This is a genomic window from Micromonospora sp. NPDC005171 (assembly GCF_040608575.1).
Lineage (GTDB): Bacteria > Actinomycetota > Actinomycetes > Mycobacteriales > Micromonosporaceae > Micromonospora.
This window is the reverse complement of record NZ_JBEXIM010000012.1, coordinates 1-176495: the sequence shown is the minus strand read 5'-3', so window position 1 is coordinate 176495 and position 176495 is coordinate 1. Positions and strand designations below refer to the sequence as shown.

Below are 176495 nucleotides of genomic sequence, written 5' to 3'. Positions count from 1 at the left end.
GTTCGACCGCCACCCGCGGGTGGCGGTCGAACACCGCACCGAGCGGGCGGGAGGCCGGCTGCGGCAGGATGGACGCCGCACCGCCCCGACGGAAGGACGCTCCGATGCCCGCCAGCGAACCGACCATCATCGCCACCAGCATGGGCTTCTTCCGGGGCGACCGTGGGCCCTACGACCTGCGCCCCAGCCCGGTCTTCGCGCTGGCGGCCGAGCTGGCCGAGGCCGGTCCGCAGCCGCGGGTCTGCTACCTCGGGCAGGCCGTCGGCGACCAGCCCACCTCGCTGACCGCCGTCTACGGCGCGTTCGCCGACACCCGGTTCCGGCTGTCCCACCTCGCCCTGTTCCCGATGCCGAACGTCGAGGACGTCCGCGCTCACCTGCTCGCCCAGGACGTGATCTGGGTCGGCGGCGGCAGCGTGGCCAACCTGGTCGCCGTGTGGCGGGTGCACGGGCTCGACGAGATCCTGCGTGAGTGCTGGCAGGCCGGCGTGGTGCTGGCCGGCGTCTCCGCCGGCTCGATCTGCTGGCATGTCGGCGGTGCCACCGACAGCTTCGGCCCCCGGCTGCGTGGCTTCACCGACGGCCTGGCCTGGCTGCCGTACGGCAACGGGGTGCACTACGACAGTGAGGGCCAGCGCCGCCCGCTGATGCATGAGCTGGTCGGCGACGGCACGCTCCCCACCAGCCACTGCACCGACGACGGCGTCGGCCTGGTCTACCGGGGCACCCGGCTGGTCGAGGCGATCGCGGACCGCGAGGGCGTCTCGGCGTACGAGGTCAGCCGGGGCGCGGACGGCAGCGTCCGGGAGGCCGTCATCGCTCCCCGCCTGCTCGGCTGAGCGTCATGCCTCCTCGACCGCCGGTCGGCGGCGGAGCACGGCGTCGAAGACCTGGGCCAGCTCGGCGGCGTCCTCCCCGGCGTGGTGCGTGTGCGGCACGTCGTGCAGGCCCAGCTCGTGCTTGATCGTGCCCTTGCGGGTCTGGACCCACTCGCTGCCGGTCAACCCCATCCAGTAGCTGCGAAGATCGACGCCGGAGCCGGTCGCACCGAACGGGCTGTGCCCGACGAAGCGGACGAAGTACCAGTGCACGAACATGCCGTCCCAGACGGCCGGGGCGGCGAGGAAGACCGGACGGCCGAGCCGGCGCAGCCCGTTGACCCAGGCCGCCGCGGCGGACATCGCCTCCTGCGCGGTGGGCGCCTCCCGCAGCAGACGGTCCCGGTCCAGGCCGGAGACGGCCAGCGCCGCCGGGACGAACTCATCGGAGATGGGACGAAGCTCGGTGTAGAAGGTCAGGTCCGGGTGGCCGGCCACGGCCATGCCCAGCGAGATCATGCTGTACGGCCCGGGGATCGGCCCGTCCGCCTCGACGTCGACGGCGATGTACAGCTCAGGCAACGGCGAGTTCATCCCACCTCCAGCAGCGGACCATCGGACCGGAGGGTAGCAACGCCTGCCGGGGTCTGGTGGCCGCGATGATCGACCACCTGCCGGGTGCCGAATCGGAGCCGCCTGGACCGGCCCGGCTGGGACCGGCGTAAGCTGGCCCGTCGTGAGTCTCACCATCGGCATCGTCGGCCTGCCCAACGTCGGCAAGAGCACGCTTTTCAACGCGTTGACCAAGAACGACGTGCTGGCGGCGAACTACCCGTTCGCCACCATCGAGCCCAACGTCGGTGTGGTCGGGCTGCCCGACGAGCGGCTGGGCAAGCTGGCCGAGATCTTCTCCTCGCAGAAGGTGCTGCCGGCGCCGGTGTCGTTCGTCGACATCGCCGGCCTGGTCCGTGGCGCGTCGAAGGGGCAGGGTCGGGGCAACGCCTTCCTGGCCAACATCCGGGACGCCTCGGCGATCTGCCAGGTCGTCCGGGCCTTCTCCGACCCGAACGTGGTGCACGTCGACGGCAAGATCTCCCCGGCCGACGACATCGAGACGATCAACACCGAGCTGATCCTCGCCGACCTGCAGACCCTGGACAAGGCGCTGCCCCGGTTGGAGAAGGAGGCCAAGCTCCGCAAGGACCGGGCCGCCGCGGTCGCCGCCGCGAAGGCCGCGATCGAGGTGCTCGACGGTGGCACCACCCTCTACTCCGGGGCCGCCGCCGCCAAGATCGAGCTGGAGCACCTGCGCGAGTTGCACCTGCTCACCACCAAGCCCTTCCTGTACGTCTTCAACGTCGACGAGGCCGAGCTGGCCAACGAGACGTTCCTCGACGAGCTGCGCGCCCTGGTCGCCCCCGCCGAGGCCATCTTCATGGACGCCAAAATCGAATCCGAGCTGGTGGACCTGCCCGAGGAGGAGGCCCGCGAGCTGCTGGAGTCGATCGGGCAGAACGAGCCTGGTCTCAACCAGCTCGTCCGGGTCGGCTTCCGCACCCTCGGCCTCCAGACGTACCTCACGGCCGGCCCCAAGGAAGCGCGCGCCTGGACCGTCCCGGTCGGCGCCACCGCGCCGGAGGCTGCGGGTGTCATCCACAGCGACTTCCAGCGCGGCTTCATCAAGGCCGAGGTGGTCTCGTACCACGACCTGGTCGAGCACGGTTCGATGGCGGCGGCCAAGGCGGCGGGCAAGGTCCGCATCGAGGGCAAGGAGTACGTCATGCAGGACGGCGACGTCGTCGAGTTCCGCTTCAACGTCTGAACCTCTCCTGTAGTCGCAGGTCAGGCGGTTGGGCTGTCGCTCTGGGGCACCCGAGGGCGAAGCCCACGCGTCATTGACAACGGCATGTGGCCGCTGCCCGGTGGCGGTCAGGAGAGCGGTGAGTCGGTCGCGCGAGGCCGGCGACTCGGACGCACGCCAGCAGGTAGGGTGCACGCGCTTGTGCGCGGCCGAAGACCTGGAGGAGCGATGTGGGCGCGAAGACAGCCCTGCTGGTATTCGCCGATGGAGATACCCGCCCCGCGTTGCGCGGCGCGACGCGCTCGGAGTTGTCCGAGACCGAGGCGCTGGTACGTCAGATCCATCCGGGCTACGTCGTGGAGCCCTTCGACGAGAGCACGTTGTTCGACGACATCTACCCGCCAGAGGACATCACGTACGCCACCAAGCTGGCCGGGGCCGAGCTGTATTGCGACCGGCGACTGGTGCTCGACCTTCCGTCCGAGCTGCCGGAGCACCTGCGCGAAGCGGGAGCGGGCAGGCGGATCATCATGCACGGAATGCACTCGGTCGTGGACTGGCTCAGTTTTGCGGTCTGGGAAGACGGCCTGCTCATCAGATCGCTGAGCCTGTCGCCCGACGGCGGCATCCGGGAGAACATCGGCAAGCCGTACGACTTCGAGCTGCCCTACTGGGCAGGCGAGCATCCTGTTGAGCCTGTACCGGGCTGGCCCGACCAAGGACCGTACCCATTGCCGTTCCATCCCCTCGCGCTGGGCGAGCAAGCATTGCGCGCGCTGTTCGGCTTCGTCGTCGAGGGGCACCCCAAGTCGGACGACATCGACGCCGAGGCTGTTCATCTGCACGGCTTCCGCGTGACCGACCCGTCCGGCGAGGAACAGGCCGCTCGTGAAGCCGCATACGCGCAGGTACGACGGGCCATGGGTTCGCCGCGGATGTTCCGGATGGGACCGGACGGGACGATGCACGAGGTCAGCCTCGAAAGCCTCTAATTCGCCCGTCCCTCGGTCGGCAGAGTGTCACGCAGGTTCTGATACCGGTCTGTCACGCGGGCCCCGAGACCGGACACCGGGCTGCCAGCGATGCCTGGTCTCGCATGATGGTTGACGGAACGGCGCCGCAGGATATTTGACGCCAGGTCATGATCGAATAGGTCAGGTGCTTGGGCCGATGGTAGGCGTCACGGCTCGGGTACCGGCGTGTCAGTGAGGTTGCGTTCCAGTTCGCGTTGCAGCAGCTGCCAGGCGGTGTAGGTCCGGGTGTCGAACGTCGGGTCACCTGGCCGTGCGATGGTGCGTCGAGCGCGTTGGAATCCGGCGGTGTTGTAGTCGACCCGCTGGTTGACGGCGACCAGCCAGCTGGCGCTGGCCCAGGAGGGCAGGGGACGCCCGTCGAGCTTGAATGGCGTTTGGGGTTTGTCAGCGAGGCTGTCGAGTTCCGGTTGGGTCGGCATGCTGGTGCCTGTGAAGTCGAGGGCGACGAGGACGGGCGCGACGGAGTGCCGATCGACGTCGATCCGGGCTACCCGCAACAGGGCCAGGTTGCCGTTGGTGGCGCGGTGACTGAGGACGTCGCCGGGTTGCAGGTCAGTGACGTGACGGCTGGGCCGGCGCACCTTCTTGCGTTGCGGCTGTGGGCCGGTCAGTTGTGCACGTGCCTTCTCGAGGACGTCGCGGCGCTTGGCGGCAAGGCGAGGAGAGTCCGACCATTTGGCCAGGTCGGATCCGCTGTCGACGGCGGCGATGGCGCGGTCGCGAACCGTCGGGTGGAGGCGGCCGAGCTTGGATTGGGTGACGGCCAGCGCCAGCCAGACGGATGTCGCCTCGTCCGGGTCGTCGAGCACATCGGCGTAGGAGCCGAGCATCCGTTGCGTGGTCTCATCGTCGTCCACGCCGTCTTCGAGCATTTCACGGTACTCGTCGCGCACGTCGCATGCCGTGTCGTCGGAGAACAGGCCAGGGCCCCAGGCGCCCATTGGTCACCTCCATGCCTTTACGGTTGCGTGCCTGGTCAACCTGCCACACGTTCTGCTCGGCGTCACCTGGGGTTGCGAGATCTGATGCCCGGATCTGCACCCGTGATGATCTGGTGTTTGGCTTTGGTGCGGTCAAGGTCGGTGGTGCTACGGCGGGGAACGGCAGCGATCGGAGGGTCGGTGTCGTGGACGACAATGATGTGCTCGTCGAGGGTGACGGTGACGGTGACGGTGACGGTGACGGTGACGAGCTTGCGGGTGTAGACCTTTCCGACTTGGATCTTTTGTCCGGCGACTTGGATGCTGCCGTTCATGGACACGATCCGCTCGACGGTGGTGGCAGTGGCCGATGGGTGGGATTGGGGAAGCGGGTCGGGCGTCGCGGATGTGGATCGCGAGATCAGTCCAGGTTCGGCCGTCGCCGGCTCGGCTTGCGTTTTCCTCCGGGCCTGGCATTAGCGAACTGTCGTTGGCGGTGGTCTGTTGCTGCCGCTGCCAGTCGTGTCGCCGACGGTCGCGTCGTCGCTGGTAGCCGCGGGCGATGACGGCCAGCGCCATCCACCCGGACAGAACCAGGCCGGCGGCCCCGACCACCCCTTGCAGCCGGCCCCGATGCCCGCTGAGTATGTCGAAATCGGTGACGAAGTCCCCCGGATCGTTGGGGTTGACCCAGATCCGCACCGCGCTGCCGGCTGGCAGGCAGACCTCCCAACAGCCAACCTCGCCCTGCCGCTGAGCGCCGGCGAACTCGTAGCGCAGGTGCATCGTGTTCCGCCGCTTGTGCACGAGTTCATCGACGACTGCCTGGGCTGGCACACCGTCGACCCGCAGTCGACGGGCTCAGGCGTCCTCGTCCTGAAAGGTCTTGAAGGGCAGCCACATCATGACCATTCCAACCGCGAGGCCGAGTGTGTAGACCGGGTAGCGGGCACGCCACCAGCTCCGCAAGATGTGCACGGGTGGTCATGGTCGCAGTCGATGTCGACAAGCGGCGGTACGTTGACCGCATGACGGATCAGCTGCTCCGATCGTCGTTCGGCGCGGCGGCGACCGCGTACGCCGAGCACCGCCCGGACTACGCGCAGGCCGCGGTGCGGTGGGCGCTGGAGCCCGCGCCCGGCCTGCGCGTGCTCGACCTGGGCGCCGGCACCGGCAAGCTGTCCGCGGCGCTGGTCGCGGTGGGCGCGGACGTCGTGGCGGTCGAGCCCGACCCGGCGATGCTCACCGAGCTGCGCCGTGGGCTGCCGGCTGTCCGTGCTCTGCCGGGTAGCGCGGAGGCGATCCCGCTGCCGGACGCGTCCGTCGACGCCGTGCTGGCCGGCAACGCCCTGCACTGGTTCGACATGGCCGTAGCCGGTGCGGAAATCGCCCGGGTCCTCGCCCCTGGCGGTGTCCTGGCCGGTCTGTGGAACATCATGGACGACCGGATCGACTGGGTTGCCGGGCTCGAACGGGTCAGCGGGAGTGCGGCCATCGGCCCGCGTGACACGTTGAGCAGTTGGCGAGCGGCGACGGCGGACATGCTCGTTCCGAGGACCGGCCTGGTCGCCCGGTTCGGGTCGGCGGAGCAGGTCGAGTTCCCGCACGGTCAGCGGCGTACCGCCGACTCGCTCGTCGCGACGCTCGCGACGCGGGCCGGGATGCTGGTCATGCTGGACGAGGAGCGAGCGGCCACGCTCGACCGGGTCCGCGCCTTCCTCGGGAGCCGACCCGAAACCGCCAATGGCGAGTTCACCCTGCCAATGCTGACCGGCGTGCTGTGCGCCCGGCGACTCTGACACCCGGCGAACCGGCTAACCGACATCGGGCGGGACGTTGAAAGCTGTGCTGACAGGCGCCGACGTGGCGCTGGTAGGCCTGTTCTCCGCGAAGGACAAGGAGTTCGAAAGCGAGCTCAATCTGCTGGCCAGCTTGGTGGAAACCCACGGTGGCCAGGTCGTGAGCCGGCACGTGCAGCGGCGGGGTGTCTCTTCTGGCGGCGCGGACAAGATGGGTGAGCCGTTCTCGCGGCGGACGTTGCTCACCCCCGCCAGGGCCCGGGAGGTCGCCGACGCCTGCCAGCAGCGCGGGGTCGGCGTCGCGGTCTTCGCGAACCCGTTGACCGACCACCAGCGGGCCGTCCTCACGGACATGTTCGGCTGTCTCGTCCTGAGTGGCGAGGACCTCCGACAGGTCAGGGACGGACGGCCTTCTCGCCATGAACGGTCACGTACTCCGCGGCGAGCCACGGCCCAAGGTCGTCAATGAGTTCGTGCAGCACACCTGGGACCGGCGAGGGCGTGCGGCCAATGGCGGCGGCTCTACGCATCTGCCCGGCGCGTTCCGGATAGTAGAGCCCGAACGCATCGGCGGACTCGCTGAGGTCGCTGGTCCAGCCTCCCCACCGCGGCATGACCAGCGTGAATCCTGTCCTGACGATGCGCCGCGCGACGAGCCGGCTGAGGGCCCTGCGTTGGTGGTCGGTGGTCGCTTCGGCTGCCTGGCGGCGCCATTCCGGCAGCGCACGTGACAGGTCGCCGTTCGTCTCGCGGGCGAGCAGGGGAGTGGGCCGGTATCGGGGGAGTTGGTCGGCGAGGTCGTCGCCCAGCAGGGGAGTGCACAGGCAGGCGACGAAGAAGCCGAGGTCGTGCCGCTCAAGCTCGCTGAGCAGCGTACGTGCGCTGAACAGCAGGATGCCCACGCCGTCGATCTGCGGAAAGGACTCATCGAGGTCCTGCTCGATCCTGGTGGCAGCCGCCCGGTCGGCCTCGGTTGGTTCGGTGCGCAGGGCGAGGAGCAGGTCGAGATCGGAGACGCCGGGGATGGCGGTGCCACGCGGGATGCTGCCGTAGATGTAGGCGCTGTGCAGCCGACCACTGTCGAACGACTCGGCTGTCCGAGCGCGTGACGCATCGACAACTCCGGTGAACGCGGCCGGGACCCGGCTCAGTGCACCCTCACGCGTAATCCATCCCTCGACGTCCAGTCCTCTTCCGATCATGGGGACACTCTGCCGGAGTTGCCGGTCCTACTGCTCGGCCCAGGCGCCCAGCTCGTTGCCGCTGGGGTCGGTGAAGTGGAACCGGCGGCCACCCGGGAATTCGTACGGCCCGTTCACCACCTGGCCGCCGGCCTCCTTGACGGCCTGCACCGACCGGTCCAGGTCGGTGGAGTAGAGCAGCACGAGTGGGCCGCCCGTCCGAACTTCCCCGTCCAGGCGGAGACCGCCCACCTCGGGCGCGGGGTCGCCGTGTGGGCTGCGGATGCCGGCGTACTCCGGCCCGTAGTCGTTGAACTGCCAACCGAACGCGTCGGCGTAGAAGCGCTTGGCCGCGGCGAGGTCGGTCACCGTGAGCTCGATGTAGTCGATGGCGTGGTGTCGGTGTGACGATGGCTCTGACATACGCCGATCGTGCACCAGGGGTACGACGGGACCGCGACATGCAACAAAAGGTTGCGCAATGGGAGCCGGCTGTCGTAGGTTGAGTGCAACCAAAGGTTGCGAAAGGTTGTGCGTATGGAACAGGGAACGATCGAACGAGACATCCACGTCAACGCGTCCCCCGAGGTCGTCTTCGAGGTGGTCAGCCAACCCGAGCACATGCGGGAGTGGTGGCCCGACGACGCGCGGTTCGAGTCGGTCGCAGGCGCGCCCGGCGAGCTGGTGTGGCGCGACGCCGACACCGGCGAGACGAAGACCGTCGCGCTCGCCGTCGTCGAGGTCGACCCGCCGAAACGGTTCTCCTTCCGGTGGTGCTTCACCGAGCCGGACCGGAGCGGGCAGGCACTGTTCGTCACCTTCGACCTGCTGCCCAGCGGCACCGGGACGCTGATCCGGATGACCGAGACCGGCTTCCGCGAGCTGGGTTGGGAGGTCGCTGTCCTGGAAGAGCAGTACCGCGACCACGAGAACGGCTGGGACCACTACATGCCCCGGCTGGGCGCGTACGTCGCCCGGCTGGTCGCGACACCGTGAGCGCTGTGGTCGACGACGAGTTGTGGTCGGCGATCGGCGACCCGATTCGGCGTACGATGATCGATCTTCTTCTCTCTGACGGGCCGGGCACTGCCACCTCGTTGAGCAGGCGGCTACCCGTCACCCGTCAGGCCGTCTCGAAGCACCTGGCGGTCCTCGACCGGGTCGGGCTGATCCACGCCGAACCGGCCGGTCGCGAGCGTCATTACCAGGTGGACGAGGCGCAACTCGCCCGCGCGGTCGCCCAGTTGTCGGCGGTCGGCTCCACCTGGGACGCCCGACTCCGCCGGATCAAGCGCATCGCCGAGACGATCGAACGTACCCGCACCACCAACCAGGGAGGCTGACAATGGTCGACATTCTGCACCAGGTCGGCGTCGTCGCCTCGCTCGATGACGTGTACCGAGCGGTGGCAACCCCCGAGGGCGTCGCCGGTTGGTGGTCGGTCGACACGACCGGCAAGAGCGAGGTCGGCGGGCAGCTGGCCGTCCACTTCGGTGACCAGGGCGGGTTCGACCTCCAGATCCTGGAACTGGACCCCGCCGGCCGGGTGCGGTGGCGGGTCGTCGGTGGCCCCGACGAGTGGATCGGCACCGAAATCAGCTGGCGTCTCGACCAGCGAGGTCGATACACGATCGTCGACTTCACGCACTCTGGCTGGCGCGAGCCGACCGAACTCATGCACGAGTGCAGCACCAAGTGGGCGATCTTCCTGATGAGTCTCAAGGAGTTGGTCGAGACGGGGCGCGGCCGGCCGGCGCCGGACGACGTCCAGATCAGCGACGGGCACTGACCTCGGTGACGGCCGGGTCGCCGGGGGATCGCGGGCTCCGCCACGGAATCGCGAATCCTCCGGCGACCAGGCCGACGGTCACGATTGCCGTTGCGCAGAGCAGCATCGTCGGCCGGGCACCGATGGCACCCACAAGTGGCCCGCCGAGCATGGTGCCCAGGGGCACCGCCAGCACGAGGATCGCGCCGTTCGCGGCGAGCACCGCAGGTAGCTGCGCGAGGGACGTGCTGCGCTGGAACAGCGCCATCGACGTGGACATGTACGGCGCCCAGATCAGGCCCGCCAGGGCAAACGCCGGCAGCGACACGCCAATGGGCGCACCCAGGCCCAGCGGGAGCATGGTGATGCCGAAGCCGACGACGATGCCGATGGTGGTGCCCCGCAGCGGCCAATCGCGCAGATGACCGGCGATCACACCGCCGACGAGGCCGCCGACGCCGAACGCCGTGTAGTAGGCGCCCAGCAGCGTCGCGGAGGCGTGCAGGTCGTCGGTGATGTGGATGGGCATCGCCACGTACACCGGCCCGAACAGGAAGAAGAACGCGAGGCTCAGCGCCAGGAGACCCAGTAGGGCGGGGTTGTGGCGGATGACCGCGAACCCGGCGGTCCGCGACGCGTCGCGCTCGTACCGGTGGCCGCTGTCGGCGGCGGGGAGGGCGAGCCGGTACGTGAGGGCCAGCGCGGCGAAGGTGGCGGCGTCGATGCCGATGACCCATACCGGCCCGACCCAGGCGATCAGGAGGCCCGCCAGTGGTGGTCCGGCGATGGTGGCGAACCCGGCGATGCTGGCGAGCACGGCGTTGGCCGGCAGGTGGTGTCGCTGCGGCAGCAGTTCGGCGATCAGTGTGAAACGCCCGGCGGAACCCCACGAGTGCAGCAATGCGGATGCGGCCAGCAGGACGACGTACAGCCCGATGGTGAGTGCGCCGAAGAGATAGGCGAGGGGGATCGCCGCGAGCGCACTGGCCCGCAGGATGGCATCCCACCCGGCGAGCTGGGCGCCGCCCCGACCGTGCAGCAGCCGACCGAAGACGACAGTCCCGGCCGCGCTGGGCAGCGTGTACGCCGCCATGGCCACGGCGATCCAGGTGCCCCGCTGACTGTGCGGGGCGAGCTGGATCGCGAGCCAGGTCACCGCCACCACCGCCATGCCGTCGCCCAACGCGGAGACGGCGAGCCCGGGCAGGACGCGCCGGAGCTGAGGGTGACTGACCACCGGCCAGTACGGCGAGGAGCGCGGGAATCGGGAGGCGTCCGGCATGCTGTCAGCTCACCCGGCGCGGGACCTGCGGAGCAACACCTACTGCTACCAGCAGAATCAGCCGAAGGTGAGAGGGCTCGAATCACCGGCTCGGGCTGTCGGGCGGCGGAGATCGACTCCGGTTCCTTGAAGGCGGGGGGGTCGAGGCAGCCTCGACACCCCAGGTTCCCGGAACCGGAGTCGATCAACCGCCGCTACTCCGCTCGATAGACGGAGATGTGCGACGGGCTGTCGGCCTGGAACGGCCGCCGGTGCCAGTCGGCGTACCGCTCGGTGAGCCGGAGCCCTGCCTGCTGCGCCATCTCGTCGATCTGGTACGGCCAGGCGTACCGCATGGCGAACGGCTTCAGGTGCACACCGTCCGCGTCGAACGTGATCGTCTGCCGGATGAACCGCTGCGCCGGCCGGTCGTACTGGTGCAGTCGGATCGTTGCCGAGTCCTCGGTCACGGCACGTACCTGCACCTGCTCGTCCGAGTCGAAGCTGCGCGGGTCGGGCACGAACGTCTCGATGACGAACGCGCCGCCGGGCGACAGCACCCGGGCGACGTTGCGGAAGCAGTCCGCCTGCCGCCCGGCGTCCACCAGGTTGAACAGGGTGTTGAAGACCAGGTACGCGAGTCGGAACTCACCGGCCACCGGTACGTCCGCCATGTCGGCGACGACCACCGGGATCTGGTCGCCGCCGGGTTTCGCCCGCAACTGCGCGAGCATCTCCTCGGACGCCTCGACGCCGTGCACCGCGAGGCCGCGTTCGGCCAGTGGCAGCGCGACCCGGCCGGTGCCGATCGCCAGTTCGAGAACTGGGCCGCCGTCGGCCATATCGGCCAGGAAGTCAACGGCGGGGGCCGGGTCGGGGTTGGTGCCGCCGTCGTCGTATCCGGCGGCCCAGAGTCGGCCGAAGAGGCCGGGATCGTCGAAGACCGACATCAGCGGCCTCCGGGGTTGGGGTCAGTGGCGCCCAGCGCCAGGGGAACGGTCCTGCTCACGAAGTCTCGATTCCTCAGGTCGGATGACGGTGGGTTCGGGGGACCTCGTTGTGTCTGGCATGGTGACTGCTCCCTTCGCGCGGCTGTCGACCGAGGACACCAGAGACACCGCGGGCCCGGCAAGGCAATTACGCCAGCCGGGCCCACGACGGGACGTGCGGTCAGGAGATGTGGTGCAGGATCACGTTGTGTACGTGGTGGCTCTTCTGCGCGCCACGGAACTCCACCTCGTAGGTGTGCGTGCCGACGTGGATGGCGATGGCGCCGGTGGAGAAGAACGAACCGCCCCACGACTTGTTGCTGACCACGCTCACGCTGGTGATCTTCGAGTACGGGATGCTGGTGATCGCGAACCGCTTCCCGACGAACGAGCGGTCCTGGATGATCACGCGGCGGTCGGTCAGCCCGATGAACCCGGTGCCGGTGCCGACGGCGTCGTAGACGGCGATGATCTGCTCGCCTTCGAGGAGGCCACTCTCGATCTGCTGGACCTGCTCCTTGCGGTCGTACGCGATGTTCGCCATGTGATCCAGGCTAGAAAACCGGTGCCACCGGGCCCACCCGGGCGAGGACCACGAACTCGCCGTCGCCGTGGGCCGACCGGCTCGCGTTGCCAGCCCCCGTACATGCGGTCCACTATGAAGCCCGCCCTGGTCAGAGAGGTGCGCAGCTCCGCCTCGGTGCCGGGTTCCACAGCTCCCAGCGACGGTCCGCCGGGTCGCGGGCGTCGAACACCAGCCGGCCGCCGGGCACCAGCGCCCGGGCCAGGTCGGCGAGGGTCCGCGCCCACTCCGCATCGTCGACGAAGAACTGCGCGACGTGGCTGGTCAGCACCGCCACGTCGAACGCCCTGTCCGGCAGCAGCGCCGAGGTGCCCTCACGCCAGGTCACCCGCTCGCCGTCCGGCTTCGCGCGGGCGGCCTCCAGGGACGCGCCGGCCGGGTCCACGCCGGTGACGGTGTGGCCGGCGGCGGCGAGGGCAACGGTCAGCCGGCCGGTGCCGCAGCCGAGGTCGAGCACCCGGGCGGCCGGGGTCTCGTCGACCACCGCCAGGAAGAAGTCGTCGTCCGGCCCCCACCGGCACTCCGCGTCGTACACCTGGACCAGCCGGTGGTGGCGGAACTCGGCGTGTCTCATCGGGGGTTCGCGTCGGTCGCGGCACGGACGAAGTCGCGTACCCGGGTGGTGGTGTTGCTGGGCAGCCAGACCGGCCCGCGTTCGATCGGTGGCGCATCGTGGATGGGCACGTACGCCACGTCGGGGCGCGGGTAGTAGCGCCGCGTGTGCTCGCCCACCGGTAGGACACCCCGGCCCAGCGCGACCAGGGACAGCATCTCGGAGAAGGTGTTCCCGGCGGGTCCTCTCGGCACCGGCCGGCCGGACGGGGTGCGCTCCGGGGTGCGGTCCCGCTTGAACTCCACCGAGGTCACTGTCGGGTACTGCACCATTGGGTGGTCGGCGAGCACCTCCAACGACACCGACCGCTCCCGGGTGAGCGGGTGGCCCGCGGCCACCGCCAGCACCCGATCCTCGGAGAGCAGCGCCGGGCCGGTGGCCATCCCGTCGAACGGGTACGAGGCGATCAGCACGTCCGTCGATCCGTCGAGCAGCCCCGATCGGGTGGTGGACAACTGCGCCTCGTGCACCTCCACCCGACAGTCTGGATGCCGTTCACCGAACAGGGCCACCGCCCGGAGCAGCACCGGCGCGGTCCACTCGCCGAGGAACGCCACGCGCAGCGTCCCGGTCACGCCCCGGGCGGCGTCGGTCGCACGGCGGACGGCCTCGTCCATCCCGGCGACCAGCGGAGCCAGCTCGTCGGCGAGCTGCCGGCCGATCGGGGTGAGCCGGACGACCCGACTGGTGCGGGCGAACAGCGGTGCGCCGATCCGGCGTTCCAGCTTCTTCACGATGTGGCTGACCCGGCCGGTGCTGACGGTCAACCGCTCGGCGGTCCGACCGAAGTGCAGTTCCTCAGCGAGCGTCAGGAACGTCTCGACCTCGTACCGCTCCAGCACACCGTTCCCATCGTTGACCTGTGGGCAACGATCGTAGCGGCATCGGGTCTTGGTCGGCGTCCCTCGACCGGGGATCGTGAACGGGGCAGGGAACACCGAGCGAAAGGCGCTGACGTGAGCATTGACGACTACCTGACCGGCCTGGCCGGCCCACGCGCGGCGGCCCACCTGGAGGAGGCGTGAGCGGGGTGCGGGTAACCGGTTTCGACCACCTGGTGCTGACTGTCGCCGACGTGGAACGGTCCTTGGACTTCTACTGCGGCCGGCTCGGGCTGGCACCGGTACGCGTCGACGAGTGGCGCGCCGGCACCGTCCCGTTTCCGTCGGTGCGGATCAGCCCCGACAGCATCATCGACCTCGTCCGAGGTGCGCCGCAGGGCGCGAACGTGGACCACTTCTGCCTGGTGGTGGCACCACTGGACTGGGCGCAGGTGATCGAGTCGGGGATCTTCACGGTGCTGACCGGGCCGGTCAGCCGGTTCGGCGCCCGCGGTTCGGCGACCTCGATCTACGTGCGGGATCCGGACGGCAACTCGGTGGAGCTGCGCTGGTACCCGCAGGACGCCGGGTCGGATTCGGAGAGGGTGGTCAGGCCTCGGTGACCGCCCGGTACGCGTCCTCGATGCGGGCGGCCAACAGGACCTCGCCCTCGGTCAGGGGCTCGCCGCTGCCGTGCCCGACCCGGATCTGGGTGCTGTCGGCCCGGCGGCTGATCTCGGGTCGCAGGTGCAGCGCATCCGCGACGACCTTGACCCGTTCAGTTAGTGCGGCATGTTGGGTATCGTCGATCACGAGCGTCCGTCGGATCTGCTCGCCCTCACGCGTCCAACCAGATAGCAAGGTCAACGCGTCGGAAAGGTAGTCGTGCTTGGCCCTGCTGTTGAACAGCACGCGCATCACCGCACCCCCCAAGCGCCGTTGCCGGCTTGTGGCCAAATCGTCGCCATCCCGTGTCTTGTCGGTGCCCTCTAGTCTCCCGCTGCTCGGAGGGGGTGTCCACGCCCACACTTCCGTGTCTTGTTGGCCTAGCGGACGGCTACGGTACCCAAACCGCCGATTGATCTGGCACCCTGGACGCCCGTGCGGACCGAACGGGCGAATGATGGCGGGCAGGCCGAGCGACGGGACCTGAAGGTGATCGTCGGTGCGGCGATCATCTGGGATGGGCGGGTGCTCGCCTGTGCGCGTTCCGCCCCACCAGAGGTAGCGGGCATGTGGGAGTTTCCGGGCGGAAAGGTCGAGCCGGGGGAGGCCGAGACCGACGCGTTGATCCGGGAGTGCGCCGAGGAGTTGGCAGTACGCGTCGAGATCGGCGACCGGGTCGGCCGCAACGTACGGATGGCCCATGGCCGCTCGGTGCTCAAGGTGTACGCGGCCCGACTGCTCGGCGGCGACCAACCGCAGGCGCTGGAGCACGAGGCGCTGCGCTGGCTCACCGCCGACGAACTGGACTCGGTCACCTGGCTCCCCGCCGACGCCCCCATCGTGGCGGCCCTCCGCCCCCTCCTGCGCAGCTTTCGTTGATCATGAAGTTGTTGCCACCGCGCGCGGCGCGTCGTGGCAATGACTTCATGATCACCCGGGGGTCGGGGCCAGGGGTGGTGGGGACGTGAGACGGGGGCCGTGGCAACTGCCACGGCCCCCGTTGTTGTTCAGGTGATTAGTGCTTGTCCTGCTCCGGGTGCGCGAAGTTGAGGTGCTCCGGCGGCAGCGGGAAGGTCACGTCGTCACCGAACGGCGACGGCGCGGCGGCCCGGTCGAAGGTGAGCTCCGTCAGCGGAAGCTTGCCCCGGTCGTCGACCGCCGGAGCGGTCGGGTGCGGCACCTCCCGGTCCCAGTTGACGCCACTCTGCGCCTGCGCCTCGGCCCGCTTGTCGTGCGAGCCACCCGCGTGCGAGTGGACACCGGCCCTGGTCGCGCCCGACGAGTTCGCCGAGCCCTGACGGGCGGTGGTCACGCTGGTCTGGGGCGTCTCGCCCCGACGGAAGATCTTGCTACCAAGCCACACAAGGGGATCGTACCTGCGGTCGACGACCCGTTCCTTCATGGGGATGATCCCGTTGTCAGTGATCTTGATGTGCTCGGGGCAGACCTCGGTGCAGCACTTGGTGATGTTGCAGAAGCCGAGGCCCTGTTCGGCCTGCGCGTACTCCTTGCGGTCGGTCCGGGCGTCCAGCGGGTGCATGTCCAGCTCGGCGGCCCGGATGAAGTACCGCGGGCCGGAGAACGCCTGCTTGTTCTCCTCGTGGTCGCGGATCACGTGGCAGACCGTCTGGCACAGGAAGCACTCGATGCACTTACGGAACTCCTGCGAGCGCTCGACGTCGACCTGCTGCATCCGGTAGTCACCCGGGGCCACGTCGGCCGGAGGGGCGAACGCCGGGGTCTCCCGTGCCTTCTCGTAGTTGAACGAAACGTCGGTGACCAGGTCCCGGATGACCGGGAAGGTGCGCAGCGGGGTGACCGTGACGGTCTCGTCGTCGCCGAAGGTCGACATCCGCGTCATACAACCCAGCCGCGGCTTGCCGTTGATCTCCATGGAGCAGGAGCCGCACTTGCCGGCCTTGCAGTTCCACCGGCAGGCCAGGTCGGGCGCATCGGTGGCCTGCAGACGGTGGATGACGTCGAGGACGACCTCGCCCTCGTTCACCTCCACCATGTAGTCCTGGAGGTCACCGCCGGTCTCGTCGCCCCGCCAGATCCGGAACTGACGCTTCGCGCTCATCGGTTGTCCGCCTCTCCAGCGTCGGCAACGAGGGCGTCGAAGTCGGCGAGCTCCTCGTCGGTGAGGTACTTGGCCAGCTCGGCCCGGTCGAAGAGGCCGATCAGCTCCGGCCGCATCTTCGGCAGCGGCTTGCGGGTCAGCTGCACTGTGTCACCGTCCAGGGCGCAGACCAGGTTGACCTGCCGCCACTTCGGCTCCATCGCCGGGTAGTCCTCCCGGGTGTGCCCGCCGCGCGACTCCTGCCGCTCCAGCGCCGCCTTCGCGGTGCACTCCGAGACCACCAGCATGTTGCGCAGGTCCAGGGCCAGGTGCCAGCCCGGGTTGTAGCGTCGGCCGCCGGCCGCGCTCACCTTGGCCACCCGCTCACGCAGCTCGGCGAGCCGGACCAGCGCGTCGGCCAGCTCACCCTCCCGGCGGATGATCCCCACCAGATCCCCCATGACCGCCTGGAGGTCCTGCTGCAGGGTGTACGGGCTCTCGCCAGTGTCCCGTTGCAGCGGCGCGAGGGCGGTCTCCACGGCCGCCTCGACCTCGTTCACGGCCACCTTCGGCCGGGCGGTCAGCCCGTCGGCGTAGCTGGCCGCGTGCCCGCCCGCCCGCTTGCCGAAGACCAGCAGGTCGGACAGGGAGTTGCCACCGAGTCGGTTGGAGCCGTGCATGCCGCCAGAGACCTCACCGGCGGCGAACAGCCCGCGTACGTGGCCGAAGGCGGCACCCGAATCCGGGTCCACCTCGACGCCGCCCATCACGTAGTGGCAGGTCGGCCCGACCTCCATCGGCTCGGCCGTGATGTCGACGTCGGCCAGCTCCTTGAACTGGTGGTACATCGACGGCAGCCGGCGGCGGATCTCGTCGGCGGAGCGTCGGCTCGCGATGTCCAGGAAGACACCGCCGGCGGGGGAGCCCCGGCCGGCCTTGACCTCGCTGTTGATCGCGCGGGCCACCTCGTCGCGGGGCAGCAGCTCCGGTGGACGCCTGTTGTTGTCCGGGTCGGTGTACCAGCGGTCCGCCTCCTCCTCGGTCTCCGCGTACTGCTTGCGGAAGACGTCGGGGACGTAGTCGAACATGAACCGCTTGCCCTCGGAGTTCTTCAACACGCCGCCGTCACCACGCACCGACTCGGTGACCAGGATGCCCTTCACCGAGGGCGGCCAGACCATGCCGGTCGGGTGGAACTGGAGGAACTCCATGTTGATCAGAGTCGCCCCGGCGCGCAGCGCCAGCGCGTGCCCGTCCCCGGTGTACTCCCAGGAGTTCGAGGTGACCTTGTAGGAACGCCCGACGCCCCCGGTGGCCAGCACGACCGCCGGCGCCTCGAACAGGATGAACTCGCCCGACTCGCGGTAGTAGCCGAACGCGCCGGCCACCCGATCACCGTCGAGCAGCAGCTCGGTGATGGTCGTCTCGGAGAACACCCTGATCCGGGCGTCGTACGAGCCGAACTCCCGCTGGTCCTCCTGCTGGAGCGAGACGATCTTCTGCTGGAGGGTGCGGATCAGCTCCAGGCCGGTCCGGTCGCCCACGTGCGCCAGGCGCGGGTACTCGTGGCCACCGAAGTTGCGCTGCGAGATCTTGCCGTCCTTGGTGCGGTCGAAGAGCGCACCGTACGTCTCCAACTCCCAGATCCGCTGCGGCGACTCCTTCGCGTGCAGCTCGGCCATCCGGAAGTTGTTGAGGAACTTGCCGCCGCGCATGGTGTCGCGGAAGTGCACCTGCCAGTTGTCCCGGCTGTTCACATTGCCCATCGCGGCGGCCGCGCCGCCCTCGGCCATCACCGTGTGCGCCTTGCCGAACAGCGACTTGGAGATGATCGCGGTCTTCTTGCCGGCCAGCCGGGCCTCGATCGCCGCGCGCAGACCGGCGCCGCCGGCCCCGATGACGACGACGTCGTAGTGGTGTCGTTCGATGCGAGTGGTTGTGGTCATGTCAGGGGCCCTTTAGTTGATGAACCGCAGGTCGGAGAACCAGCCGGCCGCGAGCGCCATGATGTAGAAGTCGGCCAGCGCGAGGGTGCCGAGGGTGATCCAGGCGAGCTGCATGTGCCGGACGTTCAGGGCCGAGACGAACGTCCAGGCCTTGTACCGCACCGGGTGCTTGGAGAAGTGCTTGAGCCGGCCGCCGATGATGTGCCGGCAGGAGTGGCAGGAGATCGTGTACGCCCAGAGCATCACCACGTTGAGCACCAGGATGATGTTGCCCAGCCCGAAGCCGAAGCCCTTGGGCGAGTGGAAGGCGAGGATCGCGTCCCAGGTGTTGATCAGCGAGATGATCGCGGCGGCGTAGAAGAAGTAGCGGTGCAGGTTCTGACCGAGCAGCGGGAAGCGGGTCTCACCGCCGTACTCCTTGTGCCCGTCGGGAACAGCGCAGGCCGGCGGCGACAGCCAGAACGACCGGTAGTACGCCTTGCGGTAGTAGTAGCAGGTGAGCCGGAAGAGCAGCAGGAACGGCAGAGTCAGCGCGGCGTCCGGGATGATCCACCAGCCGGGCAGGAAACGGCCGAAGTGCGAGGCGCCCTCGATGCACCGCTCCGTGACGCAGGGCGAGTAGAACGGGGTCAGGTAGTGGTAGTCCGCGACCCAGTAGAAGTCGTGCATGAAGACCCGGACCGTCGCGTACGCGACCCAGGCGCTGAGCCCGATCACGGTGATCAGCGGGGCGAACCACCAGCGGTCGGTACGCAACGTCTTCGCCGCGATGGCGGCGCGCGCCCGCGCCCCCCGCGGCCTCGTTGCCGTTGAAGTCATTCGAGTCGTCTCCTCGACGGGCCCGTACGGGCGGGCGGATCTTTCTCCGGTCGGCACGCGGACCGGCGAACCCGCACCCGCTGCCACGTCATGCGCACACCAACGACCACGCCGGATCGACCGACGCAGCTAAGTGACACACGTTACGCCGATCTCTGCGGGCCGTCCGCGCAAGGGACCGTCCCGTGTGTCTGGCCTGCGGAAATGGCCCTCGGCACGCCGGTCGGTGCCGCATCGTCGACAACGTCAGCCGGAGGCGCCCCCGGTGAAGTGCCAGGACGCCAGCCGCAGCGAGGGCGCCGCCCACCAGGCACCGTCCACCCGATCCGGTTGGCGCACCGCCCGCGCCCCCAGCCCGAGCACCGCCCCCGGCCCGAGCGCCCGCGGGTACGACTCGGTGAACCGCAGGTCACGGACTGCCCGGACCACGGTGCCGTCCTCGATCAGCCAGACGCCGTTGCGGGTCAACCCGGTGACGACAAGGCTCTTCGGGTCGAGCACCCGCGTGTACCAGAGGTCGGTGACGAGCAGCCCTCGGCGTACACCGGCCACCAACGCGGCGGTGTCCGCGTCGACGACCGCTCCGGCCGCCGCGCCGGTGGTGCTTCGGCCCACCGCGCTGGCCGGGCCTGCCACCGCGCCGGTCAGCCGCAGGTTGCGGGGCATCGGGCCCCAGGTGGCACCCCCCGCGACCGCGTGCCCGGTGGACTCCGCGCCCGCCTCCGCGGCGGTCCGGCGATCGTGCGCCACCGCCCGGGTGGTGCCCGCCTCCACAAGTGTCAGCGCCCGTCGGCCGGTGCCCTCCGCGTCGAACGGCAACCCGGACCCGCCCAGCGGGTCGTCCACCAGGGTCACCGCCCGGTCGAACTGGGCGGCGCCCGGCTCGGCGAACGACTGCCGCTCGGCGAGCCGCTTGCCGTTGAAACCGTAGAAGGACAGGTTCTGCAACAGGTCCACCACGGCGGCCGGCTCGAACACCACCTCGTAGTGGCCCGGCGGCAGCTCCACCGGCTCGGCCGCCGCCTGCGCCTTCGCAGCCGCCTGCGCCCCCAGCTCGGCGCCGTCGAGGTCGGACAACCGGTCGGCGCTGCGCCGGGCCACCCCGTCCGCGCCATCGCGGCGGGCGATGCCGTCCATCGCCGCCTCCACCGAGCGGCCGTACGCCGAGTGCCCGGCCGAGTTGGCGAACGCCGACGATCGGTGCGCGGTGCGGCAGTAACCGGCGGTGCTGAGGCCCCCGGCGGCGGCCACGAACGCCCCCACCCGGTCGGCCCGCTGATCCGGCTCGGCGTGCGCGGTGGCCTCGTCGACGGGCGGCGCGTCCGGTGTGGACAGAGGCGGGGTCAGCCCCGGCCAGCCCGGGTCGGGCGGGCAGAGCCGCGCCGCGGCCAGGGTACGCTCCACCAGGGCGGACAAACCGTCGGCGGTGACCACGCTGCCGCCGCCGGCAGCCGTCCGACCATCGACGTGCACCCGCAACCGGACCCCGACTGTGGACTCGGAGACGTTCTGATGGATGCCCGAGTTGGCGAACCGGGTCAGCGCCAGGTCCGCCCGCGTCACCACCGCCTCGGCCTGCGCGGCCGGCCCGCCAAGACGCCGAACCAGCTCCACGACCTGCCCGGCCAGCTCCACCTCGCTCCTCGCGCTCACGCTGAGCCACCTTTCGTTCGCGACTGCGGGGCTCGCAAGAACGGCTCACTCCTCGCGCTCACGCTGAGCCACCTTTCGTTCGCGACTGCGGGGCTCGCAAGAACGGCTCACTCCTCGCGCTCACGCTGAAACCCCCACCCGGACGTTGCGGAAACGGGCCGGCGCGGCCGGGTGGCCGGTGTGCCCGATCTGGCCGGGCTGGCCCTTGCCGCAGTTGGGCGTCCCCCAGGAGACCGTCTCGCCGGAGAGCATGTCCATCGAGCGCCAGAAGAGTGGGCCGATCCCGGTGTACGTGGGGTTGCGCAGCATCCGCCCCCGCCGCCCCTTCTTGATTTCCCAGCCGATCTCGCAGCCGAACTGGAAGTTGAGTCGCTTGTCGTCGATCGACCAGGACCGGTTGAGGTCCATCAACACCCCGTCGTCGGTGGCCGCGATGATTTCCTCCAGGGTGTGCGGGCCGGGTTCCAGGCCGACGTTCGTCATCCGCACCATCGGCAACCGGGCCCACCCGTCGGCCCGTACGCTGCCGCCGTAGTCGAGGCTGGCCATCGCTGCGGAATCCCGGCCGGCGAGCACACCCACCCAGCGGCCGTCCCGGACCGCGTCCCGCTTGACCGCCGGGGAGCCCTCGTCGTCGAAGCCGAAGCTGCCCAGCGCGCCCGGGATGGTCGGGTCGATGGTGATGTTCATCAGCTCCGAGCCGTAGCGCAGCGAACCGAGCTGGGCCAGGTCCAGCCAGGACGTGCCGGCGAACGCCGCCTCCCACCCGAGGATCCGGTCCAGCTCGATGGCGTGCCCGACCGACTCGTGGATCTGCAGGGCCAACTGCTCGCCGCCGAGGATCAGATCCGTCTCGCCGGCCGGGCAGAGCGGCGCGGTGAGCAGCGCCCGGGACTCCTCGGCGATCTGCGCGGCGTGCGCGGCCAGGTCCAGCGACTCGACCAACTCCCAGCCGGTGGTGCCGTACTGCCCGCGGTAGCTCGGCCAGGACCGGCGCTGCGTCTCGCCGTCGCCGATGGAGGTGGCCGAGATGCCGCCGCCGCACTCGCGGATCCGCTGGTCGATGCGGTGGCCCTCGCTGGAGACGAACCACTTCGCGGTGTCCCAGATCTGGTACAGGCCCTCGGCCAGATCCGCGCCGTGCTCGGCCATCGTGCGGGTCGCGTCGACAAGCAGATCGCCCTTGTCCGACAGGGGCACCCCGAGCGGGTCGATCTGGCAGCCGGAGGCCCAGCTCGCGGTGACCGCCTCGACCGGCACCAGGTCGACCGGAGGGCCCGGCACCCGCGCGCTCGCCATGGCGGTCCGGGTCGCGCGCCGGCCGGCGTCGCGGGCGGCGGCGTCCGACAGATCGGGTACGGCGTGGAAACCCCAGCTCGCCCCGACCAACGCCCGGACGCCCAGCCCGATGCTCTCGTCCTGGGTCAGCTCCTCCACGTCGCCGTTGCGCGCGGTCATCGACTCGTAACGGCGGTGCATCACCCGCGCGTCGGCGTACCGCGCCCCCGCGTCGAGAGCGGCCTGGACGGCGGCGCTGGCCGCGTCGAACTCGGTCATGGACCGACCCTAGGCCAACCGACCGACACCCGTCAGGGAAGCAATTCCTCCGGCCGGAGGGTGGCCTTCACCGGCTCGGTGAGCACGAGCAGGTCGCCCGGCCTGGTCACGGACTGCTCGATGTAGTGGCCGCCCTGCCGCCGGTAAAGGTGCAACGTGCCATTCGCCTGCTCCACCAGCAGGTACCACTCGATCCCGGCCGAGGCGTAGTAGTGCATCTTGAGCACCTTGTCGGTGGACGCGTTGCTCGGCGAGATGATCTCGCAGACCAGCCGCACATCACCCGCCTCGACATTGAGTTCGTCGAAGTCGATCGGGCCGGTGATCACCAGATCGGGGATCGGGATCCGGCCGGGCCTGAGTCGGACGTTCACCGCTTCCAGCACGTGCAGACCGGCCTCACGAGCCGGAGCCCGTAGGGCCGCGCGCAGTTCGCCGGAGATGTTCTGGTGTCGGGGGGTGGGCGCTGGGGTCACGTGGAGGCTCCCGTCGAAGAGTTCGACGCGTTGCTGCGTCTCGCCGAGGGCGAGGTACTCCTCTTCGGTCCACGGGCCTTCGTGGTTGAACACCGCCGCGGTCATCGTCACCTCCACCTCGTGCCATTGGCATCCTCTGCCGTCACCCTTCCCATGGTCGCACCCGACGTGCGATCAGGAGATGAATGGGCGTGGATGGCGAGGTGAGGGGTGTTCAGGCCGATGCCGACTCGTTACGCTCGGGCCCGCTGACACGTGCCGACTTTGTAGCTTATTTTCACCCTCGGGACATTGCTGTAAGTTCTCTTCGTCACTGAGGGAGGTGGCCGTGGACAGCTCGGAACCCTCGCCGTCCGGGGACCCGGACGACCGCCCCGCCGTGCCGGCACAGCGCTCCGACCAGGACGCCTACCTGCGGGTACGTGACCTGCGGGTCCGGTTCGACACCGAGGACGGCGTGGTGCGCGCGGTCGACGGGGTGTCGTTCGCCGTGGAGCGGGGCCGCACCCTCGGCATCGTCGGTGAGTCCGGCTCCGGCAAGAGCGTCACCTCGCTGGCGATTCTCGGCCTGCACGACCCGAAACGGACCACCATCACCGGGGAGATCTCCGTGGGTGGCCGGCAGGTGGTCGGCCTCGGCGACGAGGAGGTACGCCGGCTACGCGGCCGGGACATGGCGATGATCTTCCAGGATCCACTGTCGGCGCTGCACCCGTACTACACGGTGGGCCGGCAGATCGCCGAGGCGTACCGGGTGCATCACCCGAAGGCCAGCCGACGCGAGGCCCGCCAGCGGGCGGTCGACATGTTGGACCGGGTCGGCATCCCGCAGCCGGCGCGCCGCTTCGACCAGTATCCGCACGAGTTCTCCGGCGGCATGCGCCAGCGGGCGATGATCGCGATGTCCCTGGTCAACGACCCGGCGCTGCTGATCGCCGACGAGCCGACCACCGCGCTGGACGTCACCGTGCAGGCGCAGATCCTGGACCTGCTCGCCGACCTCCAGGCCGAGTTCCACTCCGCGATCATCCTGATCACCCACGACCTCGGGGTGGTCGGCCAGGTCGCCGACGACGTGCTGGTCATGTACGGCGGGCGTGCCGTCGAGCGGGGCAGCGTCGAACAGGTGCTCCGGGCGCCGCAGCACCCGTACACCTGGGGGTTGCTCTCCAGCGTGCCGTCGCTGCACGGCGACGCGGACGCGGACCTGGTGCCCATCCCCGGCAACCCGCCCAGCCTGATCAACCTGCCGCCGGGCTGCGCGTTCCACCCACGCTGCCGGTACGCGGACCGCGCCGGCAGCCGCTCCCGCACCAAGGTCCCCGAACTGCGCGCGGCCGGGGCCGATGGTCACCTGGTCGCCTGCCACCTCAGCGCCGAGGAGCGAGTCACGTTCTACGCCGAGGACATCGCATCCGTGGGGGTGGCCCGATGACCGATGAGCCACTGCTGCGGGTACGCGGCCTGAGCAAGCACTTCCCGGTACGCCAGGGGCTGCGCGCCACCGGTCTGGTGCGGGCGGTGGACGGGCTCGACTTCGACGTGCGCCCGGGCGAGACGCTCGGCCTGGTGGGGGAGTCGGGCTGCGGCAAGACCACCACCGGCCGGATGCTGGTGCGGCTGTTGGAACCGACCAGCGGCAGCATCGAGTTCGACGGGCGGGACATCACGCACGCCGGTCGCCGGGAGTTGCGCCCGCTGCGCCAGGACCTTCAGATCATCTTCCAGGACCCGTACGCCTCGCTGAACCCTCGGCACACTGTGGGCCGGATCGTGGCGATGCCGCTGCAGGTCAACGGGATCAAGCCGCCGGGCGGGATCAAGGCCCGGGTGCAGGAGTTGCTGGAGCTGGTCGGGCTGAACCCGGAGCACTACAACAGGTACCCGCACGAGTTCTCCGGTGGTCAGCGTCAGCGCATCGGCATCGCCCGCGCGCTGGCCCTGCGGCCCAAGCTGATCGTCGCCGACGAGCCGGTGAGCGCGCTGGACGTCTCGATCCAGGCGCAGGTCGTCAACCTGCTGCGTGACCTGCAACGTGAGCTTGGCCTGGCGTTCGTGTTCATCGCGCACGACCTGGCCGTGGTCCGGCACTTCTGCCAGCGGGTAGCGGTCATGTACCTGGGACGGATCGTGGAGATCGGCGACCGGGCGGACATCTACGAGCGCCCGCAGCACCCATACACCAGGGCGTTGCTCTCGGCGATCCCGGACGTCACCCAGCTCGGTCCGGCGGGTCGGATCCGACTGACCGGTGACGTTCCCACCCCGCTGGACCCGCCGTCGGGCTGCCGGTTCCGTACCCGCTGCTGGAAGGCGCAGGACATCTGCGCCACCGAGGAGCCCGCGCTGGTTCCGCGCGACGGTGGTCGGCAGGCCACCGCGTGTCACTTCCCGGAGCCGGCGGGTGCCAACCTGGTGGCGGACGTCGCCGTGATCGGCGCCGAGCCGGCGGGTCGCGGGGTCGAAGCGAACGTCGAGGAGGTGCCGTCGTGAGCCTTTCCCCGGTGGAGGGTTTGGCGCTGGCCGAGATCGAGTCCAGTACGGACCCGGACGGGCCCGCCGCGAAGGGCGTCGTCGGCCGCTCGCCCGGTCAGCTCGCCTGGCTGCGGCTGCGCCGCGATCGGACGGCGATGGTCAGCGGCGTACTCCTGGTGTTCTTCCTGCTGTTGGGGTTGGCTGCCCCGCTGATCGAGATGTTCTACGGGATCGGCCCGCGGGAGCAGTTCCAGAACATGCTGGACGGCTTCGGCATGCCGCTGGGTTACGCCGGTGGGGTCAGCGGGGAGCACTGGTTCGGTCTGGAGCCGGGGCTGGGCCGGGACATCTTCATCCGGCTGATCTACGGGCTGCGGACCTCGCTGTTCATCGCGTTCGCGGCGGCCCTGATCACCGCGACGATCGGGGTCGTGCTGGGCGCGCTCGCCGGCTACCTCGGCGGCTGGCTCGACGTGGTGATCAACTGGATCACCGACCTGACCCTGGCCATGCCCTTCCTGATCATCGCGCTGGCGCTCACGCCCACCGTCACGCTGCGCTTCTACGGTGAGCGGGGACAGGTGTCGTCCGCGTTCGGGGTGGGGGTGCTGATCGCCGTCTTCGCCATCTTCGGCTGGACCAGTACGGCCCGGCTGGTCCGCGGGCAGGTGATCGCGCTGCGTGAGCGGGAGTTCGTGGAGGCGGCCCGGGCCAGCGGGGCCGGGCTGGGGCACATGCTGTTCCGGCAGTTGCTGCCGAACATCTGGGCGCCGATCCTGGTGTCGTTCTCCCTGGCGGTGCCGCAGTTCATCACCAGCGAGGCGGCGCTGTCGTTCATCGGCGTCGGCCTCAGCGACGAGACGCCGAGCTTCGGCCGAATGATCTACCGCAGTCTGGACTTCCTCCAGACCGACCCGGCGTACGTGTTCTTCCCGGGCATCACGATCTTCGCGCTGGTGTTCGCCTTCAACCTCTTCGGCGACGCGTTGCGGGACGCGCTCGACCCGAAGTCGTCCCGGTAGGGGTCAAAATCATGGCGCGATTTCTGCTCAAGCGACTCTTCTCCGCCACGCTGACCCTCTTCGCGGTGAGCGTGTTGACGTTCCTGATGTTCTTCGCCCTGCCGCGCGACCCGGTCAGCAGCATCTGCTCGAAGAACTGCAACCCGGAGCGGCTGGAGCGGGTCCGCGACGACCTGGGTCTGAACGACCCGCTGATCAGCCAGTACGCCGGTTACATGAAGGGCATCGTGACCGGACGCGACCTGGGCAGCGCCCAGGGCGGCCGGTGCGACGCGCCCTGCCTGGGCTGGTCGTACGTCACCAACGAGGCAGTCTCGGACACCATCGCCCGGGTGCTGCCGGTGACGCTGAGCATCGTGATCCCGGCGGCCATCCTCTGGTTGCTGCTCGGCGTGGGTCTCGGCATGGTCTCCGCGCTGCGGCGGGGCACCTGGCTGGACCGGCTGGCGATCGGCTTCTCGCTGACCGGCGCGTCGTTGCAGCTGTACTTCGTGGGCGCGGTGCTGCTGCTGGTCTTCGTCTACAACCTGCGGTGGCTGCCGGTGCCGAGCTACACGTCCCTCTTCGACAATCCGGCGAAGTGGGCCAGTGGGCTGGCGCTCGCCTGGGTGGCGCTGGCCTTCCTCTTCTCGGCGATCTACGCCCGGTTGTCCCGGGCGCAGATGTTGGAGACGCTGTCGGAGGACTTCGTCCGGACCGCGCGGGCCAAGGGCCTGGCCAAACCCACAGTGTACGGGCGACACGCGCTGCGCGCGGCGATCACTCCGGTGGTGACGATCGCCGGCCTGGACGTGGGCGGGGCGCTGGGCGGGACGGTCATCACCGAGACGACGTTCGGCATTCAGGGGCTGGGGCGTACCGCTGTGGACGCGGTGCGGTCGGGTGATCTGCCCACGATCATGGCCACCGTGCTGATCGCGGCCGTCTTCGTGGTGCTGGCGAACGTGCTGGTGGACCTGCTCTACGCGGCCATCGACCCGCGGGTGCGGTTGCGCTGACCGGGCCGATGTCCAGCGGGTGGCTGGTGGCGAAAGTTATCGACAACTGTTACACAACTCGTAGGTTTTCTTCCTTACGATCCTCGGGACGTCGGCGGTTCTCGCCCCGACGAAACCGCACGGCACATGGGTGAAGGGGGTACTTCATGAGACCACGCGTGGTGGCTGCCGCAGGCGGCGCGATCGCTCTGGTGGTGGCACTGGGTGCGTGCTCGAAGAACACGGGCGAGGGCACCACCGTGAACACCGAGCGGCAGCAGACCGGGGTCATCGCGACCGACCCCAAGGACTCGCAGGGCCCGGCCGCCGAGGTGAGTGGGGCACAGAAGGGCGGCACCTTCACCGTCATCCGGGAGTCGCCGATCTCCCACCTCGACCCGCAGCGGACGTACTCGTTCGCCGGTCTGATGGCCAACCCCCTGTGGTCGCGCTACCTGACCACTTGGAAGGACGACGGCAAGGGCGGCCTGGTCCTCGTCGGTGATCTGGCCGAGACGCCGGGCAAGAACGTCAACAACGACTGCAAGGTCTGGGAATTCACGATCAAGGACGGGGTGAAGTTCGAGGACGGCCGACCGATCACGTCCAAGGAGATCGCGTACGGCATCGCCCGCTCCTTCGACCCGGACCTCTCCGGTGGCCCGACCTACATCCAGGAGTGGCTGGCGGACACCCCGCAGTTCGACACCAAGTGGGACTTCAAGAAGAACAAGACGTCGCTGCCGCCCGGCCTCAGCACGCCGGACGCGAAGACGCTGCGCTTCGAGTTCGCCAAGCCCCGCTGTGACCTGCCGTTCGCGGTCTCGCTGCCGACCACCGCGCCGCTGCCCGCCGACAAGGACACTGGCGTCGACCTCGACAAGCAGCCGTTCTCGTCCGGGCCGTACAAGATCGCCAAGAACCAGGTCGGCGTGTCGATCACCCTGGACCGCAACCCCAACTGGGACCCGAAGACCGACGCCGTCCGGCACCAGTACCCGGACCAGTTCGTGTGGACCTTCGGACCGACCGCGGACGCCGCCAACAACCGGGTGATCGCCGACAACGGCGCCGACCAGAGCGCCCTCGCCTTCAACACCGTGCCCGCCTCGCTGGTCGCCAAGGTCGCCGGGGATGCCGCGCTCAAGTCCCGGACGATCCTCTCCCCGACCCCGAGCGCCAACCAGCTCGTCATCAACAACCAGCGGGTCACCGACCTGAAGGTCCGGCAGGCGCTCAACTACGCCATCGACCGCGAGGGCATGATCAAGGCGCTCGGCGGCCAAACCGTCGCCGCGCCGCTGACCACGCTGATGCCGCCGGCCACCATCGGCTACAAGGCGTACGAGGCGTACCCGGCCGGCCCCAACGGCAACGTCGACAAGGCCAAGGAGCTGCTCGGCGGCAAGACGCCGGAGCTGGTCCTTGGTGTCGCCGACAACTCCACCGAGCAGCAGCAGGGCGCGCAGCTCAAGGCCAACCTGGAGCGCGCCGGCTTCAAGATCACGCTGCGGAACATCTCGGACGACGCGAAACTCGACGAGATCAAGAAGAAGGACAACCCCTGGGACCTGTACATCGGTAACTGGGCGGCGGACTGGCCGAGCGGGGCCTCGATCCTGCCGGTGCTCTACGACGGTCGCACCATCAAGGCCGAGGGCAACAGCAACCAGTCCTACTTCAACGACCCGGCGATCAACGCCGAGATGGACCGCATCCTCGCGCTGGCCCCGGCCGAGCAGGGCCCGGAGTGGGCCAAGCTCGACGAGCGGATCATGAAGGAGCACGCGCCGGTGGTGCCGTTCTACGTCGACGTGGCCTACAACGTGCACGGTTCCAAGGCGGGCGGGATCTTCATCTCCAGCGTCTTCGGCTACCCGTCGTTCGTGAACGCGCACGTCAAGCCGTAAGGCACACCGCAAGCCAGCAGGGTCCCCTCCCGACAACGCCGTCGGGAGGGGACCCTGCTGTTTCTGCCGGTCGGCTGCAATCTGCAGCACGGCGTGGAGTGAACACAGGCCAGAACTCGCACTCGACTGGCCCAGTCCGCGCCGACGGCGATCGTCGTTTCTGAACCTCCCCGACACGACAACTCACAGGTTGAATGTAACCTTGCGGGTACGTACCCGAACGGTTACATTGGCGCCATGGACGCCGTGCTGCACGCGTTGGCAGACGAGAGCCGGCGCACGGTTCTCGATATTCTCCGCGACCACCCGGCGAGTGCAGGAGAGCTGGCCGAGGCTCTCCCGATCGCCCGCCCGGGGGTGTCCCGGCATCTCCGCGTGCTGCGGGAAGCCGGGCTGGTCGACGTACGCCAGGACGCGCAGCGCCGGATCTACACACTCCGCCCGGAGGCGCTCGTCGAGGTCGACGAGTGGCTGGGAGAGTACCGCCGGCTCTGGGAGAACCGGCTCGACGCTCTTCATACCGAGATCGCACGAGGAAAGAAGGCGCGACGATGACCACGATCGCGACGATGCGAACGATCGACGAGAGCCGCGGAGCGGTCCGGGTCGAGAACCTTTACGACACGGACATCGGCGACCTCTGGCAGGCGTGTACGACGCCCGAGCGGCTGGCCCGCTGGATCGCCCGGGTCGATGGCGACCTGCGGGTCGGCAGCACGATCCAGGCCGTCTTCACGAGCAGCTGGACCGGTTCGGCGCGCATCGAGGTGTGCGATGCGCCCCACCACCTGCTGCTGACGACGAAGCCGGGTACCGACGACGAGGGGCAGATCGAGGCGTGGCTGACCGAGGAGGGCTCCAAGACCCGGCTGGTGGTCGAGGAGCGTGGCCTGCCGACAGGGCATCTCCCGTTCCACGCCTCTGGTTGGTGGGTCCACCTCGAGGATCTCGGTCGGTCGCTGGAGGTCGACGGCCCGGTCCATCCAGAGGGCTGGAGCTCCGATGTCCGAGCGCCCGGATGGGAGGAACGCTGGGAAGAGCTCACGCCGGCATACCAGAAGATGGAGATAGGTTGATGTCGGACCAGATCAGGCTCAGCCTGACGACTGTCAATGCACCCGACGCAATCGCGCTCGCGCGGTTCTACGCCGAGATCACCGGCGGGGTCGCGAAGGGTGACGAGTGCTGGGCCCTCGTAGAAGGGCCGAACGGTGACATCGGGTTCCAGCAGATCGACGACCACCGCCCACCCACCTGGCCGGATGGCGAGGTGGGGATGCAGATGCACCTCGAGTTCTTCGTCGACGACCTGGAGGCGACCGGAGCGCGTGTGCTGGCGGCCGGCGCTACCCGATTCGAGCATCAGCCCAACGCGGACCACTGCTTCGTGTACGCCGACCCGGCCGGGCATCCGTTCTGCCTGTCCCTGTGGGGGGCCCCGAGAGTCGGCGACTGACTCAGCTCGTTCGGGCATCTGTTGTTCAGGCACGACCAACGTGCCGGCGCCGGAACGGGCCGAGCGCCACTACCGGTACGACCCGACGCAGGCGTTGGCAACGTGGGGTCGGGCGGTGCTGTCGGCGTACCCAATGGCTTTTGGTCGCCCGACGGGCCTGGAGGTGATGTCGGTTGATCGGTTGGCGCGGGAGGGTCATGGCCGCCTGCCAATCGATGACGAGACCGCGCGGTATGGAGAGGACGTATCCACGATGAAATTCCACGGGGTTGAATGATGGACTGGTATCCGCTGATCGAGCCGTACGACTCCGGGATGCTCAGCGTCGGCCACGGTAATGAGCTCTACTGGGAACTGTGCGGGAATCCCGACGGCAAACCCGCGGTGTTCCTGCACGGCGGTCCCGGCGGTGGCCTGCTCCCGGACAATCGGCGGTACTTTGACCCGTCCGGCTACCGGGTCGTGTTGTTCGACCAGCGAAACTGCGGTCGCAGCCGGCCCTTCGCGGGCGACCCGAAGACGTCACTGGAACACAACACCACCCCGCACCTGGTGGCGGACATCGAGCGGCTACGCGAGCACTTGGGGATCGAGCGTTGGCTCGTCTTCGGCGGCAGTTGGGGCAGCACCCTCGGCCTGGCCTACGCGCAGGCCCATCCCGAGCGGGTCACCGAACTCGTGCTCCGCGGCGTGTGGCTGATTCGCAGGTCAGACGAGGCATGGTCGTTCACCCCGGCGGGCGCGGCGCACCTTTTTCCCGCCGAATGGGCGGCATTTTGTGCTGCGATCCCCGTTGCGGAACAGGACGACCTTGTCGGCGCCTATGGCCGCCGCATTTCCGACCCCGACCCCGCGGTCCACGGCCCGGCGGCCCGCGCCTGGATGAGCTGGGAACTCTCGGCCAACACCCTGCTGCCGATGACGCCGCCCGGCATCGACGACACCAGCCTGTTGGCGTTCGCCCGCATCACACACCACTACATCAGCAACGGCGGCTTCCTCCCGCCGGAAGGTCTCCTGGCGGGCGTCGACCGCATTCGGCACATCCCGACGGTCATCGTGAACGGCCGTTACGACATCAAGACACCGCCGAACCAAGCCTGGGACCTGCATCGGGTCTGGCCTGAGGCGACGTTCCACATCGTGGAGGACGCCGGCCACAGCGGCTCCGAACCCGGCACCCGCAGCCTGCTCATCGAAGCCACCACCCAGTTCCTCGGGCCAATGTGATCTTGAGTCGACGTAATCGCCGAACCCGACCCATTCCCGGCCATCCGTCGGCCGGTCGGCTCCACCGGTAGCTGGATCGCGCCGTGGTACCGGGCTCCCCGGTAGTAGCCAGCGTGATCGGTCTGCTCCACCCAGGTCCCGGTGACCACGGCACCGTCCGCGGTGAGATCCATTGACAGCGACGATGCCGCCGAGCCGGGCAGACTGCGCACGGTCAGTCGGTCTACGTCAAGCCACAAGTCAGGCCGCATGGTGCACGTGGTGGCCGCGACCGCGCGCAGCAGGCTCAGCGACGACACGTCCCCGCCGGAAGTCATCGAGCGGGCACACTTGTGAGGGCACGACGGCGTCAGAGGGGGCTTGGATGCGCTGCGGCAAGTGGAAGGGCGCCGCTCTCGGCACGGTGGCGGTCTTGGCCGCGATGCTGTTCACCGGCTGCGAAGCGGACGGCCAAATCGAGCCGAAGCCGGTGGACGGGTCGATGAGGGAGGTGCTCAAGGAGTACCAGCCCCGCTTCGAGCAGCGGCGCGCGGCACTCACCGCGGCGGCAGCGAAGGTGTCCGAGAAGGGCGTTGGCAAGGCATCGTGTGCCCGGACGCTGGACCCGCGGCCGGAGTTCATCTGGTTCGAGCACACCAGCAAGGTCCTGGACAGCTACAACAGCCCGGACAAGGGCGGAAACGTCGACATCGTGGCGACGACCGAGGCCGGAGCGCCGGAGCAGATAGTGGACAATCCAGGGTCGACCCTCAACAGGTTTGCCGTGCCGCCGGGCTGGCTCGTCCGCGGCCTGTGGATTACCGGCCCGCAGGGACCACTCGGCACCAACGAATTCAAGGTGACCAGCCGGTACGGCGATGAGCCATACCTCGGGGTCGAGAAGGACCCGGTCCAGCGGCTCCGGAAAATCCTCGACGTCGGGCTGCACAAGCGCTACGTCCTGCTGTACCGCGTGACGACCTTCACCTTCCCCGACGCGGAGGGCCAGGACATTGTTCGGGCCGACGTGTTCCTCGCCGACCTGGAGAAGGGCGACCTGCCCTGCCAGTTGGTCGTGGACGGCTCTCGCTACGGCACGAGCGGTGGACCGGTGGGCTGGGTCTCGCTCACCCCGTACGAAGACATGCAGACCAGTTTTCAAATCCACATCAGCGACAAGCTGAGGTCCCTGACCCGCCCCTGACTCCCGACGTGGCTGACCAGGCCACCGCGACGCTGCTCGGCCTCGGGGCGCTGTGAGCGTGACTGTCCACCCCAGATGGTTAGGCCAACGGGCCGCGCCGTGAATCGCGGCGGCTCCCAGCCGGCGGAGACCTCGGTCCAGAACTCGTCGATCAGCCGGTCGCGTTCCTCGTCCGACATGCCAACCAGCTTGTGCATGAGCGTGACCTGCTCGGCTGTGGAGTCCTGCCGCAGAATGGCCGACAGCACCGCGCGACGGTTGCGCAGCCGTGCCTCCTGCCGTTCCAGCAGGGCCAGGTGGGTGGCGGCCAGCTCGCGCAGCGTCGCCTCGCCGGCCAGCACCCGCCGGATCTCGTCCAGGCCGGCATCGAGTTCCCGTAGCGTCCGGACCAGTTCCAGCCGGGCGATGGCCGACACGTCGTACAGGCGGTGGCCGGCCGGGGTGCTGGCGGCCGGCGTGACGATGCCGGCGTCCGCGTAGTACCGGACGGCACTGACGCTCAGGCCGGTACGCCGGGCGACATCTCCGATGGCGTACAGCTCGTCTCTGTCCACGACGCCCACTATGCGATCTCAAGCGGCTTGAGATACAAGCCTTTCGCTGCGGATCAGGGGACGATCACCACGCCGCCGCGTACGCCGCCTTGGGCCAGCCGCTCGTGGGCGCTCGCCGCGTCGGCGAAGGGATACACGTCGGCGACCCGGAGCGGGATGTCGCCGCTGGTGACGAGTTTGACCAGCTCGCCCAGGCGGGTTCCGTCGGGTAGCACCTCCAGCGCGACGGTCCGGATTCCGCGTACCGGCTCCGGGCGCAGCGGGGGTGACGCGGCCACGTAGCCGCCGCCGTCCCGAACGAGGTCCAGCAGCGAGGAGCCGATGACCGCCAGGTCGACGACTGCGTCGAACGTCCCCGTCGGATCGTCGTCGCGCGACAGGAACGCCGCGCCCAGCGACTCGACGAATTCGCGGTCGTCGGCCCCGGCGAGGCCGGTGGCGTGCAGACCGGTCGCCCGGGCCAGCGCCAGAACGAATCCGCCGACCTGCCCGGCGGCGCCGGTGACGAGCACTGTCGAACCCGCCGGGAGCGCGAGCAGGTCGAGTGCCTGGGCGGCGGCGAGGCCATTGGCCGGCAGTGTCGCCGCCTCGGTGGCGGGGACGCCGGCGGGCGCGGAGGTCAGCCAGGCGGCGTCGAGGACCACGTACTCGGCGTGGGCGCCGACAGTGGTTTGCAGCCATGGCGAGAAGCCGACGACCTCGTCGCCGAGCGTGAACTCGTCGACCGACGGGCCGACCGCGTCGACGCTGCCGGCAACGTCCCAGCCGGGCGTGTACGGCAGATTGGTCGGCAGCGGGGCCGGGAACCGACCGGAGCGGACCATCAGATCGACCGGATGGACAACCGACGCGGCGACCCGCACCCGCACCTGCCCCGGCCCGGGCTCGGGCACCGGCACCTCGGCCACGTGCAGGACCTCCGGCCCTCCGAACTCTGCATAGCTGACTGCGCGCATCGTCGTCTCCTTCGTGAGATTTCGTGATCACCACGACCGTACGAATCCTCGGCACTGTGAGAAAGTAGGTACCTTAGAGTGCCTAGGGCACCAGAGGAGGGGAAGATGCCGACATCGACCGCAGCGCAACGCCGTGAGCAGGCCAAACGCGACTACGACGCGTTCCTGGAACAGTGCCCGACCCGTGAGCTGCTGAGCAGGCTCACCGACAAGTGGGTCGCGCTGGTGATCCCGGCGCTCGTCGACGGCCCGCAGCGGCACGGCGAGCTCGCCCGCCGCATCGCCGGCGTCAGCCAGAAGATGCTCACCCAGACCCTGCGCACCCTGGAGCGCGACGGCCTGGTCACCCGCACGGTCACTGCCTCGATGCCGGTCCGCGTCGACTACGCGCTCACCCCGCTCGGCCATGAGCTGTTCCCGGTCATGATCGCGATCAAGAACTGGGCGGAGACATATATGGACCGCGTCTTCGAAGCCCGCACCCAGTTCGACGCCCGCCCCTAGGTGACCGCCCTGCTGACCGATGATCTGGTGGTGCTGCGGGCATGCCGGGTTCACCCGAGATGGTACGGAGGAAGTCGCCAGGGCATCTCTACATGGCACTTTCCCCGGGCGCCTGGGAGCGGACAGGGTGCGGCAGCACCAACGCCTGGGCGGCGATGACGCGTTCGCCGTCGAAGGTCAGCGCCGGCGACCCGTGCAGCTCATAGCCCTGGTCGAGAAGCGCGCTGACGCGGGCGCAGAATTCAGCATCATCGGGCCCGGTGATGAGGCGGTAGCCGAGCGGCTTCGTGAAATCCGACACCGCCGCATTGTCCCTGCTCGCCACTCGCCTCGCCTCGCCCAAGGTCACGCTCGATCCTGGATCGAGTGGCTATCTGACGCCGGGGATACCACTCGATCCAGGATCAAGCACGATCTTGGGAGTGGGAACCAACCCTGGTGTGCCGAACCCGCTCGTCGACTGCTGCTCACAGCAGGTGGGTGCGGAGGAAATCGAGCTCCAGGGGGAGCAGCCGCTCGGCGGTGCCGTTCGCGGCCATGTGGGTGGCCCCGGTCAACGGCAGCACGGCGTGGGGTCGGCCGGCGCTCAGCAGGGCCGCCGACAGCCGGAGCGTGTGCGCGGCCACCACGTTGTCGTCGGCCATCCCGTGCACCAGCAGCAACGGCCGGGCCTGGTCCGGGCCGGTGACCGGCTCGGCGGCCAACTCGACGAGCGAGTGGTGCGCGTAAATGTCCAGGCCGTCTTCCGGCAACCCCAGATAACGCTCGGTGTACGCGGTGTCGTACAGCGCCCAGTCGGTCACCGGTGCGCCCGCGATCCCGCACCGGAACAGCTCCGGGTGGCGCAGCACCGCCAACCCGGCCAGCCACCCGCCGAACGACCAACCGCGCACCCCCACCCGACCCAGGTCCAGATCCGGGTGCTTGCCGGCGAGCGCGGTCAGGGCGTCGATCTGGTCGGTCAGGATCACGTCGGCGACCCGTCGGTGGATCGCCTTCTCGAACGACGGCGCCACGCCCGGCGTACCCCGGTTGTCGATGGTGACCACCGCGAACCCGGCGTCGGCCCACCACTGCCGCTCCAACCACGCGGCTCGCGCCGCCACGACCTCCTGGTGCCCCGGGCCGCCGTAGATGTCCAGCAGCACCGGCAGCCGCCGACCCGTCACGTGGTTGTCCGGGTAGAGCACCGCCGCCGGCAGCCGCCGATCGGTCACCCGTTCCAGCAGTGGCAGCGGAGAGTAAGGCGGGGCGGCGGCGAACGAGCGCAGCTCGGCGATCTCCTGATCCCCGCGGCGCACCGTCCAGCGCACCCCGGCGTGATCAAGCGATGCGACGCCGACGGCCAGCACGTCCCCGCCCACCGCTGCGGTGTACCAGCCGGAGTCGGTGGTGAGCCGGCGCGCGTCCACCCCACCGCCGATGGTTGTGCGGACCCGGAACAGGTGCCGCTCGCTCGGCTCGCCGTCGCTCGCCTCCACCAGCAGGTCGGCCGGGCCGGCGACGGCCGGCAGCCGACCCACCACCCGCCGTACGTACAGCGACGGCGGGGTGAGCAGGGTGCCGTCCGCGAACAGGCACCGGGCGTCGTACCCGTCGTGGGCCAGCTCCCCACCGACCAGCACCCGGCCGTCCGGCAGGTGCGCGGGGGTGCCGGCGATCGGTTCGACCCAGCGCGGATCAGCCAGCTCGGCGTGCACCTGCGTCTCACCTGTGCGCGGGTCCACCGCCAGCACCAGCCCGTGCTGCTGTGAGCGGCGCAGCACGGTGATCAACGGGCTGCCCTCACCCCAGCTCACCCCGGTCAGGTACGGGTAGGTCTCCCGGTCCCAGTGCACGTCGACCCAGCCGTCGTCCAGGTCCAGCAGGTGCAGGCTGACCTCAGCGTTGGGCCCACCAGCCCGGGGGTACGCGACGGCGGTCGGCGGGCTCGCCGGCTCGGCCGGATCGTGCAGGTGCCACCGCTCCAGGCGGGACTCGTCGACCCGGGCGGCGAGCACCGAACGGCCGTCCGGCGCCCACCAGTACCCCCGGAACCGGCCGAACTCCTCCGCCGCGATGTGCTCGGCCAAGCCCCAGCTCACCCCGGCGTCCTCGCCGGCCAGCAGGGTGTCGGTGCCGTCGGGGTCGATCACCCGCAGCTCACCCCGGCGCACACCCTCGGCGGCGTCCGTCACGTACGCCAGCCGCTGCCCGCTCGGGTCCGGACGGGGGTCCAGCACCGGGCCGACGGCGGCCACCTCCACCACGTCGCCGTGCACCAGATCGGCCCGGAACAACCGCCCGGCCAGCGCGAACACCGCAACCCGGCCGGCCGCGTCCAACGCGTACGAGCCGATGCCGGCGGCGCTGAGCCGCAACCGCTCGCGCAACGCACGTTCACCGGCGGAGAGAGACCTGACGTCCCCGCCCTCGCCCAGCAGGGTCGCCGGGTCGGCGACCAGCCGCTCCTCGCCGGTGCCCACGTCCAGCAACCAGAGCGCGTCCGCCGGATCCTCGGGGCCGGCAGAGCGCAGGAAGATCACCCGGGAGCCGTCCTCAGCCACCGAGACAGCGCGTGGCGCGCCGTGGCTGAACCGGCGGGTGCGGGCGGCCAGCTCCGGAAAGTCCACACGCCAAATCGTAGAGCGGGAGCGGAGGTGATGTGGCCGACCTGGGCGGACGCGTCAGCGTCGGCCGGGGGAGAACTGCCAGTTAGAGTGACCGTCGTGACGATGCTGCCCGACCGCCGCCTGCTGCTGGTCCACGCGCACCCCGACGACGAGTCGATCGGCACCGGCTCGACGATGGCCCACTACGCCGCCGACGGAGCGCACGTCACGCTGGTGACCTGCACGCTCGGCGAGGAGGGCGAGATCCACGTGCCCGCGCTGGCGCAGCTCGCCGCCGCCGAGGCCGACCAGCTCGGCGGGTACCGGATCGCCGAACTGGCCGCCGCGTGCGCCGCGCTCGGCGTCAGCGACCACCGCTTCCTCGGCGGCGCCGGCCGCTACCGGGACTCCGGGATGATGGGGCTCGCGACCAACGAGCACCCCCGGGCCTTCTGGCAGGCCGACCTCGACGAGGCCGCCGGGCATCTCGTGGAGATCATGCGGGAGGTACGCCCGCAGGTGCTCGTCACGTACGACCCGAACGGCTTCTACGGCCACCCCGACCACATCCAGGCGCACCGGGTTGCCATGCGCGCCGTCGAGCTGGCAGCCGTCGAGGGCTGCGCCCCGCTCAAGGTCTACTGGACGGCCATGCCGCTCAGCGTCCTGGAGGCCGGCATGACGCACTTCGCCGAGTCCTCCGACAACCCGTTCGGCGGCATCGAGGACATCGCCGACCTGCCCTTCGGCACCCCGGACGCCCAGATCGCCGCCCGGATCGACGGCACCGACCAGCACCAGGCCAAGGAGGCCGCGATGCGGGCGCACGCCACGCAGATCCCGGCCAACTCCTGGCTCTACTCGATCGCCGGCAACTTCGGTGGCGAGTTCATGGGTGTGGAGTTCTTCACCCTCGCGGTCGGCGAGAAGGGGCCGGGCGCCGGGCCGTACGGCTGGGAGGACGACCTCTTCGCCGGCCTGCCCGCGGAGACCGCTCCGGATCGGTCCCCGGTCGCGGCAGCGGGTCTTCGGTGACAGTGCCGGTCGCACCGATGACGGTCGTGGAGGACCAGGAAGCCCCGCCCCCGGCGGGGCCGCCGCCGCGACTGCTGGACCTGGGCGTCCGGCTGGTCGGTGGGATCGTGGTGGTCCTCGCCGGAGTGCTGACCGGCGTGTTGGAGCTGCTGCTCGCCACGGTCCGCGTCGGCGGGCAACTGGTCGGCGTGTCGGTGCTCCTCGCCATCGGCGCCAACATCGTGCTGAGCTGGTTCGCGTACGAGGCGGTCGGCCGTCGCTGGGCGGTGGCGCTGCCGGCGGTGCCGTGGTTCGCGCTGATGGCGGTCGCCGCCGTCCGGACCAGCGAGGGTGACCTGTTGCTGGCCGGCGACAACTGGGTCGGGCTGGCCATGATCGTGGCCGGCGCGATGACCTTCGCGGTGATGGGCTTCCGGCAGATCCTCGCCCCGCAGCCGCCCATGCTCAAGCCGCCCATGCTCAACGGCTGATGTTCGGGCTGGTTTTGGGCTGCTGCCGGCTGATGACGTCTCCCAGGTAAGGGTGGTAGATATTCCTGCCAGGGATGTGAACCCCGCGACGGGGCGTACGGCAGGAGGGTCCGGCGATGGACAAGCGGTGGCGTGACATCGGGGTGCTCGTAGCGGCGCTGTTCGCGGTCAACGTGGTCGCCCGACTGATCACCCGGTTCGGCTTCGACGGTGACGACACCGCCGCCGACCGGGTGTCGCTGGCGATGTTCGCGGTGATCGGGCTGATCCTCGCCGTGGTCGCCTTCCGCTGGGGTCGTCGCCGGCCAGTGGCGGGCTGGGCCGCCGACATGGCCCTCGTGGTGCCGGTGGCGATGCTGCTGACCGTGCTGGTCGGGCCCCTGCTGGTCGGTCACAACCCGTTCAACGGCGGCGCGGCGACGTTCTTCGCCCAGATCTGGCTCTACCTGCTCGCCACCGGCGCGGGGTTGCTGATCGGCTACCTGGTGCTCACCGCGTTGGGCCGTGACTACCGCTCCCAGCAGCTCAAGCGGTACGCGGAGGTCAAGGCCGCCAAGCCCCGCCGCGTCGTCCGCCGCTGACCACCGTCCAGCCGGCCCACCCGACCACCCTCGGCCAGTCCGGCCGTCCAGCCGTACGTCGCGGCCGGCTGTGTGGCTGGGCGGGCTGTGTGGCCCGGCCGCCAAACGCCGCTTGATCGACTCGGCTTCCTTGATGTCGCGGTATCCGAGCGCCCGCAACACCGCGACTTCCTGAAAGCCGAGTCGATCACCGCGCCCGGGCCACCGCGCCCGGGCCACCGCGCCCGGGCCACCGCGCCCGGGCCACCGCGCCGGGGTCGCGTCGGGTCACCGCGTCGGGGCCACCTCGTCCGTGTGGACGGGCGGCCGCACTGGTCAGTTCGGGGCGACCCGGGTCAGGTAGGTGTGGTGGGTGACGAGGCCGAGCCGCTGGTAGAGCGCGACCGCCGCCGTGTTGCGCTGCTCGACCTGGAGGAACGCGTGCGTCGCGCCGCACGACACGCCCCAACTGGCCAGTTCGTGGATCACGCGGCGGGCCAATCCTTGGCGGCGGGCCGCCGGCAGGACCTCGATCAGGCTGAGGCCCAGCCAGCGTCCCTGGCCGGTCACCGTGCCGCGGCCGACGGCCACCAGGGCGTCGTCGGCGTACACGTGGGCGAAGCGGACCTGGTCCACGGCGGTGAGCACGTGCCGGGCGGCGTCCGGCAGGCCGCCCTTGCGGCCGGCGGCGATGGCCAGCCACTCGTCGCTGGGCGCGGTGGCCAGTTCGACGACCGCACCGCTCCAGGGCGCGGTGGCCAGTTCGACGACCGCACCGCTCCAGGGCGCGGTGGCCAGTTCGACGACCGCACCGCCCCGGGGCGTGGTGGCCAGCTCGCCGAGCGCACCGCTCAACTCTCCGGCCGGGCCGGTGGCGGGGGGCGACGCCAGCAGGGGCAGCGGCGCGGTCTGCACCAGCGTCGGGGGGCGGGCGCTCCAGCCGCGGGCGTCGAGTTCGGCGCCGACCGGCGCGGCGAGGGGCAGTGGGGTGTTGATCAACGCGGGTTGGCCCAGCTCGGCGTACCAGCGTTCCACAGCGTCGACCGCCGCGGCCAGTGGTCGGTCCGGGTCGCCGATCGGCAGCGCCGAGTTGGCGCGCCCGGTCCAGCCCTCGGCCGACCGGAGCAGCCAGTCACCGAGTCGGCCCCGGGTCGGTGCCGGCCAAGCCTCGTCGGCGGCCCGCTCCAGCGCCACAACCGCGGCGGCGGTCGGCCGACGGGTCGGCGGTACGCGCTTGGCCCGGTGGACCTGCGCAACCGGGACCCGTAGCTGCCCCTGCGCGGTGGCCAGCGTGAGATGAGTCTCGCTCAGCTCCACCAGCTCGCCGAGGGCATCGGAGAATTGCGGGCGGCCTTCGCGAATCCCCACAATACGGCGGACCACGATTCGGTGTCCCACATCCTGCTGTCGGAGCACGATCGACCCCCTCCCCGGCGAGATACTAGGCTCTTACCGTCGCGGGAGATCGCGGCGAGTCTTGCGGAGGAGAAGACCGGTGACCTACATCATCGCCGAGCCGTGCGTAGATGTGCTCGACAAGGCATGCATCGAGGAGTGCCCGGTCGACTGCATTTACGAGGGCAATCGGATGCTCTACATCCACCCCGACGAGTGCGTCGACTGTGGTGCCTGTGAGCCCGTCTGCCCTGTGGAGGCGATCTTCTACGAGGACGACGTCCCGGAGCAGTGGAAGGACTACACCGGCGCGAACTACGAGTTCTTCGAGGACCTGGGCTCGCCCGGTGGCGCCTCGAAGATCGGCAAGGTGGAGAAGGACGCCACCTTCGTCGCCGCGCAGCCGCCGCGCGGCGAGGGCCACTGAACCGGCCCGCGCCGGTCTCGTCGCGGCTGCCCGAGTTTACCTGGGACACCCTGGACGCCGCGGCCACGCTGGCCGCGGCGCATCCGGAGGGCCTGATCAACCTCTCCATGGGTACGCCGGTCGACCCGGTGCCCGAGGTGATCCGGCGGGCGTTGGCTGACGCGTCCGATGCTCCCGGTTACCCGCTGACCGCCGGCACGCCGGCGTTGCGGGCCGCGATCGCGGCGTGGGTGTCCCGAGCCTGTGGTGCCGGCGTCGACGGTCTCGGTGTGCTGCCGACCATCGGCTCGAAGGAGCTGGTGGCCTGGCTGCCCACGCTGCTCGGGATCGGCCCGGGTGACGTGGTGGTGGTGCCGTCGGTCGCGTACCCCACCTACGAGGATGGCGCCCGGCTGGCCGGCGCCACAGTCGTCCGTACCGACTCGCTCACCTCGCTCGGGCCGACCCCGCGGGTCCGGTTGGTCTGGGTCAACTCGCCAGGCAACCCGACCGGCCGGGTGCTGCCCGCGGCGCACCTGCGCAAGGTGGTCGACTGGGCCCGCGAACGTGGCGCGGTGGTCGCGAGCGACGAGTGCTACCTGCCACTGGGCTGGTCGGCCGACCCGGTTTCGGTGCTGTCTCCGCAGGTCAGCGGGGGCAGCTATGCCGGGGTGCTCGCCGTGCACTCGCTCTCCAAGCGGTCCAATCTCGCCGGCTACCGGGCCGGCTTCGTCGCCGGCGACCCGGCGCTCGTCGCTGAGCTGCTCAAGGTCCGCAAGCACGCCGGCATGATCGTGCCCGCGCCGGTGCAGGCGGCCATGGTGGCCGCGCTGGAGGACGAGCGACACGCCGAGGAACAGCGGGAGCGTTACCGCGCCCGGCGGGAGGTGCTCACCGCGGCGTTCACCGGTGCCGGCTTCACCGTCGAGCACTCCGAGGCGGGCCTGTACCTCTGGCTGACCAGGGGTGAGGACTGCTGGCAGACGGTCGACTGGCTGGCCCGACGCGGCATCCTGGTCGCCGCCGGCGTCTTCTACGGCCCGACGGCCGGGCAGCATGTCCGGGTCGCGCTCACCGAGTCCGACGAGCACATCGCCGGCGTCGCAGCGCGCCTCGCCTGATCGCGGTCCGGGCGGTCGAGCCTGTCGGCCGACCGCCCGCACGGCGTCAGTCGCTGATCTGCCGGAAGACCCGCAGCAGGGTGTTCCGGCTCTGCTTCTCCAGCAGCTCGCTGGCCATCAGCTCCTGCATGGCGAGCACCCGGCCGTCGTGCAGGGTCAGCTCCGCCTTCAGCGGCACCTCCCGCTTGACCTCCACGGAGACGATCTCCTCGTACGGCAGGAACGTGTGCCGGGCGGCCAGCTCCGCGATCGGCACCGAGCCGACCAGCTCGCGGAGCCGCTTCTCGCCCTGGCTGGCCTTGCCGGGGTCGACGATCAGGACCAGCCCCCGGTCGAGGATGAGCACGTCGTGCTCCGTACCGTCGATCTTGATGTTGGCGAGTGCGCCGATCAGGTCGGCGTCCCGCCCGGAGACCCGGTCCTCCACCACCGTCGCGCCGGAGGGGTCGATGCCCAGCTCGGCCAGGCGGGCCAGCGCCACGTCCAGGGTCTGCGGCGCGACGGCCAGCTTGGCGATCTCGGCGAGGTCCAACGGTTGCCCTTGCGGGCCGACGAACTGGGCCGGACCGGACCAGGACAGCTGCCAATGGGCCTGGCCGGAGCGGACGGCAGCGTTGTCGAGCAGCGTCTCCATCGGCCCGGCGAACCGAGCGGCCGCCTCCTCGGGGGTGACGTCGCCGAAGAACTGCTCGGCGAACTCGCCCAGCCGGCCGGAGCGCACCAGGTCCAGCACCGTCGTCAGGCCCGGCCCGCTGACGCCGGCAAAGCGGCCTGCCGCCCGGTAGATGCCGTCCGCCTGCCGCTGCACTCCGGCCGCCACGGCGGCGGCGATGAACTGCGGCCAGGGCAGCACCTGGCGGTGGCCGGGGTCGACGACGAGGCCCTGCAACTGCCGACCGGCGGTGTCGATGTCGGCGAGCAGCAGCGCGGCGGGGCGGTCGTCCGGCGTGGCCGCTCCCGCCGGCAGGCCGGCCATCGCGGCGACCCGGACGCCGATCGGCGGGTGGGTGTCCCACGGCGACGGCCGCCGGTCGGGGGCGTTCTCCCGCAGCTCGACGATCTCGTCCTGGCGGCCGCCCAGCAGTTGGCCGAAGCCGCCGAAGAGGTCATCCGGCGCCAGCTCGGCGGACCAGCCCGGCTCGACGTACCGGCGCATGAAGAAGCCCCAGGCCGCGTCGAGCGCCGGCAGGGCGCGCAGCGCGGAGGCCGCGGCGTCCGGCCCGGCCAGCAGGACGGAGGAACGGTCGGCCTCCAGCTCCTGCCGCCGCGACGCGGCGTTGTCGACCATCAGGTAGAGCTTCGCGTAGCCCCTGAAGACCCAGCCGATCGGGTTGCGCGGGCTGATCCGCTCCAGCGTCTCCGCGATCGCCAGCCGACCCCGGTACGCCACGGCGCCCAGTCGGGTGTGCTTGCCGGAGTAGTGGCCCAGCTCGTGTGCGAGCACCGAGCGCAGCTGGTCCATCCGCAACGCCTGTAGCAGCGGCAGACCGACGTACAGGGTCCGTCGTCCGCCGAGCAGGCCGAGCAGCCGGCTCTGCTCGGAGACCGCCGCGTTCACCTCGGGTACCAGCCGGATCTCGTCCGGGGCGCGGGTGCCGACCGCGGTGGCCACCTCGCGTACGGCGGCCCACAGGCCGGGCGCTTCGCGCTCGGTGAGGATCAGGCCGGGCGCCGGCTCGTTCTTCGCACGCATCGCACGCCAGAGCCCGACGGCCACCGCGCCCAGCGCGACGACCAGGGGGAGCAGCAGTTTCCCGGTGACCAGCCCGTTGGTGTGGCTGAACAGCCAGACCCCGAGCGCGGCGACGGCGGCGAGCTGCAGGAGCGCGACGACGTAGAAGCCGATCAACATGACCACCGAGGCGAGCGCCCGGTATGTCGCGGACATTTCGTTTCCTTCCGCTGGGTGCCCGCATCGACTCGGCGGGCGGCGGAGCGGACCGTATGACGCCGATCTGAAGTGGACAACCCTCCTTCCGGACCGGCTCACCAAGATCTACGGTCGGTCGGGTCGTCACAGCGTGCGGGGGCCGGTGGCCCCGGACGATATCCTCGGCCCCGGACCTGGTCGGGGCCGAGGCCCCGCACCCCAGCAGGAACGTCGAGGTGTGCGGATGGTGGACGGGCCAGGCACGCGGGTGCGGGCGGCGGTGGTCGGCACCGGCCTGATCGGTGGTTCGGTGCTGCTCCGGATGTACGCCGCCGGCGTCGACGTGGTCGGGTGGGACCCGGACGAGGCCACCCGGCGGGAGACTCGCCGGGTGGGCGTACCCGCGCCGGACCTGCTGGTCGAGGCGGTGGCCGATAGGGACGTGGTCTTCCTGTGCGGGCCGTTGCCGACCCTGCCGGCGACGCTGGTCGAGGTGGCGGCGATGACCGGTGAGCGGTGTGTGCTGACCGACGTCGGCAGCACCAAGGAGCAGGTGGCGGCGTTCGCCGCCGCGCAGGGGCTGACGCACCGCTTCGTGCCCGGCCACCCGATGGCGGGCACCGACCGGGCCGGCCTGACGGCCGCCCTGCCGGACCTGCTCACCGGCGCGGCCTGGGTGCTCTGTCCGGCGCCCGGGCCGGCCACCACCGCGTTCCGCTGGCTGGCCGAGCTGCTGGTGGAGGTCTTCGAGGCCCGGGTGGTGCCGATGTCCGCCACCGAGCACGATTCGGCTGCCGCGCTCGCCTCACACGTGCCGCACCTGCTGGCCGGCGCGCTGGCCGGAGCCGTGCAGCGCGCACCGCTGCGCGATGCGATCCTCGCGCTCGCCGCCGGCAGCTTCTCCGACGGCACCCGGGTCGCCGGAACCCCGGCCGAGCGGACCGCCAACATGCTGCTCGGCAACCGGGACCGGGTACTGCGTGAACTGGCCGAGGTCACCGCCTTCCTGGACGACCTGGCCGCCGCGCTGCGCGCCGACGACGCCCCGGCGCTCACCGCGCGCTACGACGAGGCGGGGGCCGCCCGCGCGGCGCTGCGCGACCGGCGGTTCGATGCGGACGACAGGCAGTTCCCGGCCGGCGGTGACCACGCCGCAGAGGTGTCCTGGCTGCGCGAGCTGGGGGTGGCCGGCGGTCACCTGACCGGCCTGCACGTCGACGCGGAGACTGTCTCCTACGCGGCGCGGCGCCCCGTCGCTGACTAGGCTGAGGGGCATGGCGGTGGACGGTCCGGTGGTGCAGGTGCGCGGCGAGGCGTACCGGGAGGTGCCGCCCGAGCTGGCCCGGTTCGCGGTCACCGCGACAGCTCGCGACCGGGACCGGGAGGCGACGCTTACCCGGTTGGCCGAGCGGGCTGCGGCGGTCCGGGTGCTGCTGGACGGCTCCGGGCCGGCGGTGGCGCGGCGGGAGACCGGCGACCTGCGGGTGCGGCCGGAGACCCGGCGCTCGGGTGAGCGGGTGGTCGCCTGGCACGGCAGTGTCACCACCACCGTCACTGTCACCGACTTCACCGCGCTGGGTGAGCTGATGCTCCGGCTCGCCGACCAGGACCAGGTCGAGGTGGCCGGCCCGTGGTGGGAGCTTCGCCCGGACAGCCCCGCCCACCGTGCGGCCCGGCACGCCGCGATCAGCGACGCGCTGCTGCGCGCCCGGGAGTACGCGGAGGCGCTGGGAGCCCGCGTCACCTCGTTGATCGAGTTGGCCGATGCGGGCCCCGCCGACCGGCCGATGTTCGCCCGCGCGGCCTTCGCCGGGGGCGGCGGCGCGGGCGGTGGCCCGCCGGAGCTTGAGCTGGACCCGCAGCCGCAGACTGTGCAGGCGGCGGTGCAGGCCCGGTTCACCATCAGCGAACCGGTTCTGGGCTGATGCCCCCGGCCCGGGTGCTGTCCGTCGACGAGTTGGTGGAGCGGGCGTTGGTGCTGGCCGAGGCGGGCCCGCGACAGCTGCTCGGCATCGCCGGTGCGCCGGGCGCCGGGAAGTCCACACTGGCGGAGCGGATCGTCGCCGAGGTCGGGTCGGCCGCCTGCCTGGTGCCGATGGACGGTTTCCACCTGGCGCAGTCGCAACTGGTCCGCCTGGGCCGCGCCGACCGCAAGGGCGCGGTGGACACCTTCGACGCCAACGGGTATGTCTCGCTGTTGCGCCGGTTGCACCGGTTGGAGCCGACGTCGGTCTACGCGCCGGAGTTCCGCCGGGAGTTGGAGGACGCGGTGGCCGGCGCGATCGAGGTGCCGCCGTCGGTCCGGCTGGTGGTGACCGAGGGCAACTACCTGCTGTTGCCGGACTTCCCCTGGCAGGAGATCCGACCGCTGCTGCACGAGGCGTGGTTTCTCGACCTGGACGTCGAGCTGCGGCACCGCCGGCTGACCGCCCGGCACGAGGCCTTCGGTCGGTCTCCGGAGCAGGCGTGGGCGTGGGCGCTGGGCAGCGACGAGTCGAATGCCGCCCTGATCACTCCCACCGCCGACCGGGCCGACCTGGTGGTCCGCCTGTCGGAGCCGCCGGCGGCCTGATCCCGGACCGCCGGGACGCGCTACCGCCCGTCATGTCGAACAGGGCTTGCCCTAGTCGAGTTGACGGACCGGCCGGGCCGGGTTGCCGACCGCCACCACGTTGGCGGGCAGGTCCCGGGTGACCACCGCGCCCGCGCCGACGACTGTGTTCGCGCCGATCGTCACGCCGGCCAGCACTATCGCGCCTCCGCCGAGCCACACGTTGTCGCCGATGGTGATCGGCTTGGCCGCCTCCCACTTGTCCCGTCGCGGGCCGGGCTCGACCGGATGTGTCGGGGTGAGCAGCTGCACGTTCGGGCCGACCTGGACGTCCGCGCCGAGGGTGATCCGAGCGACGTCCAGGAAGACCGCGTTGTAGTTGACGAAGCTGCGCGGGCCGATCCTGATCTGCCAGCCGTAGTCGCAGTAGAACGGTGGGCGGATCCAGGTGTCCTCGCCCAGTTCGCCGAGGAGTTCCCGCAGTGCCGTGATCCGGGCCTGCGGGTCGGCCGCGGGACTGGTGTTGAAGCGTTCCATCAGCCGGGCGGCCCGGTCCAGGTCGGCGACGATATCGGGATCGTCGGCGATGTATGGCTCGCCGGCGAGCATCTTGTCCTTCATGGAGGTCACCGCCCGATCATGCCGGCCCAGTTCGTCGGCTCGTGGCGGGTCCGTCATTTTTCGGACTTCATTTTGCATACCCGGTATGCAATTCTGGGTTGTCAATGCGACTCCCATCCATCAAGACGCTTGACGAGGAGGATCCGTTGCACCAGGGAAGAAGATTGGCCGCTCTCGGCCTCGTGTTCGCGCTGGCGCTCTCCGCGCCGGCTCCCGTCTCAGCCGCAACCGCCGTGCCCGCCCCACCGGGTGGCACCGGTCAACAGTCCACTCCGGGGGGACCCACCGCCAACCGCTCGACCACCGTCACGTTGATCACCGGTGACCGGGTCACCGTCACCGCCTCCGGCGCCTCGGTCCGGCCCGGCGCCGGCCGCGAGGACGTGCAGTTCCTGGTCCAGCGCGAACGCGGGCGCCTCTCCGTGACGCCGACGGACGCGCTGCCGTTGCTGCGCTCCGGCCGGGTGGACCGGCGACTGTTCGACGTCACCGGGCTGGTCGAGGCGGGTTACGACGACGCCCACCGCGACACCCTGCCGCTGCTGGTGGCGTACGGCTCGACGGGGAACGCCCGGCGTGCCTCGACGGCCCTGCCCGGCACGCGGCTGACCCGCGACCTGCCGGTGATTCGCGGTGCCGCCCTGAACAGCGACAAGTCCTCCCTCGGCGCGGTGTGGGCGACAGTCACCACAGGTCCCGCTGGTGCCCGGCTCGACGCGGCGGGGGGCGTCGAGCGGATCTGGCTGGACGGACGTCGACGGGTGACCCTCGACCACAGCGTGCCGCAGATCGGTGCGCCCGCCGCCTGGGCGGCCGGGTTCACCGGCACGGGAGTGTCAGTCGCGGTGCTGGACACCGGCGTCGACGCGACCCACCCGGACCTGGCCGGCAAGGTGGCCGAGGCGCGCAACTTCACCGAGGTCGCCGACGCTCGGGACACGGTCGGCCATGGCACCCACGTGGCCTCCACCATCGCGGGCAGCGGCGCGGCCTCCGGCGGCAAGTACCGGGGTGTGGCGCCGGACGCGACCCTGCTCGACGGCAAGGTCTGTGAGGACGCCGGCTGCACCGACTCGGCGATCCTCGCCGGCATGCAGTGGGCCGCGGTCGAGAAGAAGGCCGCCGTGGTCAACATGAGCCTCAGCGGCTGGGACACCCCGGAGGTCGACCCGGTCGAGGAGGCGGTGCAGACCTTGACCGCGCAGACCGGCACGCTCTTCGTCCTCGCCGCCGGCAACGACGGCTCGGACGGCTCGGTCGGCTCCCCGGCCAGCGCGGACGCCGGGCTCGCCGTGGGCGCGGTGGACCGTGACGACGAGTTGGCCGAGTTCTCCAGCCGCGGCCCCCGGGTCGGCGACGACGCGCTGAAGCCGGACATCACGGCGCCCGGCGTCGACATCGTCGCCGCACGGTCCGCCAACGGCGTCATCGGCGACCCGGTGGGGGACCGCTACGTCACCCTCTCCGGCACCTCGATGGCCACCCCACACGTGGCCGGTTCGGCCGCGCTGCTGGCCCAGCAGCACCCGGGATGGCGGGCCGACCGGCTCAAGGCCACCCTGATGGCCGCCGCCAAGCCGCACCCGGACCAGACCGCCTACCAGCAGGGGGCCGGGCGGGTCGACGTCGCACACGCGATCATCCAGCAGCTAACCACCGACCCGGTCAGCGTCTCGTTCGGACGGACGCTCTGGCCGCACGCTGACGACGCGCCGATCACCCGCACGGTGACCTGGCGCAACGACGGCCCGGCCGCGGTCACCGTGGACCTGAGCATCGAGGGCGCCGGCCCCGGCGGTCGGGCACTGCCGGCTGGCCTGTTCCAGTTGGGCGCCAGCCAACTCACCGTGCCGGCGGGCGGCACGGCCGCCACGACCGTCACCACGGACACCCGGCTCGGCGACGCCGACGGTTACTGGACCGGGCGGATCGTTGCCCGATCCGGTGCGGCGGTCGCGGTCACCCCGTTGGCCGTGAACCGGGAGGTGGAGAGCTACACGCTCACCGTGGAGCACCTGAACCGCGCCGGCGCGCGCACCGCGGACCACTGGACCCTCCTGCTCGGAATGGACACCTTCGGCTCCTGGGACCTCGTCAGTTCCGACGGGGTGGCCACCGTGCGGGTGCCCAAGGGCCACTACGGCCTGAGCGGCCTCGTCTTCGAGCCCGGACCGGAGGACGAGCAGCGCGGGATGTCCCTGTTGATGGAGCCCGAAGTGACCATCGAGCGGGACACCCGGATCGTCGTGGACGCCCGCCAGGCGAAGCCGGTGCGGACGACCGTTCCGGACCGGACCGCCGTCCCGCAACTGATCGACGTCAGCGGCAACTTCACCGCCGACGACGGCAGCGGGTACGGCGTGGGGCTCTGGGCGGAGACGTTCACCGGCCTGGCCAGCGGTCAGCTCGGCAAGCGGGTCTCCGCCGACCAGTTCGTAGGCACCGTCAGCAGCCAGTGGACCACGCAGGACACGGCCAACAGCCCGTACCTGTACGCGCTGGCCGAAGCGATCCCTGGCCGGATGCCCACCGGGTTCGTCCGCGACTACACCCGACGGGACCTGGCCACCGTCGTGCACCAGTTCCGTGGTGGCTACCCGGGCATGGCGGCCGAGCGGATCGTGTACCCCGTGCTGGAGTACAACGTCGGCGGCTCCGCCCTGGTCCTGCCCACTGTCGTGCCCGGCCAGCGGGTGGAGTACTACAACACCAGGAATGTGAAATGGGAATCCGAGGTCTCCTTCGGAACTGTCGACGATGACGGGTGGTTGATCTCGCAGGCGGTGCTCTTCTCCGTCCCCACCGCGTACCGGGCCGGGCGGACGGTGCGGGAGATCTGGAACCAGGCCCCGTACGCACCGTCGTTCCCGAACCCGCGCTGGCCGCACCAGAGCGTCACCCGGCTCGACGACACCATCCTGGTCGACGTGCCGGTATTCAGCGACGCGGCCGGGCACCCGGGCGGCTCGCGGAACGACAGCGAGCACACCAAGCTCTGGCGCGACGGCAAGCTGGTCGGCGAGAGCGAGTACGCCGGCTATGGAGAGTTCGCAGTGCCACCGGGCGCAGCGGACTACCGGCTGGTCACGTCGTCGAAGCGCAGCTTCACCGACCTGAGCACCGAAGTGGAATCCAGCTGGACCTTCCGGTCTCGGCACGTCGCCGGAGAGACGCCGGCCCGACTGCCCCTGTCGGTGGTGCGGTTCGCGCCGCCGCTGCGGGTCGACAACAGTGCTCCGGCCGGTCAGGGCTTCGTCGTCCCGGTGCGGGTGCAGCGGCAGCCCGGCTCGCCGGCCACCCGGGTGGAGAAGCTCGCCGTCGACGTCTCGTACGACGGTGGGAAGACCTGGGGCAAGGCGAAGCTGGTCCGCACCTCGGCCGACGGCTGGTCGGCCCTGTTGCGGCATCCGGCCGGCACCGGCCACGTGTCGCTGCGGGCCACCGCACGGGACACCGCCGGTAACACGGTGACCCAACGGATCATCCAGGCGTACCGGTTGCGCTGAGGCGTACCCCGTCCGGGTCCGCGGCCGAGCGCCGCGGACCCGGACGGGTCCGTCAGTCGTTGGCGTGCAGGGCGGCGTTCAGCTCGATGCCCCGGCCGGTCCGTGGCCGGGCCTCCAGCGCGCCGGTGACCGAGTTGCGCCAGAACAGCAGGCCGTCGACGCCGGACAGCTCCCGGGCCTTGACCACCCGGCCGTCCGGCAAAGTGACCTTCGAGCCGGCCGTGACGTAGCAGCCGGCCTCGACCACGCAGTCGTCGCCGAGGGAGATGCCGATGCCGGCGTTCGCGCCGACCAGGCTCCGCTCGCCGATGCGGACCTTGTCGGTGCCGCCGCCGGAGAGGGTGCCCATGATCGACGCGCCCGCACCCACGTCGGAGCCGTCGCCCACCACGACACCCTGCACGATCCGTCCCTCGACCATCGAGGTGCCGAGCGTGCCGGCGTTGAAGTTGCAGAAGCCCTCGTGCATCACCGTGGTGCCGGCGGCCAGGTGCGCGCCGAGGCGGACCCGGTCGGCGTCGGCGATCCGCACCCCGGAGGGCACCACGTAGTCGGTCATCCGGGGGAACTTGTCCACCCCGTAGACCGCCAGGTGCCGGCCGGCGGCCCGCTCGATCACCCGCAGCTCGTCCACCCGCTCCGGGGGGCACGGCCCGGCGGACGTCCAGGCCACGTTGGCCAGCTTGCCGAAGATGCCGTCCAGGTTGAGCTGGTTGGGTCGCACCAGGCGGTGCGAGAGCAGGTGCAACCGGAGGTACGCGTCGGAGGCGTCCTTGATCGGGTCGTCCAGCGAGCCGATCACGGTGACCACCTGCACGGTACGCAGACCGGGCAGGGGCCGGTCACCGAGCGCGGCCGGCGGCAGGTCGAGCACGTCCGCCTTGTCCTCGCCGGCGACCAGCGGCAGCTCGCCCAGGCCCAGCTTGCCGGTCGGGTACCAGGTATCGAGCACCTGCTCGTCGGCGGTGACCGTGGCCAGGCCGATGCCCCAGGCGGAATCTGCGGACGTCACTGTTACACCTCTCGGTCACGGCCGGGCTGACCTCGGCTCGCTCCTCGCGCTGACAGACCTGAAGGTACCGTGCGAACCATGGAGAACCCGCTGACCCCCGAGGTCCTCGCCGATCCGGTGCAGCTGACCCGCGCGCTGGTCGACATAGAGTCCGTGTCCCTCAACGAGAAGGCGATCGCCGACTTTGTCGAAGAGGTGCTGCGGGGCGTACCGCACCTGACCACCCACCGGCACGGCAACACGGTGATGGCGCGTACCGACCTCGGTCGGTCGCAGCGTGTCGTGCTGGCCGGCCACCTCGACACGGTGCCGTTGAACAACAACTTCCCGTCGACAATGCGCGGCGACCTGATGTACGGCTGTGGCACCTCCGACATGAAGTCCGGCACCGCGTACGCGCTGCACCTGGCGGTGACGCTGCCGGAGCCCCGCTACGACGTGACGTACTTCTTCTACGAGGCCGAGGAGATCGAGTCGAAGTACAACGGGCTCAACCTCGTCGCCCAGGCGTTCCCGGAGTGGTTGCAGGCGGACTTCGCGGTGCTGCTGGAGCCGACGTACGGCATCGTCGAGGCCGGCTGCCAGGGCACCATGCGTTCGGTGGTCACCACGACCGGCGTACGCGCCCACTCGGCGCGCTCCTGGCACGGGGTGAACGCCATCCACGCCGCCGGTGAGGTGCTGCGACGCCTCCAGACGTACGAGGCGCGCCGGGTCACCATCGACGGCTGCGACTACCGCGAGGGCATGAACGCGGTGCGGATCAACGGCGGGGTGGCCGGCAACGTGGTCCCCGATCTCTGTGAGGTCGAGGTCAACTACCGGTTCGCCCCGGATCGCACTCCGGCCGAGGCGGAGGCGCACCTGCGTGAGGTGTTCGAAGGCTTCGAGGTGACTGTCACCGACACGGCTGCCGGCGCCGCCCCCGGGCTGGACGCGGCACCCGCGAAGGAGTTCCTGGCGGCGGTCGGCGCGGCGCCGATCGGCAAGCTCGGCTGGACGGATGTGGCCCGGTTCGCGGCGATGGGCATCCCCGCGCTGAACTTCGGCCCGGGCGACCCGAACCTCGCCCACCACCCCGACGAGCACGTCGAGATCAGCAAGATCCGCGACGGCGCGGCAACTCTGCACCGCTGGCTGGCCCCGGCCTGAGCCCTGACCACCCGGTGATCAAGAGGTTTGCGTCAGCCTGGCCCGTTGTCGGCGACGCAAACCTCTTGATCGGTTCCGGACGGGCTGGGGGAGACGGGGATCGGGTTCTGCTGGCGGGTGCGGCGGCGTTCGGCCACCACGTCTCGGATCCGTCGCTGCATCTGCCGACGGATCCGGATCATCTCGCTGTTGCTGATCACGCTGTCTCCTCCCCCGAAGGCGCGCGCCGGGGCATACCCGGTATGTGAATAGTAAGACGTACGGGAGCGCCGAATAGTTGCCCATGATCCCGAACAATTTCTCGGCGTCCCCGCCCCGCGCACCCGACCGGTGCTGCTCCACTACGGTTGCCCCATGAGCCAGAGCAACGGGCGGGAGGCCGGTCGCGGTCCGGGACAGGAGCGGCATCGCGGTGCGGTAACCCTGCGCAGAGGGGCGATCCCGAGCAGCACCGCCGACCAGCGCCTGCTGGATTCACGGGGGCGGGGCGACTGGAAGACCAAGGACGCCTGGCGTGCGCTGCGCATCCTCGCCGAGTTCGTCGAGGGTTTCGACACCCTCGCCGACGTGCCGTCGGCGGTCAGCGTCTTCGGCTCCGCCCGCAGCGCGCCGGACAGCGCCGAGTGTCAGTTGGCCGAGCAGTTGGGCGGTGCGCTGGCCCGAGCCGGCTACGCGGTGATCACCGGAGGTGGGCCCGGGGTGATGGAGGCCGCCAACCGGGGCGCCAGCGAGGCCGGCGGGCTCTCCGTGGGGCTCGGCATCGAGCTTCCGTTCGAGCAGGGCATCAACGACTGGGTCGACCTGGCCATCGACTTCCGCTACTTCTTCGCCCGCAAGACGATGTTCGTCAAGTACGCCCAGGCGTTCGTCGTGCTGCCCGGTGGGTTCGGCACCATGGACGAGTTGTTCGAGGCGCTCACCCTGGTGCAGACCGGCAAGGTCACCCGGTTCCCAGTGGTGCTCATGGGGGTCGCCTACTGGCAGGGTCTGCTCGACTGGCTGCGCGACACGATGGCCGCCACCGGCAAGATCGGGCCGGTCGACCTCGACCTGATCTGTCTCACCGACGACGTCAACGAGGCGGTCCGGCACATCGTCGCCTCGGAGGCCGCGCTCTCCGCCGAGCAGGAGGCGGTCCGCGAGGAAGCCGTCGCCCGTACCCGGGCAGACCAGCAGGCCGCAGCCGTTCAGGCCCGGGACCGCGACTGATGGCGGCGATCTGCGTCTTCTGCGCCTCCTCTCGTACCCTCGACCAGCGCTGGTTGGACCTGGCCGCAGAGACCGGTGCGGAGCTGGCCCGGCGCGGGCACACGCTTGTCAGCGGTGGCGGCTGCGTCGGCATGATGGGCGCGCTGGCGGACGGCGCCCGGGCCGCCGGTGGGCGCACCGTCGGCGTGATCCCGCAGTCGCTTGTCGATCTGGAGGTCGCCGACCTGGCCTCGGACGAGCTGCTGGTGACCGACTCGATGGCCAGCCGCAAGACCCTGATGATCGACAAGTCGGACGCCTTCCTCACCCTGCCCGGTGGGCTGGGCACCCTGGACGAGTTGTTCGAGGTCTGGACCACCGCCACCCTCGCCCTGCACGCCAAGCCGATGGTGCTGATCGACACCGACGGGTTCTACCGCCCTCTGCTGGACTGGCTGGACGCGCTGGCCGACCAGACCTTCCTCAAGCCCGCAGGCCGCGACCTCCTGACGGTCACCGCCACCGTCCCCGAGGCCCTCAACATCCTGGAATCCCACCTGACCTGACCCCCGGGTCCCACGCCCCGGCTGCGGTGATCATGAAGTTGGCGACGCCACTGTCGGCGTGTCGCGCCGCTAACTTCATGATCGACAGGGGTGGATGGGGGTATGGGGGAGGAGGACGGGTGGGTGTCGTATGGGTCTGATGGGATGAGCTGATGCAGGCGTACCGGTTGGTGCGGCGGCCCGGTGGGCCGGCGCGGGCGGACGGGACGACGCCTGACAGCGCTTCCGGGCCCGCCAGCGGCGGCGCTTCCGGGGGCGATGTCGGCGCGTCGGGTGGTCCCGACGGCGCGGCCGGGTCCGAGCTGGCGGTCGGTGCCGGCGGCTGGCGGGCCGATCCGGTGCAGGCCGAGGTCGTCGGGCACACCGACGGGCCGATGCTCGTGCTCGGCGGCCCAGGCACCGGCAAGACCAGCACGCTGGTCGAGGCGGTCGCCGCCCGGGTGGCCGAGGGGGTCGACCCCGAACGGGTCCTGGTGCTGACCTTCGGCCGGCGAGGCGCCACCGCGCTGCGGCAGCGCATCGAGGCCCGGATCGCGCAGGACGGTCACCGGGTGCTGCGCGAGCCGCTGGTGCGCACCTTCCCGGCGTACGCCTTCGGGTTGCTCCGCCGCGCCGCCGCCGAGCGGGGCGAACCGTCACCCCGGCTGCTCACCGGCCCCGAGCAGGATCTGATCATCCGTGAGCTGCTGGACGTGGTGGGCGAGGAGCCCGAGGACGACCCGGTCGGCTGGCCGACCGACCTGCGCCCCGCCCTGCGGACCCGGGCGTTCGCCGGGCAGCTGCGCGACCTGCTCATGCGCGCCGCCGAGCGCGGCGTCGGCCCGGTCGACCTGGCCCGGCTGGGTGAGAAGCTCGGCCGCGCCGACTGGCCAGCCGCCGCCCGCTTCCTCCGGGAGTACGTCGCCGTGCTCGCACTGCGCGACGTGAGCAACCGGGGCTCCATCGCGTACGACCCGGCGGAGCTGGTCCGGGCGGCCACCGGGCTGCTGCGCGACGACGAGGAGCTGCTGGCTGCCGAGCGTCGTCGGCTCACCCACGTCTACCTCGACGAACTGGCCGACACCGACCCCGCTCAGCTGGAGCTGCTCTCGGTCATCGCGGGCGGTGGCAAGTCGCTTGTCGCGTTCGCCGACCCCGATTCCTCCACGTACGCCTTCCGAGGTGCCGACCCGGCCGGGGTCGCGACGTTCCCGCACCGCTTCCGGACGGCTTCCGGCGCGCCGGCCGCACAGGTGCTGCTCACCACGTCGTATCGGGCCGGGCCGGGTCTGCTCGCGGCGATCGCCCGGCTGGGTCGCCGGCTGCGGGGTCCGGCCGCACACCGTCGGCTGCACCCCCTGCCGGACGCGCCGCCCGGCGTGGTCGAGGTGCACACGTTCCGCTCGGCGACCAGCGAGGCCGCCTGGCTGGCCCACGCGCTGCGCTCGGCCCACCTGCTCGACGGCGTGCCCTGGTCACGGATGGCGGTGCTGGTGCGGTCGACCGCGTTGCAGCTGCCCACCCTGCGACGGGCGCTGCACGCTGCCGGCGTACCGACGGTGGTGCACGGTGAGGACCTGCCCCTGCACCTGCAACCGGCGGTCGCTCCGCTGCTGCTCCTGCTGCGCTGCGCGCTGGAGCCGGAACGACTCGACGAGGAGGCGGCCGTCGCGCTGCTGCACTCCCCGCTGGGCGGGGCCGACCCGCTGGCCGAGCGGCGGCTGCGGCAGGGCCTGCGGGCGCTCGCGCTGGCCGGCGGCGACCGACGCCCCTCCGGGGAGCTGATCGTCGAGGCGCTACGTGATCCGGAGGAGCTGGCCGGCATCGAGCGGCACTGGGCGGAGCCGGCGCAGGCGGTGGCCGGGCTGCTGGCCATCGCACGCGATGCCGCCGCCCGGCCGGGTTCCACCGCCGAGGATGTGCTCTGGGCGGTCTGGCAGGCCAGTGGTCTCGCCGAGCGGTGGGCCGGCGCGATCAACCAGGGGCGTCCAGAGGCCGGCGAGGGCGACCTTGCCCGGCGGCGCCGGGCCGAGGCAGCCGACCGCGATCTGGACGCCGTGCTGGTCCTCTTCGACGCGGCGGCCCGGTTCACCGACCGGCTGCCCGGGGCGCGTACCGAGGTCTTCCTCGACCACGTGCTCGCCCAGGACCTGCCCGCCGACACCATCGCCCCGACCGCCGACCGGGGCGCGGCGGTACGCCTGCTCACCGCGCACGCCGCGAAGGGTCTGGAATGGGACCTTGTCGCGGTGGCCGGCGTGCAGGAGGGCATCTGGCCTGATCTGCGGCTGCGCGGCAGCCTGCTCGGCTCCGAGCGGCTGGTCGATGTGCTGGCCGGCCGCTCGGTCGACGGCGCGACAGCGGCGAACGTGGTGGGTCAGACCTCGGCGTTGCTGGATGAGGAGCGCCGGCTCTTCCACGTCGCCATCAGCCGGGCCCGGCACCGGCTGCTGGTCAGCGCCGTGGCGTCGGCCGCCGTCGGCGGTGACGATCACGAGGAGCAGCCCAGCCGGTTCCTGCACGAGCTGGGCCCGAGCACCCCGCCGAGTACGCCGCCCACCCCGCTGGGCCCGCCGCCGACCCCGCTGGGCCCGCCGCCGACCCCGCTGGGCATCCCGCCCACTCCGCTGGGCCCGCCGCCGACGCCACCGATGAAGCCGAATACGCCGACGCCGCCGACAACGCCGGGCCCGCCGCCCGGTCCCCGCACCGAGCCGTCCTCCGGCGGCACCGGTGGCGGTGCGGTGGGCGAGACCGGCGACGAGGAGCCGGACCGCCCCGGGGCGCTGCCGGTGACCCGTCCACCCCGGGCGCTCACCCTGCCGGCGTTGGTCGCGGAACTGCGTACCGCCATCACCGACCCGGCCGCCCCGGCGGCCCGGCGGCGCGCCGCGGCGGCCGAACTGGCCCGGCTCGCCGCCGCCGGGGTGCCCGGCGCGCACCCCGACGACTGGTGGGGGCTGCGGGTGCTCTCCGACGACCGGCCGCTGGTCGACGACGGTGACCCGGTGCGGGTCACCCCGTCGGCAATGGAGAGCGCGCTGCGGTGCAGCCTGCGCTGGCTGCTGGAACGGCACGGTGGTAGCGGCCCGACCAGCACCGCGCAGGGGGTGGGCAACCTGGTGCACGCCGCCGCGATGCTCGCCGAGGACGCCAGCGCCGACCGGGGCGCGCTGCTCGACTACGTGGCCGCCCGGTTCGACGCGATCGAGCTGGCGGCCCGGTGGATGGCCGGGCCGGAGCGGGAACGCGCCGAGGCGATGGTCGACAAGTTGCTGCGCTGGCTGGCCACCAACCCGCGTCGGTTGCTCGCCATCGAGCACGAGTTCGCCGTCCGCCTGGACGACCCGAATCGGCCCGTCGACCTGACCGGTCGGGTGGACAGGTTGGAGATCGACGAGGCCGGGCGGCTCGTGGTGATCGACCTGAAGACCGGCAAGTCCACAGCTGTCACCGGCACCGACCTGGCGGAGCACCCACAGCTCGGCGCGTACCAGGCGGCGGTGGAGGCGGGGGCGTTCGCCGAGTTCGGTGACGAGTCCGGGGGCGCCGCGCTGGTGCAGCTCGGGACCTCCGCCAAGGACGCCAGGGAGCAGAACCAACCGGCGGCCAGCGAGGGGCCGGCGGCCGGTTGGGCGACCGCGCTGGTCCGAAGGACCGCCGATACGATGGCAGCCGCCACGTTCGCCGCGGTGGCCAACTCGAAGTGCCGGGTCTGCCCGGTGCGCACCAGCTGCCCGGTCTCCGGGCAGGGGCGCCAGGTCGTCGAGCCGCCCACCGTCCGACGCACCCGTGAGGGCGAGGAGTGAGCTTGCGAGCCCAGTCGCGACCCGAGACGGCACCGTGAGTCAGCCCACCCTGTTCGGCGCGGGTCCCGCGCCGACGCCCCGACTCGCGGACTCCGGCCCCCGGTACACACCTGTGGAGCTGGCCAAGCTGCTGCGGTTGCCGGCGCCCACCCGGGAGCAGGCCGCGATCATCGCCGCCCCGGTGGAGCCGCTGCTGGTGGTCGCCGGCGCCGGGTCGGGCAAGACCGAGACGATGGCCGCGCGGGTGGTCTGGCTGGTGGCCAACTCGTACGTGCGGCCGGAGCAGATCCTCGGGCTGACGTTCACCCGCAAGGCGGCCGGCGAGCTGGCCCACCGGGTACGCACCCGGCTCGACCAGCTGATCCGCCGCCTCGGCCGGCAGGGACGCGACCCGCTGGACGATCCACTCGCGGGTGAGCCCACCGTCTCCACCTACCACTCGTACGCCGGCCGGATCGTCACCGAGCACGGGCTGCGGGCCGGCTACGAGCCGTCCACCCGGCTGCTCACCGAGGCGTCCCGCTGGCAGTTGGTCGACCTGCTGGTGCGCAACTACGACGGCGACATGTCCGAGGTGGACCGGATGCCGAGCACCATCACCGACGCGGTGCTGGCGCTCGCCGGGGAGCTGGACGAGCACCTGGTCGCGCCGGACGACCTGGCGGCGTGGACCGGTCGGTTCTTCGCCGAGGTGCAGTCGCGGCCGGGTCGGGTCTACGCCGACGTGCGCAAGGCGCTCACCCTCCAGCAGACCCGGTTGCGGCTGCTGCCGCTGGTGCGGGCGTACGCCCGGCGCAAGGAGGACTTCGAGGCGATGGACTTCGCCGACCAGCTCGCCCGGGCGGCCCGGGTGGCCCGGGACCACCCGGGGGTCGGCGTGATCGAGCGGGACCGCTTCCGGGTGGTGCTGCTCGACGAGTACCAGGACACCAGCCACGCCCAGGTGGTGTTGCTCAACGCGTTGTTCGGTGGCGGGCACCCGGTGACCGCTGTGGGCGATCCGTGCCAGTCGATCTATGGCTGGCGGGGGGCCAGCGCGGGCACCCTGGATCGGTTCCCCACCGAGTTCGCCCGTGCCAACGGTGAACCCGCCCCGGCGTTGGGGCTCACCACGAGTTGGCGCAACCGCCCGGAGATCCTCCGGGTGGCGAACGCGCTCTCCACCCCGTTGCGGGCGGCGGGCGCCCGGGTGCCGGAGCTGCGTTCCGCGCTGACCGTCCGGGACCCGATCCCGCACCGCAGCCCGGGCGGTGCTGCCGGCGGCACTGTGCACTGCGCGATGCTGCCCACGTACGCCGACGAGGCCGACTGGATCGCCGACAGCGTGCTCGCCGCCTGGCGCGGGGCGGCCGGGATGCCGGGCGCGGCCCCGGAGCACATCCCGGTGGCGCGGCGCCCGACGACCGCCGTGCTGGTCCGGGTCCGCAGCCAGATCCCGGCGATCGAGTCGGCGCTGCGCGAGCGTGGTCTGCCGGTCGAGGTGGTCGGGCTGGGTGGCCTGCTGGACACCCCCGAGGTACGCGACGTGGTCTGCACGCTGCGGGTGCTGGCCGACCCGACCGACGGCGCCGCGCTGCTGCGGTTGCTCACCGGCGCCCGTTGGCGGATCGGGCCGCGTGACCTGGTGGCGTTGCACCGGCGGGCTCGGGCCATCGCGAACGCCCGGCGGCAGGTGGCCGCCGACGAGGCGTCGGAGATCAGCCCCGACCTGTTGGACGAGGCGACCCTGGTGGAGGCGTTGGCCGACCTCGGGCCGGCGCAGGCGTACTCGGCGGAGGGGTTCGCGCGGCTGCGCGCGTACGGCCGGGAGTTGGCGCTGCTGCGCTACCGACTGGACCAGGCGCTGCCGGACCTGATCGCGGACATCGAACGGACCATCGGCCTGGACGTGGAGGTCGCGGTGCGGGCCGGCCGGGACGGCGCCGGCGACGCGGGCCTGGCCCGGGGGCACCTGGATGCGCTCGGCGACGTGGCGGCCCGGTTCAGCGGGGAGACGCCCGGCGCGACCCTGTCCGGCTTCCTGTCCTACCTGGCCGCCGCCGAGGACGAGGAGCGTGGCCTGGCGCCGGGCGAGGTCGAGGTGGTGGAGGGCGCGGTGCAGGTGGTCACCGCGCACGCCGCCAAGGGCCTGGAGTGGGACGTGGTGGCGGCGGCCGGGCTCAGTCGTGGGCTGTGGCCGGGGCCGGTTCGCAACTCCGACCACTGGCTGGGTGGGCTTGGCGTGCTGCCGTTCCCGCTGCGCGGCGACGCCGACGGGTTGCCCGAGTTGGCGCTCGACGAGGCGGGGGACCAGCGGGCCGTGGCGCGGGCGGTGACCGACTTCACCGACGCGTGGCGAGCCCACGACGAGCGGGAGGAACGCCGGCTGACGTACGTGGCGGTGACTCGGCCGCGCCGGCTGCTGCTCTGCTCCGGCTACTGGTGGGGGGAGGGCACGAAGCGGCCGCGAGGTCCGTCGGTCTTCCTGCGGGAGGTGTACGACGCCTGTCTCGACGGCGGGCCGGGGCACCTGATCGACGCGTGGGCGCCGGAGCCGACGCCCGACGCGACGAACCCAACGGCCGAGGTGGTGCTCCGTGCCGAGTGGCCGGCCGACCCGCTGGGCGGTCGCCGGCCGGCGTTGGCCGAGGCGGCCGGGTTGGTGCGTCGCCTGATGGCCGACGGTCCGGCGGCGACACTCCCCGGGCCGGTCGGGCCGGTGCTCGCCGGGCCGGTCGCACCGGACGGGTCGACGGTTGAGCCGGCCGAGCCGGAGGTGGACCCGGAGGTGGCGCGCTGGCAGCGCGAGGCGGACCTGCTGTTGGCGGAGCGTGCCGAGGTGACCCGGCTCTCCGGTGCGGTCGAGGTGGCGCTGCCCGGGGCGCTGAGCGTCACCCAGTTGGTGGCGCTGCGGCGCGATCCGGCGGCGCTGGCCCGTACGCTGCGTCGCCCGGTGCCGGCCGAACCCAACCCGTACGCCCGTCGAGGCACCGCCTTCCACGCCTGGTTGGAGCAGCGTTTCGGCGCCGATCGCCTGCTGGACCTGGACGAGCTGCCCGGCGCGGCCGACGCCGACGCGGCACCCGACGAGGCTCTGGTCGAGCTTCAGGAGCGGTTCCTGGCCAGCGAGTGGGCCGACAGGTCACCGGTGGAGGTGGAGGTGCCGTTCGCCACGGTGATCGCCGGGGTGGTGGTGCGGGGCCGGATGGACGCGGTCTTCGCCCGGCCGGGTGGGCGGTTCGACGTGGTCGACTGGAAGACCGGCGCGCAGCCCACCGGGCCGGCGGCCGACGTGGCCGCCGTGCAGCTGGCCGTGTACCGGCTGGCCTGGGCGGAGCTGGCCGGCGTGCCGGTTGACCGGGTGGGCGCGGCGTTCCACTACGTCCGGCACGGGGTGACCGTCCGCCCCGCGGACCTGCTGGATGTGGCGGGCCTCACGGCCTTGATCGCCCAGTTGCCCGAGGATTCTGCCCAACGTTGACCACTGCGGGGAAAACCGTGGTAGGTTGACCGGGTTGCAGTTTTGGTTACCAGAGACTCTGTGTGCGCCTGGCGGGATTGTGGCCCCAGGCGCTCTTTGTTGTGTCCGGAGTTCTCCGGGCGGGGCGACCAGAAGCGACAGGCGATTCGCGCATCCCCGCGCGGAGCGCTCCTCTTCGGGCACGCAACAAGTGCGTGTCCGACGTTCCGTCAAGGAGACGAAACACATGGCTATTGGCACCGTGAAGTGGTTCAACGCTGACAAGGGCTTCGGCTTCATCACCCCGGACGGCGGCGGCGCTGACGTCTTCGCCCACTTCTCGGCGATCCAGTCCTCCGGCTACCGGAGCCTGGACGAGAACCAGCGGGTCGAGTTCGAGGTGACCCAGGGCCAGAAGGGCCCGCAGGCGGAGAACATCCGCCCGCTCTGATCTTCGGATCGGTCAGCATTACCTGTCGCGCCCTCCGGGTGTGACGGTGACGGGACCGGCCCGCCTCGCCGCCGCCTGCTTACGCAGGCGGCGGCCCGGCGGCGGGCCGGCCCGTACTCCAATCGGTTCGTGCTTGTGAGTCCTGGCTGCCCTGTGCCGCCGGTTGACAGCGCCGACTTCGGCGCCCTCCCTCGACACGTGCCGCGTCGAGGAAGGCTTCCGCATGACCACAGTTATTCCCTCTTTCGCTCATACCGGTCTGGCGCCGGCGCTGCTCACCGCGCTTACCGCGCAGGGCATCACCGAGCCGTTCCCGATCCAGTCGGCGACGCTGCCCGACTCGCTCGCCGGCCGGGACGTGCTCGGCCGCGGTCGTACCGGCTCCGGCAAGACCCTCGCCTTCGGGCTTCCGCTGCTGTCCCGCACCGCCGGTCGTAAGGCCCGGCCGGGTCGCCCGCTGGCCCTGGTGCTGGTGCCGACCCGCGAGCTGGCTCAGCAGGTCACCACCGCCCTGGCCCCGTACGCCCGCGCCGTCGGGTTGCGCTGCGCCACAGTCGTCGGCGGCCTGTCGTTGCAGCGGCAGGCGGACGCCCTGCGCGCCGGCACCGAGGTGGTCGTCGCCACCCCCGGCCGGCTGCACGACCTGATCAACCGTGGCGACGCCCGGCTCGACCAGGTCGAGATCACCGTGCTCGACGAGGCCGACCAGATGGCCGACATGGGTTTCCTGCCGCAGGTCACCAAGCTGCTGGAGCAGGTCGCGCCGCAGGGGCAGCGGATGCTCTTCTCCGCGACCCTGGACGGCGGTGTGGACCGGCTGGTCCGCCGCTTCCTGAGCAACCCGGTCACCCACTCGGTGGACCCGGGCACCGCGACGGTGACCGCGATGACCCACCACGTGCTGCACGTCGACGCGCTGGACAAGCCCGACGCGCTGACCCGGATCGCCGCCCGTGAGGGCCGCACCATCCTGTTCATGGGCACCAAGCACCGCGCCGACCGGCTGGCCCGCCAGCTGCTCTCCAAGGGCGTACGCGCGGCCGCGCTGCACGGCGGCAAGTCCCAGCCGCAGCGCACCCGGATCCTGGAGCAGTTCCGCAACGGTCAGGTGACCGCCCTGGTCGCCACCGACGTGGCGGCCCGTGGCATCCACGTTGATGGCCTGGACATGGTGGTCAACGTGGACCCGCCGACCGAGGCGAAGGACTACCTGCACCGGGGCGGTCGTACCGCCCGAGCCGGCGAGTCTGGTTCCGTGGTCACCCTGGTTCTGCCGGAGCAGCGCCGGGACGTGTCCCGGCTGATGGCCACCGCCGGCATCCGGCCCGAGTCGGTCCAGGTTCGCGCGGGTGACGGAGCGCTGGCCCGGGTGACCGGTGCCCGCGAGCCGTCCGGCGTGCCGGTGACCATCGTCGCTCCGCCGGCGCCCGCCTCTCGGGCTCGCACGTCCGGCGGCGCGTCCACCGATGGTGGCGCCCGGCCGGCGCACCGCGCGTCGGGCCGGTCCCGTCGGCCGCGTCGCCCGCGTACCGTCTGATCTTCTGCGCGTCGACCGACCCGTCCCGCTTCGGCGGGGCGGGTCGGTTTTGTCTAGGTGTTCCGGGCCGGTCGGCTCGTCGTGCCGTCCGATCGATCAGCCGGTCGCGCCGGGTGGCCCACTCCGCTGAGTCGGTAATCAGCGTGCGCTGGGTCGGCTGGCCGACTGCGCCCCGGCCGGTCGTGGTCGAGGCTGACCGACGGGGGATGTCGGGCGGGGGGCCCGGCACGGGAGGGGTGACCATGGCGGGCGAAGCCGGCTCGGGCGCACTGCGTGAACTGATTCTGGTGGTCGCGGTCGCGTTCGCCGGGTTGTTGCTCGCCATGGTTGCGGCCTTCGCACCCTGGCATGCCACCCCGGCGGGTAACGCTCCCGCCGGTCTGGTGGAGCTGCACAGTCCTGGCGACCCGCGCCTCGGTCCGGCGACCGCACACGTGGGCTGAGCAGCGACCGGCCTACCGGTGCCGGCGGAGGGGCAGGCCCGGTCAGGATCGGTACGAGGTGTGGTCGGGTCGGCGGGGCACCGACCCGACCACATCGCCTTCGCGCCCTCCTCGGCGTGCCCGAGCACGACGGACCAGCCCAAGATCGTGCTCGATCCAGGAAGTAGGCCCCTCGGCACGCGGGTGAGGCCACTACCTCAATGGTCGAGCGCGATCAGGAGAGCGGTGCGTCGGTGCCGACCGGACTCGGGGCGTGGGTGAGCAGGTTGGCCAGGGTGGTGCTGTCGACCACGGTGGCGATCGCCCCGTGCACCGCGAGCCAGACGTCGGTGAGCCCGGCGGCCACTCCGTGATAGCTCACCCGCTCGGCCGGCAGACCGCGCACGGTGGTGAGCGAGCCGCCGACCGCGCGCAGCACGTCTCCGACGGTGATCTCGTCGGGTGGGCGGGTCAGCACGTACCCGCCGTCGGCGCCGCGATGGCTGTGCAGCAGACCGGCCCGACGCAGGTCGAGCAGGATGCCCTGCAGGAAGCTGAGCGGGATGTCCTGCACCTCGGCCAGGGTGGACGCCTTCACCAACTCGCCGACCCTGTCGCCGCCGCCACCGGCGGCGGCGACGGCGAGCATCGCCCTGAGCGCGTAGTCGCTGCGCGCGGAGACGAACACGTCACTGACCAGCCTGGTCCAGGACGCCCCAGCGGCGCCGGATCGCCTTGTCGGCCGCCCCGAACGCGGCGTCCACGACCAGGCCGACGACCAGGATGACGATCATCGTGGAGAGCAGCCAGGGCGCGTCGGACAGCTCGCGGGAGTAGGTGAGCTGGGCACCGAGCGAGGTCTGCGAGATGCCGACCACGAGCAGCTCACCGGCCATCAGGCTGCGCCAGGAGAAGGCCCAGCCCTGCTTGAGGCCGGCGACGATCGCCGGCAGGGCGGCCGGTGCGATGACGTACCGGTAGAGGTTGAGCCCGCGGGCGCCCAGGTTGCGGCCGGCGCGCAGCAGCAGCGGGGGCACATAGTCCACCCCGGAGATCACCCCGTTGGCGATGGACGGTGCCGCACCGAGCACCACCACGAAGAAGATCGCCTTCTCGCTCAGCTCGAAGAGCAGGATGGCCAGCGGGAACCAGGCGATCGACGGCATGGTCTGCAACGCGGTGATCATCGAACCGATGGCGGCGCGCAGCACGGTGGACCGGGCCACCGCGAGGCCGAGCAGCAGGCCGACGGCGACGGAGAAGACGTACCCGAGGGCGGCCCGGCGCAGCGTGGTGAGCAGGCCGTCCCAGAGCTGCGGGCCCTGGGCCTGGGCCATCAGCTCGCGGCCGACCTCCAGCGGCCCGGGCAGCGAGTACGGCGGCTTCCAACCCGTCCAGACCACGAACTGCCAGGCGGCGACGGCGATGGCCAGCGCGGCGAGCTTGGGCCAGGTGGCCGCCCAGATCCGGGCGCCCCGGGTGACCTCCTTGTCCCGGCCGGCGATCTCCAGCGCGTCGAGGCCGGTGATCTCCGCGTCGGTACGCGCCGAGCTGGTGAGGGTGTCACTGGCCATGGCGGCCCACCTCCGTGCGGAGCCGCTCGGTGACCTCGGCGGCGATGGCGGCGACCTCGGGGGAGTCGATTCGACGAGGGCGCGGGATGTGCACCTCGGTGGAGTAGATGATCCGGCCGGGTCGGCTGGAGAGCAGGATGATCCGGTCGGCCAGTCGGGCCGCCTCGCGGACGTTGTGCGTCACGAAGAGCACCGAGAGTTGGCGCTCGGACCAGATCCGTTCCAGCTCGTCGTGCAGGATGTCCCGGGTCATCGCGTCCAGCGCGCCGAACGGCTCGTCCATGAGCAGCACCGGAGTGTCCAGGGCCAGCGTGCGGGCCAGCGCGACGCGCTGCCGCATTCCGCCGGAGAGTTCGTGCGGGCGTTTGCGGCCGAAGTCGGCCAGGTGCACCGTGCGCAGCAGCTCGGCCACCCGCTCGCGGCGTTGGGCCCTGGGCAGCCGGCGCAGCTTGAGAGGCACCTCCACGTTGGCGTCGACGGTCAGCCACGGGAAGAGCGCCGGCTCCTGGAACATCAGGCCCGGGTTCGCGTCGCCGGCCAGGGTGATCTGCCCACCGCTGACCCGGTCCAGCCCGGCCACCAGGTTGAGCAGGGTGCTCTTGCCGCAGCCGGACGCGCCGACCAGACAGACGAACTCGCCGGGCGCGACGTCAAGCGTCACACCGTCCAGAGCCAGGACGGCGTTCGCCCCGCGTCCGTACACCTTGGTCACGCCGGAGAGCGCGACCGCGGTGGTCGCGCTCCGCGGCGTCGTCGTGGTCGACGTCATGGCTGGACGACCTCGGGCTTGCCCTGTGCCTTCAGCGCGTTGTTGAGGTACGTCAGGTCGTAGAGGCCCTTGAGGTCGACCGGCTCGGTCAGGTCGACGTCGACGGCGTGGTCGAGCCCGGCCTTGAGCGAGGACGGGATCGGGTCGTTCGTGAACTCCAACGTCGGCCACGCCTGCTTGATCAGCTTCAGGTCCAGCGGCTTGCCGGTGATCTTGCCGATCGCGTCGGAGATGGCCTGCTGCGCCTCGTCCGGCCTGGTGTTGACGAACTCGTTCGCGGCCACCTGCCCGTCGACAAGTTTCTGCACCACGTCCGGGTGTGCCTTGAGGAACTTGGTGCTCACCAGCAGGTTGGTGATGACGAACTTCTTGTCCGGCCACAGGTCGCGCTCGTCGACAAGCACCTTGCCGCCAGCGTTGACCAGGCGGGAGACGAACGGCTCGGGCACCCAGGCGCCGTCGATCGCGCCGCTGTTGAACGTCTCGATGGTCTGGGCGTTCTCCTGCGGCACGATCTTGACGTCGCCGCCGCCCTCCTTGGTGGTGGTGAGGCCCTGCTGCTTGAGCCAGTACCGGATCGCCACGTCCTGGGTGTTGCCCAGCTGTGGGGTGGCGATCTTCTTGCCCTTCAGGTCCTGCGCCCCGGTGATGCCGGGCTTGACCACCAGCGCCACGCCCCCGGAGGCCGCACCGGAGATGACCCGGACGGCCTCACCCTTGGACTTGGAGAAGGCGTTCACTGTCGGGTTCGGACCGATGTAGGTGGCGTCCAGAGCGCCGGAGAAGACCGCCTCGATGGCGGCCGGGCCTGCGTTGAATGTCTTCGGGTCCAGCTTGACGTTGGTGCCGAGCTTCTCCGCGAAGATGCCCTTCTGCACGCCGACGACCGCCGGCGCGTGGGTGATGTTGGGGAAGTAGCCGAGGCGCAGCGTCACCGGGCCGGAGCCGCCGCCCGCGCCCTCGCTGTCGTCGCCGCACGCCGCGGTGCTGCCCAGGGTCGCCGCGCCGAGGGCGGCGAGGGTGGCCAGGGTGACCAACCGGCGCAGGGGGAGCCGTCTCATCGTCCATCCAATCCGCAGTATTCCTACTTAGTTGGTAGGAAGAGTGGGCCAGGCTTCGGCCAGCGTCAAGACCCATCCACATGGCGGGATGGCGCGTCTCGGTTATGTCGGCATTTCCTACCAGCTAGCTAGGACAATCGACCAGCGCCGACGGCCCGTATCGACGAGTACGCCGCGCTCGGCGTCGACGAGTTCGTCAGCTCCGGCTGGCCACACCACGAGGACGCCGAGCGGGTCGGCGCCGAGGTGCTGCCCCTGGTGACGGCCCCGGTCGCGGCGGCTCCGGGAAGGTCGCGGGTGGCGGAGGTGCCGACGCGCTAGGGTCGACTCCGTGGCGGCGCGGAGATCCAGAATTCCAGCGACGAAGTATCCGGTCGAGCGGTTCACCCTCGACAACGGCCTGCGGGTGGTGCTCACCCCCGATCGCAGTGCCCCGGTGATCGGGGTGGCGGTGGTCTACGACGTCGGCATCCGCTCGGAGCCGGAGGGGCGTACCGGCTTCGCCCACCTCTTCGAGCACCTGATGTTCCAGGGTTCGGAAAACCTGGAGAAGCTGGCCCACTTCCGGCACGTGCAGGGCGCTGGTGGCACCTTCAACGGCTCCACCCACCTGGACTACACCGACTACTTCGAGACGCTGCCGAGCAACGCGCTGGAACGCGCGCTGTTCCTGGAGGCGGACCGGATGCGTGGCCCCCGGCTGACCGAGGAGAACCTGCGCAACCAGGTCGACGTGGTCAAGGAGGAGATCCGGGTCAACGTCCTCAACCGGCCGTACGGCGGCTTCCCCTGGCTGACCCTGCCGCCGGTCATGTTCGACACCTTCCCGAACGCCCACGACGGCTACGGCTCCTTCGACGACCTGGAGTCGGCCACCGTCGCCGACGCCGCGGACTTCTTCCGCCGCTACTACGCCAGCGGCAACGCCGTCCTCGCCGTCAGCGGCGACATCGACGTGGCCGAGGCGACCGAGCTGGTCACCCGGCACTTCGGCGACGTGCCGGCCCGCCCGGCACCGGTTAGGCCCGACTTCACCGAGCCCAACCTGAGCGCCGAGCGGCGCACCTCGTACACCGATTCCCTGGCGCCGCTGCCGGCGGTGGCCGGCGCCTGGCGCGTGCCCGACCCGGTCACCGACTTCGCCGGCTACCTGCCGTACGTGGTGCTGGCCGAGGTGCTCACCGACGGCGACGCGTCGCGGCTGGTCGAGCGGCTGGTTCAGCGGGACCGCACGGTGACCAGCCTCGGCGGATACCTCGGTTTCATGGGCGACCCGTTCGACGTCCGCGATCCCACAGCGCTGCTGTTGCAGGCGCACCTGCCCCCCGGGGGCGACGTGGACAAGGTGCTGCGCACCATCGACGAGGAGTTGGACCGGCTGGCCACCGACGGGCTGACCGACGGTGAGCTGGCCCGCACCCAGGCCCGGATGGCGACCCACCTGCTGCGGGACACCGACGCGGTGCTCGGCCGGGCGCTGCGGATGGCGGTGCTGGAGCAGCAACGCGGCGAACCGGGCCTGCTCAACGAACTGCCCCGGCTGGTTGGCGAGGTCACCGAGGAGCAGGTCAGGGCCGCGGCGGCCACCCTGCGCCCGGAGCGCCGGGCCGCCATCGAGGTCATCCCCGGAGGCGTCAGATGACTACGACCACCACTGCTCCGGTCGGGCCGCGCACGCTGCCGCCGCTCGGCCCGACGCGCAAGCTCAAGGTGCCCAAGCAGGCCGAGCGCACGCTGCGCAACGGGCTCACCGTGATCGCCGTACGCCGGCCCGCCGTACCCCTTGTCGAACTGCGTCTGTGGGTGCCGTTCGGCAGGGTCCACCTGGCCCGCGGCGCGATGCTCTCGCAGACCATGCTCTCCGGCACCGAGTCGATGACCAGTGTGCAGATCGCCGCCGAGTTGCAGAAGGTGGGCGGCGGGCTCTCGGCGGGCGTCGACCCGGACCGGCTGATGCTCTCCGGCGCCGGTCTGGTCACCGGCCTGGACCGGATGCTGGAGTTGCTGGCCGAGGTGCTGACCGGCGCCAGCTACCCCAGCGACGAGGTGGCCACCGAACGGGACCGGCTGGTCGACCGGATCCAGGTGGCGCAGAGCCAACCCGCGCACCTGGCCCGGGAGGCGCTGCTCAAGCGGATCTACGGCCGGCACCCGTACGCGACGCAGACGCCGGAGCCCGGTCAGATCCGTGCGGTCCGACCGGCGGCGCTGCGCACCCTGCACTCGGAGCGGGTCCATCCGACCGGCGCGCAGTTGGTGCTTGTCGGTGACGTGCAGCCGGAGAAGGCACTGGACGCGGCCGAGCGGGCGCTCGGCGGCTGGTCGGGTGCCGGGCGTACGGCCGAACTGCCGGCGACTCCGCCGCTGGAGCCGGGGCCGCTGCTGCTGGTCGACCGGCCCGGCTCGGTGCAGTCCTCGCTGCGGATCGCGCTGCCGGCGGTGTCGCGCACCGACCCGGACCACGCCCCGCTGCAACTGGCCAACCTGATCTTCGGCGGCTACTTCTCCTCCCGGTGGGTGGAGAACATCCGCGAGGACAAGGGCTACACGTACGGCCCGCACTCGGTGATCGAGCATTCCGTCGCCGGGTCGGTGCTGGTCGCCGCCGCCGAGGTGGCCACCGAGGTCACCGGTCCGGCGCTGCTGGAAACGACGTACGAGCTGGGTCGGTTGGCGTCACTGCCGCCGAAGCCCGAGGAGTTGGAGCAGGCCCGGCAGTACGCCCTGGGCACTCTCCAGCTCGGCATGTCCACCCAGGCCGGGTTGGCGGCGTTGACAAGCGCATACGCGGGCAACGGTCTGCGCCTGGACTTCCTCGCCGAGTACGCGGCGAGGTTGGCGAAGGCGAGCATCGACGACGTCGCGCAGGTGGCGGCCCGCTATCTCGCACCGGCACGGGCGGCGATCGTGGTGCTCGGCGACGCGGAGCGGGTCACCCCGGGGCTGGCCGCGCTGACCACGGTGCAGACCGAGCAGTTGGCGTGAGCGGGCGGAGTGAGCGAGCCATGGGGTTCAGCAGCGGGTCGTCCCAGGCCGGCGCGGAGCGTTGCGGAGCGCTGGCGTGAGTGGGGAGGCGGCACCGCCGTTGGCGCGGTCCACGCTGGATCGGGCGGCGCACCGGCGGGGTGACTCGCAGTGGTTGACCGAGGCGTGGTTGCGGGCCCGGGTGCTGCTGCTCGATTCGACCGACGAGGGGCGGACGTTGGCCCGCACCGAGACGTCGCCGCCGACGTTGGTGCTGTTCGGGGCGGGTGACGTGCCTGCCGGCTCCGAGTCGAGCGCGATGTTCCTGGGTGTCGAGCCGGACGGGGTGCCGGTCTTCGCTGTCGACGCGCCGCTGCCGACGATCCCGGGGACCCGGGCGGTCCACCTCCGGGAGGTGGGCCACCTGCTCGCCGACCGGGAGGCCGGCATCTTCACCACCGCTCTGGCGCTGGTCAACTGGCACACCCGACACGCCTACTCGGCGAGCACCGGCGCGCCGACCGCGATGGACGAGGCCGGTTGGTCCCGGGTGGACCGCAACGGCGGGCGGATCTGGCCGCGTACCGACCCGGCGATGATCGTGCTCGTCCACGACGGCGTGGACGGCCCGGACGGCCGCTGCCTGCTCGGCAACAACGCCGGCTGGCAGGGCACCCCGGGTGGTCGCCGCTACTCCTGCCTGGCCGGCTACGTGGAGCCGGGCGAGTCGGCGGAGGCGGCCGTGCTGCGCGAGGTCCGCGAGGAGGTGGGAATCGGGGTCGAGCGCATCGGGTACGTGGGCAGCCAGGCCTGGCCGTTCCCCGGCTCGCTGATGCTGGGTTTCCTGGCCACCGCGAACCCGGCCGAGCCGGTGCGGGTCGATCCGTCCGAGATCGCGTACGCCCGGTGGTTCTCCCGCCGGGAGATCGGTGCGGCGTTGGCCGGGCAGACGGTGGACGTGGGTGATGGAGCCCGGTTGATCCTGCCGCCGCCGTCGTCGATCGCGCTGTTCCTCATTCACCGCTGGCTGGACGGCTGGGTGGACGCCGAACGCTGAGCACGGTCCCGGCCCGTGGCCGCCGTTGCCGCGGCGGTCACGGGCCGGGAACACGGGCCGTCGTGGTCGGTGGGTGCGATAAACGCGGCGGGGGAGCCGGTCCGACCACGACGGACGACCTGTGGATTCAGGTGCCGGTGCGGCCCGGTCTGTGTCGGAAGGCGGGCCGTGGCTCGACCAGCGGCAGGACCTTGACCCGTTGCTTGCCGGCGCGGACCGCGCCGACCGTGGCCAGGGCGCGGGCCAACAGCAGTGCGGCGTCCCGGTCCTCGGCGTGCACGATCTGCCGTCGCGGCTCGGGCGCTGTCGTTTCGTCGCGAAGTCGGTGGCCGTCCGCCCAGGCAGCGGCGATGTCCCCGTCAGCGACGGCGCGGATGTCGGTGCGAACGATCAGGAACCGCATGAGGGTCTCCGGATGAACCGCTACGGAAGAGCCAGTGTGGAAGTTCCATGTACTCGAGGGTCATGTTACGCCGCGTGTTCGTCCCAGCAACTGAAACGCGCCTATCGGTTTCGAGCCTCGTCCGATTGGCGGATGGCTGCTCAGCGGGGTCGGCGGGTCGTACCGCGACGGGGCCGGCGGGTGTGACGCGACGGGGCCGCCGGCAGTGCGCCGACGGCCCCGTACCCGGTCACCGGATCAGTTCAGATCGAACTGGCCCTTCTTCGCTCCGGTGATGAAGCCGAGCCACCCCGCGCGGTTGAACAGCAGCACAGGGCCGCCTCGGTCCTTGCTGTCGCGCAGGGCGACCGCCGACGGGCCGGTGGCGAGCGGGGCGACCTCCACGCAGTTGGAGGTCTGGCTGCGGGTGCTGGTACGCCACGGGGCGTCCGCCAACGAGTGGGCGGAGGCGGACGGCGTGTTGCGAATGTCGTTCATGGTTCTGCTCCTGATGTGCAGTGATCCGATGGGACGAGTGGTGCCGCACGCCCCGACGGAGGGTCCCCCGTGGATCACCGGTCCGTCAGTCGCCCTGATTCCCTGCGGCGTTGGGTCGGCGCCGTTGCCGGCCCGAACGCCACTGTGGATGGGGGCGTCGCCTCGGTCAGCCGTCCCGTCGCCTCGATCAGCCAGGAGAGGGTGTCCGAGGTGTCAAGTGCCGCCGTGCATAGCCACTCGAACACCACTTTATAGCGATTTAGCGTGATTGACTCGGTCGACATGACGTCGGTGAAGCCACCTTCGATGGCCAATGTCTCCGGATCGAGGGGATCGGCGAACCGATAGACCGAGAAGGCGGTCGGCGGAAGGAACCAGTTGCCGATCTGGGTGTCCCGGGGCAGCACGTGCAGGGCCACGTTCGGCAGCAGCGCCAGCTCGCAGAGTTGGAGCAGCTGCTCGTGCAGCACCTCCGGCGGCCCGGCCCGGCGGCCGAGAGCCGCCTCCTCCAACACGGCGGTGTAGCGGGGAGCGTGCGGTTCCCGGGTCAGCAGCGACTGGCGGGCCAGCCGCGCCTGCACCTCGGTGTCCGGCTCGTCGCCGGGTTCCGGCTCGCCCGCCCCCGCGGCGACCTGCCGGGCCGACACGATCCTGAGCTGGGCGTACCCGGGGGTCTGCAACAGGCCCGGCACCAGCACCGGGTTGTACTCGGAGATCTCCGCGCAGCCCGCCTCCAACTCGGCCCAGCCGCGCTGTTGCTGCGTCATCACCGGGAAGTTCTTCAACCAGCCGCGCATGTCGCCGGCCTCGTTGGTGATGCCCAGCAGCTCGTCGTGCAGCGCCTGGTCGGCGCCATAGAGGTCGAGCAGGTCGCCGACGTCCTGCGGGTCCGGTCGGCTGCGGCCGTTCTCCAAGCGGGACAGTTTGGACGCGGAGGCCCAACCGATACGCTCGATGACCTGATCGCCGGTGAGGCCCGCGGCCTCACGTAGGCGGCGCAGCTCGATGCCCAACCGGCGACGACGCAGAATTGGGCTGGGTGCGGCAGGAGGCACAGTGTCCTCTTTCCCGTCGACCGCCGCAGACGCGACGGTAACTGTATGAAATTCGGCCCCCACGGTCAGTATGGACGGCGCGGCCAGTGTCGGAGGTTCCGGCGAGGGCGTGTCTTGCGAAAATCGGACCACGGGAATGCCGGCTGACGACGGACCCGCGGTCGCGGCCCGTCGACGTCGCCCATCTGGGCACGCCATCCCGCCGGAGGGACCCATGCGCACGATCCTGCGCCGACCCGACTTCCGCCTGCTCTTCGGCGGCCTGCTGGCCAGCATGACCGCCGAGTCGATCCTGCTGCTCGCACTCGCCATCTGGGTCAAGGATCTGACTGGCTCGAACGGGTTGGCCGGTGCCACGATCTTCGCCGTCATCGCGCCGATGACGCTGGCACCGCTTGTCGGCTGGGTCGTCGACCGCTACCCGCGCCGGCCGTTCTTCGTGGCCGCGAACGTGGTGACCGCGGCCCTGCTCGCCCCGCTGTTCACCGTCCGCGACGCGGGCGACGTCTGGATCGTCTACCTGGTGGCCGCCCTGTACGGACTCTCGTCCATCACGCTCGGCGCGGCGCTCAGTGGGCTCATCCGCGAGATGGTGCCGGTCGAGCTGCTGGCCGAGGCGAACGGCGTGCTCCAGACCGTACGTCAGGGGATACGACTTGTCGGCCCGCTGGTGGGCGCGGCGCTCTACGCGGCGCTCGGCGGATGGGCGCTGGCCGGAATCGGCATGATCGGATTTCTGACCGCGGCGGCGGTGGTGACCGCCCTGCCCACCCCGCAGCAGCTGCCGCCGGCCGTACGGCTGCGGTGGCCGGCCGAACTGGGCGCCGGCCTGCGGCACCTGGCCGGCGAGCCGGCCCTGCGGCGGGCCCTGCTCGGCTACGGGCTCGGATCACTGGTGATGGGCTTCAGCGAGTCGCTCATCTTCGCCTACGTCGACCAGGGGCTGAACCGGGATGCCGCGTTCGTGGGCGTCCTGGTCACCGTGCAGGGTGTGGGCGGGTTGCTCGGTGGGCTCTGCTCACCGACGCTGGTCCGCCGGCTCGGAGAGGTCGGCACGCTGGCCGCCGGGGTCGCCTTCTTCGCGCCGGCCGCGCTCGCGCTCTCGTACCCCGATCTGCGGCTCGGGTTCGCGGCGGTGCTGCTGGCCGGGGTCTCGCTCCCGCTGACGATGGTCGGGTTGCACACGCTGATTCAGCGGCGTACCCCGCCCTCGCTGGTCGGTCGGGTCGCCGCCGCAACCCAGGCGGTGGTCAGCGGGCCGCAGGCGTTCTCCATCGGGGCGGGTGCCCTGCTGGTCGGGTTCCTGGACTACCGGCTGCTGTTCGCGCTGGTCGGGGTGGCCACCCTGGCCGCCGGCAGCTACCTGTGGCGGGGCCGGCACCTGAGCGCGCCGACCGGGGCCCGTCCGCCGACGCCGCCCACCCGCCCGAGGATCCCGGCACCCCGTCGACCAGTCGAGGACACCGACCGATCCGAGCTTCCGGTACCCACCGACCGTCGCCGCCGTGACCCGCTCCGGACACGACGGGGCGGCCGCGCACCGAGAATGAACCGGCAGATCAGGCGTTGAGCGTCTCTAGGTGCTGCTTGACCTGAGTGATCGAGGGATTCGTCAGGGCACTGCCGTCGGCGAAGCGCAGCGTCGGCACCGTCTGGTTGCCGCCGTTGACGCTCATCACGAACTCCGCGGCCTTCGGGTCCTGCTCGATGTCGACCACCTCGTAGCCGATGCCTTCCCGGTCGAGCTGCGACTTCAGCCGGTGGCAGTAGCCGCACCAGGGGGTGGAATACATCGTCAACATGGTCGGACCCTCCAACTCCTCCGGCCACCGGCTTGCGGATCAAGCCGAGGCTGTTCGCTGCAACGCTCGGGGTAGCTGAGATGATTCCTGGTTGTGGGGGTTCACTCAGCGTCGGAACAGGTGCTCGCCGGGCTGGACCCGGAGCAGCGCTCCGCGGTGACCGCACCCGCCGGCCCGGTCTGCATCCTGGCCGGAGCCGGCACCGGCAAGACCCGGGCGATCACCTCCCGCATCGCCCACCGGGCGCTCTCCGGTGAGATCTCCCCCCGGCACGTGCTCGCTGTCACCTTCACCGCCCGCGCCGCCGCCGAGATGCGGAGTCGGCTCACCGTCCTCGGGGTGGGCGGTGTGCAGGCACGGACCTTCCACGCCGCCGCGCTGCGCCAGGTGCGCTACTTCGCGCCCCGACTGCTGGCCGGCCGCGCCATGCCCGAACTGCTGGACAGCAAGGTCCGACTGGTCACCCTCGCCGCCGTCCGGGTCGGCCTGCGTACCGACCGGGCCGCCGCCCGCGATCTGGCCGGCGAGATCGAGTGGGCGAAGTCGTCGCTGGTCGAGCCGACGGACTACGTGGTCGCCGCGGCCCGGGCGCTGCGCGACACACCGCACGAGCCGACGAAGGTCGCCGACGTGTTCACCGCGTACGAGCAGCTCAAACGTTCGAACGGTGTGATCGACTTCGAGGACATGCTGCGGGCCGCGGTGTGGGGCATCGAGGAGCACCCGGATGTCGGAGAGCAGGTCCGTGGCCAGTACCGGCACTTCGTGGTCGACGAGTACCAGGACGTCAACCCACTCCAGCAGCGGCTGCTGGACGCCTGGCTGGGCGGCCGCGACGACCTGACAGTGGTCGGCGACGCCAGCCAGACGATCTACTCGTTCACCGGGGCGACCTCCGCGTACCTGGTCGACTTCCCCCGCCGACACCGCCGCGCCACAGTGGTCCGGCTGGTCCGTGACTACCGCTCCACCCCGCAGGTGGTCGGGCTGGCCAACGCGGTGATCTCCCAGGCCCGGGGCACCGAGGCGCGCCTGCGGCTGGAGTTGAGCGGGCAGCGCCCACCCGGCCCCGAGCCGGACCTGCGGATCTTCACCGACGAGCCAGCCGAGGCGAATGCGGTGGCCGCGCGCTGCCGCTCGCTGATCGACGCGGGCACGCCGGCGAAGGAGATCGCCGTGCTGTTCCGCGTCAACGCGCAGTCCGAGGCGTACGAGAAGGCGCTCACCGAGGCCGGGGTGCCGTACGTCGTACAAGGCGCGGAGCGGTTCTTCGAACGGGCCGAGGTGCGCCAGGCGATGGTCGCGCTGCGTGCCGCCACCCGCTCGATCCCGGGGGGGACACCGCTGCCGGCCGCCGTCGTCGAGGCGCTCACCGCCGTCGGCTGGGCCCCGGACGCGCCCCCGGCCGGCGGCGCCGCCCGCGAGCGATGGGAGGCGCTGTCCGCGCTGGTCCAGCTCGCCGAGGAGTACGCGGCCACCCCCGAGGTCGTGCCGATCGGCGAGGCCGCCTCGGTGGAGCGCCCGGTCACCCTCACCGACTTCACCGAGGAGCTGGCGCGCCGGGCCGCCCAGCAGCACGTGCCGACGGTGGACGGCGTGACGCTGGCGTCCCTGCACTCGGCCAAGGGGTTGGAGTGGGACGCGGTCTTCCTGGTCGGCCTCGCCGAAGGCACCCTGCCCACCACATACGCCAAGACCGTCGAGCAGGTCGAGGAGGAACGCCGGCTGCTCTACGTCGGGATCACCCGCGCCCGGGAGTGGCTCTGGCTGTCGTACGCCGCCGCGCGCTCGCCGGGCGGACGGGCCCGGCGGCCGTCGCGGTTCCTGCCCCAACTGGACCGCTCCGGCGGCACCGAACGGGCGACCGGCGGCACCGGTCCGGCCCGCCGTCCCGAGCGACGGCGAACCCAGATCGTCTCCTGCCGGATCTGCGGCGCCACCCTGCTCGCCGGCCCGGACCGTAAACTCGGCCGCTGCCCCACCTGCCCGTCCGACATAGACGATGAGCTGCACGAACGGTTGCGCGAGTGGCGGCAGCGGGTAGCCGGTGCGCAGAAGGTCCCGGCCTACGTGGTCTTCACCGACGCGACGCTGATCGCGTTGGCCGAGCGGCGACCGGGCCGGTCGGAGGAGCTGATCGCCATCGCCGGTATCGGCCCTCGCAAGCTGGGCCTCTACGGGGAGTCGGTGCTGGCCCTCGTGGCTGGTGCCGGGGTGGACGATGTCTGCCCGGAGAAAACTTTCGAAATCTCGTCGTAAATTCGTTTGCCCTCGCCCCGGGGCGAGGAATAGCCTCAGGACACACCACGCGAGCGGCGCCATTCCGGCTGCTCACGGGGGCGGTCCAGTCGATTCGAGGAACGTGAGGGAGGTGGCACCCGTGAAGATCTTCACCTATGAGCGTCTGGCGGCGATGCCGTCTGTCTGCGCTCCGCTGTCGGCTGTCCGGGTGGCCCTCGCGGCTGCACGACCGTCGGTTCCGCAGGTGCACCAGGTTCAGGCCGAGCTGATCCTGACTGTCGCGCCCGCTGGAGTCGAGGGGACCAGTGGCTTCACGGGCAATGGCATCCGGGTCGTCAAGAAGCGCATGGATGTCCGCGGCGTTCCACCTCGAGGTAAACCGGTCTGACCATCAGACTCCGGCTCACCTCGAGGCCGCGGAACCCGCTTACCGGGATCCGCGGCCTCAGTTTTTTGCCCGCCGTAAGTACGTCGGAATGCGATCCACGAGATCGAAGTGAGAGAGAGGTGACCGGGAGATGAGTCTGGCGTTGGCCCCCCTCGACATGAGCGTCGAGATGGAGGCGAACCTGCCCTGCCGGAAGTTCGACCCCGACCTGTGGTTCTCCGACTCGCCCACCGAGCTCGAGCTGGCCAAGTCACTCTGTGGGGACTGCCCGCTGCGTGTCGAGTGCCTGGCCGGAGCCGTTGAGCGAGCGGAGCCGTGGGGCGTCTGGGGCGGCGAGATCTTCGAGCGTGGCGCGGTTGTCCCGCGTAAGCGGCCCCGTGGCCGTCCGCGTAAGGAGGACGTCGCCCGTGACGCCGAGCTTCGGGTCGAGGCCGAGGCGCGCCTGGCAGCCAGTGGGCTGTCCGAGGTGCGTGGTGCGGTCCGGCTGGCAGCCTGACATGTTCCCGACCCGTCCCAACGACGCCGGTGTCACACCGGCAGTGAGCGAGAAAACGATGTTGAACCTTCCCAGTGGAGCCTTCGAGATGCAACTACTCCACGAAGCGTTGACCCGGGCTCGAATGCGCCGGCCTCAGGCCGGTCGTATCACCACGAGCACTGAGGCAACCCGATCCGCCCGTACCGTCGCCATGACCGGCCGCAACCACGCGGCCCGCGACCTGGGCGCTCTCTAGTACCACCCCACGCAGAAGGGCGGGTGCCGACCGGCACCCGCCCTTCCTCACGTCATTGGCCGCTCGGGCCCCGGCACTGTCCGGTCGTTCGGGCCTCGGCGCTGTCAGGCCGTTAGAGTCTCGGCGCTGTCAGGCGACCGGGGCGAAACCGGGCAGCCAGCGCTCCAGGATGCTCCGGTAGGGGGCCTTCGCCTCCAACTGGCAGAGCACCCCGATCGACCCGAGCGTCACCCGGTGGATCAGCAGGTACGACGGGGGCAGGTTGAGCTGCCTGCTCAGCTGGTACGTGGGGGAGCGAGGGCTGGCCAGTCGCCCCGCTTCCGCTCGCAGCCAGGCTCGGGTGAATCGGAAGCCGTCCGCCGCGATGGGCTCCAGCATGGGGCGGATGAAGTCGAGCACGCCCTCGGCGTCGATCTCATCGGCCGAGCCGATGAACCCCTCCGACCGCAGCCCCGCCACGACCTCGTCGGCATCGCCGCGCAGGGCCATCGCGGCGATACGACCGATCGGCTCCGGGGTGCCCTCCGGCATCCGGGCCACCGCACCAAAGTCGATCACCCCGAGCCGGCCGTCGGCCAGCAGTCGGAAGTTTCCCGGGTGCGGGTCGGCGTGCAGCAGCCCAGCCCGCTGCGGCGCGGAGAGGTGCAGGGTGGCCATCAACCGCCCCGCCTCGTCCCGATCCTCCTCGGTGCCCTCGCGGATGATGTCGGCCAGCGGGGTGCCCGTCACCCACTCGGTGACCAGTACCCGGGGCGAGGCGTTCACCACCTCCGGGATGTAGATCTCCGGGTCGTCGGCGTACGCGGCGGCGAAGGTGCGCTGCGACTCGGCCTCCAACTCGTAGTCCAATTCCTCGGTGATCCGTTCGCGCAGCTCGGCCAGGAGTGGCTTGACGTCCAGGCCGGGCTGGATGGCCCGGAACATCCCGCCCAGTCGGGACAGCTGCTTGAGGTCGGCGAGCAGGGCGTCACCGGCCCCCGGATACTGGATCTTGACCGCCACGTCCCGGCTGTGCGGTGCGCCCGACTCGTCGAACCCCGGCTCGCGCCAGCGCGCCCGGTGCACCTGGCCGATGCTGGCGGCGGCGGCCGGGACGTCGTTGAACTCGACGAACAGGTCCCGCCAGTCGGGACCGAGCTGCTCGGCCAGCACCTTGTGCACGCTGGCGGCGGGCAGCGGTGGCGCCGCCTCCTGCAGCTTCGTCAGCGCCTGCCGGTAGGGCGCGGCGATCTCCTCCGGCAACGCGGCCTCGAAGACCGACAGCGCCTGGCCGAATTTCATCGCCCCGCCCTTGAGCTGGCCCAACACGCTGAACAGCTGCTCGGCGGTGCGCTGCTGAATCTCCGCGGAGATCACGTCGGAGGCGAGCCCGGTGACGCGCTTTCCCATCCCGAGAACGGTCCGGCCGGCGAAGCCGAGCGGCAGGGCGGCAAGCTTGGCGGTGCGGGACACGGCGCGGCGCGGGATGTCGGTCACCCGGTCATTGTTACCGACCGGAGGGCCCCGCTGCTGCTCTGCGGCCGGGCTGGTGCCGACACTCGGCCTCGCGAGCACCCACACGCCGGGTGCGGCGGCCAACCCCGACGACGGAAACGGCCGGCACCGGTGATCTCCACGGCGCCGCCCAGCGTCTCCGGCTGACCTCCGTCCAGCTGCGTCAGCGCCTCGGCCAACGCGTACCCGCAGGCGACGAGCAGCGTGCCGGTCGTTCCGGCGGCCACCGGGTCGGCCGCGGCGAGTTGAGCGGCGAGCCGTGGCCAGTCCGGGTCGCGATCGGCCCGGTGCAGCTCGACGCAGTGCAGGCAGGGCCCGGCGGGTGGCCGGACCATCGGCCCGATCACCGGTACGCCTTCGCGGAGCGTGACCAGCAGGTGCGGCTGCCGACGCTGGGCGAGACCGGCGGCGAGCAGCGCGGGAGGCCGGTCCGTGCCGAGCTGGATCACCAGGTCGATCCGGCCTGCGCGGCTCGGGTGGGTGCCGGTGCCCGGTGCGACGCGGTTGACCGCAGCCCGCACCGCCGGTGCCAGCGGGCGACCCAGTTCGGTGGCGGGGATGCCCGTGCCGATCAGGTCAACGGGACGTACCGAGCCGGTGAGCTGGGGAATCACCTGCCCCACGCCGGACTGGGCAAGCGCCACAGTCAGCGGCCCGCCGAGCCCTCCGGCGCCGGTGAGCAGGACCCGGGCCGCCCGTCGCCGACGCAGGACCTGCGCGGGGGTGCCGGGCAGTCGGGCTGCGGCCAGGGCCAGCGCGCCGGCCTCGGCTGCGAGCCGGGCACGGACCGGGCCGGTCAGGTCGCGGGGGAGCAGGCTGTGCGCGGGCACCAGAAGGCCGGCGGCCCGCAGGGTGTCGAGCAGGGTACGTACGTCGTCGGCGCTGACCCGGGCGGTCGCCGCCTGGGCCAGCACGGTGCGCTCGCTGCGGGTGCCGTCGAGCAGGTCGAGCAGGTGGGCGGCGCGGGGGTTGGCCAATTCCACCAGGACGGCCGGCCCGGGGCCGACGCCGAGCTGGAGTGTGTGCCGGTCCCGCCAGAGCCGACTGAGGCCGGGTAGCAGGGTGGGGCGGGGGAGTGCGCTGCGGCTCATAGTCACGAATCGTGACCGCATCTTCGCGTTCGGTCGATCGTTGTCCACAGGTGGTCGGGCCGCTGTCCAGCGTTATCCACAGGGTTTGACGGGTTTTCCACAGCCCGCCGCCCCTGTTGTCGGTCACCCGACAGGGCTACCGACGCCTGTGGCACCGCACTTCCGATTGGCAACGGGGGTGGGGTGGCCGGTGGCCACCCCACCCCCGTTCGCTCGTTCGGGTCAGACCTTGGCCTTGCCCAGGATGCGGTTCACTGTTGTTCCGCATACCGGACACTTGCCCTTGGCCATGTTCATTCCGGTCTTCGAGACCTCGACGTGCCCCTCGAAGTCCCGCTTCTCCTTGCACTTGACGCAGTAACCGTTGTAGGTCGTCTGGGCCTGGTCGGCCACGATGCCCTCCTCGTCTCGTCCGCCGGTCAATGCCGTTCCGGCGGGGTGCCCGGCGGCGGGCCACACGGGGCGCCGGCGCTGGGTCTCACTCCGCGGCCACCTTCGTGACCGCTGGTTCGCGGACCCTACCCAGGTCTGGGCAGTTCCATGTCAGCTGTGCATCGACACTGTGAGCAAGTCGACGTCGAGAGTGTGCATGGCGAAATAGGTCGGATAAGTCAGTTTGGCGGGGACACGCCGACCAAACCCTGACAGCCACCCGTGCGAGTGCCCCCGCGCACCCGTGCGAGAGCCCCCGCGGCGGCATCCGGGGCGGTGATCACCTACGGTGGGGAGGTGCCGCGTGCCGGCGCCATCGGCGTTCACGAAGGGTGACGAGATGGCGCGATGGCGCTGCGGTCAAGAAATTTTCGGGACGCCTGGCGACCAATCACCATTTTCTGGGCGCGTGTCGTGCGGTTGACTCTTGCGGACCCCTGGTCAGTACGCATTAGCTTTCCTTCGTGACACGTAGTCGAGGCTGCGCGGGCCAGTGATGGCGGGGACGCGTAAGCCGGTCGTCGAGGTGCGGCGCAGCCAGCGCCGACGACGCACGGTGTCCGCGTACCGTGACGGTGAGCGAGTTGTCGTCCTCATCCCCGACCAGTTCTCCCGCGCCGAGGAGAGCGAGTGGGTTGACCGGATGCTCGCCCGGCTCGCCGCCCGGGAGGGCCGCCTCGCCCGCTCCGACGCCGAGCTGCTGGCCCGCGCCAACCGCCTCATCGACCTCTACCTCGCCGGGTACGGCACGAAGGCGCTGCCGGCCAGCGTCCGATGGGTGACCAACCAGAATGGCCGGTGGGGCTCCTGCACGCCGGCGGACCGCAGCATCCGAATCTCGCACCGCGTCCAAGAGATGCCCGAATGGGTGATCGACTACGTGTTGCTCCACGAGTTGGCGCACCTCATCGTGCCCAGCCACAACGCCCGGTTCTGGGCGTTGGTCGGTCGCTATCCCAAGGCAGAACGCGCCCGCGGCTACCTAGAAGGCGTAGCCGCCGCCTCCTGCGCCCCGCTCCCCACCTGATCCAAACGCGCCGCCGAGCCGCTGGCGGAGCGCGTCGAACCCTTCAGGCGCCGCCCCGGCGCTCTTCGAGCGCCGGCCGCCGTCTGAGGCGCGTGATCGGCCTAGATCCACTCGTGTTCCTGGAAACCGCGCTATCGAGGTCGGCGGGACACCGCGACTTCAATGAAGCCGAGTCGATCATGCCCGAGGAGGCCTAGTCGATCAATTCGTCGAGCCGGGGGTTGGGTCGGGTGGGGTGAGCGTGCGGGATGGGGCGCTAGGGTCGGGGGATGGCGCGACGGGTGGTGGTGGCGTTGCTCGGGCCGGTGCACTGGTCGCCGCCCGGCGTGGACCTGGCGGAGTGGCGAGCGGCTCTCGCGGAAGACGTCATCGACCTGCTAGCCACGCTCAACGAGGTGGAGATCGCGGTCGCGGTGACCCCGGCCGACCGGGCTCTGGCCGATGCGCTGGTGTGGCCCGGCACGGCGGTGTACGAGGTGGCCGAGCCGACGCCGAACGCCGTGTTCGCCGCGCTGGAGGGGTACGACCAGGCGGCCGTGCTGGTCAGTGACGTGCCTGACCTGCCCGCCCTGACCGTTGGCAAGCTGCTCCGCCCACTCACCACCCGATCTGTCGCGGTGGCTCCGGTCGAGGGCGGCGGCCCCGGCCTGCTCGGAGTCGCGGTACGACTGCCCGCGCCGGACTGGCTACCGACGCTGGAACTGGACACGGCTACGCCGGCTGAGGCGCGCGCCAACGCGCCGCGCCCGGGTGACGTGGCGGTCACCGCGGGCTGGCGACGACTGCGTGGCCCAGCTGACCTGGCCACGCTCGACCCAGCCTTCGAGGGTTGGGAAGCGACCCGCGCCCTTCTCTCCGGGTCGGGCCGACCCGCCTGAACCGTCACACTGCCTGCCCACAAGACCCGCGCCACTGCCCGCTGGCACGGCTGTCCGCGTGCCCGTCGGCAGGGCTGCCCGCTCGGTCCCGCGTTGATCTGCCGGTATCGCGTTGATCTGCCGGTCCCGCGCCGGCCTGCCGGTCCGCGCTGACCTGCCGGTCCCGCGCCGGCCTGCCGGTCCGCGCTGACCTGCCGGTCCCGCGTCGGCCTGCCGGTCCGCGCTGACCTGCCGGTCCCGCGTCGGCCTGCCGGTCCCGCGCTGACCAGCTCGGCCCAGCCAGCCAGCCAGCCAGCCAGGCTTAGCTGCCAGCCCTACCGACGACGCGCCCGGATGCCCGCTGTTGATCATGCGGGCGCCCGGGCGCAGGCCGTCGTTGCGCGGACGTCAGGACTTGGCGTCGTCCTCGCCGTCGGTTTCATCCGACTGACCAGGTTGACCAGGTTGACCGGGCTGACCGGGCTGACCGGGGGCCTTCTCCTCCACCCCGCCGGGGGCGGTGAAGTCGAAGCTGTCCAGCTCGCTGAGATCCATGTCGTTCATCGCGAAGGCGACCGGGTCGGCGAAATCGTCGTCCGACGGGAGCAGGTCCGGGTGGCCCCAGACCGCGTCGCGCCCCTCAATGCCCCGGTGCTCGGTGAGCGCGGCCCAGAGCGCTGCGGCCTCGCGCAGCCGGCGGGGGCGCAGTTCCAGACCGACCAGCGCGGCGAAGGTCTGCTCGGCGGGGCCGCCGGCGGCCCGGCGACGGCGGAACGCCTCGCCCAACCGGACGACGTTGGGCAGCCGGTCGCTGGCGGCGCTGTCGACCACGTGGCACACCCAGCCCTCGACCAGGGCAAGTGCGGTCTCCAGGCGGGCCAGTGAGGCCTTCTGCGCCGGAGTGTCCTCCGGGGTGAAGATGCCCTCCAGGGCGATCGCCTGCATCGACTCGGGGTCGGTCGGGTCGACCCGGCCCATCGCCTCCTCGATCGCTTCCCGGTTGACCCGGATGCCCGAGGCGTACATCTCGACCGCGCTGAGCACGTGCCCACGCAGCCACGGGACGTGCTGGAACAGCCGCTGGTGGGCGGCCTCGCGCAGCGCCACGTAGAGGCGGACCTCGTCCTCGGGCAGCTCCAGGCCCTCGCCGTACGCCCGGATGTTGGCCGGGATCAGCGCGGCCGTGCCGGCCGGGCCGAGCGGCAGCCCGATGTCGCCGGCGGAGAGCACCTCCGCGGCGAGCGAACCGAGGGCCTGGCCCAACTGGCCGCCGAAGAGCGCGCCACCGAGGGAGGCCACCATCGACTGCATCGGGCCGAGCTGGGCGCGCGCCTCCGGTGGCACCAGGTCGCCCATCGCGCCGACCATCCGGCTGGCGACCGGGTCGCAGAGCTTGCGCCACACGTCGAGCGTCTTGAAGATCCACTCGTTGCGGTTCCACGCAACCGGGTTCTGGATGCCGGAGGGCCACGCCGAGGCGGGCTCCAGCCACAGGTCGGCCAGGCGCAGCGCCTCCTCGACCGCGTTGCGTTCGTACATCGACACCGCCGGGTCACCGGCGGCCGCGAGCTGGCTGGCTGCTACCTGCCGGGCCAGGTCCCAGTTGACCGGCCCGCTGCCCGGCGCGGAGAGCAGGTGCTGCAACTGCGACATGAACTGCTGCATCTGCGCGGGATCGTTGGGGTCTGGTGGCTGCCCACCCGGGAGCGCGAAACCGAACGGAATATCAGGCACGACATCTACGGTACGCGGACCGCGCCCCAGGTAGCCGCCGCTGGCGTTGCGCTGAGGGCGAAGTCGCGCGGCGCATCCGGCAGGTGACCCGTGACTGGTCGGTACGCTCTGCGGCATGAGACGTCGTGGCCTGACGGTCCTGCTCGGTGCCCTGTTCACCGCCCTGCTGAGCATCGGGGTGCTCCGGGTGCCGATTCCGTACGTGGTGCTGGGCCCGGGGCCGACGGTCAACACCCTCGGTACGGCCGACGGTAAGGAGGTCATCCAGGTCTCCGGTCGGGAGACCTCCACCTCGGCCGGCCAGTTGCGGCTGACCACGGTGGGGGTGCAGCCCACGGTGCGGTTGCGTGGGGCGATCGCGGGCTGGTTCTCCGACGACGAGGCGGTGGTGCCGCGTGAGCTGGTCTACCCGCCGGGGGAGTCGACGGAGCAGGTCGAGCAGCGCAATGCCGAGGACTTCAAGGCGTCGCAGACCAGCGCCGAGACAGCCGCGCTGCGGGAGCTGGGCTTTCCGGTGCAGGTGGTGGTCAAGACGGTGGCCGGGGACGGCCCGGCGGCCGGGGCGCTGAAGGCCGGCGATCTGATCACCTCGGTCGACGGCCAGCCGGTGCCGGTGGCCGCGAAGGTCACCGAGCTGGTCCGGGCCAAGCCGGCGGGCACGGCGTTGACCATCGGTTACACCCGTGACGGCGTGCCGGCGACCGTGACGGTGACCAGTCAGGAGCAGGACGGTCGACCGCGGATCGGTGTCGAGATCGATCAGCAGCAGCCGCACCCGTTCACGCTCGGCATCGATCTGGGGGACATCGGCGGGCCGAGCGCCGGTCTGATGTTCGCCCTGGGGATCGTGGACAAGTTGACCCCGGCCGACCTCACCGGCGGCCAGGTCATCGCCGGCACCGGCACCATCGACGACGAGGGTGCCGTCGGCCCGATCGGCGGGATCGCCCAGAAGTTGGTCGGCGCCAAGCGCGCCGGGGCCAAGGTCTTCCTGGTGCCGGCGGACAACTGCGCGGAGGCGGTCCGCAACCCGCAGCCGGATCTGCCGCTTTTGCGGGTGGGCTCGTTGGACGAGGCGATGACCGCTCTGGAGACGTTGCGCGCGGGCGGTCAACCGACGCGTTGCTGACCGGCGTGACCGTGCCCCGACACGCTCAGGAACACCCCGTACTCTGGGTGCCTGGTCGGAGCCGATCATATCGAGCGTGCGGAGCCAACAGTGGTCATGCGTAGCAGCAGCCCCCTTCCGAGGATGAGCCGGCGCGGGCGCGTCACCATCGCTGTCCTGGTCGGGGTGTTCGTGCTCTTCACCCTGCTCGGCTGGGGTGTCCAGGCGTGGACCGACTGGCTCTGGTTCGACGAGGTCCGCTACACCGAGGTGTTCACCGGCGTCCTGCTCACCCGGTTGATCCTCTTCCTCGCCGTCGGCCTCGGCATGGCGGTGATCGTCGGCGGCAACCTGTGGCTGGCCTACCGGTTGCGCCCGCGCCTGCGCCCGCACTCTGTGGAGCAGGCGACCCTGGAGCGCTACCGGATGGTGCTCAGCCCGCGTCTCGGCACCTGGATCTCGCTGACCGCCGCTGTGGTCGGGCTCTTCGCCGGTCTCTCCGCGCAGAGCCGGTGGAGCCAGTGGCTGCTCTTCCGCAACGGCGGTGACTTCGGCATCAAGGACCCGGAGTTCGGGGTCGACATCGGCTTCTACGTCTTCCAACTGCCGTTCTGGCGCTACCTGCTCGGGGTGGCCTTCACCGCTGTGGTGCTGGCCGTGATCGGCGCGCTGGCGGTGCACTACCTCTTCGGCGGGGTCCGTCTGCAGGGCGTCGGCGACCGGATGAGCAACGCGGCCCGCGCGCACCTGAGCACCCTGGTCGCGGTCTTCGTGCTGTTGAAGGCCATCGCGTACGTGTTGGACCGGCGGGCCATGCTGCTGGAGTACAACGAGGGCGCCAAGTTGTACGGCGCCGGCTACGCCGACGTCAACGCGTTGCTGCCGGCGAAGGAGATCCTCGCCTACATCTCGATCGTGGTGGCGATCGCGATCCTCGTGTTCTCCAACGCCTGGATGCGGAACCTGGTGTGGCCGGGGATCTCGCTGGCGCTGCTCGGCGTGTCCGCGGTGGCCATCGGCGGCATCTACCCCTGGGCGGTGCAGACCTTCGAGGTCAAGCCGAGCGCCAAGGACAAGGAAGCGCCGTACATCCAGCGCAGCATCGACGCGACGCGGGCGGCGTTCGGGTTGGGGGCCACCGAGACGACCCCGTACGCGGCGAACAACCTCACCCCACCGGGGAACCTGGCCACCGACACGTCGGTGGTGTCGAACGTGCGGCTGCTCGACCCGCAACTGGTCAGCGAGACGTACACCCAGCTCCAGCAGGTGCGTGGCTTCTACGACTTCGGTCCGAAGCTGGACATCGACAGGTACGGGGTGAACGGCAAGGTCTCCGACTACGTGGTCGGCGTGCGGGAGATCAACTACGGCGAGTTGACCGACCAGCAGAACACCTGGATCAACCGGCACACCGTCTACACCCACGGGTACGGGCTGGTGGCCGCCCCGGCCAACCAGGTGGTCTGCGGTGGTCAGCCGTTCTTCGTCTCCGGGTTCCTCGGCGAGAAGACCCAGGAGGCGTGCTCCTCGCAGACCGAGCAGATCCCGGCCACGCAGCCGCGCATCTACTACGGCGAGCGGATGGAGCCCGACGACTACGCCATCGTCGGGCAGTCCGACCCGAACAAGAAGGCCGAGTTCGATCGGCCGGTCGGTGAGGGCGGCGGCGAGTCCTACACCTACACCGGTGAGGGCGGTGTGGAGATCGGCTCCTTCACCCGGCGACTGCTGTACGCCATCAAGGAGCAGGAGTCGAACTTCCTGCTCTCCGAGGCGGTGAACAAGGACTCCAAGCTGCTCTACGTGCGTAACCCGCGCGACCGGGTGGAGAAGGTCGCTCCCTTCCTCACCCTGGACGGCGACCCGTACCCGGCGGTGGTCGACGGTCGGGTGCAGTGGATCGTCGACGGTTACACCACGGCGGCCTCCTACCCGTACGCGGAGAAGGTCAACCTGCAGACCGAGACCACCGACGAGCTGACCAACCGGGGCACCTTCCAGCTGGCCCGGGAAGACGTCAACTACATGCGGAACTCGGTCAAGGCCACCGTCGACGCGTACGACGGCACTGTGAAGCTCTACGAGTACGACGACACCGACCCGGTGCTCAAGGCGTGGAACAAGGCGTTCGGCGGTGACCTGGTGCTGCCAAAGGCGGAGATCCCGGTCGAGCTGAGCGAGCACCTGCGTTACCCGGCGGACATGTTCAAGGTACAGCGCAACCTGCTCACCAAGTTCCACGTGACGAACCCGGGTGACTTCTACTCCGCGCAGGACTTCTGGCAGGTGCCGAACGTGCCGGACGCTCCGGACAGCGGTCAGAAGCAGCCGCCGTACTACCTGTTCACCCAGTTCCCCGGGCAGGAGAGCCCCCGGTTCCAGCTCACCTCGGCGGTCACCCCGAACGGCCGGCAGAACCTCGCCGCGCTGATCTCCGGGTCGTACGTCGACGGGCAGCCCCGACTGGAGGTGCTGGAGTTGCCGGATCAGACCCGGATCTCCGGCCCGGTGCAGGTGCACCAGCAGATGACCAACAACGCCAACATCCGCCAGCAGCTCAACCTGCTCTCCAGCAACCAGGCGCAGGTCCAGTACGGCAACCTGCTCTCGTTGCCCTTCGCCGACGGCATGCTCTACGTCGAGCCGGTCTACGTGAAGAGCAACCAGCAGGACGCGTACCCGCTGTTGCAGAAGGTGCTGCTCTCGTACGGTGACGGTGGCTCCTTCGTGGCGCTCGCCGACAACATCAACGACGGCATCAAGCAGTTGGTCGAGCAGGGTAAGAAGGCCGGGCAGGGCACGTCGCCGCCGCCGACCACCGGGGGCAACCCGACGACGCCCACGCCGACGCCTTCGGGGTCGGCGACACCAGCGCCGACGGCGACCCCGAGCCCCGGCACGCCGCCGCCGGCCGGTGACCTGGCTGCCGCCGCGGACCGGGTGCAGACCGCGATCACCGAGGTCCGGGCCGCGCAGACGTCCGGCGACTTCGAGCGGTACGGGCGGGCGCTGAAGGCGTTGGACGAGGCGCTCACCGCGTTCCAGCAGGCGCAGCAGGCCGCCGGTGGACCGGGCGCCAGCCCGAGTGCTGGCGGCTGACCCGCCACCGCACGCAGTTCCTCCCCGAGCCCCCGTCGCTCGGACCGCGACAGGTCCGAACGGCGGGGGCTCGGCCGTTGTCCTGATCTGTGCGCATCTGTCACGTCACCGACAGCACCCTCCACCTCCGCAACCTGCGACGCCGGTCCGCCGTCCTCCTTGCGACGGGGTGGGAACGAGAGGGGTCAGCCGTGCGGGACGCGCAGAGCTTCGACGACTTCTACCGCAGCACCGCGCGGCGGATGGTGCGGTACGCCTATGCGGTCGCTGGCGACCACTGCGAGGCGCAGGACCTGGTGCAGGAGGCGTACACCAGGGCTTGGCGGCAGTGGGGGCGACTGTCGTCGCATCCGGCGCCGGAGGCGTGGCTGCGGCTCGTGGTGGCCCGGCTGGCGACCGACCGCTGGCGGCGTCTGCACCGCTGGCGGGTGGTGTTGAGCCGCACCGGACCACCGGCGGTCGCACCCCCGCCCAGCGAGGACGGGGTGCTCCTGGTCGGAGCGCTTCGGCAGTTGCCCGCCACGCACCGGCAGGCGCTGGCCCTGCACTACCTCTTCGACATGTCCGTCGAGGAGATCGCCCGGGAGACCGACGTCCCGGTCGGCACCGTGAAGTCCTGGCTGTCCCGAGGCCGGTCCCGGCTGGCCGCGCTGCTGCCCGACCTCTGCGCCGTGGAGTTGGAGGCGAACGATGTCAGTTGAACTCTCTGACCTGTACCGGTCGCTCAGCACCGTCGCCGACGGGCACGAGCTGACGCATCCCGAACTCGTCCGCCGGTACGCCGACCGCCGGGCGCGGATCCGCGTCGCGAGCAGCGGGCTCGCGGTGGCGCTGCTCGTGGGCGGGGTGGCCGTCGGTGGCCGACTGGCGTTCCCGGCGGACGGCTCCGCACCGCTGCCGCCGCCCGCCGACACCCCTGGCCCGGTGCCGACCGGGGCGACCGCGACTTCCCGACCGTCACCCACGCCGACCCCGGCGTCGACACAGTCGTCCCCGCCGCCGTCACGGACCACCCCGGGCGGTACGCCGTCGCAGCCGGCCACCGGCCCGGCGGCACCCCGGCCGCCCACCTCGATCCCGGACCGCGCCTTCTTCGTGCTGGCGGCCTCGAACCGGACCGGACTGGAATCCTCGGGGGAGGGTCCGGCACTGCCGACGCTGTGCGGGACGCGCCTGCCCAGCGACTCGACGATGGTGCAGCGCCGTGGCCGGTACCTGGCCTACAAGTTGCCGGAGACGCCGGCGGGGCACGTGCCGGACGGCAGCTACCGGCACACCATCACCATCTACCGGGCGGGCCGTGCCGACGACGCGGTGCGGGAGCTGCGGCAGGCCGTGCGCGGGTGCCCCGACCAGAAGCTGCCCGACGACGGCAGGACGTGGCGACAGCGGCTGCTGGCCTCGGGGGCGTACGGGGACGAGTCGGTGCTGTTCGAGATGCGGGCCCCGATGCCGGACGGGATGGGCGAGCCGGGTACGGAGGAGGTTCGGCTGGTCCGGGCGGTCCGGGTCGGCGACGTGGTGACTGTGCTCTGGGAGCAGGGTTGGGAGCACACAGCGGCCGAACGCGCCCAGGTCGATGCGGACAGTCGACGGGCGGTCGCGGCGATCGAGAATTGGCTCGACTGACAAAGGCCCAGGTCAGGGGCGTCGGCGAGAGCGGTATCGGCGTCGCTTTGCGGTGTCCCGGGTCGGTGCGCTACGGTTATCGAACCGACGCGGGGTGGAGCAGCTCGGTAGCTCGCTGGGCTCATAACCCAGAGGTCGCAGGTTCAAATCCTGTCCCCGCTACGAGAGAAACACCAGTTCGAAGCCCGTCTCCGGGTCACCGGAGGCGGGCTTTCGACATTCCGGCTGCCGGGTCGCGGCGGTGGGGGACCCCCCGCTGATCATCGTCGGGACGGGTGGGCTAGTCTTAACAAGTCGACGCGGGGTGGAGCAGCTCGGTAGCTCGCTGGGCTCATAACCCAGAGGTCGCAGGTTCAAATCCTGTCCCCGCTACCACTGAAAGTGATACAAGTCCGGCCCCCACAGTGTGGGGGCCGGACTTGTTTGGCGCCGCTGCGGAATGAGGGCCCCGAAGGGGCCGGCACCGTGCAGGCGCCGGCCCCCCGTTGGTCCTACCGCAGGCCGAAGGCCCGGGTGACGGTCTGGGTGACGCCGCCACCGTTGCGCTGTTTGGCGGTGACCCGGATCGACACGAAGTCGGCCCGGTGCGGCGCGTTCAACGACGCCTGCCAGGTGCCCTTCTTCTCCTTCAGGTCCTGTCGCTGCCAGGTCGCACCGTCGTCGTAGGAGATCTCCAACTGCAGTGACGACACGCCGTCCCGGCCCGCGATGCTGCCCACCACCACGGGCGTGATCGCGAAGTCGGTTCGGCGCTTCGTCCGACCCGCGAAGTCCACGTCCGTTCCGTAGTCCAGTTGGACCAGCGGGATGGCCTGCACCTCCGTGCTACCGCCGGAGACGAAGCTCCACTCGGTGTGCGTGGCGGTCGAGTACGGGCTGAACTCGGGCTTGCCCTTGGTCTCGACGACCAGCCGGTACGGCAGTTTCTCCGGCGACAGGTCACCCGCGCCGACCTTCGGCCAGCCGTCGAACTGGGTCAGCTGCTTGTCGCCCTGATAGAAGGTGGCGATCTGCGACATGCTGGCCCCGCCGCTGTGTGCGGCGCCCGCGTCGCCGAACCCCTGGATGTAGGCGCTCATGGCGGTCTCACCCCGGAACGGGATCTCGGTGCTGAGCAGCCGTGGCCGGGTGATGGGCCCGAACCAGCGGTCCTTCTGGACGCTGCCCGGCCGGTAGGCGATGGCCTCCGTGTTGGACCGCGCCCAGTCGGCGACGTCGGCGTACTGCATCCACTTGACGCCGCCGCCCGCGGAGACCCAGTCGGTACGCGGCCCCGGCGCGACCGGCTCGAACGGGAACGGCCGTGCCGCCGCGTACTCGTACGGCGGGAAGTCCACCCGCGTCTCGTTGGACTGCTTCCCCGGGGGCGGGGAGAAGGTGAGATCGACCCGGGCGAGGTGGCGCGGGTCGGTCTTGGCGGACGGGTCCTTCGGCACCCCGCCACTGTGGTAGTCCACCAGGTCGTACAGGTACTTCGCGCTGGGGTGGGCGACCACGACCAGTCGTACCCCGTTGCGGCCCGCCGCGGTGATCTTCTGGATCAGCGCTTCGCCCTCGTCCATGGTCACCGATGCCACCGGGATCGGCCCGGTCGTCACGGCGTCGGGGTTGCCGTACCAGTCGCTCTTGCGGCCCGCCCGGTCGTTGACCACGACGAGCATCGCGGCACCGGCGGCGTGTGCCGCCGCTGCCTGCTCCGTGGGGGTCACCGAGTCGGTGCCGCGGACGACCACGGCCTTGCCGCGGGCGGAGAGACCGGCGTAGTCGGCGGTGCCGCCGACGGCTGCGAAGACGGCGTCCAGGCGCGAGGTGCCGTCGGGCAGTGGCGGGGAGCCGGGCTGCACGAGCGGGTCGCTGAGCTGCCGGCCGTGGTAACTGATCGCCAGCGGCGTCTGCTCGGCGCGGATCCGGGTGGTGAAGACGAAGCTGCCCTTCTGCACCTTGTCGCTGGTCGGCAGGGCCCACAGGCTGTCGTAGCCGGTGCCCGGCCAGAACGTCTCGCGCAGCGCGCTCCAGTCGGTGGGTGTCGGCTCGCTTGAGGTGAAGGAGCGGTAGACGTCGATTCTGCTGTTGACGACGGCGGTCGGCTGGGGTGTCGCCACCTTCACCTGACGGGCCCGCGCGGCGTCGAGCTCCACCACCCGGTTGGTCGTCAGGTCGACCTCGGGAGCGGTGAGCATCGCGAGCCCGAGGGAGCTGGGCCCGTGCAGGCCGTCCACGTCCGCCGCGGAGACGACCGTGTAGGAGCCGGGGGCCAGGCGGGCGGTGAGCTTTCCGTCCGGCACCCACATGAAGGCGGAGCCGGTCTCGGCGTTGACGACCTCGACCTCGCCGCTCATCGGCCGGCCGGCCCGGTCCTTCAGGTGGATGGTGAGGTCGTACTTCTTGGACTCGACGGCGACCCCGACGGCCGTGTGCACCTCGCCGGCCGCGAAGCGGGCCGTGACCTGGGCGGAGTACCTGCCGGCGGGAAGGCCGGCCGGGGCCACCACGACGTCGACCGTCGCGCTCGCCCGGGCGGGCACCGTGACGCGGTCGGCGGTTGCCGTGAACGTCTGCGCGGGGGAGGTGCCGTGGTCGACGGAGAGCTGCAACGTGATCGGGCTGTCCGTGGTGTTGGTGTAGGTGATCGTCCGCTTGATCGGCTGTGGTGTGCTGCCCCAGCCGACAAGTCCGGCGTCCACCGACCCGGTCGCGATGACCTGGTCCTGGTGGTAGGCGGCGGCGACGTTCAACCGACCGCTGCCGGCCTGGTAGGCGTTGTAGTCGGGCGTGCGGACGCTGGTGCTCATCAGCGCGTCCTTGAGCTGCCGAGCACTCCAGGTCGGATGCTTCTGCACCAGCAGGGCGGCCGCCCCGGCGACGTGCGGCGCCGCCATCGAGGTGCCACTGTTGACGTAGTAGTAGCCCTCACCCCAGGAGATGTGCTGCGAGCGGGCCGCCAGCACGTCCACACCGGGGGCGGTCATGTCGGGCTTGAGCGCCTCGTCGTTCATGCGGGGCCCGACGCTGGAGAAATCCGCCAGGTGGTCCGAGGTGTCCACCGCGCCGATCGTCAGCGCGGCGTCCGCGGTGCCCGGCGCACCGAGGGTGTACGGATCTGGTCCGCTGTTGCCGGCGGCGACGACGAAGAGCGCACCCGTCTCGGCGGTCAGCTGGTTGACGGCCTGACTCAGCGGGTCGTCCTGGGTGTGCCACGCGCTCACGCCGAGGCTCATGTTGATCACCTTGGCGTGCTCGGCGCGCGCCGCCCACTCCATGCCCGCGATGATCCCGGAGATCGACCCGCTGCCGTTCTGGTCGAGGACCTTGCCGATCACCAGGTCGGCAGCGGGGGCGACGCCCCGTTCCTTGCCGCCGGAGGCGGCGCCCGTCCCGGCCACGGTGGAGGCGGTGTGGGTGCCGTGCCCGTTCCGGTCGATCACGTCCTGGCCAGAGATGAAGCTCCGGGAGGCCACCACCCGGTCGGCGAGGTCCGGGTGGGTGGTGTCCACCCCGCTGTCCAGGACAGCGACCCGGACGCCGCTGCCGGTGCCGCCCGCAGCCCACGCCGCCGGCGCGCCGATCTGGGCTGTGGTGTCGGCCAGGGTCGCCTTCGCCTTGCCGTCGAGCCATACCGTGTCGACGCCGGCTGCGAAGGAGGGCGCCGGGGTGGCCGCCTTGCGGCCGGTCGGCGACTGTCCATCGGTGAGGGCCGACCAGAAGTCCGCGGCCTGCGATCGGCGCGCACGGATCGCCTCACCACGGACGGAGGGGAGCTCCAGCGTGGTCTGCGCGCCAGGCAGGTTGCTGGTGGTCCTGGCCTTCGCTGAACCCGGCGTGCGAGTGACGATCAGGGGGAGTTCGGCGGTCCGCGCGTCGTCGTAGCCCTGGGCGATGAGCTGGGTGACGTCGAACAGCTGCTTGTCGAGCCGGCCGGTGGCGAGGTACGGCAGCGCCTCGTCCGGGTACACATAGGTGTCCCGGCCCTCGGTGGAGATGCGCACGGAGCCGGTGGCACCTGCCGGGCGTTTGACGTCCACCGCTGGGGTTGCGCCGTGGACGCCGGGGGTCACCGTCACCCGGTCGCCGGTGATCAGCGTGACCGTGACGGGTGTGCGGTCCGCGTTGCCGTTCGGAGCGGGTCTCGTCGGCGGCGGTGTGGGCGGTGGGGCGCCGTGCGCCGCCGTGGGGGTGAGGAGCGCGGCGACGAGGGTGACGCCGACCGCTGCCGCCGCAGATCTTCGGGTGCGAGAGATCCGCGCACTGTCTACAGAGTTGACCATGAGGCGAATCCGATCACCTCAAGAGATTCATGTAAAGATCATCATCTTTGCTGGGACGTTGCGAGCACGTTGCGCGCTTACCGGAGGCTCCGGACGATCCCGGTCCCGTGATTCGGCGTGGACCGACGTGCCGAGGTTGCGCCCTTCGGCGAGGATGGGCACATGTCTTCTTTCGGTAAGTGGTGGGGCCGCCTGAGTGCGGTCTTCGGTGCGGTCGTCCTGGCGGTCTTCGTGCCCGTGGCGGCCTGGGCGTCCACGGGCACCGGCGAACTCGTGGTCGAGGCGGCCCGGCGGCGAAGCCGCGGCGGCTTCGGGGTGCTCCCGCTGCTCTGCTGCCTGGTGGTGGTCGCGATCGTCGTGTTCCTGGTGCTGCGGCTGATGCGCAATCGCCGGGGTGGTCCGCCGCGCTGACCGGGGCCCTCGCCCTTCACGGTCAGGTCGACGTCCACCCGCCGGAGGCGCCGACGGGTCACCAGCGGCCGGCTCCCGGCCGGCCGCCGGTGCTCACACAGTCAGGGCCGCGATGGCCTGGGACAGGAAGCGCGCCGTGGCCTCGCGGGTGCCGTCACGCTTGACGCGGATGCGTTCGGCGGCGGTGACCAGCAGGGTGCGCACCTTGGCGTGCCCCTTGGGTGGCGGCGCCGGCGCCGGCCCGAGCTGGTCGCCGATGCTGGCGGCGAACGCGGCGGCACGTCGCTGGGCCGAGTCGGTGATGCTGCCCTCGGCGTAGCGGCGGACCGCGGCACTGGGGTTCAACCCACGCTCATGGCCGAGGACGGTGCCGACCTCACCGTTGTTGGTCAGAAAGTTGATCACGTCGGCGACCGCGTCCGGGTGGCGGGTGCCGCGGAACGCCGCCCAGTACATCGACGCCCGCGCCCACTGAGCCCCCGGCGGGCCGGGGAAGCCGACGATGCCCAACTCGGACTCGGTGAGTCGTTGCAGCTCCGGTAGCTGGTGCGACCAGGCGAAGGACGCGGCGGTCGCCCCGTTCACCACCAGTTGCCGGGCCGGCTCACCGCTGTCGGCCTGCTCGACCAGCGCCGCGCTCGGCGTGGCCCGCCCCCTGCGGGCCCGCTGCCACAGCTCGAACCACGCGATCAGCTCGTCCGCGCCGAAGCCGAGCTGACTGCCCCGGTAGAACTCGCCGCCCTGCGACCGCAGCCAGAGCCAGAGCGCCCGGTAGTCACCCGACCCGTCCATGGTGCCGGCCACCCGGCCGTCGCTGGCCTCGGTGACCTGCGTGGCCCAGGAAATGTAGTCGGGCCAGCTCATCCCGGCGCGTGGCTCTGGCATCTGCAGGTCCCGCAGCAGGTCCCGGTTGAACACCACGACGGCGTGGGTCTGCCCGGCGGCCACCGCCATCGTCCGCCCCTCCACCGTGCCGTAGCGGATCAGACCCTCCGGCAGGCCCCGAAGGTCCAGTTTGTGGTCGGTGAGGTCGAGGATGACCTGACGTTGGGTGTACTCGGTCAGCATGGCGTCGTCGATCTGGATCAGGTCCGGTACGTTCCCGCCGCCCGCCTGGGTGGCCAGCCGGTCGTAGTAGCCGTCGGCGCCCTGCCAGGTGACCCGGAAGGTGACCCGGGGGTTGCGATCCGAGTAGAGCCGCAGCGCTTTCTCGGTGAGCTCGGCCCGTTTGGTGCCACCCCACCAGAAGACCGACAGCTCGACGGGCCCGTCCTGGGTCGAGCTGGCGGCGCCGTCGCTGCACCCCGCCAACCCGCCCGACGCGAGCAGAGGCGCGCCGAGCAGCGCGCCGAGCAGTCGGCGTCGGCCCGGGTCCGCGCCGAGGCGGTCGAGCGGGGGTCGAACAACGGGCACGGCGCTCTCCTGGACCTACGGCGGTGGCGGTCGGACCATTCACGCAGGCAGCGCACGAAGGTGTCAACGTCCGTCCGGTCACCCTCGGCCGGGTGGTCGAATCAGGTCCCTCCAATCTCGCGTGGTGTACTAGGGCGCGTGGAACTTCTGCACTCGGGCAAGGTTCGGGACATCTACGCCGACGGCGACGACCTGATCCTGGTGGCCTCGGATCGCATCTCGATCTACGACGTGGCGCTGCCGACGCCGATCCCGGACAAGGGTCGCCTGCTCACCGCGCTCTCGCTCTGGTGGTTCGAGCAGCTCGCCGACCTGATGCCGAACCACGTCATCTCGGCCACCGACGTGCCCGCCGAGTTCGCCGGGCGGGCCATCCGCTGCCAGCGGTTGGACATCATCCCGGTCGAGTGCGTCGCCCGCGGTTACCTGACCGGCGGCGGCCTCCGGGAGTACGAGCGGACCGGCGCGGTGTCCGGCGTGCCACTGCCCCGCGGGCTCGGCGAGGCGTCGATCCTGCCCGAGCCGATCTTCACGCCGTCGAGCAAGGCGCCGATGGGCGAGCACGACGAGCCCATCACGTACGACGACGTGGCGGCCAAAGTGGGCCAGGCCACCGCCGAGCGGCTCCGGCAGATCACCCTCGACATCTACCGACGCGGGGCCGAGCTGGCCGCCGACCGGGGCATCCTGATCGCCGACACCAAGATCGAGCTGGGTTGGGCGCCGGACGGCACCCTGGTCCTCGCCGACGAGCTGCTCACCTCCGACTCGTCACGGTTCTGGCCGGCCGAGTCGTACCAGCCGGGGCGGGTGCAGTTCTCCTACGACAAGCAGTACGTGCGGGACTGGGCCACCGGCAGCGGCTGGGACAAGCAGCCCCCGGCACCGGACCTGCCGGCCGAGGTGGTCGAGGCGACCCGGGCTCGCTACGTCGACGTCTACGAGAAGCTCACCGGCAACCGCTGGGAGTGACCCGCTCACTCCACCCAGTCGAGGGTGCGCTGCACGGCCTTGCGCCACTGGCGCAGCTCCTGATCGCGCAGGTCGGGGGCCATGGTCGGCTCCCACTGCGCGTCGGAGCGCCACTGCGCGCGCAGGGTGGCGAGGTCCGGCCAGAAGCCGACCGCCAGACCGGCCGCGTACGCCGCCCCCAGGCAGGTGGTCTCGGTGATCCGGGAGCGGACCACCGGCACGTCGAGCACATCGGCGAGGAACTGCATGAGCAGACCGTTGGCGGTCATCCCACCGTCCACCCGGAGCCGGCGCAGCGCCACGTCCGAGTCGGCGTCCATCGCGTCGACCACCTCGCGGGTCTGCCACGCCGACGCCTCCAGCACCGCACGCGCCAGGTGCCCCTTGGTGATGTAGCCGGTCAACCCGGCGATCACTCCGCGGGCGTCGCTGCGCCAGTGCGGGGCGAACAGCCCCGAGAACGCCGGCACCACGTAGCAGCCGCCGTTGTCGTCAACGGTGCGGGCCAACTCCTCCACCTCGGCGGCCGTGGAGATCAGCCCGAGGTTGTCCCGCAGCCACTGCACAAGTGAGCCGGTGACCGCGATGGCACCTTCGAGGGCGTACGCCGGTGGTTGGCCCTTGATCCGGTAGGCGACCGTGGTGAGCAGGCCGTGCGTCGACGGGACAGCTGTGGCGCCGGTGTTCAGCAGCAGGAAGCTGCCGGTGCCGTAGGTGCACTTCGCCTCGCCCGGCTGGAAGCAGGTCTGACCGAAAAGCGCGGCCTGCTGGTCGCCCAGCGCGCTGGCCACCGGCACCCCGGCGAGCACGCCGGTGGCAGTGCCGTACACCTCGGCTGAGCAGCGGATCTCCGGCAGCATCGCCGCCGGAACGCCCATCGCGTCCAGCAGTTCCGGGTCCCAGTCCAGGGTCGTGAGGTCCATCAGCATGGTTCGGCTGGCGTTTGTCACGTCGGTGACGTGTGCGCCGGTCAGCTTCCAGATCAGCCAGCTGTCCATGGTGCCGAAAAGCACCTCGCCGCGCTCGGCGCGTCCGCGCAGGCCGTCGACCTCGTCGAGCAGCCAGCGCAGCTTCGGCCCGGCGAAGTAGGTGGCCAGCGGCAGGCCCGTGCGGGCCCGGAACCGCTCCTCGCCGTACGCCGAGGCAAGCTCGCGCAGCAACGGCCCGGTCCGGGTGTCCTGCCAGACGATGGCGTTGGCGACCGGGCGGCCGGTGGCCCGGTCCCAGACGACTGTGGTCTCCCGCTGGTTGGTGATGCCGACGGCGGCCAGCCCGGACGCGTCGGTGCCGGCGGCCCGCAGCGCCTCGGCGACCACCTGCTGGACGTTGTCCCAGATCTCCTCGGCGTCGTGCTCCACCCACCCCGGTCGGGGGAAGATCTGCCGGTGCTCGCGCTGGGCCACGGCGACGATGTCCCCGGCGGAGTCGAAGACGATGCACCGCGAGGAGGTGGTGCCCTGGTCGATGGCGGCGACGTACTGGGGGGTCACCGCAGCACCGTACCCGGACGGCGGCGCGGCGCGACAGGCGTCACGGTGGGTGGGTTCCGGCCCTGCCGCCGATCGGCGGCGGCCGCTTCGCCTACGATGTGCGAACGTGCGCGACATCGCAGTTTTCAGTGGAACCGCCCATCCCGACCTGGCTGCCGAGATCTGCGCCCACCTGGGGGTGCCACTGCATCCGGTGCGGGTCTCCCGGTTCGCGAACGACTGTCTGGAAGTCCAGTTGCAGGCCAACTGCCGGGAGCGGGACGTATTCCTGATCCAGCCGTTGGTGCCGCCGGTGCAGGAGCACCTGGTCGAGCTGCTGCTGATGATCGACGCGGCCAGGGGCGCCTCCGCCGGTCGGATCACTGTGGTGCTGCCGCACTACGCGTATGCCCGGTCCGACAAGAAGGACGCGCCACGGATCTCGATCGGCGCGCGGCTCGTCGCTGACCTGCTCACCTCGGCCGGGGCGGACCGGGTGCTCGCGATGACCCTGCATTCGCCGCAGGTGCACGGCTTCTTCAGCGTCCCGGTGGATCACCTGCACGCGCTGCGGGAGCTGGCCACCCACTTCCGGCGTTACGACCTCAGCAACACTGTGGTGGTCTCGCCCGACCTGGGCAACGCCAAGGAGGCCGCGGCCTTCGCCCGGCTGCTCGGCACGCCTGTCGCGGCCGGGGCGAAGCAGCGGTTCAGCGACGACCTGGTCAAGATCAGCGCGGTGATCGGCGACGTGACCGACCGGGACGTCATCGTGCTGGACGACGAGATCGCCAAGGGCAGCACCGTGGTCGAGTTGATGGAGCATCTGCGCGGCCTGAAGGTCAGGTCGATCCGGCTCGCCTGCACGCACGGCCTCTTCTCCGGAGACGCCCTGCAACGGCTCAGCGACCAGGACGGCGTCCTGGAGATCGTCTGCACCAACACGGTGCCCATCCCGGCCGCCAAGCGGGTCCCGAAGTTACAGGTCCTGTCGGTGGCCCCGGCCCTGGCCGAGGCGACGCGCCGAATCCACAACGGCGAATCCGTCTCCGCCCTCTTCGCCTAACCCGCAAGGCGCGGTCGGTGCGGAGCCGGGGTCAGCGCGGGGTGCGGTTGTGGCTGGTGAGGCCGCTGGTGACCCGGACGGTGGTGCCGGCGGTGCCGGTGGCCACCTCCATGGCGTCGGTCAGCTCACGGGCCAGCCAGAGGCCCCAGCCGCCGGCGGTGTCCGGGGCCGGTCGACTGCGATTGCCCAACCGCTGCGGGGTGATCCCGTGCCCGTGGTCGGCGACCTCGCAGATCAGCACACCCGACTCCCGCCAGAGCCGCAGCCAGCCGCGCCCGCCGCCGTGTCGCACCGCGTTGGTGATCAATTCGTTGATCGCGAGCACGAAGTCGTCCAGCCGTTGACCGCTCAGGCCCGAGGCATGCGCGCAGGAGGTGACCGAGTGTCGAATCTCGGTCACCTGGGCCTGGTCAAAGGCTTCGGCGATCAGGAGGGCAGGTTCGATGGGCACCACCGTACGCGGTGCGTGCGGGTCTGCGTTCGTCATGGGCCCGTCCCGGCGGCACATCTCGGAGTATTTCGCGGCTTTTCCACCGTACGTCAGGGTTTCCCGAACCGCACTCGCGCTCGCCGTGCGGCCCACCCGGTTGTGGCATCCTGACCGCCATGCCGTCGCCGCCGGGTGGATACGAGGTGCCGCTGTGGCGTGCGCTCACCGTGTTCAGGCTGGCCTCCCTGGCGTACGTCTGCGCGCTCGCGGTGCGCGACGCCGACCAATACGCCCACCCGTACGCCGTCGGGGCACTGATTCTGCTGATGATCGCCTGGACCGGGGCGACAGCGATCGGCTACGCCCGACCGGCCTGGCGGCGCTGGCCGCTGCTGCTGACCGACCTCGGCGTGGTGCTGGCCATCGTGCTGGCCACCCCGTGGGTGGTCGGCCGGACGGCGCTCACCCACGGCGTACCCACCCTGGGGGTGGCCTGGATGGCCGGCCCGGTGCTGGCCTGGGCCGTCTCCGGCGGCCGACGGCGGGGCACCGTGGCCGCGCTGCTGGTCGCCGGCGCGGACCTGGCCACCCGGGAGCCGATCGGCCAGTCCTCGTTCACCGGGGTGATCCTGATGCTGCTCGCCGGAGTGGTGGTCGGGCACGTGGCCCGGCTGGCGGCGAGCGCCGAGGAGCGGCTGCAGCGCGCGGTGGAGCTGGAGGCCGCCACCCGGGAGCGGGAGCGGCTGGCCCGGGGGATTCACGACTCGGTGCTCCAGGTGCTGGCGCTCGTGCAGCGACGCGGCGCTGACCTGCCCGGGGAGGCCGGCGAGCTGGCCCGGCTGGCCGGCGAGCAGGAGGTGGCCCTGCGGGCGCTGATCACCGGTGTCAGCCCGGCCGCCGACAGCCTCCCCGACGGCGGCGAGGCGGTGGACCTGCGGACCCTGCTCGGCCGGTACGCCTCGGCGGCGGTGGCGCTCTCCGCCCCGGCCACACCAGTGCCGCTGCCCCGACGGGTGGCCGGCGAGTTGGCCGCCGCGACCGGCGCGGCCCTGGACAACGTGGGACGGCACGCCGGTGGGCGGGCCTGGGTGCTGATCGAGGACGAGGGGGCGACGGTGACCGTGTCGATCCGCGACGAGGGGCCGGGCATCCCGGACGGCCGGTTGGACGAGGCGGCCGCCCAGGGGAGACTCGGCGTCACCCAGTCGATCCGGGGTCGGGTGGCCGACGTGGGCGGGACGGTCCGGATCGTGTCCGCACCCGAGGCCGGCACCGAGATCGAGCTGAGCGTGCCAAGGTCAGCGCGGTGAACCCGATCCGGGTGATGGTGGTCGACGACCATCCGATGTGGCGGGAGGGAGTGGCCCGCGACCTGACCGAGGCCGGTTTCCTGGTGGTGGCGACGAGCGGCGAGGGACGACAGGCCATTCGGGTGGCCGCCGCCGCCCGGCCCGACGTGGTCGTCCTCGACCTGCAACTACCGGACATCTCCGGCGTCGAGGTGATCCTGGGGCTGCGCGCGGCACTGCCCACGGTGCGGGTGCTGATGCTCAGCGCCAGCGGCGAACAGCAGAGCGTGCTGGACGCGGTGAAGGCCGGGGCCACCGGCTACCTGGTGAAGTCGACAGCGCCCGCCGAGTTCCTGGAGGCGGTCCACCGCACCGCGGTCGGCGACGCCGTCTTCACCCCCGGCCTGGCCGGGCTGGTGCTCGGTGAGTACCGCCGGTTGGCCGCCGGACCGGGGCGGGGGACCGGCCCGGCCGGCGCTGCCGAACCCGCGACGCCCCAGCTCACCGAACGGGAGACGGAGGTGCTGCGGCTGGTGGCGAAGGGGATGTCGTACAAGCAGATCGCCCAGCGGCTCGGCCTGTCGCACCGCACCGTGCAGAACCACGTGCAGAACACCCTGGGCAAGCTGCAACTGCACAACCGGGTCGAGCTGACCCGGTACGCCATCGAACGTGGCCTGGACGACTGAGCGGACGTCAGACCGAACGCGGCGGCTCCGTCTCGTGGATGGCCAGCTCCTCGGCGGTCGCTCCGCCCCCGGCCGAACCGGCGTCGTACGCCACCGAGTCGGTCTCCTGATCGGTGTGCGAACCCTCGTCCGGTTCCACCAGCCGGCCCACCGTGGCGTCGGCCACCGTGCCGAGCTGACCGTGGTCGTAGAGGGAGACAGGTGAGTTCGGGTCCGAGGTCGGCCCGGGATCCATCACGTCGGCGTCCAGCTGAGCCTCCGCCGCAGCTTCCAGGTTGTCCGCCTCGAAGGCGATCTTCGGGTCGATCGTGCCGGCCAGCGGGTCGTCCGCCGGGCGCTCGTAGACCTCGCGGTCGAGCTTGTAGTCCAGGGACTCACCGTCGAGCTGCTCCTCGGCGGTGGTTCCGAACCGGTCCACCGCCACCGGCGTCCGGTCGCCAGGAAGCTGGGCCGGGTCCGGGCCGTCCGCCTCGCGCCCGGTGAGGACGTCGTCGTTGGCGGTCGAGTCGTCATCGGCGGTGTCGGGCAGCCCTTGCGCCTCGGTGTCGGACACGGGGGTCGGGTACTCGTTGTCGCGCATGTCTGATCACTACCCGCTGCCCTGCCGCCGTAACCGGGCGAGCCTCGGCGGTACGGCGCCGAACCGGGCGGCGACGGCGAAAGCCCCGTCAGGCGGCCTCGTCGTCCGGGTGCAGCACACACCAGACGACCTTGCCGTCGGGTACGGCGCTGCTGCCCCAGCGACGGGTCACCGTGTCGATCAGCAGCAGGCCCCGACCGCCGGCCCGGTTCGGCGGGGATATCCCGGCGAACATCGGCCGACGCGGGGAGTGGTCCCGAACCGCGAGGTGCAGAGTGCTCTCCTGCGGTGCCAGCCGAACCGTCATCGGGGTCTGGGCGTGCGCCACCACGTTGTTGACCATTTCGGTGACCGCAATGCACGCCGGGTCGGTGAGCGTCGGCATGCCCCAGCGTTCGCAACCGGTGGTGACCAGCTCGCGAGCCTGCCGGGCGGCTCCCACCGCTGGGTCCAGGTCGACGGTGAGCACCGCCGCCAGAGGCGTCGCCGCTACAGCGGCCAGCGCTTCGTCGAGCGTCGGCCAGGCCGGCACGCCGGCGAGCGCGGCGTCCGGGTGGGCGGGCCCGTCGACCGCCGGGTCACACAGCAGCAGATCCGCTGCGGGCCAGTCGGCGACCTCCCGACGGACGTCGGCGAAGACGCCGCGCCCGGCCGAGTCGACGACCCGCAGACCGGTCACGTCCGCCACCACCGGACCGGGCCGGTCCACCAGGCGGGCGAGCAGCGCGCCGCGTACCGCCTCGGCGCCGGCGGCGTCGAGCACACCGGTCAGCCGGACCACAGCTGACCACTCGTCGGTTTCCACGAGACAGCTCGACATGATCGCCCCATTGTGCGCGCCGGTGACGGTCAGCGCATTTGGGCGCTCGACATCGGCCATCAGCGGTCCGACCGGGAGCGGCGGTTGATGGCCGCAAGGGTGCCGACAGCGGTGCCGGCGGCGGCCAGACCGAACGCGGCGGTCATCCGTACCAACTGCCGACGTCGACCGTCCCAGCCACCGTCCCGGCGGGCTTGGCCGTCGGCGTGGAAAACGTTGCCGCTGCTGTCCACCCGGGCGCCCGGGCCGAACTGGGTGCGGTGGGCGTACCAGCCGAGGGTGCGCTCCACTAGCGCGGGCGCCAGTCGCCACTGCAGACCGATCAGCCGGGCCGCGCCGCCGGCGTACGCCTCGCGGCGGGGCCGGCGCAGCAGCCGGACGATGGTCTCGGCGACCACCTCCGGCGGGTAGATCGGAGGAGGCGGCACCAGCTCCCGCCCGCTGTGGTTGCCCGTGTGCCGGAAGAACGGGGTGTCGATCGTGGCCGGCAGCACCGTGCAGACGGAGATGTGGCCCCGGCCGGTGACCCGCAGCTCCTGTCGGACGGTGTCGGCCAGCCCGCGGATGCCGTGCTTCGTGGCGTTGTACGCCGACTGGTAGGGCATGGCCACCTCGGCCAACACCGAGGCGTTGTTGACAAGCACACCGCCACCGGCGGCGCCCAGATAGGGCAGGGCCGCCTTGATGCCGTGCACCGCCCCGAGCAGGTTGACCTCCAGCACCCGGCGGAACTCGGCTACCGGTATCTCGTCGAACAGACCCACGGCGCTCACCGCGGCGTTGTTCACCCAGGCGTCGATCCGGCCGAACTCGGCCGCCGCCTGATCGGCCAGCCGCCGCACCGACTCCAGCTCGGTCACGTCGGTCGGTACGACCAGCGCCCGACCGCCCAACTCCCGGCAGCGCTGCGCGACCTGGCGCAGGGCGGGCTCGCTGCGGGCGGCCAGCACCACGGCGGCACCCCGGCGGGCCAGTGCGTACGCGGTCGCCGTGCCGATCCCGCTGGACGCGCCGGTGATCACCACGGTCGAATCGTCGAGACTGCGGGTCAGCGGCATTCCTGAGCGGTACCCCCGGCCGGGCCTGGTCACACCGATGACGGCTTGTCGATCATCGTCGAACCCTGCTGGTGTGTGCCGCCTGTGCTTGCCGTGGCGCAAGTGTCGGTGGCACTCGCGCGGACTCTTCCTGATCTGCCAGGTTTCGGCTCAGCGTCCCGGGGTTAATGGGACGCTCTGACCGGGAGGACCGCCGAGGAAAGATCGCAGGGAGGTGACCCATGCGCGTCGGCCTCGTCTGCGCGCACGCCAGTTCCTACCGCCACGCCGACGGCCCGCCGGTCGGCACCCGACAGCACATCGCTCGGGTCGCCGCCGAGCTGGCCGAGCGAGGCCATGACGTCCGGCTCTACGTGCGCCGGGACGACCCGACGCCACCGGCGACGATGACCGTCGACGGCTACCAGGTGCACCAGGTGCCCGCCGGCCTGCCCACCCCACTACCCACCGCCGAGCTGATCCCGTACGTGACGGAGGTCGGCCGTTGGCTGGCCGACGAGTGGTCGGGTGCCTGGCGGCCCGAGGTGGTGCACGGCCACTACTGGGTCGGTGGCCTGGCCGCCGCACACGCGGTTCGGGAGACCGACATCCCGGTGGTGCAGACGTTCCACTCGCTCGGCATCGAACAGCTGCGTCACCTGGGCGGCCACTACGACGGGCCGGGCCAGCGGATCACGCTGGAGCGCGCGTTGACCCGGGCGGTCGACATCGCCGTGGCCCAGTCCAACGACGAGGTCGACGAGCTGACCCGGATGGGTCTGCAACGCAGTTCGGTCGCGTTGGTGCCGGCCGGCGTCGACATCGACCTGTTCCATCCCGACGGCGAGGCCGCGCCGCGCGAACAGCGACCCCGCATCCTCTCGGTGGGCTCGCTCGCCGCCGGGCACGGCCAGGAGGACCTGATCCGGGCGATGCGGCTGGTCGGTGACGCCGAGCTGGTGATTGCCGGCGGGCCGCCGGCCGACCAGTTGACCAACCACGCCGAGGCGCGACGGCTGCGTGAACTGGCCGAACAGCTCGGCGTCGTCAACCAGGTACGACTCGTCGGGGCGGTGCCACACGACCAGATGGCCACCTGGTACCGGTCGGCGGACGTGGTCGCCTGCACGCCGCACTACTCCTCCGCCGGGCGGGTCTCACTGGAGGCGATGGCCTGCGGGGTGCCGGTGATCGGCTACGCGATGGGCGGCCTGGCGGACGCCGTCGTCGACGAGGTCACCGGCCGTCTGGTGCCCCCCGGTGACGTCCGGACACTCGGAGTGTCGCTACGCCGGCTGCTCGCCGACAACGCCGGTCGGTTCGCGTACGGGCACGCCGCGGTGGACCGGGTGCGCAGCAGCTACACCTGGGAGCGGACCGCCGGTGCGTTGGAGCGTCTCTACGAGCGGGTGGTGAGCCGCCGCAAGCCGGTCGAGGCCTGAGCGGGCGGTCCAGCGGCATCGCTGCCGTGGTGCGGTGTCGGATGGTCAGCCCGGCCGGCCGGCACCGACCATGGCGGGGTCCCGACGGCGTGCCACCGACCGGTGCTGCTGCGGTTCGGCGTACCGGGTCAGGCCGATCACCGCGGCCAGCGTGACCAGGAAGCCGGCCGCGGCCAGCCACTCCCGCCCCGGCCAGATCTTGTCGTTGAGCAGCAGCAGGCCGACGATCGCGGCCGGCACCGCGCCGGCGGCGTCCATCGCGGCCACCGCGGCGGTCGTCGAGCCGCGCTGCATGGCCAGACCGAGCAGCAGCTGACCCACTATCGAGTGGGCGATCAGCAGATAGAACAGCGGGTGGGAGAGGAACGCCTCGGCGGACGGCGCGGACGCCAGTGGCCGGGCGGCGACCGCGGCCGAGCTGAACGCCAGCCCGGCCAGTGAGCCGAGGGCCACCGAACCCGGCGCCCCGTGCAGCCGGACGGCGAAGAAGCCGAGCACCGCGATCACGCCGAGCGCCACCAGCAGGGCGATCGAGCCGGCGGTGCCGAGCTGCTTCGACGGCGCCGGCCGGGCGGACAGCACCAGCGCGGTTATCCCGGCGAAGAGCAGCGCCAGCAGCACCACCTCCGCCGCTGGCAGCCGCCACTTCAGCACCAGCACCCCGAGGATGGCGGTCACCCCGAGCCCGGCGGCCACGCTGGCCTGCACGAGGAACAGCGGCAGGTCCCGCCGGGCCAGGAAGGCGAGCACGAAGCCGCCGATCTGGCAGCCGAGGCCGACCAGGTACGTCCGGTGCCCGGCGAGGCGCAGCAGCAGGCCCGGATCGAAGGTGTGATGGACAGTGGTGCGGGCCGCCGCCACCGACTGGAGCAGGTTGGCGAAGCCGTACGCGACGATCATCGCCGCGAGAAAGCACCAACCGGAGGAGACCACCTGGCGAGGATAGAGGTTGACGGGGGTCAGCGCTCGGCTGGTCGAGTGAGGCGGGCGAGGATGTCGGCGTGCAGCACACCGTTGGTGGCCACCACGCTGCTGTCGGTGCCCGGAGCGCCGGCAGGGGCCGGTTGTCCGGCCAGATCCGTGACCGTGCCACCCGCCTCGGTGACGATCGGCACCAGCGCCGCCACGTCCCACAGCGACAGCTCCGGCTCCGCCATCACGTCGAGTGCCCCCTCGGCCAGCAGCATGTAACCGTAGAAGTCGCCGTACGCCCGGGTGCGCCAGCTGTCCCGCATCAGGTCGAGCACCGCGTCGAGCCGCCCAGCGCTCTCCCACCCGTCCAGCGACGAGTAGCAAAAGCTGGCATCGGGGATCCCGCGCACCGCGGACACGCCGATCCGTTCACCGGCCGCGGGGCCCGGCCCGGCGTACGCGCCCGCGCCCGCGCTGGCCCACCAGCGTCGCCCGAGCGCCGGTGCGGACACCACGCCGACCGCCGGTCGATCGCCGTCGTAGAGCGCGATCAGCGTGGCCCAGATCGGCACGCCGCGGACGAAGTTCTTGGTGCCGTCGATCGGGTCGATGATCCACCGGCGGCCGTTCGGGTCGGCGGACGGCTGCGCGCCGTACTCCTCACCGAGCAGCCCGTCGGCCGGCCGGTGCTCGGCCAGCAGGGCGCGAATCTCCCGCTCCACTGCGGTGTCCGCGTCGGAGACCGGTGTGAGGTCGGGCTTCGCCTCGACCCGCAGGTCGAGCGCGCGGAACCGGGCCGTGGCGATGGCGTCGGCCCGGTCGGCGAGCAGGTGGGCGAGGGCGAGGTCGTCGGCGTACCCGGTCATGCCGGCAACCTAGCCCACGCCCGTCGGGTCACTCCTCGGGCCCGCGCCGGTCACCCTCGCCGGGGCCGCGCTGGTCGCTGTCGCCGCGCGAGTCACCCTCGCCGGCACGGGAGGCGAGCAAGCGACGGTACGAGGCCAGCCGGCGCGGGTCGGCCTTACCGGCGGCCACCCAGGCGTCCAGCCCGCACTCGGCCTCGTCGGCAGTGTGTGGGCAGTTCGGCGGGCAGTCGACGGTGCCCTCGACCAGATCCGGAAAACCGTGCAGCAGGCTGTCGGCCGAGACGTGCGCCAACCCGAAGCTGCGGATCCCGGGGGTGTCGATGATCCAGCCCGGGTCGGTGTCGACCCCGGGCACCGGTGGCAGCCGCAGCGCCACCGCGCTGGTCGAGGTGTGCCGACCCCGGCCGATCGCGCTGACCACGCCCACCGCGCGCAGCGCGTCCGGAACGAGGCGGTTGACAAGGGTCGACTTGCCCACCCCGGAGTGCCCGACCAGCACCGACACCTTGCCGCTGAGCAGCGCGCGGAGCGCGTCGAGGTCGGAGTCGGGGCGGTTGAGCAGGTACGGCAGCTCCAGCTCGGTGTAGTAACCGAGCACCTCCTCCGGCCCGGCCAGGTCCGCCTTCGTGAGGCAGAGCAGCGGCTCGACGTCCGCGTCGTACGCGGCCACCAGGCAGCGGTCGATGAACCCGGTGCGCGGGGGCGGGTCGGCCAACGCGCTGACGATCACCAACTGGTCGGCGTTGGCCACCACCACGCGTTCCAGCCGACCCTCGGCGGTGGTCTCGTCGTCGTCGGCGGTGCGACGCAGGACCGAGCGACGCTCGGCGATCCGGACGATGCGGGCGAGCGCGCCCTCCGCGCCGGACGTGTCGCCGACCAGGCTGACCCGGTCACCGACCACCACCGACTTGCGGCCCAACTCGCGGGCCCGCATCGCGGTGACAGTGGGCAGCTCGGCGCCGACCACGCCGCGCTCGGCCCCGGACAGCACACAGGTGTAGCGCCCACGGTCGACGGCGATGACGAACCCGTCGACAGCGTCGGCGTGCTGCGGGCGGGTGCGCGTACGCGGGCGCGACGACTTACCGGGCCGGACCCGTACGTCGTCCTCGTCGTACTCCCGCCGTCTGGTCGCCAGGACCTGTCCTCTTCTCGCGTCAGCTCTTGCCGGTCACCATCGCTGACCATAGTGCCGGGAACTCGGGCATGGTCTTGGAGGTACACCCCACGTCGTCCACGTCGATGCCCGGAACGGCGAGCCCGGCCACCGCGGCGGCGTGCGCCATCCGGTGGTCGTGGTAGGTGCGGAAGACCCCGCCGCGCAGCGGTCGGGGTCGGATCTCCAACCCGTCCGGTGTCTCGGTGATGTCCGCCCCGAGCCCGCCGAACTCGCGCGCGAGTGCGGCGAGTCGGTCGGTCTCGTGGCCGCGGATGTGCCCGACGCCGGTGAAGACCGACGGCGAGTCGGCCAGCATGGCCAGCGCGGTCAGCACGAGGGTCAGCTCGCCGACGTCGGAGAGGTCGGCGGTCAGACCGTGCACCACGCCGGTGCCGCGGACGGTCAGCCCGTTGGTGGAGAGGGTGACCTCGCCCCCCATCCGCTGAAGCAGCGAGCGGAGTTGCTCGACCGGCTGCGTGCTGCTGTGCGGCCAACCCTGCAGCGTCACCTCGCCGCCGGTGACCAGGGCGGCGGCGAAGAACGGCACGGCGCCGGAGAGATCCGGCTCGATGTCCCAGCCGCGCCCGGTGAGCGGGCCGGGCTCGACGGCCCAGACGTCGGGGGTGCTGTCGTCGACCGCCGCGCCAGCGGCCCGCAGCATCTGCACAGTCATCCGAAGGTGCGGCGCGGAGGGCACCGGCGGGCCGACGTGGCGTACCACCACGCCCCGGTCGAAGCGCGGGGCGGCCAGCAACAACCCGGAGACGAGCTGGCTGGAGGCGGACGCGTCGATCACCACCTCGCCCCCGGCGATCCGGCCGGTGCCGAGCACTGTCAGCGGGAGGCTGCCGGTGCCGGTGACGTCGATCCGGACACCCAGCGAGCGCAGCGCGCCGACCAGCGGGCCGAGCGGCCGGGTGCGGACGTACGGGTCACCGTCGAAGGTGACCTGCCCGTCGGCCAGGCCGGCCACCGGTGGCACGAACCGCATCACGGTGCCGGCCAGCCCCACGTCGACGTGCGCGGGGCCGACCAGCGGGTGCGGCCGGAGCAGCCAGCGCTCGTCGTCGCTGATCGACACGTGCGCGCCCATCGCCCGCAGGCCGGCGGCCATCAACTCGGTGTCGCGGGCGCGCAGCGGCCGGGCCAGCGTCGACGGGCCGGCGGCCAGCGCGCTGAGCACCAGGGCGCGGGCGGTCATCGATTTGGAACCGGGCAGGCGCAGCGTCGCCGCCACCGGGTCGGATGCGGTCGGTGCGGTCCACGGCTGCGGCGGCCGGGTCGCGGTCAGGTTCCCCACGGTTACATTCTGCCGTGTCGGCCGGTAGGTGGCGGCGCCCGGCGTTCGGACTCCCGGTTGGCGGGACAGCCGAAGGGGCCTCCGACGCGTTAGCGTGTGCCCCATGTGCGGCAGGTACGCGACGACCCGGAGCTCCGGCGAGCTGAGCGCGCTGTTCGAGTCGTCCGACGACTCCGAGGGCCTGGTGCGACCGGATCACAACGTCGCGCCGACCGATCCGGTGCCGCTGGTCCGGGTCACTCCGGAGGGGCACCGCAGTCTCTGCGTCGGTCGCTGGGGGCTTCTCCCGCACTGGTCCCGGTCCGCCTCGGGAGCCGCCCGCATGATCAACGCGCGGGCGGAGACGGTGGCCACCAGCCGGGCGTACGCCAACTCCTTCTCCCGTCGCCGCTGCCTGGTCCCGGCCGACGGCTGGTACGAGTGGGTCCGGCTGCCCGACGGCGGACGACAGCCGTACTTCATGACCCCCCGGGACGGCTCGGTGCTCGCGTTGGCCGGCATCTGGTCGGTCTGGAAGTCCGACGCCGAGACCCGGCTCACCTTCAGCGTGCTGACCACCGCGGCGCTCGGCGACCTGGCCGAGGTGCACGACCGGATGCCGGTGCTGTTGCCACCTGAGCGTTGGTCGTCGTGGCTGGCGCCGACCGACGAGCCGGGGCGGCTGCTCACTCCGGCGTCGGCGGAGCAGTTGGCGGGGTTGGAGATCCGCCCGGTGGGTGCTGCGGTGGGGGACGTTCGCAACGACGGGCCGCAACTGACCGCCCGGGTGGCGGTACCGCCGACTGTGACACCACAGGAGTTGCCACTGTTCTGACGCCCGTGCATCGTCGGCTGCCGATTTGCCAGGGTTTCGCCGATTCGTCTCCTGGCTGTTCAGTCAGGTTCCCGGCAGACCCTTGTCCCGGTGTTGTGAAGTGCGATAGAACACAGCGCCGGTAGTGGCAGTCGATCCGCACGGGGCGGACGACGTCCATGGTGCTTGCCGGTCCCACGGGGGAGGTGGGTGGATGACACGGGCACGTATGCCGCGCCCGCACGAGGTGGCGGCGGCGCGGCGAGATCCGCGACTGCTGCGGGCCGTGCGGGAACGGCGACAGGACGACGCGTGGCGTACCAGAGGGACCTGCCAGAGCGTCGATCCGGAGACATTCTTTCCGGCACCGAACGAGCCGGCGGACGCCGCCGTCGCGCTGTGCCGCAGTTGCGACGTCCAGGGGTCCTGCCTGGCCTGGGCACTCGACGTCGGTGACTGCCACGGCGTGTGGGGTGGCACCACGCCGCGGGAACGACGGGCGATGCTTGTCGCCTGGCGTGGCGAGGTCGAGCCCGACCCGGACGCCATCGACGACGCCGGCCCGCCGGTGCGCGATCGCCTGCTCGTGCTGGTCCCGCTCAGCTGATCGGCGGCCCGGTTCGCACCGGTCGCCCGTCCAGCGGCGCAGAATAGGCCGGTGCCATCCAGCAACGAGATCGACACCCCGCGCGGTCCGGCGCGGATCGACACCGACCTGCCGGTCCGCCCGGCCACCGCACTGCTCGTCCTCGGGCACGGTGCGGGCGGCAGCGTCGACGCGCCCGACCTGCTCGCGGTCCGCGACGCCTCGGTCGCAGCCGGCCTGGCGGTGGTCCGGGTGACCCAGCCCTACCGGGTCGCCGGTCGACGCGCGCCGGCACCGGCAGGTCACCTCGACGAGGCCTGGGCCGCGGTGCTCGCCGTGCTGCGCGAGCGGCACGCCGACGTGCCGGCGGTGGTGGTGGGTGGGCGTTCCAGTGGTGCACGGGTGGCCTGCCGGACGGCGCGTGCGGTGGGCGCGGCGGGCGTGGTCGCGTTGGCCTTTCCGCTGCACCCACCCGGCCGGCCGGAACGTTCGCGGGCCGCCGAACTGGGCACCGGCCTGCCGACGTTGGTCGTCAACGGCGACCGGGACCCGTTCGGGACGCCGGAGCCGGGGCCGGCCGTGCAGGTGGTGAGCCGTCCCGGTGAGACGCACGATCTGCGCCGGGATCCGGCCGGCACCGCCGCCGCCGTCCGCGACTGGCTGTCCGCCCAGGGCTGGGCGGCCGACTGACCCGTCGTGGCCGGCTCGCCGGGACGACCGTTTCCGGCGCTGGGCACTGGTCGTTGCATCCGATGGTGCCGCCGGCCCGATCGGGGCCAGTGACACCAGTCCTCCCAGGCCCTTCCTGGTCCCAGCGCCGGCCGCCGTCGGGGCCGGGACCAGGAACGGGAGGGCCGGCCGGAATGCCCCAGTGGTCATCTTGCGTTACTACCCCCGGACGACTTTTCTGCGAGGGGGGTGACCGGTGCCAACCGAGACACGAAGCCTGGAACGGGACGAGCGGGACGCCCGGCAGCTGAAGCGGCTGCTGGATGGCCCGGAATGGCCCGCGGCGGCGGGACCGGGCGGGGTGGGTGCGGTGAGCACGGGCACACCAGCCGGAAGTGAATCTGCGGGCAGGTCCGTGCGCGTATCCTCGGCGGGAAAGCATCCGACGCGAGGGGATGTGCGGTTGACCACCGAGAAGACGGACGAGCGCAGGGCCCGATTCGAGCGGGACGCGATGCCATTCGTCGATCAGCTCTACGCTGCTGGGCTGCGGATGACACGCAACCCGGCGGATGCCGAGGACCTGGTCCAGGAGACCTACCTGAAGGCGTACGCGGCCTTCCACCAGTTCGAGCAGGGCACGAACCTGAAGGCCTGGCTCTACCGGATCCTGACCAACACCTACATCAACTCCTACCGAAAGCGGCAGCGCCAGCCGATCCAGGCGCCCACGGAGGAGATCACCGACTGGCAGCTCGCCGAGGCCGAGTCGCACACCTCCAGCGGGTTGCGCTCCGCCGAGACGGAGGCACTGGACCGGCTGCCGGACAGTGACGTCAAGGAGGCCCTCCAGCAGTTGCCGGAGGAGTTCCGCCTGGCCGTCTACCTCACCGATGTCGAGGGCTTCTCCTACAAGGAGGTCGCGGACATCATGGGCACGCCGATCGGCACCGTGATGTCGCGTCTGCACCGGGGCCGTCGTAATCTGCGCAAGCTGCTTGAGCGCTACGCGGGGGAGCGGGGCTTCAGCGCTGCCCGCTCAGCGAAGGGCTCGACCGCCGCTGCCGGCCGGGAGGTGTGACGTGAGCTGTGGGGAGCCGCACGAGACGGACTGCCGCGAAGTGCTCGCGGAGGTGTATCTCTACCTGGATCTGGAGTGCGCCGATGAGCGCCGGTCGCTGATCCGGCACCACCTGGACGAGTGCGGGCCCTGCCTGCGCGAGTACGGGCTGGAGCAGGAGGTGCGGGCGTTGGTGGCGCGTTGCTGTGGCAACGAGACCGCGCCGGACGAGCTGCGCGAGCGGCTGAGGGTCAAGCTCACCGAGTTGGTGGTCTTCGAGACCAGCGACTCCCGTGAGCTGGCCGACTGAGCGTCTGAGCTGGCCGACGACGATTGAGCGTCGGCACGAGCTGGCTACACCGGTGGCCCGGGTCGATGTCGACCCGGGCCACCGGTGTACCCGGCCTCGGCCGGGTCGAGCTGAGCGGCGACGGGCAACCGGCCCGCCGACCCGTTCAGGAGTTGGGACGCTTGCCGTGGTTCGCGGCGCTCTTCTTACGAGCCTTCTTCTTCCGGGACTTCTTCGCCATGCTGACCTCCTCGTGATTGGGTCGGATCCGTCCTGCGCACGACCTCGGCGCCGATGCGGCCACCGGCGGTCCGGCGTCGGGTCCGACCCGCTGATGGTAGTGCGGTCGGCACCCGCCGCCTTCCCCAGGGCGGGCCTGCCATCCCGGCTGTGCCGCTGCGCGCCCACCACCTGTCGACGCATGATTGGATACATCGGCAGGCACGTCGCGAAGAGGGAGGGCCTGGACATGGCCGAGGAGATCCGCGCCGAGATGGTGGCCAACGTCTGGAAGGTCGTCGCCACAGCGGGTGACACGGTGGCCGAGGGTGACACCCTGGTGATCCTCGAGTCGATGAAGATGGAGATCCCGGTCGTCGCCGAGTCCGACGGTGTGCTCCAGCAGCTTGTCGTCAACGAGGGCGACGTCGTGCAGGACGGTGACCTGATCGCGGTGATCGCTTGACCGGGTTGCGGGTCCGTTCGGCCGAGTTGGCCGACTTCCCGGCGGTGGCCCGGCTGACGGTGGCCGCGTACGAGGCGGACGGCCAGCTCAAGGGCGAACACGGGTACGGCGAGGTGCTGGCCGACGTGTCGACCCGAGCGGCCAGCGGCGAGGTGCTGGTCGCTGTCGACGAGGTGACCGGGGCGGTGCTCGGCTCGGTCACGTTCGTGCTGCCGGGGACCCCGTTCGCCGAGCTGTCCGGGCCGGGCGAGGCGGAGTTCCGGATGCTCGCTGTCGACCCGGGCGCTCAGGGCCGCGGTGTGGGTGCGGCGCTGGTCGAGGCGTGTGTCGACCGGGCGACCGAGTTGGCTTGCACGGCTGTGGTGATCTGCGTGCGGGCCGGGATGGCCGATCCGGCGCACCGGCTCTACTCGCGGCGCGGGTTCGTCCGTTCGCCAGAAAAGGACTGGTCGCCGGCGCCGGGCGTGGACCTGCTCGGCCTGCGACTGGAGCTGGCCCGCGGCTGAGCGCCGCCGACCGACGAGCCCCGGGCCGGAACGACAACGCCCGGTCAGGCGTCGGGCTGCGTGCCGATGGCGGCCAGCAGCTCGTCGGCCACCTCCAGGGCGAGCTTGCGGCGTTCGTCGTCGGTGATGTGCGGGGCGCGGACCGCGAACCAGCTGGTGTGCACCGCGAACAGCGACAGCACGGCGCGTAGTTGGGCGGCGGGGGAGTCGTCGCCCCGGCAGAGCGCCCCGGCCAGCTCCATCATCCGGCCGCGCATCTTCTGGCCGGAGGAGAGGCTCTTGAGCGCGGTCTGGTTCTGCTCGAAGAAGCGCATCACGGACGGCTGGGTGCCGTCGAACATCGTGTCGGCGTACCGGGAGATCAACTCGCGGCGGGTGGCCAGGGTCGCGGGCTGGGTGGCGGCCCAGGTGGTCAGCGCGTCCATCCGCTCCAGCCGGTCCTCGACGAAGCTGGCGACGATGTCGTCCTTGCTCTTGAAGTGGTAGTAGAGCGCGGCCTTGGTGACGTTGAGGCGCTCGGCGATTTCCCGGAGCGAGGTCTTTTCGTACCCCTGCTCGGTGAAGAGTTCGAGCGCGACGGCCTTGATCCGTTCCCGCGTTCCGCCGCCTGTGCTCTCGCTCACTCACGCCCTCCAAATGGCTTGACCGTTGCTTGTACCCAACTTACCGTGCGGCTAGTAAGGTGACTAGCCGGGCGGCAAGTAAGTAAGGCAATCCTCGGGGGGAGCTTACCCATGACTCAGGCAACCCAGGCCGGCACGCGACCCACCAACATCCGGGTCGTGCTGTTCGGGCTGATGATCGCGATGATGCTCGCGATGCTCGACAATATGATCGTCAGCACCGCGTTACCGCGGATCGTCGGCGAGTTCGGCGGGCTCAACCACTTCACCTGGGTGGTTACCGCGTACGTCCTGGGCACCACCGTCTCCACCCCGATCTGGGGCAAGCTCGGTGACCTCTACGGCCGCAAGTCGGTCTTCCTGACCTCGGTCGTCGTCTTCCTGGTCGGCTCCGCCCTCTGTGGCATGGCCGGCTCCGGGATGCTCGGCGGCCCGGAGGACGGCATGGTCCAGCTCATCGCCTTCCGGGCCGTGCAGGGCCTCGGCGCCGGCGGCCTCATGGTCGGCGTGATGGCGATCATCGGTGACCTGGTCCCGCCGCGCGAGCGCGGGCGCTACCAGGGCATGATCGCCGGCATCATGGCCATCGCCATGGTCGCCGGCCCGCTGGCCGGCGGATTCATCACCGACCACCTCTCCTGGCGCTGGGCGTTCTACGTGAACCTGCCGCTGGGCGGAATCGCGCTGCTCGTGCTGATCACCACCATGCACCTGCCGAAGTACCGCACCGAGCACCGGATCGACTGGCTCGGCGCCGGGCTGCTCTCGGTCGGCATCACCGCGATCGTGCTCATCACCACCTGGGGCGGCAACGAGTACGACTGGACGTCGCCGCAGATCCTCGGCCTGGCCGTGCTGGCCGTCGTCGCGTTGGTGGCGTTCGGCCTGGTGGAACGCCGGGTCCAGGAGCCGATCCTGCCGCTGGCGCTCTTCGCCAACCGCAACTTCGCGCTGATCTCGGTGATCGGCTTCCTGCTTGGCTTCGCGATGTTCGGCGCGATGAACTTCCTGCCGCTCTACCAGCAGACCGTGCAGGGGGCGTCGGCGACCAACAGTGGTCTGCTGTTGCTGCCGCTGATGTTCGGCATGCTTGTCGTCTCGCTGGTCATCGGCCGGGCGATCACCCGCAACGGCAGGTACCGGGCGTACCCGATCATCGGTGGCGTGGTGATGACCGGGGGCATGGCACTGCTGTCCATGCTCGACACCGACACCAGCAAGCTGATGTCCTCGCTGTACATGATCGTGCTCGGTGTCGGCATGGGCTTCCTCATGCAGACGTCGATGCTGATCGCCCAGAACAGCGTGGAGCAGAAGGACCTCGGCGCGGCAAGCGGCGCGGCCACCTTCTTCCGGTCGATCGGCGGCTCGTTCGGCATCTCGCTGTTCGGTGCGATCTTCGCCAACCGGCTGGCCAGCTCCGAGGGGGGTCGGGCCTTCGGCGGCGGCGAGGCCGGCGCCGGGATGGACCTGGAGAAGCTCAAGGAGCTGCCCGCCCAGGCGCGCGAGGCGGTGCTCGGCGGTCTCTCCGACGCCATCTCGCACGTCTTCCTCTGGGCGGTGCTGTTCACCATCGTGATCCCGGTGCTCGCCTGGTTCATCAAGGAGATCCCGCTGCGCACCGCGAACGAGGCGCCGCCGCAGGCCACCCCGGAGGAGGACGCCGAGGTCGCCCTCGGCAAGGCCCCGGTCGCCTGACCCAACCGCGACAAAGCGCCGCGTCGACCGTCACGGTCGGCGCGGCGCTCCCTTGCTCAGACGTTGCCAGAGGCGGCGCAGCGGGTTGCGGGGGCGGGGAAGCCGGGGGGAGTGGGTGTCCAGCAACTCGGCGGCCAGTGCCGCCGTCGCCGGGTCCAGCTGCGGGGCGGCGAGTGCCAGGTGAGCCAGCGAGGCGGCGATCGGGACCGGTCGGCTGCGGGCCACGGCAGCCGCGTCGGCCAGCCGTTCCGCCACCACCCGGGCCACGTCCGACCGCACCGACGGGTCCACCCACGCGGCGGTGACCAGGGCGAACAGCGCCGCCTCGGTGACCCAGTCCTCGACGCCCCAGATCAGATCGAGCAGCACCCGGCGTCGGGTCGAGCCCTCCCACGGCTCGTCGGTGCGGTGGTGCAGCAGCCCCAGACAGGCCCACACCTGCACGCCACGGACCCACACCGACGGGTCGTGCGCGGCCAGCAGCCGACCCACCGCGTTGGCCGGCGCCGCCGGCGGGTGCACCAGCAGGCCGAGCAGGTCGCCCAGGTCGAGGCCGGCCAGGCCCACCGCCGCGTCGTACGCCGCCGGTGGGTGCGCCCATGCCGGGTGGGCGATCTGCCCGATCCGTTCGACAGCCGTCGCCGAGGGCGCCGCCAGCGCGGGCGTGGGCAGCGTGTCCGCGTAGTGCCACAACCGTTGAGCGGACGCCCGCCGAGGCTCGCGCGGGTCGGGCTCCGGCGCGCCGACGACCTCGATCCGCAGGCCGGGAGCTGTGGAGATCGCCGTGCCGACCGCGCTCGGTGGGGCGGCGGCGGGTAGCCGTACGGCACCGCCGAGACCGTTGTCGTCGTCGGCCACCGCTTGGCGCATCGCGTCGACCAGCGGCCCGCCGGCCGGGGTAAGTTGGCCGAGCCAGGGCCGGCCCCGGCAGCACTGCGCCAGGTCGCCGTGCTCGTGGCTGTCGTCCGGGTGGTCCCGCACGAAGTCGGCGAGCGCGACCAGGTGGGCGAGGTCACCGTCGCGCAGGTGCCGCAGGCGGTGGGCGGTGTGCACGGCGCAGTCGAACGACGGATCGCGCGCCAGCGCCCGCTCGGTCCACTCCAACGCCTCGTCCAGCCGGCCGATCTCGGCCAGGGTGCCGGCTATGTCCGCGTAGATCGCCAGGTCGTCGGGGTCCAGCTCGACGGCCCGACCGAGGGCCGCCAGGCCGTCACGGGTCCGGCCCGAGCTGCGGTACGCGTACCCGAGCCACACCTCGCCCATCTTCGAGGGCTGTGCGCGTACCCCTCGGGTGGCCCAGCGGACCGCCAGCTGGACCTCGCCGAGGCGCCGGGCCAGCGCGGACGCCGCGCCCAGCAGCAGGCCGTGTTCGGGGTGCACGGTGGCCGCGTTGCGGGCGAGCGTGAGGTACGGGGTCAGCGGGGCCCGGCCGATCCGCGGCACCGGGTCGGGCAGCGCGGCGCAGACCTGCATGAGGACGCGGGCGATGTGCTCCGGGTCCAGCCGTTCGGCCAGTTCGGGCGCTGTGACCCAGGGCACGCCGGCCCACTCGGTGCCGGGGGAGTACGCCGTCGCAGCGGCCAGCAGCTCCAGCCCTTCGGCGGGACGGCCGGCGGTGGCGAGGAGGTGGGCGCGGGCGACCACCGCACCGACGAACGTGTGGTGGTTGATCGGGAAGAGGTCGAGGCCACCGCCCCCCGTCGCGGCGAGCCGGGCCAGCGTCTCGTGCACCTCCGGGAGGGTGGGGGCGCGGGCCAACGCGCCGGCGAGGTGGCCGGCGGCGTGGTGCAGGTCGCCCTCGTCGAGTGCCAGCCGGGCCAGCGCCAGCTCCTCCGTGGCGGAGAGCGCGGGGTCGTCCGTTCCCTCGGGCACGTCGTCCTCTCGTCGCGGGCTAGACCGGGTACATCGGGGAAAGCGTAGTTGATATTGAGATCATTCGGTGATCATCTGCGCACTCGTGCTCGTTAGATTGCTTGGATACGCTAAAAAGTGCAAGACTGAGCAGGAACCGCGCGGTAACCGCGCAAGAGGGGAGTGTTCGTGACGCGTGCAGGGGCTGGAATGGCCGCCGACATCGACGAGCAGCCGGCTGGCTATGCGCGCCTGCTCTCCGCCGACAACGCCGCCGAGATCGCCCGGGTGGCGGCGGTCATCGCCGAACGTCGGCCACGGCACGTGGTCTTCACCGCGCGGGGCACCTCCGACCACGCGGCGCTCTACGGGGCCTACCTGACCGAGATCCGGCTCGGCCTGCCCGCCGGGCTCGCCTCGCCCAGCGTCGTCACCCTGTTCGGGGCCCGCCCCGACCTGTCCGACGCGCTTGTCGTCGGGGTCAGCCAGAGCGGCGGCTCGCCCGACCTGGCCGAGGTGCTGCGCGCCGCCCGAGCCTCCGGGGCACTGACCCTCGCTGTGACAAACGCCCCCGACTCGCCGCTCGTCGACGTGGCCGAGCTGAGCGTCGACATCGCCGCCGGGCACGAGCGGGCGGTGGCCGCCACCAAGACCTACACCGCCGAGCTGCTCGCCCTGCTGATGCTCGTGGAGGGGATCCGGGCCGGTGACGGCGTGCTCCCGAAGGCCGAACGGGAGGCCCTCGACACGCTGCCCGAGCTGGCCGCCCGCACCCTGGCCGACGGCACCCCGGCCCAGCTCGCCCCGCGCTACCGGTTCGCCCGTCAGCTGGTCACCACCGGCCGCGGGTACGCCTACCCGACCGCCCGGGAGGCAGCGCTGAAGCTGATGGAGACCTCGTACCTGCCGGCGCTCGCCTTCTCCGGCGCCGACCTGCTGCACGGCCCGCTCGCGATGACCGACCCGGAGGTCCCGGTGCTCGCCGTGGTCGGCTCCGGCCCCGGTGGCCGGTCGATGGGCGAGGTGCTGCCCCGCCTCGGCGAACGCCGCGCCGACGTCGTGGTGGTCGGCTCCGCCGACGTGCCGGGCGCCACCCGGCTGGCCGTTCCCGAGGTCGACGAGCGGTACGCCCCGCTGTTGGACATTCTGCCGATGCAGCGGTTGGCGCTGGCCCTGGCGCTCACCCGGGGCGAGGACCCGGACGCGCCGCGCGGGTTGAAGAAGGTCACCGCGACGATGTGAGGCGGGGCGTGGCACCCTGGTCACCGTGTCCACGCTGCGCGACCTCGCCGAGGAGCACACCCATCTCCGTCCGGCCGACATCGACCACCTGCACCGGATCGCCGGCGACTGGCAGCTGCTCTCCGATCTGTCCTTCGCTGACCTGCTGCTCTGGGTGCCGGTCGACGCCGACGGCACGTTCCTCTGCGTCGCCCAGGTCCGTCCGACCACCGCGCCGACCGCCTACCAGGACGACCAGGTGGGTCGGATCGTCGGCGGGTCGGAGGTGGCCCACCTGGGGGTGGCGTACTCCCAGGGTCGGATCTGGCGCGAGGGCGACCCGGTCTGGTACGGCGACGTGCCGGCCCGGCACGAGGCGATCCCCGTCCGGCTGCGTACCGCCGAGGGGGAGGCCGGCGAGGTGATCGCGGTGGTCGGACGGGACACCAACCTCTCCACCGCGCGTACGCCCAGCCAGCTGGAGCTCAACTACCTCACCACCGCCGACGACCTGGCGCAGATGATCGCGGACGGCACCTTCCCGCCGCCGAGGCATCCGGGCGAGACCACCTCGGCCCCCCGGGTCGGCGACGGCCTGGTCCGGCTCGACGCCGGCGGAAAGGTCACCTACGCCAGCCCGAACGCGCAGTCCGCGTACCGCCGGCTCGGCTACGCCTCGCACCTGGTGGGGGAAGACCTGGCCGGGCTGCACCGCCGGCTGGCCGGTGATCCGCTGGACGGCACCGAGGCCTCGAACGGGATCCTGGCCGCGCTGCGCGGTGAGGCGCCACCCCGCCGGGAGATCGACGCACGAGGTGCCACGATGCTCACCCGGGCGCTGCCGCTGATGCCGGCCGGGGTGCCGATCGGAGCGCTGGTGCTGGTCCGGGACATCACCGAGGTCCGCCGCCGGGATCGGGCGCTGATCACCAAGGACGCCACCATCCGGGAGATCCACCACCGGGTGAAGAACAATCTTCAGACCGTGGCCGCGCTGCTGCGGTTGCAGGCCCGCCGGGTGTCCATGCCGGAGGCCCGGGTCGCGCTGGAGGAGTCGGTCCGTCGGGTCGCCTCGATCGCCCTGGTGCACGAAACGCTCTCCATGTCCAGTGACGAGGCGGTGGAGTTCGACGGCATCGTCGACCGGGTGGCCAGCGCGGCGACCGAGGTCGCGGCGACCGAGGTGAGCGTCGGCATGCGGCGGCGGGGCAGCTTCGGCGTACTGCCGGCCGAGATCGCCACCTCGCTGGTGATGGTCCTCAACGAGTTGCTGCTCAACGCCGTCGAGCACGGCTTCCCGCCGGCCGACGAGGCGGAGGAGGCGCCGGTACCCGCGGCTTCCGGCATGGTCCCGGTCGCCGCACCCGAGGTCGACCCGGCACTGCGACCCGAGGTGGTGGTCTCGGCGCACCGGTTTCGCAAGATGCTGCACGTCTCGGTGACCGACAACGGGCGCGGCCTACCCCCGGACTTCGACGCCGAACGCGGCAGCCGGCTCGGTCTCCAGATCGTTCGAGCCCTGATCACCGGGGAGCTGCGCGGCACCATCGAACTGCGCGCCGGCGCCAACGGTGGCACCGAGGCCATGTTGGTCGTTCCGCTGGCCCGCAACGCCCACGACGGCCGCTCGCAGGCCTGACCCCCGCGCCGGTGTGCCGGCCGCCGTTCGACGCGCTGCGGCCGAAGTCGCTTTCGGGCAAAGCGGTAACGCCGGGCCCGAGCCGCACCCGGACCCTGGGCGGCACCGGCCCGACGCGGCGACCGGGCTCAGGCGGTGGGTCAGCGGTCGGGACGGTGGGTGAGCAGCGCGACGGTGAGGCCGGGGCGATGCCAGACCTGGGTGACTGTGAAGTCCGTGCGCAGAGCGTCGCCCTTGGCGCCGGGCACGGCGGCCAGCGGCGCGGCATGCCGGCCGGAGACGACGAGCCAGACCCGTGTCGTACCGGCCAGGCACTGTGCTGGCTGGGGGCACTCGGCGGCCCACAGGTCGCCACGGCGGACTTCGTCCTCGGTGACCAGCACGTCGCGAGGCGGGTTGCGGAGATGATATTCGATGCCGAGGTCGAGGAAAAGCCAGCTGTGCCGGGGCGAATAGACCACCGCGTCCCCCGGGCGTTGACCGTCGCCGATCACCTGGGCCGCACCCGCGTAGTCCACCGGCGCGCTGCGTGGCCACTCGTGGGTCCGTCGCAGCGCGGCCTGGTCGGGTAGGCCGAGCAGCCCGGCCAGCACCACCACGACGAGCGCGGCCGGTGCGGCCACGGCGGCCAGCGCCGCGCCCGCCAGCAGACACGCGAAGGGCACCACGAAGACCAGGTACCGGGGCACCCACAGGGGTACGACAGTGCCGGCGGCGAAGAGCAGCAGCACGGGCAGCAGCACCGCGCCGACCGGCAGCAGGGCGCGTCGCCCGAGTCGGGCCGCGCCCAGCGCGGCGACCCCGACCAGCAGGCCACCGACCACACCGCTCTGCGCGACGCCACCGGGCAGTGCGGCCAGGTCGTCCAGCCGGGCCAGGTGGACCCAGTTCAACTGCCGGGACTGCTGGGTCCGGGCCTTCACCAGCAGCGGGCCGGCCAGCAGCGCGACCGGCACCACGGCGACCAGCCACCGCCACACCCGCCGGTCCCGCTCGGCGTCGAGGTGCGCCGGGGTGGCGATGCCGGCCGGGGCCGGGCCCCGCCACCAGGCGATGAGGACCACCAGCGCGTGGGCGGCGAGCAGTGTGAGCGCGATCAGGTGGAAGAGCCCGAGGGCGGCGACAGCGGCGGCGTAACCGGCCCAGCGGGGCCAGCTCGGTCGACGCAGCGCGGTCACCAGCAGCAGGGTGGCGAGCACGGCGAACATGGTGGCCAGCGCGTACGGCCGAGCCTCCTGCCCGTACCGGGAGGTGCCGGGAAGCACGGCGAACAGCAGCCCGGCGAAGAGGCCGGCGCGCCGGTCGACGAGCCGCGCCCCGAGCACGGCCAGCAGCCCGGCGGCCACGGTCATCGCCAGCACGGCAGGCACGCGCAGGGCGATCGTGGAGTCGCCGAAGAGCCTGGTCCAGCCGTGCATCAGCAGGTAGTACGGCCCGGTGGCCGCGTCGATGGTGCCGGCCAGCCGGGCCAGGTCGCCGGGCGACCGGGTGGCCGCGCTCCACGTCGCCAACTCGTCGCGCCAGAGCTGGGCCGAGCCCAGCCCGGTCACTGTCACCGCCAGTGTCAACAGTGCCGGGAGGAGCCAGACCGGCAGTCGACGCAGGTGCTCCCACGCCGTCCCGGCCGACATCTCGGACAATTGCCCCACGGTTCGAGCCTGCCACGGCCACCCCCTGCAGGGGCGTCAGCCGGCAGCAGGGGGTGACCGGGTTCGTACCGACCGGTCAGCACGCCCGTCGCGAGCGGGGGCCGGCGGTGCGTTCTGCCCGAACTGTCCTTGGTGACCAACTGGTCGGCTGACCTCCGGCCCGTGATGTGGGATCCAGCACGCGGACATTGGCCGGCCCCCATGGGGTGTGGCAGCATGAGCCCATGACCGCCGCAGTCGTCCGCCGCTTCGTGGCACGTCGCCACGTCGATTACGGCCGCGTGCGCAGCGCGATCTGTCCGGCCTACTGACGACGCCCGACCAATCTGTCTCGGGCGCGCTCCGCGCCGGCTGTCTGAAGACACCGTTGTCCCGCCCGCTTCGCCGGGCCGGCCGCCGCGCCCCGCGTACCCAGAGGCACAGCAGACAACGGAGGACGCCGCGATGGCGGTCAGCAGCATCCCGGCCCGTTCCGAGGACCCGACGGCTCGCCCGACCCGAGCTCCGCGCCGGCCACGGGGTGAGGGTCAGTGGGCGCTCGGCCACCGCGAGCCGCTCAACCCCAACGAGCGGATCAAGAAGGACGACGACCCGCTCAACGTGCGGGCTCGAATCGAAACCATCTACGCCCACCGAGGCTTCGCCTCCATCGACCCGCAGGACCTGCGGGGCCGGTTCCGCTGGTGGGGCCTCTACACCCAGCGCAAGGCGGGCATCGACGGCGGGCGCACCGCCGTGCTGGAGCCGCACGAGCTCGAGGACGAGTTCTTCATGCTCCGCGTCCGCATCGACGGCGGCCAGCTCAGCCTGGCCCAGCTGCGGGTGATCGCGGACATCTCCCGGGAGTTCGCGCGGGACACCGCCGACATCACCGACCGGCAGAACATCCAGTACCACTGGATCCGGGTCGAGGACATGCCGGAGATCTGGCGTCGGCTGGAGTCGGTCGGCCTGCAGACCACCGAGGCGTGCGGCGACTGCCCGCGGATCGTGCTGGGCAGCCCGGTCGCCGGGGTGGCCCGCGACGAGCTGCTCGACCCGACCCCGGCGATCGACGAGATCGTCTCCCGCTACGTCGGGGACAAGCAGTACTCCAACCTGCCCCGCAAGTTCAAGACGTCCATCTCCTGGCTGGTCGACACCCCGTACGAGTCGAACGACATCGCCCTCCTCGGCGTCGACCACCCCGAGCACGGCCCCGGCTTCGACCTCTGGGTCGGTGGCGGGCTCTCCACCAACCCGATGCTCGCCCAGCGGCTCGGTGTCTGGGTGCCGCTGGCCGAAATCCCCGACGTGTGGGCCGGCGTGGTCGGGATCTTCCGCGACTACGGCTACCGCCGGCTGCGTAACCGGGCCCGGCTGAAGTTCCTGGTGGCCGACTGGGGCGTGGAGCGTTTCCGGGAGGTCCTGGAGAAGGAGTACCTGGGCCGTACGCTGCTCGACGGCCCCGCCCCGGAGCTGCCGGCGAAGCCGATCGACCACGTGGGCGTGCACGAGCAGGCCGACGGGCGGCACTACGTCGGCGCCGCTCCGGTGGTCGGGCGGGTCTCCGGCGCACAGCTCAGCCAGCTGGCCGACGTGGTCGAGGCGCACGGCAGCGACCGGGTGCGGCTCACCCCGTACCAGAAGCTTCTGGTGCTCGACGTGCCGTCGGAGCGGACGGAGTCGCTTGTCGACGCGCTGCGCGGGATCGGTCTGGAGGCCCGGCCGTCGGCCTGGCGGCGCGGCACGATGGCGTGCACCGGCATCGAGTACTGCAAGCTCGCCATCGTCGAGACGAAGGCCCGCGGCGAGGAGTTGGTGGCCCGGCTGGAGCAGCGGCTGCGCGACTTCGACGCGGACATCTCCATCCACATCAACGGCTGCCCGAACGCCTGCGCACGCACCCAGGTGGCCGACATCGGGCTCAAGGGTCAACTGGTGGTCGGCCCGGACGGCCGACAGGTCGAGGGTTTCCAGGTGCACCTGGGCGGCGGGCTGGGCATGGCCCAGGGACAGACCGCCGGTTTCGGCCGCAAGCTGCGCGGCCTGAAGACCACCGCCGAGGAGCTTCCGGAGTACGTGGAACGGCTGGCCCGTCGCTACCTGGCCGGTCGGAGCGAGGGCGAGACGTTCGCCAACTGGGTGATCAGAGTCGACGAGGAGGAACTGCGGTGAGCAGCGAGAACCGAGCGGCACCTCTGTACTGCCCGTACTGCGGCGAGGAGGACCTACGGCCGCACGAGGCGGGGCACGGCGCCTGGGAGTGCCACGCCTGCACCCGGGTCTTCTCGGTGAAGTTCACCGGGCTGCTGTCGCGGGCGGTGACCCGATGAGCCTGGTGTCCGCCGCCGGCCTGGGCCTGGTCGGCCCGGGCGGTCCGACGCCTGTCGACCCGTCCCGGCGCGGCCCGGACGAGCTGCGCACGCTGGCCGAGGAGGCCGCCCGGGACCTGGAGGGCGCCCCGGCGCTGGAGATCGCCCGGTGGGCGACGCAGACCTTCGGCGACCGGTTCTGCGTCACCAGCTCGATGGCCGACGCGGTGCTGGCGCACCTGGTGTCCCGGGTGGCTCCGGGAGTCGACGTGGTCTTCCTCGACACCGGCCTGCATTTCCCCGAGACGCTGCGGGTACGCGACGAGGTGGCCCGGACGCTCCCGGTGAACGTCCGGTCGATCCGGCCGCGGCTCACCGTGGGGCAGCAGGACGGCCAGTACGGCCCACGACTGTTCAACAAGTCGCCGGACGACTGCTGCCAGTTGCGCAAGGTGGAGCCGCTGGAGCGGGCGCTGTCCGGGTACGACGCCTGGGCCGCCGGTCTCCGTCGGGACGAGTCGCCGACCCGCGCCAACACGCCGGTGGTGACCTTCGACGCGCGACGCGGCAAGGTCAAGGTCAACCCGATCGCGGCGTGGTCGCAGAAGGATGTGGACGCCTACATCGCCCGCTTCAACGTGCCGGTCAACGAGCTGTTCAAGCAGGGTTACGGGTCGATCGGCTGCTGGCCGTGCACCCGCCGTACGAAGGCCGGCGAGGACGCGCGGGCCGGCCGGTGGGCCATGTTCGAGAAGACCGAGTGCGGGCTGCACGTCTGACCTCCCCGGGGACGACCCTGACCGGCCCCGGTGTGGCCGACGGGGCGGACCCGGTGGTGCTGGTCGCGCACGGCAGCCGTGACCCACGGGCGGCCGATGCCACCCGGGCGCTGGCCCGGGCGGTGTCGGCGGCCCGGCCGGGCACCCCGGTGTTTGCGAGCTGGCTGGACCACACCGACCCGGGGCCGACCGAGGTGCTGCGCGACCTCGCCGTGGCCGGTCACCGCCGGGCGGTGCTGGTGCCGCTGCTGCTGACCGCCGCCTACCACCATCGGGTGGACATTCCGGCGGCGGTCGCCGCGGCGGCGCGGTCCGGGCCACCGCTGACGGTACGGGTCACCGATGTGCTCGGCCCGGCGGACGACACGACCGATCCGGGGCTGTTGGCCGGGCTGTGCCGTCGGCTGGGTGAGACGCGTCCGGGCCGATTCGACGCGTTGGTGCTGGCCGCGGCGGGCACCCGGGACGCCCGAGCGCGGCGCTCGGTGGGCCGGGTCGCGGACGCGCTCGGCGTGGAGTTCGGGGTGCCCTGCCGGGTGGCGTACGCGTCGGCGGCCCCACCGGCGGCCGGCGTGGCGGTGTCCCGGCTACGGGCGTCCGGCGCGCGCCGGGTCGCGGTGGCCGCGTACTTCCTGGCACCGGGGCTGTTCCACGACGCGGTGACCCAGGCGGCCGTGACGGCGGGCGCGGTGGCGGTCGCCGCGCCGTTGACCGACGCGCCGGAGTTGGTGGAGTTGGTGCTGCGTCGGGTCGACGACCGGCCCGTGCTGGCGTCGACGGGCTGACCCGTGCCGGCAGGGTGATCCGGTGCCGGACAGCGGAACGCCCCGGCGGGCGAACCCACCGGGGCGTACAGCGTGTCGTTGGGGATCAGGCGGAGTGAGCGCGCAGCACCCGGAGACCGCCGCGCCGCTTGACGGCGCGCCGCTCCTCCTCGCTCATTCCGCCCCAGACGCCAGCGTCCTGACCTGACTCGAGTGCCCACTGCAGGCACTGGTCGGTCACGGAGCAGCGCCTGCAGACGGCCTTGGCCTGCTCGACCTGCAGGAGAGCCGGACCGGACGTCCCGATCGGGAAGAACAGCTCCGGGTCCTCGTCACGGCAGACACTATGGTGACGCCAGTCCATGGCGGCAACACTCCTCATTCTGGATGGGTGGCAACAATTGCTTGGTCGTGCTTTTCCTATATGCATCCGCGTGCCGATGGTGACAGTTAGCGTCCGTCCATTCGGCAGTGCGTGAGCAGGCAGTTGGTGCCGGGGACCTGCTGGAACAGCTCAACCTGACGAGCATATCCAGGCACTGTCCCGGTAACTCAAGTTCGCTTGTGAATACTTTCACGAACAGTCGTGATGTCAAGGGTGACGCTCGGAAAAACTCCGGGCGGTGAGCAAGACCACAACCCATTTGTCCGGATACCAGCGCTTTCCTGGTTACCCGCCGTGCCACAGTCGAGGATCAATATAGTACAGTCCGCGTGACATTGCTGACATTTCCGGCACCTGCCCTCGGTGTGGCGGCGACCGTGTCGGCCGGTTGTGGCCACCGCTTCGACCAAGGGCAGTACCCCGAGACCTAGCAGATTACTCTCAGTGCGGCCGGAACGGAGGTGAATCTGACTTTCTCCCGCTCGCCGAGATAGTCCCCATCGAGCTGGAACGCCTGGGGGCGGCTGGAGACCAGCGTGAACTCCGCCGTGTCATGGAGTCGTAACACCTGCCGGCCGCGCGGATTCGGTTGCCGGGACAGGAACTGCGTCACTGTCCGTGTTGTGCTAGCCACCCGGAGCTGACGCAACGCCAGCACATCCAGCCCGAGGTCGAACGACGCCGCCGGGTTCGGGTTGACCTCCCGGTCGCCCAGGTAGGTCCAGGGCGCCGTGTTCTGGATGATGACGGTGGCCAGCTCGGCCTCCGCCGGCTCGCCCGGACGCTCCAGGACGATCGCCGGATGCCGCCGGTCCGAGGCGAGGAAGTACTGATTCATGATCGAACGCAGATAGAGCGACGGCGTCGACACTCGCCCCTTCCGCCGGGCCTGCTCCACCCGGTGGATCACCGCCGCGTCCAGGCCGAACCCGGCGCAGAAGGTGAAATAGCGATCGTCGGCCAGGCCCAGCCCCACCGTGCGGCTCCGGCCCAGCCGAAGCCCTTCCAGGATCATGCTCGTCGCCTCCGGCCACTCCCGAGGCAGACCCACCGCGCGGGCGAACACGTTTGTCGAGCCACCGGGGACGGTCGCCAGCGCGGGCAGTCGCTCGGCCATCGGGGCATCGCCGGCACGAGTCGGCGGTTCGGCCGTCATCAGGCCGTTCACCACCTCGTTCACCGTGCCGTCGCCACCCAGGGTGACGACCAGGTCGACCCCCTCCGCAGCTGCCTCCCGGGCCAGCGCCACGGCGTGCCCGCGCCGACGGGTGTAGCGCACGCTGAGATCGACTTCGCTGCGCAGCGCCCGGACGAGCACGTCCCGGCTGCGTTCGCTGGTGGTGGTGGCCTTCGGATTGACCACCAGGACGGCCCGCATGGGCGGCACTGTACCTTCCGACAGCCCGGGTATCGTGGCGCGCGTGACCATCGACTCGGACCCGATCCCCGTCACGCTCCGCTGGGCGGTCCGGCTGCTGTGGGCAGAGGCGGCCGTCGTCGGGCTGATCGCCGTCTGGCTGGTCTGGGCCGACCTCACGGCCACCCGCACCGACCTGCTGGCGGCGTTGCTGGTGACCGTGTTCGCCATCGGGGCGGCAGTGGCGCTCTGGGCGCTGGGCCGCGCGCTGCTGCGCCGTCAGGCGGGCGCACGGGCCCCCGCGATCGTCCTCCAGCTGATGCTGCTGCCGATCGGATGGTTCATGATCCAGGCTGGGCTGGGTTGGCTGGGAGTGCCGCTGATGGCGCTCGGCCTGGGCGTGGCCTGGCTGCTGATCTGCCCTCCGACCACCCGCGCCCTCGGCTTCGAGTGAACGCGCCGGTGCGTCCTGCCGGTCAGTAGCCGCCCGAACGGCGGGTGAGCAGCGCGATCGTGGCCCGACCGTCGGCGGACGTGGCGGACGCCGAGGTGGTCAGCGCGGTGAGCACCTTCCAGGCGAAGGACGACTCGGCGGGCAGGGTCGCGCCGCGCACCGTCGGCACTGTCACCTCGACGGTCAGCGCGTCCTCGGTGACCGCGAAGCGGCACTCCAACTCGGCGTCCCGGGTGGCGATGGCCAGCAGCATGGCGCACGCCTCGTCGACCGCGATCCGCAGATCCTCGATCTCGTCGAGCGCGAACTGCAACCGGGCCGCGAGACCGGCGGTGGCGGTACGAAGCACGCCGAGGTAACCGCCGTCGGCGGGCACCGTGAGGTGCACCACGTCGTCGTCGGTCGCTGGCTGGCCAGTCAGTTGAGTCACGCCTCATCCCCCCGGTCGGGGACTCTACCCGGTCAGTCGTCCGTACGCGTGCCGGCGGTGGTGGCGTGGTCGGCCAGCTGGCGGAGCGCGTCGCCGCTGAGCCGGTAGGGAACCCACTCGGTCAGCTGCTCGGCGCCGATCGAGGCGTAGAAGCCGGCGGCCGGGTTCCAGTCGATCATCCACCACTCCAGCCGCTGGTAGCCGCGTCGTACGCAGATGTCGGCGAGCGTGGCGAGCAGCAGTCGACCGGCGCCGGTGCCCCGGGCGGCCGGCCGGACGTAGAGATCCTCGAGATAGACGCCGTGCACGCCGGCCCAGGTGGAGAAGTTGAGGAACCACAGCGCGAAGCCGACCGGCTCGTCGTGCTCGTCCACCGCGACATGACCGAAGAGCGCCGGGGCAGACGCGAAGAGGGCAGCAGTCAGCTGGTCGGTGGTGAGGTGGCACTGCTCGGGGGCGCGTTCGTACTCGGCCAGCTCGTGCACCATGGCGACGACGGCCGGCACGTCCTCGGGACGTGCCGGCCGGACCGTCGGGATGACCGGTGAGGTCACGCCTTCTTGGTCTCCCAGAAGATCTTCGAGATCTCGTCGATCTTCGCGAGCAGCTTGTCGGCGGTGGCCGGGTCGAGGCTGCCCTTGACGCCACCGGCGCCGGCGAGCTTGGTGGCCTCGTTGAACAGGCTGTGCAGGTTCGGGTACTTCTCGAAGTGCGGCGGCTTGAAGTAGTCGGTCCAGAGCACCCAGAGGTGGTGCTTGACCAGCTCGGCGCGCTGCTCCTTGATGATGATGGCCCGGGTGCGGAACTCCGGGTCGGTGTTCGACTGGTACTTCTCGCAGATCATTTTGACCGACTCGGCCTCGATCCGGGCCTGAGCCGGGTCGTAGACACCGCACGGCAGGTCGCAGTGAGCGCTCGCGGTGACGCGGGGCGCAAGGATGCGCGGAAGTCGCATCAGGTTCCTCCATGGGAAGTTTGCGATGATCAAAGGCGACATTACTCCTGGGAATGCTCCCCGAACCGGGTGGAGGTGAAACCAGTGGCCACCGATCACCCGGCTGAGGTGCCCCGGTTGCGGCGGCCACTGGCCGCCGTTCTGGTTACCGGCCCGTCCATGGCCCCGACGCTGCGGCACGGCGACGCGGTGCTGGTGCGCCCCGGTGGCCGCCCGATCCGACCCGGCGACGTGGTGGTGGCGGTCTTCCGGACCCGGCCCGATCTGCTGGTGGTGAAGCGTGCGGTCCGTGCGCAGGACGGCGGCTGGTGGCTGCGGGGCGACAACGACCTGATCACCGACGACTCCCGGGCGTACGGGGTGGCCGACGTACGCGGACGGGTGGTGGCCCGCTACTGGCCGCGCCCCGGACGGGTACCTCGTCGCCAGTTATGACCCTGCTCACATCCGAGGGGTGGTGCCGACACTATGCTCGGAAAGTGCCCGGGTGACCCCCCGCACCGCGTGCCACCGCTCGCCGCCCACCTCGCGGCGGGGCGGGCCGCCTCACATCTGCTCGACAGATCCTGGAGTCACCACCATGTCTTCGTCCACCGTGGACCCCGCTGATCCCGTCTTCCTGCTGCACCGGGGCGGCAAGATGGCCGTCACCTCGACCGTGCCACTCACCAGCCGGGAGGACCTCTCCCTGGCGTACACCCCGGGGGTGGCCCGGGTGTGTGAGGCGATCGCCGCCGACCCCGCCCTGGTGGACGACTACACCTGGGTGTCGCACACGGTCGCTGTGGTCACCGACGGCTCGGCGGTGCTCGGGCTGGGCAACATCGGCCCCCAGGCCGCGCTGCCCGTGATGGAGGGCAAGGCGGTGCTCTTCAAGCAGTTCGCCGGGGTGGACGCGGTGCCGGTGTGCCTGGACACCCAGGACGTGGACGAGATCGTCGCGGTGGTGCGGGCGCTGGCCCCTTCGTTCGGTGGGATCAACCTGGAGGACATCAGCGCGCCGCGCTGCTTCGAGATCGAGCGTCGGCTCGACGAGGCGCTGGACATCCCGGTCTTCCACGACGACCAGCACGGCACCGCGATCGTGGTGCTCGCCGCGCTGCGCAACGCCGCGACGCTGCTCGACCGCAAGCTCGGTGACCTGCGCGTGGCGGTGAGTGGCGCGGGCGCGGCCGGGGTGGCGGTGACGAAGATGCTGATCGCCGGGGGCGTCAACCCCGACCAGGTGGTGGTCTGCGACTCCAAGGGGATCATCGGCCGGCACCGCACCGAGCTGACCGGCACCAAGGCCGAGCTGGCGGCGAGCACCAACGCCGACGGCCGGCAGGGCGACATCACCGAGGCGCTGCGCGACGCGGACGTGCTGGTCGGGGTCTCCGGCGGGCAGATCCCCGAGGCGGCGGTGGCCCGGATGGCACCCGGCGGGATCGTGTTCGCGCTGGCGAACCCCACCCCCGAGGTGCACCCCGAGGTGGCCGCCCGGCACGTCGCGGTGGTCGCCACCGGGCGCAGTGACTATCCCAACCAGATCAACAACGTGCTGGCCTTCCCCGGCGTGTTCCGCGGCGCGCTGGATGCCGGTGCCACCCGGATCACCGAGGCGATGAAGGTCGCCGCCGCGGACGCCATCGCCGGCGTGGTGGCGGATTCCTTGACCGCCGACGCGATCGTTCCGTCCCCGCTCGACCCGCGCGTCGCGCCGGCCGTGGCCGAGGCGGTCGCCGAAGCCGCCCGCCGCGACGGCGTCGCCCGCCGATAGCCAGCCTGTGCACAGGCATGGGCCGGGGGCGCTCAGGCGCAGCGTGCGCCGCCGGCCTGTGCGCACGGCTTCTTAACGAGCGCTCAGCTTGTTACCGTGCCGATCATGCGTGCTGCCTTTGCCTCCCGTTTCGACGACGCCGACCCGCTCGCCGCGCTCACCGTCGGCGAGCGGCCCGAGCCGACCCCTCCGGCCGACGACTGGGTGACCGTGCAGTTGCGGGCCACCTCGCTCAACCGCCACGACCTCTGGTCGCTGCGCGGGGTGGGCCTCACCGAGGCCCAGCTGCCGATGATCCTCGGCTGCGACGCGGTCGGGCTGGACCCGGAGGGGCGCCCGGTGGTCGTGTACCCGGTGGTCGTCACACCTGGTGACCCGCGCGGGGTCTCCATCCTCTCCGAGCACTTCTCCGGGACGCTCGCCGAGCGGGTGGTCGTACCCCGATCGAATCTGATCCCGCTGCCCGACGGCATGACGGCGACCGACGCGGCGTGCCTGCCCACGGCCTGGTTGACCGCGTGGCGGATGCTGACCACCAGGGGCCGCGTCGCGGACGCCGACAGCGTGCTGGTCCAGGGCGCGGGCGGTGGCGTGGCCACCGCGGCCGTCGCGCTCGCCGTCGCGATGGGCAAGCGGGTGTACGCGACCAGCCGCGACGCCGTCAAGCGTGACCGGATCTCGGCCCTCGGCGCCATCGCCGTGGAGCCCGGTGCCCGGCTCCCGGAGCGGGTCGACGTGGTGATCGAGACGGTTGGCGCGGCCACCTTCGACCACTCGCTGAAGTCGGCCGCGCCGATGGCCCGGATCGTGGTCTCCGGCGCGACCGCCGGGCACGAGCCGTCAGTCAACCTGCGCCGGGTCTTCGCGATGCAGCTGGAGATCCTGGGTAGCTCGATGGGCACCCCCGGCGAGCTGTACGAGCTGCTGGCGTTCTGCTCCGACAACGAGGTGCGCCCGGTGGTGGACAGCGTCATCCCGTTCAGCCGGGTCGAGGACGCCTTCGCCCGACTGCACTCCGGCGACGCCTTCGGCAAGGTCGTCGTCGACCACACCGCCTGACGCGTACCGGGGGCGCCGCCCGGCCGCCCCCGCCCCCGTCCCGCCCCGCCCCAAGATCGCGCAACATCATGGAAATAGTGGCCTCCGCGTCGTGGGAGGCCACTATTTCCTGGTTAATGCGCGATCTTGAGCGGTCGGAGCGTTCGGCGCAGGTGGCGCGTGCGGGGCCTCAGAGGTGGTCGTCGAAGGTGGCGATGTCGCCGCGCGTCGCGTCGGTGGAGATGCGCTTCTTGGCCCCCGGGTCGCCGTAGAGCGACCAGCGCAGGAACTCGACCGACGTGTCCGAGACGACCCGCAGCGTCGCGCCGTCGCCGAGCAGCGCCCGCCCGTGGTCGCCCTTGGGCAGGCTCAGCATCGCCTTTGGCCAGGGCACCTTGTCGTACGCGGCCTTGCCCGCCGCGTACTCGACCACCTCGTCCAACTCGCCGTGCACGAACAGCTGCGGCGCGGCCGCACCGGCGAACGCGGTGCCCACGCCGAGCGCCGTGCCGGCGAACACCACACCCGCGTCCAGCCGCTCGTCCCGGCTCGCGGTGAACAGGCCGATGGTGGTCACCCCGCCGGCCGAGTGCCCGGCTGCGGCCACCCGCTCGCCGTCCAACCGGCCGCGCAACGCGTCGCCGGCCTTGCCGTCCAACGCCAGCACCTGATCCAACGCGTAGGACACGTCGGCGGGCTGGTTGAGCACGTCGAGGACATTGTTGTCCGCTCCCCTGGAGGTGTGCGGGAACGTCGGCGCGGCCACCACGAAACCCGCCGCCGCCCAGCGGGTCAGCAGCGTGGCGTAGTCGTCCGGCCGCCCACCCAGGCCGTGACTGAACATCACCACCGGGAACCGGCCCTCGGCCGGTGTCGCCGACCGCTTGGCCGCGCCGCCGGACTGCCCGGCTGCCGGGTACCAGAGCGTCGTCGGCAGCGCGCGGCCGTCCCGGTTCAGCTTCAGCTGGCGTACGCCGACCGCGAAGGCGCGCTGCGGGGCCTTTCCGGCCGGGACCTGTGGTGTCGGCGTGGCGGCGGCGTTGGGCTCGACCGGCGGTGCCTGCCCGCTCTGGCTGGGGCGGGCGTCCGCTGAGCAGCCGACCAGACCGGCCATGAGCACGGCGCTGGCCATCAGTGCGGGAGTGAGGCGACGGGACATGAACCCGATTGTGCCCTGTTCGGCAGGCGTGCTCGGCAGTGTTCGGCGGGGCGTGCCGGCCCACTCACCCACCGTTCAGCCGGTGGCGCAGGGAAACCGTACCGGCGTCGGCAGGGTCAGTGGGCCGGGCGGGACTCGTAACGGGTCAGGGTGGGGGAGTGGGCGTCGACGGGGAGGCGGGCACCGGCGGCCCGGTCGCCGTAGAGGGTCCAGCGCAGGAAGTCCGTGGTGGTGGCGAGGACCGGGGCGAAGCCCGGGTGGCCCGGCGTGAGGTACGCGCCGTGGTCCTGACCGAGCAGGCTGAGGAAAGCGGCCGGCCCGGCGGTCCGCGCGTAGGCGGCCCGGCCGACCGTCACCGGTACCACCGGGTCGGCCGTGCCGTGCACGAAGAGCACCGGCGCGGCCGGCCCGGCGAAGCTGCCCGGCAGCCCCCCACCGGCGATCACGATCCCGGCGCGCAACCGGGCCGGATGGCCCTCGCTGAACATGCCGGAGGTGGTGAAGCCGCCCGCCGAGTGCCCGGCGGCGGCGACCGAGGTCAGGTCGAGGTGCCCGGCGAGGGGATCGACCCGGCTCCGGTCGAGGCCGCCCAGATACCGGATCAGCCGCCAGGCGTCGGCCGGCTGGTGGCGTACGTCGGCCCGGGTGAAGTGAGCGGCGCCCTGTCGGGTGTGCGGGTACGCGGGTGCGGCCACCACGAAACCGGCCGCCGCCCAGCGGGTGGTCAGGCCGGCGTGCAGCTCGGGCAGGCTGCCCAGCCCGTGGCTGTAGACCACCACCGGGAACCGCCCGGCCGCCACCTGACCGGTCGACGCCGGGTACCAGATCGTCACCGGCAGGGGACGCGCCGAGCGCGGATCGAGGGTGAGCGTACGCACGCCGACGGCGTACGACCCCTCGGGCGCCCGACGCGGCGACACCGCCCCGCCCGCTACGGCCGTGGCCGGCGCACAGCCGGCCAGCAACGCTGTCACCAGTACGGCCACCAGCCGGCCAGCCCCCATCGTTCCACGGTAGGTGCCCGGGCGGGCATACCGGCCCCGCCGTCCGGTTCGGGTGCACCCGCCACCCGGTCGGGTCGCCTCCGCCGGCCGGGTCCACCCCCGGGGACGCCGTGGGCCGGGGACGGTGCCGCGTGACCAGCTTCGCTAGGGTCACCGACATGCCTGAGAACTACACGGACCCCAGCGGCAACACCGAGGCGTTCCGCGCCTTCAACCAGACGCCGGAGGCTGCGGCGTCGGCGGAGGCCCCGTCCCGGCTGCCGCTCATCATCGGTGCGGCAGTGGTCGTCGTGGTGCTGGTGGCACTCGTCGCCTGGCTGGCGACCGGCTGATCGGGTCGCCCAGCCTGGCGACCGGCTGATCGGGTCGACTGGCTGGTTTCCCGCTCAACAGGCTTCACCGACTCGCGCGCACCCTCGGGCCTCCCGGGGTGCGCGCGACTCGGTGGCGTCAGGCCGCCCCGACCACGTCCCGGGTCTGCCGGGCGATCTCCCGCTCCTCGTCGGTGCGGATGACGCAGACGCTCACCTCGGCGCCCTCGGGCGAGATCAACCGGTCGCCCTCGCCGTCGTTGCGGGCGCCGTCCACCGTGATGCCGAGCCGGCCCAGGCCGGCCAGCGCGGCGGCCCGCACCGGCGCGGCGTGCTCGCCGACCCCTGCGGTGAAGGTGATCGCGTCGACCCGGCCAAGCAGCGCGTAGTACGCCCCGACGTACTCGGTGATCCGCCGGCAGTACACGTCGAAGGCCAGCGCCGCCGCCGGGTCACCGGCGGCCCGGCGTTCGAGCACCTCGCGCATGTCGTTGACGCCGGTCAGCCCGAGCAGACCACTGCGGTGGTTGAGCAGGTCGTCGATGTCGTCCACCGACAGCCCGCCCTCCCGGCGCAGGTGGAAGATCACGGTCGGGTCCACGTCGCCGCTGCGGGTGCCCATCACCAGCCCCTGCAACGGGGACATGCCCATCGAGGTGGCGACGCTGCGACCGTTCGCCACCGCGCAGGCGCTGGCCCCGTTGCCCAGGTGCAGAGTGATCGTGTTGATCTGCTCGTACGGGCGGTCCAGCAGTTCGGCCGTGCGCCGGGACACGTACGCGTGCGAGGTGCCGTGGAAGCCGTACCGGCGGATGTCGTACCGCTCCGCGGTCTCCCGGTCGATCGCGTACGTCGCGGCGGCCTCGGGCAGGGTGTGGTGGAACGCGGTGTCGAAGACGGCGACCTGCGGGACGTCCGGCAGCGCCGCGCGGGCCACCTCGATGCCGGCCAGGTTGGCCGGGTTGTGCAGCGGGGCGAGCGGCACCAGGTCCCTGATCGCGGCCAGCACCGCGTCGTCGACGAGCACCGGTGCGCTGAACGTCCGGCCACCGTGCACCACCCGGTGCCCGACAGCGGCCAGCCCGGTCAGGTCCAGCCCGTCCAGGATCTGCCGGACCGCAGCGGTGTGGTCCGGCGGGCCGCCGCCGGGCTCACCGATCCGTTCGACGGTGCCGTGGTCGAGTGCCTGGTCACCGTCGTAGCGGCGCCACTTCACCGACGACGACCCGCAGTTGAGCACCAGCACCCGACTCACGACGCCTCCTCGGTGGCCGCCTGGATGGCGGTGATCGCCACGGTGTTGACGATGTCCGGCACTCCCGCGCCCCGGGACAGGTCGTTCACCGGTCGGCGTAGGCCCTGCATGACCGGGCCGACGGCGACCGCCCCGGCGGAGCGCTGCACCGCCTTGTACGTGTTGTTGCCGGTGTTCAGGTCCGGAAAGATGAAGACCGTGGCGTGGCCGGCGACCTGGCTGCCCGGCAGCTTCGTCGCCGCCACCGCCGGGTCGATCGCCGCGTCGTACTGGATGGGCCCCTCGACCAGCAGGTCGGGCCGGCGCTCCCGGACCAGCTCGGTGGCCGCGGCGACCTTCTCCACGTCCGCGCCGGCGCCGGAGCTGCCGGTGGAGTACGACAGCATGGCCACCCGGGGTTCGATGCCGAACCGGGCGGCGGTGTCGGCCGACGAGATCGCGATGTCGGCGAGCTGGGCCGCGTCCGGGTCGCGGTTGACAGCGCAGTCGCCGTAGACCAGCACCCGGTCGGCGAGCAGCATGAAGAAGACGCTGGAGGCCACCGAGACGTCCGGCAGCGTACGGATGATCTCGAACGCCGGCCGGATGGTCGCGGCGGTGGTGTGTGTCGCGCCGGAGACCATGCCGTCGGCCCGGCCGGTGGCCACCATCAGGGTGCCGAAGTAGTTGGGCTGCGCCACGATGTCGTGCGCCAACTCGGCGGTGACGCCACGGTGGGCGCGCAGCCGGGCGTACTCGGCGGCGAAGTCGTCGCGCCACCCGCTGGTGCCCGGGTCCACAACGTGCGCGTCGCCGAGGTCGATGCCCAGCTCCCGGGTGCGCCGGGCGATGTCGTCCGGCCGGCCGAGCACCGTCAGCTCGGCCACCCCACGGCGCAGCAGGATCTCCGCCGCGCGCAGGATCCGCTCGTCGTTGCCCTCCGGCAGCACCAGGTGCCGGGGCTTCGAGCGGGCCCTGTCGATCAGCTCGTTCTCGAACATCAGCGGAGTGACCCGCGTTGATCTGCTGACCCGCAGCCGACGGGCCAGGTCGTCGGTGTCCACACAGCGCTCGAATGCGCCGAGCGCGGCCTCCACCTTGCGGGGATTGGCCGCGCTGGGCCGACCCTCGATGCGACTGGACGCGGCCACCGTGTCGTAGCTGTCGCTGCGTACGGAAAGCACTGCCAACCCCGTGTTGAGCCCTTCCACCAGCCGCATGACCCGGGGGTCGGGCTGCTCGCCGAGGGTGAGCACCAGCCCGGCCACCGACACCTGCCCAGCCACGTGCGCGGCGCTCGCGGCGACGAGCAGGTCGGCCCGGTCCCCAGGGGTGATCACCAGGGCGCCCTCGGTGAGGTGGCCCAGCAGCGTCGGCACGTGCGCCGCGCCGACCACGAAGTCCAGCACGTCCCGACCGAGCGCGGCGTCGTCCCCGGCCAGCAGGGTGGCGTCGAGCGCCGCCGCCACCTCGGCCACCGTCGGCGCCGACACGCTCGGCACCTCCGGGATGGCGTACGCGGGGACCGGCAGCTCGGGCAGCGTCATCGGCCCGGTGACCCGGTTGGCGATCACCGCGAGCACCGTCGCGCCCAGGTCGGCCAGGTCGTGGTACGCCCCCCGCATCGCCGCCGCGACAGCGGCCGGCTCCTGCTCGAAGCCGTCCACCACCGGCACCACCACGCTGCCGAACTCGGTGGCCAGCCGGGCGTTGAAGGCCAGCTCCCGGGGGCGGGCGGGATCGCCCGGGTCGTCGAAGTCGCTGCCCACCACGACCACCGCCGGGCACTGCCGTTCCACCGCCCGGTAGCGCTCGACGATGGCGGAGATCAGCTCCTCGCGCCGGCCGTCGGCGACAAGTGCCGCGGCCTCGGCGTAGCTCGCCCCGGCCAGCTCGGGCAGCGGCACCTCGACCCGGTAGCGCTCGCTCAGCAGGGCGAGGATCGGGTCCTGCCCGCTGTCGGACACCAACGGCCGGAACACGCCGATGTGCCCGACCTGGCGGGACAGCAACTCCGCCAGCCCGAGGGCGATCGTCGACTTACCCCCGCCGGACCCCACGCTCGTCAGATACACACTTCGGGCCACAGCCCCACCCTAGAAGATCGCGAGGCCCCCCACCCGGGCCGTCCGACCCTGCGGGCCCGACCCCTCGCCCCGGTGATCATGGAGTTGTCGCCCGACACGCCGACGACACGCGCGGACAACTTCATGATCAATGCGCGGGGGTGGGGGTTAGGCGTCTTCGTCGTCGGGGTCGTCCAGGCGGGCCAGGTAGGTGGCCAGGCGTTCGATGGGGGTTTCGAAGTCGGGGTTGAGGTCGACGAAGTCGCGCAGGCGCTCGCCGAGCCACTCCAGGGTCACCTGCTCCTCGCCCCGGCGCTCGACCAGCTCCTCGATGCCACGGTCGGTGAAGTACATGGGTACGTCCTCGTGCTCGGCCCGGCTCGGTCCGGGCGGATGGTGGGTGGGGTGGTCGACCGGCCGGCGGGTGGACCGGCGGACCTACGAGAGCCGGGGCAGGACCGTGGTGAGACGGCCCTGCCCCGGCTTCCGTGCGCAGGTCAGGTCACGGGCGGGGGAGAGCCGCCTCGATCAGCGCGTTCTGCTCGACCTCGTGGGTCTTGGCCGAGCCGACCGCCGGGGCGGCCGCGGCCGGGCGGGAGATCCGCCGCAGCCGAACGTCCGTGAGGTGCTCCAGCAGGTTGAGCGCGACGAACGACCAGCCACCCTGGTTGGCCGGCTCCTCCTGCACCCAGGCGAAGTCCTCCGCGTTCGGGAACTGCGCGAGGGCGGCCCGGATCTCCTCCACCGGCAGCGGGTACAGCTGCTCGAGCCGGAGGATCGCGGTGTCGGTGACGCCGCGCTCCTGCCGGGCCTGGAACAGGTCGTAGTAGACCTTGCCGGAGCAGAGCAGCACCCGCTTCACCGCCTCCGGCGCCGGGGCGGCCGTGTCGCTCAGCACCGGCTGGAAGGTGCCGGTGGTGAAGTCCTCCACCGACGAGACGCAGAGCTTGTGCCGCAGCAGCGACTTTGGCGTGAACACCACCAGCGGCTTGCGCTTGGGCGACAGGGCCTGGCGGCGCAGCAGGTGGAAGTAGTTCGCCGGGGTGGTCGGGATGGCCACCCGCATGTTGTCCTCGGCGCACATCTGCAGGAACCGCTCCGGCCGGCCGGAGGTGTGGTCCGGGCCCTGACCCTCGTGGCCGTGTGGCAGCAGCAGGGTGATCGCGGAGCGCTGGCCCCACTTCACCTCACCGGACGAGATGAACTCGTCGATCACCGACTGGGCGCCGTTGACGAAGTCGCCGAACTGGGCCTCCCAGGCGACCAGGGCGTTGATGTTCTCCACCGAGTAGCCGTACTCGAAGCCCATCGCCGCGTACTCGCTGAGCAGCGAGTCGTGCACGAAGAACCGGGAGCGCTCGCCGTCGCTGGTCAGCGACTTCAGCGGCAGGTAGTCGTCGCCGGTGCGGGAGTCGACCACCGAGGCGTGCCGCTGGACGAAGGTGCCACGGCGCGAGTCCTGCCCGGCGAGCCGGACGGTGACTCCGTCGTGCAGCAGCGCCCCGAGCGCGATGATCTCGCCGAAGCCCCAGTCGATGTTGCCCTCGACGGACATCTTGGCCCGCCGGTCCAGCAGTTGCTGGATCCGCTTGTGCGGGGTGAAGCCCTCCGGCAGGTTGATGTGTGCCTCGCCGATGGCCTTGACCACTGACGCGTCGGTGGCGGTGTCGACCTGCGGCTCCGGCTCCTCCTCGCGGCGCGGCCGGTTGAGCTGGCGCGGTGCCGAGGCGGCGTCCCGGGTGGCCTTGAAGACCTTCTCCAGCTGCGCCTGGTAGTCGCGCAGCAGCTCCTCCGCGTCCTCCACGGTGATGTCACCGCGACCGATCAGCTCCTCGGTGTAGAGCTTGCGGACCGAGCGCTTCGAGTCAATGATCTTGTACATCTGTGGGTTGGACATCGACGGGTCGTCGCCCTCGTTGTGCCCGCGCCGGCGGTAGCAGACCATGTCGATCACGACGTCCTTGTTGAACGTCTGCCGGTATTCGAAGGCCAGCCGGGCCACCCGGACCACGGCCTCCGGGTCGTCGCCGTTCACGTGGAAGATCGGCGCCTGGATCATCCGGGCCACGTCGGTGCTGTAGAGGCTGGACCGGCTGTATTCCGGGGCGGTGGTGAAGCCGACCTGGTTGTTCACCACCACGTGCACCGTGCCGCCGGTGCGGTAGCCGCGCAGCTGCGACAGGTTGAGCGTCTCGGCGACCACGCCCTGCCCGGCGAAGGCGGCGTCACCGTGCACCGCCAGCGGCAGCACGGTGTAGCCCTCCAACTTGAGGTCGATCCGGTCCTGCTTGGCCCGGACGATGCCCTCCAGCACCGGGTCGACGGCCTCCAGGTGCGACGGGTTGGCCACCACCGACACCTTGACGGCGTGCTCGCCGTCCGGGGTGGTGAACTTGCCGTTCTGACCCAGGTGGTACTTCACGTCGCCGGAGCCCTGCGTCGAGCGCGGGTCCAGGTGACCCTCGAACTCCGAGAAGATCTTCTCGTACGGCTTGCCGACGATGTTGGCCAGCACGTTCAGCCGACCCCGGTGGGCCATGCCGATGACGACCTCGTCCAGCCCGTTCTCGGCGGAGGACTCCAGCACCTCACCGAGCAGCGGGATCAGCGACTCGCCGCCCTCCAGCGAGAAGCGCTTCTGGCCGACGTACTTCGTCTGCAGGAAGGTCTCGAACGCCTCGGCCGCGTTGAGCCGGTTGAGCACGTGCTTCTGCTCGTCGGCGGACGGCTTCTCGTACTTGCGCTCGATCCGTTCCTGGACCCAGCGACGCTCCTCCGGGTCCTGGATGTGCATGTACTCGATGCCGACCCGGCGGCAGTACGAGTCGCGCAGCACGCCGAGGATCTCGCGCAGCTTCATCCGCTGCCGGCCGGCGAAGCCGTTGACCGGGAACTCGCGGTCCAGGTCCCACAGGGTGAGCCCGTGCTGGAGGACGTCCAGGTCGGGGTGCTTGCGGATCTTGAATTCCAGCGGGTCGGTGTCGGCCATCAGGTGACCGCGCACCCGGTACGCGTGGATCAGCTCGTGCACCCGGGCGGTCTTGTTGATCTGACCCTCGGAGTTGACCGCTACGTCGCGCATCCAGCGCACCGGCTCGTACGGGATGCGCAGCGCGGTGAAGATCTGGTCGTAGAAGCCGTGCTCGCCGAGGATCAGCTCGTGCATCACCTTGAGGAACTCGCCGGACTGCGCGCCCTGGATGATCCGGTGGTCGTACGTGCTGGTCAGCGTTATGATCTTGCTGACCGCCAGCTCGGCCAGGGTGGCCTCGGACATCCCCTGGTAGGGGGCCGGGTATTCCATCGCGCCGACGCCGATGATCGCGCTCTGTCCCTGCATGAGCCGCGGCATCGAGTGCACGGTGCCGATGCCACCCGGGTTGGTCAGCGAGATCGTGGTGCCGGAGTAGTCCTCCATGGTCAGCTCGTTGCGCCGCGCCCGTCGGACCACGTCCTCGTACGCCTGCCAGAACTGCCGGAAGTCCATCTGCTCGCAACCCTTGATGGAGGGGACCACCAGGTTGCGGCTGCCGTCCGGCTTGGCCAGGTCGATCGCGATGCCGAGGTTGACGTGTGGCGGGCGGACCACCGCCGGCTTGCCGTTGGCCTCGGCGAAGGAGTTGTTCATCTCGGGGTGCTGGACCAGCGCGCGCACCATCGCGTAGCCGACCAGGTGGGTGAAGCTGACCTTGCCGCCCCGCCCACGGGCGAGGTGGTTGTTGATCACGATGCGGTTGTCCACCAGCAGCTTGGCCGGGACCGCGCGCACGCTGGTGGCGGTGGGCACGCTCAGCGAGGCGTCCATGTTCTGGACGATCTTCGCCGCGACGCCCCGCAACGGAGTGGTCTGCGGGCCGTCGACGCTCGGCGCGGCGGCCTTGGCGGCCGGCTTGGCCGCAGCGGCCTTCTCCGGCGTGGCCTTGGGGGCCGCCGCCGGAGCGGCAGCGGGCTTGGCCGGCGCGGGCTGGGCGGCGGCCGGCTTGCTCGCGGTCGCCGGCTTGGCCGGGGCGCTCGGCTGGGTGACGGTGGCGGCTGCCTCGGGCTGCCCGTCCGGCTCCGGAGCGGCGGCGGGCTTGTCCGACGATTCGGCGCCGCGCGGGGTGCCCGCGCCCGGTGCCGGCCGGTAGTCGGCGAAGAAGTCGTGCCAGGCCGAATCGACGCTCGATGGGTCGGCGAGGTAACGCTGGTACATCTCCTCGACGATCCACTCATTCGGGCCGAAACCCGCCAGTGGGTTCTCCTGCGAAGTCTGCTGGGTCGACACGGCCGGTAATCGCCTCTTTCACGCGGGTTTGTGTGGCACGCGGTGGGTCCGTCGCGCCCGATTAGGAGCACGGACTGGACGGCTCCCAGGCTACGCCGTACCGATCCCGCAGGCATTTCCGCCTCGGTCCCGTGGCCGGTTTCACAGAAGATGCCAGAAGTTCGGCAACGCCTGCGCGTACCGTGTCGAACTGGTAACGCCCGGCCCTCGCGCGGCCGGTCGCCGACGGTGACGCCCGACCCCGGAGCGGCCAGCTCGTCGCCGCCCCGGGGTCGCAGACGCCATCAGGCGATGTCGCGCCGTCGGGTCAGCAGGACTCCGACAACTCCGCTGACCAGCGCGTAGCCGATCAGCACCAGGGCCCCGACCCACCAGGACGGGGTGAACTCGGAAGTGCCCTCCGTGATCATGACCTGGGATGCCACAGCGGGCCAGATCACCTGCCACTTGAGCACCGCCTCGCTGTCGAGGAGGTTCGACAGGAGCAGGAAGAGCAGGCCCACCACCTGGGTGCCGATCAGATAGAGCACCGCCGCCGTGATCACCGCCCCGAGCTGGTTGGTGATCAGCGTGCCGATGCCCACCCCGAGGATCGTCCAGATGGCGTAGGCCAGCAGGTTGAACAGCAGCGCCCGCTGCACCGGCCACTCACCGAGTTGAGTGCCGTAGTCGTTCGCGGACAGGAAGATCGAGCCCGCGGCCAGGTCGATCAGCGTGGTCGCCAGCCAGAACATGAAGCCGAGCAGGCTGGCGGCGACGAGCTTGCTGACGATGACAGACGTTCGCCGCGGAGTCGTCAGGAACGTCGTGGTCGCGGTCTGGTGGAAGAACTCGTTGGTGACCATCAGGATGCCGATGAGCATCACGAACATCAGCCCGAGGTACTGGCCTGAGGTGTAGAGATTCGCCGCCTGCGCCGGAGCGGTCGCCTGCTCGGCGCTGACGCCGATCTCGTCGGCGTCGCCGCCGAGCGCCGTGACGGCCAACCACGCGTTGACCGCGAACGCCAGGGCGATCGAGAGGAACGCGCCGAGAGCCAGCCACCACCAGGTGCTGGTGGTACGGATCTTGAGTAGCTCGGATCGGACCAGGTTCATCGGATGCCCGCCTTTCCGGCCGTCAGCTCCAGGAAGACCCGTTCCAGATCGGGCCGTTCGGTGGTCAGTTCGTGCAGCTCCACCCCGGCGGTGAGGGCGGCGCGACCGATCGTCGGGGCGTCCACACCGGCGACCAGCAGCACGCCGTGCTCGTCGACGTCAACGGTCGCCGACTGCGCCTTCAGTGCGGCGGTCAGCGTCTCGGCCTGCGGGGTGCGGACCCGGACCCGGGCGCCCTGCGCCATCGACCCGAGCACCTGCTCGACCGGACCCTGACGGACCAGCTGCCCGGCCGCGATGATCACCACGTCGTCGGCGAGCAACTGCATCTCCGACAGCAGGTGGCTGGAGACGAGCACCGTACGGCCCTCGTGGGCGAGGTTCTTGAGGAACCCGCGCATCCACCGGATGCCCTCCGGGTCCAGCCCGTTGGCCGGCTCGTCGAGGATCAGCACGCGGGGGTCACCGAGCATCGCGGCGGCGATGCCGAGCCGCTGCTTCATGCCCAGCGAGTAACCCTTGAACTTGCGCTTCGCCGCCGGGGTCAGCCCGACCAGTGCCAACGCCTCGTCGGCCCGCTGCTTGGGCAGCCCGGCCGCCGCGCAGATGACCCGGAGGTGGTTGATGCCGGTACGGCCCTTGTGCGCGCTGGACGCCTCCAGCACCGCTCCGACCTGCCGCAGCGGGTCGGTGAGGTCTACGTACCGCTGGCCACTGATGGTGGCCGTGCCGGCGGTCGGCGTGACCAGATTCAGCAGCATGCGCAGCGTGGTGGTCTTGCCGGCGCCGTTCGGGCCGAGGAAGCCGGTCACCCGCCCCGGCGCCACGGTGAAGGACAGGTTGTTCACCGCCCGGACGTTCTTGTACTGCTTCGTCAGACCGGACACCACGATCTGACCGTCGCTGGTGGGGCTTCGCTGCCCGTCAGACATCGTTCTCCTCCCGTGTGTGGCGTCGAGGTACGCCGTGGCACAGCGTGACGGCCCGTGGCAACAAGGTCAATCAGGCGCGGTCCGTACCTTTGCCTCCGTCGCGGGGTGGAGGCGACTCATCCCTGCGGACGACGACCGGGTTCAGCGGGCGATCCAGGTGGCCCGGGCCGCGCCGAGCAGCGACCCGTCCGGGCCGTACAGGCTGGTGTGCACGAGCGCCTTGCGCCCATCGACGCGCTGCAACGCCCCGGTCACCACGCACTCGTCGCCCGGCCGGGGCAGCGCCGCGACCACTGCGGCGATCCGGCCCAGCAGGTACGGGCGGCCCGGCGCGAGCACCGCCCAACCACCGGGGCAGTCCAGCGCCGCCCAGACAGTGGCCCCGTTGACCTGCTCGGGCGCGCGGAACGGCGCGGCGGTCCGGCCATCCGGCAGCCGGCCGGGGAAGATCCGCAGCGCGTCGGCCCGCTCCGGCCCGCAGACGTAACAGCCGGGGAACGGATGCTCGACCAGGCCGGGGTAGCGGGCCGCGGCGGCCACCGCCGTGTCCCTGTCGACCGGGGGTACGACGGCATCGATCATCCCGGCCGGGCGCACCTCGGCCACCAACTCGCCGGACGGGTCCCGGACCTCGCCGTCGACCACTGTCAGCTCGGTCTCCAGCGGCGGCGGGCGGCGCAGCGTCACCTCGACCGGCCCGCTGCCGCCTGCCTCGGCGGCGAAGATCCCCGCGCTCCACCCGCCGTTGCCGGAACCGGCGGGCCCGTTGTAGCGGGACTCGATGCGCATCGTCGACCTCCGGTGGTGCGTGTCGGCCGTCGTCGCCGGCCTGCCCGGGCAGCCTCGCACGGTCTCCACCGGGCCCGGCTAGCGGTCTCGCCTGCCGGCGTTCATCCGATCGACACCGGTGGTCCCCATGGATGGCAACCCGGGCACCTACACAGATCCCATGGCCGTTCTGCATGCCGCTGGCACACCCCTGAAGACCAGCGGATACACCCTGCTGATCGCCGACGACCCCACCCAGGTCGCGGCCGCGCAACGCCTGCGCCACGAGGTGTTCGCCACCGAGCTCGGCGCCACCCTCCTTCCCGGCGAGGCCGGGTTGGACGTGGACCCCTTCGACGCGTACTGCGACCACCTGATCGTCCGCGAGGACAGCACCGGCGAGGTGGTCGGGACGTACCGGTTGCTGCCGCCGGGGCGCACCACCCGGCGCTACGCCGAGGACGAGTTCGACCTGAGCCCGCTCGACCCGCTCCGCGGCGACCTGGTCGAGGCGGGTCGGTCCTGTGTGCACCCGGACCACCGCTCCGGCGCGGTGATCAACCTGATGTGGGCGGGCATCATCAGGTACCTGCACCTGCGCGGCTCCCGCTGGCTCGGCGGCTGTGCGTCGGTGCCGGTGGCCGACGGCGGGCGGACGGTCGCCGAGGTGTGGACCCAGGCCCGGGCCCGGCACCTGTCGCCGCCGCCGCTGCGGGTCCGCCCGTTGCGGCCGTGGTTCACCGAGGCGGCTGCCGCCGGCCCGGTCGCCGCTGCCCCGGCCGGACGGGTCGCGGTCCCGCCGCTGCTGCGGGGCTACCTCCGGCTCGGCGCGTGGATCTGCGGCGAGCCGTCGTACGACAGCGACTTCGGGTGCGCGGACTTCTACGTCCTCTTCTCCCTGGACCGGATGAACCCGCGCTACCTGCGGCACTTCCTGGGCGGAGAGCAGCGGTGACCGCCGTGCCGCGCGATCTGTGGCGGCCCTCCTCGGGCTGCGACGACGACTGCCTGCCCGCGGCCGGCGAGGTGCCCACGGTGCCGATGGCCCGCCGGGTGCTCCGGCTGGTCGCCGCGCTCGGCATGCTGCTGGCCGGGATCCCGGTGGTGCTGCTGCTGCCGGTGCTCCCCAGCCGGGAACGGCAGGGTCTGGTCAGCGGCTGGGCACGGGCCACCGCGCGCGCCTTCGGCGTCCGCCTCGTGGTCAGGGGTCGGCTGCCCCGGCGGCGCGCGCTGCTGGCCGCCAACCACGTCTCCTGGCTGGACATCCTCGCGGTGTTGGCGGTCGCGCCGACCCGGATGGTGGCGAAGCGGGAGATCCGCTCCTGGCCGGTGGTCGGTCTGCTGGCCGCGGCGGCGGGAACGGTCTTCGTGGACCGCGCCCGGCCGCTGACGCTGCCGAGGACCGTCGGCCGGGTCGCCGACACGCTGCGCGCCGGGCGGTCGGTGGCGGTCTTTCCGGAGGGTACGACGTGGTGTGCCGGGGAGGACGCCGCCGACTGCCGCCCCGGTGGTGGTTTCCGGCCCGCGATGTTCCAGGCGGCCATCGACACGGGCAGCCCGGTGGTGCCGTTGCGGCTCACCTACCGCTGCGCGGCCACCGGATCGACCACCACGGCGGCCGCCTTCCTCGGTGCGGACACCCTGCTGCGGTCGGTGGCCCGGGTGGTCGCGGCGCGGGAACTGGTGGTCTCGGTGACGATCGCCGGGGCGCTGCACCCGGCCCGGGACGCCGATCGACGGTTGCTGGCCCGGGCCGCCGAGTCGGCCGTACACCTGGTGCCCACGGCGGGTGTCGCGGCGCGGGCCCGGCTGCGGCCGGTGCCGACGGTGACCCCCGCCGTTCCCGTGCCGACGGGGCTTGCCGAGCGGGAGCTGGACCTGGCCGCCTGAGGGAGCCACACCCGAACGCGGCGACCAACTCGCGACCTGTCTTGTGGTGTCGCGATGTATCGCGTTACATTCTCCTCCTGTTCGGCGTGCGTCCCGCGCGTCGTCGAGAGGGGGACGCCATGGCCGGATGGACTGTCGAGAGCCCGCAGCGGCTCACACTGGACGCTCCGGTCGTCCGGCTGGACGTTCGACTGATCAGTGGACGGCTCAACGTGGTCGCCACCGACGGGCCGACCCGGATCGACGTGACCCAGGTCGGCCGTCGGCCGGTCCTGATCGACCACACCGACGGCCGGCTCAGCATCCGCCAGGAGCGCGGCCGGGGCTGGTCGGACGTCCTGCGGTGGTTCCGGATGATCCACCGCTATCCCCGGGTGGACGTCTCCGTCGCCGTGCCCGCCGACGTCCTCGCCGACCTGGGCCTGGTCGCGGGCTCGCTCGTCGCCTCCGGCCTGCGCCGGCAGACCACAGTCAACGTCGTCGCCGGCCAGATCACCCTGATGGGGCTGCGCGGCAACACCTCAGCGAAGCTCACCTCGGGGCCGGTGGAGGCGCTCGGCGTCCGCGGCGACCTCACCCTGGAGACCGTCTCCGGGGAGGTGATCCTCGCCGACAGCGCCGCCGACCGGGTACGGGCGCAGACCGTCTCCGGCGCCATCACCTGCGACCTGGACAACCCCCGGCGCAGCGAGATCCGGTTGACCACCATCTCGGGCAGCATCACCGTCCGGGTCCGCGCGGACAGCGACCTCGCCGTCCAGCTGAACACCGCGTCCGGGCGCATCACCAGCGGCTTTCCGCAGCTGCGCACCTCCACGTTCCCGCTGCCCAGCAGCGAAGGGGTGCTCGGCGCCGGCGAAGGTAAGCTCTGGGCTTCCGCGACCTCGGGGAGCATCGCCCTGCTCGCCCGAGCGGTCGACGACGACGGGGAGGAGCTGCCGTGACCGCCGTGTTCAGCCACGGGCGGCTCCGGCTCTACCTGCTCAAGCTGCTCGACGACGGCCCGAAGCACGGCTACGAGCTGATCCGCCTGCTGGAGGACCGGTTCCTCGGGCTGTACGCGCCCAGCGCCGGCACCATCTACCCCCGCCTGCAACGGCTGGAGGTCGAAGGGCTGGTCAGCCACACCGCGGCCGGTGGCCGCAAGACGTACGACATCACCGACGCCGGCCGGGCGGAGCTGCGCCAGCGCGTCGGCGAGTTGACCGCGCTGGAAACGGACATCGCGGCCTCCGTGGCGGACCTCTCCAGCCTGGCCGGCGAGATCCGTAGCGAGGTACGCGGATCGGCACGCGACCTCAAGCGGGAGCTGAGCGAAGCCACCCGGCAGACCCGGCGGGCCCGGTGGGAGGCGCCCGCGACGCCGCCCCGGCCGACGTCGACCACCGGACCGCAGGCCGAGCTGCTCGACGAGCTGGACCAGCGGCTGGCCGCGTTCACCGCCGAGGTGGGGCGGCTGATGCGCGCCCGACAGTTCAGCGACACCCAGCTGCGCACCGCGATCCGGCTGCTCGACGGCGCCCTCGACGGGCTGCGTCGCCTGCTGCGCTGACCAGCGTCGCCGGACGGCCGGCGACTCACAGCCTTTTTGCAGGAAGCGTCCAGCGGTGGCGCAGTGATGTCACCGATGATGGGCGCATGCCCGCTACCCAGACCGAGGCGCGACTGCTTGTCGTCGAGGACGACCCCAACATCCTCGAACTGCTCTCCGCGAGCCTGCGGTTCGCGGGCTTCGACGTGGCCACCGCGACAAGTGGGAGCGCGGCGCTGCACGCCGCCAAGGACCACCGGCCCGACCTGGTGGTGCTCGACGTGATGCTCCCCGACCTGGACGGCTTCGAGGTCATCCGGATGCTCCGCGAGGGCGGCACGCGTACCCCTGTGGTGTTCCTGACCGCCCGGGACGCCACCGACGACAAGATCCGTGGGCTGACCCTGGGCGGCGACGACTACGTCACGAAGCCGTTCAGCCTGGAGGAGTTGACCGCCCGGATCCGCGCCGTGCTGCGCCGCACCACTACCGGCGAGCAGGCCCCGTCCCGGCTCACCTTCGCCGACCTGGAGTTGGACGAGGAGACCCACGAGGTGCACCGGGCCGGGCAGCGGGTGCAGCTCTCGCCGACCGAGTTCAAGCTGCTGCGGTATCTGATGCTCAACGCCAACCGGGTGCTGTCCAAGGCGCAGATCCTCGACCACGTCTGGAACTACGACTTCCGGGGCGACGACAACATCGTCGAGTCCTACATCTCGTACCTGCGGCGCAAGGTCGACACCACCCAACCCCGGCTGATCCACACTCTCCGCGGCGTGGGGTACGTGCTACGCAAGCCGGCGGCGTGAACGCGGTCGAACAGGCGAAGGGACGGGTCCGCAGCGTTCCGCTGCGGGTGAAGCTGGTCACCTCGGTGCTGGCGCTGGTCGCCGTCGCGCTGCTGGTGATCAGCGTCTCGACCGCGTACTTCCTGCACAACTACCTGGTCGACCAGATCGACCAGGAGCTGCACGACTCCGCCAACCGGATCCAGTCCATCACGCCGTCGTCGAACGCCGTCCAGCTGCCGACCGACTACGTGATCGTGCTGACCGACGCGATAACCGGCAAGGCGCAGATCCCGGCGTTCGACACCACCAACTTCCGGATGAACGATCTGCCGCCGTGGCCGAACGACGCGAGCGGTTTTCGGGAGGAGGAACAGGCCCGCAACGGTGCTCCGTTCACCGTCCGGGCCCGGGACAGCTCGGTGCGCTGGCGGATGCTCTACACCGAGCTGCCCAGCGGCCAGATGGCCGCGATCGGTCAGCACCTGACCGATGTCGACCTCGCAGTCAAGCGGCTGGCCTGGATCGACCTGCTGGTCGGCGGTGCGGTGTTGATCATGCTGGCCTCGGTCGGCGCGGCGGTCGTCCGAACCAGCCTCAAGCCCCTCGTCGAGATCGAACAGACCGCCGCCGCGATCGCCGGCGGTGACCTGACCCGCCGGGTGCCCGACCCGGAGGAGGGGCAGGAGTACCCCACCTCTGAACTGGGCCGGCTCTCCCGTGCGCTGAACGCGATGCTCACCCAGATCGAGGCGGCGTTCACCGCCCGAGCCGCCTCGGAGACCTCGGCGCGCTGGGCGGAGAGTGCCGCCCGGGACGCCGCCGCCGCCGCTCAGGCATCCGAGGCGCGGGCCATCCGCTCCGAGGAACGGATGCGGCGGTTCGTCGCGGACGCCTCGCACGAGTTGCGGACTCCGTTGACCACCATCCGTGGCTTCGCCGAGCTGTACCGGCAGGGTGCCGCCCGCGCGCCGGAGCAGACCGCCGGCCTGCTGCGCCGGATCGAGGACGAGGCGGCCCGAATGGGGCTGCTGGTGGAGGACCTGCTGCTGCTCGCCCGGTTGGACATGGAACGACCGCTCTCCCTGACCCCGGTGGAGTTGCCGGTGCTCGCCTCCGACGCGGTGCAGGCCGCGCGGGCGATCGCACCGAACCGGCAGATCGAGCTGGACATCGCGCCCGAATCGGGCCCGCTCGTCGTCTCCGCCGACGACGCGCGGCTGCGTCAGGTGATCGGCAACCTGGTCACCAACGCGCTCACCCACACCCCGCCGGAGGCCGAGATCCGGGTACGGCTGCGCGCCGAGCCGGGTGGCTTCGCCGTGGTGGAGGTGGCCGACACCGGCCCCGGCCTCTCGCCGGAGCAGGCGGAACGGGTCTTCGAGCGGTTCTACCGGGCCGACGCGGCCCGTACCCGGCGGGCCGACGGCAACACCGGCACCGGCCTTGGGCTGGCCATCGTGGCAGCGCTGGTCGCGGCCCACCACGGCTCGGTCGAGGTGGCCGAGACGCCCGGCGGCGGGTCCACCTTCCGGGTGCGGCTGCCGCTGCTGCCACAGGTCGACGGAGCGGGCGAGTGACTTTCAGCCAACTTCCAGGACGGTTCCAGGTTGATTGCAGTGCCGGGGGAGAAGGTAGTGCCATGACCGAGTTCGAGTCCGACCCGCAGCGCCGGCCGGCCCCCACCGACGCCGAGCCGTCGCACCCCACCGCCGAGCTGCCGCGCGACGAGCGCGTGCAGTCCGACTCCCCGACCACCCCCGTACCGGTCGTCTCGACCGACGGCGACCCCACTGTCGCCTCCACCGCCGGTGACGCGCAGACCACCGCAGCGGCGCCCGCCGGCCCGCCGGCCACCGCTCAGTCGACCGGGTACGAGCCGTCGACCGGCTACGAGCGCCCGGCCGCCACGCCGTCCGCGCCGCCGTACCCGGTCTCCGGTCACCCGGCGCACGGCCAGCCCGGCTACCCACAGCCGGCCGCCGGCCACTACCCCGGCGCCCCCTGGTACCCGGGCCAGCAGTCCGGCTGGGCCGGCGGGGGCCAGCCGGGTATGCCGTACGCCCAGCACCAGCAGCACCCCGGGCAGCACGCCCAGCACCCCGGACAGCACCCGCAGCACCCCGGGCAGCCGGTCCCGCCGTGGGGCCCGCAGGTCGCGCCGCCCGGCAGCGGCCCCCGACCGGGCCGGATCGCCAAGTTCGCCGGTGCCGGCGTCGCGGTGTTCGCCCTGATGCTCGGTTCCGGCGTGGCCGGCGGGGCGCTCGCGCTCGCCCTCGACGGCGACAGTGGCGGTATCACCCGCACCTACTCCGCTGCTCCCGTGATCAATGGCGCCGACCTGCCGAAGATCGCCGCCGCAGTGCAGGACAGCGTCGTCTCGATCACCACCGACAGCGGTGAGGGCTCCGGGGTGGTGCTCAGCGCCGACGGGTACGTGCTGACAAACAACCACGTGGTCGCGTCCGCCGCGGGCGACGCGGTGCGGGTGGTCTTCGCCGACGGCAAGACCGCCGACGCGAAGATCATCGGCACCGACCCGAAGACCGACCTGGCCGTGGTGAAGGCCAACGGGGTGAGCGACCTCAAGCCCGCCAAATTCGGTGACAGCGACGCCATGCAGGTCGGCGACCAGGTGCTCGCGCTCGGCAGCCCGCTCGGCCTGCAAGGTTCGGTGACCTCGGGCATCCTCAGCGCCCGGGACCGCACCATCCGGGCCGGCGAGGGCCAGCAGCAGGACCCGACCCAGCAGAGCCAGCCGGTCAGCTCGATCTCCGGCCTGCTCCAGACGGACGCGCCGATCAACCCCGGCAACTCCGGTGGCGCGCTGGTCAACACCCGGGGCGAGGTGATCGGCGTCAACACCGCCATCGCGACCTCCGGGCAGAGCACCGGCAACATCGGTGTCGGGTTCGCCATCCCCAGCAACAAGGCCAAGGACGTCGCGGGCAAGCTCCAGCGTGGCGAGAAGGTCAGCCACCCGTCGCTCGGCGTCGGCGTCAACCAGGCCGAGGGCGGCGGCGCGCTCGTCGCGTCGGTCACCCCGGGCAGCCCGGCGGAGAAGGCCGGCCTTCAGCGCGGCGACGTCGTCACCCGGTTCGGCGACAAGCCGGTCAACGACTCGGACGACCTGGTCGGCGCGGTGCAGGCCGGCAAGGTCGGCGACCGCGTCGAGGTGCAGTTCAAGCGCAACGGTGTGGAGAAGTCCGCGAGCGTGACGCTCGCCGAGACGTCCTGACCACGTACCAGAACCTGCTTCCTCCCTCCGGCGGCGGGTGGCGGGGCCGAGGGGGTCGGCTCCGTCACCCGCCGCTTTTTTCCGCCCCGACGGCGGTTCACCCGAATCGGGTGAACCGCCGTCACCCGTCCGCCCGGCAGGTTCGGTGGGCGACGACCGGAACCGGGGGTGGGATGCCATGACCGAGGTGGTGGATGTCCGCAGCGACCAGCGGATCCAACGCGACGTCCTGGCCGAGTTGGCCTGGGACGCCCAGCTGCAACCGAACGAGATCGGGGTGACAGTCGACCAGGGCGTGGTCACCCTGACCGGATTCGTGGACGGTGCCGCTCGCGGTTGGGCCGCTACCCGATGCGCCCAGCGGGTCCGCGGCGTACGGGCGGTGGCCGACGAAATGGAGGTGCGGCTGCCCGGCACTCCGGGACGTACCGACGCCGAGGTCGCCATCGCCGCCACCCGGGCACTGGAGTGGGACAGCTTCGTGCCCGCCGAACGGCTGGACGTGACAGTGGCGAACGGCTGGCTGATGCTGCGCGGTGAGGTCGAGTTCGGGTGGCAGCGGCGGGCCGCCGAGGGCGAGGTGCGTCGGCTCGACGGCGTACGGGGGATCACCAACCTGATCGAGGTACGACCTGCCGCGCCGCCGGCCGCCGAGCAGCTGCGGCGGGATGTCCAGCGGGCGCTGTCGCGCACCCTCGGCGGCGAGCGGGTGACAGTCGAGGTGGACGGCGACACGCTGGTCCTCGCCGGAGTTGTCCGTTCCTGGTGGGAACGCGACCAGGTCGAGCGGGTGGCGTGGTCCGCGCCGGGGGTGCGAATGGTCCACGACCAGCTTCTGGTGGGCGGGTGATCGTCCGCCATGTCCGGTTTACCCGCGACGCCATCGGGAAACCGCCGCCGACCGGCGGTGCCACCGCACCGGCGGATCAACGGGGAGGACTCGTGGCCGTGAACCACCCGCCTGCGGGCCGCTCCGAGAAGCGGTCGCTGCGCATCGCGATGGTGGTTCCGCCATGGTTGTCCGTTCCGCCGCCCGGCTACGGCGGCCTTGAGCAGGTCGTCGCCGCGCTGGTGGACGCGCTGAGCGGGCAGGGGCACGCGGTGACCCTGTTCGGCGCCGGCGGTGACCACGGCACGGCGGCCGACGGCTTCGTCTCCACAGTCGCCGAGGTCCAGTACGAGCGGCTCGGTGAGTCACTGCCCGAGCTGGCGCACCTGGCCCGGGTGAATCGGCTGATCAGCGCGGCCCACTTCGACGTGATCCACGACCACACCACGATCGGTCCGCTGGTCGCCGGCCGCCGAGCCGTGCCGACGGTCGCTACAGTGCACGGAAACCCCGTCGGGGAGTACGGCGACGTGCTGAGCGACATCGACGCGGGCGTCGCCATGGTGGCCATCTCGCACGCCCAGCGCGGGCTGAACCCGAACCTGCCCTGGGCCGGGACGGTGCACAACGCGCTCGACATCCGGGGTTTCCCGCGCAAGCACTCACCCGGCGCGGGGCCGGTGCTGTGGTTGGCCCGGTTCAGCCCGGACAAGGGCCCGGACACCGCCATCCGGGCGTGCCGGGCAGCCGGGTTGCCCCTGCTGCTGGCCGGCAAGTGCAACGAGCCGGCCGAGCGCCGCTACTACGAGCAGGTCGTCGCGCCGATGGTCGACGAGGATGTGACAGTCGTGCTCAACGCCGACCGCGCGACGACGCTACGGATGCTTGTCGACGCCCGTTGCCTCATCATGCCGATCCAGTGGGACGAGCCGTTCGGCATGGTGATGCTGGAGGCGATGGCGACCGGCACGCCTGTGGTCGCGCTGAACCGGGGTGCGGTGCCCGAGCTGGTTCGGCCGGGCCTGACCGGGCTCGTCGTCGAGCGGTCCGAGGAGCTACCCGCGGCGTTGCTCGCCGCAGCGCGACTCGACCCGGAGGACTGTGTGGCGCACGTCGCGCGGAACTTCTCGGTGGAGCGGATGGCGAGCGGCTACGCGGAGGTCTATCGGCGCTTCGCCCTCGGCCGGCACGACGTCCGCGAACCGGCCCGGGTGCCGGTGCGCTGACCCACCGGCGTCGCCGGGTCAGGCCCCGGTCGCGCCCAGCTCGGCGATGGCGGCGTCGAGCCGAGAGGCGTACGCCGGACTGATGCCACCCTCACCGAGGCGGACGGTGACCTTGGCGCGCAGCCGGGCCACCGGCGGCTCCAGTTCCTCGCGGCCGGAGCTGACCGCCACGGTCAGGTTGCGCAACTCGTTGCGCAGGTCGAGGGCCACGTCGTCGCGGATCTCCCCGGCGCTCAGCCCGGCGCCGATCAACCCGTCGACCCGGTTCGCGACCTCGGTCAGGGTGCCCGGCTTCGCGGTGGGCCCGCCGGTCGTCGGCCTCGCCGCCGGTGCCGGGGTCGGCGGGGTCGGCGTGATCGGCGCGGACGACTCCGGGGCCGGCGGATCGGTCGACGGGGTCGTCACCGGCCCAGCGGAGGGCTGCGCCCGGCGAACCGGCTGCTGTTCGGGCAGCAGGGCCACCCCGGCCAGCGTCACCCCGACGGCCAGCACCAGCAGCAACACCAGCCGCCGCCGCGACCAACCCGACCCGGTCGCCGGCTCGCCCGCGCCGGAGGAGGCCCCGCCGTCCGAGGTGTCTCCGTCCAGTCTGGCCGCCGCCGGGACGCTCGCCGTCGCGACGGCGGGCGACTCCGCAGGCAGGGGCTGGGTGGGCACCCGGATGGTCGCGGTCGGGGGGGCGGCGGGCAGCGAGTGGTCGCGCAGCGCGGTGGCGACCTGCCGGGCGGTCGGCCGATCGGCCGGGTTCCGGGCGAGGCTGCGCAGGCAGATCTGGGCCACCGGCGCGGGCAGGTCCGGTACGTCCGACAGCGTCGGCGGCGGGCCACTGGCCAGCGCGGCGCTGAGCTGCTCCCAGGTGTCCGCCGGATACGGGACCCTTCCGGTGAGGGCCTCGTGCAGCAGCACGCCGAGCGAGTAGACGTCGGTGGAGGGCTGGGCCGGGGCGCCGTCGAGACGTTCCGGAGCGACGTACGCCGGGGTGCCGAAGGTCTCGCCGTCCTCGTCCTCGTCGGGCGCGCCGATCCGGGTGGCGATGCCGAAGTCGAGCACCTTGACGCCCGTCCCGGTCATCATCACGTTGGCCGGGGTGATGTCCCGGTGCACGATGCCGAGCCGGTGCGCGGCGGCCAGCGCGTCAGCGACCTGCGCGCCCACCTGGACCGCCTCGGTCCACGGCAACGGCCCCTCGGTGAGCCGGAGCTTCAACTCCTCGCCGCTGAGCAGCTCCATCACCACGAACGAGGTGATCGAGCCGTCCGGGTCGACCGTCTCGCCGTAGTCGTGCACGGAGGTCAGGTGCGGGTGCACCAGTTGGGCGGCGGCCCGCGCCTCCTCGCGCACCATGCCCCGGAACCGCGCGTCGGCGGCGAGTGACGGGGCGAGCACCTTGAGCGCGACCACCCGGTCCAGCACCTCGTCCCGGGCACGCCAGATGACCGACATGCCACCGGCGCCGATCTGGTCCAGAAGTCGGTATCTGCGAGCCAGCAATCGGCCCGGATGCAGTGCTGCCTTCACGGATCGCACCTGCCTCAGGGGTGGGAGCCGTATCAGGTTGCGCGAATGCGTCCGGCCTGTCAACGCCGCCGCCACCGGCCATCGGCGGGCGGTGCCTGCCGTGCGCTGACCGCCGGTGGACAGCGGCCGATCAGTCGGCAGCGGGCCCGTGCCAGGATGAAAGACATGGCGGGGGGACCGGTGGCGTTCGTGCTCGGCGGCGGGGGAGTGCTCGGCGCGGTCGAGGTCGGCATGTTGCGCGCCCTGTTCCGGGCCGGCATCCAACCCGACATGGTGCTCGGCACCTCGATCGGCGCGGTGAACGGCGCGCTGGTCGCCGCCGACCCGTCGGAGGCGGTGACCGACCGGCTGGTCCGGCTCTGGGCCTCACCGGAGGCGAGCGAGGTGTACGGCGACTCGGTGGCCCGGCAGCTGCGCCGCTTCGCCGCCCGCACCCACCTGCACTCACCCCGGCCGCTGCGCCGCCTGTTGGAGACCGAGCTGGGGGTGGACACCACCTTCGCCGATCTGCGGGTGCCGTTCCGGTGCTGCGCCGCCCACATCGAGCGGGCCGCCGAGCACTGGTTCGACAGCGGTCCGGTGGTGCCGGCGGTGATGGCGTCGGCCTCCGTACCGGGTCTGCTTCCGCCGATGCAGATCGACGGCGCGCACTACGTGGACGGCGGGATCGTCAACTCCATCCCGATCGGCGAGGCGGTGGCCGTCGGCGCCCGCCGGATCTACGTCCTGCAGGTGGGTCGGATCGAACGGGAGCTGACCCCGCCGCGCCGGCCGTGGGAGATCGCGCAGGTCGCGTTCGAGATCTCCCGCCGGCACCGTTTCTTCCGGGAGATGGCGGCGCTGCCCGAGGGGGTGGAGGTGCACGTCCTGCCGACCGGCGGGCTCAACCCACGCGACGACACACCGTGGGCGTACCGGGACATGGCGGCGGTGGGCCGGCGGATCAGCCGCGCGTACACCGCCTCCCGGCGCTACCTCGCCACCCACCAGGAGCGGTGATGCCGCTGCCTCCCCGGTGGCTGCGTCGGCTGCTGTTCGCCCCCGCCGTCGTGCTGCTCGCCTTCCTCGTGGTCACCACGTTGCCGATCTGGGCGCTGCTCGCCGCTGCCGCGTCCCCGCTGGTCCCGGGACGGTTGCGCCCGCTGCGACTGCTCTGGATCGGCTGCTTCTACCTGGTCTGGGACGCCGCCGCGCTCATCGCGCTCTTCCTGCTCTGGGTGGTCTCCGGTTTCGGCTGGCGGACCCGGTCGCCGGCCTTCCAGCGCGCGCACTACGTGCTGGCCGGCTGGTTCCTGCGGGTGCTGTTCTGGCAGGCACGGTGGACACTGCGGTTGCGCATCGACGTGGTGGGCACCGACCCGGACACCGCGCTGCCGGGCCGGCCCGAGCTGGTGCTCTGTCGGCACGCCGGGCCGGGCGACTCGTTCATCCTGATCCACGGGTTGGTCAACTGGTTCCACCGGGAGCCGCGAATCGTCCTGAAGGACAGCCTCCAGTGGGACCCGGCGATCGACGTGCTGCTCAACAGGTTGCCCAACCGATTCATCGCGCCGACGCCAGAGCGTGGCGAGGAGACGGTACGCCAGGTCGGGCACCTCGCCGCCGGCCTGGACGACAACGACGCGTTCGTGATCTTCCCCGAGGGCGGCAACTTCACCCCCAGACGACGGCTGCGCGCCATCGCCCGGCTGCGCTCCCTCGGCCTGGAACGGATGGCCCTGCGCGCCGAGCGGATGCGCCACGTCCTCGCCCCGCAGCCGGGCGGGATGCTCGCCGCGCTGGACGCCGCACCGGACGCCGGCGTCATCTTCGTCGCGCACACCGGGCTGGACCGGATGCTCACCGTCGCCGACGTGTGGCGGGAACTGCCGATGGACAAGCGGATCGTGATGCGGTTCTGGTCGGTGCCGCCGGAGGACGTACCGACCGGCCGGCAGCAACGCATCGACTGGCTCTTCGATTGGTGGGCGCAGCTAGATGCCTGGATCGCCGCTAATCGGTAATTGGCCGCGTAGGGTGCGGGCGTGGACGAGATCTGCGTGGTGACAACGGTGGTGGATGCGCGTTCGGTCGCCGACGTGTTGGCGGCTGCGGCCGTCGCCGGCAGGCTCGCCGCCTGCGCCCAGGTGGGTGGCCAGGTGGACAGCACCTACTGGTGGCGCTCCGGGATGGAGACGAGCACCGAGTGGTCGGTGCAGTTCAAGACCGCACCGGATCGGCTCACCGCGTTGCTGGACCAGATCCGGGTCAGCCACCCGTACGAGGTTCCGGAGATCCTGGTGTCCAGGGTGGAGAGCGGAAACCCCGACTACGCCACCTGGGTGTACGAGCACACCCGATCCTGAGTACGCGCACTCTGGGTGGCGCCCGGGTCGGTTGTCGATGATGACCGGGTGGACGACACCCGTTACCCCTGCCCCGCCTGCGGTGCGCCGGCCGACCTGAGCGCCGGTTGCTCCGGCTGCCGTCGCGCGCCCGACCCGATCGCCGCCGAGGTGGTTCGGCTGAGCCGCGAGGTCGCCGAGCTTGAGCCGAAGGTGGAGCAGGCTCGCCGCGCGTACACCGAGCTGGCCGGACGTCTGTCGACCGTGTCGCGCCGGCGGGCCGAACTGGCGGCGGTGGTCCGGGCCGGGTTGGCCGCCTCGGTCGTGGCGCGCCCGGCGTCTCTCGCCGGGCCGGCGCCGTCCATCGGCCCGGGCCCCGGGGTGGCCGCGGATTCGCGGCCGGGCGCGGCGGAGACCTCGACCCGGACGGTCCAGGGTCTGCTCTTCGTCCTCGGTGGACTCCTGCTGGGCACCGCGGCGGTCGTGTTCACAGCGGTGGCCTGGGCGGCGGTGGGGGTCGGCGGGCGGGCGTTGATCCTGGCGGCGTTCACCGCGCTCGCCCTGGGCGTACCGCTGGTGGCGGTCCGCCGAGGGCTGCGGGGCACGGCGGAGACGTTCGCCGCGGTGGGGTTGCTGCTCGTGGTGCTGGACGGTTACGCGGCCTGGTCGGTGGACCTGGCCGGCGTGGCCGGCTGGCCGGGCAGCCGATACGCCGCGCTGGTCGGGGGGGCCAGCGCGGCGGTCGCCGTGGCGTACGGCCGGTGGACCGGGTTGACGGGGCCCTGGTTCGCCGCCCTGGTGGCTGCCCAGCCGGCGTTGCCGCTGCTCGCCGCCGAGGCCGGGCTGGGTGCGGCCGGCTGGGCGGTGGTCCTGCTCGGGGTGGCGTCGCTGAACCTGGCCGTGCTCGCCGCGCTGCGGGGCCGGGGAGGGGCGGCCCAGCTCGGCGGCCGCGTGCTGGCCGGGGCCGGTCACGTCGCCGCGTTGGTGGGTGCCGCGGCCTGCGCGGTGGTGCCGCTGGTCGGCGGGCGGGCGGGGGGCTCGCCACTGCTGGCCGGGGTGCCGCTGGTGGTGGTCGCGCTGACCGGGTTCGGCGCGGCCTGGCTCGTCGGGGGGCGGGCGCTGCGGGCGGTGGCGGCCGGGCTGCTGGTGCCCGTGCTCGCCGCCGCCCTGCTGCGTCCGGTGGCGGAGCTGCGGCCGTCAGTGCTGCTCCTCGCGGCGGCGACGGTGGCGCTCGGACTGGCCGCCGCCGTGCGGCTCCTGCCGGCGGCGGCCGGGGCGGCGGTGGACGGTGGCGGCGGTTGGCGGACCGGCCCGCGGGCCGGTGCGCTGTTCGTCGCGGCGGGCACGGCGCAGGTCACCGTGCTGATCACCATCGGGCTGGCGGTCGCCGCCGTGGGCCGGTCGCTGCCGCCCTGGGGCGGGGCCGGGACGGGGCCGGACCTGCGCTGGGGCTGGCAGTTGGCAGCCGCGGTGGCGCTGGCGGTCGGCGCGACGGTGCTATTGCTGCCCCGGAACACGCGGGCGGTGCTCGCCACGGCCGGCGCGGTGGCGGTGCTGCTCGCCGTGCCCGCCGGCTGGCCGGCCGCCTGGCCGCAGGTGGTGGCCATCGACCTGGCCGGCGGGGTCGCGCTGCTGATCGCCGTGCTGGCCCGCCCGACGACCCCACCTGTCGCCCTGCGCACCCGTGCGCTCGGCGGTGCCGTGCTGATCGGGCACGGGCTGCTGGTCGCCCTGGCCGCCCCGACCGGCGCCCTGGTGGCGCTTGGCGTGCTCGCCGTGGTCGGGCTCGCCCTGGCCGTACGACGGGGGGCCGGGGCGTACCGGGAGGTGGCCGGTGCGGGTCTGCTGGTCGGGCAGCTCGCGCTGCCCGGGGTCGCGGCGGTGGCGCTGCTCGCCGCGGGCGGGCCGCCGTGGTGGCAGGCCCGGCTCGCGCTCGCCGCCGCCGGGCTGTCGCTGGTCGCGGCGCTCGCGGCCCGTCGCCACCGGCCGGAGCTGATCGGGTACGCGGTGACCGGCGCCGCCGTCGCGGTGACGGTGCCCGGCCTCGCGCCGCTGGTCGGGGCGGGCGACGAGCCGCTCGCGCTGTACGCCGCGCTGGCGGCCCTGGGTGTCGCGTTCGTCGTCTCCTGGCTGCCGTCGGCGGGCGCCTCCGGCCAGGCGGCCCTCGGGGACCGGCCGGCGGTCGACGGGCGCGAGCCGGCCCGGTCGGCGCTGTTGCTGGCGGCGGGCGGAACGCTGGCCGTCGTGGCCGTCCTGGCGGCCCTGCCGACGGTGCTGACCGCGCTCGTGTCGCCCTACGGCGGCCAGGGCAGGGTGTGGTCGGGGGTGCCCACTGTCGTCGCCGACCCGACGGTGCTCCCGGCCGGGTTCGCGCTGGTCGTGCTGGCGGTGGCCGGCGCGCTGACCGGTCGGCGGGTCGGCCTGCCGGTGTCGCCCGCGCTGCCGTTCGTCGCGGCGGCGCTGCCGGTGCTGCTCGTCGCGATCGGCGCGCCGTGGCCGGTGCTGCCGGCCGCCGTTCTGCTCGCCGGCCTGGCCGCGCTGCTGTTCACCGCGCTGGCGGCGGCCCGTCCGGCGTTCGCACCGGTCGCCGTGCCGGCGGGCGTGGTGCTGGTGGCCTCCGGTGTGCTCGGTCTACTGGCCACCCGGGCCGGGACGCTCGCGGCCGAGGGGGCGCTGCTGGTGGCGGCGGTCGCGGTCGCCGCCGGGGCGCGCCGGTTCGAGGTACGGGTCGCCGGTTGTCTCGCCGCCGTCGGCGTGGCGTCAGCGTTGGCGGTGACCGCCCCGCTCGCCGGTGGGCTGCCGTTGCGGGCTGCCGCGTACCCACTGCTGGCGGTGGCCGCGTTGGTGCTGGCCGCTGCTGTGGTCGCCCCGGCGGGCGCCCGGCTGGGACGGGTGCTGGACGCTGCCGCGCAGGCCGTCGCGCTGGTGGCGGCGGTGCTCGCCGTCGAGGTGGCGCGGCACCTCGCCACCGTCTGCGTGCTCTGGGGTGTCGCCGTGGCGCTGCGGCTGCTGCGCCGGGGTGAACCAGCCGGTCGGCGGTGGGCGTTCGCCGGGATCGCCGCCGGCAGCGAGTTGCTCGGGGCCTGGGTGCTGCTGGCCGCCGGCGGGGTGACCGTGCTGGAGGCGTACACCCTGCCAGCCGCGGCGCTTGCCGTCGGCGCGGGTCTGCTGGCGCTGCGTACCCGGCCGGGGCTGACCAGTTGGCCGGCCCTCGGCCCGGGGCTGGTCGCGGCGTTGCTGCCCAGCCTCGTCTCGGTGCTGGCCGGGCCGGACCCGCAGCCGTGGCGGCGACTGCTCCTCGGCGCTGCGGCCACCGGCGCGGTGCTGGCCGGCGCGACCCGTCGGTGGCAGGCGCCGGTGCTGCTCGGCGGCGGGGTGCTGACGCTGTTTGCGCTGCACGAGTTGGCCCGGGGGTGGGACCTGCTGCCCCGGTGGATCTATCTGGGGGTCGGCGGGCTGGCGCTGGTCGGGCTCGCCGCCACCTACGAGCGGCGGCGGCGTGACCTGGCCCGACTGCGCGCCGCGGTGGGCCGACTCGGCTGAGTCGAACCAGTAGGGGTAGGGCCTGCCCTACCCCCCATCCGGGGGCTGTCGGGGTTACTCAGCGCTACCGCATTCGGGACACTTGACATTAAGCCCGAACCACCCCGGTACGGGCGCAAGCGGAACGGGAGCAGCGATGGCGCTCGGAGCGGTGGCGGAACCGCCGGTACGACGGCGAGGTAGTGACTACGCACAGTTGTCACGGCGGATCAGCGAGGCGGGCCTGCTGGAGCGGCGCCCCGGCTGGTATGTCACCCGCATCGTGCTCACCCTCGGCGCCTTCGTGGCCGGCTGGGTGGCCGTGTTCCTGCTCGGCGACTCCTGGTGGCAGCTTCCGCTCGCGGCAGTGATGGCGGTGGCCACCACCCAGGTCGCGTTCCTCGGTCATGACGCCGGGCACCGGCAGATGTTCCGTCGGCGTGGCGCCAGCGAGTTGGTGGGGCTGTTCGCCGGCAATGCGGCCGTGGGGCTCAGCTACGGTTGGTGGGTCGACAAGCACAACCGGCACCACGCCAACCCGAACCACGAGGACGAGGACCCGGACGTCGGCGCGGGCGCACTGGTGTGGACGCCCGAGCAGGCGATGGAGACCCGTGGGATCAACCGCTGGATGGCCAAGCGGCAGGCGTACCTCTTCTTCCCGATGCTCCTGCTGGAGGGCCTGAACCTGCACGTGGCGAGCATCCGGGCGATCATCGGCCGGGAGCCGGACGGCGGGTACACCGTCCCGATGCGGCACCGGGTGGTCGAAGCGGTGCTGCTCGTCGCGCACACCGCGGCTTACGTGGCGCTGCTGTTGGCGGTCATGTCCCCGGTCAAGGCGCTGCTCTTCGCCGTCGTGCACCAGGCGCTGTGGGGCCTCTACATGGGCTGCGCGTTCGCGCCGAACCACAAGGGCATGCCGATGCCGACCGCCGAGGACGAGTTGGACTTCCTGCGTAAGCAGGTGCTTACCTCCCGCAACGTGCGGGGCAGCCGACTGGTGGACACCACGCTCGGCGGTCTCAACTACCAGATCGAGCACCACCTGTTCCCGAACATGCCCCGAGCCAACCTGCGCCGGGCCCAGCCGATCGTCCGCGCCTACTGCGTCGAGCAGGGCATCCCGTACGCCGAGACCGGGCTGGTCGAGTCGTACCGGCAGGCACTCGGTCACCTGCACGAGGTGGGGCGGCCGGTGCGCGGCTGACGCGATACTGATCGGTGGGGCGGCATCTGATGATGCCGCCCCACCGTCGCGTTCCTGGCCGACACCGCTTGTGGGACACCCTGGGCTCAAGGGAGCGCGTCCGGTCAGCCGGACGCACCACCGGTAGGGTCTGGTCATGGCAGACCTGCTCACCGCAGAGGCGGTGCGAGAAGGGCTGAGCGGGTTGACCGACTGGTCGGGTGACCCGACCGGCATCGGTCGTACCGCCCAGCTCGGCAGTTTCCCGGCCGCCATCGCTGTGGTGGACCGGGTGGCGACGGTGGCCGAGGAACTCGACCACCATCCCGACATCGACATCCGATGGCGGACCCTGACCTTCCGCTGTGTCACGCACTCGGCCGGTGGGGTCACCCACCGGGACATCGAGCTGGCCCGGCGAATTGACGACATCGTCCGGAGTGCGGCATGAGATTCGAGATCAGCAAGGTTCTGGATGCCATCGAGGGTCGGGTCTGCACGGACCCGTCACTGGCCCGAGCCGTGGTCGACCTGGCCGAGGTGATCCGCTACCAGGACATCGACGGTGGCCGGCCGGCCAGCCTGCTCCGCCTCGGCATGGTCATCGACGCGCTCTCCCGCGAGTTGGAGGAGGACAGCGTCCAGGTCTACGCGGTGGTGCACCGGGCGTTGCTCTCCGACGCCGACCTCACCTCGAACGAGCGGATGGTGGTCCGCCGCTGGGCCGACGACGGGCTCGTGGAGGTGCTCGACAACCCGGGCGACCGGATGTTGGAGGTCGCCGACCTGCTCGGTCTGCCGGTGCTCAGCCGGGCCCGCTTCGACGGGTTGCGCGGTCGGTTCCCGTGGCTGGTCGAGCAGCCCGGCCGGGTGGTCGCCCCGGTGCCGGGCGCCGGCGGGCCGGTGTTCATCGCACACGTCGGTGGTGGGCACTCGCCGGTTGCCGGTAAGCGTTCGCCGACCGGGGTGAAGCTGCTGGCCCGCCAGTGGCGCTGCCCGGAGTCGGGCTGCGCGCTGTTCGGCGGCGGTGGCGGGGGTGGAGCGTTCGCCGACCTGGCCGGGGGTGCCGACCGCAGCCCCGCCGCACAGGCGCCGCCCGCGCTGCGCAACGGCGTGCCGACCTGCCCCCGGCACGGCGTACGGCTCGGTGACGCCGGCCCGCGTCCGCGCACCGAGGTGCTCGCGGTACGCGTCGGTGGCCTGGTCCGCCGGCGGTTCGTGCTCAGCGAGGAGCAGCCGATCGTGGCCGGTCGGGCTCCCGAGCAGGACGGCGGGATCATGCTCGGGCAGTGGCTCAACGACGAGGCGCGGCGGTGGATCAGCCGTGGTCACGTCCGCTTCGAGCTGCGGGTCGGCGAGGTCATCGTGACCGACGTCAGCACCAACGGCTCCGGCATCCGCCCGGCCGGTTCGATGACCGAGTCGGACCGGATCCCGCTGGCGCCCCAGCAGTCCCGGGTGCTGGGCGAGAACGACATGGTGGAGCTGTACCCGGGGGTGCAGATCGGTCGGGCCGAAGAGCTGCCCACGGGTGCCCCGTTCACCCCCACCTCGGTGATGGCCGAGGCCCCGACCATGGCCATGCGCCTACCCCGTCCCTGACGCGGAAGGCGGGCGCCGGAACCCCGACGCCCGCCTTCCACCACGTTCCCCGTTCAGCCGGCCAGTACCTCGGCCAGCTGGGTCACCGCCAGGTCGATCTCGTCCTCGGTGATGACCAGCGGCGGGGCGAGCCGGATGGTGGAGCCGTGGGTGTCCTTGGCGAGCACTCCACGCGCGGCGAGCCGCTCACACGCCTCCCGACCGCTCATCAGCGCCGGGTCGATGTCCAGACCGGCCCAGAGGCCACGCACGCGTACCCCGACGAGACCCTTGCCGACCAGCCCTTCCAGGCCGGCCCGCAGCCGCTCACCCAGCTCGGCCGAGCGGCGCTGGAACTCGCCGGTGGCCAGCAGCCGGACCACCTCGATCGCCACCGCGCAGGCGAGCGGGTTGCCGCCGAAGGTGGAGCCGTGCTGGCCGGGCTTGAGCACGCCGAGCACGTCGGCGTTCGCGGCCACCGCGGAGACCGGCACGATGCCGCCGCCGAGCGCCTTGCCGAGCAGGTACATGTCCGGCACGACGCCCTCGTGGTCACAGGCGAAGGTCGCGCCGGTACGCCCCAGACCCGACTGGATCTCGTCGGCGATGAACAGCACGTTGCGCTCGGTGCAGACCTGGCGTACGCCCGGCAGGTAACCCTCCGGCGGCACCACCACACCCTGCTCACCCTGGATCGGCTCCAGCAGCACGGCCACCGTGTTCTCGTCGATCGCGGCGGTCAGCGCGGCCAGGTCGCCGTAGGGAACAACAGTGAACCCCGGGGTGTACGGCCCGAAGTCGGCGCGGGCGTCCTCGTCGGTGGAGAAGCTCACGATGGTGGTGGTCCGCCCGTGGAAGTTGCCCTCGGCGACCACGATGTTGGCCTGCCCGGCGGGCACGCCCTTGACCTGGTAGCCCCACTTGCGGGCCACCTTGATCCCGGTCTCCACCGCCTCGGCGCCGGTGTTCATTGGCAGCACGAGGTCCTTGCCGCACAGCTCAGCCAGCTCGCGACAGAAGTCGGCGAACTGGTCGTGGATGAACGCCCGGCTGGTCAGCGTGAGCCGGTCCAGTTGGGCGTGCGCGGCGGCGATCAGCTGTGGGTGCCGGTGACCGAAGTTCAGCGCGGAGTAGCCGGCCAGGCAGTCCAGGTAGCGGCGGCCGTCCACGTCGGTGAGCCAGGCGCCCTCGGCGGACGAGATCACCACCGGCAGCGGGTGGTAGTTGTGCGCTGTCCAGCGTTCGGCGTCCCGGACCGCTCCCGGCGTACGCAGCTTGTCATCCACTATCACTTGCTTGCCCTTCCCTGACGGAGTCGCAGCGTGCAGCACTTCGGTCCGCCGCCGGCCTTACGTAGCTCGGACAGGTCGACCCCGATGGTTTCGTAGCCCCGGTCGCGCAGCTTGGCGGCCAGGTCGGTGGCCTGCGCGGGCAGCACCACGTGCCGCCCGTCGCTGACCGCGTTGAGCCCCAGCACCTCGGCGTCGGCCATTGTGGCGTGCACCGCGTCGGGGAAGAGCCGGCGCAGCACGGCCTGGCTCCCGGGCGAGAACGCCTCCGGCAGGTACGCCACGGTCCGCTCGTCGAGCACCGTCAACGCGGTGTCCAGGTGGTAGAAGCGCGGGTCGACCAGCTGCATGGTGATCACCGGGTAGCCGAAGACCTCCTGCAACTGGGCGTGCGCGGCGTGCGCCGTGCGGAAGCCGGTGCCGGCCAGCAGGTGGTCACCGGCCAGCAGGACGTCGCCCTCGCCCTCGTTGACGTGCTTCGGGTCGTACATCTCGAAGCCGGCTGCCTCGAACCAGGCCCGGTACGCGGGCGCCTCGTCGGCGCGCTGCGGGTCCCGGAACTGCACTGCCATCGCCTTGCCGTCGATCACTGTGCCGCCGTTGGCGGCGAAGACCATGTCGGGCAGGCCAGGCACCGGAGTGATCTCCTCGACGGTGTGGCCCAGGTCAAGGTACGTCTTGCGCAGCTGCTCCCACTGCCGGACGGCCAGCGCGGCGTCGACCGGCGCGCTCGGGTCCATCCAGGGGTTGATCGCGTAATCGACGGCGAAGTACGTCGGCCGGCACATCAACAGGCGCTGGCTGGTGGCGTCCATCGTCATTGTCCTGCTCCCAGGTGTCGGGCGCGCCCCGGCCACCGTGGCCCACGGGCTGGCGCCGTTGCTCAACGGTATGCGGCATCAGCGGCAGGATCCACCACCGAGAGTTGCGCAGAACGTAGATTCGTTGCGTGTGGCGGGCTGTCCAACGCGATTCGTTGCGCTGAAGCGTCGAGGTGCCGTTTTCGTGCCGGAGGCAGGGTGGCCCGGAGCCCGGAGCCCGGAGCCGGTGGCCGGTGGCCGGTGGCCGAGGGCTGGGGTCGGGGCCGGTGGCCGAGGGCCGAAGGTCTGGGGGCCGGGGGCCGGGGCCGACGGCCGAGAGCGGGGGCCGGGGGCCGGGGTACGAGAGCCCGGGGGCCCAGGGGCTCGTTCGCAGCCTTTGCTCTGCTGCCCTATATGCACCACCACTCGGGGGGCCAGCCTCACCGACGAGTACCGGAAACGCCGGCAACTTCCGGTGCCACGCGACGGACGCCTGCCGGACGCCCGGTGGCGCATATAGGTATGCAGAGCAAAGGGGGTGGTGTACCTGATTCGTTCCGGCTGCGGGGACGCCACGAGATCGACCGCGCGGCGAGCTGGACCGGAATCGTCGAACCCTGGAAAAACACTTCAGGGGCGGCGAACCGCCGCCCCTGAAAGGGTGTCGCCCGGCCGGTGAACCACCGGACTGATCGGGCAGCCGGCGAACCGCCGGCTGTTCGCCGGCGCATCACCGGCGAGCGGAACAGTGCCCGCTAGAAACGATCCACAAACTGTGAGTCAAGCCACTCTCGGAGGCGCTGCACCCAGTCGCCGTCGGTGGTCGGCCAGTCGAACTGGCCGGTCATCGCGAGCACTCCGATCACGACCGCGGCCAGGCCGATCATCACGCCGAAGAGCGCGTCGGTCTTGCCGGCGACGTGCCGACGGCGGGTGGCCATCAGGCCGAGCACCGCGAGCACCGCACCGAACGCGCCGAGCCCGATGCCGTACCCGGCCAGGGTCCCGGTCAGCACGAACATCGCGCCGGCGACCGAGACGATCAGGCCGAGGGTGGCGAGCAGGCTGGCCCGCGGCTTCGGGCCACGCGTCACCGGCGGCTCGGGAGCGGCCGCGCCCGGGGTGGGGTCGACCGGTCGGTCGGTGGTGACCCGGTCGGTGGTGTCGGACCGACCGGTGGTGCTGTCGAGGTCGGCGTCCCGCTCGGCGGTGCGCGCCGTGGTCGGGGCGACGGAGGGCCGGGACTCGGTCTCCACCTTGTCGGCGGTGCGAGGCTCGGGTGTGACCGGGCTGGTCGAGCCGTTCACCGGCTCCGGTGCGACGGGGCGGGTCGTACCGTTCGAGGGCTCGGGCGCGACCGGGCGGGCGGCCCGGGGGTCAGCCTCGGTCGGTCGCTTGGTGGCGGCCCGGGCCACCGCCGCCCGCTCGTTGGCCCGCCGCTCGGCCTCGCTGGTCTGGCCACCGGTCGTGCTGGCGCTGCCGTACGCCGTCTGGTTGGCGTCCCGGTCGGTGACCACCGGGCGGCCGACGCCGTCGTCGGACTGGCCGGTCTCGGTAACCGGGGTGTCGCGGCCGTCCACGCGGCCGTCGAGGTTCTCGTCCCGCGTCGGTGCCGGCTCGGACCGGCGGGACAGCGAAGGAATCCTGACCACTACACACCTCCTGATGAATGCGTGGTGGCCGACGAAAAGGGTGGCACCCACGCGGTGTCGCCCCCCAAATACCCACCTGGGCGTTTCCTGACACCAATCCTGGGTACGGCCGCCGAGACCGGCGGTGACCGGCCCCTGCTGCTATCCGGCGCTGCCCGGACCGGCGTTGCCCGGACCGGCGTTGCCCGGACCGGCGCGGGCGATTTGTCCGGCGGGGGCGCGGTGCCCCGGGCACTGGCGCCAAGGCGCGGGCGCGGCGCGGGCGCGGCGCGGGCGGCACTGGCGCCGGGCGCGGGCGCGGCGCGGAGCGCCCGAATGCCGGCCTGTTGCACGAACACCTCACGCTTGTCGATGGCCAGGCCCTTGTCGTTGAGTACGTAACTGGTCAGCCAGACCCACCCGTGGTAGGTCGGGCGCGGGTCCACACTCACCAGTCGGAGGCGCAGCGGCCGGTCTCTGGCGAACTGCACCGAGCACGCCTCGTCGATCATCAGCAGGTCGCCGGGCTTCAGTGTGGTCACGTCGGCCAGTGCCCGCGGGTGATCGGAATGCGGTGGCGGGCCCGACAGGGCAGGTCCGCGCCGCACCGGCACATCGTGCGCCAGCGCGCCCAGCTCCAGACCAGTCGGTGTCGGCGGGCGAGGGTCAGCGCGGTGACCAAGACGTATTCGTTGTACGACACGCGCACGGTGGCGTCCTTCCCGAAAGAATACCGTCGCGCGCACCCAGGGTTAATGCGCCTGACTGGGAGAGCTGGCTATTGTCGACGCCATTCCCGACGCCATTTCTGGGAGTTCCTGACGCGTGACAGCATGTTCCATGCTGGCCACCTTGTGCAACGCTCCGACCCGACCTAGCCTCAGGCCATATTGGCGCACGAGGAATGGTAAGGAAATGCGTACGGGGTGGAACATTAAGTGTTGCAGGAGGAGAGCGGTGATGTTGCATGGCGGATGAAACAAGCGGGTCCACTGTCCCTCGGCGGCAGCTCGGAGGGCTGCTCACGCAGCTCCGCGAGGACGCCTCGGTGACGCTTGACGCGGCGGCGGACGCACTGGACTGCTCGCGGCAGAAGGTGTGGCGCATCGAGAAGGGGCTGGTCCCGGTGCGCGTGGTGGACGCTCGCGCCATGTGCGTCCTCTATCGGGTGACCGACGAGATGGGGGAGATCGTTGCCGGCCTCGCGAAAGAGACTCGCGCCCGGGGTTGGTGGCATTCCTACGGTGACGTGGTCCCGTCGTGGTTCTCGCTGTACGTAGGCCTGGAATCGTCGGCCAGGCTGATCCGCCGATATGATTCGGAGCTGATCCCCGGGCTTCTGCGGACCCGGGAGTACGCCAGCGAGTTGTTCCGCCGGAAGAATCCGACGATGAGCGGTGCGGACGGGGAGAAGCTGGTGGAGGTTCGCCTGCAACGGCAGGGCGTCCTCGTGCGCCGGCTGCCTACCGCGCCCACCCTGCGGGTCGTGCTGAGCGAGGCGGTGCTGCGGCGCACGATCCCCGACCGACGGGCGATGGTTCAGCAGTTGCGGCACCTGCTCGACGTGGCCACGCTGCCGAACGTGAGTCTGCGGGTGTTGCCGCTCGCCGCCGGTCCACCGTTGGCCAGCGAGAGCGGCACCTTCGTCCTGCTGGACTTCCCCAGGCGTTCGGGAGGGCGTCGACCGAGCCGACCACCGTCGACGTCGAGAACATCACCGGAGCGCTGTACCAGGACAAGCCGGCCGAGGTGGCCGCCTACGAGCATGTGTGGTCGGACCTGGAAGCGCTCGCGTCAGGTGAGGCAGAATCAGAGAAAATGATCACTTCGATCATTGAGGAGCATCATGACTGATCTTGCCGGCGCCACCTGGCGCAAGAGCACCCGCAGCGGCGGGAGTGGCGGTGACTGTGTCGAGGTGGCCGACAACCTGCCCGGCGTCGTGGGCGTACGGGACAGCAAGGACCCGACCGGCCCGGCGCTGGCCTTCGCCCCGGCCACCTGGGCCGCCTTCGTCAGCAGCGTCAAGGGGCACTGCCACTGCTGACCGTTCCGCCCACCCCGACCGACTCGCCTTCCTGGAATTTGAGGTGTCCCGCTCATCGCGACACCCCGGTCTCCTGAAACCCGAGTCGATCAACGTGCCGGGAGTCCGCGTCGATCAGCCTGCGGGGCGGCCGGGCAGGACTGGCTATCTTTGGCACGGGTGCCAAGGGTAGCCAGCCATGGCTCACCACTGCCGCCTGGCCTGTCAAGCGGCCGCTGCGTCATGGACCGCCCTGGCGAGGTACGGCCCGAGGGTACGGCTGAACGTCCCGGTGATGTGCCCAACTGTGTCCCGGTAAGTGATCACGTTGCCGATCACGGCCGGGCACGAGGTCGCGTCGCAGAAGTACGGCCGCAGGTCCACCAGTTCGACGCCAGGCACCATCGCGGCCGCCGCGACGAGAGCGTCGGTCTCGGCGTACGCCCGCGACACAGGGGTGGCGCAGTTGTGGTCGAGGACCGAGAAGTTGACCCGTCGCACGCACTCCAGGGCCGCCTCGGAGACGCCGGGGTTGTCGGCCACGACAACGATCTTCGTCCCTCGCGCGGCGACTGGCTTCCATGCCTCCGCGTACCCCCGCGACACCCAGTCCTTGTCCGGCGCGGTCTTGTGCCGTGCCGCGGTGACGATGACGATCTCGTACCGCGGGCCGGTGACCAGCCGCTGCTGAATGTCCTTCATCGTCTCGTCGCAGGTGCTGCCGGTGCCGGTCCGGATCCATTGGCAGCCCCAGCCGACGTAGCTGTCGAGCTTCCAGCCGTACGTCGCCAGTTGGGTCCGAAGCCCCGGCAGCAGCATCGCGGCGTGGCTGTCGCCGAGCAGCGCGACCGAGGTGGTCCCCGGGCCTGACTCGCCGTAGGTACAGGTGCGCATCGGTGCCCGCTCAGCGATCCAGCAGTCGAAGGCACCGGCGGTGTCCTTCGTCAGGTCGGCCGATGCCGGCAGGATGAAGTTGCCCTGCACCGGCGGGCAGCCGAGGCTCGCGTCCCGGGCGGCGGCACCGAGGCAGCGTTCGGCACCAGCGGGCGGCTTTGCCTCCGCCGGCGTGGTGTTCCACACCGGCGTGGCCGCGGCGACGGTTACCGACAACACGAGCGCTGCGGCGACCAGGCCTGGCCGCAGGAAGGCGGTGAGCCCACCGGGCCGGGGCGGACGCGGCGCCCTGTGGGTGGGGGTCGGCGAGGCCGGATACGCGGCAGGCGCCGTCCCGGCCGCCGGGCGGCGGCCCCAGGTCGCCTTGCGCAGTGGGTCTTCCACGCCGTGATACCCGACGACGGAGAGTGCGGTGATGAGCACCGCTGCGGTCACGTAGTAGGCCACGCTGTCGCTGGGCATGAGCGCCGCGAGGAGCACGACGACCGGGAAGTGCCAGAGGTACAGCGAATAGGAGATGTCGCCGACGTAGCGGCTCACCGGGTTGGTCAGCGGCCACAGGTACGGCTGGTCACCCCCAGCACCGGCGGCGATGACGAGGGCTGTGGCGAGCACCGGCAGGGTCGCCCACGGCGCCGGGAAGCCGGGCGTCGCCGGCACGAGGAAGAGCGAGGCGACGATGCCGGCCATGCCGAGCCAGCCGAGCAGCGTACGGCCGGCCACCGACCGGATGGCAAGAGCGCTGCCGAGGACCGCGACGAGCGCCCCGACCCCGAGTTCCCAGGCGCGGGAGAACGTGGAGAAGTACGCCACGGTCGTGTCGGTACGGGTCTCCCACACCGCCCAGGCGAACGAGGCGACGGTGATCGCACCGATCGTGGTGCCGACCGCCAGCCGCCGTGCACGTAGACCCCACGCGAAGCGGCGGACCCCGAACAGCAGGATGCCCAGCATCAGCCAGGGCCAGACGACGTAGTACTGCTCCTCGACGGCGAGGGACCAGAAGTGCTGCACCGCCGACGGCGGCAACCCCTCCTGGAAGTAATCGGTGCCTTCGCGGGCGAACCGCCAGTTCGCCATGAAGAAGAATGAGGCGACCACGTCGCGCACCAGCTGACCGAACCGCACGGCGTCGAGCAGGAAGGACGCCGCGACGACGGTGCTGACGAGGACAAGTACCGACGCTGGGATGATCCGCTTGATCCGGCGGACGTAGAAGCCCCGGAACGAGATGGTCCCGGTGCGAGCGTGCTCGCGCAGCAGCAGCGACGTGATCAGATAGCCGGAGATGACGAAGAAGACGTCGACGCCGACGAAACCGCCCGACGGGTACCGCACGAGGTGGTCGGCGATGACGGCAAGCACCGCGACCGCCCGCAACCCCTGCACGTCTGGGCGGAACGTGGCCGGCTTCGCGGTCGGCGCTGGACCGACCGGATCGGCCCGCTGCTGCTCGTACGTCGTGTGGCCGACCGACATCCGACCGTTCTCCCCCCGCCCGTCGTCCGCCGAGACGTCGGCGGAACCGGTGAGAGTATGCGGCATGTACCAACGCGGTGGAAGCTGTGAGCGGTTGGTGGCGTACGTCGGCTGTCTCTACCTGCGGGCTGCCCTGCTGGCCCCGGTCCGCGCCATGCCTTGCGGGGTTCGACCGCGCCCGCCGGCCGGCAGACACCGGGGCTGGACGGGCGCTGACGACCGGCGAGGCACTGCGCCGCCCATTACTGTGCGTGCGCGGGGCTGGCCGCACACGGACACGTGTCGCGATCGTCCCGTCTGGGTACGTCCTTCACCGTTAGCGCGCGGACGCCACCCGCTCCACCGCGTGCCGGACCGCGCGGAGCGGCCGGTGGTGGCCGGCCCGAGGCCGCGCGCCAGCCTGCTCGCCACGCTCGGCCTCATCGTCGGGGACGCTGACCGCGCGCGTCCATGCCGTACCCGTGCTCGCGGACCATGCCGATCAGCTCGGCGGCGGCCACCACCGACCGGGGGCGCCGACCCGCGGGTGTAGCCAACGCAGTCTGGGGGGGGTGTTGTGGTTTGGTGTCAGGGTTCTTGGCGACGGG

The 176495-nt window shown here is 71.6% G+C and carries 166 protein-coding genes, 2 tRNA genes and 4 pseudogenes; 97 read left to right on the top strand and 75 right to left on the bottom strand.

All coding sequences use genetic code 11. The features are described 5' to 3' along the window. Positions 1–104: 104 nt before the first annotated feature. Positions 105–839 carry a peptidase E gene (locus ABZU74_RS17875; protein WP_355424615.1) on the top strand — a complete coding sequence of 245 codons (735 nt, stop codon included), beginning with the start codon at positions 105–107 and terminating at the stop codon, positions 837–839. A 3-nt stretch (positions 840–842) separates the two neighbouring features. On the opposite strand, the gene ABZU74_RS17870 is transcribed toward ABZU74_RS17875, so the two are convergent. Next, positions 843–1412 carry an exonuclease gene (locus ABZU74_RS17870; protein ID WP_355424612.1) on the bottom strand — a complete coding sequence of 190 codons (570 nt, stop codon included), beginning with the start codon at positions 1410–1412 and terminating at the stop codon, positions 843–845. Positions 1413–1554: 142 nt separating this feature from the next. Between ABZU74_RS17870 and ychF the strand changes: the two genes are divergently transcribed. Continuing rightward, complete coding sequence (gene ychF / locus ABZU74_RS17865; RefSeq protein WP_091406282.1) at positions 1555–2640, top strand: redox-regulated ATPase YchF; 1086 nt, start codon at positions 1555–1557, stop codon at positions 2638–2640. Positions 2641–2849: 209 nt separating this feature from the next. Continuing rightward, positions 2850–3611, top strand: a complete 762-nt coding sequence (locus ABZU74_RS17860) for a hypothetical protein (RefSeq protein WP_355424609.1) — start codon at positions 2850–2852, stop codon at positions 3609–3611. Between the two features lie 188 nt (positions 3612–3799). On the opposite strand, the gene ABZU74_RS17855 is transcribed toward ABZU74_RS17860, so the two are convergent. The 3 genes and pseudogenes from ABZU74_RS17855 to ABZU74_RS17845 form a co-directional block, all read right to left on the bottom strand. Continuing rightward, complete coding sequence (locus ABZU74_RS17855) at positions 3800–4594, bottom strand: hypothetical protein (RefSeq protein WP_355424606.1); 795 nt, start codon at positions 4592–4594, stop codon at positions 3800–3802. 62 nt (positions 4595–4656) lie between these two features. Further along, entirely contained in the window at positions 4657–4908 is a 252-nt protein-coding gene (locus tag ABZU74_RS17850) for a hypothetical protein (RefSeq protein WP_355424664.1), read from the bottom strand. A gap of 289 nt (positions 4909–5197) precedes the next feature. Further along, positions 5198–5380, bottom strand: a pseudogene (locus ABZU74_RS17845) (hypothetical protein); the annotation flags it as partial. A 221-nt stretch (positions 5381–5601) separates the two neighbouring features. On the opposite strand from ABZU74_RS17845, the gene ABZU74_RS17840 reads away from it, so the two are divergent. Continuing rightward, entirely contained in the window at positions 5602–6372 is a 771-nt protein-coding gene (locus ABZU74_RS17840) for a class I SAM-dependent methyltransferase (RefSeq protein ID WP_355424603.1), read from the top strand. 395 nt (positions 6373–6767) lie between these two features. On the opposite strand, the gene ABZU74_RS17835 is transcribed toward ABZU74_RS17840, so the two are convergent. After that, entirely contained in the window at positions 6768–7574 is an 807-nt protein-coding gene (locus ABZU74_RS17835) for a nucleotidyltransferase domain-containing protein (RefSeq protein WP_355424601.1), read from the bottom strand. Between the two features lie 27 nt (positions 7575–7601). Then, positions 7602–7976, bottom strand: coding sequence for a VOC family protein (locus ABZU74_RS17830; RefSeq protein WP_355424598.1), 375 nt, complete (start codon positions 7974–7976; stop codon positions 7602–7604). 114 nt (positions 7977–8090) lie between these two features. Here ABZU74_RS17830 and ABZU74_RS17825 point away from each other — a divergent pair, with 114 nt between their 5' ends. Genes ABZU74_RS17825 through ABZU74_RS17815 form a run of 3 tightly spaced genes read left to right on the top strand, consistent with a single transcriptional unit; the run spans position 8091 to position 9342 of the window. Continuing rightward, positions 8091–8549, top strand: coding sequence for an SRPBCC domain-containing protein (locus ABZU74_RS17825; RefSeq protein ID WP_355424595.1), 459 nt, complete (start codon positions 8091–8093; stop codon positions 8547–8549). Continuing rightward, the gene (locus ABZU74_RS17820) at positions 8546–8896 is read left to right on the top strand and encodes a metalloregulator ArsR/SmtB family transcription factor (RefSeq protein WP_355424592.1); all 351 of its coding nucleotides are present in this window, start codon (positions 8546–8548) and stop codon (positions 8894–8896) included. Before ABZU74_RS17825 ends, ABZU74_RS17820 begins: the two co-directional genes overlap by 4 nt. A 2-nt stretch (positions 8897–8898) precedes the next feature. Further along, a complete protein-coding gene (locus tag ABZU74_RS17815; protein WP_355424589.1) occupies positions 8899–9342 on the top strand; it encodes an SRPBCC domain-containing protein in 444 nt (147 codons plus the stop codon). Here the strand turns inward: ABZU74_RS17815 and ABZU74_RS17810 are convergent. The 5 genes from ABZU74_RS17810 to ABZU74_RS17790 all read right to left on the bottom strand — a co-directional run bounded on the left by ABZU74_RS17810 (position 9326) and on the right by ABZU74_RS17790 (position 13609). Then, positions 9326–10603: an MFS transporter gene (locus ABZU74_RS17810; protein ID WP_355424586.1), complete on the bottom strand. Its 1278-nt coding sequence runs from the start codon at positions 10601–10603 to the stop codon at positions 9326–9328. The two genes, ABZU74_RS17815 and ABZU74_RS17810, sit on opposite strands and share 17 nt — an antisense overlap. A gap of 194 nt (positions 10604–10797) precedes the next feature. Then, positions 10798–11532, bottom strand: a complete 735-nt coding sequence (locus ABZU74_RS17805) for a class I SAM-dependent methyltransferase (RefSeq protein WP_355424584.1) — start codon at positions 11530–11532, stop codon at positions 10798–10800. A gap of 220 nt (positions 11533–11752) precedes the next feature. Beyond that, on the bottom strand, positions 11753–12115 hold the full coding sequence (locus tag ABZU74_RS17800) for a PH domain-containing protein (RefSeq protein WP_030337500.1): 363 nt from the start codon (positions 12113–12115) through the stop codon (positions 11753–11755). Between the two features lie 130 nt (positions 12116–12245). Beyond that, complete coding sequence (locus ABZU74_RS17795; RefSeq protein WP_355424582.1) at positions 12246–12728, bottom strand: class I SAM-dependent methyltransferase; 483 nt, start codon at positions 12726–12728, stop codon at positions 12246–12248. Then, entirely contained in the window at positions 12725–13609 is an 885-nt protein-coding gene (locus ABZU74_RS17790) for a LysR family transcriptional regulator (protein WP_355424579.1), read from the bottom strand. The genes ABZU74_RS17795 and ABZU74_RS17790 overlap by 4 nt, the downstream gene beginning before the upstream one ends. A 188-nt stretch (positions 13610–13797) precedes the next feature. On the opposite strand from ABZU74_RS17790, the gene ABZU74_RS17785 reads away from it, so the two are divergent. Further along, the gene (locus ABZU74_RS17785; protein ID WP_355424576.1) at positions 13798–14211 is read left to right on the top strand and encodes a VOC family protein; all 414 of its coding nucleotides are present in this window, start codon (positions 13798–13800) and stop codon (positions 14209–14211) included. Here ABZU74_RS17785 and ABZU74_RS17780 read toward each other — a convergent pair. After that, positions 14198–14506: a 4a-hydroxytetrahydrobiopterin dehydratase gene (locus tag ABZU74_RS17780; RefSeq protein ID WP_112604995.1), complete on the bottom strand. Its 309-nt coding sequence runs from the start codon at positions 14504–14506 to the stop codon at positions 14198–14200. The genes ABZU74_RS17785 and ABZU74_RS17780 overlap by 14 nt on opposite strands. A gap of 183 nt (positions 14507–14689) precedes the next feature. On the opposite strand from ABZU74_RS17780, the gene ABZU74_RS17775 reads away from it, so the two are divergent. Further along, the gene (locus tag ABZU74_RS17775; RefSeq protein ID WP_355424573.1) at positions 14690–15133 is read left to right on the top strand and encodes a (deoxy)nucleoside triphosphate pyrophosphohydrolase; all 444 of its coding nucleotides are present in this window, start codon (positions 14690–14692) and stop codon (positions 15131–15133) included. 136 nt (positions 15134–15269) lie between these two features. Here ABZU74_RS17775 and ABZU74_RS17770 read toward each other — a convergent pair whose 3' ends face one another. The 6 genes from ABZU74_RS17770 to ABZU74_RS17745 all read right to left on the bottom strand — a co-directional run bounded on the left by ABZU74_RS17770 (position 15270) and on the right by ABZU74_RS17745 (position 22869). After that, positions 15270–16334: a succinate dehydrogenase/fumarate reductase iron-sulfur subunit gene (locus tag ABZU74_RS17770; protein ID WP_355424570.1), complete on the bottom strand. Its 1065-nt coding sequence runs from the start codon at positions 16332–16334 to the stop codon at positions 15270–15272. Then, positions 16331–18259 carry a fumarate reductase/succinate dehydrogenase flavoprotein subunit gene (locus ABZU74_RS17765; RefSeq protein WP_355424567.1) on the bottom strand — a complete coding sequence of 643 codons (1929 nt, stop codon included), beginning with the start codon at positions 18257–18259 and terminating at the stop codon, positions 16331–16333. Before ABZU74_RS17765 ends, ABZU74_RS17770 begins: the two co-directional genes overlap by 4 nt. A gap of 12 nt (positions 18260–18271) precedes the next feature. Then, complete coding sequence (locus tag ABZU74_RS17760; protein ID WP_355424564.1) at positions 18272–19078, bottom strand: hypothetical protein; 807 nt, start codon at positions 19076–19078, stop codon at positions 18272–18274. Positions 19079–19324: 246 nt separating this feature from the next. Then, on the bottom strand, positions 19325–20707 hold the full coding sequence (locus ABZU74_RS17755) for a metallopeptidase TldD-related protein (RefSeq protein ID WP_355424661.1): 1383 nt from the start codon (positions 20705–20707) through the stop codon (positions 19325–19327). A 144-nt stretch (positions 20708–20851) separates the two neighbouring features. Next, positions 20852–22288, bottom strand: a complete 1437-nt coding sequence (locus ABZU74_RS17750; protein WP_355424561.1) for a TldD/PmbA family protein — start codon at positions 22286–22288, stop codon at positions 20852–20854. Between the two features lie 32 nt (positions 22289–22320). Beyond that, entirely contained in the window at positions 22321–22869 is a 549-nt protein-coding gene (locus tag ABZU74_RS17745) for a Uma2 family endonuclease (protein ID WP_355424558.1), read from the bottom strand. Between the two features lie 274 nt (positions 22870–23143). Here ABZU74_RS17745 and ABZU74_RS17740 point away from each other — a divergent pair, with 274 nt between their 5' ends. From ABZU74_RS17740 to pip, 9 genes are all read left to right on the top strand, one after another. Further along, positions 23144–24199 (top strand): ABC transporter ATP-binding protein, encoded by a 1056-nt coding sequence (locus ABZU74_RS17740; RefSeq protein ID WP_355424658.1) that lies wholly within the window; start codon positions 23144–23146, stop codon positions 24197–24199. Continuing rightward, the gene (locus tag ABZU74_RS17735; RefSeq protein ID WP_355424555.1) at positions 24196–25257 is read left to right on the top strand and encodes a dipeptide ABC transporter ATP-binding protein; all 1062 of its coding nucleotides are present in this window, start codon (positions 24196–24198) and stop codon (positions 25255–25257) included. Before ABZU74_RS17740 ends, ABZU74_RS17735 begins: the two co-directional genes overlap by 4 nt. Further along, positions 25254–26261 (top strand): ABC transporter permease, encoded by a 1008-nt coding sequence (locus ABZU74_RS17730; RefSeq protein WP_355424552.1) that lies wholly within the window; start codon positions 25254–25256, stop codon positions 26259–26261. Before ABZU74_RS17735 ends, ABZU74_RS17730 begins: the two co-directional genes overlap by 4 nt. 11 nt (positions 26262–26272) lie before the next feature. Then, positions 26273–27259: an ABC transporter permease gene (locus ABZU74_RS17725; RefSeq protein ID WP_355424549.1), complete on the top strand. Its 987-nt coding sequence runs from the start codon at positions 26273–26275 to the stop codon at positions 27257–27259. 146 nt (positions 27260–27405) lie between these two features. Next, positions 27406–29148 (top strand): ABC transporter substrate-binding protein, encoded by a 1743-nt coding sequence (locus tag ABZU74_RS17720; RefSeq protein ID WP_355424546.1) that lies wholly within the window; start codon positions 27406–27408, stop codon positions 29146–29148. 237 nt (positions 29149–29385) lie between these two features. Then, a complete protein-coding gene (locus ABZU74_RS17715) occupies positions 29386–29703 on the top strand; it encodes a metalloregulator ArsR/SmtB family transcription factor (protein ID WP_112619359.1) in 318 nt (105 codons plus the stop codon). Beyond that, positions 29700–30224, top strand: coding sequence for an SRPBCC domain-containing protein (locus ABZU74_RS17710; RefSeq protein ID WP_355424543.1), 525 nt, complete (start codon positions 29700–29702; stop codon positions 30222–30224). Before ABZU74_RS17715 ends, ABZU74_RS17710 begins: the two co-directional genes overlap by 4 nt. Next, a complete protein-coding gene (locus ABZU74_RS17705) occupies positions 30224–30604 on the top strand; it encodes a VOC family protein (protein WP_355424540.1) in 381 nt (126 codons plus the stop codon). The genes ABZU74_RS17710 and ABZU74_RS17705 overlap by 1 nt, the downstream gene beginning before the upstream one ends. Positions 30605–30877: 273 nt before the next feature. Next, the gene (gene pip / locus ABZU74_RS17700) at positions 30878–31834 is read left to right on the top strand and encodes a prolyl aminopeptidase (RefSeq protein WP_355424537.1); all 957 of its coding nucleotides are present in this window, start codon (positions 30878–30880) and stop codon (positions 31832–31834) included. A gap of 6 nt (positions 31835–31840) precedes the next feature. Here the strand turns inward: pip and ABZU74_RS17695 are convergent. Then, positions 31841–32058 (bottom strand): annotated as a pseudogene (locus tag ABZU74_RS17695) (hypothetical protein); the annotation flags it as partial. Positions 32059–32198: 140 nt separating this feature from the next. Between ABZU74_RS17695 and ABZU74_RS17690 the strand changes: the two are divergent. Beyond that, the gene (locus ABZU74_RS17690) at positions 32199–33017 is read left to right on the top strand and encodes a hypothetical protein (RefSeq protein WP_355424534.1); all 819 of its coding nucleotides are present in this window, start codon (positions 32199–32201) and stop codon (positions 33015–33017) included. A 107-nt stretch (positions 33018–33124) separates the two neighbouring features. Here ABZU74_RS17690 and ABZU74_RS17685 read toward each other — a convergent pair. Together ABZU74_RS17685 and ABZU74_RS17680 are read right to left on the bottom strand one after the other, a co-directional pair. Further along, positions 33125–33571 (bottom strand): annotated as a pseudogene (locus tag ABZU74_RS17685) (MerR family transcriptional regulator); the annotation flags it as partial. 53 nt (positions 33572–33624) lie between these two features. Continuing rightward, entirely contained in the window at positions 33625–34527 is a 903-nt protein-coding gene (locus tag ABZU74_RS17680; RefSeq protein WP_355424531.1) for an NADP-dependent oxidoreductase, read from the bottom strand. 105 nt (positions 34528–34632) lie between these two features. On the opposite strand from ABZU74_RS17680, the gene ABZU74_RS17675 reads away from it, so the two are divergent. Then, the gene (locus ABZU74_RS17675; protein WP_355424528.1) at positions 34633–35031 is read left to right on the top strand and encodes a helix-turn-helix domain-containing protein; all 399 of its coding nucleotides are present in this window, start codon (positions 34633–34635) and stop codon (positions 35029–35031) included. A gap of 88 nt (positions 35032–35119) precedes the next feature. Here the strand turns inward: ABZU74_RS17675 and ABZU74_RS17670 are convergent, their stop codons facing one another. After that, entirely contained in the window at positions 35120–35332 is a 213-nt protein-coding gene (locus ABZU74_RS17670; RefSeq protein ID WP_355424655.1) for a DUF1737 domain-containing protein, read from the bottom strand. Positions 35333–35498: 166 nt separating this feature from the next. Next, the gene (locus tag ABZU74_RS17665; protein WP_355424525.1) at positions 35499–37643 is read right to left on the bottom strand and encodes a prolyl oligopeptidase family serine peptidase; all 2145 of its coding nucleotides are present in this window, start codon (positions 37641–37643) and stop codon (positions 35499–35501) included. 87 nt (positions 37644–37730) lie between these two features. Here ABZU74_RS17665 and mshB point away from each other — a divergent pair, with 87 nt between their 5' ends. The 3 genes from mshB (at position 37731) to ABZU74_RS17650 (ending at position 39708) form a co-directional block, all read left to right on the top strand. Beyond that, positions 37731–38657 carry an N-acetyl-1-D-myo-inositol-2-amino-2-deoxy-alpha-D-glucopyranoside deacetylase gene (mshB, locus tag ABZU74_RS17660; RefSeq protein WP_355424522.1) on the top strand — a complete coding sequence of 309 codons (927 nt, stop codon included), beginning with the start codon at positions 37731–37733 and terminating at the stop codon, positions 38655–38657. A 17-nt stretch (positions 38658–38674) separates the two neighbouring features. After that, positions 38675–39127 (top strand): hypothetical protein, encoded by a 453-nt coding sequence (locus tag ABZU74_RS17655; RefSeq protein ID WP_355424519.1) that lies wholly within the window; start codon positions 38675–38677, stop codon positions 39125–39127. A 116-nt stretch (positions 39128–39243) separates the two neighbouring features. Then, positions 39244–39708, top strand: a complete 465-nt coding sequence (locus ABZU74_RS17650) for a hypothetical protein (protein ID WP_355424517.1) — start codon at positions 39244–39246, stop codon at positions 39706–39708. A 315-nt stretch (positions 39709–40023) separates the two neighbouring features. Here the strand turns inward: ABZU74_RS17650 and ABZU74_RS17645 are convergent, their stop codons facing one another. Then, positions 40024–41103 (bottom strand): GNAT family N-acetyltransferase, encoded by a 1080-nt coding sequence (locus ABZU74_RS17645; protein ID WP_355424515.1) that lies wholly within the window; start codon positions 41101–41103, stop codon positions 40024–40026. 79 nt (positions 41104–41182) lie between these two features. Here ABZU74_RS17645 and fdxA point away from each other — a divergent pair, with 79 nt between their 5' ends. After that, positions 41183–41509, top strand: a complete 327-nt coding sequence (gene fdxA, locus ABZU74_RS17640; RefSeq protein ID WP_007464872.1) for a ferredoxin — start codon at positions 41183–41185, stop codon at positions 41507–41509. Further along, entirely contained in the window at positions 41506–42609 is a 1104-nt protein-coding gene (dapC, locus tag ABZU74_RS17635; protein ID WP_355424652.1) for a succinyldiaminopimelate transaminase, read from the top strand. Before fdxA ends, dapC begins: the two co-directional genes overlap by 4 nt. A gap of 46 nt (positions 42610–42655) precedes the next feature. Here dapC and ABZU74_RS17630 read toward each other — a convergent pair whose 3' ends face one another. Next, entirely contained in the window at positions 42656–44497 is a 1842-nt protein-coding gene (locus ABZU74_RS17630) for a M48 family metallopeptidase (RefSeq protein WP_355424512.1), read from the bottom strand. 226 nt (positions 44498–44723) lie between these two features. Here ABZU74_RS17630 and ABZU74_RS17625 point away from each other — a divergent pair, with 226 nt between their 5' ends. From ABZU74_RS17625 to ABZU74_RS17615, 3 genes are read left to right on the top strand one after another with little or no spacing between them, the layout of a single operon-like run. Then, positions 44724–45743 (top strand): prephenate dehydrogenase/arogenate dehydrogenase family protein, encoded by a 1020-nt coding sequence (locus ABZU74_RS17625; protein ID WP_355424509.1) that lies wholly within the window; start codon positions 44724–44726, stop codon positions 45741–45743. A gap of 10 nt (positions 45744–45753) precedes the next feature. After that, on the top strand, positions 45754–46404 hold the full coding sequence (locus ABZU74_RS17620; protein ID WP_355424506.1) for an SIMPL domain-containing protein: 651 nt from the start codon (positions 45754–45756) through the stop codon (positions 46402–46404). After that, positions 46404–47051: a nucleoside/nucleotide kinase family protein gene (locus ABZU74_RS17615; protein WP_355424504.1), complete on the top strand. Its 648-nt coding sequence runs from the start codon at positions 46404–46406 to the stop codon at positions 47049–47051. The genes ABZU74_RS17620 and ABZU74_RS17615 overlap by 1 nt, the downstream gene beginning before the upstream one ends. 51 nt (positions 47052–47102) lie before the next feature. Here ABZU74_RS17615 and ABZU74_RS17610 read toward each other — a convergent pair whose 3' ends face one another. Continuing rightward, a complete protein-coding gene (locus ABZU74_RS17610; protein ID WP_355424501.1) occupies positions 47103–47660 on the bottom strand; it encodes a sugar O-acetyltransferase in 558 nt (185 codons plus the stop codon). A gap of 95 nt (positions 47661–47755) precedes the next feature. Between ABZU74_RS17610 and ABZU74_RS17605 the strand changes: the two genes are divergently transcribed. Further along, positions 47756–51157: a S8 family serine peptidase gene (locus tag ABZU74_RS17605; protein ID WP_355424498.1), complete on the top strand. Its 3402-nt coding sequence runs from the start codon at positions 47756–47758 to the stop codon at positions 51155–51157. 52 nt (positions 51158–51209) lie between these two features. Here the strand turns inward: ABZU74_RS17605 and dapD are convergent, their stop codons facing one another. After that, positions 51210–52169 carry a 2,3,4,5-tetrahydropyridine-2,6-dicarboxylate N-succinyltransferase gene (dapD, locus tag ABZU74_RS17600; RefSeq protein ID WP_355424495.1) on the bottom strand — a complete coding sequence of 320 codons (960 nt, stop codon included), beginning with the start codon at positions 52167–52169 and terminating at the stop codon, positions 51210–51212. Between the two features lie 78 nt (positions 52170–52247). On the opposite strand from dapD, the gene dapE reads away from it, so the two are divergent. Then, positions 52248–53321 carry a succinyl-diaminopimelate desuccinylase gene (dapE, locus tag ABZU74_RS17595; protein WP_355424492.1) on the top strand — a complete coding sequence of 358 codons (1074 nt, stop codon included), beginning with the start codon at positions 52248–52250 and terminating at the stop codon, positions 53319–53321. 32 nt (positions 53322–53353) lie between these two features. On the opposite strand, the gene ABZU74_RS17590 is transcribed toward dapE, so the two are convergent. Beyond that, positions 53354–53521, bottom strand: coding sequence for a hypothetical protein (locus tag ABZU74_RS17590; RefSeq protein ID WP_355424490.1), 168 nt, complete (start codon positions 53519–53521; stop codon positions 53354–53356). Positions 53522–53675: 154 nt separating this feature from the next. Between ABZU74_RS17590 and ABZU74_RS17585 the strand changes: the two genes are divergently transcribed. The 7 genes from ABZU74_RS17585 to ABZU74_RS17555 all read left to right on the top strand — a co-directional run bounded on the left by ABZU74_RS17585 (position 53676) and on the right by ABZU74_RS17555 (position 64733). Then, positions 53676–54530, top strand: coding sequence for a TIGR00730 family Rossman fold protein (locus ABZU74_RS17585; RefSeq protein ID WP_355424488.1), 855 nt, complete (start codon positions 53676–53678; stop codon positions 54528–54530). Further along, positions 54530–55075 (top strand): TIGR00730 family Rossman fold protein, encoded by a 546-nt coding sequence (locus tag ABZU74_RS17580; RefSeq protein ID WP_355424484.1) that lies wholly within the window; start codon positions 54530–54532, stop codon positions 55073–55075. Before ABZU74_RS17585 ends, ABZU74_RS17580 begins: the two co-directional genes overlap by 1 nt. Before the next feature lie 152 nt (positions 55076–55227). Next, complete coding sequence (locus ABZU74_RS17575) at positions 55228–58863, top strand: ATP-dependent DNA helicase (protein WP_355424481.1); 3636 nt, start codon at positions 55228–55230, stop codon at positions 58861–58863. Positions 58864–58897: 34 nt separating this feature from the next. Next, entirely contained in the window at positions 58898–62323 is a 3426-nt protein-coding gene (locus tag ABZU74_RS17570; RefSeq protein ID WP_355424478.1) for a UvrD-helicase domain-containing protein, read from the top strand. Positions 62324–62549: 226 nt separating this feature from the next. Then, a complete protein-coding gene (locus tag ABZU74_RS17565) occupies positions 62550–62753 on the top strand; it encodes a cold-shock protein (protein ID WP_007464836.1) in 204 nt (67 codons plus the stop codon). 223 nt (positions 62754–62976) lie between these two features. Next, entirely contained in the window at positions 62977–64290 is a 1314-nt protein-coding gene (locus tag ABZU74_RS17560; protein ID WP_355424475.1) for a DEAD/DEAH box helicase, read from the top strand. A 242-nt stretch (positions 64291–64532) separates the two neighbouring features. After that, on the top strand, positions 64533–64733 hold the full coding sequence (locus tag ABZU74_RS17555) for a hypothetical protein (protein ID WP_355424472.1): 201 nt from the start codon (positions 64533–64535) through the stop codon (positions 64731–64733). Between the two features lie 214 nt (positions 64734–64947). Here the strand turns inward: ABZU74_RS17555 and ABZU74_RS17550 are convergent, their stop codons facing one another. The 4 genes from ABZU74_RS17550 to ABZU74_RS17535 are packed head-to-tail and all read right to left on the bottom strand — an operon-like array spanning position 64948 to position 68116. Further along, positions 64948–65400, bottom strand: a complete 453-nt coding sequence (locus ABZU74_RS17550) for an Rrf2 family transcriptional regulator (protein WP_355424470.1) — start codon at positions 65398–65400, stop codon at positions 64948–64950. Between the two features lies 1 nt (position 65401). Next, on the bottom strand, positions 65402–66286 hold the full coding sequence (locus ABZU74_RS17545; RefSeq protein ID WP_355424467.1) for an ABC transporter permease: 885 nt from the start codon (positions 66284–66286) through the stop codon (positions 65402–65404). Beyond that, positions 66276–67055: an ABC transporter ATP-binding protein gene (locus tag ABZU74_RS17540; RefSeq protein ID WP_355424465.1), complete on the bottom strand. Its 780-nt coding sequence runs from the start codon at positions 67053–67055 to the stop codon at positions 66276–66278. The genes ABZU74_RS17545 and ABZU74_RS17540 overlap by 11 nt, the downstream gene beginning before the upstream one ends. Continuing rightward, positions 67052–68116 carry an ABC transporter substrate-binding protein gene (locus ABZU74_RS17535; protein ID WP_355424462.1) on the bottom strand — a complete coding sequence of 355 codons (1065 nt, stop codon included), beginning with the start codon at positions 68114–68116 and terminating at the stop codon, positions 67052–67054. Before ABZU74_RS17535 ends, ABZU74_RS17540 begins: the two co-directional genes overlap by 4 nt. A 331-nt stretch (positions 68117–68447) precedes the next feature. Between ABZU74_RS17535 and ABZU74_RS17530 the strand changes: the two genes are divergently transcribed. The 3 genes from ABZU74_RS17530 (at position 68448) to nudC (ending at position 72137) form a co-directional block, all read left to right on the top strand. Then, on the top strand, positions 68448–69758 hold the full coding sequence (locus ABZU74_RS17530) for a pitrilysin family protein (protein ID WP_355424459.1): 1311 nt from the start codon (positions 68448–68450) through the stop codon (positions 69756–69758). Next, the gene (locus ABZU74_RS17525; protein ID WP_355424456.1) at positions 69755–71101 is read left to right on the top strand and encodes a pitrilysin family protein; all 1347 of its coding nucleotides are present in this window, start codon (positions 69755–69757) and stop codon (positions 71099–71101) included. Before ABZU74_RS17530 ends, ABZU74_RS17525 begins: the two co-directional genes overlap by 4 nt. 76 nt (positions 71102–71177) lie before the next feature. Continuing rightward, a complete protein-coding gene (gene nudC / locus ABZU74_RS17520) occupies positions 71178–72137 on the top strand; it encodes an NAD(+) diphosphatase (protein WP_355424453.1) in 960 nt (319 codons plus the stop codon). A 127-nt stretch (positions 72138–72264) separates the two neighbouring features. Here the strand turns inward: nudC and ABZU74_RS17515 are convergent, their stop codons facing one another. From ABZU74_RS17515 to ABZU74_RS17505, 3 genes are all read right to left on the bottom strand, one after another. Further along, entirely contained in the window at positions 72265–72540 is a 276-nt protein-coding gene (locus ABZU74_RS17515) for a hypothetical protein (RefSeq protein ID WP_355424450.1), read from the bottom strand. A gap of 237 nt (positions 72541–72777) precedes the next feature. Beyond that, complete coding sequence (locus tag ABZU74_RS17510; RefSeq protein ID WP_355424448.1) at positions 72778–73017, bottom strand: DUF397 domain-containing protein; 240 nt, start codon at positions 73015–73017, stop codon at positions 72778–72780. Between the two features lie 74 nt (positions 73018–73091). Beyond that, positions 73092–74072 carry a helix-turn-helix transcriptional regulator gene (locus tag ABZU74_RS17505; RefSeq protein WP_355424445.1) on the bottom strand — a complete coding sequence of 327 codons (981 nt, stop codon included), beginning with the start codon at positions 74070–74072 and terminating at the stop codon, positions 73092–73094. 214 nt (positions 74073–74286) lie between these two features. Here ABZU74_RS17505 and ABZU74_RS17500 point away from each other — a divergent pair, with 214 nt between their 5' ends. Then, complete coding sequence (locus tag ABZU74_RS17500; protein WP_355424442.1) at positions 74287–75642, top strand: MFS transporter; 1356 nt, start codon at positions 74287–74289, stop codon at positions 75640–75642. On the opposite strand, the gene ABZU74_RS17495 is transcribed toward ABZU74_RS17500, so the two are convergent. Continuing rightward, the gene (locus ABZU74_RS17495; protein ID WP_030337579.1) at positions 75632–75874 is read right to left on the bottom strand and encodes a mycoredoxin; all 243 of its coding nucleotides are present in this window, start codon (positions 75872–75874) and stop codon (positions 75632–75634) included. The two genes, ABZU74_RS17500 and ABZU74_RS17495, sit on opposite strands and share 11 nt — an antisense overlap. Positions 75875–75967: 93 nt before the next feature. On the opposite strand from ABZU74_RS17495, the gene ABZU74_RS17490 reads away from it, so the two are divergent. The 3 genes from ABZU74_RS17490 to ABZU74_RS17480 all read left to right on the top strand — a co-directional run bounded on the left by ABZU74_RS17490 (position 75968) and on the right by ABZU74_RS17480 (position 78999). Next, entirely contained in the window at positions 75968–78133 is a 2166-nt protein-coding gene (locus tag ABZU74_RS17490) for an ATP-dependent DNA helicase UvrD2 (protein WP_355424439.1), read from the top strand. 121 nt (positions 78134–78254) lie between these two features. Beyond that, a complete protein-coding gene (locus ABZU74_RS17485) occupies positions 78255–78503 on the top strand; it encodes a hypothetical protein (protein ID WP_355424436.1) in 249 nt (82 codons plus the stop codon). 130 nt (positions 78504–78633) lie between these two features. Beyond that, on the top strand, positions 78634–78999 hold the full coding sequence (locus tag ABZU74_RS17480; RefSeq protein ID WP_030490434.1) for a WhiB family transcriptional regulator: 366 nt from the start codon (positions 78634–78636) through the stop codon (positions 78997–78999). Positions 79000–79366: 367 nt separating this feature from the next. Here the strand turns inward: ABZU74_RS17480 and ABZU74_RS17475 are convergent, their stop codons facing one another. The 3 genes from ABZU74_RS17475 to ABZU74_RS17465 all read right to left on the bottom strand — a co-directional run bounded on the left by ABZU74_RS17475 (position 79367) and on the right by ABZU74_RS17465 (position 82215). Then, positions 79367–80713, bottom strand: a complete 1347-nt coding sequence (locus tag ABZU74_RS17475; RefSeq protein ID WP_355424433.1) for an AarF/ABC1/UbiB kinase family protein — start codon at positions 80711–80713, stop codon at positions 79367–79369. Beyond that, positions 80710–81822 carry a TOMM precursor leader peptide-binding protein gene (locus ABZU74_RS17470; protein WP_355424431.1) on the bottom strand — a complete coding sequence of 371 codons (1113 nt, stop codon included), beginning with the start codon at positions 81820–81822 and terminating at the stop codon, positions 80710–80712. The genes ABZU74_RS17475 and ABZU74_RS17470 overlap by 4 nt, the downstream gene beginning before the upstream one ends. 222 nt (positions 81823–82044) lie before the next feature. Beyond that, on the bottom strand, positions 82045–82215 hold the full coding sequence (locus ABZU74_RS17465) for a DUF5679 domain-containing protein (protein WP_167457767.1): 171 nt from the start codon (positions 82213–82215) through the stop codon (positions 82045–82047). A gap of 535 nt (positions 82216–82750) precedes the next feature. Between ABZU74_RS17465 and ABZU74_RS17460 the strand changes: the two genes are divergently transcribed. Both ABZU74_RS17460 and ABZU74_RS17455 read left to right on the top strand, forming a co-directional pair. Beyond that, entirely contained in the window at positions 82751–83281 is a 531-nt protein-coding gene (locus ABZU74_RS17460) for a M48 family metallopeptidase (RefSeq protein ID WP_355424428.1), read from the top strand. 269 nt (positions 83282–83550) lie between these two features. Continuing rightward, the gene (locus ABZU74_RS17455) at positions 83551–84159 is read left to right on the top strand and encodes a hypothetical protein (RefSeq protein ID WP_355424426.1); all 609 of its coding nucleotides are present in this window, start codon (positions 83551–83553) and stop codon (positions 84157–84159) included. Between the two features lie 387 nt (positions 84160–84546). Here ABZU74_RS17455 and ABZU74_RS17450 read toward each other — a convergent pair whose 3' ends face one another. Then, positions 84547–85803: a zinc-dependent metalloprotease gene (locus ABZU74_RS17450; protein WP_355424649.1), complete on the bottom strand. Its 1257-nt coding sequence runs from the start codon at positions 85801–85803 to the stop codon at positions 84547–84549. Between the two features lie 184 nt (positions 85804–85987). Here ABZU74_RS17450 and ABZU74_RS17445 point away from each other — a divergent pair, with 184 nt between their 5' ends. The 6 genes from ABZU74_RS17445 (at position 85988) to ABZU74_RS17420 (ending at position 92086) form a co-directional block, all read left to right on the top strand. Then, positions 85988–87001 carry a PDZ domain-containing protein gene (locus ABZU74_RS17445; protein ID WP_355424423.1) on the top strand — a complete coding sequence of 338 codons (1014 nt, stop codon included), beginning with the start codon at positions 85988–85990 and terminating at the stop codon, positions 86999–87001. Between the two features lie 96 nt (positions 87002–87097). After that, complete coding sequence (locus ABZU74_RS17440) at positions 87098–90082, top strand: UPF0182 family protein (RefSeq protein WP_355424646.1); 2985 nt, start codon at positions 87098–87100, stop codon at positions 90080–90082. A 191-nt stretch (positions 90083–90273) separates the two neighbouring features. Beyond that, complete coding sequence (locus ABZU74_RS17435) at positions 90274–90783, top strand: SigE family RNA polymerase sigma factor (RefSeq protein ID WP_355424420.1); 510 nt, start codon at positions 90274–90276, stop codon at positions 90781–90783. Beyond that, positions 90773–91711, top strand: coding sequence for a hypothetical protein (locus ABZU74_RS17430; RefSeq protein ID WP_355424417.1), 939 nt, complete (start codon positions 90773–90775; stop codon positions 91709–91711). Before ABZU74_RS17435 ends, ABZU74_RS17430 begins: the two co-directional genes overlap by 11 nt. 88 nt (positions 91712–91799) lie before the next feature. Beyond that, positions 91800–91873: transfer RNA gene (locus ABZU74_RS17425), tRNA-Met, on the top strand. A gap of 136 nt (positions 91874–92009) precedes the next feature. After that, positions 92010–92086, top strand: a tRNA-Met gene (locus ABZU74_RS17420). 116 nt (positions 92087–92202) lie between these two features. Here the strand turns inward: ABZU74_RS17420 and ABZU74_RS17415 are convergent. After that, the gene (locus ABZU74_RS17415; RefSeq protein WP_355424414.1) at positions 92203–95976 is read right to left on the bottom strand and encodes a S8 family serine peptidase; all 3774 of its coding nucleotides are present in this window, start codon (positions 95974–95976) and stop codon (positions 92203–92205) included. Positions 95977–96138: 162 nt separating this feature from the next. Here ABZU74_RS17415 and ABZU74_RS17410 point away from each other — a divergent pair, with 162 nt between their 5' ends. Further along, a complete protein-coding gene (locus ABZU74_RS17410; RefSeq protein ID WP_355424411.1) occupies positions 96139–96387 on the top strand; it encodes a hypothetical protein in 249 nt (82 codons plus the stop codon). A 93-nt stretch (positions 96388–96480) separates the two neighbouring features. Here ABZU74_RS17410 and ABZU74_RS17405 read toward each other — a convergent pair whose 3' ends face one another. Continuing rightward, entirely contained in the window at positions 96481–97800 is a 1320-nt protein-coding gene (locus ABZU74_RS17405; RefSeq protein ID WP_355424408.1) for an extracellular solute-binding protein, read from the bottom strand. 138 nt (positions 97801–97938) lie between these two features. Between ABZU74_RS17405 and ABZU74_RS17400 the strand changes: the two genes are divergently transcribed. Beyond that, complete coding sequence (locus ABZU74_RS17400; RefSeq protein WP_355424405.1) at positions 97939–98772, top strand: phosphoribosylaminoimidazolesuccinocarboxamide synthase; 834 nt, start codon at positions 97939–97941, stop codon at positions 98770–98772. 5 nt (positions 98773–98777) lie between these two features. Here ABZU74_RS17400 and glpK read toward each other — a convergent pair whose 3' ends face one another. Further along, positions 98778–100262, bottom strand: coding sequence for a glycerol kinase GlpK (gene glpK / locus ABZU74_RS17395; RefSeq protein WP_355424402.1), 1485 nt, complete (start codon positions 100260–100262; stop codon positions 98778–98780). A 106-nt stretch (positions 100263–100368) separates the two neighbouring features. Between glpK and ABZU74_RS17390 the strand changes: the two genes are divergently transcribed. Continuing rightward, positions 100369–101307, top strand: coding sequence for a ribose-phosphate pyrophosphokinase (locus ABZU74_RS17390; protein WP_091406120.1), 939 nt, complete (start codon positions 100369–100371; stop codon positions 101305–101307). Positions 101308–101338: 31 nt separating this feature from the next. Here the strand turns inward: ABZU74_RS17390 and ABZU74_RS17385 are convergent, their stop codons facing one another. Beyond that, on the bottom strand, positions 101339–101794 hold the full coding sequence (locus ABZU74_RS17385; RefSeq protein WP_355424399.1) for an ATP-binding protein: 456 nt from the start codon (positions 101792–101794) through the stop codon (positions 101339–101341). 119 nt (positions 101795–101913) lie between these two features. Here ABZU74_RS17385 and ABZU74_RS17380 point away from each other — a divergent pair, with 119 nt between their 5' ends. Together ABZU74_RS17380 and ABZU74_RS17375 are read left to right on the top strand one after the other, a co-directional pair. Further along, a complete protein-coding gene (locus ABZU74_RS17380) occupies positions 101914–103047 on the top strand; it encodes a DUF5931 domain-containing protein (RefSeq protein ID WP_355424396.1) in 1134 nt (377 codons plus the stop codon). A 14-nt stretch (positions 103048–103061) separates the two neighbouring features. Next, positions 103062–103715 (top strand): response regulator transcription factor, encoded by a 654-nt coding sequence (locus ABZU74_RS17375; protein ID WP_355424643.1) that lies wholly within the window; start codon positions 103062–103064, stop codon positions 103713–103715. Between the two features lie 7 nt (positions 103716–103722). On the opposite strand, the gene ABZU74_RS17370 is transcribed toward ABZU74_RS17375, so the two are convergent. The 3 genes from ABZU74_RS17370 to ABZU74_RS17360 all read right to left on the bottom strand — a co-directional run bounded on the left by ABZU74_RS17370 (position 103723) and on the right by ABZU74_RS17360 (position 106173). Then, positions 103723–104295, bottom strand: coding sequence for a DUF5709 domain-containing protein (locus ABZU74_RS17370; protein WP_112583682.1), 573 nt, complete (start codon positions 104293–104295; stop codon positions 103723–103725). 88 nt (positions 104296–104383) lie between these two features. Beyond that, positions 104384–105175, bottom strand: a complete 792-nt coding sequence (locus ABZU74_RS17365) for an ATP-binding protein (RefSeq protein ID WP_355424393.1) — start codon at positions 105173–105175, stop codon at positions 104384–104386. Continuing rightward, the gene (locus ABZU74_RS17360) at positions 105175–106173 is read right to left on the bottom strand and encodes an SDR family oxidoreductase (protein ID WP_355424390.1); all 999 of its coding nucleotides are present in this window, start codon (positions 106171–106173) and stop codon (positions 105175–105177) included. The genes ABZU74_RS17365 and ABZU74_RS17360 overlap by 1 nt, the downstream gene beginning before the upstream one ends. A gap of 221 nt (positions 106174–106394) precedes the next feature. Here ABZU74_RS17360 and ABZU74_RS17355 point away from each other — a divergent pair, with 221 nt between their 5' ends. After that, a complete protein-coding gene (locus ABZU74_RS17355) occupies positions 106395–107594 on the top strand; it encodes a glycosyltransferase (RefSeq protein WP_355424387.1) in 1200 nt (399 codons plus the stop codon). A 45-nt stretch (positions 107595–107639) separates the two neighbouring features. On the opposite strand, the gene ABZU74_RS17350 is transcribed toward ABZU74_RS17355, so the two are convergent. From ABZU74_RS17350 to aroA, 4 genes are all read right to left on the bottom strand, one after another. Further along, positions 107640–108494, bottom strand: coding sequence for a hypothetical protein (locus ABZU74_RS17350; RefSeq protein WP_355424640.1), 855 nt, complete (start codon positions 108492–108494; stop codon positions 107640–107642). Between the two features lie 59 nt (positions 108495–108553). Next, positions 108554–109372 (bottom strand): histidinol-phosphatase, encoded by an 819-nt coding sequence (gene hisN, locus ABZU74_RS17345; protein WP_355424384.1) that lies wholly within the window; start codon positions 109370–109372, stop codon positions 108554–108556. 28 nt (positions 109373–109400) lie between these two features. After that, entirely contained in the window at positions 109401–110396 is a 996-nt protein-coding gene (gene rsgA / locus ABZU74_RS17340) for a ribosome small subunit-dependent GTPase A (RefSeq protein ID WP_355424637.1), read from the bottom strand. 136 nt (positions 110397–110532) lie between these two features. Beyond that, positions 110533–111834, bottom strand: coding sequence for a 3-phosphoshikimate 1-carboxyvinyltransferase (aroA, locus tag ABZU74_RS17335; protein WP_355424381.1), 1302 nt, complete (start codon positions 111832–111834; stop codon positions 110533–110535). Between the two features lie 103 nt (positions 111835–111937). Here aroA and ABZU74_RS17330 point away from each other — a divergent pair, with 103 nt between their 5' ends. The 8 genes from ABZU74_RS17330 to ABZU74_RS17295 all read left to right on the top strand — a co-directional run bounded on the left by ABZU74_RS17330 (position 111938) and on the right by ABZU74_RS17295 (position 116422). Beyond that, a complete protein-coding gene (locus ABZU74_RS17330; RefSeq protein WP_355424379.1) occupies positions 111938–112648 on the top strand; it encodes an SOS response-associated peptidase in 711 nt (236 codons plus the stop codon). A 193-nt stretch (positions 112649–112841) separates the two neighbouring features. Next, the gene (locus ABZU74_RS17325) at positions 112842–113234 is read left to right on the top strand and encodes a WhiB family transcriptional regulator (RefSeq protein WP_238668196.1); all 393 of its coding nucleotides are present in this window, start codon (positions 112842–112844) and stop codon (positions 113232–113234) included. A 51-nt stretch (positions 113235–113285) separates the two neighbouring features. After that, positions 113286–113903 carry an alpha/beta family hydrolase gene (locus tag ABZU74_RS17320; protein ID WP_355424377.1) on the top strand — a complete coding sequence of 206 codons (618 nt, stop codon included), beginning with the start codon at positions 113286–113288 and terminating at the stop codon, positions 113901–113903. Positions 113904–114138: 235 nt separating this feature from the next. Continuing rightward, positions 114139–114963, top strand: a complete 825-nt coding sequence (locus ABZU74_RS17315) for a sigma-70 family RNA polymerase sigma factor (RefSeq protein ID WP_355424374.1) — start codon at positions 114139–114141, stop codon at positions 114961–114963. A gap of 1 nt (position 114964) precedes the next feature. Continuing rightward, entirely contained in the window at positions 114965–115252 is a 288-nt protein-coding gene (gene rsrA, locus ABZU74_RS17310) for a mycothiol system anti-sigma-R factor (protein WP_030336658.1), read from the top strand. A 65-nt stretch (positions 115253–115317) separates the two neighbouring features. Continuing rightward, a complete protein-coding gene (locus ABZU74_RS17305; protein ID WP_350858275.1) occupies positions 115318–115488 on the top strand; it encodes a hypothetical protein in 171 nt (56 codons plus the stop codon). Positions 115489–115694: 206 nt separating this feature from the next. Then, positions 115695–115916 carry a biotin/lipoyl-binding carrier protein gene (locus ABZU74_RS17300; RefSeq protein WP_196930429.1) on the top strand — a complete coding sequence of 74 codons (222 nt, stop codon included), beginning with the start codon at positions 115695–115697 and terminating at the stop codon, positions 115914–115916. Continuing rightward, the gene (locus ABZU74_RS17295) at positions 115913–116422 is read left to right on the top strand and encodes a GNAT family N-acetyltransferase (RefSeq protein ID WP_355424372.1); all 510 of its coding nucleotides are present in this window, start codon (positions 115913–115915) and stop codon (positions 116420–116422) included. The genes ABZU74_RS17300 and ABZU74_RS17295 overlap by 4 nt, the downstream gene beginning before the upstream one ends. A gap of 44 nt (positions 116423–116466) precedes the next feature. Here ABZU74_RS17295 and ABZU74_RS17290 read toward each other — a convergent pair whose 3' ends face one another. Then, positions 116467–117045 (bottom strand): helix-turn-helix domain-containing protein, encoded by a 579-nt coding sequence (locus ABZU74_RS17290; protein WP_355424370.1) that lies wholly within the window; start codon positions 117043–117045, stop codon positions 116467–116469. A 111-nt stretch (positions 117046–117156) separates the two neighbouring features. On the opposite strand from ABZU74_RS17290, the gene ABZU74_RS17285 reads away from it, so the two are divergent. Next, positions 117157–118743: an MDR family MFS transporter gene (locus tag ABZU74_RS17285; protein ID WP_355424367.1), complete on the top strand. Its 1587-nt coding sequence runs from the start codon at positions 117157–117159 to the stop codon at positions 118741–118743. Positions 118744–118773: 30 nt separating this feature from the next. On the opposite strand, the gene ABZU74_RS17280 is transcribed toward ABZU74_RS17285, so the two are convergent. Continuing rightward, positions 118774–120615, bottom strand: a complete 1842-nt coding sequence (locus tag ABZU74_RS17280) for a tetratricopeptide repeat protein (protein WP_355424365.1) — start codon at positions 120613–120615, stop codon at positions 118774–118776. A 189-nt stretch (positions 120616–120804) separates the two neighbouring features. Between ABZU74_RS17280 and ABZU74_RS17275 the strand changes: the two genes are divergently transcribed. Together ABZU74_RS17275 and ABZU74_RS17270 are read left to right on the top strand one after the other, a co-directional pair. Continuing rightward, positions 120805–121836, top strand: coding sequence for an SIS domain-containing protein (locus ABZU74_RS17275; RefSeq protein ID WP_355424634.1), 1032 nt, complete (start codon positions 120805–120807; stop codon positions 121834–121836). A gap of 25 nt (positions 121837–121861) precedes the next feature. Continuing rightward, positions 121862–123454 carry a histidine kinase N-terminal domain-containing protein gene (locus ABZU74_RS17270; protein ID WP_355424363.1) on the top strand — a complete coding sequence of 531 codons (1593 nt, stop codon included), beginning with the start codon at positions 121862–121864 and terminating at the stop codon, positions 123452–123454. A 140-nt stretch (positions 123455–123594) separates the two neighbouring features. On the opposite strand, the gene ABZU74_RS17265 is transcribed toward ABZU74_RS17270, so the two are convergent. Then, positions 123595–125085, bottom strand: a complete 1491-nt coding sequence (locus ABZU74_RS17265) for a glycosyltransferase family 39 protein (RefSeq protein WP_355424632.1) — start codon at positions 125083–125085, stop codon at positions 123595–123597. 462 nt (positions 125086–125547) lie between these two features. Here ABZU74_RS17265 and ABZU74_RS17260 point away from each other — a divergent pair, with 462 nt between their 5' ends. The 4 genes from ABZU74_RS17260 to ABZU74_RS17245 are packed head-to-tail and all read left to right on the top strand — an operon-like array spanning position 125548 to position 128961. Further along, entirely contained in the window at positions 125548–127260 is a 1713-nt protein-coding gene (locus ABZU74_RS17260; RefSeq protein ID WP_355424360.1) for a nitrite/sulfite reductase, read from the top strand. Beyond that, positions 127257–127418 carry a hypothetical protein gene (locus ABZU74_RS17255; protein ID WP_167393614.1) on the top strand — a complete coding sequence of 54 codons (162 nt, stop codon included), beginning with the start codon at positions 127257–127259 and terminating at the stop codon, positions 127416–127418. Before ABZU74_RS17260 ends, ABZU74_RS17255 begins: the two co-directional genes overlap by 4 nt. After that, positions 127415–128176, top strand: a complete 762-nt coding sequence (locus ABZU74_RS17250) for a phosphoadenylyl-sulfate reductase (protein WP_355424357.1) — start codon at positions 127415–127417, stop codon at positions 128174–128176. The genes ABZU74_RS17255 and ABZU74_RS17250 overlap by 4 nt, the downstream gene beginning before the upstream one ends. 17 nt (positions 128177–128193) lie before the next feature. Beyond that, entirely contained in the window at positions 128194–128961 is a 768-nt protein-coding gene (locus ABZU74_RS17245) for a CbiX/SirB N-terminal domain-containing protein (protein ID WP_355424629.1), read from the top strand. An 85-nt stretch (positions 128962–129046) separates the two neighbouring features. Here the strand turns inward: ABZU74_RS17245 and ABZU74_RS17240 are convergent, their stop codons facing one another. Both ABZU74_RS17240 and ABZU74_RS17235 read right to left on the bottom strand, forming a co-directional pair. Beyond that, on the bottom strand, positions 129047–129304 hold the full coding sequence (locus ABZU74_RS17240; protein WP_088950012.1) for a WhiB family transcriptional regulator: 258 nt from the start codon (positions 129302–129304) through the stop codon (positions 129047–129049). 448 nt (positions 129305–129752) lie between these two features. Beyond that, entirely contained in the window at positions 129753–130703 is a 951-nt protein-coding gene (locus ABZU74_RS17235) for a diacylglycerol kinase family protein (RefSeq protein ID WP_196919592.1), read from the bottom strand. A 43-nt stretch (positions 130704–130746) separates the two neighbouring features. On the opposite strand from ABZU74_RS17235, the gene ABZU74_RS17230 reads away from it, so the two are divergent. Next, positions 130747–131136 (top strand): hypothetical protein, encoded by a 390-nt coding sequence (locus ABZU74_RS17230; protein ID WP_124853891.1) that lies wholly within the window; start codon positions 130747–130749, stop codon positions 131134–131136. Between the two features lie 22 nt (positions 131137–131158). Here ABZU74_RS17230 and ABZU74_RS17225 read toward each other — a convergent pair whose 3' ends face one another. From ABZU74_RS17225 to sodN, 3 genes are read right to left on the bottom strand one after another with little or no spacing between them, the layout of a single operon-like run. After that, positions 131159–131566, bottom strand: a complete 408-nt coding sequence (locus ABZU74_RS17225) for an ATP-binding protein (protein ID WP_030336681.1) — start codon at positions 131564–131566, stop codon at positions 131159–131161. 32 nt (positions 131567–131598) lie between these two features. Beyond that, the gene (locus ABZU74_RS17220) at positions 131599–132120 is read right to left on the bottom strand and encodes a GNAT family N-acetyltransferase (RefSeq protein ID WP_355424353.1); all 522 of its coding nucleotides are present in this window, start codon (positions 132118–132120) and stop codon (positions 131599–131601) included. Further along, complete coding sequence (gene sodN, locus ABZU74_RS17215; RefSeq protein ID WP_030336684.1) at positions 132117–132521, bottom strand: superoxide dismutase, Ni; 405 nt, start codon at positions 132519–132521, stop codon at positions 132117–132119. The genes ABZU74_RS17220 and sodN overlap by 4 nt, the downstream gene beginning before the upstream one ends. An 84-nt stretch (positions 132522–132605) precedes the next feature. Between sodN and ABZU74_RS17210 the strand changes: the two genes are divergently transcribed. The 3 genes from ABZU74_RS17210 (at position 132606) to ABZU74_RS17200 (ending at position 135339) form a co-directional block, all read left to right on the top strand. Continuing rightward, positions 132606–132956, top strand: a complete 351-nt coding sequence (locus tag ABZU74_RS17210) for a S26 family signal peptidase (RefSeq protein WP_355424350.1) — start codon at positions 132606–132608, stop codon at positions 132954–132956. Between the two features lie 145 nt (positions 132957–133101). Next, positions 133102–134280: an NADP-dependent malic enzyme gene (locus tag ABZU74_RS17205; RefSeq protein WP_355424347.1), complete on the top strand. Its 1179-nt coding sequence runs from the start codon at positions 133102–133104 to the stop codon at positions 134278–134280. A 96-nt stretch (positions 134281–134376) separates the two neighbouring features. After that, complete coding sequence (locus ABZU74_RS17200; RefSeq protein ID WP_355424345.1) at positions 134377–135339, top strand: zinc-binding dehydrogenase; 963 nt, start codon at positions 134377–134379, stop codon at positions 135337–135339. Between the two features lie 169 nt (positions 135340–135508). Here ABZU74_RS17200 and ABZU74_RS17195 read toward each other — a convergent pair whose 3' ends face one another. Both ABZU74_RS17195 and ABZU74_RS17190 read right to left on the bottom strand, forming a co-directional pair. Next, positions 135509–136477, bottom strand: coding sequence for a dienelactone hydrolase family protein (locus ABZU74_RS17195; protein WP_355424342.1), 969 nt, complete (start codon positions 136475–136477; stop codon positions 135509–135511). 116 nt (positions 136478–136593) lie between these two features. Continuing rightward, positions 136594–137481, bottom strand: a complete 888-nt coding sequence (locus tag ABZU74_RS17190) for an alpha/beta hydrolase (protein WP_355424339.1) — start codon at positions 137479–137481, stop codon at positions 136594–136596. Between the two features lie 158 nt (positions 137482–137639). On the opposite strand from ABZU74_RS17190, the gene ABZU74_RS17185 reads away from it, so the two are divergent. Continuing rightward, a complete protein-coding gene (locus ABZU74_RS17185; RefSeq protein WP_355424337.1) occupies positions 137640–137813 on the top strand; it encodes a hypothetical protein in 174 nt (57 codons plus the stop codon). A 118-nt stretch (positions 137814–137931) separates the two neighbouring features. Here ABZU74_RS17185 and ABZU74_RS17180 read toward each other — a convergent pair whose 3' ends face one another. From ABZU74_RS17180 to ABZU74_RS17150, 7 genes are all read right to left on the bottom strand, one after another. Further along, the gene (locus ABZU74_RS17180) at positions 137932–139047 is read right to left on the bottom strand and encodes an acetate kinase (protein ID WP_355424334.1); all 1116 of its coding nucleotides are present in this window, start codon (positions 139045–139047) and stop codon (positions 137932–137934) included. Continuing rightward, positions 139044–141113, bottom strand: coding sequence for a phosphate acetyltransferase (pta, locus tag ABZU74_RS17175; protein WP_355424331.1), 2070 nt, complete (start codon positions 141111–141113; stop codon positions 139044–139046). The genes ABZU74_RS17180 and pta overlap by 4 nt, the downstream gene beginning before the upstream one ends. A gap of 147 nt (positions 141114–141260) precedes the next feature. Next, entirely contained in the window at positions 141261–141446 is a 186-nt protein-coding gene (locus ABZU74_RS17170) for a DUF6104 family protein (RefSeq protein WP_030490374.1), read from the bottom strand. A 148-nt stretch (positions 141447–141594) separates the two neighbouring features. After that, entirely contained in the window at positions 141595–145356 is a 3762-nt protein-coding gene (locus tag ABZU74_RS17165; RefSeq protein WP_355424329.1) for a multifunctional oxoglutarate decarboxylase/oxoglutarate dehydrogenase thiamine pyrophosphate-binding subunit/dihydrolipoyllysine-residue succinyltransferase subunit, read from the bottom strand. A gap of 284 nt (positions 145357–145640) precedes the next feature. Further along, complete coding sequence (locus ABZU74_RS17160) at positions 145641–146453, bottom strand: ABC transporter permease (protein WP_355424326.1); 813 nt, start codon at positions 146451–146453, stop codon at positions 145641–145643. Continuing rightward, entirely contained in the window at positions 146450–147385 is a 936-nt protein-coding gene (locus tag ABZU74_RS17155; RefSeq protein WP_355424323.1) for an ABC transporter ATP-binding protein, read from the bottom strand. Before ABZU74_RS17155 ends, ABZU74_RS17160 begins: the two co-directional genes overlap by 4 nt. Positions 147386–147526: 141 nt before the next feature. Further along, the gene (locus ABZU74_RS17150) at positions 147527–148174 is read right to left on the bottom strand and encodes a hypothetical protein (protein WP_355424321.1); all 648 of its coding nucleotides are present in this window, start codon (positions 148172–148174) and stop codon (positions 147527–147529) included. A gap of 160 nt (positions 148175–148334) precedes the next feature. Here ABZU74_RS17150 and ABZU74_RS17145 point away from each other — a divergent pair, with 160 nt between their 5' ends. The 9 genes from ABZU74_RS17145 (at position 148335) to ABZU74_RS17105 (ending at position 157655) form a co-directional block, all read left to right on the top strand. Then, positions 148335–149108: a GNAT family N-acyltransferase gene (locus ABZU74_RS17145; RefSeq protein WP_355424318.1), complete on the top strand. Its 774-nt coding sequence runs from the start codon at positions 148335–148337 to the stop codon at positions 149106–149108. Further along, positions 149105–150043 carry a lysophospholipid acyltransferase family protein gene (locus tag ABZU74_RS17140; RefSeq protein WP_355424315.1) on the top strand — a complete coding sequence of 313 codons (939 nt, stop codon included), beginning with the start codon at positions 149105–149107 and terminating at the stop codon, positions 150041–150043. The genes ABZU74_RS17145 and ABZU74_RS17140 overlap by 4 nt, the downstream gene beginning before the upstream one ends. Before the next feature lie 119 nt (positions 150044–150162). Beyond that, entirely contained in the window at positions 150163–150987 is an 825-nt protein-coding gene (locus ABZU74_RS17135; protein WP_355424312.1) for a DUF4097 family beta strand repeat-containing protein, read from the top strand. Next, positions 150984–151595: a PadR family transcriptional regulator gene (locus ABZU74_RS17130; protein ID WP_355424309.1), complete on the top strand. Its 612-nt coding sequence runs from the start codon at positions 150984–150986 to the stop codon at positions 151593–151595. The genes ABZU74_RS17135 and ABZU74_RS17130 overlap by 4 nt, the downstream gene beginning before the upstream one ends. Positions 151596–151681: 86 nt before the next feature. Further along, positions 151682–152383 (top strand): response regulator transcription factor, encoded by a 702-nt coding sequence (locus ABZU74_RS17125; RefSeq protein ID WP_110561683.1) that lies wholly within the window; start codon positions 151682–151684, stop codon positions 152381–152383. Then, the gene (locus ABZU74_RS17120; RefSeq protein WP_355424305.1) at positions 152380–153942 is read left to right on the top strand and encodes a HAMP domain-containing sensor histidine kinase; all 1563 of its coding nucleotides are present in this window, start codon (positions 152380–152382) and stop codon (positions 153940–153942) included. Before ABZU74_RS17125 ends, ABZU74_RS17120 begins: the two co-directional genes overlap by 4 nt. 62 nt (positions 153943–154004) lie before the next feature. Continuing rightward, the gene (locus ABZU74_RS17115) at positions 154005–155600 is read left to right on the top strand and encodes a trypsin-like peptidase domain-containing protein (RefSeq protein ID WP_355424302.1); all 1596 of its coding nucleotides are present in this window, start codon (positions 154005–154007) and stop codon (positions 155598–155600) included. 178 nt (positions 155601–155778) lie between these two features. Beyond that, positions 155779–156450, top strand: a complete 672-nt coding sequence (locus tag ABZU74_RS17110; protein ID WP_355424299.1) for a BON domain-containing protein — start codon at positions 155779–155781, stop codon at positions 156448–156450. Positions 156451–156599: 149 nt separating this feature from the next. Further along, positions 156600–157655 (top strand): glycosyltransferase, encoded by a 1056-nt coding sequence (locus ABZU74_RS17105; RefSeq protein ID WP_355424626.1) that lies wholly within the window; start codon positions 156600–156602, stop codon positions 157653–157655. Between the two features lie 18 nt (positions 157656–157673). Here the strand turns inward: ABZU74_RS17105 and ABZU74_RS17100 are convergent, their stop codons facing one another. Then, a complete protein-coding gene (locus tag ABZU74_RS17100; RefSeq protein ID WP_355424296.1) occupies positions 157674–159173 on the bottom strand; it encodes a protein kinase in 1500 nt (499 codons plus the stop codon). Between the two features lie 165 nt (positions 159174–159338). Here ABZU74_RS17100 and ABZU74_RS17095 point away from each other — a divergent pair, with 165 nt between their 5' ends. The 7 genes from ABZU74_RS17095 (at position 159339) to ABZU74_RS17065 (ending at position 167810) form a co-directional block, all read left to right on the top strand. Next, positions 159339–160172, top strand: a complete 834-nt coding sequence (locus ABZU74_RS17095) for a patatin-like phospholipase family protein (RefSeq protein ID WP_196919568.1) — start codon at positions 159339–159341, stop codon at positions 160170–160172. Further along, complete coding sequence (locus ABZU74_RS17090) at positions 160172–161176, top strand: 1-acyl-sn-glycerol-3-phosphate acyltransferase (protein ID WP_355424293.1); 1005 nt, start codon at positions 160172–160174, stop codon at positions 161174–161176. The genes ABZU74_RS17095 and ABZU74_RS17090 overlap by 1 nt, the downstream gene beginning before the upstream one ends. Before the next feature lie 21 nt (positions 161177–161197). After that, positions 161198–161518, top strand: coding sequence for a divalent-cation tolerance protein CutA (gene cutA, locus ABZU74_RS17085; protein ID WP_091406014.1), 321 nt, complete (start codon positions 161198–161200; stop codon positions 161516–161518). Positions 161519–161566: 48 nt separating this feature from the next. After that, positions 161567–165040: a hypothetical protein gene (locus ABZU74_RS17080; RefSeq protein WP_355424291.1), complete on the top strand. Its 3474-nt coding sequence runs from the start codon at positions 161567–161569 to the stop codon at positions 165038–165040. A 136-nt stretch (positions 165041–165176) separates the two neighbouring features. After that, positions 165177–166229 carry an acyl-CoA desaturase gene (locus ABZU74_RS17075; RefSeq protein WP_355424288.1) on the top strand — a complete coding sequence of 351 codons (1053 nt, stop codon included), beginning with the start codon at positions 165177–165179 and terminating at the stop codon, positions 166227–166229. 136 nt (positions 166230–166365) lie between these two features. Then, positions 166366–166659 (top strand): 4a-hydroxytetrahydrobiopterin dehydratase, encoded by a 294-nt coding sequence (locus ABZU74_RS17070; protein ID WP_355424285.1) that lies wholly within the window; start codon positions 166366–166368, stop codon positions 166657–166659. Continuing rightward, entirely contained in the window at positions 166656–167810 is a 1155-nt protein-coding gene (locus ABZU74_RS17065) for an FHA domain-containing protein (RefSeq protein WP_355424282.1), read from the top strand. Before ABZU74_RS17070 ends, ABZU74_RS17065 begins: the two co-directional genes overlap by 4 nt. 53 nt (positions 167811–167863) lie before the next feature. On the opposite strand, the gene rocD is transcribed toward ABZU74_RS17065, so the two are convergent. The 5 genes from rocD to ABZU74_RS17040 form a co-directional block, all read right to left on the bottom strand. Beyond that, complete coding sequence (gene rocD, locus ABZU74_RS17060; protein WP_355424624.1) at positions 167864–169078, bottom strand: ornithine--oxo-acid transaminase; 1215 nt, start codon at positions 169076–169078, stop codon at positions 167864–167866. Beyond that, positions 169078–169893, bottom strand: coding sequence for a dimethylargininase (ddaH, locus tag ABZU74_RS17055; protein WP_355424621.1), 816 nt, complete (start codon positions 169891–169893; stop codon positions 169078–169080). The genes rocD and ddaH overlap by 1 nt, the downstream gene beginning before the upstream one ends. A 740-nt stretch (positions 169894–170633) precedes the next feature. Continuing rightward, positions 170634–171530, bottom strand: coding sequence for a thrombospondin (locus tag ABZU74_RS17050; RefSeq protein ID WP_355424279.1), 897 nt, complete (start codon positions 171528–171530; stop codon positions 170634–170636). After that, positions 171530–172051: a hypothetical protein gene (locus ABZU74_RS17045; RefSeq protein ID WP_355424276.1), complete on the bottom strand. Its 522-nt coding sequence runs from the start codon at positions 172049–172051 to the stop codon at positions 171530–171532. The genes ABZU74_RS17050 and ABZU74_RS17045 overlap by 1 nt, the downstream gene beginning before the upstream one ends. Then, positions 172048–172218 (bottom strand): hypothetical protein, encoded by a 171-nt coding sequence (locus tag ABZU74_RS17040; protein ID WP_355424273.1) that lies wholly within the window; start codon positions 172216–172218, stop codon positions 172048–172050. Before ABZU74_RS17040 ends, ABZU74_RS17045 begins: the two co-directional genes overlap by 4 nt. A gap of 258 nt (positions 172219–172476) precedes the next feature. Between ABZU74_RS17040 and ABZU74_RS17035 the strand changes: the two are divergent. The 3 genes and pseudogenes from ABZU74_RS17035 to ABZU74_RS17025 all read left to right on the top strand — a co-directional run. Then, positions 172477–173115, top strand: a pseudogene (locus ABZU74_RS17035) (helix-turn-helix transcriptional regulator); the annotation flags it as partial. 107 nt (positions 173116–173222) lie between these two features. Further along, the gene (locus ABZU74_RS17030) at positions 173223–173363 is read left to right on the top strand and encodes a hypothetical protein (RefSeq protein WP_355424618.1); all 141 of its coding nucleotides are present in this window, start codon (positions 173223–173225) and stop codon (positions 173361–173363) included. Beyond that, the gene (locus ABZU74_RS17025) at positions 173356–173556 is read left to right on the top strand and encodes a DUF397 domain-containing protein (RefSeq protein WP_355424270.1); all 201 of its coding nucleotides are present in this window, start codon (positions 173356–173358) and stop codon (positions 173554–173556) included. The genes ABZU74_RS17030 and ABZU74_RS17025 overlap by 8 nt, the downstream gene beginning before the upstream one ends. A 204-nt stretch (positions 173557–173760) precedes the next feature. Here the strand turns inward: ABZU74_RS17025 and ABZU74_RS17020 are convergent, their stop codons facing one another. Further along, positions 173761–175974: an acyltransferase family protein gene (locus ABZU74_RS17020; protein WP_355424268.1), complete on the bottom strand. Its 2214-nt coding sequence runs from the start codon at positions 175972–175974 to the stop codon at positions 173761–173763. Positions 175975–176495 lie beyond the last annotated feature (521 nt).

Excerpts from the sequence above, each read along its gene's own strand:
- ABZU74_RS17795 (WP_355424582.1), bottom strand. The coding sequence starts at position 12,728 with ATGAGACACGCCGAGTTCCGCCACCACCGGCTGGTCCAGGTGTACGAC.
- ABZU74_RS17850 (WP_355424664.1), bottom strand. The coding sequence starts at position 4,908 with ATGAACGGCAGCATCCAAGTCGCCGGACAAAAGATCCAAGTCGGAAAG.
- ABZU74_RS17430 (WP_355424417.1), top strand. The coding sequence starts at position 90,773 with ATGTCAGTTGAACTCTCTGACCTGTACCGGTCGCTCAGCACCGTCGCC.
- ABZU74_RS17265 (WP_355424632.1), bottom strand. The coding sequence starts at position 125,085 with ATGTCGGCCGGGACGGCGTGGGAGCACCTGCGTCGACTGCCGGTCTGG.
- ABZU74_RS17170 (WP_030490374.1), bottom strand. The coding sequence starts at position 141,446 with ATGTACTTCACCGACCGTGGCATCGAGGAGCTGGTCGAGCGCCGGGGC.
- ABZU74_RS17875 (WP_355424615.1), top strand. The coding sequence starts at position 105 with ATGCCCGCCAGCGAACCGACCATCATCGCCACCAGCATGGGCTTCTTC.
- ABZU74_RS17545 (WP_355424467.1), bottom strand. The coding sequence starts at position 66,286 with ATGGCCAGTGACACCCTCACCAGCTCGGCGCGTACCGACGCGGAGATC.
- ABZU74_RS17720 (WP_355424546.1), top strand. The coding sequence starts at position 27,406 with ATGAGACCACGCGTGGTGGCTGCCGCAGGCGGCGCGATCGCTCTGGTG.
- ABZU74_RS17535 (WP_355424462.1), bottom strand. The coding sequence starts at position 68,116 with ATGAGACGGCTCCCCCTGCGCCGGTTGGTCACCCTGGCCACCCTCGCC.
- ABZU74_RS17415 (WP_355424414.1), bottom strand. The coding sequence starts at position 95,976 with ATGGTCAACTCTGTAGACAGTGCGCGGATCTCTCGCACCCGAAGATCT.
- ABZU74_RS17460 (WP_355424428.1), top strand. The coding sequence starts at position 82,751 with ATGGCGGGGACGCGTAAGCCGGTCGTCGAGGTGCGGCGCAGCCAGCGC.
- ABZU74_RS17510 (WP_355424448.1), bottom strand. The coding sequence starts at position 73,017 with ATGAACGACATTCGCAACACGCCGTCCGCCTCCGCCCACTCGTTGGCG.
- ABZU74_RS17745 (WP_355424558.1), bottom strand. The coding sequence starts at position 22,869 with ATGACCGCGGCGGTGTTCAACCACGAAGGCCCGTGGACCGAAGAGGAG.
- ABZU74_RS17805 (WP_355424584.1), bottom strand. The coding sequence starts at position 11,532 with ATGTCGGTCTTCGACGATCCCGGCCTCTTCGGCCGACTCTGGGCCGCC.
- ABZU74_RS17145 (WP_355424318.1), top strand. The coding sequence starts at position 148,335 with ATGGCCGTTCTGCATGCCGCTGGCACACCCCTGAAGACCAGCGGATAC.
- ABZU74_RS17150 (WP_355424321.1), bottom strand. The coding sequence starts at position 148,174 with ATGCGCATCGAGTCCCGCTACAACGGGCCCGCCGGTTCCGGCAACGGC.
- ABZU74_RS17650 (WP_355424517.1), top strand. The coding sequence starts at position 39,244 with ATGGACAAGCGGTGGCGTGACATCGGGGTGCTCGTAGCGGCGCTGTTC.
- ABZU74_RS17725 (WP_355424549.1), top strand. The coding sequence starts at position 26,273 with ATGGCGCGATTTCTGCTCAAGCGACTCTTCTCCGCCACGCTGACCCTC.
- ABZU74_RS17840 (WP_355424603.1), top strand. The coding sequence starts at position 5,602 with ATGACGGATCAGCTGCTCCGATCGTCGTTCGGCGCGGCGGCGACCGCG.
- ABZU74_RS17285 (WP_355424367.1), top strand. The coding sequence starts at position 117,157 with ATGACTCAGGCAACCCAGGCCGGCACGCGACCCACCAACATCCGGGTC.
- ABZU74_RS17800 (WP_030337500.1), bottom strand. The coding sequence starts at position 12,115 with ATGGCGAACATCGCGTACGACCGCAAGGAGCAGGTCCAGCAGATCGAG.
- ABZU74_RS17525 (WP_355424456.1), top strand. The coding sequence starts at position 69,755 with ATGACTACGACCACCACTGCTCCGGTCGGGCCGCGCACGCTGCCGCCG.
- ABZU74_RS17330 (WP_355424379.1), top strand. The coding sequence starts at position 111,938 with ATGTGCGGCAGGTACGCGACGACCCGGAGCTCCGGCGAGCTGAGCGCG.
- ABZU74_RS17450 (WP_355424649.1), bottom strand. The coding sequence starts at position 85,803 with ATGCAGCAGTTCATGTCGCAGTTGCAGCACCTGCTCTCCGCGCCGGGC.
- ABZU74_RS17870 (WP_355424612.1), bottom strand. The coding sequence starts at position 1,412 with ATGAACTCGCCGTTGCCTGAGCTGTACATCGCCGTCGACGTCGAGGCG.
- ABZU74_RS17375 (WP_355424643.1), top strand. The coding sequence starts at position 103,062 with ATGGTGGTCGACGACCATCCGATGTGGCGGGAGGGAGTGGCCCGCGAC.
- ABZU74_RS17715 (WP_112619359.1), top strand. The coding sequence starts at position 29,386 with ATGGACGCCGTGCTGCACGCGTTGGCAGACGAGAGCCGGCGCACGGTT.
- ABZU74_RS17020 (WP_355424268.1), bottom strand. The coding sequence starts at position 175,974 with ATGCCGCATACTCTCACCGGTTCCGCCGACGTCTCGGCGGACGACGGG.
- ABZU74_RS17075 (WP_355424288.1), top strand. The coding sequence starts at position 165,177 with ATGGCGCTCGGAGCGGTGGCGGAACCGCCGGTACGACGGCGAGGTAGT.
- ABZU74_RS17070 (WP_355424285.1), top strand. The coding sequence starts at position 166,366 with ATGGCAGACCTGCTCACCGCAGAGGCGGTGCGAGAAGGGCTGAGCGGG.
- ABZU74_RS17630 (WP_355424512.1), bottom strand. The coding sequence starts at position 44,497 with ATGTCCGCGACATACCGGGCGCTCGCCTCGGTGGTCATGTTGATCGGC.
- ABZU74_RS17690 (WP_355424534.1), top strand. The coding sequence starts at position 32,199 with ATGCGCTGCGGCAAGTGGAAGGGCGCCGCTCTCGGCACGGTGGCGGTC.
- pip (WP_355424537.1), top strand. The coding sequence starts at position 30,878 with ATGATGGACTGGTATCCGCTGATCGAGCCGTACGACTCCGGGATGCTC.
- ABZU74_RS17370 (WP_112583682.1), bottom strand. The coding sequence starts at position 104,295 with ATGCGCGACAACGAGTACCCGACCCCCGTGTCCGACACCGAGGCGCAA.
- ABZU74_RS17480 (WP_030490434.1), top strand. The coding sequence starts at position 78,634 with ATGAGTCTGGCGTTGGCCCCCCTCGACATGAGCGTCGAGATGGAGGCG.
- ABZU74_RS17205 (WP_355424347.1), top strand. The coding sequence starts at position 133,102 with ATGTCTTCGTCCACCGTGGACCCCGCTGATCCCGTCTTCCTGCTGCAC.
- ABZU74_RS17780 (WP_112604995.1), bottom strand. The coding sequence starts at position 14,506 with ATGCGCGTGCTGTTCAACAGCAGGGCCAAGCACGACTACCTTTCCGAC.
- ABZU74_RS17555 (WP_355424472.1), top strand. The coding sequence starts at position 64,533 with ATGGCGGGCGAAGCCGGCTCGGGCGCACTGCGTGAACTGATTCTGGTG.
- ABZU74_RS17735 (WP_355424555.1), top strand. The coding sequence starts at position 24,196 with ATGACCGATGAGCCACTGCTGCGGGTACGCGGCCTGAGCAAGCACTTC.
- ABZU74_RS17185 (WP_355424337.1), top strand. The coding sequence starts at position 137,640 with ATGCCTGAGAACTACACGGACCCCAGCGGCAACACCGAGGCGTTCCGC.
- ABZU74_RS17830 (WP_355424598.1), bottom strand. The coding sequence starts at position 7,976 with ATGTCAGAGCCATCGTCACACCGACACCACGCCATCGACTACATCGAG.
- ABZU74_RS17065 (WP_355424282.1), top strand. The coding sequence starts at position 166,656 with ATGAGATTCGAGATCAGCAAGGTTCTGGATGCCATCGAGGGTCGGGTC.
- ABZU74_RS17515 (WP_355424450.1), bottom strand. The coding sequence starts at position 72,540 with ATGCGGTTCCTGATCGTTCGCACCGACATCCGCGCCGTCGCTGACGGG.
- ABZU74_RS17540 (WP_355424465.1), bottom strand. The coding sequence starts at position 67,055 with ATGACGTCGACCACGACGACGCCGCGGAGCGCGACCACCGCGGTCGCG.
- ABZU74_RS17765 (WP_355424567.1), bottom strand. The coding sequence starts at position 18,259 with ATGACCACAACCACTCGCATCGAACGACACCACTACGACGTCGTCGTC.
- ABZU74_RS17355 (WP_355424387.1), top strand. The coding sequence starts at position 106,395 with ATGCGCGTCGGCCTCGTCTGCGCGCACGCCAGTTCCTACCGCCACGCC.
- ABZU74_RS17385 (WP_355424399.1), bottom strand. The coding sequence starts at position 101,794 with ATGACGAACGCAGACCCGCACGCACCGCGTACGGTGGTGCCCATCGAA.
- ABZU74_RS17580 (WP_355424484.1), top strand. The coding sequence starts at position 54,530 with ATGGCGGCGATCTGCGTCTTCTGCGCCTCCTCTCGTACCCTCGACCAG.
- ddaH (WP_355424621.1), bottom strand. The coding sequence starts at position 169,893 with ATGGACGCCACCAGCCAGCGCCTGTTGATGTGCCGGCCGACGTACTTC.
- ABZU74_RS17115 (WP_355424302.1), top strand. The coding sequence starts at position 154,005 with ATGACCGAGTTCGAGTCCGACCCGCAGCGCCGGCCGGCCCCCACCGAC.
- ABZU74_RS17815 (WP_355424589.1), top strand. The coding sequence starts at position 8,899 with ATGGTCGACATTCTGCACCAGGTCGGCGTCGTCGCCTCGCTCGATGAC.
- ABZU74_RS17105 (WP_355424626.1), top strand. The coding sequence starts at position 156,600 with ATGGTGGTTCCGCCATGGTTGTCCGTTCCGCCGCCCGGCTACGGCGGC.
- ABZU74_RS17615 (WP_355424504.1), top strand. The coding sequence starts at position 46,404 with ATGCCCCCGGCCCGGGTGCTGTCCGTCGACGAGTTGGTGGAGCGGGCG.
- ABZU74_RS17365 (WP_355424393.1), bottom strand. The coding sequence starts at position 105,175 with ATGGCCGATGTCGAGCGCCCAAATGCGCTGACCGTCACCGGCGCGCAC.
- ABZU74_RS17125 (WP_110561683.1), top strand. The coding sequence starts at position 151,682 with ATGCCCGCTACCCAGACCGAGGCGCGACTGCTTGTCGTCGAGGACGAC.
- ABZU74_RS17625 (WP_355424509.1), top strand. The coding sequence starts at position 44,724 with ATGGTGGACGGGCCAGGCACGCGGGTGCGGGCGGCGGTGGTCGGCACC.
- dapE (WP_355424492.1), top strand. The coding sequence starts at position 52,248 with ATGGAGAACCCGCTGACCCCCGAGGTCCTCGCCGATCCGGTGCAGCTG.
- ABZU74_RS17620 (WP_355424506.1), top strand. The coding sequence starts at position 45,754 with ATGGCGGTGGACGGTCCGGTGGTGCAGGTGCGCGGCGAGGCGTACCGG.
- ABZU74_RS17095 (WP_196919568.1), top strand. The coding sequence starts at position 159,339 with ATGGCGGGGGGACCGGTGGCGTTCGTGCTCGGCGGCGGGGGAGTGCTC.
- ABZU74_RS17500 (WP_355424442.1), top strand. The coding sequence starts at position 74,287 with ATGCGCACGATCCTGCGCCGACCCGACTTCCGCCTGCTCTTCGGCGGC.
- ABZU74_RS17190 (WP_355424339.1), bottom strand. The coding sequence starts at position 137,481 with ATGGGGGCTGGCCGGCTGGTGGCCGTACTGGTGACAGCGTTGCTGGCC.
- ABZU74_RS17605 (WP_355424498.1), top strand. The coding sequence starts at position 47,756 with ATGCGACTCCCATCCATCAAGACGCTTGACGAGGAGGATCCGTTGCAC.
- ABZU74_RS17770 (WP_355424570.1), bottom strand. The coding sequence starts at position 16,334 with ATGAGCGCGAAGCGTCAGTTCCGGATCTGGCGGGGCGACGAGACCGGC.
- ABZU74_RS17360 (WP_355424390.1), bottom strand. The coding sequence starts at position 106,173 with ATGCCGCTGACCCGCAGTCTCGACGATTCGACCGTGGTGATCACCGGC.
- ABZU74_RS17155 (WP_355424323.1), bottom strand. The coding sequence starts at position 147,385 with ATGTCTGACGGGCAGCGAAGCCCCACCAGCGACGGTCAGATCGTGGTG.
- ABZU74_RS17260 (WP_355424360.1), top strand. The coding sequence starts at position 125,548 with ATGGCGGTCAGCAGCATCCCGGCCCGTTCCGAGGACCCGACGGCTCGC.
- ABZU74_RS17760 (WP_355424564.1), bottom strand. The coding sequence starts at position 19,078 with ATGACTTCAACGGCAACGAGGCCGCGGGGGGCGCGGGCGCGCGCCGCC.
- ABZU74_RS17090 (WP_355424293.1), top strand. The coding sequence starts at position 160,172 with ATGCCGCTGCCTCCCCGGTGGCTGCGTCGGCTGCTGTTCGCCCCCGCC.
- ABZU74_RS17565 (WP_007464836.1), top strand. The coding sequence starts at position 62,550 with ATGGCTATTGGCACCGTGAAGTGGTTCAACGCTGACAAGGGCTTCGGC.
- ABZU74_RS17680 (WP_355424531.1), bottom strand. The coding sequence starts at position 34,527 with ATGCGCGCAGTCAGCTATGCAGAGTTCGGAGGGCCGGAGGTCCTGCAC.
- ABZU74_RS17240 (WP_088950012.1), bottom strand. The coding sequence starts at position 129,304 with ATGGACTGGCGTCACCATAGTGTCTGCCGTGACGAGGACCCGGAGCTG.
- sodN (WP_030336684.1), bottom strand. The coding sequence starts at position 132,521 with ATGCGACTTCCGCGCATCCTTGCGCCCCGCGTCACCGCGAGCGCTCAC.
- ABZU74_RS17575 (WP_355424481.1), top strand. The coding sequence starts at position 55,228 with ATGCAGGCGTACCGGTTGGTGCGGCGGCCCGGTGGGCCGGCGCGGGCG.
- ABZU74_RS17380 (WP_355424396.1), top strand. The coding sequence starts at position 101,914 with ATGCCGTCGCCGCCGGGTGGATACGAGGTGCCGCTGTGGCGTGCGCTC.
- ABZU74_RS17195 (WP_355424342.1), bottom strand. The coding sequence starts at position 136,477 with ATGTCCCGTCGCCTCACTCCCGCACTGATGGCCAGCGCCGTGCTCATG.
- ABZU74_RS17305 (WP_350858275.1), top strand. The coding sequence starts at position 115,318 with ATGTCGACCCGGGCCACCGGTGTACCCGGCCTCGGCCGGGTCGAGCTG.
- hisN (WP_355424384.1), bottom strand. The coding sequence starts at position 109,372 with ATGACCGGGTACGCCGACGACCTCGCCCTCGCCCACCTGCTCGCCGAC.
- ABZU74_RS17705 (WP_355424540.1), top strand. The coding sequence starts at position 30,224 with ATGTCGGACCAGATCAGGCTCAGCCTGACGACTGTCAATGCACCCGAC.
- ABZU74_RS17750 (WP_355424561.1), bottom strand. The coding sequence starts at position 22,288 with ATGACCGAGTTCGACGCGGCCAGCGCCGCCGTCCAGGCCGCTCTCGAC.
- ABZU74_RS17275 (WP_355424634.1), top strand. The coding sequence starts at position 120,805 with ATGGCCGCCGACATCGACGAGCAGCCGGCTGGCTATGCGCGCCTGCTC.
- ABZU74_RS17710 (WP_355424543.1), top strand. The coding sequence starts at position 29,700 with ATGACCACGATCGCGACGATGCGAACGATCGACGAGAGCCGCGGAGCG.
- ABZU74_RS17325 (WP_238668196.1), top strand. The coding sequence starts at position 112,842 with ATGACACGGGCACGTATGCCGCGCCCGCACGAGGTGGCGGCGGCGCGG.
- ABZU74_RS17445 (WP_355424423.1), top strand. The coding sequence starts at position 85,988 with ATGAGACGTCGTGGCCTGACGGTCCTGCTCGGTGCCCTGTTCACCGCC.
- ABZU74_RS17410 (WP_355424411.1), top strand. The coding sequence starts at position 96,139 with ATGTCTTCTTTCGGTAAGTGGTGGGGCCGCCTGAGTGCGGTCTTCGGT.
- ABZU74_RS17110 (WP_355424299.1), top strand. The coding sequence starts at position 155,779 with ATGACCGAGGTGGTGGATGTCCGCAGCGACCAGCGGATCCAACGCGAC.
- ABZU74_RS17825 (WP_355424595.1), top strand. The coding sequence starts at position 8,091 with ATGGAACAGGGAACGATCGAACGAGACATCCACGTCAACGCGTCCCCC.
- ABZU74_RS17560 (WP_355424475.1), top strand. The coding sequence starts at position 62,977 with ATGACCACAGTTATTCCCTCTTTCGCTCATACCGGTCTGGCGCCGGCG.
- ABZU74_RS17470 (WP_355424431.1), bottom strand. The coding sequence starts at position 81,822 with ATGAGCCGCAGCGCACTCCCCCGCCCCACCCTGCTACCCGGCCTCAGT.
- ABZU74_RS17855 (WP_355424606.1), bottom strand. The coding sequence starts at position 4,594 with ATGGGCGCCTGGGGCCCTGGCCTGTTCTCCGACGACACGGCATGCGAC.
- ABZU74_RS17585 (WP_355424488.1), top strand. The coding sequence starts at position 53,676 with ATGAGCCAGAGCAACGGGCGGGAGGCCGGTCGCGGTCCGGGACAGGAG.
- ABZU74_RS17675 (WP_355424528.1), top strand. The coding sequence starts at position 34,633 with ATGCCGACATCGACCGCAGCGCAACGCCGTGAGCAGGCCAAACGCGAC.
- ABZU74_RS17160 (WP_355424326.1), bottom strand. The coding sequence starts at position 146,453 with ATGAACCTGGTCCGATCCGAGCTACTCAAGATCCGTACCACCAGCACC.
- ABZU74_RS17250 (WP_355424357.1), top strand. The coding sequence starts at position 127,415 with ATGAGCCTGGTGTCCGCCGCCGGCCTGGGCCTGGTCGGCCCGGGCGGT.
- ABZU74_RS17025 (WP_355424270.1), top strand. The coding sequence starts at position 173,356 with ATGACTGATCTTGCCGGCGCCACCTGGCGCAAGAGCACCCGCAGCGGC.
- ABZU74_RS17495 (WP_030337579.1), bottom strand. The coding sequence starts at position 75,874 with ATGTTGACGATGTATTCCACCCCCTGGTGCGGCTACTGCCACCGGCTG.
- ABZU74_RS17235 (WP_196919592.1), bottom strand. The coding sequence starts at position 130,703 with ATGCGGGCCGTCCTGGTGGTCAATCCGAAGGCCACCACCACCAGCGAA.
- ABZU74_RS17655 (WP_355424519.1), top strand. The coding sequence starts at position 38,675 with ATGACGGTCGTGGAGGACCAGGAAGCCCCGCCCCCGGCGGGGCCGCCG.
- ABZU74_RS17350 (WP_355424640.1), bottom strand. The coding sequence starts at position 108,494 with ATGATCGTCGCGTACGGCTTCGCCAACCTGCTCCAGTCGGTGGCGGCG.
- ABZU74_RS17810 (WP_355424586.1), bottom strand. The coding sequence starts at position 10,603 with ATGCCGGACGCCTCCCGATTCCCGCGCTCCTCGCCGTACTGGCCGGTG.
- ABZU74_RS17440 (WP_355424646.1), top strand. The coding sequence starts at position 87,098 with ATGCGTAGCAGCAGCCCCCTTCCGAGGATGAGCCGGCGCGGGCGCGTC.
- ABZU74_RS17455 (WP_355424426.1), top strand. The coding sequence starts at position 83,551 with ATGGCGCGACGGGTGGTGGTGGCGTTGCTCGGGCCGGTGCACTGGTCG.
- ABZU74_RS17135 (WP_355424312.1), top strand. The coding sequence starts at position 150,163 with ATGGCCGGATGGACTGTCGAGAGCCCGCAGCGGCTCACACTGGACGCT.
- ABZU74_RS17835 (WP_355424601.1), bottom strand. The coding sequence starts at position 7,574 with ATGATCGGAAGAGGACTGGACGTCGAGGGATGGATTACGCGTGAGGGT.